The organism is Gemmatimonadaceae bacterium, assembly GCA_020851035.1.
In the GTDB taxonomy this organism is placed as follows: domain Bacteria; phylum Gemmatimonadota; class Gemmatimonadetes; order Gemmatimonadales; family Gemmatimonadaceae; genus JACMLX01.
Window position 1 is genome coordinate 228,252 of sequence record JADZDM010000005.1, and the last position, 230,686, is coordinate 458,937.

The 230,686-nt window shown below is 70.5% G+C and carries 208 protein-coding genes and 1 tRNA gene (2 of these 209 only partly in view); 99 read left to right on the forward strand and 110 right to left on the reverse strand.

The features are described 5' to 3' along the window. From IT355_04765 to IT355_04815, 11 genes are all read right to left on the reverse strand, one after another. Nucleotides 1-1,183, reverse strand: partial view of an ATP-binding protein gene (locus tag IT355_04765; protein MCC7052555.1) — the 5' portion only. It extends 89 nt beyond the left edge of the window; only the first 1,183 of its 1,272 coding nucleotides appear in the window; it begins with the start codon at nt 1,181-1,183; the stop codon falls past the left edge of the window. A 154-nt stretch (nt 1,184-1,337) separates the two neighbouring features. Continuing rightward, the gene (locus tag IT355_04770; protein ID MCC7052556.1) at nt 1,338-4,145 is read right to left on the reverse strand and encodes a DEAD/DEAH box helicase family protein; all 2,808 of its coding nucleotides are present in this window, start codon (nt 4,143-4,145) and stop codon (nt 1,338-1,340) included. Between the two features lie 81 nt (nt 4,146-4,226). Next, entirely contained in the window at nt 4,227-4,844 is a 618-nt protein-coding gene (locus tag IT355_04775; protein MCC7052557.1) for a bifunctional phosphoribosyl-AMP cyclohydrolase/phosphoribosyl-ATP diphosphatase HisIE, read from the reverse strand. Then, nucleotides 4,837-5,622 carry a histidinol-phosphatase gene (hisN, locus tag IT355_04780; protein MCC7052558.1) on the reverse strand — a complete coding sequence of 262 codons (786 nt, stop codon included), beginning with the start codon at nt 5,620-5,622 and terminating at the stop codon, nt 4,837-4,839. The genes IT355_04775 and hisN overlap by 8 nt, the downstream gene beginning before the upstream one ends. After that, on the reverse strand, nt 5,619-6,374 hold the full coding sequence (hisF, locus tag IT355_04785) for an imidazole glycerol phosphate synthase subunit HisF (protein MCC7052559.1): 756 nt from the start codon (nt 6,372-6,374) through the stop codon (nt 5,619-5,621). The genes hisN and hisF overlap by 4 nt, the downstream gene beginning before the upstream one ends. Nucleotides 6,375-6,381: 7 nt before the next feature. Continuing rightward, nucleotides 6,382-6,924, reverse strand: a complete 543-nt coding sequence (locus IT355_04790; protein MCC7052560.1) for an imidazoleglycerol-phosphate dehydratase — start codon at nt 6,922-6,924, stop codon at nt 6,382-6,384. Beyond that, entirely contained in the window at nt 6,921-7,634 is a 714-nt protein-coding gene (locus IT355_04795) for a 1-(5-phosphoribosyl)-5-[(5-phosphoribosylamino)methylideneamino] imidazole-4-carboxamide isomerase (GenBank protein ID MCC7052561.1), read from the reverse strand. The genes IT355_04790 and IT355_04795 overlap by 4 nt, the downstream gene beginning before the upstream one ends. Beyond that, nucleotides 7,631-8,236: an imidazole glycerol phosphate synthase subunit HisH gene (hisH, locus tag IT355_04800; GenBank protein ID MCC7052562.1), complete on the reverse strand. Its 606-nt coding sequence runs from the start codon at nt 8,234-8,236 to the stop codon at nt 7,631-7,633. The genes IT355_04795 and hisH overlap by 4 nt, the downstream gene beginning before the upstream one ends. After that, the gene (locus IT355_04805; protein ID MCC7052563.1) at nt 8,233-9,318 is read right to left on the reverse strand and encodes a histidinol-phosphate aminotransferase family protein; all 1,086 of its coding nucleotides are present in this window, start codon (nt 9,316-9,318) and stop codon (nt 8,233-8,235) included. Before IT355_04805 ends, hisH begins: the two co-directional genes overlap by 4 nt. Beyond that, nucleotides 9,315-10,625 carry a histidinol dehydrogenase gene (gene hisD, locus IT355_04810; GenBank protein MCC7052564.1) on the reverse strand — a complete coding sequence of 437 codons (1,311 nt, stop codon included), beginning with the start codon at nt 10,623-10,625 and terminating at the stop codon, nt 9,315-9,317. Before hisD ends, IT355_04805 begins: the two co-directional genes overlap by 4 nt. Next, nucleotides 10,622-11,479, reverse strand: coding sequence for an ATP phosphoribosyltransferase (locus IT355_04815; protein MCC7052565.1), 858 nt, complete (start codon nt 11,477-11,479; stop codon nt 10,622-10,624). The genes hisD and IT355_04815 overlap by 4 nt, the downstream gene beginning before the upstream one ends. 432 nt (nt 11,480-11,911) lie before the next feature. Between IT355_04815 and IT355_04820 the strand changes: the two genes are divergently transcribed. The 4 genes from IT355_04820 (at nt 11,912) to IT355_04835 (ending at nt 15,614) form a co-directional block, all read left to right on the forward strand. Further along, complete coding sequence (locus IT355_04820; GenBank protein ID MCC7052566.1) at nt 11,912-12,421, forward strand: hypothetical protein; 510 nt, start codon at nt 11,912-11,914, stop codon at nt 12,419-12,421. A 158-nt stretch (nt 12,422-12,579) separates the two neighbouring features. Next, complete coding sequence (locus IT355_04825) at nt 12,580-14,292, forward strand: hypothetical protein (protein ID MCC7052567.1); 1,713 nt, start codon at nt 12,580-12,582, stop codon at nt 14,290-14,292. A 14-nt stretch (nt 14,293-14,306) separates the two neighbouring features. Further along, nucleotides 14,307-14,741 carry a hypothetical protein gene (locus IT355_04830; protein MCC7052568.1) on the forward strand — a complete coding sequence of 145 codons (435 nt, stop codon included), beginning with the start codon at nt 14,307-14,309 and terminating at the stop codon, nt 14,739-14,741. A 255-nt stretch (nt 14,742-14,996) separates the two neighbouring features. Further along, nucleotides 14,997-15,614: a bifunctional (p)ppGpp synthetase/guanosine-3',5'-bis(diphosphate) 3'-pyrophosphohydrolase gene (locus IT355_04835; GenBank protein ID MCC7052569.1), complete on the forward strand. Its 618-nt coding sequence runs from the start codon at nt 14,997-14,999 to the stop codon at nt 15,612-15,614. Nucleotide 15,615: 1 nt separating this feature from the next. On the opposite strand, the gene ispG is transcribed toward IT355_04835, so the two are convergent. Continuing rightward, the gene (gene ispG, locus IT355_04840; protein MCC7052570.1) at nt 15,616-16,863 is read right to left on the reverse strand and encodes a flavodoxin-dependent (E)-4-hydroxy-3-methylbut-2-enyl-diphosphate synthase; all 1,248 of its coding nucleotides are present in this window, start codon (nt 16,861-16,863) and stop codon (nt 15,616-15,618) included. A 177-nt stretch (nt 16,864-17,040) separates the two neighbouring features. Here ispG and IT355_04845 point away from each other — a divergent pair, with 177 nt between their 5' ends. The 4 genes from IT355_04845 to IT355_04860 all read left to right on the forward strand — a co-directional run bounded on the left by IT355_04845 (nt 17,041) and on the right by IT355_04860 (nt 20,293). Next, a complete protein-coding gene (locus tag IT355_04845) occupies nt 17,041-17,607 on the forward strand; it encodes a hypothetical protein (protein ID MCC7052571.1) in 567 nt (188 codons plus the stop codon). Continuing rightward, a complete protein-coding gene (locus IT355_04850; protein MCC7052572.1) occupies nt 17,607-18,908 on the forward strand; it encodes an FAD-dependent oxidoreductase in 1,302 nt (433 codons plus the stop codon). Before IT355_04845 ends, IT355_04850 begins: the two co-directional genes overlap by 1 nt. A 160-nt stretch (nt 18,909-19,068) precedes the next feature. After that, a complete protein-coding gene (locus IT355_04855; GenBank protein MCC7052573.1) occupies nt 19,069-19,629 on the forward strand; it encodes an outer membrane beta-barrel protein in 561 nt (186 codons plus the stop codon). A gap of 109 nt (nt 19,630-19,738) precedes the next feature. Next, a complete protein-coding gene (locus IT355_04860) occupies nt 19,739-20,293 on the forward strand; it encodes an outer membrane beta-barrel protein (protein MCC7052574.1) in 555 nt (184 codons plus the stop codon). A 174-nt stretch (nt 20,294-20,467) separates the two neighbouring features. Here IT355_04860 and argH read toward each other — a convergent pair whose 3' ends face one another. From argH to argR, 3 genes are all read right to left on the reverse strand, one after another. Beyond that, nucleotides 20,468-21,868, reverse strand: coding sequence for an argininosuccinate lyase (gene argH, locus IT355_04865; protein ID MCC7052575.1), 1,401 nt, complete (start codon nt 21,866-21,868; stop codon nt 20,468-20,470). Next, a complete protein-coding gene (locus tag IT355_04870; GenBank protein ID MCC7052576.1) occupies nt 21,869-23,143 on the reverse strand; it encodes an argininosuccinate synthase in 1,275 nt (424 codons plus the stop codon). Between the two features lie 87 nt (nt 23,144-23,230). After that, nucleotides 23,231-23,701 carry an arginine repressor gene (argR, locus tag IT355_04875; protein ID MCC7052577.1) on the reverse strand — a complete coding sequence of 157 codons (471 nt, stop codon included), beginning with the start codon at nt 23,699-23,701 and terminating at the stop codon, nt 23,231-23,233. 90 nt (nt 23,702-23,791) lie between these two features. On the opposite strand from argR, the gene IT355_04880 reads away from it, so the two are divergent. The 6 genes from IT355_04880 to IT355_04905 all read left to right on the forward strand — a co-directional run bounded on the left by IT355_04880 (nt 23,792) and on the right by IT355_04905 (nt 31,251). After that, a complete protein-coding gene (locus tag IT355_04880) occupies nt 23,792-24,766 on the forward strand; it encodes an N-acetyl-gamma-glutamyl-phosphate reductase (GenBank protein ID MCC7052578.1) in 975 nt (324 codons plus the stop codon). Beyond that, nucleotides 24,763-25,524, forward strand: coding sequence for an acetylglutamate kinase (argB, locus tag IT355_04885; protein ID MCC7052579.1), 762 nt, complete (start codon nt 24,763-24,765; stop codon nt 25,522-25,524). Before IT355_04880 ends, argB begins: the two co-directional genes overlap by 4 nt. After that, nucleotides 25,521-26,783 (forward strand): acetylornithine transaminase, encoded by a 1,263-nt coding sequence (locus tag IT355_04890; protein MCC7052580.1) that lies wholly within the window; start codon nt 25,521-25,523, stop codon nt 26,781-26,783. The genes argB and IT355_04890 overlap by 4 nt, the downstream gene beginning before the upstream one ends. A gap of 47 nt (nt 26,784-26,830) precedes the next feature. Then, nucleotides 26,831-28,441, forward strand: a complete 1,611-nt coding sequence (locus IT355_04895) for an alkaline phosphatase family protein (GenBank protein MCC7052581.1) — start codon at nt 26,831-26,833, stop codon at nt 28,439-28,441. A 25-nt stretch (nt 28,442-28,466) separates the two neighbouring features. Continuing rightward, a complete protein-coding gene (locus IT355_04900) occupies nt 28,467-29,063 on the forward strand; it encodes a Smr/MutS family protein (GenBank protein MCC7052582.1) in 597 nt (198 codons plus the stop codon). A gap of 79 nt (nt 29,064-29,142) precedes the next feature. Continuing rightward, a complete protein-coding gene (locus IT355_04905) occupies nt 29,143-31,251 on the forward strand; it encodes a M20/M25/M40 family metallo-hydrolase (GenBank protein ID MCC7052583.1) in 2,109 nt (702 codons plus the stop codon). Between the two features lie 36 nt (nt 31,252-31,287). Here the strand turns inward: IT355_04905 and IT355_04910 are convergent, their stop codons facing one another. Further along, nucleotides 31,288-32,385, reverse strand: a complete 1,098-nt coding sequence (locus tag IT355_04910; protein MCC7052584.1) for a hypothetical protein — start codon at nt 32,383-32,385, stop codon at nt 31,288-31,290. A gap of 463 nt (nt 32,386-32,848) precedes the next feature. On the opposite strand from IT355_04910, the gene IT355_04915 reads away from it, so the two are divergent. From IT355_04915 to IT355_04965, 11 genes are all read left to right on the forward strand, one after another. Next, nucleotides 32,849-33,181, forward strand: a complete 333-nt coding sequence (locus tag IT355_04915) for a sulfurtransferase (protein ID MCC7052585.1) — start codon at nt 32,849-32,851, stop codon at nt 33,179-33,181. Between the two features lie 3 nt (nt 33,182-33,184). Further along, the gene (locus IT355_04920; GenBank protein MCC7052586.1) at nt 33,185-34,096 is read left to right on the forward strand and encodes an alpha/beta fold hydrolase; all 912 of its coding nucleotides are present in this window, start codon (nt 33,185-33,187) and stop codon (nt 34,094-34,096) included. A gap of 413 nt (nt 34,097-34,509) precedes the next feature. Further along, the gene (locus IT355_04925) at nt 34,510-35,001 is read left to right on the forward strand and encodes a hypothetical protein (protein ID MCC7052587.1); all 492 of its coding nucleotides are present in this window, start codon (nt 34,510-34,512) and stop codon (nt 34,999-35,001) included. A gap of 11 nt (nt 35,002-35,012) precedes the next feature. After that, entirely contained in the window at nt 35,013-35,507 is a 495-nt protein-coding gene (locus IT355_04930; protein ID MCC7052588.1) for a hypothetical protein, read from the forward strand. Beyond that, nucleotides 35,507-36,013, forward strand: coding sequence for a hypothetical protein (locus IT355_04935; protein ID MCC7052589.1), 507 nt, complete (start codon nt 35,507-35,509; stop codon nt 36,011-36,013). Before IT355_04930 ends, IT355_04935 begins: the two co-directional genes overlap by 1 nt. Before the next feature lie 81 nt (nt 36,014-36,094). Further along, nucleotides 36,095-36,565, forward strand: a complete 471-nt coding sequence (locus IT355_04940) for a hypothetical protein (protein MCC7052590.1) — start codon at nt 36,095-36,097, stop codon at nt 36,563-36,565. After that, the gene (locus tag IT355_04945) at nt 36,565-37,458 is read left to right on the forward strand and encodes a hypothetical protein (GenBank protein MCC7052591.1); all 894 of its coding nucleotides are present in this window, start codon (nt 36,565-36,567) and stop codon (nt 37,456-37,458) included. The genes IT355_04940 and IT355_04945 overlap by 1 nt, the downstream gene beginning before the upstream one ends. Beyond that, nucleotides 37,458-40,745, forward strand: coding sequence for a hypothetical protein (locus IT355_04950; protein ID MCC7052592.1), 3,288 nt, complete (start codon nt 37,458-37,460; stop codon nt 40,743-40,745). The genes IT355_04945 and IT355_04950 overlap by 1 nt, the downstream gene beginning before the upstream one ends. 211 nt (nt 40,746-40,956) lie before the next feature. After that, nucleotides 40,957-41,235: an oxidative damage protection protein gene (locus tag IT355_04955; protein MCC7052593.1), complete on the forward strand. Its 279-nt coding sequence runs from the start codon at nt 40,957-40,959 to the stop codon at nt 41,233-41,235. Then, nucleotides 41,235-43,004, forward strand: a complete 1,770-nt coding sequence (locus tag IT355_04960; GenBank protein ID MCC7052594.1) for a hypothetical protein — start codon at nt 41,235-41,237, stop codon at nt 43,002-43,004. Before IT355_04955 ends, IT355_04960 begins: the two co-directional genes overlap by 1 nt. Before the next feature lie 84 nt (nt 43,005-43,088). Continuing rightward, on the forward strand, nt 43,089-43,739 hold the full coding sequence (locus tag IT355_04965) for a hypothetical protein (GenBank protein ID MCC7052595.1): 651 nt from the start codon (nt 43,089-43,091) through the stop codon (nt 43,737-43,739). 121 nt (nt 43,740-43,860) lie between these two features. Here IT355_04965 and IT355_04970 read toward each other — a convergent pair whose 3' ends face one another. Both IT355_04970 and IT355_04975 read right to left on the reverse strand, forming a co-directional pair. Continuing rightward, entirely contained in the window at nt 43,861-44,067 is a 207-nt protein-coding gene (locus IT355_04970; GenBank protein MCC7052596.1) for a cold-shock protein, read from the reverse strand. A gap of 879 nt (nt 44,068-44,946) precedes the next feature. Then, nucleotides 44,947-45,951, reverse strand: coding sequence for an HD domain-containing protein (locus IT355_04975; protein MCC7052597.1), 1,005 nt, complete (start codon nt 45,949-45,951; stop codon nt 44,947-44,949). 159 nt (nt 45,952-46,110) lie between these two features. Between IT355_04975 and IT355_04980 the strand changes: the two genes are divergently transcribed. After that, nucleotides 46,111-46,392 carry a hypothetical protein gene (locus tag IT355_04980; protein MCC7052598.1) on the forward strand — a complete coding sequence of 94 codons (282 nt, stop codon included), beginning with the start codon at nt 46,111-46,113 and terminating at the stop codon, nt 46,390-46,392. 55 nt (nt 46,393-46,447) lie between these two features. Here IT355_04980 and IT355_04985 read toward each other — a convergent pair whose 3' ends face one another. The 17 genes from IT355_04985 to IT355_05065 form a co-directional block, all read right to left on the reverse strand. After that, a complete protein-coding gene (locus IT355_04985; protein MCC7052599.1) occupies nt 46,448-46,666 on the reverse strand; it encodes a hypothetical protein in 219 nt (72 codons plus the stop codon). A gap of 1 nt (nt 46,667) precedes the next feature. Beyond that, complete coding sequence (locus IT355_04990; protein ID MCC7052600.1) at nt 46,668-47,720, reverse strand: SPFH/Band 7/PHB domain protein; 1,053 nt, start codon at nt 47,718-47,720, stop codon at nt 46,668-46,670. 170 nt (nt 47,721-47,890) lie between these two features. Further along, nucleotides 47,891-48,985: a PD40 domain-containing protein gene (locus IT355_04995; protein ID MCC7052601.1), complete on the reverse strand. Its 1,095-nt coding sequence runs from the start codon at nt 48,983-48,985 to the stop codon at nt 47,891-47,893. A 93-nt stretch (nt 48,986-49,078) separates the two neighbouring features. Then, a complete protein-coding gene (locus IT355_05000; GenBank protein MCC7052602.1) occupies nt 49,079-50,683 on the reverse strand; it encodes a S41 family peptidase in 1,605 nt (534 codons plus the stop codon). Nucleotides 50,684-50,808: 125 nt separating this feature from the next. Continuing rightward, a complete protein-coding gene (locus tag IT355_05005) occupies nt 50,809-51,732 on the reverse strand; it encodes a replication initiator protein A (protein MCC7052603.1) in 924 nt (307 codons plus the stop codon). Nucleotides 51,733-51,763: 31 nt separating this feature from the next. Next, nucleotides 51,764-52,315 carry a MerR family transcriptional regulator gene (locus tag IT355_05010; GenBank protein MCC7052604.1) on the reverse strand — a complete coding sequence of 184 codons (552 nt, stop codon included), beginning with the start codon at nt 52,313-52,315 and terminating at the stop codon, nt 51,764-51,766. Nucleotides 52,316-52,535: 220 nt separating this feature from the next. Then, nucleotides 52,536-52,928 (reverse strand): response regulator, encoded by a 393-nt coding sequence (locus tag IT355_05015; protein MCC7052605.1) that lies wholly within the window; start codon nt 52,926-52,928, stop codon nt 52,536-52,538. Between the two features lie 147 nt (nt 52,929-53,075). Continuing rightward, nucleotides 53,076-54,398 (reverse strand): sigma-54-dependent Fis family transcriptional regulator, encoded by a 1,323-nt coding sequence (locus IT355_05020; protein MCC7052606.1) that lies wholly within the window; start codon nt 54,396-54,398, stop codon nt 53,076-53,078. Continuing rightward, a complete protein-coding gene (locus IT355_05025; protein ID MCC7052607.1) occupies nt 54,395-55,864 on the reverse strand; it encodes a hypothetical protein in 1,470 nt (489 codons plus the stop codon). Before IT355_05025 ends, IT355_05020 begins: the two co-directional genes overlap by 4 nt. Before the next feature lie 106 nt (nt 55,865-55,970). Continuing rightward, the gene (locus IT355_05030) at nt 55,971-56,951 is read right to left on the reverse strand and encodes a hypothetical protein (GenBank protein MCC7052608.1); all 981 of its coding nucleotides are present in this window, start codon (nt 56,949-56,951) and stop codon (nt 55,971-55,973) included. Nucleotides 56,952-57,099: 148 nt separating this feature from the next. Further along, the gene (locus IT355_05035) at nt 57,100-60,270 is read right to left on the reverse strand and encodes an efflux RND transporter permease subunit (protein MCC7052609.1); all 3,171 of its coding nucleotides are present in this window, start codon (nt 60,268-60,270) and stop codon (nt 57,100-57,102) included. Further along, nucleotides 60,267-61,475, reverse strand: a complete 1,209-nt coding sequence (locus IT355_05040) for an efflux RND transporter periplasmic adaptor subunit (protein MCC7052610.1) — start codon at nt 61,473-61,475, stop codon at nt 60,267-60,269. The genes IT355_05035 and IT355_05040 overlap by 4 nt, the downstream gene beginning before the upstream one ends. Next, a complete protein-coding gene (locus IT355_05045) occupies nt 61,456-62,961 on the reverse strand; it encodes a TolC family protein (GenBank protein ID MCC7052611.1) in 1,506 nt (501 codons plus the stop codon). The genes IT355_05040 and IT355_05045 overlap by 20 nt, the downstream gene beginning before the upstream one ends. 72 nt (nt 62,962-63,033) lie before the next feature. Beyond that, a complete protein-coding gene (locus IT355_05050) occupies nt 63,034-64,107 on the reverse strand; it encodes a response regulator (GenBank protein ID MCC7052612.1) in 1,074 nt (357 codons plus the stop codon). Next, entirely contained in the window at nt 64,104-65,849 is a 1,746-nt protein-coding gene (locus tag IT355_05055) for a HAMP domain-containing histidine kinase (GenBank protein MCC7052613.1), read from the reverse strand. The genes IT355_05050 and IT355_05055 overlap by 4 nt, the downstream gene beginning before the upstream one ends. Nucleotides 65,850-65,864: 15 nt before the next feature. After that, entirely contained in the window at nt 65,865-66,704 is an 840-nt protein-coding gene (locus tag IT355_05060; protein MCC7052614.1) for a hypothetical protein, read from the reverse strand. Nucleotides 66,705-66,715: 11 nt separating this feature from the next. Beyond that, nucleotides 66,716-67,489 (reverse strand): zinc ribbon domain-containing protein, encoded by a 774-nt coding sequence (locus IT355_05065; protein ID MCC7052615.1) that lies wholly within the window; start codon nt 67,487-67,489, stop codon nt 66,716-66,718. A 142-nt stretch (nt 67,490-67,631) separates the two neighbouring features. On the opposite strand from IT355_05065, the gene glnA reads away from it, so the two are divergent. Then, nucleotides 67,632-68,966, forward strand: a complete 1,335-nt coding sequence (gene glnA / locus IT355_05070; protein MCC7052616.1) for a type I glutamate--ammonia ligase — start codon at nt 67,632-67,634, stop codon at nt 68,964-68,966. 247 nt (nt 68,967-69,213) lie between these two features. On the opposite strand, the gene IT355_05075 is transcribed toward glnA, so the two are convergent. Together IT355_05075 and IT355_05080 are read right to left on the reverse strand one after the other, a co-directional pair. Continuing rightward, complete coding sequence (locus IT355_05075; protein ID MCC7052617.1) at nt 69,214-70,158, reverse strand: IS5 family transposase; 945 nt, start codon at nt 70,156-70,158, stop codon at nt 69,214-69,216. 1,339 nt (nt 70,159-71,497) lie between these two features. Then, the gene (locus IT355_05080) at nt 71,498-71,968 is read right to left on the reverse strand and encodes a hypothetical protein (GenBank protein MCC7052618.1); all 471 of its coding nucleotides are present in this window, start codon (nt 71,966-71,968) and stop codon (nt 71,498-71,500) included. Between the two features lie 324 nt (nt 71,969-72,292). Between IT355_05080 and IT355_05085 the strand changes: the two genes are divergently transcribed. Further along, nucleotides 72,293-73,195 (forward strand): AraC family transcriptional regulator, encoded by a 903-nt coding sequence (locus tag IT355_05085; GenBank protein ID MCC7052619.1) that lies wholly within the window; start codon nt 72,293-72,295, stop codon nt 73,193-73,195. On the opposite strand, the gene IT355_05090 is transcribed toward IT355_05085, so the two are convergent. Then, entirely contained in the window at nt 73,196-74,677 is a 1,482-nt protein-coding gene (locus tag IT355_05090; GenBank protein MCC7052620.1) for a hypothetical protein, read from the reverse strand. Between the two features lie 196 nt (nt 74,678-74,873). Here IT355_05090 and IT355_05095 point away from each other — a divergent pair, with 196 nt between their 5' ends. Both IT355_05095 and IT355_05100 read left to right on the forward strand, forming a co-directional pair. Beyond that, entirely contained in the window at nt 74,874-75,566 is a 693-nt protein-coding gene (locus tag IT355_05095) for a TonB family protein (protein ID MCC7052621.1), read from the forward strand. A gap of 65 nt (nt 75,567-75,631) precedes the next feature. Beyond that, a complete protein-coding gene (locus IT355_05100; GenBank protein ID MCC7052622.1) occupies nt 75,632-76,519 on the forward strand; it encodes a hypothetical protein in 888 nt (295 codons plus the stop codon). Between the two features lie 260 nt (nt 76,520-76,779). On the opposite strand, the gene IT355_05105 is transcribed toward IT355_05100, so the two are convergent. From IT355_05105 to IT355_05115, 3 genes are all read right to left on the reverse strand, one after another. Next, a complete protein-coding gene (locus IT355_05105) occupies nt 76,780-78,468 on the reverse strand; it encodes a L,D-transpeptidase family protein (protein MCC7052623.1) in 1,689 nt (562 codons plus the stop codon). 92 nt (nt 78,469-78,560) lie between these two features. Continuing rightward, the gene (locus tag IT355_05110; protein MCC7052624.1) at nt 78,561-80,774 is read right to left on the reverse strand and encodes a glutamine synthetase III; all 2,214 of its coding nucleotides are present in this window, start codon (nt 80,772-80,774) and stop codon (nt 78,561-78,563) included. Between the two features lie 298 nt (nt 80,775-81,072). After that, complete coding sequence (locus IT355_05115; protein MCC7052625.1) at nt 81,073-81,747, reverse strand: deoxynucleoside kinase; 675 nt, start codon at nt 81,745-81,747, stop codon at nt 81,073-81,075. Nucleotides 81,748-81,903: 156 nt separating this feature from the next. Between IT355_05115 and IT355_05120 the strand changes: the two genes are divergently transcribed. The 5 genes from IT355_05120 to IT355_05140 all read left to right on the forward strand — a co-directional run bounded on the left by IT355_05120 (nt 81,904) and on the right by IT355_05140 (nt 88,766). Then, nucleotides 81,904-81,975, forward strand: a tRNA-Cys gene (locus IT355_05120). Between the two features lie 159 nt (nt 81,976-82,134). Next, entirely contained in the window at nt 82,135-85,536 is a 3,402-nt protein-coding gene (locus tag IT355_05125; GenBank protein ID MCC7052626.1) for a hypothetical protein, read from the forward strand. A gap of 196 nt (nt 85,537-85,732) precedes the next feature. Next, nucleotides 85,733-86,506: an SDR family oxidoreductase gene (locus tag IT355_05130; protein ID MCC7052627.1), complete on the forward strand. Its 774-nt coding sequence runs from the start codon at nt 85,733-85,735 to the stop codon at nt 86,504-86,506. Then, a complete protein-coding gene (locus tag IT355_05135; GenBank protein ID MCC7052628.1) occupies nt 86,503-87,690 on the forward strand; it encodes an acyl-CoA dehydrogenase family protein in 1,188 nt (395 codons plus the stop codon). Before IT355_05130 ends, IT355_05135 begins: the two co-directional genes overlap by 4 nt. Next, on the forward strand, nt 87,687-88,766 hold the full coding sequence (locus IT355_05140) for a phosphotransferase family protein (GenBank protein ID MCC7052629.1): 1,080 nt from the start codon (nt 87,687-87,689) through the stop codon (nt 88,764-88,766). Before IT355_05135 ends, IT355_05140 begins: the two co-directional genes overlap by 4 nt. A gap of 89 nt (nt 88,767-88,855) precedes the next feature. On the opposite strand, the gene IT355_05145 is transcribed toward IT355_05140, so the two are convergent. Continuing rightward, nucleotides 88,856-89,500 carry a YceI family protein gene (locus IT355_05145; protein ID MCC7052630.1) on the reverse strand — a complete coding sequence of 215 codons (645 nt, stop codon included), beginning with the start codon at nt 89,498-89,500 and terminating at the stop codon, nt 88,856-88,858. 69 nt (nt 89,501-89,569) lie between these two features. Then, nucleotides 89,570-91,228, reverse strand: a complete 1,659-nt coding sequence (locus IT355_05150; protein ID MCC7052631.1) for a PAS domain S-box protein — start codon at nt 91,226-91,228, stop codon at nt 89,570-89,572. 171 nt (nt 91,229-91,399) lie between these two features. Between IT355_05150 and IT355_05155 the strand changes: the two genes are divergently transcribed. Further along, nucleotides 91,400-91,747: a YbjQ family protein gene (locus IT355_05155; protein ID MCC7052632.1), complete on the forward strand. Its 348-nt coding sequence runs from the start codon at nt 91,400-91,402 to the stop codon at nt 91,745-91,747. Nucleotides 91,748-91,754: 7 nt separating this feature from the next. Here IT355_05155 and IT355_05160 read toward each other — a convergent pair whose 3' ends face one another. Then, nucleotides 91,755-92,879 carry an alanine racemase gene (locus tag IT355_05160; protein ID MCC7052633.1) on the reverse strand — a complete coding sequence of 375 codons (1,125 nt, stop codon included), beginning with the start codon at nt 92,877-92,879 and terminating at the stop codon, nt 91,755-91,757. 307 nt (nt 92,880-93,186) lie between these two features. Here IT355_05160 and IT355_05165 point away from each other — a divergent pair, with 307 nt between their 5' ends. After that, entirely contained in the window at nt 93,187-93,480 is a 294-nt protein-coding gene (locus IT355_05165) for an FKBP-type peptidyl-prolyl cis-trans isomerase (protein ID MCC7052634.1), read from the forward strand. Further along, nucleotides 93,477-94,025, forward strand: coding sequence for a DinB family protein (locus IT355_05170; GenBank protein ID MCC7052635.1), 549 nt, complete (start codon nt 93,477-93,479; stop codon nt 94,023-94,025). The genes IT355_05165 and IT355_05170 overlap by 4 nt, the downstream gene beginning before the upstream one ends. Before the next feature lie 9 nt (nt 94,026-94,034). On the opposite strand, the gene IT355_05175 is transcribed toward IT355_05170, so the two are convergent. Genes IT355_05175 through IT355_05185 form a run of 3 tightly spaced genes read right to left on the reverse strand, consistent with a single transcriptional unit; the run spans nt 94,035 to nt 97,286 of the window. Further along, complete coding sequence (locus IT355_05175) at nt 94,035-94,667, reverse strand: hypothetical protein (protein ID MCC7052636.1); 633 nt, start codon at nt 94,665-94,667, stop codon at nt 94,035-94,037. A 31-nt stretch (nt 94,668-94,698) separates the two neighbouring features. Beyond that, nucleotides 94,699-96,504: a hypothetical protein gene (locus IT355_05180; GenBank protein ID MCC7052637.1), complete on the reverse strand. Its 1,806-nt coding sequence runs from the start codon at nt 96,502-96,504 to the stop codon at nt 94,699-94,701. Continuing rightward, nucleotides 96,501-97,286 (reverse strand): ABC transporter ATP-binding protein, encoded by a 786-nt coding sequence (locus IT355_05185; protein ID MCC7052638.1) that lies wholly within the window; start codon nt 97,284-97,286, stop codon nt 96,501-96,503. The genes IT355_05180 and IT355_05185 overlap by 4 nt, the downstream gene beginning before the upstream one ends. A 132-nt stretch (nt 97,287-97,418) precedes the next feature. Between IT355_05185 and IT355_05190 the strand changes: the two genes are divergently transcribed. Then, the gene (locus IT355_05190) at nt 97,419-98,633 is read left to right on the forward strand and encodes an HDOD domain-containing protein (GenBank protein ID MCC7052639.1); all 1,215 of its coding nucleotides are present in this window, start codon (nt 97,419-97,421) and stop codon (nt 98,631-98,633) included. A gap of 241 nt (nt 98,634-98,874) precedes the next feature. Here the strand turns inward: IT355_05190 and IT355_05195 are convergent, their stop codons facing one another. Both IT355_05195 and motA read right to left on the reverse strand, forming a co-directional pair. Further along, on the reverse strand, nt 98,875-99,708 hold the full coding sequence (locus tag IT355_05195) for an OmpA family protein (protein ID MCC7052640.1): 834 nt from the start codon (nt 99,706-99,708) through the stop codon (nt 98,875-98,877). After that, nucleotides 99,708-100,568 carry a flagellar motor stator protein MotA gene (gene motA, locus IT355_05200; GenBank protein MCC7052641.1) on the reverse strand — a complete coding sequence of 287 codons (861 nt, stop codon included), beginning with the start codon at nt 100,566-100,568 and terminating at the stop codon, nt 99,708-99,710. Before motA ends, IT355_05195 begins: the two co-directional genes overlap by 1 nt. 111 nt (nt 100,569-100,679) lie before the next feature. On the opposite strand from motA, the gene IT355_05205 reads away from it, so the two are divergent. The 12 genes from IT355_05205 (at nt 100,680) to IT355_05260 (ending at nt 116,872) form a co-directional block, all read left to right on the forward strand. Then, complete coding sequence (locus IT355_05205; protein ID MCC7052642.1) at nt 100,680-101,384, forward strand: hypothetical protein; 705 nt, start codon at nt 100,680-100,682, stop codon at nt 101,382-101,384. A gap of 180 nt (nt 101,385-101,564) precedes the next feature. Next, the gene (locus tag IT355_05210; protein MCC7052643.1) at nt 101,565-102,482 is read left to right on the forward strand and encodes a hypothetical protein; all 918 of its coding nucleotides are present in this window, start codon (nt 101,565-101,567) and stop codon (nt 102,480-102,482) included. Beyond that, the gene (locus tag IT355_05215) at nt 102,479-104,569 is read left to right on the forward strand and encodes a hypothetical protein (GenBank protein MCC7052644.1); all 2,091 of its coding nucleotides are present in this window, start codon (nt 102,479-102,481) and stop codon (nt 104,567-104,569) included. Before IT355_05210 ends, IT355_05215 begins: the two co-directional genes overlap by 4 nt. Before the next feature lies 1 nt (nt 104,570). Next, a complete protein-coding gene (locus IT355_05220) occupies nt 104,571-106,430 on the forward strand; it encodes a glycosyltransferase family 4 protein (protein MCC7052645.1) in 1,860 nt (619 codons plus the stop codon). A gap of 177 nt (nt 106,431-106,607) precedes the next feature. Beyond that, complete coding sequence (locus IT355_05225) at nt 106,608-107,621, forward strand: NAD-dependent epimerase/dehydratase family protein (protein MCC7052646.1); 1,014 nt, start codon at nt 106,608-106,610, stop codon at nt 107,619-107,621. A gap of 10 nt (nt 107,622-107,631) precedes the next feature. Beyond that, nucleotides 107,632-109,563, forward strand: a complete 1,932-nt coding sequence (gene asnB / locus IT355_05230) for an asparagine synthase (glutamine-hydrolyzing) (GenBank protein MCC7052647.1) — start codon at nt 107,632-107,634, stop codon at nt 109,561-109,563. After that, the gene (locus IT355_05235) at nt 109,560-110,741 is read left to right on the forward strand and encodes a DegT/DnrJ/EryC1/StrS family aminotransferase (protein MCC7052648.1); all 1,182 of its coding nucleotides are present in this window, start codon (nt 109,560-109,562) and stop codon (nt 110,739-110,741) included. The genes asnB and IT355_05235 overlap by 4 nt, the downstream gene beginning before the upstream one ends. After that, on the forward strand, nt 110,738-111,328 hold the full coding sequence (locus tag IT355_05240) for an acyltransferase (protein MCC7052649.1): 591 nt from the start codon (nt 110,738-110,740) through the stop codon (nt 111,326-111,328). The genes IT355_05235 and IT355_05240 overlap by 4 nt, the downstream gene beginning before the upstream one ends. Continuing rightward, nucleotides 111,328-112,104 carry a hypothetical protein gene (locus IT355_05245; GenBank protein MCC7052650.1) on the forward strand — a complete coding sequence of 259 codons (777 nt, stop codon included), beginning with the start codon at nt 111,328-111,330 and terminating at the stop codon, nt 112,102-112,104. Before IT355_05240 ends, IT355_05245 begins: the two co-directional genes overlap by 1 nt. Nucleotides 112,105-112,134: 30 nt before the next feature. Next, a complete protein-coding gene (locus IT355_05250; protein ID MCC7052651.1) occupies nt 112,135-113,115 on the forward strand; it encodes a class I SAM-dependent methyltransferase in 981 nt (326 codons plus the stop codon). Then, nucleotides 113,115-114,008, forward strand: a complete 894-nt coding sequence (locus IT355_05255) for a UDP-3-O-(3-hydroxymyristoyl)glucosamine N-acyltransferase (GenBank protein MCC7052652.1) — start codon at nt 113,115-113,117, stop codon at nt 114,006-114,008. Before IT355_05250 ends, IT355_05255 begins: the two co-directional genes overlap by 1 nt. Beyond that, nucleotides 114,005-116,872: a glycosyltransferase family 4 protein gene (locus IT355_05260; GenBank protein ID MCC7052653.1), complete on the forward strand. Its 2,868-nt coding sequence runs from the start codon at nt 114,005-114,007 to the stop codon at nt 116,870-116,872. The genes IT355_05255 and IT355_05260 overlap by 4 nt, the downstream gene beginning before the upstream one ends. 31 nt (nt 116,873-116,903) lie before the next feature. Here the strand turns inward: IT355_05260 and IT355_05265 are convergent, their stop codons facing one another. The 16 genes from IT355_05265 to fliQ all read right to left on the reverse strand — a co-directional run bounded on the left by IT355_05265 (nt 116,904) and on the right by fliQ (nt 130,072). Next, complete coding sequence (locus IT355_05265) at nt 116,904-118,025, reverse strand: NAD(P)/FAD-dependent oxidoreductase (protein MCC7052654.1); 1,122 nt, start codon at nt 118,023-118,025, stop codon at nt 116,904-116,906. Nucleotides 118,026-118,067: 42 nt separating this feature from the next. Then, complete coding sequence (locus IT355_05270) at nt 118,068-118,322, reverse strand: carbon storage regulator (protein ID MCC7052655.1); 255 nt, start codon at nt 118,320-118,322, stop codon at nt 118,068-118,070. A 64-nt stretch (nt 118,323-118,386) separates the two neighbouring features. Continuing rightward, a complete protein-coding gene (gene flgK / locus IT355_05275; protein ID MCC7052656.1) occupies nt 118,387-119,784 on the reverse strand; it encodes a flagellar hook-associated protein FlgK in 1,398 nt (465 codons plus the stop codon). Between the two features lie 10 nt (nt 119,785-119,794). Beyond that, a complete protein-coding gene (flgN, locus tag IT355_05280; GenBank protein MCC7052657.1) occupies nt 119,795-120,394 on the reverse strand; it encodes a flagellar export chaperone FlgN in 600 nt (199 codons plus the stop codon). Between the two features lie 8 nt (nt 120,395-120,402). Beyond that, nucleotides 120,403-120,750, reverse strand: a complete 348-nt coding sequence (locus IT355_05285; protein MCC7052658.1) for a rod-binding protein — start codon at nt 120,748-120,750, stop codon at nt 120,403-120,405. Next, entirely contained in the window at nt 120,750-121,847 is a 1,098-nt protein-coding gene (locus IT355_05290) for a flagellar basal body P-ring protein FlgI (GenBank protein ID MCC7052659.1), read from the reverse strand. Before IT355_05290 ends, IT355_05285 begins: the two co-directional genes overlap by 1 nt. Beyond that, a complete protein-coding gene (locus IT355_05295; GenBank protein MCC7052660.1) occupies nt 121,844-122,503 on the reverse strand; it encodes a flagellar basal body L-ring protein FlgH in 660 nt (219 codons plus the stop codon). Before IT355_05295 ends, IT355_05290 begins: the two co-directional genes overlap by 4 nt. After that, nucleotides 122,503-123,171 carry a flagellar basal body P-ring formation protein FlgA gene (gene flgA / locus IT355_05300; protein MCC7052661.1) on the reverse strand — a complete coding sequence of 223 codons (669 nt, stop codon included), beginning with the start codon at nt 123,169-123,171 and terminating at the stop codon, nt 122,503-122,505. The genes IT355_05295 and flgA overlap by 1 nt, the downstream gene beginning before the upstream one ends. Continuing rightward, complete coding sequence (flgG, locus tag IT355_05305) at nt 123,171-123,959, reverse strand: flagellar basal-body rod protein FlgG (protein ID MCC7052662.1); 789 nt, start codon at nt 123,957-123,959, stop codon at nt 123,171-123,173. Before flgG ends, flgA begins: the two co-directional genes overlap by 1 nt. A 19-nt stretch (nt 123,960-123,978) precedes the next feature. Next, nucleotides 123,979-124,719: a flagellar hook basal-body protein gene (locus IT355_05310; GenBank protein MCC7052663.1), complete on the reverse strand. Its 741-nt coding sequence runs from the start codon at nt 124,717-124,719 to the stop codon at nt 123,979-123,981. Between the two features lie 389 nt (nt 124,720-125,108). Next, nucleotides 125,109-125,717, reverse strand: a complete 609-nt coding sequence (locus tag IT355_05315; GenBank protein ID MCC7052664.1) for a hypothetical protein — start codon at nt 125,715-125,717, stop codon at nt 125,109-125,111. Further along, the gene (locus IT355_05320) at nt 125,717-126,667 is read right to left on the reverse strand and encodes a FliA/WhiG family RNA polymerase sigma factor (GenBank protein ID MCC7052665.1); all 951 of its coding nucleotides are present in this window, start codon (nt 126,665-126,667) and stop codon (nt 125,717-125,719) included. The genes IT355_05315 and IT355_05320 overlap by 1 nt, the downstream gene beginning before the upstream one ends. Next, complete coding sequence (locus IT355_05325; GenBank protein ID MCC7052666.1) at nt 126,664-127,482, reverse strand: hypothetical protein; 819 nt, start codon at nt 127,480-127,482, stop codon at nt 126,664-126,666. The genes IT355_05320 and IT355_05325 overlap by 4 nt, the downstream gene beginning before the upstream one ends. Next, nucleotides 127,472-129,562 carry a flagellar biosynthesis protein FlhA gene (gene flhA, locus IT355_05330; protein MCC7052667.1) on the reverse strand — a complete coding sequence of 697 codons (2,091 nt, stop codon included), beginning with the start codon at nt 129,560-129,562 and terminating at the stop codon, nt 127,472-127,474. The genes IT355_05325 and flhA overlap by 11 nt, the downstream gene beginning before the upstream one ends. After that, entirely contained in the window at nt 129,559-129,792 is a 234-nt protein-coding gene (locus IT355_05335) for a hypothetical protein (GenBank protein ID MCC7052668.1), read from the reverse strand. The genes flhA and IT355_05335 overlap by 4 nt, the downstream gene beginning before the upstream one ends. A 10-nt stretch (nt 129,793-129,802) precedes the next feature. After that, nucleotides 129,803-130,072 carry a flagellar biosynthesis protein FliQ gene (fliQ, locus tag IT355_05340; protein ID MCC7052669.1) on the reverse strand — a complete coding sequence of 90 codons (270 nt, stop codon included), beginning with the start codon at nt 130,070-130,072 and terminating at the stop codon, nt 129,803-129,805. Nucleotides 130,073-130,397: 325 nt separating this feature from the next. Between fliQ and IT355_05345 the strand changes: the two genes are divergently transcribed. The 3 genes from IT355_05345 to IT355_05355 all read left to right on the forward strand — a co-directional run bounded on the left by IT355_05345 (nt 130,398) and on the right by IT355_05355 (nt 133,933). Beyond that, entirely contained in the window at nt 130,398-131,474 is a 1,077-nt protein-coding gene (locus IT355_05345; protein ID MCC7052670.1) for a helix-turn-helix transcriptional regulator, read from the forward strand. A 117-nt stretch (nt 131,475-131,591) separates the two neighbouring features. Beyond that, on the forward strand, nt 131,592-132,839 hold the full coding sequence (locus IT355_05350) for a hypothetical protein (protein ID MCC7052671.1): 1,248 nt from the start codon (nt 131,592-131,594) through the stop codon (nt 132,837-132,839). Nucleotides 132,840-133,075: 236 nt separating this feature from the next. Beyond that, nucleotides 133,076-133,933 carry a DUF1698 domain-containing protein gene (locus IT355_05355; GenBank protein MCC7052672.1) on the forward strand — a complete coding sequence of 286 codons (858 nt, stop codon included), beginning with the start codon at nt 133,076-133,078 and terminating at the stop codon, nt 133,931-133,933. Between the two features lie 30 nt (nt 133,934-133,963). On the opposite strand, the gene IT355_05360 is transcribed toward IT355_05355, so the two are convergent. The 19 genes from IT355_05360 to IT355_05450 form a co-directional block, all read right to left on the reverse strand. Continuing rightward, nucleotides 133,964-135,061, reverse strand: a complete 1,098-nt coding sequence (locus tag IT355_05360; protein MCC7052673.1) for an EscU/YscU/HrcU family type III secretion system export apparatus switch protein — start codon at nt 135,059-135,061, stop codon at nt 133,964-133,966. A 1-nt stretch (nt 135,062) separates the two neighbouring features. After that, a complete protein-coding gene (locus tag IT355_05365) occupies nt 135,063-135,863 on the reverse strand; it encodes a flagellar biosynthetic protein FliR (GenBank protein ID MCC7052674.1) in 801 nt (266 codons plus the stop codon). Further along, a complete protein-coding gene (gene fliP / locus IT355_05370) occupies nt 135,863-137,335 on the reverse strand; it encodes a flagellar type III secretion system pore protein FliP (protein ID MCC7052675.1) in 1,473 nt (490 codons plus the stop codon). Before fliP ends, IT355_05365 begins: the two co-directional genes overlap by 1 nt. Next, nucleotides 137,332-137,733, reverse strand: coding sequence for a flagellar motor switch protein FliN (gene fliN / locus IT355_05375; GenBank protein ID MCC7052676.1), 402 nt, complete (start codon nt 137,731-137,733; stop codon nt 137,332-137,334). Before fliN ends, fliP begins: the two co-directional genes overlap by 4 nt. Continuing rightward, nucleotides 137,730-138,770, reverse strand: a complete 1,041-nt coding sequence (locus tag IT355_05380; protein ID MCC7052677.1) for a FliM/FliN family flagellar motor switch protein — start codon at nt 138,768-138,770, stop codon at nt 137,730-137,732. Before IT355_05380 ends, fliN begins: the two co-directional genes overlap by 4 nt. Before the next feature lie 10 nt (nt 138,771-138,780). Then, the gene (locus tag IT355_05385) at nt 138,781-139,425 is read right to left on the reverse strand and encodes a flagellar basal body-associated FliL family protein (GenBank protein ID MCC7052678.1); all 645 of its coding nucleotides are present in this window, start codon (nt 139,423-139,425) and stop codon (nt 138,781-138,783) included. A gap of 360 nt (nt 139,426-139,785) precedes the next feature. Next, on the reverse strand, nt 139,786-141,201 hold the full coding sequence (locus IT355_05390; protein ID MCC7052679.1) for a flagellar hook protein FlgE: 1,416 nt from the start codon (nt 141,199-141,201) through the stop codon (nt 139,786-139,788). A 102-nt stretch (nt 141,202-141,303) separates the two neighbouring features. Beyond that, complete coding sequence (locus tag IT355_05395; GenBank protein ID MCC7052680.1) at nt 141,304-141,975, reverse strand: hypothetical protein; 672 nt, start codon at nt 141,973-141,975, stop codon at nt 141,304-141,306. Then, nucleotides 141,972-144,080 carry a M15 family metallopeptidase gene (locus IT355_05400; protein ID MCC7052681.1) on the reverse strand — a complete coding sequence of 703 codons (2,109 nt, stop codon included), beginning with the start codon at nt 144,078-144,080 and terminating at the stop codon, nt 141,972-141,974. The genes IT355_05395 and IT355_05400 overlap by 4 nt, the downstream gene beginning before the upstream one ends. After that, nucleotides 144,077-144,652, reverse strand: a complete 576-nt coding sequence (locus tag IT355_05405) for a hypothetical protein (GenBank protein MCC7052682.1) — start codon at nt 144,650-144,652, stop codon at nt 144,077-144,079. The genes IT355_05400 and IT355_05405 overlap by 4 nt, the downstream gene beginning before the upstream one ends. Beyond that, a complete protein-coding gene (gene fliJ / locus IT355_05410) occupies nt 144,645-145,130 on the reverse strand; it encodes a flagellar export protein FliJ (protein MCC7052683.1) in 486 nt (161 codons plus the stop codon). The genes IT355_05405 and fliJ overlap by 8 nt, the downstream gene beginning before the upstream one ends. Further along, nucleotides 145,127-146,479 (reverse strand): FliI/YscN family ATPase, encoded by a 1,353-nt coding sequence (locus IT355_05415; GenBank protein MCC7052684.1) that lies wholly within the window; start codon nt 146,477-146,479, stop codon nt 145,127-145,129. Before IT355_05415 ends, fliJ begins: the two co-directional genes overlap by 4 nt. Then, on the reverse strand, nt 146,472-147,203 hold the full coding sequence (locus IT355_05420; GenBank protein MCC7052685.1) for a hypothetical protein: 732 nt from the start codon (nt 147,201-147,203) through the stop codon (nt 146,472-146,474). The genes IT355_05415 and IT355_05420 overlap by 8 nt, the downstream gene beginning before the upstream one ends. Beyond that, complete coding sequence (fliG, locus tag IT355_05425) at nt 147,190-148,224, reverse strand: flagellar motor switch protein FliG (GenBank protein MCC7052686.1); 1,035 nt, start codon at nt 148,222-148,224, stop codon at nt 147,190-147,192. The genes IT355_05420 and fliG overlap by 14 nt, the downstream gene beginning before the upstream one ends. After that, nucleotides 148,217-149,734 (reverse strand): flagellar M-ring protein FliF, encoded by a 1,518-nt coding sequence (fliF, locus tag IT355_05430; GenBank protein MCC7052687.1) that lies wholly within the window; start codon nt 149,732-149,734, stop codon nt 148,217-148,219. Before fliF ends, fliG begins: the two co-directional genes overlap by 8 nt. Nucleotides 149,735-149,738: 4 nt before the next feature. Next, nucleotides 149,739-150,062 (reverse strand): flagellar hook-basal body complex protein FliE, encoded by a 324-nt coding sequence (fliE, locus tag IT355_05435; protein MCC7052688.1) that lies wholly within the window; start codon nt 150,060-150,062, stop codon nt 149,739-149,741. 3 nt (nt 150,063-150,065) lie between these two features. Then, nucleotides 150,066-150,371: a hypothetical protein gene (locus tag IT355_05440; protein MCC7052689.1), complete on the reverse strand. Its 306-nt coding sequence runs from the start codon at nt 150,369-150,371 to the stop codon at nt 150,066-150,068. 2 nt (nt 150,372-150,373) lie between these two features. After that, entirely contained in the window at nt 150,374-150,937 is a 564-nt protein-coding gene (flgC, locus tag IT355_05445; GenBank protein MCC7052690.1) for a flagellar basal body rod protein FlgC, read from the reverse strand. A 2-nt stretch (nt 150,938-150,939) separates the two neighbouring features. Continuing rightward, a complete protein-coding gene (locus IT355_05450) occupies nt 150,940-151,245 on the reverse strand; it encodes a hypothetical protein (protein MCC7052691.1) in 306 nt (101 codons plus the stop codon). Between the two features lie 428 nt (nt 151,246-151,673). Here IT355_05450 and IT355_05455 point away from each other — a divergent pair, with 428 nt between their 5' ends. The 3 genes from IT355_05455 (at nt 151,674) to IT355_05465 (ending at nt 156,875) form a co-directional block, all read left to right on the forward strand. Beyond that, nucleotides 151,674-153,047: an acyl-CoA dehydrogenase family protein gene (locus IT355_05455; protein ID MCC7052692.1), complete on the forward strand. Its 1,374-nt coding sequence runs from the start codon at nt 151,674-151,676 to the stop codon at nt 153,045-153,047. 120 nt (nt 153,048-153,167) lie between these two features. Continuing rightward, nucleotides 153,168-155,498: an amidohydrolase family protein gene (locus IT355_05460; protein ID MCC7052693.1), complete on the forward strand. Its 2,331-nt coding sequence runs from the start codon at nt 153,168-153,170 to the stop codon at nt 155,496-155,498. Between the two features lie 153 nt (nt 155,499-155,651). Continuing rightward, nucleotides 155,652-156,875, forward strand: coding sequence for a beta-lactamase family protein (locus IT355_05465; protein ID MCC7052694.1), 1,224 nt, complete (start codon nt 155,652-155,654; stop codon nt 156,873-156,875). Between the two features lie 5 nt (nt 156,876-156,880). On the opposite strand, the gene IT355_05470 is transcribed toward IT355_05465, so the two are convergent. Then, complete coding sequence (locus IT355_05470) at nt 156,881-158,347, reverse strand: sigma-54-dependent Fis family transcriptional regulator (GenBank protein ID MCC7052695.1); 1,467 nt, start codon at nt 158,345-158,347, stop codon at nt 156,881-156,883. A 214-nt stretch (nt 158,348-158,561) separates the two neighbouring features. On the opposite strand from IT355_05470, the gene IT355_05475 reads away from it, so the two are divergent. Both IT355_05475 and IT355_05480 read left to right on the forward strand, forming a co-directional pair. Beyond that, the gene (locus tag IT355_05475; GenBank protein ID MCC7052696.1) at nt 158,562-159,455 is read left to right on the forward strand and encodes a hypothetical protein; all 894 of its coding nucleotides are present in this window, start codon (nt 158,562-158,564) and stop codon (nt 159,453-159,455) included. Next, nucleotides 159,452-159,904, forward strand: coding sequence for a flagellar assembly protein FliW (locus IT355_05480; protein MCC7052697.1), 453 nt, complete (start codon nt 159,452-159,454; stop codon nt 159,902-159,904). The genes IT355_05475 and IT355_05480 overlap by 4 nt, the downstream gene beginning before the upstream one ends. Nucleotides 159,905-159,914: 10 nt before the next feature. On the opposite strand, the gene IT355_05485 is transcribed toward IT355_05480, so the two are convergent. Genes IT355_05485 through IT355_05495 form a run of 3 tightly spaced genes read right to left on the reverse strand, consistent with a single transcriptional unit; the run spans nt 159,915 to nt 164,178 of the window. Then, complete coding sequence (locus tag IT355_05485) at nt 159,915-161,345, reverse strand: hypothetical protein (protein ID MCC7052698.1); 1,431 nt, start codon at nt 161,343-161,345, stop codon at nt 159,915-159,917. Then, nucleotides 161,342-162,649 (reverse strand): glycosyltransferase family protein, encoded by a 1,308-nt coding sequence (locus IT355_05490; protein ID MCC7052699.1) that lies wholly within the window; start codon nt 162,647-162,649, stop codon nt 161,342-161,344. The genes IT355_05485 and IT355_05490 overlap by 4 nt, the downstream gene beginning before the upstream one ends. Continuing rightward, nucleotides 162,646-164,178 (reverse strand): hypothetical protein, encoded by a 1,533-nt coding sequence (locus IT355_05495; protein MCC7052700.1) that lies wholly within the window; start codon nt 164,176-164,178, stop codon nt 162,646-162,648. The genes IT355_05490 and IT355_05495 overlap by 4 nt, the downstream gene beginning before the upstream one ends. 164 nt (nt 164,179-164,342) lie before the next feature. Here IT355_05495 and IT355_05500 point away from each other — a divergent pair, with 164 nt between their 5' ends. From IT355_05500 to IT355_05625, 26 genes are all read left to right on the forward strand, one after another. Further along, nucleotides 164,343-165,116: a flagellin gene (locus IT355_05500; GenBank protein MCC7052701.1), complete on the forward strand. Its 774-nt coding sequence runs from the start codon at nt 164,343-164,345 to the stop codon at nt 165,114-165,116. Nucleotides 165,117-165,196: 80 nt separating this feature from the next. Next, complete coding sequence (gene fliD, locus IT355_05505; GenBank protein ID MCC7052702.1) at nt 165,197-167,266, forward strand: flagellar filament capping protein FliD; 2,070 nt, start codon at nt 165,197-165,199, stop codon at nt 167,264-167,266. A gap of 43 nt (nt 167,267-167,309) precedes the next feature. Next, the gene (gene fliS / locus IT355_05510; GenBank protein MCC7052703.1) at nt 167,310-167,723 is read left to right on the forward strand and encodes a flagellar export chaperone FliS; all 414 of its coding nucleotides are present in this window, start codon (nt 167,310-167,312) and stop codon (nt 167,721-167,723) included. A gap of 6 nt (nt 167,724-167,729) precedes the next feature. Beyond that, nucleotides 167,730-168,104 carry a hypothetical protein gene (locus IT355_05515; GenBank protein MCC7052704.1) on the forward strand — a complete coding sequence of 125 codons (375 nt, stop codon included), beginning with the start codon at nt 167,730-167,732 and terminating at the stop codon, nt 168,102-168,104. 115 nt (nt 168,105-168,219) lie between these two features. Next, nucleotides 168,220-168,501, forward strand: coding sequence for a hypothetical protein (locus tag IT355_05520; protein ID MCC7052705.1), 282 nt, complete (start codon nt 168,220-168,222; stop codon nt 168,499-168,501). 92 nt (nt 168,502-168,593) lie between these two features. Continuing rightward, nucleotides 168,594-168,899, forward strand: a complete 306-nt coding sequence (locus tag IT355_05525) for a flagellar biosynthesis anti-sigma factor FlgM (protein ID MCC7052706.1) — start codon at nt 168,594-168,596, stop codon at nt 168,897-168,899. Nucleotides 168,900-169,297: 398 nt separating this feature from the next. Further along, a complete protein-coding gene (locus IT355_05530) occupies nt 169,298-169,669 on the forward strand; it encodes a response regulator (protein ID MCC7052707.1) in 372 nt (123 codons plus the stop codon). Next, nucleotides 169,666-170,388: a hypothetical protein gene (locus IT355_05535; protein ID MCC7052708.1), complete on the forward strand. Its 723-nt coding sequence runs from the start codon at nt 169,666-169,668 to the stop codon at nt 170,386-170,388. Before IT355_05530 ends, IT355_05535 begins: the two co-directional genes overlap by 4 nt. A gap of 36 nt (nt 170,389-170,424) precedes the next feature. After that, entirely contained in the window at nt 170,425-172,641 is a 2,217-nt protein-coding gene (locus IT355_05540; protein ID MCC7052709.1) for a chemotaxis protein CheA, read from the forward strand. A gap of 93 nt (nt 172,642-172,734) precedes the next feature. Then, a complete protein-coding gene (locus IT355_05545; GenBank protein MCC7052710.1) occupies nt 172,735-173,232 on the forward strand; it encodes a chemotaxis protein CheW in 498 nt (165 codons plus the stop codon). Nucleotides 173,233-173,289: 57 nt separating this feature from the next. Then, nucleotides 173,290-174,135, forward strand: a complete 846-nt coding sequence (locus IT355_05550; protein MCC7052711.1) for a protein-glutamate O-methyltransferase — start codon at nt 173,290-173,292, stop codon at nt 174,133-174,135. Nucleotides 174,136-174,185: 50 nt separating this feature from the next. Continuing rightward, complete coding sequence (locus IT355_05555; GenBank protein ID MCC7052712.1) at nt 174,186-174,722, forward strand: chemotaxis protein CheD; 537 nt, start codon at nt 174,186-174,188, stop codon at nt 174,720-174,722. Nucleotides 174,723-174,728: 6 nt separating this feature from the next. Continuing rightward, nucleotides 174,729-175,157 (forward strand): response regulator, encoded by a 429-nt coding sequence (locus tag IT355_05560; GenBank protein MCC7052713.1) that lies wholly within the window; start codon nt 174,729-174,731, stop codon nt 175,155-175,157. Further along, a complete protein-coding gene (locus IT355_05565) occupies nt 175,105-175,617 on the forward strand; it encodes a hypothetical protein (GenBank protein ID MCC7052714.1) in 513 nt (170 codons plus the stop codon). Before IT355_05560 ends, IT355_05565 begins: the two co-directional genes overlap by 53 nt. Next, nucleotides 175,614-176,672: a chemotaxis response regulator protein-glutamate methylesterase gene (locus IT355_05570; GenBank protein ID MCC7052715.1), complete on the forward strand. Its 1,059-nt coding sequence runs from the start codon at nt 175,614-175,616 to the stop codon at nt 176,670-176,672. Before IT355_05565 ends, IT355_05570 begins: the two co-directional genes overlap by 4 nt. Before the next feature lie 120 nt (nt 176,673-176,792). Beyond that, nucleotides 176,793-177,398, forward strand: a complete 606-nt coding sequence (locus IT355_05575; GenBank protein MCC7052716.1) for a hypothetical protein — start codon at nt 176,793-176,795, stop codon at nt 177,396-177,398. A gap of 98 nt (nt 177,399-177,496) precedes the next feature. Then, entirely contained in the window at nt 177,497-178,843 is a 1,347-nt protein-coding gene (locus tag IT355_05580) for a TIGR01777 family oxidoreductase (protein ID MCC7052717.1), read from the forward strand. 110 nt (nt 178,844-178,953) lie between these two features. Continuing rightward, a complete protein-coding gene (locus tag IT355_05585) occupies nt 178,954-179,220 on the forward strand; it encodes a hypothetical protein (GenBank protein MCC7052718.1) in 267 nt (88 codons plus the stop codon). Further along, nucleotides 179,201-180,133 (forward strand): prohibitin family protein, encoded by a 933-nt coding sequence (locus IT355_05590; GenBank protein ID MCC7052719.1) that lies wholly within the window; start codon nt 179,201-179,203, stop codon nt 180,131-180,133. The genes IT355_05585 and IT355_05590 overlap by 20 nt, the downstream gene beginning before the upstream one ends. 189 nt (nt 180,134-180,322) lie before the next feature. Continuing rightward, on the forward strand, nt 180,323-180,712 hold the full coding sequence (locus IT355_05595; protein MCC7052720.1) for a DUF3597 domain-containing protein: 390 nt from the start codon (nt 180,323-180,325) through the stop codon (nt 180,710-180,712). A 100-nt stretch (nt 180,713-180,812) separates the two neighbouring features. Beyond that, complete coding sequence (locus IT355_05600) at nt 180,813-182,714, forward strand: cation:proton antiporter (GenBank protein MCC7052721.1); 1,902 nt, start codon at nt 180,813-180,815, stop codon at nt 182,712-182,714. A gap of 80 nt (nt 182,715-182,794) precedes the next feature. Beyond that, nucleotides 182,795-183,490 (forward strand): response regulator transcription factor, encoded by a 696-nt coding sequence (locus tag IT355_05605; protein MCC7052722.1) that lies wholly within the window; start codon nt 182,795-182,797, stop codon nt 183,488-183,490. Further along, nucleotides 183,487-184,935, forward strand: coding sequence for a HAMP domain-containing histidine kinase (locus tag IT355_05610; GenBank protein ID MCC7052723.1), 1,449 nt, complete (start codon nt 183,487-183,489; stop codon nt 184,933-184,935). Before IT355_05605 ends, IT355_05610 begins: the two co-directional genes overlap by 4 nt. Before the next feature lie 173 nt (nt 184,936-185,108). Then, nucleotides 185,109-186,443 (forward strand): TolC family protein, encoded by a 1,335-nt coding sequence (locus IT355_05615; GenBank protein ID MCC7052724.1) that lies wholly within the window; start codon nt 185,109-185,111, stop codon nt 186,441-186,443. After that, on the forward strand, nt 186,440-187,702 hold the full coding sequence (locus IT355_05620) for an efflux RND transporter periplasmic adaptor subunit (protein MCC7052725.1): 1,263 nt from the start codon (nt 186,440-186,442) through the stop codon (nt 187,700-187,702). Before IT355_05615 ends, IT355_05620 begins: the two co-directional genes overlap by 4 nt. After that, nucleotides 187,699-190,833, forward strand: coding sequence for an efflux RND transporter permease subunit (locus IT355_05625; protein MCC7052726.1), 3,135 nt, complete (start codon nt 187,699-187,701; stop codon nt 190,831-190,833). The genes IT355_05620 and IT355_05625 overlap by 4 nt, the downstream gene beginning before the upstream one ends. 180 nt (nt 190,834-191,013) lie before the next feature. Here the strand turns inward: IT355_05625 and IT355_05630 are convergent, their stop codons facing one another. Further along, nucleotides 191,014-191,496, reverse strand: coding sequence for an FKBP-type peptidyl-prolyl cis-trans isomerase (locus IT355_05630; protein MCC7052727.1), 483 nt, complete (start codon nt 191,494-191,496; stop codon nt 191,014-191,016). 229 nt (nt 191,497-191,725) lie between these two features. On the opposite strand from IT355_05630, the gene IT355_05635 reads away from it, so the two are divergent. From IT355_05635 to IT355_05655, 5 genes are all read left to right on the forward strand, one after another. Further along, a complete protein-coding gene (locus IT355_05635) occupies nt 191,726-192,496 on the forward strand; it encodes a thioesterase (GenBank protein ID MCC7052728.1) in 771 nt (256 codons plus the stop codon). A gap of 118 nt (nt 192,497-192,614) precedes the next feature. Further along, the gene (locus IT355_05640) at nt 192,615-193,154 is read left to right on the forward strand and encodes a hypothetical protein (GenBank protein ID MCC7052729.1); all 540 of its coding nucleotides are present in this window, start codon (nt 192,615-192,617) and stop codon (nt 193,152-193,154) included. Between the two features lie 48 nt (nt 193,155-193,202). Further along, on the forward strand, nt 193,203-193,769 hold the full coding sequence (locus tag IT355_05645) for an RNA polymerase sigma factor (protein ID MCC7052730.1): 567 nt from the start codon (nt 193,203-193,205) through the stop codon (nt 193,767-193,769). Then, nucleotides 193,766-194,158, forward strand: coding sequence for a hypothetical protein (locus IT355_05650; GenBank protein ID MCC7052731.1), 393 nt, complete (start codon nt 193,766-193,768; stop codon nt 194,156-194,158). The genes IT355_05645 and IT355_05650 overlap by 4 nt, the downstream gene beginning before the upstream one ends. Before the next feature lie 10 nt (nt 194,159-194,168). After that, nucleotides 194,169-194,618 (forward strand): hypothetical protein, encoded by a 450-nt coding sequence (locus IT355_05655; GenBank protein ID MCC7052732.1) that lies wholly within the window; start codon nt 194,169-194,171, stop codon nt 194,616-194,618. A gap of 36 nt (nt 194,619-194,654) precedes the next feature. On the opposite strand, the gene IT355_05660 is transcribed toward IT355_05655, so the two are convergent. Beyond that, nucleotides 194,655-195,644 (reverse strand): tetratricopeptide repeat protein, encoded by a 990-nt coding sequence (locus IT355_05660; GenBank protein ID MCC7052733.1) that lies wholly within the window; start codon nt 195,642-195,644, stop codon nt 194,655-194,657. Nucleotides 195,645-195,865: 221 nt separating this feature from the next. Between IT355_05660 and lspA the strand changes: the two genes are divergently transcribed. Then, nucleotides 195,866-196,390 (forward strand): signal peptidase II, encoded by a 525-nt coding sequence (lspA, locus tag IT355_05665; GenBank protein ID MCC7052734.1) that lies wholly within the window; start codon nt 195,866-195,868, stop codon nt 196,388-196,390. Continuing rightward, nucleotides 196,387-197,256 carry an alpha/beta fold hydrolase gene (locus tag IT355_05670; GenBank protein MCC7052735.1) on the forward strand — a complete coding sequence of 290 codons (870 nt, stop codon included), beginning with the start codon at nt 196,387-196,389 and terminating at the stop codon, nt 197,254-197,256. Before lspA ends, IT355_05670 begins: the two co-directional genes overlap by 4 nt. Before the next feature lie 18 nt (nt 197,257-197,274). Here the strand turns inward: IT355_05670 and IT355_05675 are convergent, their stop codons facing one another. Both IT355_05675 and IT355_05680 read right to left on the reverse strand, forming a co-directional pair. Next, on the reverse strand, nt 197,275-198,570 hold the full coding sequence (locus IT355_05675; GenBank protein MCC7052736.1) for a PepSY domain-containing protein: 1,296 nt from the start codon (nt 198,568-198,570) through the stop codon (nt 197,275-197,277). A gap of 315 nt (nt 198,571-198,885) precedes the next feature. Continuing rightward, nucleotides 198,886-202,089, reverse strand: coding sequence for a glycosyl hydrolase (locus IT355_05680; GenBank protein ID MCC7052737.1), 3,204 nt, complete (start codon nt 202,087-202,089; stop codon nt 198,886-198,888). A gap of 190 nt (nt 202,090-202,279) precedes the next feature. Between IT355_05680 and IT355_05685 the strand changes: the two genes are divergently transcribed. Then, a complete protein-coding gene (locus IT355_05685; GenBank protein MCC7052738.1) occupies nt 202,280-202,732 on the forward strand; it encodes a hypothetical protein in 453 nt (150 codons plus the stop codon). A 66-nt stretch (nt 202,733-202,798) separates the two neighbouring features. Here IT355_05685 and IT355_05690 read toward each other — a convergent pair whose 3' ends face one another. From IT355_05690 to IT355_05705, 4 genes are read right to left on the reverse strand one after another with little or no spacing between them, the layout of a single operon-like run. Next, complete coding sequence (locus IT355_05690; protein MCC7052739.1) at nt 202,799-203,263, reverse strand: hypothetical protein; 465 nt, start codon at nt 203,261-203,263, stop codon at nt 202,799-202,801. Between the two features lie 44 nt (nt 203,264-203,307). Next, a complete protein-coding gene (locus IT355_05695; protein ID MCC7052740.1) occupies nt 203,308-206,238 on the reverse strand; it encodes a serine/threonine protein kinase in 2,931 nt (976 codons plus the stop codon). Continuing rightward, nucleotides 206,229-206,738 (reverse strand): hypothetical protein, encoded by a 510-nt coding sequence (locus tag IT355_05700; protein MCC7052741.1) that lies wholly within the window; start codon nt 206,736-206,738, stop codon nt 206,229-206,231. Before IT355_05700 ends, IT355_05695 begins: the two co-directional genes overlap by 10 nt. Beyond that, nucleotides 206,732-208,249 (reverse strand): hypothetical protein, encoded by a 1,518-nt coding sequence (locus IT355_05705; GenBank protein MCC7052742.1) that lies wholly within the window; start codon nt 208,247-208,249, stop codon nt 206,732-206,734. The genes IT355_05700 and IT355_05705 overlap by 7 nt, the downstream gene beginning before the upstream one ends. Before the next feature lie 305 nt (nt 208,250-208,554). Here IT355_05705 and IT355_05710 point away from each other — a divergent pair, with 305 nt between their 5' ends. Continuing rightward, nucleotides 208,555-208,704 carry a hypothetical protein gene (locus IT355_05710; GenBank protein MCC7052743.1) on the forward strand — a complete coding sequence of 50 codons (150 nt, stop codon included), beginning with the start codon at nt 208,555-208,557 and terminating at the stop codon, nt 208,702-208,704. A gap of 15 nt (nt 208,705-208,719) precedes the next feature. Here the strand turns inward: IT355_05710 and IT355_05715 are convergent, their stop codons facing one another. The 6 genes from IT355_05715 to IT355_05740 all read right to left on the reverse strand — a co-directional run bounded on the left by IT355_05715 (nt 208,720) and on the right by IT355_05740 (nt 215,683). Next, nucleotides 208,720-210,516, reverse strand: a complete 1,797-nt coding sequence (locus IT355_05715; protein MCC7052744.1) for an ABC transporter permease — start codon at nt 210,514-210,516, stop codon at nt 208,720-208,722. Nucleotides 210,517-210,616: 100 nt separating this feature from the next. After that, nucleotides 210,617-211,039, reverse strand: a complete 423-nt coding sequence (locus tag IT355_05720; GenBank protein ID MCC7052745.1) for a PaaI family thioesterase — start codon at nt 211,037-211,039, stop codon at nt 210,617-210,619. Nucleotides 211,040-211,113: 74 nt separating this feature from the next. Continuing rightward, nucleotides 211,114-213,075, reverse strand: coding sequence for a glycoside hydrolase family 3 C-terminal domain-containing protein (locus tag IT355_05725; GenBank protein MCC7052746.1), 1,962 nt, complete (start codon nt 213,073-213,075; stop codon nt 211,114-211,116). A 104-nt stretch (nt 213,076-213,179) separates the two neighbouring features. Beyond that, the gene (locus tag IT355_05730) at nt 213,180-214,439 is read right to left on the reverse strand and encodes an RNA polymerase sigma factor (protein MCC7052747.1); all 1,260 of its coding nucleotides are present in this window, start codon (nt 214,437-214,439) and stop codon (nt 213,180-213,182) included. Between the two features lie 4 nt (nt 214,440-214,443). After that, on the reverse strand, nt 214,444-214,800 hold the full coding sequence (locus tag IT355_05735) for a YciI family protein (protein MCC7052748.1): 357 nt from the start codon (nt 214,798-214,800) through the stop codon (nt 214,444-214,446). 112 nt (nt 214,801-214,912) lie between these two features. Then, nucleotides 214,913-215,683: a hypothetical protein gene (locus IT355_05740; GenBank protein MCC7052749.1), complete on the reverse strand. Its 771-nt coding sequence runs from the start codon at nt 215,681-215,683 to the stop codon at nt 214,913-214,915. Nucleotides 215,684-215,866: 183 nt separating this feature from the next. Between IT355_05740 and IT355_05745 the strand changes: the two genes are divergently transcribed. Beyond that, complete coding sequence (locus tag IT355_05745; GenBank protein MCC7052750.1) at nt 215,867-217,177, forward strand: amidohydrolase family protein; 1,311 nt, start codon at nt 215,867-215,869, stop codon at nt 217,175-217,177. Here the strand turns inward: IT355_05745 and IT355_05750 are convergent. From IT355_05750 to IT355_05780, 7 genes are read right to left on the reverse strand one after another with little or no spacing between them, the layout of a single operon-like run. Beyond that, entirely contained in the window at nt 217,152-217,559 is a 408-nt protein-coding gene (locus IT355_05750) for a RidA family protein (protein MCC7052751.1), read from the reverse strand. The two genes, IT355_05745 and IT355_05750, sit on opposite strands and share 26 nt — an antisense overlap. A gap of 34 nt (nt 217,560-217,593) precedes the next feature. After that, the gene (locus tag IT355_05755; GenBank protein MCC7052752.1) at nt 217,594-219,201 is read right to left on the reverse strand and encodes a benzoate-CoA ligase family protein; all 1,608 of its coding nucleotides are present in this window, start codon (nt 219,199-219,201) and stop codon (nt 217,594-217,596) included. Between the two features lie 3 nt (nt 219,202-219,204). Further along, nucleotides 219,205-220,386 (reverse strand): acyl-CoA dehydrogenase family protein, encoded by a 1,182-nt coding sequence (locus IT355_05760; GenBank protein ID MCC7052753.1) that lies wholly within the window; start codon nt 220,384-220,386, stop codon nt 219,205-219,207. Between the two features lie 25 nt (nt 220,387-220,411). Further along, on the reverse strand, nt 220,412-221,275 hold the full coding sequence (locus IT355_05765) for an enoyl-CoA hydratase family protein (protein ID MCC7052754.1): 864 nt from the start codon (nt 221,273-221,275) through the stop codon (nt 220,412-220,414). After that, nucleotides 221,272-221,850, reverse strand: coding sequence for a MarR family transcriptional regulator (locus IT355_05770; GenBank protein MCC7052755.1), 579 nt, complete (start codon nt 221,848-221,850; stop codon nt 221,272-221,274). Before IT355_05770 ends, IT355_05765 begins: the two co-directional genes overlap by 4 nt. Further along, entirely contained in the window at nt 221,847-222,635 is a 789-nt protein-coding gene (locus IT355_05775; protein MCC7052756.1) for an SDR family oxidoreductase, read from the reverse strand. Before IT355_05775 ends, IT355_05770 begins: the two co-directional genes overlap by 4 nt. Beyond that, nucleotides 222,632-224,986 carry a bifunctional salicylyl-CoA 5-hydroxylase/oxidoreductase gene (locus tag IT355_05780; GenBank protein ID MCC7052757.1) on the reverse strand — a complete coding sequence of 785 codons (2,355 nt, stop codon included), beginning with the start codon at nt 224,984-224,986 and terminating at the stop codon, nt 222,632-222,634. Before IT355_05780 ends, IT355_05775 begins: the two co-directional genes overlap by 4 nt. Nucleotides 224,987-225,383: 397 nt before the next feature. Between IT355_05780 and IT355_05785 the strand changes: the two genes are divergently transcribed. The 3 genes from IT355_05785 to IT355_05795 all read left to right on the forward strand — a co-directional run bounded on the left by IT355_05785 (nt 225,384) and on the right by IT355_05795 (nt 228,057). Next, entirely contained in the window at nt 225,384-226,688 is a 1,305-nt protein-coding gene (locus IT355_05785) for an alpha-hydroxy-acid oxidizing protein (protein ID MCC7052758.1), read from the forward strand. A gap of 48 nt (nt 226,689-226,736) precedes the next feature. Beyond that, nucleotides 226,737-227,573 carry an AraC family transcriptional regulator gene (locus IT355_05790; protein ID MCC7052759.1) on the forward strand — a complete coding sequence of 279 codons (837 nt, stop codon included), beginning with the start codon at nt 226,737-226,739 and terminating at the stop codon, nt 227,571-227,573. Nucleotides 227,574-227,649: 76 nt separating this feature from the next. Beyond that, nucleotides 227,650-228,057, forward strand: coding sequence for a hypothetical protein (locus tag IT355_05795; GenBank protein ID MCC7052760.1), 408 nt, complete (start codon nt 227,650-227,652; stop codon nt 228,055-228,057). Between the two features lie 30 nt (nt 228,058-228,087). Here the strand turns inward: IT355_05795 and IT355_05800 are convergent, their stop codons facing one another. Next, nucleotides 228,088-229,443, reverse strand: a complete 1,356-nt coding sequence (locus tag IT355_05800) for an acetamidase/formamidase family protein (protein ID MCC7052761.1) — start codon at nt 229,441-229,443, stop codon at nt 228,088-228,090. Nucleotides 229,444-229,643: 200 nt separating this feature from the next. On the opposite strand from IT355_05800, the gene IT355_05805 reads away from it, so the two are divergent. After that, nucleotides 229,644-230,686, forward strand: the 5' portion of a protein-coding gene (locus IT355_05805) for a hypothetical protein (protein MCC7052762.1). It continues 121 nt past the right edge of the window; the window shows 1,043 of its 1,164 coding nt (coding positions 1-1,043); the start codon lies at nt 229,644-229,646; its stop codon lies off the right edge, out of view.

The window sequence follows — 230,686 nt, forward strand, 5'->3', positions numbered from 1 at the left end:
GGCGCATCAGCCAGGCCAGCGCCTGGGACACCGCCGGCTGGCTGAGCGACCAGAGATCGACCAGCGTCTTCTGCGTCTGCTCCGCCTCCGGGTCGGTATTCCCCCACGCCGTGAGCTGCTCGGCGCGAACATCCTCGCCGAGGGAGTCCAGCTCGTCGCGGTAGCGCTGCTGCAGCGCGTGGCGCAGCTCGTCGAAGGTGAGCGGGCGCCGAGACCCGGCCAGACCAATGTTCGGCGCCACGCCATCCTCCAGCGCCTTGAGCAGGCCGCGCAGGTCGCCCCGGTACAGCGTATAGATCGTCGTCACGGCGTCGTCGCCTACCGGCGGGATCAGTGGCTCGCCGCCCCGATGCAGGTGGTCGTACCGCGCGTGCAGCATGGCGCGCAGTTCGTCCAGCGACATTGGGGGCAGGGGGATCACGCTGAAGGTGGTGCGCACCTGGGTCTCGCTCAGCGCCGCCTGCACCGCGTCGGCCGTCCCGGCGATGATCACGTGCAACCCGTTGTGCATCAGCATCGGGTCGCGCAGGTCGCGGAGCACCTGGCCTGCCCGCGTCGCATCGGCCTCGGAGAGGTTCTCGAGGTTATTGATGTGCAGCACCAGCCCGTGGGCATCGCTGGTGGCCACCAGCCGCATCAGGTCGCGGAGCACCCGCGGGCCATCGATCAGCATCTCGCGCGGGCCGGTGGTGCTGATGCTCTGGCTGGCCGAGGCGCCAAAGCCTGCCGCCGAGAACCCGCCGCCGCGCAGTCGTTCCCGGGACGCGCGCACCAGCACCTGGGCATCCTGCATGGCCTGGTTGTCCACGGTGGCGGGCCGGTTGGCGAGGATGATGTCGTAGACCGCGCTCAGCACCCGCCCGAAGAGCCCTTCGGCCGTTTCGTCGGCCATGATCGCCACGAAGCCGTCGGCGGTGAGGTAGCGCAGCTCGAGTGCGCGGGCCTTGAACTGCTTGACGAGGGTGGTCTTTCCGATGCCCGGTGGGCCGGCGATTGCCCGGCGCGAGGAGCTCTGGCCGGCGCCTTTGAGTCCGTTGAGCAGGACCTCCAGCTGATAGTCCCGTCCCCGGAACAGGGTGAGCGGATGAGCCGAATCGCCGTCCCCGAGTGGGTCCTGCCAGTAGGGGGAGGACTGTAAGTTGAAGAAATTCCAGAGGTTAGGGAGATTTTGGAGTTGCTGCATGCCGTCCCTCGGTAGTATTTGCGTGTCGTTTAAAGTCGCAAATGCACCACGCTTATTTGCTGTTTGTCGAATAGAAAGGAAAGGCGATCCCGTCCATTCGTCAATACGCAAATACATCCGACATATCCGTCATTCCGTGAGGCGGACAAATAGATCAGGAGAGAGCCCACGAGAGTACGAACCGCTCGTCCCAAACCGACGACATCGCCAACTGGCGCTCCACCGCCTCGATCAGCTCGTCGCGCCGAGCGATGATCCGATCCTGCGCCTCGAACAGCTCGCGACGGGAGGCGTTCCGGCGCTGTTCCAGCGCCTTGAGGCTTCGCTGCAGCTCCAGCTTCTCCGCCAGCGTTTCGGCCAAGCGGGCTAGGCGGCGCACTTCGGCAATCTGCTGATCGAGCTGCTTCAGCTGCTGCTCCAGCGACAACCGCAGGTCGTCCGCCCACCGGTCGAGCTTGCAGACTTCCTCGTCGTACCAGGCGCCGTTCCGGCGCTCCACCGCGTGGAGCACATCCCGCGTCATTGCCCCACGCGCTTCGGCCAGCGCGTCGGGCACCGGCCGCAACTCCACGTGCTCCGCCAGCGCCGGGACTGCCAGCAGACGGCGCGCCTGTTCCACATCCAGCACCTCGCCGGTGGAGGTGATCGCAGCGACCACCACGTGCGCCTCGGACTGGAGCGAGTCCACTTGCAGCGCGCCACAGACGAGCCAGCCGGTGGTCCCCTTCAAGGGCGCCAGCGATGCCGCCGCCGCCGAATCGGTGCCGAGCGACAGAGACACGGCACCGACCGGGAGCGCGCGGGTCGCCGCCGCCTCGATGCATGCCACCGCCAGCGGATGATCGGAGCGAAAGAAGTGATCCCCCCGCGCCTCGGCCGACGGCCAGAGCAGGTGGTACCACCCCGGCTCCGCATGGCCGCCCCGATACTCGAATCGCGGTTCCGCGTCGCTGAACGTCGCGTCACCGCGCAGTTCATGACGGGCCAGATCCCAAAGCAGCCGCTGGTGGATGGCCAAGGCAGACTGGGCCTTGTCACGGTGCACCTGCAGGCGGGTGCGCACATCATCGTCGAAGTGTTCGAGCACGGCGCGACGCGTTGCCTCCATGCGGTCGGCGATCTCGGCTTCGAGTTCCGCCTGCAGGGCATCGAACGCCGCCTCGATCTCGTCGGAAGTGCGGCAGCTCTGGTACACGCTGGCGATGCGGCGCTCCACATCAACGCCGCTTTCCAGCGCACCCAGCACGCCGTCCGACGCCCCGAACACGCCTTCGAAGAGCCTGAACTTCGTCGACAACAGTTCGAACACCCGACGGTCCGCGGCGTTGGCCACGTTCACCAGGTTCAGCACCACCACGTCGTGCTGCTGTCCGTAGCGGTGGCAGCGCCCGATGCGCTGTTCGATGCGCTGCGGATTCCAAGGCAGATCGTAGTTCACCACCAGGGAGCAGAACTGCAGGTTCACCCCTTCCGCCGCCGCCTCGGTGGCCACCAGAATCGTCGCATCGTCGCGGAACGCATCCACGATGGCGGTACGCGTGTCGGCGGCCCGTGAGCCGGTGATGCGCGTGGAGCCGGCGTTCCGCACCTTCCAGGCGTCAACAAGTGCCCGCGATTCTGGATCCGTGTTCTGGCCGTTGAGCGTGACCACCTTGCCGTTGAACCCGTGCCGGTTGAGCAGCCGCACCAAGTACTCCTGCGTGCGGCGCGACTCGGTGAAGATCACGGCCTTGCGCTGCGCACCGAGTCGCTCGGCCTGCGCGAACGCCACCGCAAGCGCCGCCAGCAGGGCATCGCCCTTGGCGTTGGTGGTGATCCCTTCGGCCAGTTCAGTGAAACGCCGCAACTCATCGATCTCCGCCGCGAGGCGCTCGGCGGGATCCGACACGTGATTCTCGACGCCCGGCTCCCACTCCTCACTGATCTCCTCGAACGCGTCGAAGTCGTCGGTCAGGCCGAGCGCGGGCTCCGGCAACTCGAAGTCACCCCGTTCCAGCCGATCGAGCAACGATCGCAGGGTGGCGGCGATGGCGAACGACGACGATGCCAGCAGTCGCCGCAGCATGAGCGTGAGCAGTGCCCTCTGACCACGGGGAATTGCGACGATGTCAGCACGCTGGAGGTACTCCGAGACCAGCTCGTACAGCCGTTGCTCATCAGCCGACGGTTCGAAATCGTAGGTGATCGGGATGCGGGTAGTGAATCGCACGTATTCCCGTACTTGTGAGCGCAGCGTGCGCGTCACCACATGGTTCAGGCGCTGTCGCAGCTCGGCCGCATTGGCGGCGTTCAGTGCGGTGCCGTTGCCGAACCGGGCACGAAACGATGCCTCGTCGCCGAACAGGTGCGGATCGACGAAGCTGGCCAGTCCGAACAGCTCGATCAGCGAGTTCTGGAGCGGTGTTGCCGTGAGCAGCAGCTTGGGTGCATGGGCGGTTGCGTCACGCAGCGCGCCGGCAATCCGGCTCGACGAGCGATACACGTTGCGCAGCCGGTGTGCTTCATCGAAAACGACGAGATCCCACAGCACATCTGCCACCGCCGCAGCGCGCTCGGCAGCGTACTGGTACGAGGCGACCAGCACGGCGTCGCCTCCGTCCATTGGTTGTGCCTTGCGGTCCAGCAGGCGCACGGGGAGGCCGAACTTGCTTTCGAGTTCGCCGATCCACTGGGTGCGCAGCGATGCGGGTACGACGAGCAGGATACGACGCCTGCGCTCGGCCCACTTCTGCGCAATGACCAGCCCTGCCTCGATCGTCTTGCCGAGTCCCACTTCGTCGGCCAGGATCACGCCGCGCGTGAGCGGTGAACGGATCGCAAAAAGCGCCGCGTCCACCTGATGCGGGTTCAGGTCAACGCGGGCATTCGCGATGGAGCGGGTCAGGTCAGTGGCGGAGCCACTGAAATCGGATGCCGTAAGCCGGGCGGCCCACCAGGCAGCGTGATAGTTGGTCCAGGTCACAACATGAGTTTAGTGATTCGATGCTGTCCTGACGCCGCCAGCTTGACGCCCCGGAGCCAGGTATCGTCAGCGAGACCGCCGTCAGCCCTCCGCCGACCGTCGGGCCAGCTCCTCGCGCACGTCGTCGAGCCTGATGCCGAGTGCCCGGAGCGCCACGAGGGTGTGATAGATCAGGTCCGCCGCCTCACCGGTGGCGCGTTCGGCATCCCCATCGGCGCAGGCGAGGACGAGTTCGGCCGCCTCCTCGCCCAGCTTCTTCATGCGCAGGTTGCGATCATCGAGCAGCCGTCGCGTGTAGCTGAGACGCGGTGACGTATCCACGCCGGCGCGCGCGTCGATGATCTCGTCGAGCGCCGCGATGGCATCGGGCGGCGGCGGCGATGCGCCTTCACGCGTGAAGCAGGTTGCCGCCCCCGTGTGGCAGGCAGGCCCTTCAGGAATCACCAGTGCCAGCACGGCGTCCGTGTCACAGTCTGCAGTGAGCGACACCAGGCGCTGCGTGTTGCCGCTGGTCGCCCCCTTGTGCCAGAGCCCGCGCGTCCGCGAACGGTAGTGCATCTCGCCGGTTCGTACCGTGGCGTCCATCGCCTCGCGATCAGCGAACGCGATCATCAGCACGTCGCCGGTGATCGCGTCCTGCGTGACGACCGTCACCAGGCCGTTGCCCTTCTCGAAGTCCAGCGTGTCCAGATCAATCATCGAGGCCGGGATCTCCACCCGGGCAGAGGATGTCGCGCACGGCGGTGTCCAGTGCGGCGTTGGTCGCGATGCTGTCGCCGCCGAAGGCGGTCGGGCGCCCGCGGAAGTCGGTGAACACGCCACCGGCCTCCTCGACCACCACCTGCACCGCGGCGGCGTCCCACGGGTTCATCAGGTCGTCCACCATCACGTCGGCGCGGCCTGTTGCCAGCAGCAGGTAGCCGTAGCAGTCGCCCCACGTGCGCACGACGCGTGCGCGGCTGGCGAGGTCGTTCCAGCGCGCCTTGCGGCGGGGACGATCCCGGTACCGCTCGTCGGTGGTGAGCAGCACGGCCGACGACAGGTCCGCGGTGGTGGACACCTGCGTGCGTGCGCCGTTGAACCACGCCCCCTCGCTGGTCGCGGCGACGACGATCTCCCGGGTTGGCGGGGCGTACACGGCACCGGCGAGCACGGTCTCCCCCTCCACCACCGCCACCAGGGTGCCCCATAGCGGCACGCCGGCGATGAAGCTCTTGGTGCCATCGATCGGGTCGAGCACCCAGCGTCGCGGCGCGTCGGCGCCCTCGAGGCCGAACTCCTCGCCGAGGATCCCGTCACCGGGAAAGTGCGCGCGGATCCACTCGCGCGCGGCGGTCTCGGCGGCGCGATCGGCGTTCGTCACGGGCGAGCCGTCGCCCTTCACCTCGATCTCGATCCGCTGGCGGAAGAAGGCATTGGCGGTGTCGCCCGCGAGCGTGGCGAGTGTGTGAACAGCCTGCAGCAGTGGACTGGTCATCGGACCACCAGCCCCGTGGCGCGCATCGCGTCCTTCAGCGCGCCCACCGTCGTCACGCCGTCGTGCAGGATGCCTGCCACAAGCGCGGCATCGGCATGCCCCTCGGCCAGCACATCCACCACGTGTGACGCGGTGCCGGCACCGCCGCTGGCGATCACCGGCGCCGCCACACGCGACGACACCGCGCGCATCAGCGGCAGGTCGTAGCCCGTGCGAGCACCATCGCGATCGATGCTGGTCAGCAGCACCTCACCAGCGCCGCGCGAGACGCACTCCTCGGCCCACTCCACGGCGTCCAGGTCGGTGGCGGTACGACCACCGTGGGTCCAGACCCGCCACGCGCCGCCGTCATCCAGCTTCGCGTCGATGCTGGCCACGACGCACTGCGCGCCGAACCGCTCGGCGCAGGCCGTCAGCACGCCGGGATCGGCGACCATCGCCGAGTTCAGCGAGACCTTGTCGGCGCCGGCGCGCAGGACGCGCCCCACGTCATCCGCCGTCCGCACGCCGCCTCCGATGGTCAGGGGAATGAAGAGCCGCTCCGCGGTGCGGCGCGCCACGTCGAGGAGCGTGGCGCGGTCCTCGGCACTGGCCGAAATATCGAGGAACGTGATCTCGTCGGCACCCTCGGCCTCGTAGCGGGTCGCCAGTGCCACTGGGTCGCCCACGTCGCGCAGGCCGGTGAAGTTGACGCCCTTCACCACCCGTCCGCCCTGCACGTCCAGACACACGATCAGCCGGCGGGTCAGCATGCGGACGTCACTCGGACACCTGCAGCGCCACGCTCCCCTTGGTGCTGAACACCGCCCCCGATTCCACGAACGCGTCGCGCACCGCCAGTCCCAGCGCCTTGAACGCCGCCTCGACGATGTGGTGTGTGTCGGTGCCCCGCAGGACGCGCAGATGCAGCGTGGCCTTCGCGTTGTCGGCAAAGGAGCGCATCCAGTGCTCCCAGATGCCGACCGGCAGCCGGCCGCGATAATACGGCCGTCCGCCGAGGTCCAGCGCGCACTGCACCAGCGCATCGTCCATCGGGATCGTGCGATCCGCGTACCGCGCCGCCGTCGGCGGCAGCTCGGCCGCGACCGCGGCGCCGATGCAGATGGCGACGTCCTCGATGAGGTGGTGGGGTAGGTCGCCGCGCGCATGCACCTCGACATCGAGGCCGCTGTACCGCGCGAAGGTGACCAGCATGTGGTCGAGGAACGGGCGCGTCGTGTCCACCGTGGCCAGCCCCGTGCCGCCGCGCGTGACCACGGCGCGGACCTGGGTTTCCCTCGTCTCGCGGACCACGGTGCTCATGCGCAGAACTCCCCGGCAATGGCGCGTGCGTCGAGTGCGCCGGTGTAGAGCGCCATGCCCAGCACGGCCGCGGCCACGCCGCAGTCGTCGAGGAGGCGCAGGTCGGTGTCGGTGGTGATGCCGCCGCTGGCGATCACGGGCAGCGCCGTGGACTCGGTGACCGATTCCATCAGCGCCAGGTCGGCGCCCTGCAGCAGCCCTTCCTTGTGGACCGCGGTCACCAGCACCCCCGCCAGGGGCAGCGACGACAGGCGTTCCATCGCCTCCGCGATGTCGACGTGGAGCGTCTTCGCCCAGCCGCGGGTCACGATCGTCCGGTCGCGCACGTCGGCGGCGACGATCAGCTGGTCCGGAAAGTCGTCGGCCATCTCCGCCAGCCACGCCTCGTCCTCGAGGGCGCGCGTGCCGACCACGACGTAGGTGGCACCGGCGTCGATGAGCCAGGTGATGTCGTCACGATCCCGCACGCCGCCGCCCACCTGCACCGTGAGGTCGGTGCGGTCGAGCAGGCGCTCGATGAGCCGCCGGTTGCTGCCACGGCCGGTGGCGGCATCGAGGTCGACCACGTGCAGGGCCTGGAAGCCCTTCGCCTCCCAGTCGAGTGCCACCGCGAGCGGGTCGGGCAGCCGGATGCGTTCGGCCGTGTACTCACCGCCCACCAGCTGCACGCAGGCGCCGTCGCGGAGGTCGATGGCGGGAATGGCGATCATGACAGCACCTCGCGCAGCCACGCGTGCACGAAGCTGACGCCCGCGCTGCTGCTCTTTTCGGGATGGAACTGCACGCCAGTGCATCGGCCGACGCGGATCATGGCGGGAAAGCGGTCATCTTCGTGCGTGCTCCACGCCACGACCGTCGTGTCGTCGAGCGGCCGGCAGGCATAGCTGTTCGCGAAGTATGCGGTGCGCAGCTCGGAGGCGTCGAGCAGCGGGTCGCGGGCGGGGCCGAGCTCGAGCTGGTTCCACCCGATCTGCGGCACCCGACGGGCGGCCAGCCGCGTGACCCGCCCGGCCACCACGCCGAGTCCCGCCCCGCCCCCTTCCTCGCTGGCGTCGAGGAGCACCTGCATCCCCAGGCAGATCCCGAGCGTCGGGAGGCCGCCGAGGATCGCATCGCGCAGGCACTCGCGCCCGGTCGTGCCCAGCGCGCCGGTGGCCGCCGGAAAGGCGCCCACCCCGGGCAGCACCATCGCGTCCGCCTGCACCGCCCGGGACGGATCCGTCTCCACGTGAACCTCGACACCGGGGCGCTCGACCGCCTTGAGCAGCGAGTGCAGGTTGCCGGCGCCGTAGTCGAAGACGCTGAGCCTCACGCCGTCCTGCCGGGCTTCCGCCTGCGCAGCACCGTGCCGAGCACCTTCACCGCCTGTGCCACCAGCGGCCACGGCCCGACGGAGATGCGCAGGCAGTCGCCCACGCGAGGCAGGTACGGGAACGGCCGGACTCCCACGCCGCGCTCGCGCATCGCAACGCTGGTGGCGACCGCGTCCGGCACCGGCACGCACACGAAGTTCGCGCTGGAGGGGATCGGGTCGAGGCCGAGCTTGAGCAACTCGATCGTCAGGCGATCGCGGTTCTCGACGGCGAGCTGGATGTGCTCCAGCACCCACTGCACGTCATCGCGCAGCGCGGTGGCCGCGACCCGCTCGGCGAGCGCGCTCACCTTGTACGGCCCCCGTGCCTTCTCCACCTCGCGCACGAGCGACGGGTGCCCGAGTGCGTAGCCCACGCGCAACCCCGCCAGCCCGAAGGCCTTCGACATCGTGCGCACGAGCAGCACGCGTGGGGACCGCTGCAGCAGGTCCACGTTCGAGACACCCGCGAACTCCACGTAGGCCTCATCGATGACCAGCAGGCCCGGCGCGTTGTCGACCAGCGTCTCGAGGGTGCGCCGCGCGACCAGTGCCCCCGTCGGGTTGTTCGGTGAGCAGAGGTAGATGATCTTCGCGCCGGTGGCCAGCAGCGCGTCGGCGTCCGCCTCATGATCCGGCAGCTCGGTGAGGAGCACGGAGCGCAGCGCATTCATCCGCGCGAGGATCGGCACCATCGCGAATGTCGGGTCGGGCGCGGCGACCAGGTCGCCGGCATCGCCGAACGCCCGCAGCGACGCGTCGAGGATGTCGTCCGAGCCGCAACCGGTGACGACCATGTCCGCGGTGACGCCGGCGTGTGCCGCGATCGCCGCCTTCAGGTCCGCGCAGTAGAGCGACGGGTACCGGGTGATCGTCGCGGCACTGCAGTCGCGGATCGCGCGGGCCGCCGCCGGCGGCACGCCCCAGAGGTTCGTGTTGTCCGTCAGGTCGAGGTCGACGGGCGCGCGTCGGGGGTCGTAGAGCGTGAGGTCGTCGTAGCAGGCCCGCGCGATGGAGAGGCGGTCCGCGGTCGGCACGGTCATGGGGTCGGGCTCCACTGCCGCGCGGCGGCGGCGTGATTCGGCAGGCCTTCGCTGTCGGCGAAACGTGCGACATCGTCGGCAAGGGCGGCGGCGGCGTCGGGGGTGACGCGCTGCCAGGAAGTCCAGCGGATGAAGTCCAGGGTCGAGAGGCCGGAATAACACCGCGACAGGCCACCGGTGGGAAGCACGTGGTTCGCCCCCGTCATGTAGTCGCCGAACGCCACGCTGGCGCTCTCGCCGATGAACACGGCGCCGGCGCCGCGGAGGGCGGCGAAGGCGGCGTCTCGAGACGCGGCGTGCACCGCGAGCAGCAGGTGTTCCGCTGCCCACTCGTTCGCGAAGGTGATCGCGTCCTCGAGCGTCCCGGCCTGCAGCACGCCGCCAGCCTGCGCGAAGGCCTCCTGCACGATGCCGTCGCGGCCGGCCACCGGGCAGCGGGCGTCGAGGGCTGCCAGCAGGGCCGCGGTGGCGCCCTCGCCGATGGTGACGCAGACCACCGCGGCGCGCGGGTCGTGTTCCGCCTGCGCGAGCATCTCGAGCGCGACCGCGTCCATGTCGCTCGACTCGTCGGCGATGACCAGCAGCTCACTTGGCCCGGCCGGTGAATCGATCGCCACGGCACCGGCGCACTGCAGCTTCGCCTCGGCCACCCATGCGTTGCCCGGACCGACGATGCGGTCGACGCGTGGCACGGTGGCGGTGCCATAGGCCATGGCCGCGACGGCACCGGCACCGCCGACGGCGAAGAGACGGTCGGCACCGGCGATGGCAGCCGCGGCCAGCACCACGTCGGTCGGGAGCCCGGTGGCCGACGGGGGCGAGCAGACGATGACGTCGCGCACACCGGCGACCTTGGCTGGCACGACGCCCATGACCAGCGAACTGGGATAGGCGGCCCGTCCGCCCGGCGCGTACACGCCCACACGGCGCAAGGGATCGGGACGGCGGCCGATCACGACACCGGGCTCCGTCTCGACCTCGACGGCGGTGGGAAGAAACGCGCGGTGCGCCGCGCGGACATTGCGCACCGTGCGCTCGATGGCGGCGCGGAGCGCCGGCTGCATGGCATCGCGCGCCCGGTCCCACTCGGCGCGGGGCACCTCGAGCGCCGACAGCGTGGCGCCGTCGAATCGGGCCGCCAGTGCCCGCAGGGCATCGTCTCCCTCCCGCTGCACCTGGGCGATGATGGTGGCCGTGCCGGTCCGGATGCCCTGGTCGGCGGAGGTCGAGCGATCGAACAGCGCGCGCCGGTCAGCGGAGCTCAGGGCGGACACCGGGCCGGAGAAGCGGAATCGCGGTGGGGTCATGGCATCAGGCGCTCGATGCGCGTCACGAGGATCCCGGTGCACCCCAGTTGCTTGAGCTGGCCGATGGTGCGGTAGATGGTGGCGGCGGGGACGACCGCGTGGACGGCGACCATCTCGCCATGGTCCATGATGTCGATGACCGTCGGTCCGTTGATGCCGGGGAGGATCGTCCGGACCTCGTCGAGCCGCACGCGCGGCACGTTCGCCATCAGGTAGCGGCGGCTGCGGGCCCGCAGGACCGAGGCCAGCGCGTCCACCAGCTCGTCGAGCACGACGCGGGCGGGGTCGCCCGGCGGGACGATGGTGATCAGCCGCGCCGACGACTCCAGGACGGTCGCGATCTCCGTGAGGCCGTTGACCTTGAGCGTCGAGCCGGTGGAGGTCAGGTCGACGACGATGTCGGCGATGCCGAGGTGCGGCGCGATCTCGGCCGCGCCGGAGACCGGGACGATGTCGACCGGGATGCCGCGCGCGGCGAAGTAGTCCGCCGTGATGCGCGGGAAGACCGTGGCGACGCGGGGCCGGTCGTGGAGGTCGTCGATGGACCGGAGCCGGCTGTCCTCGCGGACTGCGACCACGAGGCGGCAGCGTCCGAATTCGAGGTCGAGGAGCTGCTCGACCTGCCGTCCCGACTCCCGCACGAGGTCGATGCCGGTGATGCCGGCCTGCGCGGCGCCGTCGGCGACGAATTCTGGTATGTCAGCGGCTCGCACGAAGATGGCCTCGAACTCACCACCGAGGGACGCGGTGAGCGCGCGCTCCCCCTTGCCTCGAACCTCGAGTCCGGCGTCGGTGAAGAGCTCTCTGGCGTCCTCGGAGAGGCGGCCTTTGTTCGGCAGGGCGATGCGCAGCATGCGGTGTTGCGGTGGGTGGGGACAAAAACAGCGGCGGCCCGTCCAGACTCCGGACGGGCCGCCGCGATGTACGTGCCAGCGCGTGAGACCTACGCGAAGCACCACACCCGGACGACGCCCGTCGGGCGGCGACCATGATGGTGGTGGTGGTGCAGGCTGGCGGATCGGGACATGGCGCGAAGAGTAGCGGCGCCCGGGAGCGGGGTCAATCACGGCAGCCAGGGAACGTCCGGGAAGCGGCCGTGTGTTCAGTCAGCGCGATGGTGCATCTCCTGACCGCCCACCCGCGGGTCACGGGGCTTGCCCCCGGCGCAGTGTGGTCTATGCTTCCCGCAGTTTCGAGGCGGCGTCTCGTTTGCGAAACTGCGGAGGGCGGCTCTGGAAATCGCGTTCGCCGTCCCAGAAATTCACCGGTTTCGAGGAGTCATTCCAATGCAGTTCAAGGTTCTGGCTGTTGCAACGAGTGCCTTTGCACTTGCCGCATGTGGTGGTGGTGAGAAGAAGGCGGCCGACACCGCTGCTGCGGCGGCGCCGGCTCCGGAAGCCGCGGCCGCCCCGGCCGCGGCGGCACCTGCCGCCGCCGGTGCAGTCGCTGCGAGCCCGATCACGGGCACGACGCACACGGTCAACATGATCGGCGACGAGAAGGGCTATCGCTTCGAGCCCGCCGAGATCACGGTCAAGGCTGGCGACGGCATCAAGTTCGTGGACGTGAAGGGTGGGCCCCACAACGTGGCGATCGACCCGGCCACCGCCGGCGCCTCGGCGGCGCAGCTGACGGCCAACATGCCGGAGAGCACGGGCGAACTCACCGGAAAGATGCTGGTGACCGATGGTGAGACGTGGACGATGTCGTTCGGCGGCGTTGCGCCGGGCACGTACACGGCCATCTGCACGCCGCATCAGGCGATGAACATGATCATGAAGATCACGGTCCAGTAAGTCCGGACCGTCCCGCAGGATCCAGCGCGGCGCCCGGTGTCACCGGGCGCCGCGCTGTCGTTCACGACCCGGGACGCCGCCTCCGGGGGCGTCCGACACCACCGGCGCCGCATTGCGCGCCCTGTCCCACTCGTCCGGTACGTCCCTAGACTTCAGTCGTGATCCACCACTCCACCGATGCCTCGCCGCGCACGTCACGCGGCCGCTGGATGGCCGCGCGCGCGCGCAACCTGGTGCACCGCAGCGGTGTGCTGGTCGGCGTCGGTGGCGTGACCTTCACGCTCGCATTCGGGCTGCTGCTCTGGTTCACGCGCGCCGAGCGTGATGCGCTCCAGCGGGTGCCGGCGCCGGTCGACACACTCGACCTCGCGCGGCAGGCCACGAGCATGCGACGGCTGCAGTTCCGCGCCGACAGTATCCTCGCCGAGGCGGCACCGGCGCGCCGGATCGTGGTGCCATCCGCGCCGGCCACCGGCAGCACGGCACCGGTCGACAGCGCCGCCGCCGACCGTGGCCGGGCCGACACCGCGGGCGGACTGGCGGGCACGTCACCGCAGCGGGACTCGGCGGCCGCGGGAGTGCGCGTGGTGCCGGATTCCATCCGCCTTGCCGTTGCCGCACTCACGGCGCGCCTCGAGCGTGCGCAGAACGCCCCGCTGGCGGCATCCTGGCGCGCCCTCGCGGCGGATCCGATGCTGCAGGAGGACCCGCAGGTGCGCGCACTCGCCGATTCCCTCGCCGACGCCGAGCGCTCCCGCAACGACTACGACGCGATCGGCGGTGTCGACCCGATCTACCTCGAGCTGTCGAGTCGCGTGACGGCCCACGGCCGCGCGATCGAGCGCATCGCCAGCACGCGCATCGCGGCGCTGATGCGCGGGGCGGTCGCGGTTTCGGTGGCCCGCACCGGACCGAGCGCCGTGGAACTGGCGCGACGCTTCTCAGGCGATTCCGCGCGCCACGCCACCGCCGTCGCGCGGCGCAACGAGGCGGCCCGCGTGGCGGACTCGATCGAGTCGCTGCTTTCGGCGCGCCGGGCGGAGGTGCTCCAGCGCACGGCCGCGCGGGTGCGGGCACAGCGCCGCGTGGATGCACTCGCGCCTCCGCTCGCGATGCTCGCGGCCAGCGCAGCGGCTGCGATCGGCCTGGCCCTGCTCGTGACGCTGCTGCTCGAGTTGCGCGCGCCGCGGCTGTCGGACGACCTCGAGATCACGACGCAGGCCCGGGTGCCGGTGCTGCTCAGCATCCGCGCCACCGATGCGGTCACCCCCGATGCCCTCACCAGCGCCTTCAGCCAGCTCGCCTTCGACCTCCAGGATGCGTTGCTCCGTACGCGCACCCTGATCATCGCCGGCGACGACGCGATGCTGGCCACGCGAACGGCGGCGCGGGTGGCCGAGCGGCTGGTGTACGAGGGTCGCAGTGTCCGCGTGGTCTCGGCGCCGCTGGTCGATGACCGGGCGCTCCAGCGTGTGACCCCGCGCGCGCGCGCCGGTCGGCCCACGCCGATCAATGCGCAGTCGGTGCTCGTCTATCCGCAGCGCGACGAAGGCATGGCGTGGACGGGTGAGTTCGTGCGCGACGCGCTCCCCGACGATGCCATCACGATCCGCTCCGGGTCGCTCGACGACGTGCGGCCGGCGCTCGTGTCCGGCGAGGGCGATGCCCAGGTCATCCTGGTGGTGCGGACGGGGAGCACGCCGACCGCCTGGCTCGAGCGGGCGCGCGCCGAGATTCACCGCACCCGCGGCACGCAGGCGCTGGGGGTGGTGAGCTGGGCCCCCGAGATCGAGGACACCGATCCCGTCACCTTCGCGCTCGACAAGGCCCGGCAGCACACCCGGCCCCCCGTCATTGCCGCCGCCCGGTGAGGCACGAGTGACCGATGTGGGCTGACCAGGTGCTCGCCTTCGAGCGCGCACACCTCGCTCGGCTGCTGCTGTGGGGAGGTGCCAGCCTCCTGACCGGCATCGGCTGCTGGCTCTTCCTGCGCGCCCGCCGCATCGACACGCCGCTGCTGCGCCACTTCGCGATCCAGACCGCAGCGTGGGGTGCGATCGACTGCGTGCTCGCGCTCGCTGCGCGGCCGCGGCTCGCACTGCGCGACTACGACGGCGTCACCGGGCTCGATCGGTTCGTCTGGCTGAACTGTGGCCTGGATGTCGGGTACGTCGCGGTCGGCATCACGCTCGGCTGGTGCGGCTGGCGCCTCGCGAAATCGCGCGGCCTGGTCGGCGCGGGACTCGGTGTGGCCATCCAGGGGGCAGCGCTGCTGCTGCTCGACATGCGGCTCGCCGCGCTCCTGTCGCAGGCCCGCTGAGCGGCGTGCGCGCACCGGCATGTGCCGGTCGGGACGCGGCGCTCGTGGACCGGAAACGAAGTTCGGGATGCAGTCGGCCGCCGTGACATCCCACCCGCCGACGTTGGAAATCCTCGCAACACCGCTGGTATTGCTGCGGTTTCCGCCTTGGCGGCTGGGCGCCACGACGCCCGTCATGCTATCCCAACTTCATTTCCAATCCACTACCTTCCGGGATCGCGTCGCTCGATCCCTGATCCAGGTCACCGGCCCTTCATGCGCGGATACTCCGACCGCATCAACCACGCGCTCGCGTTCGCGGCGAAGCATCATGACACGCAGGTGCGAAAGGGGCTGCGCATGCCGTACGTCACGCATGCCGCGAACGTGGCCGTGATCCTGACGCACTACCGGTGCGACGAGAGCGTCGTGGTGGCCGGGGTGCTGCATGACGCCATCGAGGACAGCGTGCGCGACGGGCTCACGCGCACCGACCTCTCCGACCGGATCGGGAGCAAGTTCGGCGAGGACGTGCTGACGGTGGTGCTCTCCGTCACGCGGCGCCGCGTGGACGATGACGGCATCGAGATGAGCAAGGATGACGTGCGCGACGACTACCTGCTGCGCCTCGCGTCCGCATCCGAGCCCGCCCGCGTGGTCTGCGCGGCACACACGCTGCACAACGCCGGCACGATCCTCGCCGACCTGCGGCGCACGATCGAGCCGGCGACGGTGTGGGGTCGCGGCGGCTCGGGGCGCGAGGGCACGCTGCAGTGGTACCGCGCCGTGGCCGACCGGCTGCGTGCGGTCGGCTTCTCCGCACCGATCATGGACGAGCTCTCGACGATGGTCGCGGCGCTCGAGGTGGCACCGGCCGGCGACGCCCCCGCCTAGCTCAGGTGCCCGCGCCGGCGGTGGCTGCCGGGTAGGTGCGCGCCACGTAGTCCTCGAGGATGGCGAGGAACTCCGGCACGATCCGGTCGCCCTTCAGGGTGATGCGCAGCGCGCCGTCGACGTACACCGGCGCCTTCGGCTCCTCGAACGTGCCCGGGAGCGAGATGCCGATGTTGGCGTGCTTCGACTCACCCGGCCCGTTCACCACGCATCCCATCACCGCCACGCGCATCTCCTCCACGCCGGGATGCCGGTCACGCCACACCGGCATCTGCTCGCGCAGGTAGTGCTGGATGTCCTCGGCCATGCTCTGGAAGAACGTGGACGTGGTGCGGCCGCAGCCGGGACAGGCGGTGACCTGCGGCGCAAAACTGCGCAGCCCGAGCGACTGGAGGATCTGCTGCGCCACATGCACCTCCTCGGCGCGATCCCCGCCCGGCTTCGGCGTGAGCGACACGCGGATCGTGTCGCCGATGCCGTCGGCCAGCAGCAGCGACAGGCCGGCGGCGCTGGCCACCATGCCCTTCATGCCGAGTCCGGCCTCCGTCAGCCCGAGATGCAGCGGGTAGTCGCAGCGTGCGGCCAGCTTGCGGTACACATCCACCAGGTCGGGGACCAGCGAGACCTTGGCCGAGATCAGGATGTGGTCGTGCGGCAGCCCCACCTCCTCCGCCATCTCGGCGGAGCGGAGGGCGCTGGCCAGCATGGCCTCGACGTAGACGTCGTGCGCCGTGCACGGATAGCCTGACGCGGCGTTCTCGTCCATCATCGTCGTGAGCAGGTCCTGGTCGAGCGAGCCCCAGTTCACGCCGATGCGAACCGGCTTGCCGTTGTCGACGGCGATCTGGACGATCGAGCGGAAGTTCTCGTCCCGCCGCTTGCCGCCCACGTTCCCGGGGTTGATCCGGTACTTGGCCAGCGCCCGCGCGCAGCCCGGGTACTTCGCGAGCAGTTGGTGCCCGTTGTAGTGGAAGTCCCCCACGATCGGCACCGTGACGCCCTGATCGGCGAGGCGATCGACGATCGCCGGGAGCGCCGCCGCGGCCTCCTCGTTGTTCACGGTCACCCGGACGATCTGCGAACCGGCGCGTGCCAGAGACGCCACCTGCGCCACCGTGCCGGCCACGTCGGCGGTGTCGGTGTTCGTCATCGACTGCACCACCACCGGATGGCTGCTGCCGACGGGGACGGCGCCGACGAGCGCCGTCACGGTCTGGCGGCGGGGACGGAACACGGAGGGAATGCTCACGGAACGGTGATTCGGGGATTCGACGGGGGGCGGCCTCCCGGAATCTATCGTCCCCCCGGGTCCGTATCAGGTCAGGCGGGATCGAGGTCGACTCGCCCGGCGGGGTTGTGGCGGCGGTGCGAATTCGCCGACATTGCCTCTGCCAGCGTCCTACCCACTGCGACCAAGAGACGACCCATGGCCGACGCGCCAGACCGCACCCATACAAGCCCTTCCATCGACACCGGCGGCCCGCTCGCCCAGGCACCCAGGCCCAAGGGCAAGGGACGCTGGAAGATCACGGCCGTGCTCTTCCTCGTCGTGCTGCCACTCGCGGCCTTCGCGCTGTGGGTGACGATCGCGCTCAACTTCTCGTACGCCAGCGGCGAACGCGCGGGCTTCGTGCAGAAGCTTTCCAACAAGGGCTGGGTCTGCAAGACCTGGGAGGGCGAGCTCGCCCTCGCCAACGGCCCGAACGTGATGCCGGAGATCTTCCGCTTCACCGTGCGTGACGACAAGGTCGCCGAGACGATCAACAGCTCGCTCGGCAAGCAGGTGAAGCTCACCTACGAGCAGCACAAGGGTGTGCCGACGCAGTGCTTCGGCGAGACCGAGTACTTCGTGACCGACGTCTCGGTGATCGGGGCGCCGCCGCCGGCGTCCGGTGGTGTCGTGGCGCCGCAGTCGGCGCCGGCTGTGGCGCCGACTGCGGCGCCGGTCGCAACGCCCCCGACCGTGCCCGTGCCGTCCGGCGCCCCGCGCTGATGGCGTCAGCCGGCCCGACCCTCGTGATCGGGGGTGGGATCGCGGGGCTGATGTGCGCCCGCACCCTTGCCCGGGCCGGCCAGCCGGTGTTGATCGTCGAGCGTGAGCCGGAGGTGGGGGGGCGTGTGCGGACCACCCTGCGCGACGGCTTCCGGCTCGACCACGGATTCCAGGTGTTGTTCACCGCGTATCCGGTGCTCACGTCGGCGCTCGACCTTCCGGCGCTGTCGCTGCGTGAGTTCCGGCCGGCGGCGCAGATCGCCGACGGCGCAGGCGGTGTCGCCCTCGTCGGCGACGCGCTCGCGGACCTTTCGCTGCTGCTGCCGACGCTCGCGGCGGCGACGCTCCCCCTGGGTGACAAGCTGCGGCTGCTGCGGCTGCGCTATTTCGCGACGTCGATGTCGTTCGAGGAGTGCTTCGCGCCACGGTTCGACCGGGTGAGCACGCGGGCGTTCCTGCGCACGCGGGGATTCAGCCGGGCGGCGATCGACGCGTTCTTCGCGCCATTCTACGGCGGCATCCTGCTGGATCGTTCGCTCGCCACCTCGGCCTCGGTGCTGCTGTACACGTTCAAGATGCTGGCCGAGGGACGCACGGCGGTGCCCGCGGCCGGCATGGGAGCGATCGCAAGCCAGCTCGCGGCGGGGTTGCCGGCGGGCAGCGTGCGACTGAACGCCCCCGTCGTGCGGCTGGTGCGCGACGGGAGTGCGGTACGCGGGGTGGCGCTCGCGGACGGCGAGCTCGTGTCGGCCGCGCGGGTGGTGCTCGCGTGCGAGGCACCGTCGATCGCGACGATCGCGGCCACCGCACAGGTGCATGTGCCGGTGCCCGATGCAGGACTCGGGTGTGCGACGGTGTACCTCGGATCACGGCGCCCGCTGCTCGACGGGACGGCGCTCTGGCTGAATGCGTCGCCGGACGCGACGGTCAGCCATGCCGTGACGATCAGCAATGTCGCGCCCACGTATGCGCCCTCGGGGTCGTCGCTGACGGCGGCGACCGTGCTCGGTGCGGCGGCGACACTCGATGACGAGACACTGGTGTCCCGTGTCCGGGCTGATCTCAGCCGCATGAGCGGAACAGCCGAGCCTGCACTGGCGGAACTTCTCGCGGTATGGCGTGTCCCGTTCTCGCAGTATGCGCAGCCGCCGGGGAGCGTCGCTCGCCGGGTTGCCGCCGCGACGAGCCTGCCAGGGCTGTTCGTGGCGTCCGAGGTGTCGCATACCAGCTCGCTCGAGGGTGCCGCGCGTGGCGGAGTGGCTGCCGCTGATGCCGTGCTGGGGAGCATCAGGCACGGGTAGTGCACCGCTGGGGGGCCAGCCGGCACGCGTGTGGTCCTTCACGCTGCCGGTGAGTGAGCTGACGAACAGGTCCATGGCCGTCGCCGGGTGCGCCCGCGAGGCGGCCGGTCGTCGATCACCGCACGGTCGCGCGTGCGTTCACCCCAATACACCAGAACCCATGTCCACACTTCGCGGATTTGCTGCTGCTGCCGGCGCTGCGTTCGTCCTCGCGGCGTCACCGGCCCAGGGCCAGGTCGCCTTCGGGATCGCCGCCGGAGCCACCGTGCCATCCGGCTCCCTGAACGATCGCCAGAACCTCGGCTACAACGGTCTCGCCACCGTGCAGCTCGGCGTGCCGACCTTCCCGCTCCAGCTCCGGGCGGACCTGCAGTACAACGGCTTTGGCGGCAAGAACTTCACCAATGCGCTGAACCAGGCCGTCGATGGCGCCGACACGCGGATCATCAGCGGGACCGTGAACGGGGTCTTCACGCTCCTCCAGGGTCCGGTCAAGCCGTACCTGATCGGCGGCGTCGGCTACTACGACACCCAGCTCAAGGGCACGGATGCCACGCGCAAGTTCGGCTACAACTATGGGGCGGGCGTGAAGTTCGGGATGACGGGTGCCAGCCTGTTCATCGAGGCGCGCCTGCACGAGATCAAGGACGCGACGTTCGACGTCGGCGGGAGCCGGAGCACGGCGAAGTTCATCCCGATCTCCGCCGGGATCATGTTCTAGGTCCGTGGACAAGTGGGGGAGTCCGGGGGGTCGACGTGTCATGTATCGCCTGCCGCAGCCAGTCGTCTTCCAGCGGTTCTGCTCGCTTCACCCCCATTCCCCCCTTGCCATGACCTCGTTGCGAAAGACTCTCGCCGCTGCTGGCCTTGGTCTCGCCGTCGCCGTGCTGGCCACGCCTGCCCAGGCGCAGTTCTCGATCGGGCTCGCCGGCGGCGGTACGACGGCTTCCGGCTCGATCAACAACCGGCAGGACATGGGCTACAACGGCCTGATCGCCCTGCAGGCCGGCCTGCCGCTGATCCCGTTCAGGATCCGGGCGGACCTGCAGTACAACAGCTTCGGCGGCAGCAGCTTCTCGAATGCCTTCTCGCAGGCCACCGCCGGCACCGATGCGCGCGTGATCAGCGGCTCCATCAACGCCGTCATCGGCCTGCTGCCCGGCCCCGTCAAGCCGTACCTGATCGGCGGCGTCGGCTACTACGACACGAAGTTCGACGGCACGTCGAGCAGCCGGAAATTCGGCTACAACTACGGCGCCGGCGTGAGGGTGACGAAGCTCTTCATCGAGGCCCGCATGCACACGGTGCAGAACACCTCGTTCGACGTGGCCAACGGCCGGAGCACGGCGAAGTTCATCCCGGTCAGCGTCGGGTTCATGTTCTGATCCTCTGCGTTTCTCGAGCATCGTCAACTGCGTGAACGCAAAGACGCAAAGGGAACGCAAAGGACGCAAAGAACAGCAAGCATTCTGGGGGTGTGGCGCGAGATTCCGCGCTACACCCCCAAAATGCTTGCTGTTCAGCTCTTCATTCCAGCAGCTTCTTTGCGTCACAGCAGTTCAAGAGGCCGACGAAGCACCTGACAGAGCAGCGTGCGCCGACGCGATCTGGTCGCGGACCGCACTGACGGCGGTGCCACCGGGTACTGATCGCCGATCGACGCTGGCTTGCGCCGACAGCGCGTCGAGCGTGTCGTCACCGAACGTCGCGTGCGCCGCCTTGAACGCGGACAACGGCAGTTCGTGCAGCTCGAGCTTCCGTTCTTCTGCCTGTCGCACGAGCGAGCCGACGGCGCCGTGCGATTCGCGGAAGGTGACACCGCGCAGCACGAGATAGTCGGCCAGGTCGGTGGCCATCATCACCGAGGTCACGGCAGCGTTCATGCGATCCGTGCGGAACGTCAGCTCGTCCACCGCACCGGCAACGGCTGGCAGCACCAGCGACATCACGTCCACCGCATCGAACAGCGACCGCTTGTCGTCCTGCAGGTCCTTGTTGTAGCCGCCCGGCAGCCCCTTGAGCGCCATCACCATGCTGGTGAGGTCGGAGAACACGCGGGCCGCGCTGCCACGCGTGAGCTCGAGCGCGTCGGGGTTCCGCTTCTGCGGCATCATGCTCGATCCGGTCGAGAAGGCATCGCCGAACTGCACGAAGCCGAACTCGCTGGTGCCGAACAGGATCAGGTCCTCGGCGAGGCGCGAGAGGTGCGTGGCCGTCATCGTCAGCGCATAGAGCGTGTCGGCGACGAAGTCGCGATCGCCGACGGCATCGATGCTGTTCGGCGACAGCGAGGCGAAGCCCAGCTCGTCGCGCAGCAGCTCGCGCGAGACCGGGAATGCCGTGCCCGCAATGGCGCCCGAGCCCAGCGGCAGCACGTTTGCCGTGGCGGCCGCGTGGGCGAGGCGCGTGCGGTCGCGCGCGAGGGGCCAGAAGTGCGACAGCAGCCAGTGCGCCAGCGTGACGGGCTGTGCGCGCTGCAGGTGCGTGTAGGCGGGCAACAGGTCCGCCTGGTGCTTCTCGGCGTGTGCCAGCAGCACCTTCTGCACCTCGGCGATGCCGAGGTCGAGCTGCGAGATCGCGTCCAGTGTCCAGAGGCGCGTGCCGGTGGCCACCTGATCGTTGCGGCTGCGGCCCGTGTGCAGCTTGCTGGCAAGGTCACCGACGTGTGTGTGCAGCAGCCGGTCGACCATGGTGTGCACATCCTCGTCGCTCGGCAGCGGCTGCGCGCCGGCCACGAAGTCGTCGGCCACCGCGGCCAGGCCCGCGTCCATGCGCGCACCCTCGTCCTCGGTCAGGATGTCGCCGCGCACCAGCCCCTTGGCCCACGCACGCGAGAGCTGGATGTCGAACGGCCAGAGGCGGAAGTCGACCGTGATCGACCGGTTCACCGCGTCCAGAATGGCGGAGGGGCCGCCGGCGAAGCGACCCCCCCACAGCTTGTGTGTCGGTCCGCCGGCCACTTATGCGCCTGCGGACGTCGGCGTGTTGGTCGGCGATGCTTCCTTCGCATCGGCCGTGCCCCACGACGGCACGTACCCCATCTCGGCGTCCTTGAGTGCGCGCACACGGTACGGCAGGCCGTAGAGGCGGATGAAGCCGCCCGCATCGGCCTGCTGGTACACGTTGTCCTCGCCGAACGTGACGAACCGCTCGTCGTAGATCGCGTGGGCGCTCTGGCGGCCGGCGACGATCACGTTGCCCTTGTACAGCTTGAGCGTGACGGTGCCGGTGATGCGCTCCTGCGTGACGTTCACGAAGGCGTCGTAGGCATCGCGCTCGGTGGTCCACCAGCGGCCTTCGTACACCAGGTCGGCGTAGCGCGGCGCGATCAGGTCCTTGGCGGCCAGCGTGCGTCGGTCGAGCACCAGCTGCTCGAGCTCAGAGTGTGCGGCGTAGAGCAGCGTGCCGCCCGGTGTCTCGTAGACGCCACGGCTCTTCATGCCGACGAGGCGATCCTCGACCAGGTCGATGCGGCCAACGCCGTTGCGGGCGCCGATCCTGTTGCAGGCCGAAAGCAGGTCGAAGGCGCCAAGCTTCTCGCCGTTGATGCTGATGGGCGTGCCCGCCTCGAAGCCGATGGTGACGTACTCCGGCGTGTCGGGCGCCGCTTCCGGCGACACGGTGAGCTGGAACATGTCCTCGACCGGCTCCCAGTTCGGGTCCTCGAGTCCACCGCCCTCGTGGCTGAGGTGGAAGAGGTTGGCGTCGCGGGAGTAGATCTTCTCGACCGTCGCGACGATCGGCACGTTCTTCGCCTTGGCGTAGGCGATGGCGTCCTCGCGGCTCCGGATGTCCCAGATGCGCCACGGGGCGATCACCTCGAGGTCCGGGGCGAAGGTCATGTAGCTCAACTCGAAGCGCACCTGGTCATTGCCCTTGCCGGTGCAGCCATGGGCGAGGGCATCGGCGCCGAACTGGCGCGCCACCTCGACCTGCGACCGCGCGATGAGGGGGCGGGCGATGGAGGTGCCGAGGAGATACTTGCGGTTGTAGATGGCGCCGGCGCGGAGCATCGGGAAGATGAACTCGCGGACGAAGCGCTCCTTGAGGTCCACCACCACGCACTCCTCGGCGCCGGAGGCGATCGCCTTCTCGCGCACGCCGCCGAGGTCGTCCTGGCCGATGTCGGCCGCGACGCAGATGACACGCGATCCCGGGTAATGCTCCTTGAGCCACGGGACGATGATCGAGGTATCGAGACCGCCCGAGTAGGCGAGTGCAATCGTGTGGGCCATGTGGAACTCCAAAGTGAAATTTTATGCAGCTTCACTGCATAAGTTCGCAAAAACGGACCCCCGCCACAAGGGCGAGTTCGTCCCCGGTCAGCCGCGCTCGCCGGCGATGGTGCTGAGGCGTCGCATGACGCGCAGGCGGGCATCGCCGGAGCGGCAGACGAGCAGGATCGTGTCGTCGCCGGCGATGGTGCCGAGCACGTCCGGCCAGGCCTCGCTGTCGATGGCGGCGGCCACCGGCTGGGCGCCGCCGGCCATGGTATGCAGCACCACCAGCTCGCCGGTGCCGTCCACCTTGTCGAAGAACTGCGGCAGCAGGTGGTCGAGGGCGCCGCGGTCGTCCTCCTCGGTGGCCACCCCGCCGTCGGTGAAGGCGTAGCGCACGCCGTCATCGGTCGGGATGCGTGCCAGCCGCAGCTCGTGCAGGTCGCGCGAGAGGGTGGACTGCGTCACCTCCCACCCCCGCTCCCGGAGCAGCCGGCGCAGCTCGTCCTGGCTCTGCACCGCCCGCGACTCGACGATCGCCCCGATCGCCTGGTGTCGCTCGCGCTTGTTGGCCATCGCCGCACCACCCGCGTTCCGAGGGAGCCGCACCCGCCCGGCGCGATCTTCGCCATTGACGGGGGGGCAGTGAAAGAATATGCATTCAATATGCATAAACTCCCTGTCGCCGTGCTAGGGGCCAGCGGGTATGCCGGTCAGGAACTCTGCCGGCTGCTCGAGCGGCATCCGGACTTCGCACTCAGCCACGCCGCCGCACATTCGCGGGCCGGGGAAACGCTGCAGCTGCCCGGACGCGCTCTGACGATGGTCGGCGTCGAGACCGTCCCGCTCGCCGAGATGGCGGTCGTGTTCTCCGCCCTGCCGCATGGTGCATCCGCCACCTGGGTCGAAGCCGCGCAACAGGCGGGCGCCAGGGTCATCGACCTCTCCAGCGACCTCCGCCCGGGGCAGGGTGCATTCGCCCTTGGCGATGTCGACGCACCGTACGGCCTGCCCGAGCTGAACCGCGACGCGATCCGGACGGCGCAGGTCGTGGCGAACCCGGGGTGCTACCCGACGGCCACGCTCCTCGGCCTGCTCCCGCTCGTCGCGCGCGACCTGCTGGTGCCCGGTGCACCCATCGTCGTCGATGCGGCGAGCGGCGTGTCCGGCGCCGGCAACGCCCCGAAGCTGGACCTCCTCTATGGCGAAGTGGCCGAGGACTTCCGCGCCTATGGCGTCGGCAACACGCACCGCCACCTGGGCGAGATGCGCGCCACGCTCGATGCCCTCGGCGCCGACGCCGACCTGCTCTTCACGCCGCACCTGCTCCCCGTGATGCGCGGCATCCTCGCGACGATCACCGTCACGCTGCGCGAGCCGCTGGTGGATCCGGGCGCGCTGTATCGCACGCACTACGCCGTCGAGCCCTTCGTCGAGGTGGCCGGCGCACCGCCGCGGCTCCGGGAGGTGGCGCACCGCAACGTCGCGCGCATCCACGCCACCCCGCTCGCACACACCCGCCAGCCGATGCTGCAGGTCTTCGTCGCGATCGACAACCTCGTCAAGGGCGCCGCCGGCCAGGCCATCCAGAACGCGAACCTGCTCTGCGGCCTCGACGAAGTGGCGGGGCTGCCGTCGTGACGCGCGTGTTCAAGCTCGGCGGGAGAGTGCAGTCGGATCCGGCGCTGCCGGCGCTGCTGGCCGCCGCGTGGCGTGCCGCACCCTCGATGGTGGTGGTGCATGGAGGCGGGGACGAGGTCTCGGCGCTGCAGATGGCGTTCGGCCGCGAGTCGACCTTCGTCGACGGCCGACGCGTCACGGCAGTGGCCGACCTGGACCTGCTGCGGATGGCGCTCTCAGGCAGCGCGAACAAGCGGCTCGTGGCGGCGATGGTGGGTGCCGGCGTGCCGGCGGTCGGCATCTCCGGCGAGGATGCGGGGATGGTGCGCGCCACCGCGACGGCCCGTGCGACGATGGGCGAGGTCGGAACCCCCGACGTGGTGGACGATGCCCTGCTGCGACACCTGCTGGCGGGCGGCTTCTGTCCCGTGGTCTCCCCGCTCGCGCGCGACGCCGGGTCACCGGCTGGCGGGGTGCTCAACGTGAATGGCGATGACGCGGCCGCGGCGATCGCCGTCGCGCTGCACGCCGCCGAGCTCGTGCTGGTGAGTGACGTGCCCGGCGTGCTGGTGGACGGCGTGCCGCAGTCGCACCTCGACGCCGAGGCCGCGCGGGCACTGATCGCGCGCGGCGTGGCGCGTGGCGGGATGGCGGCCAAGCTCGATGCCGCACTCGGCGCGCTGGCGCGTGGCGTGCGGCAGGTCCGGGTCGGCGCGGTGCTGGCGCTGACCGACGCCACGCATGGAACGGTGATCACCCTTGCCGGAGTACCCGCATGACTGCCGCACTTGCGACACCTGTCGCCCCGTCCGCCATCCCGTCATCCGTGCCGTCCGAGGGCAGTGGCGCCGACCCCGTGACGAGCAGCATTGCGTACACCTACAAGCGATTCCCCGTCACCATCGTGCGGGGCGAGGGTGTCACGCTCTATGACGATGCCGGCACGGCCTATCTCGACTGCATGTCCGGGATCGCCACCAACGCGCTCGGCTACAACGATGCCGGCGTGAATGCCGCGATCACCGAGGCGCTGCAGACGGGGCTGATCCACCTGTCGAACCTCGTGACGAACGAGCCGGCCGAGCGGCTCGCGCACTTCCTCACCGCGCGCACCTTCGCGGACAAGGTGTTCTTCTGCAACTCCGGCGTGGAGGCGGTCGAGGGGGCGATCAAGTTCGCGCGGCGGTGGGGGCGCAGCATCGATGCCGAGGGGGGCAAGCACGGCATCGTGTCGGTGCGCGGCAGCTTTCATGGCCGGCTCGGTGCCGCGCTGGCCGCCACCGACCGTGCGGCGTACCGCATGCCCTTCCGCCCGCTCACGCCGGGCGTGACGATCGTCGAGCGGGACCTCGACACCCTCCGGGCCGTGCTGTCCGCGGAGTCGACCGCGGCGGTGATCATCGAGCCGGTGCAGGGCGAGGGTGGCCTGCGCCCCGTGGACCACGACTTCCTGCGCGCGGTGCGTGCGCTCACGCGCGAGCGCAACATCCTGCTCATCCTGGACGAGATCCAGTGTGGCCTGGGCCGCACCGGCTGCTTCCTCGCGCACGAGCCGATCGGCATCAAGCCGGACATCGTCACGCTGGCGAAGCCGCTGGCCGGCGGGCTGCCGATGGGCGCCATCCTGCTGACGGCGGACGTTGCGGATGCACTGAAGCCGGGAGAGCATGGCACCACCTTCGGTGGCGGCCCGCTGGTCACGCATGTGGCGCTGCACGTCTGCCAGCGGCTGGCCGACCCGGCGTTGCTGCTCCGCGTGCGTGAGGACGGCGCGTGGTTCGGTGCCAGGCTGGCCGCGCTCAAGAGTGCACACTCGAGCGTGCGGGCCGTGCGCGGCGTGGGATTCATGTGGGGCGTGGACGTGACCGAGCCCGCCAGCGCGGTGATCGAACGGGCGCGCGCGAAGGGCCTGCTGATCATCTCGGCTGGCGACCACACGCTGCGCATCCTGCCGCCGCTGGTGGCGACGCGCGATGACCTGGATCGCGCGGTGACGCTGCTGGAGCTCGCGCTCCGGGACGTGGCACCGACCTTCTGACGACAGACCGCGCCATCGGGACCCGGCGGCCCGTGTAGCTTTCCGGCATGTCACCTGCCGTCACGCGTCTCTGTCACCGCGTCGCTGCCCCGGGCGTCGCCATCCTGCTCACTGCCTTCGGGGCGGCCCGCGAGGTCGTCGCGCAGCGGCCTGCGGCGAAGCCCGCGTTGATCGTGTTCCTGACGGTCGACCAGATGACGCCGGACTACTTCGCGCGATTCGGGCGCGAGCTCACCGGCGGGCTCGGGCGGCTCCAGCGTGGTGGCGTGCTGTACACGAACGGGTACCAGGATCACGCGACCACCGAGACGGCGCCGGGGCACGCGAGCACGATGTCGGGGCGCTTTCCGTCACACACCGGCATCGTGCGCAACAACGCCGGCGTGAACGATGCCACGCATCCCGTGATCGGCGGCGGGGCGCCGGGCGCGTCGCCGTTCCGGTTCCAGGGCACGACGGTCACCGACTGGCTGGTGGCGGCGGACCCGCGGACCCGGGTGCTGTCCGTGAGCCGGAAGGACCGTGGCGCGATCCTTCCCATCGGGCGCTCGAAGCAGCCCGTGTTCTGGTACGCCAGCGACGGGCGGTTCACCACCAGCCGCTGGTATGGGGACACGCTGCCGACATGGCTGGTGCGCTTCAACGAGCGCCGGCTGCCGCATCGCATGGCCGGCACTGCCTGGACCCTGCTCCGTCCCGCGGCGACGTATCCCGAGCCGGACAGCGTGGGCGTCGAGAGCGGTGGCCGCGACGTCACCTTCCCGCACCGGCTGCCGTCCGACACCGTCCAGGCGCTGCGCGCGCTTCCCGATGATCCCCGGATGGACTGGCTCACGCTGCAGGCGGCGCTGGCCGGCGTGCATGCGATGGGGCTGGGACGCGGGCCATCCACGGACCTGCTTGCCGTCTCCCTGTCCACGACCGACGCCGTCGGGCACCGGTACGGTCCCGACTCGCGCGAGATCCATGACCAGGTGCTGCGCCTGGACCGGTCGCTGGGCGAGTTCATCGACTCGCTCTACACGCTGCGTGACTCGTCGCGCATCGTGTTCGCCCTGACGGCAGACCACGGTGTGCAGCCGTATCCCGAGCTGCATTTCGCCGGCCAGCCCGGTGCCACGCTGCGCGTCGACCCGGCGCCCGTGATGAACGCTGCGCTGGCGGCGTTGCGCGCGCGCGGACTCGACTCCACCGCACTGGACTTCGAGTACGGCATGGTCTTCGCGGATTCCGCTGCCTTCCGGCGCGGCGGCGTGCCCCTCGATTCCGTGCTGACCGCCATGGCCGCTGCCTTCCGCCTGGTGCCCGGTGTGGCGCGCGTGGACCGCGTGCGCGACCTCGCGCGCGCAGACACCGTGCGCGACGCGATCGCACGGCGATGGATCCACGCCATTCCGCCGGCGCTGCCGGTGGTGCTGGTCGTGTCACCGAAGCCGTACGTGTACTGGGCCGGCGTGACGTACGCCACGCACGGCACGCCGAACGACCGCGATGCACGGGTGCCGATCCTGTTCCAGGGCCCCGGGTTCGCGCGCGGGCGGCGCATCACGCGCGCCGTGCGGGTGGTGGACATGGCACCGACGCTCGCGCGGCGCGCCGGCGTGACCCCCACCGAGCGCCTCGACGGCGTCGTCCTGCGGGATGCCTTCCGGCGGTAGGCCCCCGCGGACGCCGGGGACGCCGGTGATCCCGATCGAGCGGGCCTTCGATGCGCTCCGCTTCGGCGCGGCGCGCACGCTGAACCTCCGCGACGGGCTGCCGACGGTGGCGCAGGCGGAGAGCCGGGTGGAGGCCTGGCTTCGGCAGTGCCAGGCCGATGGTGGCGGCGATGCGCTGGTCATCACGGGGCGTGGCCTGGGCAGCCTGGATGGCGTGGGACGCGTGCGCGAGGCCGTGCTGCGGCGCTGCACGCATCTCAAGCGGCTGAACGTCGTGACGGCGGTGCGCGAACATGGACCCGGCGCGCTGGTGGTGACGGTGGCCTCGCTGCGCGCGCTCGTCGACGCACCACGCCTCCGCACCGGGCGCAAGACGCCGGTGCAGCCGGCCGGGCCGGGCGAGCTGGCTGCGCTCCCCGACGACGTCCAGGCGCTGCTGCGCGCGGTCGCCATCCTCAGCATCGAGCGGCTCGGTGTGCGTGCGCCGGCCGCGGGGATGATCGCCGACGAGATGCGCGCACAGTTCGGTGCGATCGCCCCCGGCATCGTCGGCGCCGCCGATCCCACCGCCGCGCTGCGCGACACGGTGACGCGACTGCTGCAGGACCTGCGCGAGGAATGACCCCGGTGGCGGTCGCGCGACCGTCGCCTCGACACCAGTGACACCTGTCCACCGCATCCCCTTCCCCAACCCCGCCGCCATGTCACGACCATCCCGCCTCCTGCTGCTGGCCGCCGCATTGCCCGCCGCACTCGGCGCGCAGGCGCCGCTCACCGGCTACCAGGGCACCGCCGCCAGTGCCGTGCAACGCGACCTCGAACGACGCGCCATCGCGGTGCCGTCGGCGGATTCGTCGCGCCGCATCGCGCGCGTGCTGTCGCGCGAACCGCACGTCGCCGGCACACCGGCGCAGGAGCGCACCCGCGACTACGTCAACGGTGAACTGCGCCGGCTCGGGCTGCGTGTCGAGACCCGCAGCTACCGCGTGTACCTGCCGCACGCCACCGGCGTGCAGGTGTGGCGGGTGGCGCCCGCGCCGATGGAACTGCCGGTGGACGAGCCGGCGATCGGCAGCGATCCCGTCTCGGCGCTTCCGCAGTATCCCACCGTCAACGGCTACAGCGCGGCAGGGGACGTGACCGGTGAGGTGGTGTACGTGAACTACGGCCTGGTGGAGGACTACGCGCGGCTGGACGCGATGGGCGTGTCGGTGCGCGGGAAGGTCGTGATCGCGCGCTACGGCCGGAGCTTCCGCGGGATCAAGGCGCGCGAGGCGGAGCAGCACGGTGCGACCGCGATCCTGATCTACAGCGATCCCGGCGACGACGGCTACGCGGCCGGGGATGTGTACCCCGAGGGCCCGATGCGCAACGCCCGCGGCGTGCAGCGCGGCAGCGTGTACAACGGCTACGGCGATCCGTCCACGCCCGGCTACGGCGCCACGGTGAACGCGCCGCGGGTGCCGGCGAGCGAGATGGCGATTCCGCACATCCCGGTGGTGCCGGTGTCGTACGGCACCGCGGCGGCGCTGCTGGAGGGGATCCGCGGCACCGGCATCCAGCAGGGCTCGGGATGGCAGGGTGGCCTGCCGTTCCGCTATCACGTCGGTCCCGGCCCCGTGCAGGCACGCGTGCGTGTCACGCTCGACGACGCGCCGTTCAAGATGATCCACAACACCATCGCGACGCTGCCCGGGCGCGCGAGCGCCGACGAGGTGATCGTGATCGGTGGGCATCGCGACGCGTGGGGGGCGGGAGCCGGCGACAACGTGAGCGGCATCACCAGCATCCTGGAGTCCGCACGCGCGGTGGTGCGCGCACTCGACGGCCGGTCGCCGGCGCGCACGCTGGTCTTCGCCACCTGGGATGCCGAGGAGTGGGGCATGCTCGGCTCGACCGAGTTCGTGGAGGACGATTCACTGCGCCTGCAGCGCGGCGGCGTGGCGTACCTGAACCTGGACGTGAGCGCGACCGGCCTCGATTTCGGCGCCGGCGGCTCGCCGTCGCTGCGGGCACTCACGCGCGAGCTGGCGCGGGAGGTGCCGGATCCGCGCGGTGCCGGCTCGATCTACGCTGCCTGGCGCGCGCGGGCGGGCGTGTCCGACTCGACCGAGCCGGCGATGGGTGACCCCGGCGGTGGCTCCGATTTCGCGGGCTTCTACAACCACTTCGGCATTCCGCACGCCGACTGGGGCTTCGGCGGCCCGGGTGGCGTCTACCACTCGGCGTACGACTCGAACCGCTGGATGGAGCAGTTCGGCGACACCGGCTACGTGGCGCATGCCGCGGCCGCGCGGCTGGCGGCGGCGATGCTGCTCCGCCTGGCCAACGCCGACATCGTCCCATACGACTACGCGGAGTTCGGCCGCACCATGCGGCGGTACACGGACCGGACCAGCCGGCTGCTGGCGTCGATCGGGGCCGGTGACGCGGCGCCACTGGACGCGGCCTGGGTGCGGTTCACCGACCGCGCGGTGGCGTTCAACCGCACGCGTGACAGCGTGCTCGCGCGTGGCGGCGTGGCGCCGGCAGCGTTGCGCACGGCGAACGCTGCGCTGCGCCAGGTGGAACGGCGGCTGTCGCGGCCAGAGGGATTGCGGTCGCGAAAGTGGGTGCGCGGCGTGATCTACGCGGCCGACGTGGACAACGGCTACTCGACGATGATCTTCCCGACGATCGGGGAGGCGGTGCGCGCAGGGGACGCGGCGCTGGCCCGCTCGGAACTGGCCGACCTGGTGTCGCGCATCGGCACGGCGGGGGCTGCGCTGGACGAGGCGCGCAGCGCACTGGCCCCGACCGGCGGGCGGTGAGTCCGGGACTGTCGGTGCCGGTGCGGCACCGCCGGTTCAGTCGCGGCGCCGCAGGTCGTCGAGGGTGACGGGGCGTGGCGCCGGCAGGGGCGATTCCGGCGCCACGACACGATCCGCGACGGGATCGCGTCGATCACCGATGGAGACCACGCGCTCGATCGGACGCGCATGCAGGGAGGGCGACGTGGGCGGCACATGCCCTTCCATCACGGTGCGCGGGTGAGCCGCGGCCGGTCGTCCGGCAGCGCTGCCCGGTGCGACAGCGGGTGCCGCCTCGATCCGAGCCGCCTCGTGAAACGCCACTGGTGCCGGCGCCTGGTCCCCACCTGGCGTGTCCGCACTGTGGCTGTCCTCGGTGGGACGCAGGTCAAGCCAGGCCGGCGCCTCGAAGATCGGGGAGAGCGCGCGCAGCGGTTCGATGGCGGCGATGGCAGCGCGCCCCTCCTCCGTGCCATGGGTGCCATCTGCGCCCGTGCAGACGCAGCGATACGCGCCGGCGGGATCGATCAGTGTCGGTCCACCATCGAAGAGTGCGTCTGCCACGGCCAGCAGCGGATTCTGTCTTCCGCCCAGCGTGACGACCTGCCGTCGCAGCAGGGCATCGACGAGGTCGGGGCGTGGTGCCCCGCCCGGCAGCGACAGAAAGCGACGGCGATCCGGCGGGAGGCGATCGTCGAAAACCGTGGGCTGTGACATGAGGACGATCCCACGCATCGGCAACCCGCGCAGGAACGCCTCGGGCAGCACCTGGAGGTCGATGGCGGGGTCCTGTCCCGAGGGGCAGGCACCGACGTAGGTGAGGTGCGTCACATCGGTGCGCTGCAGGCGGAGTGCGCGCGCGAGTGCCACGGGTGCCGGCGCGACGGCAACGGTGACGTCGTCGAGGTTGGCCTCTCGCTTGCAGAGTTGCGAGAGCGCGAACGGGCATGAACACTGCACGACCGGACGGCGGCCGCGAAGCTGCGCGAGTCGCAGTGTCTCGCCGGCGACGAGTTCGTCACCGAGGCTCGCCGGCACGACCGCATCGAACCCTGCTGCCAGCGCTGCGTGCAGCAGCTGGACCGGGTGCGCAGGCGCCGCCGCGAGGAACGCGTCGTTGCCGAGGATTGCGATCGAGTATGGCGGAGCGCTCACGCGAGGCGTGCCGTGGGAGGGGATTGCAGCTGGCTTACGGCTCAGATCGGTGGCAACATGCTTGCCAACCAACCTCTACCGCAAAACTGCACCACGTGCCTCGAGGCAAATGCTGTCTAACAGCATGCCCTGATTGAACTTGCATGTGTGGAGCGTCCTCGCACGCATCGTCGCGTGGCAATGGGATACCGCGTCCGTCAGAACGGGCTGTTGCGTCGGAACCTCAAGTTTGGCACAGCCCGTCTCAGAATCTTAAAACGTCACGGGCTGCTTTGCATTGTTAGAGACGCCTGAATATCGCGAATTGCCTCGCCAGGTGTTTTCTCGTCGTGGGGCGATGGTTTCGCAGCGCGACCGGCTAGCGTTGGGCTGGCTCCGCGACGGCACCGCGGATCCGGGTGTACCTGGCGCGCGACCGGTCAGCGCCCGCACTTCCCTTCCGGCTCAGCCCTCGATCCGCCCCATGCCCGCTCCTGCGCTCGTCGAACTGACCCCGGCCGAAGTCCGTGAGGCCATGCGCTCCCGCCCAGACGTCACGCTGGTGGACGTCCGGGAGCCCGCCGAACATGCGATCGCGCGCATCGAAGGTGCCGTGCTGATCCCGCTTCGCACGATTCCGCAGCAGCTCGAGGCGCTGCCGCGCGACCATGAGATCATCCTCTTCTGCCACCACGGGATGCGGAGCGAGATGGCCGGACGTTTCCTGCTGGCGCAAGGCTATGCCCGGGTGGCGCACCTTCCGGGCGGGATCGATCGCTGGAGTGACGAGGTGGACCAGGCCGTCCCGAAGTACTGAGGCATGCTGCGGGCCATCGCCGCTGGTTCCGGGACGGCCGTGATGCTGCACGCGATGCGGTATCGCTGGCTGCTGGCACGCACCCGCGCGGCGGAGTCGGCCCGCCTGCCGGTCGGATCCGATGGCATCGTGCCCGGCGCGGAACCCTTCACGCTCCCGGGCAGCGACAGTCATGCCGCGCTGCTCGTCCACGGGTTCGGTGACACGCCTCAGACGGTGCGGCAGCTCGGTGACTACCTCAATCGCACACACGGCTGGACGGTGCGCGGCACATTGCTGCCGGGCCATGGCCGCGACCTGCGGGCGTTCGATCGGTGCGACGCGACGGCGTGGCGGACGCATGTCCATGCCGAGTACCGGCAGCTCCGTCAGCGCTACGACACCGTGGTGCTGGTCGGGTTGTCGATGGGAGGTGCCCTGACGACGATCGAGGCGGCCGCGGATCCGTCGCTGCCGGCGCTGGTGCTGCTGGTGCCGTACCTCACGCCGCCGGCCCGTGCCGAGCGACTGGCGCCGATCGCGCCGCTCATCAACCTGATGGTGCCGTACCTCAGGGGGGGCGACCGCAACGCCTCGATCTTCGATCCTGACGCCCGGGAGCGCTCGCTGGGCGCGGGGGCATCACCTCCCCGGCGGATTGCCGATCTCGTGGCGGTGGCGCACGACGCGCGCTTTGCCGCCGCCGACGTGCAGGCACCGACGCTCCTGATCCATTCGCGCAGCGACTACCGCATCCCGGTACCGCTGGCGGAGCGGCACCCTGGCTTCTTCACGGCGGCGCGGGTCTGCGAGCAGCGCTGGATGGAGGGGAGCGGGCACGTCATCACGGTGGATTTCTGCCGCGAGACGGTGTGGGCCGAGACCGCGGCGTGGCTTGCGCGCCACGCGGGCGCGCCGCGCCATCGCACGTCCTGACGGGTCACCGGATCAGCCATCTGTTGCACCGCGGCGGCCAATCGCTTGACTGATCGGCTGTGGCACCGCGCAAGCAAGGTTGCACAACGCCATTTCAATGCTTCAGTTCGACAAACGAGCCGAGCTCTGCCACACATGAAAGCCAGAGCCCGCTGCTCTCGCGTAAACACTTGTACACAAGGCGTTTAGGCGGCAAATCGTCCGTCGGATGCGCAGGCGCAGTATGTGGCTCCGGGCAAAAACAGTACAGGTGCCGTCAAGAAATTTGGCGGACCCTGCTGCAATTGCCCATGGCATGATCCGCGATATGGAAGGGAACGCTGAGATCCGGTCGAAGTTGCCGGGTCGCCGTGGCTGGGGGCACCGGGCGGTGTCCAGCCGCGCATCCCCTTCCCGCCCGCTCTCGGACCACTATGCGCACCGTACGATTTGCGGCCCTTGCCGCGCTCCTCGTCCCTGCCCTTGCCCAGGCCCAGTCGGCCAACGTGGCGGCAACGGCGACTGTTGTCACGCCGCTGGTGGTGACCGGCGCCGCGCCGCTCGCCTTCGGCAATGTCTTCCAGGGCGTGAACAAGACCGTGCTGCACAGCGATGCAGCGAGCGGCCGGTTCAGCATCGCCGGCTTCGGCACCTCGCAGGTGGCGATGACCTTCACGCTGCCGGCCTCGCTGGCCAGCGGCGCGAACACGCTGCCGATCGACAACTGGGACATCCGCAGCAATGGCACGAACGTCACCGCCGGCGCGACGGCCCTCACGGTCGTCAGCGGCACCCCGGTGAACGCCAACCTCGTGGCGAGCAACCTGTACCTGTTCGTCGGTGGCCGCGTCGTGCCGGCCGTGGCGCAGGCCGCCGGGGCATACACCGGCTCCATCGTCCTCGCAGCCGCCTACACGGGCCTCTGAGGAGCTGAGACATGAACGCCTCGCGATTCCTCGCCACGGCGGCGGCACTCTGTGTCGCCGGCGCCGTGCAGGCGCAGAGCGCGTCGATCCAGGCGACGGCGACGGTGGTCACACCGCTCGTCGTCACCGGAACGGCGCCGCTGGCCTTCGGGAACGTGTTCCAGGGGGTGAACAAGACCGTGCTCCACGGCGACGCGACCAGCGGCCGCCTGAGTGTCACGGGCTTCGGGACCTCGCAGGTGGCACTCACCTTCACGCTGCCGGCGACCCTCGCCAGCGGTGCGAACACGATGCCGATCAACAACTATGACATCCGCATCAACGGCACCAACACGCCCACCGGTGCCACGGCGCTGGCGGTCGTGAGCGGGACGCCGGTGAACGCCAACCTCGTCGCGAGCAACCTGTTCGTGTTCGTGGGCGGGCGGGTGCAGCCGACCGCCGCGCAGGCGGCCGGTGCCTACACGGGATCGATCGTCCTCGCGGCCGCCTACACGGGGCTGTGATGCGGCGCCCCTGGACCACCATCCGCATGGCCGCGCTGGCGGCGGCACTGCTGGTGGCAGGGACGATGCGCGCGCAGTCCGCGACGACGCAGGCGACGGCGACGGTGGTCACACCGCTCGTCGTCACCGGCATCGCACCACTCGCGTTTGGCGTCGTGTACCAGGGGGTCAGCAAGACCATCGCGAACAACGCGGCCAGCAGTGGCCGGTTGCGCGTGACGGGGTTCGGCACGTCGCAGATCCGGCTGACGGTGACGCTGCCGGCCGTGCTCACCAATGGCGCCAGCACCATGCCGATCAACCAGTACAGCGTGCGCATCAACGGGGTGAACAACATCGCCGGTGGCCAGGTCTTCTCGCTCGTGAGCGGCAACTCGCTCGTCGGGCCGCTGACGGCCGGCAATGTCTATCTCTGGGTGGGCGCACGTGTGCAGCCGTCGGCCAGCCAGGCCTTCGGTTCGTACGCCGGCTCGCTCGTCCTCACAGCTGTCTACACGGGGTTGTGAATCCACGCCCTGCCGCGCGCCGACGGGCGCGCGGCAGGGCTCGCCGTCCCACATCGCTGACTACCCGCAACGATGTCCAGCATGACCGCAACACTCCGCACGCTCGTCGTGGCCGGTGTCCTGTCCCTCGCGTCTCCCGCGATGGGGCAGGCACCGCTCGTCGTGACCCCGATCCAGAACCTGTCGTTCGGCGCGTTGCTGCCGAACGTCCGCACGGTGGTGGATGCACTCCAGCTCACGCGCAGCGGGCAGATCCGCGTGCAGGCCTCCATCGGCGCCGTGTTCGAGGTGCGCTACACCCTGCCGGCCGCCATGACCAGCGGCACCTCCAGCGTGCCACTCGTCTTCGGGACCAGTGCGGCCGGCGCGGCCGCATCCGGCACGCCGGCGTCGCTGCAACGTTTCAACCCGAACGTCGCCGCCCGCTTCCGGTTCGTCACCACCGACCGCGCCACGTTGTTCCTCGGCGGCGAAGCCCGCCCGCGGCTCGGCCAGGCCACCGGGACGTATTCCGCCCCGATCATCGTCACCATCACCAACCTCGGAATCTGATGCTCCGCGCCCCGTCCACCACCGAGGCCCGTGCCCGGCGCCTGCTGCGGCACCTCGCCATCGCGTGTGTCATCGCACTGCCGGTGCAGGCCCACGCCCAGGCGATCCTCGTCGCGCCGCAGGGCGTCGTCCTCAGCAACCGCGAACGCACCGGCACCGTGGAGCTGTACAACCCGTCGTCGCGCAGCGTGGAGGTGAGCCTCCGCCCGGTCTACGGACATCCCACCACCACCCCGGACGGCGACCTCACGCTGGCGATCGTCGAGCAGCCCGACAGCACCCAGCCGTCGGCCGCCGGCTTCGTGGATGCCTTCCCGCGCCGGCTCATCCTGCAACCGAACCAGCGGCAGACGGTCCGCCTGCTCGCGCGCCCGCCGCAGGGCCTGCCCGACGGCGAGTACTGGGCGCGCCTGGTCATCGCCGCGCGTGATGCCGAGGCACCGGCCACTGCCGCCAGCGACAGCAGCAGCGTCTCGGTGGGCCTGACGCTCGAGGTCCGCACCATCATCGCGGTCAACTACCGCAACGGTGCACAGCGCACGGGTGTGCAGATCGGCACCCTGTCCGCCGCCGCGACCGACGACTCGCTGATCGTCCGCGCCCCGATGCAGCGCACCGGCACGGCCGCCTGGATCGGCACCACGACCGTCAGCCTGCGGAGTGCCAGTGGCGCCGTGGTGGCGTCGCAGGTGATGCAGACGGCGGTGTACCAGGCCATCTCGCCGCGCTTCGCCTTCGACCGTCGCGCGCTCGCGCCTGGCGCGTACCGCGTCACGATCGACATGAACAACGACCGGCCGGATGTCACGCAGACCACGCTGCTGCGCGCGCCGGCGCAGCATGCCGAGGTGGCCGTCACGATTCCCGCGCCGGGCAGCAACGGCGGCGGGTGATGCGGCCGCCCCGCCGCCCCCTCGTGACACTGGCCGCTGCACTCGTCCTCTGGGCGGGTGCAGCGGTTCCGGCGTGTGCGCAGGGCGCGGTGGAGCCGACGCTGGTGGATGTGCGGCTGGGCCAGGTGGCGTCGCTCGCGCTGCGCGCGGAGCGTGCCGGTGACCGGCTCTGGCTGCCGGTGGCCGAACTGGCGGCCGGGCTCGAACTCGAGGTGGTGTCGCGCTCGGCGTCGCGCGTCGAGTTGCGTCGCTGGCCGTCGCGTGCCCTGATCGTCCTCGACCGCGACTCGGCGCTGGTGCGACTGGGGACGCGCGTGATCACGCCGCGGATCGGTGCGCTGCGGGTGCTCGATGGTGAGCTGGGCGTCGATGCCGGCACGCTGCAGGAGGTGCTGCAGGTGTCGTTCGAGGTGAGCTGGGCGGACCTGATGGTGTCGCTGCCGCAGGTCGACTCGCTGCCGATCGGTCGTCGCGTGGCGCGCGAGAAGGCGCGCGCGCAACTGAGTGCGCGTGGCGCGCAGCAGGGGGCGACCCAGTCGGTGGCCCCCCTCGCCCGCCCGCTCGCGGCCGGTGCCGTGCTCGACTACTCGCTGTCCATGCCGCTGCTGGGTGAGCGGCGCGAGCTCGGGTGGACCGCTGCGGGTGGCGTGGACGTGCTGGGCGGCTCGCTCGAGGTGAGCACCGGCGCCGTCACGGGTGGCACACGCCTGCCGACGCTCGCCTCGTGGACCGGTGTCTGGCGGGACGGCCGGAAGCTCACGCAACTGCGCCTCGGTGATGGCCTCGGTGGCGGCCCGCAGCCGCGCCTCGGCCGCGGACTGATGCTCACGAACGCCCCGTATGCGCGACCGGCGCTGTTCGGCCTGCAGACGCTGCGTGGCGACCTCCCTCCAGGCTGGACGATCGAGGCCTACCGCAACGGTGAGCTGGTGGCCGTGGACACCGTGGGACGTGGTGCGGGATACCAGCTGCAGCTGCCGGTGCTCTACGGCGAGAACCCCGTGGACCTGCTGGCGGTCGGGCCGTTCGGGCAGACGCGCGCGCTGTCGCAGAACCTGCGCATCATGTCCGACCTGCTCCCGCGGGACCGTGCGGAGTATGCGGGGAGCCTGGCCCAGTGTCGCCTGCGACAGCAGTGCCTCGCCGCCGGCACGCTCGACATGCGCGTGGGGCTCACCGAGCGATGGACGATGCGCGTCGGCGCCGATGCACTGGCGCGTGACACCGTCGGCTGGCGGGTGGCGCCGTACCTCTCGTTCGTGGGAGCGCCGCGCCAGTCGGTGGCGGTCCAGCTGGATGCCGCGGCGCAGTCACGCACGCGCCTGGCGCTGAACATCGAGCCGTCGCAGAAGCTGCGCCTGTCGATGGAGCGGCAGTGGTTCGGCGAGGATCCGATCGATCCGCTGCTGGCGGCGCGGCGTCTGGCGCAGACGAGCCTGTACGCGTTCTGGCGCCGGCTCGACCGCCGCCAGACGTCGGTGGAGGCGAGCCTCGACCAGACGCGCTTCATCGTCGGTGGTGCGCTGCTGCGCGCACGCATCGGGGTGGGCACGCAGAACAGCACCTGGCGCCTGCAACCGTACGTGCGGCACGACCAGTCGTCGCGGGCCGGATTCCGCCAGACCGCGCTCGGCCTCGAGGCGACGCTGCTGCCGGACGGCAGTCGCGGCCCGTACCTCGGCGCATCACTCCTGCGACTGCTCGGTGAAGTCGATGCGCGGGGGCGTGCGATCCGCGAGGCGGTGACGCTGGCGATGCCGCTGCCCGGCGCGTTCCGCGTGGATGGTGGCGTGGCCCTGCAGCGCGGGATCCGGGGACCGATCGCAACCCTGTCGTTCTCGCGGGACCTGAACTCGCTGCGCAGCTACACCAACGCGACCATCTCGAACGGTGCGTCGTCGGTGTTGCAGAGCGTGCAGGGATCGGCGCTGGCGGCCCCGGGGTCGCGGCGTCCGCAGTTCGTGACGGGTCCATCGCTGCAGCGCACCGGCGTGACGGGGATCGTCTACCTCGATCGCAATGCGAACGGCCTGCGCGACGCCGGGGAACCGGTCGTCCCGGACGTGATGGTGCAGGTCGGCACCGGCTTCGCGCGCAGTGACGCGGATGGCCGGTACCGCGTGTGGGACCTCGTGCCGTTCGTGCCACTGCCGGTGCAGGTCGATTCGAGCTCGCTGCCCTCCCCGCTCTGGATTCCATCCGTGGCGCACGCGAGCCTCGAGGCGGGCCCGAACCGTTTCGAGCCGCTCGACATACCGCTGGTGGCGGGTGGCGTGCTCGAGGGGCGGGTCGTGTGGCGCCGCCAGGGTGGCGTATCGCTGCCACCGGTGCCGCTGCTCGTGACGAATGCGAAAGGGGCGGTGGTGGCGCGCACGGAGTCGTTCAGCGACGGGGAGTTCGTGCTCTTCGGAGTGCGTCCCGGGGTGCTGACGGTGCGTGTGGATCCGGCGTGGCTGGTGGCACAGCGCGCCGTGGCCGACTCCCAGTCGATCACGCTCGCCGCGCAGGACGACGGAGCGATGGCCCGGCTGGCGCCGCTGACCATCGTGCAGCCGGGGCTAGAGCACGAGTGTGCCGCCGGCAGCGGCGCGGAGTGTGGCGCCCGGGATGCTGACCTGCGCGAAAGCCGGGGAGCCGAGGGCGTCGGCCTGCTCGAGGTGCACGAGCAACTCGTCCAGCGCGGAGTCACCGGCACCAAGGGGGAACGTGAGCTCGCGGTCCCGGCAGTCGTGGGCGTTCCCGAGCGTCTGTCGGCCGCGGCGTGCCGGCGCCTCACGCGCGCGCCTGGCGAGCACCGAGACTGTGCCCTGCCCGCACCCCTGCACACGGACCCGGAGCACCGGGTGTCCCGGACCGGCGAGCACGCTGACCGACTGAAGAGTGAGCGGGCGTCCCTGAACCGTGGCGGTGGCCGCGACCGAGCCCTGCTGGGCGCCGGCGGTGCCGGGCGTTCCCGCGAACAGCAGGAGCGCAAGGCACGCAGACGCGCCGTGACGGCACAGGGGGAGCGGCATGTGCGGAAGTCTCGACAGCGGGACGGCTGTGCACGAGGCTCGCTGCGTCGCGGCGCTTCCGATGCCGGGCCGGGAGCCCGTGAGGGGAACTGTACTGTCCGGTCCGCTACACCGGCAAGACCCGGCCGAGTTCGACTGCCTGCACCGGCCCGCGCCGCGCCCCGGCGTGGCGTGCCCAGCCCGCAGTCCGTCGCCGGGGGGCGTCGCCCCTCCATGGCCGAGCGCAAGATCCAGCGCCGTCGCCTCCGCGTCGCCGCCGTCAAGTCGCGCTGAGACCCGGATCACCGCCGGTCGCGGATTGCCCGGGGCGCGCTGGCGTTTTCACGAACGTGTGCGCCACGGTCACGACGACCCGCGGCGGCGATATATCGTGACGAAGGTGCACGGAACCGCGCGGTGTGCGTGTGCCATTCGGCGTGCAGGCCAGCCATCTTTCGGCATTGGCGGCGAACGGATCGCGGCCTCCCTACTTCCGAGTGTGTCCGTGCCCGACATTTCCTGCAGCCGGTGCAGCACCACGCGCGCCGGCTTCGAGCGTCCTCCGTTTCCCGGTGCCATCGGCCAGCGCGTCCTGGGCGAGATCTGCCAGGCCTGCTGGGCCGACTGGCTGAAGCAGCAGACGATGCTGATCAACCACTACGGCCTGAACGTGATGGATCCGCAGGCGCGACAGTTCCTGGTGAAGAACATGGGATCGTTCCTGTTCCGCACCGGTGACGCCGCCGAGATCGACACGAGCAAGCAAGGGACGATCTCACACTGATGCGCCGCGACCTCCGGATCCTCGCGGCGCTGGCGCTCCTGGCCGCGCCCGGCCTGCTCGGGGCGCAGTTGCGCACCGGGGGACGGGACAGCGCCTGGGTGCAGCGCACGCTGGCGTCACTGACGCTGCGGCAGAAGGTGGGGCAGATGGTGTGGCCGAGCGTGTTCGCGGACTACGTGGCGACCACCGACACGGCGTGGGCGCGGATCGAGTCGTGGATCACGCGCGACCAGGTGGGCGGCTTCACGATGTCGATCGGCAGCCCGGTGGAGATGGCCGCGAAGCTGAATGCGATGCAGCGCCTGTCTCGCGTGCCGATGCTCGTGGGTGCCGACCTGGAGGCTGGCGCGGGCTTCCGGGCGAGTGGCGGATTCTTCCTGCCGAACGCGATCGACCTCGGCGGTGCGACGGTGCTGCCGCCGCAGATGGCGCTGGGCGCGACGCGCGACACGATGCTGGCGTACGAGTACGGCCGGGTGACGGCGGTCGAGGGCCGTGCGCTCGGGATCCACATCGTGTACGGGCCGGTGCTGGACGTGAACAACAACCCTGGCAATCCCGTGATCAACGTGCGCAGCTTCGGCGAGGACCCGGCCTGGGTCGGCCGGCTGGGGGCCGCCTACGTGCGCGGTGTCCAGGCGCACGGGATGCTCGCGACGGGCAAGCACTTCCCGGGCCATGGGGACACCGACGTGAACTCGCACCTCGCACTGCCGGTCGTGACGGCCTCGCGGGCGCGGCTGGACTCGGTGGAACTGCCGCCGTTCCGCGCGAGCATCGCTGCCGGCGTTGCCGCGATCATGACGTTCCATGGCAGCATGCCGGCGCTCGACTCGAGCGGCATGCCGGGCACGCTGTCGCCGCGCGTGCTGACCGGGCTGCTGCGCGAGGAGATGCGTTTCCAGGGGCTGATCATCTCGGATGCGATGGACATGCGCGGAGTGCTCGACCGCTACGGTGCGGCCGAGGCAGCCCGGCTGGCGGTGCTGGCGGGGGCTGACGTGCTGATCCAGCCTGAGAACGTGACGGCGACGATCGATGCAGTGGTGGCGGGGGTGACGTCGGGGCGGATCGCGGCGTGGCGCATCGATGCGGCGGTGCGGCGCATCCTGCAGGCGAAGGCACGGCTCGGGCTGCAGCGCGGTGTGCAGGTGGACCTTGCCGCCGTCCGACGCGTGGTCGGTGACAGCGCAAACCGACGTTTGTCGGAGCGGATCGCGGCCCGGTCGGTGACGCTGGTGCGTGACACGGGGCGCCTGCTGCCGTTGGTGTCCAACGCGGACAGTGGGTCACGTCGTATCCTGCATGTGGTGGTTGCGCGCAGCACCAACCTCGGCGCGGGACAGGCGTTTGCGGCGGCGCTCGGCCGGCGGGCGGGGCGGGTGCGGACGGTGGTGCTGCATCCGGATGATCCGTTTGTTGATCCGGCGCGTGTCTTGACGCAAGTTGACTCTGTTGACGTGGTCCTGATGGCGTCGTACATGGCGCAGCAATGGGACCAGGCATCCGCCGGGGTGCCCGATGGGCTTGGTGCCCTAGTGCATGCAATTCAGCGGCGTGGGAAGCCGCTGGTTATGATTGGGTTCGGCAATCCGTACCTCGGGGCCCAGTTGCCCGACGTCGGATCGTACGTCATTGCGTGGAATGGCAGCCGGGCATCCCAGCTGGCTGCGGCGAGGGCGGTGTTGGGCCTCCAGCCGTTCAACCGCTATATTCCGATCTCGATGTCGATTTCTGGCCCCGTGCCGGGAAGCGGCACCCCTCACTAGAACACGGCAGCCATACCGCGCTGACTGCCACTCGGCCGCTCAATCGGAGCGTGCACGAATCCGGGCGCGAAGGACCACGTGGGAATGCGCAATCTCTTCTCTCTGGATCTGGTGCTCCTCTCGCCGCGGGACGGCGAGTGGTACGTCTGCACCTCGGCAGGCGCGGCCCGTGCGCGCGCGGCGGTCCGGACACTCCCGTTCCTTGGGGTGACCAAGGCGCCGAGCGAGGCGCTGCCGGCACTGGCGAAGTCCCTGGCGACGAAGACGGTCGGGGCCGCTCCGCGGTGGATGACGCAGGTCGGGGCGTTCTCGGAGGGGACCCATCCCGCCGACACCGCCATCTCGATCGCCTTCGTGGCCGTCTATCCCGACGGCACGGTGCACGACGACGAAGGGTGGGTGCGGGCGGAGTCGGCGGTGCTGCCGCCGCGCCAGAAGGCGCTGCTGAAGGCGACGCTCGGCATGCTGCGGCACGCGGTGGAGCACGAGCCGATCGCGTTCCACGCCCTGCCGACCACGTTCACGCTGCGGGAACTGCAGCAGGTCTACGAGCTGCTGCTGGAGCGGCCGCTGCACAAGGCGAGCTTCCGGCGGTCGCTGCACGCGGCGCACCTGGTGGAGCCGACGAAGGCCTGGCGGGCAGAGGGGCGCGGCCGGCCGGCCCAGCTCTACAAGTTCGCGCCCCGGCGGCGGCGTGGTGCCGTGCGCGGCGTGCGTTTCGAGCTGGCGCGCTGAGCGGCTGGCCGGGCGTCGCCGAGCGGCGGCCCGGAATGCAGCGGGGGCCGGTGATCATCCGACCACCGGCCCCCGCTGCATTCCGGGCCTGCCGTGCGGTGGCGGAGGGGAGAACCCCCGCTCAGACCTTCGTCACGGCGTCGGCCTGCGGCCCCTTCTGGCCCTGCACGATCTCGAACTCGACCTTGTCACCTTCAGCCAGGGACTTGAAGCCCTGGGACTGGATGGCACTGAAATGCACGAAGACGTCGGGACCACCGTCATGGGCGATGAAACCGAACCCCTTTGCATCGTTGAACCACTTAACCGTTCCCTGAATCCGTGCCATGATGTGGCTCCTCGCGTCCCGCCGGTCTTGCATGAAGCGCGAGCGACGAACCGTCCCTCGAGCAGCGCCCCGACACACCAGCGGTGAAGTGTCAGGACGCGTGTGGCGCAGAGCATCGTGATGCATGAAACAGACCGCGGCGCCTCGGTGAAACCCGGGCGCCGCGATCATCACAACTCGATTCGTTGGTGTTCGCCCGTGTGCGCCGCGGCGTCAGGCGGCACCAGCGATATACCGCGCCACCCGTCCACATGTTTCACATCGCAGCGTCACATGACTGCGAGGCGGCGGAGGCATTAGGGCAGGTTCACGCTCGAACTGCGCGGAAGCGCACGACGGGCAGACCAGGGGAATTCCTGTACGGTCGCTGGCAATCAGGTTCAGCGCCTGCGCAGGGTTGTACGACGCGGGCCGAGGCTTACGCATGTACCCTCCGAATTGTGGTCCCTTTGGCAGATCCAGCGCCTTGTGCCAATGGGCAATGGCAGAACAGTAACCACCTAAGGAAGGGGCGCAAAAGGGGGGCTCCAGTGACCTGGACCTCTCTTGATCGCTCATCTGGTGAGACGGTGGAAAACACGAACAGGTCCTGTCCGGATTGGCCCCGATTCACGAACGTTCGCAGCATGCAGGCAACTGAAGGGATACTGGCGCATTACTGACGTTTTAGGTCGACTGAGCGCAGCAAACGAGTCCGACTTGGTCCGAGACGCGCCGACCTGGCGGCGATTCGTGCAGCATCGGGCGAGTGTCGGTAGAAGGCACGCGACGTTCCGGAGGAATTCGGCGTAGCTCGCCCGCCATTCCCCGTTGTCCACACCCCTCTCCTGCCAAACTGGCGGATGTACGCGGGCGCCCGGACAAGTATCTCGGCCGCGCTCACACCTCGTCCCAGCGGAACGGGCGTCGCCACAGGCGGCGGTCCAGCTGCCACGACTTCCGCGCCGATACCTCCTCGCCGGGCGCGAACAGCTCCACGTCCTGCACCGCCTCCGCGAACGAATCGGCCTTCGCGCTCGACTCGTCGGCCCAGTGCAGCAACTCCGCCTCGATCGTCATCGGCTGCACGGGGCTGCCGAACTCCAGCGAGCCGTGGTGCGAGAGGATCATGTGCTGCAGCTCCGTCACCTGAGCGTCGGTGAGCGTGCCGGTGCCCGCGTTCCGCGCGGCCGTCGCGCGCTCGGTGAACATCAGGCACCCGAGCACGATGTGGCCGATGAGGTGGTTCCGCGGATCGTAGCCAAGTCCCTTCGCATCGACCGTGTACGCCTCGACCTTCCCGATGTCGTGGAGCAGCGCGCCGGCCACCACGAGGTCCACGTTCGCCTTGCGCATCGTCTTCGCCATCTGCTGGCCGATCGACGCGACTTCGCAGACGTGCAGCAGCAACCCCCCCAGCTTCGCATGGTGCCCGCGCACGGCGCCGGGCGTGCGCTCGAAACGCGCCCGGAACGCATCGTCGCCGAAGAAGAGATTCACTGCTTCCGCGAGCCGCGGCGTGGTGATGCTGCCCCGCAGCTTGTCGAGGGCGTCCCAGAGGCGCTCGGTCGCATACTCCACGCGCGGCAGGAACTCGTCGATCCGCTCGGTCCCTGCCGGCAGCACGCGCACCGGTCCGGTGATCTTGAGCTGTCGCGCCCCGGTCTTCGCGTACACCTCGACCTGGCCGATGACCTGCACCACACGCCCCTTCTCCACACCGTCGAGCCAGGCGGCGTTGTCCTTCCACACCGGTGCCGATTGCATCGCGCCGCTCGAGTTGCCGACGGACAGCACCCAGAACGGATCTCCGCCGCCCGTCGTGCGCTCGATGCGGTCGAGCACCAGCAACTCGGCGGAGACGGACGAACCGGTGGTCAGCGACGGGATGTTGAGGGGCGCCATGGTGACACGGAGGGTGGGAGGGCAGGGAGAGTGGGCCGGCTCCAAGATGCCGCCGGACTGACGGGTGTGTCGAGGCGCTGGCAATCGCGTATCATCGTCCTGCTGCACGCCAGCCGCAGCACGCCGCCGCGACCCCCGCCTGCCTCCGCCCTTTGACGCATGAAGCGATACCGCACCACGCTCCTCACGATCCTGTTCGTTGCCGCGATGGGGGTCCTCTTCTGGAAGAAGACCATGGGAGCGCAACTGGCCACCTGCGAGGTGTGCGTGGTGTTCAACGGGCAGCGGCAGTGTTCGCGCGCGAGTGGTGCAACGTCGGTCGAGGCGGCCCGGACGGCGCAGTCGACCGCATGCGGCCCGGTCGCCACGGGCATGAACGAGAAGATCGCGTGTGACCGGCGACCGGCCGAACTGAGGCGGTGCGACCCGCCGTTGCCGTAGCCAGCCACCGTCCCTCCCCCGTCACCTCCCGGCGCGGCCTGGGGCGGGCGCGGGATCAGCTGAAGAACAGCACGTCGCCGTCGCCCTCGAGGGCGAGCTGGAGATGCGCGGCACACACGCCGCAGACGAGGTCCGCCAGCCACGCGGCGCCGGCGACATGGTCGGCTGGCTCGGCGGCGCGGAGCTTGAGCTTCTTGTAGGTGTATTCGCCGCACCGCGGGCAGGGCTGCGCGCGCGCGATGCGCTCGGCGCGCTCCTTCGTCACGAGCGTCATCTCAGCTGCCGAGTCCCGGCGGGAGGTCGCCGGGAATGCGCGGCAGTGCCACCGGCGGGCGCGTGGGTTCCGCATTGGTGCCGCCGCTGGTCCGCGAGAGCATCTCACGCAGTCCACCGAGCGCACCCATCATGCCGGCCGCCTCGGCGGGCAGGAAGACCGTGCTGCCCTTGCCGGCGGCCAGGGCGGGGAGCATCTCGAGGTACTTCTGGCCCAGCAGGTACATCGCCACCTGGCCATCAGGCAGCGAGTCGGCGATGCGGCGGATGGCCTCGGCCTCGGCGGTGGCCATGGCGAGCCGGGCCTCGGCAAGTCCGTTGGCGCGCAGGATGGACGCCTCCTTCTCGCCCTGGGCCTTCTGGATCTGCGACTCGCGCGACCCTTCCGCCTCGAGGATCTGGGCGCGCTTGGTGGCCTCGGCGTTGGTGACCGCGGCGCGGCGCTCGCGTTCGGCGCGCATCTGCAGCTCCATGGACTGCTGGATGTCCCGCGGGGGCTCGATGCTCTGGAGCTCGACACGGGTCACGTCCACGCCCCAGCCGATCGACGCCTCCTCGATGGTCTCGCGCATCCGCGTGTTGATCCCGTCGCGGCTGGTGAGGGTGGTGTCCAGCTCCATCTCGCCGACGATGTTGCGCAGGGCGGTGCGCGTCAGCGTCTCGAGGGCGAATGGCAGGTTCTGGACCGAGTAGGTGGCCTTCTGCGGGTCGGCGACGCGGTAGTACATGACCGCGTCGATGTCGATCGTGACGTTGTCCTTCGTGATCACCGGCTGGCTGGGGAAGTTCAGCACCTGCTCGCGCAGGTCGATGCGCGAGGTGGAGCCGCTGGTGACCTTCTTCACGCCGGAGACATCCTGGCCGAAGTAGCGGACATCGATGGTGCGGGGACGCTCGATGAACGGGATGAGCACGTTGAACCCCGACCGGGCGATCCGGTTGAACCGCCCGAGCCGCTCGATGACCATCACCTCCGCCTGCCCGATGATCTTGAATGAGCTGGTGCCGATGAAGAGCACGACGAGCACGATGATCAGCGGAATCAACCACTCCATTGCAGCACCCCTTCGGTGAGGACGTGTTCTGACAGGAGGGATTTTAGCGGGTGCGGGTGTGCGGTGGACGAGGCGCGGTGCGCGTGCGGCACCCGAGCCTGACCCGGATGCGCCGCGGGCACCGGAGCTGCCCCGGTGCCCGCGCAATACAGCAAGCTCTGCCGCAAAGTTCAGGGGATCCAGTCGGCGATGAACAGGTTGGTTTCCGTCTGCTTCTGGTCGAAGCGATTGGAGGCCCAGATCAGCTGCTTTCCATCGGGGCTGAACATCGGAAACCCATCGAACACCGGACTGGCGGTGACCTGTTCGAGGTTCTTCCCGTCCAGGTCCACGAGGAACAGGTCGAAGTTGCCGCTGCGTGGATTCCGGTGGTTCGACGAGAAGATGATCCGCCGGCCATCGGGGGTCCACGACGGGCCGAAGTTGGCGCCGCCGAGCGCCGTGATCTGCCGGTTGTCGCTGCCGTCGGCGTTCATCACGAAGAGCTCGACCTTGCTGGGGCGGATGAAGCCCTGCGCGAGGAGCTCGCGGTACTGGCGCAACTCGGTCGTGTCGCGGGGATGATGGGCGCGATAGACGATCTTCGTGCCGTCCGGCGACCACCAGGGGCCGCCGTCATAGCCGGCCGCGGTGGTGAGGCGCTTCACGTTCGATCCGTCCACGTTCATCGTGTAGATCTCGAGATCGCCATCCTTGAGCGACGTGAACACGATGGTCCGTCCATCGGGCGAGAGCACGGCCTCGGCGGTGTAGGCGTCGTAGTGCGTGAGCCGGCGCAGGTCGGTGCCGTCACGGTTGACGGTGAAGATGTCGAACTTGTCGAGCGGCCAGACGTAGCCCTTGGACGGATCGGGCTTCGGCGGGCAGGTGCTGTCGTGCATGTGGCTGGAGCCGAAGAACAGCCGGTCGCTGCCGGGCAGGAACCAGCCACAGGTGGTCTTGCCGCGACCGTTCGACACGCGCTGCAGCGCCGAGCCGTCGGTGCGCATGACGTACTGCTGGTCGCAGGTCCGCCCGTCGCGGGAGGACTGGAACGTGATCCACCGCCCGTCGCGGCTGAAGTAGGCCTCGGCGTTCTCGCCGCCGTCGGTGATCTGCCGGAGGTTCCGGAGATGCGGTTCGGCGGGATCGGCCGGCCGGGCGATGTTGACACCGGGGGCCGGTGCGGGCCTGGCGGCAGTGGAGGCCTGCCGGCGGCACGCCGTGGCAGTGAGGCACGCCGTCGCGAGCAGTGCGACGGGCAGCAGGGATCGGACGGTCGTCATGGAACGTGGCGGGAAAAAGCAGCGCGGGGCCGGGCGATCTGCCCGGCCCCGCGCAAACTTACCTGATGCCAGCGACCCGCAGCGTCCGTGGAACTACGGACGCCGTGCCGCTGCCGGCGGTGCGGCGGGTGCCGCCATCGTGAACAGGTCGCGCTGGCTGCCGCCCCGCTTCAGCAACTCGATCGCCTTCTGGATCTGGGGGTCCTCGACGAATCCGCGCTTGGCGACGGTGGAATCGCCGAAGAAGACACGCGCGGCGCGGTTCGCGATCAGCCGGTCGGCGTAGCCGGCGCCGGCGAAGAAGGTCGCGGAATCGACCGGCACCTTGGCGGCCACGATGCGGCGGAAGTACTCCTGGCGCCACTCCGGGCGGACCACGAAGTCCGGCGACTTCACCTGCGGGCGCAGCTCCTCGACGTACTGCGCGAGGGTGATGAAGGCTTCCTGGAGCTTGGCGGCGATCTGCCGCGCCGCCTTCTGCTCGGCGGTGGTGAGGGTGTCCGGGCGGACGCTGATGTCCGGCGTGATGCCGCCACCGCCGTAGATCACGCGGCCGGCATCACTGCGGAACGCCGGCCGGGCGCGACGCGCGCTGTCGGTCTCCATCGAGTCCGGTGCCTCCTCCTCGACGAACCGGCCGTTCACGAACTTGCGCGGGCGCTGGATCGAGCGGCCACTCGGCGTGAACCACTTGGCCGTGGTCATCTTGAGGGCGTAGCCGCCATCGAGGCGGTAGAGCGACTGCACCAGACCCTTGCCGAAGCTGGTGGTGCCGACGATCAGCGCGCGATCGTGGTCCTGCAGCGCGCCGGCGACGATCTCCGACGCCGAGGCCGAGCCGTCGTCCACGAGCACCACCAGCGGCATGTTCGGCAGCATCGGGTCTTCCTGCGCGATGAACTGCTGGTTCATCTCGGCGCGACCGCGATAGCTGAGGATCTCCTTGCCCCGGGGCAGGAAGAGGTTGCTCATCACGAACGCCTCGTCGAGGATGCCGCCCGGGTTGCCGCGCAGGTCGAGGATCAGCGACTTCATGCCCTGGCGCTGCAGCTGCTGGATGCCGCGGATGGTCTCGGCGGACGACGTCTCGTTGAAGCCCTGCACCGGGATGTAGCCGATGCCGGCATCGAGCATCGTCACGAACGGCACGGCGGGAATGTGGATCGTGGCGCGCGTGAAGGTGACGTTGATGGGCTCCGTGACGCCGGGGCGGTTGAAGCGCACACGGACCCGCGTACCCGGCTCACCCTTGAGCTTCGACGAGACCGAGTCGACGATCCAGCCGCGGGTGGCGGCCGAGTCGATCATGACGATCCGGTCGCCCTCGGCGATGCCCGCGCCCGCGGCCGGCGTGTTCGGGAAGACCTTCACGACACTGATCGTGCCCTTGATCTCCTCGATCTGCATGCCGACGCCCGCGTAGCGGCCATTGGTGCCCTGCGTGAAGGCAGCGAACTCCTTCGGGGTGTAGAGCGTGGTGTAGGGATCGTTGAGCTGGGCGACGAGTCCGCGCGCGGCCTTCTCGTAGAGCGCCGTGGCATCGACGGTGTCGACGAAACTGTCGGAGACCTTCCGCAGCACCTGGTCGAACAGCAGGGCACCGTTGCGCGCCTCCCGGTTCTGCCAGGCGAAGCCGCCGGCAGCGAGGGGGACGGCGACGAGGATGGCGCCCACTACGGCGCGACGCATACGCGGCATGAAAACCTTCCAGCAGGAAAGGGACGGACGTCGGAGTCTTCCGAACGGCTACTGTACCGGGGGGCCGATGGCAAGTTCCGGCGGCCTTCAGGGTGTCACCGTCTACGCGTCGACATCCCGTTTCGTCACGTCCAGCGGTACTCCATGTACCACGAGCGACCGTCCTGCGATTCCTCGGCTGCCTGCACGATGCCCGCGGCGACGAGCATCTCGCTAGCCGGCTTGACCACCCGCAGGATGTGGCTCGGATAGCGCTGCGTGAGAGGAAGCAACTCGGCGAGCGCGTCGAGCGACACGCGCCAGCGCCCATCGGCGCCGGCGGCGAGCTGGACGGCGATGAGCCGGTAGATGCGGCGGGCGACCGGTGAGAGCAGCGCGGAGTAGCCGCCGAGTCGCAGCGACGTGACGTGGCCGGCCTCGAGGTTGCTTCGCACCTGCGGCGCCAGCGAGACGCGGGCGACACCCGGTTCGGCGGCCGTCACGCTCGGGAAGAGCGAGAGCTGGTCCCGGTCGGCTGCACGGCGTCGATCGACGGTGGCGGCGCTGAGCAGGGTGAAGGAGCCGTCCAGCGGCCGGGCATTGGCCGCGTCCCAGTATGCACCGGCGCTTTCCAGGCTGGTGCGCTCCAGCCGGGCGAGGGCTCCGCGCAGCTGCTCGTAGGTGCGGCCGTCCACGCGCCGTCCCATCGCACGCAGGAACGCGTGGAGCGTGAAGGTCAGGACGCCGTCGGCGGGACGGCCCGATTCCTGGTAGCGGTAGAGCAGCTCGATGTAGACGTCCTGGTCGAACGTGCCGGGGAGGCGGTCGCCCGGTGCCGGGAGCACGCGCCAGCGACCCCCCGACGGCGTCGTGAAGGCGATCGCACCTTCCTCGTTCGAGTCGCTGAGCCGGAAGAGCGGAAGGGCCTCGAGAGCACGATCGAGGTACACCAGCCGGCTGGCCGCCCGCCTCCGCGCGGCGGCCCCGCCGCTGCCGGCAACATCGCCACCCCCACCGGCACCGCCAGTGCCACGCGCCGCGCCCGCCGCGGCGCTGACGGGCGCCGGCATGGACGGGAACTGTTCGCCGGGCGGGAACACGTCAGGTACGCGGATCGGAACGTCCCAGCGCAGCACGGATGGCTTCACGCATCGCGACCAGCGCATCGTCGCGGGCGCCCAGCGCGTCGGTGCGCACGTGCAGCTCGATGCCGTCTGCGACCTGCACACGCCGCCACTCGGCGATCGGCTGGGTGTCGTCCTGCCGGACCGTGAGGTCGGCGCCATGCGAGAGCGCCGGTGCGAGGGCGGTGGCAACGCGCCGCTCGAGCTGCTCGCCGCTGACGCCAGCCAACTCCTTCTTGATCACCTCGAGGGTCTGGCCCTCCCGCTGCCGGATCTTGATCGCCAGCAACTGCAGCAGGTGCCGGTAGCCGTAGGTGGCGGTGGTGCCGGCCCCTTCCGGGCGATCGAGCAGGCGCTGCGCGACGTAGAACCGGATCGCGCGCGCGCTCGGCGCTGCGCGCGCCGAGGTGTTCGTCGGCCGGAAACCGGCGGCATCGACGAGAGCCGTGGCATGCGCGGCAAGGCCACGCGCATTCCAGGGGGCGTGCCGACTGTGGGCACGAAGCAGTGCGACCGGGGAATCGGTCATGCGTGGGGAGACGGGCGAGGTGCGCGCACGGGACGCCAGACGAATGCGGCGCGCGCCGTAAGAACATCCGGACGCGCCGTCACTGTCAAGCCTGTGCCGTGATGCTGGCGTCTGTGGTGCAGGGCACGGCGGCAGTGGAGGGAGTCACGAGCCATCGACGCACGCACCGATTGTCGAGGTGCATCGACGCCCGCATCATGCGCGCAGGTTCCGAACGGGATCAGTCGGCGGAGGTGAGCGCGGTGGAGACGCCGTGATCGTTCGCGAGCCTGGCGATGATCGCGAGATCGACCGGCTTCTCGAGGAAGTACGTCGCATTGAGGCGGTCGGCGGCGTGCCGGTTATCGTCGTCCGGGTATGCGGTGAGGACGATGGCGGGGGTGAGCTGGTGCACGAGCCCCGCGGCAGCGAGCACCTGCAGGCCGCCGTCCCGATGTCCGCCGAGGCGCAGGTCGGTGACGATGAGGTCGAGGGCGTGTTCAGCGAAGAGGGCGGTTTTCGCCTCCCCGAGGGTCGCCGCGGCAACGACCACGACCTCGTCGCTGGCGAACAGGTCCACGAGCGACTCGCGGATGGAGATCTCGTCTTCGACGATCAGGACGCGTTTGGGCATGGTTTCCTGCATGGCGAGATGCGTGCCAGTCACGTCACGTATCGTAAACACAAGACAGCCAATGTGTTACCGACTAAATTGCCTGTTCGCCGTACAGGAAGTAAGACCGAAAATCGATCATAATTCGAGAAGTGTCCGAAATTCGGACTATATCAAGCGGCGGTCGTCGGAGCGGGCGCGATGACGCAGCTTCTCATGCAGGGTCGAGCGGGCGATGCCGAGCAGTGCCGCGGCGCGCAGCCGGTTGCCCCCGGTCGCGGCGAGCGCCGCATCGATGGCGCGCTGTTCGGCGGCGGCCAGCGAGAGGATCTCATGCGGCGAGGCTGTCGCCGTCGGGAGCGGCAGGTTGAGGGCGGTGGCTGAGATCGGCCTGCCCTCGGCGAGGATCGCGGCGCGCCAGAGCGTGTTCTTCAGCTCGCGGATGTTGCCGGGCCAGGCGTAGCGCGCGAGCGCCTGACGCGCATCGCGCGTGAGGCTCGCCCCGCGGGGAAGGAAATGGGCCACGAGCGACGGCAGCTCGTCGGGACGCTCGCGCAGCGGCGGAATCGTGATCGTGAGCACCTGCAGGCGATAGAACAGGTCGGCGCGGAATCGCCGCTCCGACACCAGCCCCTGCATCGGCTGGTTGGTGGCGCAGATGACGCGTGCCGAACTGCGGAGCTCCGCCGTGCCGCCGAGGCGGCGGAAGCGCTGTTCCTCGATCACCTTGAGCAGCTTGGGCTGCACCTCGAGCCCGAGCTCGGCGATCTCGTCGAGGAAGAGGCTGCCGTTGGCGGCGACTTCCACCAAACCGCGCTTGGACTGCCGGGCGTCGGTGAAGGCACCGCGCTCGTGGCCGAAGACCTCGCTCTCGAAGAAGGTGGCGGAGAGCGAGGCGCAGTTGATCTCCACGAAGGGCCGGTCGGCGCGTGGCGACCGGTCGTGGATGCGGCGTGCGATGTAGCCCTTGCCGGTGCCCGTCTCACCGAGGATGAGCACCGGCGCGTCGTCATTCCGGGCGGCCAGCTCGATCAGCGTGTCGAATGACGGGCGCAGCGTGGCGGATTCCGAGCGCGCCTCGTTGGCGCCGTGGGCGCGCAGCACGGCGACCTCGCGCTGCAGGCGCAGGGTCTCGAGTGCACGCTGCACGGCATCCCTGAGCATGGCCAGGTCGACCGGCTTCTCGAGGACATCGCGTGCCCCGCGGTGCATCGCGCCGACGGCGATGCGCACGTCCGCATGGCCGGTGAGCATGATGACGGCGGCATCGGGATCCGAGTCCTGGAGCTCGGTGAGGAGCTGGAGCCCGTCGCTGTCGGGGAGGCGCAGGTCCATCACGACGATGTCGGGCAGGAGCTGCGAGACGGCGGTCCGGGCCTCGGCTGCGGTTCCGGCGGCGGCAACCGTCGCCCCTTCGCCGGCGAAGAACTCCACCAGCGTCTCACGCACCGTACGATCGTCATCGATCACCAGGACCGAGGCGTGGATCATTGGTCGGCGCTGGCGGGCAGCATGATGGTCACGGCGGTGCCGGTCTCCGGCTGGCTCTCGATGGTGATCGAGCCGCCGTGCTCCTCGACGATGCGCTGGCAGAGGGCGAGCCCGATGCCGGTGCCGCCGCTCTTGAGCGAGAAGAAGATCTCGAAGACGCGCGGGAGCGCCTCGGGCGGGATGGCCGGCCCGGTGTTGTGGAGGCGACAGCGCCAGGCGCCGCTGCCAACGCCGCCACTGACGAGCGTGATGGTGGTGTCGGGGGTGGCGGCGTCGATCGCGTTCCCGAGGATGTTGAGGCAGACCTGGCCGAACTGCGCGGGATCGAAATGCAGCGCCACCGGTGGGTCGCTGCGGACACGCCGGAAGCGGAGGTCCTTCTCCGACATGCGTGCGCGGTTCGCCTCGATGACGTCGTCCCAGATGGCGTCAGGGTCGCCGGCCACCGGCCGCAGGGGGAGCGGCCGGCCGTAGACGAGCAGCGAGGAGAGCATGCCGTTCAGGCGATCCACCTCGCGCAGCACGCGCCCCACGTTGCGCTCGACGGCAGCGTCGTCGCGGCTGCGCAGTCGGAGCAGCTGGGCGGCGGAGCTGATGCCGAAGAGCGGGTTGCGCAGTTCGTGTGCGACGCCGGCGGCCACCTCACCGATCGCCTCGAGGCGGCGCTTCTGCTCCACGCGGCGCACGAGGTAGGCGCGGTCGATGGCGGCGGCGGTCTGTGCGGCGATGGTCCGCAGCACGCGCTGCGTCTCGGCCAGTTCGTACGGTGCCTCGATGGCACCCAGGCGCACCGTGATGGCGCCCAGCACCCCTTCCTCGCTGATGATCGGGGTGGTGAGCTCCCGACCGGCGGCGGTGACGCGGCTGGTGACGGTCTCACCCGAGGCGAGGGCCTCGAGCCACTCGGGACGGAGGCGTGCGGCGACGGCGTCGTCGGGCTCCGTGAATCCGGCGGCCTGCACGCCGGAGAGCTGCAGTGTCTCGTCGTCGGCCACGGCGATCATGTAGGCATCGCAGCGGACCGCACGCTGGAGTTGCTGGCCCACCTCACGGTAGACGCGGGCGAGGTCGATGGAGCTGGCGAGAGCGAGGCCGGTGGAGATCAGCGCCTCACGGGCCCGGTGCGACTCGGTGACGTCCGAGATGGTGGCGACGAAGCCGACATGCGCCGTGCCCTCCACGCACCGGGTGACCTGCACCAGCATGACCCGCTCGCCGTCGCCGGCGGAGGAGGCGAACTCCCAGCGGACGAGGGGAACGGAGGGGTCGCGGAGCGCGGCGAAGGCGCGGGCACACTGCGAGGCTCCGTCAGGGCCGCCGAGGATGCCGGCGAATGGACGGCCGACGCCGGATCCGGGCCCGAGGCTGCCCGCCAGCGCGTTTTCCCGCTCGACCACGCCGTCGAGGTCCGTGGCGAAGATCATCATCGGTACGGCATCGAGGATCTGCTGCTCGCGGACGGACATGGACGAAAGATAGGCCGGCGGATGGAGCGTGTGCCCCAATCCGCCGGCCCATGGGTATTTCCGCCCGCATCGGGTGCGACCCGGAGGTCGCATCCCGATGCCGGTGTCAGCGACCTTTCTTCTTCGCCGGCTTGCCCTTCTTTGTCGCCGCCTTCGCCGGCGCTGCCTTCCTGGCGGGAGCCGCCGCCTTCTTCGGCGGGGTCTTCTTCGCCGGTGCCGCGGCCTTCTTCACCGGCGCCGACTTCTTCGCCGGTGCCGGGGCTTTCTTCGCTGCCGCCTTCTTCGCCGGCGTCGGCTTGCCAGCCGGCGCCTTCGACTTCGGGGCGACCTTCGCAGCCGGCGCGGACTTCCTTGCCGGCGGTGCGGTCTTCTTTGCAGCGGGCTTCACCGGAGCCTTTGCCGCTGCCTTGGCGGGAGCTTTCGCTGCCGGCGCCTTGGGCGCCGGTGCCTTGGCCGCCGGAGCCTTTGCAGCCGGAGTCTTGGCTGCTGGGGCCTTCGCAGCCGGTGCCTTGGCTGCGGGCGACTTGGCCGCCGGCTTCGTGACGGGGGCCTTGGCGGCGACGGCCGGCTTGGGCGCCGGAGTCTTCGCCGCCTTCGGTGCCGGGGCAGGTGCCACGGGTGCGGGTGGTGCCTTGGGCGCCGGCGCCGGCTTCGGTGCCTTGGGTGGCTTCACCGCCTTCACGGCGGCGGAGCCACGCACGGTCGCGATCGGCTCGACGGCGGGCAGCGTCTTCCGGCCCGCGGGCGGCTCGTCGCCAAGGTCGTCGTCGAGGCCGACTTCGTCATCCAGTCCGAGATCGTCCTCCTCGGGCGTCTCGAGGTCTTCCGTGCCGAGCTCCGCATCGACTTCCTCCTCGATCACCTCACCCGTGTCCTCCTCCTCCTCCTCGTCCTTGGCGGCATCATCGGGGTCGTCGAACAGCGACTCCCGCTTGCGCTTCAGGGTCGGGGTGAAGCCTTCCTCGTCCTCGTCCTCCTCTTCCTCCTCCTCCTCGTACATCGGATCGGAGTCGTAGTAATCGTCCTCGTCGTCGTCACGGCCGCGGAGCCGGAACTCAACGTCATCATATTTGCCGAAGCTTGGCATGGCTGCCTCCAGCGCAGTCAGGAACCAGCGGGATGAGGGACCGACACACAATTGCGCACATCGGTGACGTAGCCGGAATAACAGCGCCGCCGCTGCACGTCAAGCAGCGGCGGCGCGGAGTGGTGCACGGTGTGGCGATCCGGTGCCGTCAGTCGCCTGCGACGGGGGTCGGTGCGAGGCCTGGCGCGTGCCGCACGGGGCTCGAGCTGAAGCGGCTGCGCACGCGGCGGACGGCGTCGTCCAGGAGCGAATACACCACCGGGACCACGAAGAGCGTGAGCAGGGTGCTGGTGACCAGGCCACCGATCACGGCGCGGCCCATCGGGGCGCGCTGCTCGGCACCGGCACCGAGCGCGAAGGCCAGCGGCAGCATGCCGGCGATCATCGCGACGGTGGTCATGATGATGGGGCGGAGGCGGATCCGGGCCGAGGCGAGCAGCGCGGTGCGCATGTCGTCGCCCTGCTCGCGGCGGTGGTTCGCGAAGTCGACCAGCAGGATGCCGTTCTTCGTCACGAGGCCGAGGAGCATGATGATGCCGATCATCGTCATGACGTTCAGGCTCCCCTTGGTGACGAGCAGGGCCACCGCGACGCCGATGAAGCTGAGCGGCAGGGAGAGCATGATGGCAAGCGGCTGGAAGAACGAGCCGAAGAGCGAGGCCAGGATCAGGTAGATGAAGACGACGGCCAGGATCAGCGCCTCGGCCACGTAGCCCTTGGTCTCGGTGAGGTTCTGGACGTCGCCGCCGAAGACGGTGCGGTAGCCTGCCGGGAGGCCCATGGAGTCGATGGCCACCTGCACCTTGGCCGCGACATCGCCGACGTTGTAGCCGGGGAGCACGCCGGCGCTGATCGAGACCTGGCGCTCGAGCGCCGAGCGTTCGATGGCCTGCGGCCCGATGCCGGCGCGGATGGTGGCGACCTGGCCGAGCGGGATGGTGGTGGCCAGGCCAGTCCGGCCGTCCACCCCCGACCCCGGCACCGGGAGCTCGGCGACGTCGTCGGAGGAGCGGCGGAGGGAGTCGGGGTAGATCACGACCACGTCGTGCGAGTAGCCCTGCGGATCCTCCCAGCGGGTGGCGCGCTGCCCGGTGAAGAGCGGCTGGAGGGTGGTGGCGATGGTGCCGATGCCGAGGCCGGCGGCCCAGGCCTGCTCGCGGTCCACCTGGACGTCGAGCTGCGGAATCTCACCATCGTCGCTCGAGTTCGGCTCGGCGATGCCGGTGACGTCGCGCATGGTCCGGAGGACCTCGGCGGCGGCGAGCTTGAGGCGGGTGGGTTCGGGTCCCTGGACCTTCACGTCGATCGGCTGGCGATAGCCGCCGAAGATGGTGGGGGTGCCGGTGATGTTCGGCCGGACGCCGGGAATGCGCATCAGCTGCGGCCGGAGCTGGTTCTGGATCTCGGCCTGCGACAAGGCGCGCTGGTCCTTCGGCTTGAGCTTCACCGAGACCGACCCGCCGCTCGGGCTGCCGCGGAAGCCGCCGCCGATGTTCAGGTAGGTGGAGGCCACCTCGGGTCGCTTCTCGAGCATCTGGGCGATCTCCTGCCCCTTGCCGATGGTGTAGTCGATGGCCGAGCCGGGGGCGACGCGGTAGTTGACGTTGAACTCGCTGCCATCGACGTCGGGCATCCAGGTGAAGCCGAGCTTCGGCACCAGCAGCACCGAGCCGACGACGGTGGTGAGCGCCACGCCGAGGACGGCGAGGCGGTGGTTCAGCGCCCAGGCCAGTCCCTTCGGGTACCGGTCGGCGACGCGCTCGAACCAGTCGTTGAAGGCGAAGGCGACGCGGCGGATCGGGTTCCTCGAGGCGCGGAGCGCGGCCTGGTTGTGCTTGTCCACCTCGGGGTCGGGCCAGATGCTGGAGAGCATCGGGTCGAGCGTGAAGCTGACGAGCAGCGAGACGAGCACCGCGAACGCGACGGTGACGCCGAACTGGAAGAAGATCTTGCCGATCATGCCGCCCATGAAGGCGACGGGGAAGAACACGGCGACCACTGCCATGGTGGTGGCGAAGACGGCGAGGCCGATCTCGCTGGTGCCCTCCGACGCGGCGTGTTCGTGGTCCTTCCCCATCTCCAGGTGGCGCACGATGTTCTCGCGCACCACGATGGCGTCGTCGATCAGCAGGCCGATGGCGAGCGAGAGTGCCAGCAGCGTCATGGTGTTGAGCGTGAAGTTGAACGCCCACATGACGAAGAACGACGAGATCAGCGAGATCGGCAGCGCGAGGCCGGTGATGATGGTCGAGCGCCAGGAGTTGAGGAAGAAGTAGATGATGATGATGCAGAGCACGGCGCCGAGGATCAGCTCGTGCTGCACGCTGTCGAGCGAGTCGCGGATGCGCTGCGAGTCGTCGCGGATGACCTGGAGCTGCACGTCGGCCGGCAGCGTCTTGAGCAGCTCGGCGACCTGCGCGCGCACCTTGTCGGCGACTTCCACCGTGTTGGTGCCGGCGATCTTCTGGACCTCGATCGAGACGGCCGGCGTGCGGCCGAGGAAGGCGGCGCTGCGCTGCTCGGCGCTGCCGTCGACGACCGTGGCCACGTCGCTGATGCGGACCGGGGCGCCGTTGCGGACGGCGAGGGTGATGTCGGCGAAGCGGGCGGGGTCGATCACGCGGCCAGTGACGCGGATGAGCTGCTCGCGTCCGTTGCGGCGCACGCGGCCGGCGGGCACCTCGCGGTTCTCGCGCTCGAGGGCGGCGATGACGACCGGCGGGGCGATGTTGTACGCCCGCATCGCGTTCTGGTCGAGCTGGATCTGGATCTGCCGGGTGGCGGCGCCGGTGATGTTGGCGCCGCCCACGCCCGGGATCGACTCGAAGCGGGTCTTGATGACTTCCGTGGCGATGTCACTGAGCTCGCGCAGCGGCCGTTCGGCGCTGGTCATCGCGACGGTGATGATCGGCCGGTCGTTGGGGTCGAAGCGGAGGACGATCGGGTCCTCGATGGTGGGCGGGAGCTGGCGGCGGATGCGCGCGACCTTGGCGCTGACCTCCTGCTGCGCGGCGATCACGTCCACGTCGAGGTTGAACTGCAGGCGCACCAGCGAGCTGCCCTCGAGTGACGTCGAGGTGACCTCCTTGATGCCCTGCACGGTGTTGAGCGCCTCCTCGATCGGCTTCGACACCTCGCGCATCACCACTTCCGGCGAGGCGCCGGGATACGCCGTCTGCGCGACGACAGTGGGGTAGGTGATGTCGGGGTACTCGTCGATGGCGAGGCGCGAGTAGCCGACGAAGCCGAGCACGACCAGCGCCACCATGATCATGGTGGCGAAGACCGGGCGCTTGATCGAGACATCGGAGATGATCATGACTTCCCGCCTGCGATGGTGACCTTGGCGCCGTTGCCGAGCGCACCGACGTTGCCGACGATGACACGGTCGCCGGCGGCGAGTCCCTCCTTCACTTCCGCCACGCCGGCGCCGTCATCCACGACGCCGAGCGTCACGTTGCGCTTCTCGAGCGCCCCGCCGGCGATGCGCCACACGAACGGCGGGGCGTCGGTGCCCTGGGCCTGCCGGATGGCGCCGGTGGGGAGCAGCAGCGCATTGCCGAGCCGCTCACCGATCACGCGCCCGCTCACGAAGGTGTTGCCCTTGATCAGCCCCGAGGCGTTCGGCACGCGCACGTAGACCGTGACGCTGCGCGAGACCGGGTCGACGGTGGGGCTGACGCGCGCCACGCGCGACTCGATGGTGCGGTTGTCGAGGGTGAGCCGCACGGCCTGACCCGGCCGCACGAGGTTCGCCTGGCGGGCGGGCACGTTGGCGGCCAGCTCGAGGGTCTCGTTCTTGACCAGCGTGAAAAGCGGGGTGCTGATCGAGACGCGTTCGCCCGGCTGCACCTGCCGCAGGTCGATCACGCCGGAGGCAGGGGACAACACACGCGTGTCACCGGCGACGGCGCTGGCGGTGCGGAGCCGGGCCTCGGAGGCCGCCACTGCGGCCTGGGCTGCGACCACCGCCTGCTGCGCAGCGCGGTGCTCCTGCTCGGCGATGGCGCCAGCCTTGAAGAGCGCGGCGGACTGCTCGGCGGCCCAGGTCGCCGTCTGGAGCTGCGAGCGCGCCGACTCGCGGTCGGCCTCGGCCCCGCGCCGTCCCGCTTCCTGCTGGCTGGACTCGAAGCGGGCCAGCACCTGGCCGGCGCGGACCCGCTCTCCTTCCTGCACCAGGACCGCGTTGATGTCGCCGTTGAGCCGGCTCCGGATCTCGATGGTCTCGATCGGGCGGAGGTTGCCCGAGACCGAGACCGCGTTCTCGATCACCCCGGACTTGAGGGTGGCGACGTCGGTGGCGGCCAGGACGACGCCGCCACGACCGCCGCCGGCGCCCGGTGCGCCGGGCCCGCCACCACCGCGTGCCGCACCGGGTGCGCCGCCTTTCGCCGCCGCCTCACCGCCAGCCGCGGGCCGGGCTTCTGCGGTGTCACCGGACTTCGAGCAGGCGGTCGCGAGCAGCAGCGCGGCGCAGGTGAGGGTGCGGGCTGCGGGGAGGACTTCAGCGATCCGTCGTGACACGATCTGCTCCACGGTCAGTGATGCGCATCGCGCCGCCATCAGGCAGCGGGATCGGGCGACCTGTCGCCCGCGCCAGGTCGGCGGCGGCGAGGAAAACGTCATAGATCGCGCGTGCGGCGTTCACTTCCGCGCGAACGAGGTTGAGCTGGGCATCGGAGACGTCGAGCGTGGTGCCGACGCCCCGGGTGTTGCGCAGCACGGCGAGCTGGTATGCCTCGGAGGCCTCGGCCACCGTCTCGCGGCGTGCGTCGAACAGCGTGCGGGCGCGCGCGAACTCGGCCCGGGCGGCCGCCGCCTCGGTGGCCACGGCCTCGCGCACGAGCGCGAGCTGCACGTTCGACTGGTCCACCAGCGCGCGCGCGTTGTCGATGTTGGACTTCGTGCGGAGCCCGTCGAAGATCGGCCAGGAGACCTGGAAGCCGAAGTTGCGATCGGTGAACCAGCCGTTGTTCTGGCAGATGCGGGTGGCGGCCGACCCCGCCGGACAGTTGGCGTTGTTGGCGGTGCCGAGGCGCGTCGGGAATCCGTTGCTGGCCGGCAGCGCGAGGAATCCGGAGGTGAGCGTCGCCGTCACCGAGGGGAAGAGGTCGGCGCGGGCCACGCGCACGCCGGCTTCACGGGCGGTGAGGGTCAGTTCGGCGGCGCGGACCGCAGCGCGCACGGTGCCGGTGTTCGGCGTGGTGTCGACGGTGGCCAGCAGCTGCTGGAGCGCCAGCGTGTCCAGTTCCGAGGTGAGCACCAGCGGCTGGACGGCCGGCACGTTCACGAGGCGGCGCAGGTTGAGCACGGCCAGGGCCGAGTCGTTCTGGGCCTGCACGAGCGCCGGCTCGAGGTTCGCGCGCTCCACCTTGAGGCGCAGCACGTCGTATCGCGAGGCGCGGCCGGCGGTCTCGAGCTGCTGCGCCTGCGCGACGCGCTCGGCGGCGAGCTGGAGGTTGCGGCGCTGGATCTCGACCAGCTGACGCGTGAAGAGGGCATCGAGATAGGCCTGCTCCACGTCCACCACGACCTGGCCGCGGACTTCGGCGGTGCTGGCGCGCGCGGAGCCGCGCACGGCATTGGCGGCCTTCGCGCCGGCCACCACGCGTCCGCCGAGGAAGAGCGGCTGCGAGAGCTGGGCGTTGGCGGAATAGTTGTACGCCTGGCCGAAGACGGAGCCGACGATGGTGGCGCGGGCGTTCTCGACGACCTGCGAGTAGGTGCTGTTCAGTCGGAGCTGCGGAAGCCCCGTGGACCGTGCGACGCCGATCTGCGCGTCGGCCACGTCCACCGCGGCGGTGGCGGAGCGGACCTCCTCACCCTGGGCGAGGGCCCGGGCGATGGCGGCGTCGAAGGAGAGTGGAAGGGTATCGGTGGCGAGCCGCTCGGCGCGCGAGACTGCGGGGCGCGACTGTGCCCCCAGGGCCGCTGCGGCGGAGAGGCAGGTGATGGCGACGACAAAGCGCCCGCGGCGGTGCGCAGGGCGGATCCGGTAGGTGACAGACATGGTCAGTGGTGTACGCCGAAAGGGGCCAAAACGTTTGCCCGCAAACGGATGGACGCCCTCGGCGGACCCCGGTCAGGCGGTGGCGAGCCGGCGCTTCATGACGACCTGGAGAGCCTGGACCACCTGTGGGTCGAGGAGGGCACCGGCCACCGTGCCCAGGTAGGCCAGGGAGTCGTCGGCCCGCATCGGGTCCCGGTAGGCCCGCTGGGAGGTCAGGGCATCGAAGGCGTCGGCGCCGGCCAGGATGCGGCCGCCGAGGGTGATGTGATCCCCCTTGATGCCCTGCGGGTACCCGCTGCCGTCCCAGTGCTCGTGGTGGTGGTGGATGAAGTCCAGGACATGCTCCAGATGCTGGAGCGGCTTGAGGATCTCGATCCCGATCCGGACGTGCTGCTTGACGTGCTCGAACTCCGGGACCGTGAGCGAGGCGGGCTTGTTCAGGATTTCCTCGCGGATCCCGATCTTGCCCACGTCGTGGAGGCGGCCGGCGAGCCGGATGCGCTCCACGGTGGAGTGGTCCTGCCCCATCTCGATCGCGATCTCGCCGGCGAGGTCGGCCACACGCAGGGAGTGGCCGCGCAGGTAGACGTCCTTGGCCTCCATCGCGATGATCAGCGTCTCGACGACGCTCACCGAGAGGCGCCGGAGCGATTCCTTCTCCTGCTCCAGTTCGGCGGTGCGGAGCTGCACCTCCTCCTGGATCCGGGCGTCGAAGCGCTCCTTCTCCATCCGCGACTGCCGTCGGGCGAGGGCGCGGATCACCGCGTCCTGCAGCGCACGGAGCTCGATCGGCTTGACGAGGTAGTCGATGGCGCCGCCGGCCAGGACATGCGCCGCGGTGGGCGCGTCGTTCACGGCGCTGAGCATCAGCACGGCGAGGTTCGGGTCGCGCGCGAGCACCCGCGGCAGCAGCTCGGGGCCGGAGAGCCCGGGCATGCGCACGTCGCAGATCATCGCGTCGAAGTCTTCCGACTCGAACTTGTGCAGCGCATCGGTCCCATTGCCGGCGGATTCCACGCCGTAGCCGCAGCGCTGGAGGAAGCGCACCATGGCCACGCGGATCGACTCGTCATCGTCGACGACGAGGATGCGGGCGAGCGGCGGCGGCGCCGGCTTCGGCGCGAGCGCCTGGAAAGCGGTGGTCACTGGAGGTGCAGCGAGGAACCGATCCGGAGGGGAATGGCCAGCCGACGGATGGTGCGCCCGTCGTCGGTGCGAATGACTGATACACTAGCACCGTGGAGCTCGGCCTCCGAGGGGACGATGCCGACCGGAACGCCGTCGTCGGCGACGGTGAGGACGGCGAGCGCCCCGTCGAGCGCGGCGCGAACGTCGATCCGGCGGCGGGCGGAGGCGAGCAGGGCCGTCTCGGACGCGACGATGGCGGTGGCGAACCAGTCGCGGAGCGCGGTGGCGGTCCAGGGCACCGGCGGGAGCGCCGGGTCGATGGTGACGTTGACCGTGATCGACAGCGCCCGCTGCGACTCGGCCCGCTCACGCAGGAGCTCGGTGATGATCGGCTCGATGACCACCGGCTCGGGCGACTCGTCGGCATCGTCGGCGAGGCCGCGGAGGGTGCGGGCGACATCGGCGGCCCGGCGGGCGCTTCGCTGGATCAGGGTGACCAGTTCCAGCACCTCGGGGGTCAGAGGCTCCTCGGCCAGGAGCTCGGCGAGCGCGCTGATGCCGGCGATGGGAGAGGTGAGGTCGTGGAGCCGGCTGGCGAGCGTCACGCGCATGGCGTGCAGCGTCTCGAGCCCCGGGTCGGTGGGGGTGCGGGCCACGCGCGTCATGAGGAGCGAGAACGCCTTGGCCAGGGCACCCGCCTGCTGCTCGATGCGTCGCATCGCGTCGGGAGGCACGGCGCGTTCCGGATCGAAGACCAGGTCCACGCGGCCGATGGCGATGTCGCCATCGACGAGGGCGATGGAGGCGCCGGGGAGGGCGGGCACCAGCGATCGCCACCCTTCCGGCACGAGCTGGCGGGCGTCGGGGAGATGCACGGCGCGACGCTGGCGGCCGAGCTGCTCGGCACGGGCGCTGTCGAGGGGGGTGCGCACGCCGCGCAGGGTGGCGAGTGCGCCGAGGGCGGCGGGGAAGCGCAGGGTGCCGTTGCTGCGGTCGCGGATGGCGATGCTGACGCCGAGGAAGGCCGCATCCTCGAGGCGCTGGATGGTGGCGAGGGCGAAGTCGTCCACCGTCACGGCCGCCGCGGCGTCGAACAGCATCGGCGTGGTGACGCTGACTTCCGGCGCAGCGGCGGGCGGTTCCGCGACCACGCGGGTTGCCGTGTCGCGGCGTCGGAGGACGAGCGTGGCGAGTGCGCCGAGTTCGTGGACGAAGGTGCCGTCGGCGACGGTGAAGAGCCGTCCGGGTCCGCCGATGATCGAGATCACGCCGACGGCGTGCTCCCCATCGACGAGGAGCGGTGCCGCGACGGCGCGGACGGGGGTGCGCGCGATGACGGTGTCGCTCCAGCGCACGCCGGTGCTGGGGTCGGCGAAGACGGCGGAGTGTCCGGAGAGGGCGCGGGCGGCGAAGGCGCGCTCGCGCGGCACGCGCGCGCCTGACTCGACGGGGATCTCACCGGCGGTGGCGACGGCGACGAGGGAGTCGGAGTCCTCCATGGTGAGTCCGACCCAGGCGCCGGCACCGTGGAGCGTCTCGACCGCCACGGTGAGGAGCCGCGCGAAGGCGGCGTGCGTGGTGGGGAGGGACTCGATCTCGGTGGCGAGCGCGCGAAGCCGGCGCGCGCGTGCGCCGTCGTCGGGCAGTCCGCCGCCGCGGGACGCTCCGCCCGCCGGCGCATCGGCGATCGGGGCCTGCGGACTCGACAGTGGAAAGGACGAAGGGGGTACGTCGACGCCGCGGATCGGTGTGTCAGGCATCGACGCCCCCCTGCATCACTCGGCGAACTCGACGTTGACGGTGTGCGGAATGATGCCCGCCTCTGTCCCGCGCTGCAGGAAGAGCTGGACGGCGGCGCGACCGGCGTCGCCGTAATCGAGCGTCCATTCGTTCACATACATGCCCACGAATGTATCCGCCTGTCCTCGATCAAGTCCACGCGCGTACTTCATCGCGTGGTCGAGAGCGGCACGACGATGCGTGAGGCCGAAGGCGATGCTGTCGCGCAGGTGCCGGCTGATCATGCCGATGAGGTCGGGGCCGAGGTCCTTGCGGATGACGTTGCCTCCGAGCGGGAGCGGCAGCTTGGTCTCCTCATGCCACCATACGCCGAGGTCGAGCAGCATGTGCAGTCCGCGCTCGCCGTAGGTGAGCTGACCCTCGTGGATGAGCAGGCCGAGGTCGACGTGTCCATCGAGGACGGCATCCTCGATCTTGTCGAACGGCACGAAGACCGCCTCGAAGTCCGGCTCGAAGAGGCGCAGCGCGAGGTACGCGCTGGTGAGGGGACCGGGGACGGCAATGCGTGCCCCCTTGATGGCACCGGGACCGCGCTTCATGCGACCGACGACACGCGGACCGTACTTGTCCCCCATCGATGCGCCGTGCGGCAGCAGGGCGTAGTGCTCGGAGATGTAGGCGAAGGCGTGGATGGAGACGGCGGTGACCTCGAGTTCCTGGCGCCGGGCGCGCTGGTTGAGCGTCTCGATGTCCTGCAGCTCGTGGCGGTAGGCGAGCCCTTCGGTGTCGACCTTGTGCTCGGCGAGCGCGTAGAACATGAACGCGTCGTCGGAATCCGGGCTGTGCGCGACGGTGATGGTGCGGGTGGGTTCCATGGCTTGGTTGGTCACTTGACGTTCCGCCGCGCGCGCGCGAGTGCGCTGTCCAGGTCGACCTGGGTCACGGTGTACTCCTGCAGGTTCTTTGCCCGTTCGGCGGCGGCGGCGTCGAGGAGACGTCGGTCGAAGTCGGCCTGCGCCTTCGCGTCGCCGCGCATGCGGGCCGCGGTGCTGGCAAGGGTGAGGCCGAGGAGGTGCGTGGGCGAGGCCTCGAGGATGGTGTCGGCCTGTGCTGTGGCGATCTCCTTCACCTCGGCGAGTTCGGCGATGCGCCCGAGCTCGAAGCGCTGGAGGACTGTGGGTGTGGGCAGGCTCTGGAACGACATGAGCGCCATCGGGGCGAAGAACTGCACCGAGTCGCGCTTGCCCTGTTCGGCGAGGGAGACGACGCGGTTGAAGAGGCGGAGGGCGCGCTCGTCGGGGGACATGGACGAGATGTCCGGTGCGCGCACCGGGCGTTCACCACCGGCGGCGGGGTCGCCGGCGAGTGGGCCGGCGGCGCCATCGGGCTGTGCGGCGGCGATGGCGTCGGGGGCAGGCGTGCGGTTGCCGCCGAAGCGCTGTCCGGCGACGAGGGCGATCAGCGCGAGGAGTGCGATCGCGGCCACGGCCCAGGGCAGGGTCTGGTTCGGGGCGGCGTGGGCGGCTGCCGGACCGGTGCGGGCGCCGGCGCCCGCGCCGGGGGAGAAGACTGCATCACCGACCGCCTGGCCGCAGCGATGACAGAAGCGCGCGCCGGAGGAAAGCTGTGCGCCGCAGGCTGCACAGAAGGCTGACGACATGGAGGAATCGGGGGAGGACGAGCGCGGCGCCGACCGGCGTCGCAGGAAGGCGAGCAATCTAGTGACCTCCCCGGTTCCCTCGCTGCCGCCCGGCAGCCGGGCATAGCTTTCCCGCATGACACCAGACTCTCCCGCACCGAGCATGCTGCGGACGGCCCGGCCCGACGACATCCAGGCGCTCCTCCGGGAGGAGGACATCCGTTTCCTGCGGCTGCAGTTCACGGACATCCTCGGGGTGATCAAGAACGTGGAGATCCCCAGATCCCAGTTCGCGAAGGCGCTGGCGGGGGACATCCTGTTCGACGGGAGCAGCATCGAGGGGTTCGTGCGGGTGGAGGAGAGCGACATGCTGCTCAAGCCCGACCTCTCGACCTACCGTGCGCTGCCGTTCGGGGCGGCGGGGGCGCGGGTGGCGCGGCTGATCTGCGACATTTCGATGCCGGACGGGACACCGTTCGTGGGCGATCCCCGGGGCCGGCTGCAGGCGGCGCTGGCGCGGGCCTCGGCGATGGGATTCACGATGAATGCCGGGATGGAGGCGGAGTTCTTCCTGTTCAAGCAGGATGCCACGGGCAAGGCGACGACCGACACGCACGACGTGGGCGGGTACTTCGACCTGGCGCCGGTGGACCTGGGGGAGGAGGCGCGGCGGGCGATCGTGGACACGCTGGAGCAGATGGGCTTCGAGGTGGAGGCCAGCCACCACGAGGTGGCGCACGGGCAGCACGAGATCGACTTCCGCTACGCCGATGCGCTGACGACGGCAGACAACCTGACGACGTTCCGCTTCGTCGTGAAGCAGGTGGCACAGCGGTTCGGGCTGAGTGCGAGCTTCATGCCCAAGCCCATCTTCGGTCAGAACGGCAGCGGGATGCACACGCACCAGTCGCTCTTCCGCGGCAGTGAGAACGCGTTCTGGGATGCGTCGGCGCCGTTCGAGCTGAGCCAGGTGGCGCTGCACTACATCGGCGGGCTGCTGCGGCATGCGCGTGGGTACTGCGCGGTGACGAACCCGCTGGTGAACAGCTACAAGCGGCTGGTGCCCGGGTTCGAGGCGCCGATCAACGTGGCGTGGAGCATGCGGAACCGGTCACCGATGCTGCGGATCCCGGCGCGGCGTGGCACCGGCACGCGGGTGGAGCACCGGCTGCCGGATCCGAGCGCGAACCCGTACCTGGCGCTGGCGGTGATGCTGGCGGCGGGGCTGGATGGCATTGCCACGCAGGCCGATTCCCGCGAGCCGGTGGACACGAACATCTTCGAGATGAGCCATCGCGAGAAGCGGCGGCTGCGGATCGACGACCTTCCGCGTGACCTGAACGAGGCGTGTGAGGAGCTGGAGAAGGACGACGTGATCCGGGAGGCGCTGGGGGAGCACATCTTCCAGCATTTCCTGGCGGCGAAGCGGGCGGAGTGGGGGGAGCACTCGAGCGCGATCCATCCGTGGGAGGTGGAGCGGTACTTGATGAAGTACTGAGGGGGCCGTGGGTTATCAGATCAAGTGACGTGCGATTGACAGGCAAAATGACGCATGTGATCAACCTATTTGACGCGGCTATCAAGTTAGGGAAGCTCTGAATAGGTGATCGCTGGACGAGCGATGTCGTACGGATCGGCGGGTTAGGACGGTTCGGTGTGGTAGTCGGGCGGTGATGGCGCGCATTTCGCACCGTCGGCGCGCCGCAGGGCGGTGTTTCGCCCCGCCGCCGCCCCGCGCGACGACACTACGTGCCCTGAGGCGACAGTTTATGGCGCACCAGATTCACGTTCGCGAGCGCGAACGTCGTGAACACGCGCGCGGTGTTCTTCTCCAAGCCGCGATAGCGCACCTTCCCGAAGCCCCACAACCGCTTGACCACGTGGAAGACATGTTCGCAGCGCGAGCGGACCCGCGACCGCGCGCGGTTGATCGCATCCCAACGGGCCGTGCGTGGGCCTCGACGGTTGATGCGATAGCGGCCGCCGTCACGCTCCCACTGCTGCCGATCTGATTCCTTCCAGTACGCCTTGTCGCCGAAGAGGGTCGTCTCCTGGCCGTGCAACAAGTCATCCAACTGCGTGATGTCCGCCGTCGCGGCATCGGTCGTCGTCAGCGAGTGCACCAGGCCCCGCGTGTCCGTGCCGATGTGGACCTTCATCCCGAAGTACCACTGGTTCCCTTTCCGCGTCTGCTTCATCGCCGGATCGCGCGTCTGTGTCGCATTCTTCGTCGTACTGGGCGCCGCAATGATCGTCGCATCCACAATCGTGCCGGCCTTCAACAACAACTTGTGGGCCTCGAGCAACGCACGCACGGTGTCGAAGATCTGGGCCGTCAACGCGTGCTGCTCCAGCAGATGACGGAAGCGGAGGATCGTCGACTCATCGGGCACCGCATCCTCGCCGAGATCGACCTTGGCGAAGCGGCGCATCGACTCGCTGTCGTACAGCATGTCTTCCGCCTTCGGATCCGACAGGTCGAACCATTGCTGGAGGAAATACACCCGCAGCATCGTCTCCAACGGCAGGGGACGGCGGCCGCGACCGGCCTTCGGATAGTGCGGGGCGATCAGCGCCAGCAACGGCGTCCACGGGATCACCCGGTCCATCTCGGTCAGGAAGCGCTCGCGGCTCGTCACCTTCCGCTTGCCGTCGTAGACCACGCTCGCCAACGTCCGCCGCTCGCTCATCTCGCGCTCCGAATCGACACGGTCAGACCCGCCGGGCTCCCGAATGCGCCATCATACTGCAAGACTTGTGCAGAGCTTCCCTAGCGCCGTTTCCACGTCATGGTCGACACCGCAAAGCGAATCCATGGGTCATCGTCAGCTGAATATGCGATGAACAAGAGTGAGGCAACCGAACCCCACTCGGTGCCGTGAGCGAAGTTTATCCAGTGGAGCGCTGGGTAGCTGGTGCCCGGCGATGGGTTACACACGCGCGCGGCTGTTCGACCGAAGATCGTATCGGTTACGACACCGCTGCACCGCTCAATCGGCCAATTGCTGAAAGTGAAGCTGACGAATTCCTTCGTGGTATCCCGCTCGCTCACGAACGACACTTCTGAAAAGTCTGGCCCAATTGTCGTTTTCTTCAAAAGTCTGGTCGGAATCTGCAAACGCAACGGTCCGAGGTTCACGTGCTGCGTTGGCATGACTTGGGAGACACGCGCGTTGTGGGCGCAACCTCCGGCCAGAAAGCTCAGTGCAACCACCCGAAGAAGACTAGTGTGCGCCATTGGTATCCGATTGAAATAGCTAGTGTGCGAGCCGTGGACGCCAACACTTTGCAAAAGTATACGCGAAAGGACGCTTCGCTTCGGGGTCACGCGACTGGTGCGTCTGTACGTCGAGGCCACCCGGACCGCCTCAATCGCGTCCTCTAACGGCTTCGCGAGCTCGAGGTTCAATCGCGCCGTCCCGTTCAGCTACCGACCAACGTCGTCGGCGCAAAAGACGCCCGCTCGCGCAAAGAAGAGATCGCGCACGCCGTCCAGTTGGGTGCTCGAGGCCGGGCGACGCGATTGCGCGTCGCGGAGCACCTGCCTGAGCGCTTGCAATTGCGCTGTGCGCAGGGCGCGCGCCAGATCATGATTTTCGGGGATATTGCCTAGCCCGCCACGCGTGCCTTGCGACCGCGGAGCAGACTGACACACCCGGCATGCGCGAAGTTTCCGCCGACTCCACTTCAGACGGCCTCGAAGATCCTTGGAAGCGCCCACCAAGCCAGGGCGTCAAGGCAGCACTCGTCACCGGCTCAGGCATGGGAGCTCCGCAAAGATCGTCGAGACAGCTGGACCAAATTGACTTTCGCCGCACGACAATGCCGACGCAAGCGCAGGAGTTCGGATGGGCAACCGCACTTCCGGTCGGTCCCCGATACACGATCTCGCTCGACGTGAATCCGCCGTCTCGGTGGCCAGCCAGCCCGGCACTGGCGAGTTTGCCGTACCCGACATGCGCGATCGCCGGTGAGCGCGGAGGCAAGCGCGGAGCAAACGGGAACCTGGCACGCCGGTCACGGACAGGCTCAGCGACCCGGCACCCGACGATTCCGCGTCCGTCGCGACGCCGTGGCCGGTTCGCGCGTGGGCGCGGGCACACGCGCCGCGACCAGGGCGGCCAGCGTGGCGTAGCGCGCCCGGGTGCGTTCCGGCTCGTCCTCATTGAAGATCACCAGCCCTCCCGCAGTGCGAACCGCCGCAAAGGGGGGCCGTGCGGCGTCGAGGAAGAGCTCGGCCGTGTCCGGCCGTGTGCCCGTCTCGAAGCGGCCGTGGAAGACCGTGCCGAGATGGATCGCCCGCAGCGCGCGGACGGGACCGGGCAGCGTGTCGAGGAGGACGACCTCGCGGATCGTCAGCACGGGAACCTCCGCGCGGAAGACCCGGCTCCGCACCACCAGCGCATCGCGACGGAACTCGACCTCGGCCGCCTGCAGTTCCCAGATGGTCGCCGCGCCGGCGGCGGCGGCGACCAGCACGAGCAGTGCCGCGACCAGCATGCCCGTGCGGGTCCGGCGCCGCCTCCCCGCGGACGCACCGACATGCTGCGCACTGCGCACGCTCGACGGCGGGACGGGTTTCATCGTGGCGACGTTACTCCTTGGCGGCACCGGCCGTGGTTTGGCCCGCCCGCGCCACGGCAGGCGGGAGCGGCTGCGTGCTGATGGTGCAAAGGTGCACCTATTCCCGGCGCCACGCGACACCGCCACCTCGTCGGCGTGCGCAGCGGCGCGGTGTGCGCCCGGCTGTCGCTGCCTGGCGCCGCTCGAAAAGTCCGCAACGGCGATCAAGCACACGACCCCGGCGCCACACAGATTCGTGGCATGAAGCCCGACACGCGATCGTTCTACATCGAGGCGGTGCAGCGGGTGGTGTCACACCTGGTGGCACGGCTGGACGAGTCGGCCGACCTCCACGCCCTCGCCCGACTGGCCGGCCTCTCGCCCTTCCACTTTCACCGCGTCTTCCGCGGCATGGTGGGCGAGACGCCGCTGGAACTGCTGCGCCGGCTGCGCCTGGAACGGGCTGCCTGCGCCCTGCGCGACACGTCGCTGCCCGTCACCAGCGTGGCGTTCGGCGCCGGTTACGAGACGCACGAGGCGTTCACACGCGCCTTCCGGTCCGCCTTCGGCACCTCGCCCACGGACTTCCGCCGGCAGCGCGCCCTGCGCGCCGTGCTCAGTGCACCCAGCGGCCTGCACTTCCGTGTCGGACAGGTGCAGCCGCAATTCACGCCATCCGACACCGGAGGACACACCATGCAGGTGGACATCGAGCAACTCCCCGACCTGCGGCTGGCCGCAGTCACGCATGTCGGGCCGTATTCCACGATCGGCAAGGCGTTCGAGCGACTGGGCCGGCTGGCCGGCCCTGCCGGCCTGTTCAACGACCCATCGGCCCTGATGATCGCGCTGTACCACGACGACCCCGACGCGACACCACCGGAGGAACTGCGTTCCTGCGCGGCGGTCAGCGTGGCGGAGAGCGCCGTATTGCCGACGGGCGTCGAGGAGCTGCGGCTGCAGGGCGGGTCGTACGCGCGTCACACGCACGTCGGGGCATTCGACGCACTGAACGTGGTGTGGCCGCGGTTCCTCGGGGAGGCGCTGCCGGCCAGCGGGTACGCGCTGCTGGACGGGCCGGCCCTCGAGATCTACCGGAGCGACTTGCGTACCACGCCACGTGACGAGGTGCGCACCGACCTGCTGGTGCCGGTGCGCGTGTAATCAGCGTGGCGTGGTGTCGCCGCCGGCGAGGCGCACGAGCGTCCAGTAGGTGGGCGGGTGGCCGTGCTCGATGCCCTGGCGCCAGCTGGTGACCGCGGCGTGCAGCGCATCGGCACGGGCACGGTGCGCCGCCCCGTATGCCCGATTGCGGAGCGCCGCGGTCGCCGACATCCCCTCGGGGACGGGGCCGTGGCCGCCCAGCATCACGCGCATGGCGCTGTACGCCTTCATCACCCGCGCCAGCGGCAGCATGTACCACGCATAGGTGAGCGACTGGCCGCGATCGGCCTCGTCGAGCATCGCGTCGGTCACGGCGTTGTCCACGTGATCCTTGAAGAGCGTCGCCGCATCGTGCCACTCGGCCACCACGTGGAGCTGCGGGTCGTACTCCAGGTCCGACGGCTCCTGGGTGGCGAAGTGCTGCACGCCGAACGCCGAGAGCCAGTGGCGGAGGCCCGGGCGTGAGATGGTGGAGATGCCGCTCCAGAGCGTGACCCCCTGCGTGCGGTAGGCCGACGAGGCGACCTCCGAGCAGAAGAGTCGCGAGGGATCGGTGTAGTCCATCGCGAAGTCGTACGGAATGTGCTCGCGCCGGGCGCGTGCGAGCGCGGCGCTGGCAGCGCGGTGCGGCAGCATCGGGTCGCGGCGGAGCGCTTGCAGGTCGGTGCGCGGGCGCAGCACGAGCACGCGCAGTTTCTTGTCGGCGAGATACTTGTCGGCTGACGCCACGGCGACGCCCGCCTCGATGTGTGCCTCGATCACCGAGACGGCGTGCGTGGCCGAGTCCACGTGCACGAGCGCCACGTGCGAGACGTTGCCGGGGTAGTCGTTGCCGCGGGCGATGAGCGCCGATGTCGGCGCGCCGCCGCGTGAGACGAGCATGTCGCCGGAGTGCAGCGTGACACCGTTGGAGACCGCCGATGGCGTGGCCGATGCCGCGATGCGGTCCGTGATGCCGCTGGTGACCAGCGGGGTGACGGCGCCGGGCTGTTGAAGCATCACCTCCTCCACGGCGGCACGGCCCCCGTAGAGCGCGCGATAGAGCCGGTCGCGGGCGGGAGTGCCGTTCACGTCCCACGTGATCGACTGTGCCTTCACCGCCTCGCGCAGGTGCAGGTGGAGCTGCACGTAGCGCGGCACCAGTGCGGCGCAGGCGGCGACCTGTGGCGCCACCGCGAAGTACGAGGCCTCGAGGGTGTCGAGGACGCCCGCGTCGGGTGCGAGCCGGGTGTCACCGAGCTGCGCGACGACACCATCGAGCCGGGAGAGCTCGGCCGCGGTGGCGAGGGTGTCGGCACACCCACGCGCGCGCACGGCGTCGAAGCGCTGCTCGAGCGCCTGCCACAGCGAGTCGCGGTTCCAGGCGAAGCTGCGGGCCCGCGGCGGCGCCTGTGGCACCTGCTCTTCCGGCGACGGGATGGCGAGGACGCCGAAGGCGACCGGCAGCAGCGCGAGTGCGCGGAGGATTCGGGAGCGGGGCATGTGCCACGAAATAAAACCCACCACGCGGCGATCATGATGGTCTCATGACGTGCTCATGATCCGGCGGATCATGTCGCGTGCGTCATCCAGGCTTAAGGGCGCGGCAATGCGGGCGCACATCGGCGCGCAATGCACGGCGCCGATGATGGAGGGGCAGGCGGGCAGGACCTTCATCCGACGCTCAGGAGGCCGGGCAATGCTGAACCAACTGCTGGAGACGAAGCGGGTCGCGCAGCGGAAGACGGCGGGAACGGTGGTCTCGGTGGTGCTGCATGTGGTGGTGATCGGTGCAGCGGTGCAACTGTCGCACGCGGCGGCCGTGGCGCTCGAGGCGCCGACGGTGGTGCCGGTGCACTTCCAGCCGGTGGCGCCGCCGGCGGCACCGCCCCCGCTGTACACGGCACGTGGCAGCAGGTCCGGCGCGGCCGGACCGGTGACCGTGGTCTTCACGGCGCCGACCACTGTGAGTGTGGAGATCCCGCCGGTGGACCTTGACGCGGCGCCTTCCGACACGGCGGCATTCGACTCCTCGCGGCCGGTGGGGACAGGTGGTGACGGCACCGACCCGGCGACCTCGGCATCGAGCGGGCCGATGACCCTGCGGGAAGTGGACAAGGCGGCCGCCGCCGTGCCCGGCACGGCCACACCGGCCTACCCGGAGATACTCAAGGCCTCGGGGGTGGAGGGCGAGGCGCTGGTGCGTTTCGTGGTGGACACGGTCGGTCGGGCCGAGGCGGGGAGCTTCGTGGTGCTGGAGGCGTCGCATGAGGCGTTCGGGGCGGCGGTGCGGGCGGCGCTGCCGCGGATGCGCTTCCTGCCGGCCGAGTCAGGCGGGCGGAAGGTGCGCATGCTGGTGCAGCAGCGGTTCGCGTTCGCGCTGGAGCGCTGAGTCCGAAACCGGCGGGGAGCGGCGATCGTACCACCAGCGTCGCTCCCTGCCTGTGGAGGCACCCCATGCGTCGTACTGCCCCGCTCGTCCTCTCGACCGTCGCCTTCCTGGCGTCGGCACCCTCCGTTGCCGCACAGGTCCGGGCGGCGGCTGCCGCGCCCGCTGCGACGACAGCGCTCGCGCCGCGCGCGATGCCCACCGGCCGCTACGAGTTCACGCGCACCGACGACGACGGCGACGTCACCACGGGCGCGGTGGTGTGGAGTGGCCAGCAGCTGCGCATCGACCTCGATCGCAATCGCAACCGGAGCCGTCGCGGCAATGCGAATGCGGCCGTGTCGAACCGCCGCGGCGAGTACACGCTGGTGGACTTCGCGACCAGCACGGTGCGCACGGTGAAGCCGGAGGAGCGGGAGATCAGCGAGATGCCGCTGGCGACCTTCGAGCAGATCATCGGCAAGGCGCTGGGCATGGTGGGCAGCGTGGTGCAGATGCAGGTGCGTGACGCCGGGATCCTGGCGAAGGAGGTGGGGCCGGGCGGCCAGGTGGCAGGTGTGGCGACGGAGCAGTTCCGCGTGATCGAGGAGTACAACGTGCGCATCGGCGTGTTCGGGATGAACGCCGAGGAGAAGCACCATCGCGTGGTGACCGACTACTGGGTACCCACCGAGGCGTCGCTGCCGCGCAACCCGTTGTTCGAGCTGCTGATGCGGAGCGCGAGCGCGGTGGCGCAACAGGATGCGGTGCACCAGGTGAACGTGAGCCGTGCGCGCAGTGCGCTCTTCCGCGGGGCGCCGGTGAAGGTGGTCGTGACCGTGCACGAGTCGGGTGAGGCCCAGAAGCGCTCGGCGATCGAGATCACCTCACTCACGCCGCAGGTGCCGGATGCGGCGCTGTTCGCGGTGCCGGCTGGCTATCGCGTCAAGAAGAACGACCTCTCGTTCTCGCTCTGAGTGCCGTGTTGCTCGAAGCGCAACGGCGGTGACGCAAGGGCGCAAAGGGCACACAGCGGTCGGTGCGGAACGGCGATGGCCGCTTCGCGCGATGAGCCACGGAATCGTAGGGAACCGCGGTGGTTGCTGCAGTTCCCAGGGCAATCCGATGCCCCGCGCTGCGCCGACGCCGGAGACGCGTCAGAACCCAGTGCGTCCTTCGCGTTCGTCGCGTCCCTTGCGCCGTTGCGTCACGGCAGTTGCCCTTCGCCGGGAGCGCCTCAGCGCGCGCGGTCGAGGGCGTCGGCGAGGACGGCGTCGTGGCCGTAGACGTCGTTGAAGTAGCGCAGGGAGCCGTCCGGCTCGGCGACGGCGGTCTGGTAGACGATGAGGACCGGGATCGGCCGCTGGACGCGGACGTAGCGCTCGATGCCGGCGTTCATGGCCTCGGTGATCTTCGACTCCGTCCAGGCGGGCTGGTTGGCGAGGACGTACTTCGCCATGGCCATGGGGTTGCCGAGTCGCACGCAGCCGTGGCTGAAGTCGCGGCGGTTGCGGGCGAAGAGGCTGCGCGAGGGGGTGTCGTGCAGGTAGATGTCGTACGGGTTGGGCAGCAGGAACTTGACGCGGCCAAGGGAGTTCGCGTCGCCGGAGCGCTGGCGCACGAAGATGCCGGTGCCGATGCGGGCGATGTTGCGGGCAGAGGCCTCGACCACGCGCCCGCCCGGGGTGGTGAGCTCGTAGTTGTTGCGCGCGATGTAGCCGGCGTTGGCGGTGGCGGCGGGGAGGATCTCCTTGAGCATGATCGACTTCGGCACATGCCACTGCGGGCTGAACACCACCTGCGTCATGTTGGCGGCGAAGACCGGGGTGGCGTTGGAGTCGGCGCGGCCGATCACGACGTTCATGCTGAGCGCGTCGGCGCTGTCACCCTGGAAGCGTCCGTAGGTGTGCAGCCGGAACTCGGGCAGGTTCACCACCAGCGGATCGTTCGAGAAGGTGCGTGGCAGCCACCGCCACCGCTCGATGGCCATGGCGATCCGGCTGGCGCGCTCGTCGTAGGCGTCCATGAGGGCATCGAACACGGGCGCCGTGAGGGTGCCGGTGACGCGGCCCTTCTTCAGCTTGCGGTTCTGGAAGCGTGAGACGGCGTCGGCCATCGGGCGCGTGTACACGCCGTGGACGGATGCGGCGTCGAAGCTGGCGGGCAGTTCGCCAAGCCGCACGAGCACGCGGGCGAGGGGCTGCGCATCGGCGTATCGGCCGCCGGCACTGATCGGGCGGGCGGGGGCCATGGGGCGCTGTTCCGCGGTGTCGGCATCCTGCCGGCGTGCGTCGGCCAGAGCGCTGACCAGCATGCCATAGGAGCGGGTCTGTGGCTCCAGCGCGCGGAAGGTGTCTCCGGCGGCAGCGCCGCTGGCGAGGGCGGTGCGCAGGGCGGCCAGGTCCAGCTCCGCCGGCGCGAGCGACCACTCGGCGTGGATGCGAGTGGGGTCGATGCGGCCCTGGCGGTGCAGGTAGGCGTGGCGGGCCACGGCGATGTCCATCGCCAGGTCGAAGAGGCCGAGCGTGGCGGCGTCGGTGGTGCCGGAGAGCCTGCGCGCCTCCGCCTCGAGGCGGTCGGCGTCGGCGCGTTCGCCCCGGGTGGACTCCACGTCGTCGCGGATATGCGCGAGCACCGGCTGGATCGCGGCACTGGCGGTGCCGGCGGTCGACCAGCGAAGCGCGGGGGCGCCGGCGCGGGCGTCACTGACGGCACGCTGGACATCCGCGAAGCGCCCGCCGTCGCCCAGCCACGGATGGCTGGCGAGCAGCAGGGAGACCTGGACCGTGTCGGGCCTGGCCTGGGCGCCGAGGACCTGCGGGGCGTGCAGGGCGAGCGCGGCACACGCCAGCAGGCGAAGCCGGGGGGCGAATCGGGCGGGGGCGTGGGCGGGCGACACCGGGGAGGGCTTGGAGGGTTGGAACACCTTCACATGAAAGATACGGGCGGAGCGCCACGTCAGTAGCACCCCGCCCGCAAACTGCCCGCATCAGGTCACGCCGGTCCCGGCGCGTGGGCTCACACGGGGAAGAGGATCTCCCGGTACTTCGGCAGCGGCCAGGCGCTGTCGTCGACGATCACCTCGAGGGCGTCACAGATCTCGCGGACCGACTCGGCGGCGCCGGTGCCCTTGCTGGTGAGCAGCTTGGCCTGGGCCGTGAGCTCGTCGTGCATGCCGTCGGCCTTGGTGATCACGGTCCCCAGGACATCGCGGCGTGACTGGAGGGTGGCGATCATGTCACCGATCCGGTTCGCCTCGACCACCTGCGGGATGCTCTTGATGCCGGCCGCCTTGGCCGCCGCGGCGGCCTGCGACAGCTCGCCGTGGTACTTGAGCGTCGCCGGCAGGATGAGCGTGTCGACCATCTCCTTCATGGTGTGGAGCTCGATCATCACGTCCTTCACGTAGCGCTCCATGCGCACGTGGAAGCGGCTCTCGAGCTCGGCCTCGGAGAGGATGCCGAGCGACGTGAGCGTCTTGCGCGACTGCGCGGTGACGAGCTGCTCGAGCGCCTCCGGCGTCTTGCGGAAGTTCGGCAGGCCACGCTTCGCGGCCTCCTTCACCCATGCCTCGGAGTAGCCGTTGCCCTCGAAGCGCACCGCCCTGGTCTCACGGAACGCCTCGCTGACGACGGCGAGCACGGCATCGTCGACGCTGGTGGACTTCTTGATCAACTTCTTCAGCTTGGCGGTGAGGTCGGCGATGGCCTCGGCGGCGGCGGCGTTGAGCAGCATCACGGGGAAGGCGATGGACTGCGACGAGCCGACGGCGCGGAACTCGAACTTCATGCCGGTGAAGGCGAAGGGCGAGGTGCGGTTGCGATCGGTGTTGTCCTGCGCGATCTCGGGGAGCTTGTTGACGCCGAGGTCGAGCATGCGCTGCGCGGCGGTCTTGCCACCGGTCTTCCCGTCGGCGATCTCGTTGATGACCTTCGTGAGCATCTCGCCCATGAAGATGGAGATGATGGCCGGCGGGGCCTCGTTGGCGCCGAGGCGGTGTTCGTTGCCGCTGGTGGCGATGCCGGCGCGGAGCAGGCCGGCATGCTTGTGCACGGCCTTCTGCACGGCGGCAAGGAAGAGCAGGAAGCGCACGTTCTGGTGCGGCGTCTTGCCCGGCTTGAGCAGGTTGAAGCCGTTGAGTTCCGGGTTGCTGGCGGCGATGGCGAGCGACCAGTTGCAGTGCTTGCCCGAGCCGTTGATGCCGGCGAACGGCTTCTCGTGCAGCAGCGCCTGCAGGCCGTGGCGGAGCGCGACCTTCCGCAGCACCGACATGACCATCTGGTTGTGGTCGACGGCGACGTCAGTCTCTTCGTAGTGCGGCGCCATCTCGAACTGGCATGGCGCGACCTCGTTGTGCCGCGTGGTGATCGGCACGCCGAGCTTGTAGAGCTCGTGCTCGACCTCGGCGATGCAGGCCTGGACGCGCTCGGGGATGCCACCGAAGTAGTGGTCCTCGAGCTGCTGGCCGCGCGGCGGCGGGGCGCCGACGAGCGAGCGTCCGCCCATGACGAGGTCGGGGCGCATGGCGAAGAAGGCGCGGTCGATCAGGAAATACTCCTGCTCGGTGCCCATGGTGGTGTAGACGCGCTGCACGCCGGTGTCGCCGAGGACCTCGAGGAGCTCGATGGCCTTCTGCGAGAGGATGTCGGTGCTGCGGAGCAGCGGCGTCATCTCGTCGAGCGCCTCCCCGTTGTAGCCGATGAAGACGGAGGGCACGCAGAGCGTCTTGACGCCGGCGGTCTCGATGATGAAGACGGGGCTGGCGGGGTTCCAGGCGGTGTAACCGCGGGCTTCCCAGGTGGCGCGGAGGCCGCCGGACGGGAAGCTCGAGGCGTCGGGCTCGGACTGGATGAGCTGCGCCGCGCTGAACGTCTCCAGCGGCGTCATGGCGTCATCGAAGCTGAGGAAGGCGTCGTGCTTTTCGGCGGTGGAGCCGGTCTGCGGCTGGAACCAGTGGGTGAAGTGGGTGACGCCGAGGGCCATCGCCCATTCCTTGATCGTCTGGGCGACGACGGGAGCGATGTCGGTGTCGAGCTTCTTGCCGAGGCGGATGGACGCGGAAAGCTTGGCGTACACGTCGGGCGGGAGCTTGGCGCGCATCTGCCGGGCGCCGAAGGTCAGGCTGCCGAAGTACTCCGAGGTGCGCGGCGGCAGGCCGGCATTCTCGGTCTGGGTGGGGCGGGTGGCGATGGCCCGGAGGGCGGAGGTGCGCGGGGAGTTGGACGATGACATGTGCGAGCGGGTGATGAGGACGAAACGCTCTCGAGGCGGACGTTCTGGTGTACCTGATTTCCTGTCAGAACTGCAAATCTAAGTGGAGATGGCGCCGATTTCCTGTGCCGGAACGCCCGACTGTGCATCTGAGGCTGCAGAATCTGCTGGAAATGTCGTACAGTAGAGTTCGTCAGACAAGGGCAGAACGGGTCTGAGTCAGATCGGGTGGGCCGACTCAGAGTCGTGGTTGGGTGGTCGACTCCGAGTGGGGCTGGGAGCGGGGGTGGCTCCGCGGGCGCGCTGGGTGCGCCGCCGGTCAACCGGGCCAGAGCTCGGTCTGCGGGAGCTCGGGTTCGAGGCGACGCCGGATCGCCGCGGCGATGGAGTCGACGGCCTCGGGGTCGGTGACGAGGTCGTAGTCGCGGATGTCGAGCCGGAGGACGGGGCAGCGCCCAAAGGCGGCGATCCAGCGCTCATAGCGGGCGTGCAGCGCCCCCCAGTAGGCCGGCGGCATGTCGCGCTCCGCCTCGCGCCCGCGCTGGGTGATGCGGGCGGTGATGTGGTCCAGTGCGCCGTGCAGGTAGATCAGGAGGCGGGGTGGCCGCGCTGCCGGGCCGGTGAGCAGCTCGGCATACAACCGGTCGTACAGCTCGAACTCGTCGCGGGTCATCACGCCCGATTCGAACAGGCCGTGGGCGAAGATCTCGGCGTCCTCGTACCAGGTCCGGTCCAGGATCCAGCCGCCGCCGCGCTTGCGCATCATGCGCATGGCGTGGAAGCGGGTAGCGAGAAAATGCAGCTGCAGCCGCAGGGCGTAGCGTTGCTGCGCCCCGGGCTCGGGTCCGTAGTACGGGGTCAGCCAGGGATTGTCGTCGTCCACCGATTCGAGTGCCATCTGCAGGCCGAACCGGGCGGCCAGCGCGCGCGTGAGCGTGGTTTTGCCGGTGCCGACCATGCCGGCAACGGCGAGGAGCATGCTCTTCGGCGGCATCGAACGCGGGGGGCCGGGGTGCAGGAGGGGCAGCGTGCGCACGAGGGGGTGTTTCGCGCACGCGAAGGATATCGTCACATGGCTGCCGGCGTGCCCTTGTCGCACGGAGGGAGCGGAACGACCTTTCCTGTCCGCCGGTCAGCCGGTGGCAGCGCCGGCGCGATAGCCAAGTGGTAAGGCAGCGGTCTGCAAAACCGCTAATCGCGGGTTCGATTCCCGCTCGCGCCTCTGTGTCGTCATGGAAGCACCCGGCAGCCTGGCTGCCGGGTGCTTCGTGCCTTGTCGGGCCGGCGACATGATCGCGGTCACCGGCAGGGTAGCCGAGTGGTGGGAACGGGCGTAGCGTCGTCGCGTCGCCCGCACGATCGACACCCTGCCCACCCGACCATGTCCATCACCGCCGCACGCCACTCCGCCGGTGCCGCCCTCGCGCTGGCCGTCCTGACCACACCGCTGGCCGCACTGCCGTTCCAGGTGCCGACCGCGCCGCCGCGTGCCACCATCGCGTCCGACAGCCTGCCGCAGACGCGCCGCCAGTCGGGAGGCCGGCCGGCGACCGCTGCGGCGCTCCGACCGGTGGTGGACACGGGCGCGGCGGCGGGACCGTCGCTGGCCGGCCTCACCTGGCGGAGCATCGGGCCGGCGACGATGTCCGGGCGCATCGCCGACGTGGCGATCCATCCGAAGACGCCGCGCACCTGGTTCGTGGCGGCGGCCAGCGGCGGCGTGTGGAAGACGACCAACGCCGGCACCACGTTCACGCCGGTGTTCGATGCCCAGTCCACCTACTCGATCGGTGCGATCACGATCGATCCGGTGAACCCGAACGTGCTCTGGGTGGGCACCGGCGAGAACAACTACCAGCGGGCGGTGGGCTACGGCGACGGCGTGTTCAAGTCGGTGGATGGTGGCACGACGTGGAGCAACGTGGGGCTGAAGGCCTCGGAGCACATCGGCCGCATCGTGATCGACCCGACGGATCCCGACGTGGTGTACGTGGCGGCACAGGGGCCGGCGTGGCGCGGCGGCGGCGAGCGTGGCCTGTACCGGACCGGCGACGGCGGCCGCACCTGGACACGCATCCTCGGCGGCGGCGAATGGGTGGGCGTGAACGACGCGCAACTGGATCCGCGCAACCCGAAGATCCTGCTCGCCACCACGCAGGTGCGACAGCGCCGGGTGTGGGGCCAGGTGAGCGGAGGGCCCGAAAGTGCGATCCATCGCTCCACGGACGGTGGTACGACCTGGACGAAGGTGACGGGGGGGCTGCCGACGGAGGAGATGGGGCGCATCGGGCTGGCGATCAGCCCGAAGGATCCCGACGTGGTGTACGCCGTGATCGAGGGGGGCGGCGAGCGAGGTGGGGTGTACCGCTCCACCGACATCGGTGCGAGCTGGAGCCGCATGGGCGGCGCCAGCACGAGTGGCCTGTACTACGGCGAGATCACGGCCGACCCGCACACGGTGGACCGCGTCTACCTCGTGGACACCTACAATCTGGTGAGCGACGACGCGGGGCGGACGTTCCGGCGCCTGGGCGAGCAGTACAAGCACGTGGACAACCACGTGATCTGGGTGGATCCCGCCGATGCGAACCACTACCTGGTCGGCAGCGACGGGGGACTCTACGAGTCGTTCGACCGGGCGGCCACGTGGAAGTTCTTCCCGAACCTGCCGCTGGCGCAGTTCTACAAGGTGGCGGTGGACAACAGCGAGCCGTTCTACCGCGTGTACGGAGGCACGCAGGACAACGCCACCTTCGGCGGGCCGTCGCGCAACAACACGCTGCATGGCGTGGCCAACAGCGAGTGGCAGATGGTGGTGTTCGGTGACGGGTTCTCGGTGCAGGTGGACCCGACGGACCCGAACACGGTGTACGGCGAGTGGCAGAACGGCGGGCTGGTGCGGCACGACCGGCGCACGGGGGAGAACACCGGCATCCAGCCACAGGTGAGCCCGGGTGAGGCACCGAACCGATGGTACTGGGATTCGCCGCTGCTGCTTTCGCCGCACAACCCGAAGCGGATCTACTACGGCTCGCAGCGGTTGTGGCGATCGGACGACCGGGGGGAGTCGTGGGTGATGAAGTCGGGCGACCTCACGCGGAACATCGACCGCTCGCAGCTCCGGCTGCTGGGGCGCCAGCAGAGCGTGGACGCGGTGGCCCGGAACAGCTCCACCAGCTTCTTCGGCTCGATCATCACCATCAGCGAGTCACCGGTGATGGAGGGGCTGCTCTACGTGGGCACCGACGACGGCGTGGTGCAGGTGAGCGAGGATGGCGGTGCGAACTGGCGTCGCGTGACGTCGTTCCCCGGCGTGCCCGACACGACGTACGTGATCCAGGTGGTGGCCAGCCGGCACGATGCGAACCTGGTGTACGCGGTGTTCAACAACCACCGCTCCGGCGACTTCACGCCGTACCTGCTGGCATCGCCGGACCGCGGGCGGACATGGCGGAGCATCGCCGCGACCCTGCCGGCGCGCGGCGCGGTGTACACGGTGGCCGAGGACCCGGTGGTGCAGGGGCTGCTGTATGCGGGCACCGAGACGGGGGCACACGTCTCGCTGGACGGTGGTGCGCGCTGGCGGGTGCTGAAGGGTGGGCTGCCGACGATCCAGGTGCGGCACCTCGTGGTGCAGGAACGCGAGGGCGACCTGGTGGCGGCCACGTTCGGGCGCGGGTTCTACGTGCTGGACGACCTGACGCCGTTGCGCGTGGCGGCGCGTGAGACGGCCGCGCTGTCGGCGATGGCGGAGGGTGGCGCGCGGCTGCTGCCGGTGCGGAAGACACCGATGTTCCTGCCCGCGGAACCGTACATGGGTGGCAAGGGACCGGGCTTCTTCGGGGCGCAGCACTACGTGGCGGCCAATCCGCCGCACGGCGCGGTGTTCACCTACTGGCTGCCGAAGGAGCTGCGGAGCCGGCGTGCGGTGCGCCAGGAACGGGAGAAGGCGCTGGTGAAGGCGGGGAAGGACGTGCCGTTCCCCGGCTTCGACGTGCTGCGAACGGAGGATCGCGAGGAGGCGCCGGCGGCGCTGCTCACGGTGCGCGATGCGTCGGGCGCGGTGGTGCGTCGCCTGACCGGGCCGGTGAAGGCCGGCTTCGCGCGGGTGGCCTGGGACCTGCGCCACGCCGCGCCGCAGCTGGCACCGCCCCGTGCGCCGGACAGTGATGCCGAGGATCCCGAGGGGCCGGTGGCGGCACCGGGCACGTACACGGTGAGCCTGGCGCTGCGCCAGGATGGCGTGCTGCGCGAGATCGGCAGCGAGACGTTCGAGGCGGAGCCGCCGGCGGCGCTGGCGGGCACCACGTCGCGCGATGCGGCGACGCGGGAGTTCCGGCAGGAGACGGCCCGGCTGCAGCGGGCGGTGCTGGGGGCGGTGGCGCTGGTGGCGGAGACGCAGCAGCGCCTGCAGCAGTTGCGTCGCGCGATCGATGCGGCGCCGTCGGACACGCGCGCGCTGGCGACGACGGTGCGCACGCTGGAGCAGCGCCTGGCGGAGCTCCGGATCCCGCTGAGCGGTGACCAGGCGATCTCGCGCCGGAACGAACCGGTGCCGGCGAGCATCGCGGCGCGGGTGGGCCAGGTGATCCAGTACCACTGGAGCGGCAGTGGCGCGCCGACGGCAACGCAGCGGCAGAACCTGCGATGGGCGGGCGAGGCGTTCGCGCCGGTGCGCGCGGCGCTGGAGCAGCTGGTGGAGCGCGACCTGCGCGCGCTGGAGACGTCCGCCGAGGCGGCGGGCGCGCCGTGGACGCCGGGTCGCGTGCCACGGTGGCCGTGACAGACACCGGCGGCTGACCGGCCGCTGGCGATGCGGGGCTGGTGATCGCTGGCGGTCTGGACTGCATACATTGTGCGAGCCTCATCTGGTGTGGTGTCGCAGAACCGGGCGTCAGCAGTCGCCGGCCTCCTGCGGCTTTCCCATGTCACGCACGGTGGGACACCACGCTCGCCTCATCACCAGCCGGGATTCCCGCATGGCATCGCCGTCCGCATCGCCCTTCTCGCTCGCCGGCAAGACTGCGCTGGTCACGGGCGCGTCGCGGGGCATCGGGCTGGCGATCGCGCAGGCGTTCGCCCGTGCCGGCGCGAACGTGATCCTGAATGCGCGGACGCCGGAGGTGCTGGCGGCGGCCGTGGCGTCGATCACGGCCGAGGGGCACGCAGCGGTTGGGCTCCCGATGAATGCGGGGTGGCCGGAACAGGCACCGGCACTCATCGAGGCGGCCGTGGCGCAGTTCGGCGCGCTGGACATCCTGGTGAACAACGCGGCGGCGAACCCGGTGTACGGCCCGGTGGAGCTGGCGACGCCGGCGGTGTTCACGAAGATCATGAACGTGAACGTGCACGCACCTTTCGAGCTGGCGAAGGCGGCGCGCGCGCACCTGCCGGCGCGCGGGGGGGGCTCGATCATCAACATGTCGAGCATCGGGGGACGGTCACCGGAGCCTGGCCTGGGGATCTACAGCGTGAGCAAGGCTGCGCTGCTGAGCCTCACGCAGGTGCTGGCGATGGAGTGGGGTGCCGACCACATCACGGTCAACGCGATCTGCCCGGGCCTGATCCGCACCGACTTCAGCTCGGCGCTGTGGAAGGACGCGTCGGTGCTGGAGCACATGCTGCGCTCGCAGCCGATCAAGCGGATCGGCGAGGGCGCCGACATTGCCGCGATGGCGCTGTACCTGGCCAGTGATGCGGCGCGGTTCACGACCGGGGCGACGTTCACCGTGGACGGGGGCTACCTGGCATGAGCGGCGCGGCCGTGACGGCGGTGGTGTCAGGGTTGCGCGCGCTGCTGGACGGGCCGGCGCTGGCAGTGGAGGCGCTGGTGCTGCGCGACGGTTGGGTGGCGGCGCTGCCCGCGCTGCGTGAGCTGCGGCGCGAGGTGCAGCGGATGGGCGCGTGGGCGCCGCACCTGCCGGTGGCGGATGGCGGGCTGGGGCTGTCGCTGGTCGAGTTCGCGCGGGTGAGCGAGGTGCTGGGCCGGTCGCCGATCGGGCACTGGCTGTGCAACTGCCAGGCGCCGGACATCGGCAACATGGAGCTGCTGCACGGCCACGCCGATGCCGCGCTGCGGGCGCGCTGGCTGGTGCCGCTGCTGCGCGGTGAGATCCGGAGCTGCTTCTCGATGACGGAGCCGGAGCACGCGGGATCGAACCCGGTGTGGATGTCCACGCGCGCGGTGCGGGATGGCGACGAGTACGTGATCGACGGCCACAAGTGGTTCAGCACCGGTGCCGACGGTGCGGCGTTCACGGTGGTGATGGCGGTGACCGACGCCGACGGCCCGCCGCGCGCGCGCGCGTCGATGATCCTGGTGCCGTGCGAGACGCCGGGCTTCCGCCTCGTCGAGAACACGATGGTGATGGGTGAGCGCGGCGGTGACCACATGTCACACGCGGAGGTGCGCTTCGACGGGGTGCGGGTGCCGGTGTCGAACCGCATCGGGCGCGAGGGGCAGGGCTTCGAGCTGGCGCAGGCGCGGCTGGGGCCGGGCCGGGTGCACCACTGCATGCGGTGGATCGGGATCTGCGAGCGCGCGTTCGACCTGATGTGCACGCAGGCGGTGTGTCGCGAGCTGTCACCCGGCGAGTCACTGGCGCGGAAGGACACGGTGCAGCACTGGGTGGCCGAGTCGCGTGCCGAGATCGATGCCGCGCGGCTGCTGGTGCTGGAGGCTGCGCAGGCGCTCGAGACGCGCGGCCCCGCGGGGGCGAGGGAGCAGATCGCGGCGATCAAGTTCTTCACGGCCGGCGTGCTGCAGCGGGTGCTGGACCGCGCGATCCAGGTGCATGGCGCGAAGGGGCTCACGAATGCCACGCCGCTCGCCTTCTGGTGGGCACACGAGCGGGGCGCCCGCATCTACGACGGCCCGGACGAGGTGCACAAGCAGTCCCTGGGCCGTGCCATCCTGAAACGGTACGTGCCAACGTGATCGTCCCGAACGAAGAAGTCGACACCGACAAGTTGCGCGAGTGGCTGCGTGGAAGCGGGTTCGCCGACGTGCACGAGCGGACGGTGGTGATGGCGCAGCGGCTGCCCGGGGGGTACTCGAACCTCACGTACGACCTGAAGGTCGGCAGTGGTGCGGCGGCGCGGCACGTGGTGCTGCGGCGTCCACCGGTGGGCGTGACGGCGGATCGTGGTGCACACGACATGTGCCGCGAGTTCCGGGTGCTGCGCACGGTGCATGGCACGGGCGTGCCGGTGCCGGAGCCGATCGCGCTGTGCGAGGACGAATCGGTGCTGGGCGCGAAGTTCTTCCTGATGTCGAAGGTGGAGGGGGTGGCGGTGCGCCGCCTGTCGGATGCGCCGGCGCTGCGGGACGAGGCGGAGATGCGCCGGATGAGCGAGGCGTGCGTGGACGCGATGGCGGCCCTGCACGAGCTGCCAGTGACGGAGACGCCGCTGTACGACGCCGAGCGCGCGGCCACGTACGGTGCACGCCAGGTGGCGAACTGGCATGCGCGCTGGAGCGCGGCGTGCCCGCCGGACCTCCGCGCCGACGATGCAGAGTTCGTGTTCGAGTGGCTGCGCGCCTACCTGCCGGAGCCGATCGCGCCGGCGCTGCTGCACAACGACTGGAAGTTCGACAACCTGCTGGTGGATCCGGTGCAGCCGTCGCGCATCACCGGCGTGCTGGACTGGGAGATGGCGACGGTGGGCGACCCGCGCTTCGACCTCGCGACGTCACTGGGGTACTGGGTGCAGCCCGACGACCCGGCGATGCTGCAGGCGCTGGCGCTCGGCGTGACGAATGCGCCGGGGTGCCTGACGCGCGCCGAGGTGGTGGCACGGTACGCGGTGGCGCGCGGCGTGCCGATCGAGGACCCGGTGTACTGGTGGGCCTTCGGGCTGGCGAAGGTCGGCGTGATTGTCGTGCAGCTCTACGCGCGGTACGTGGCGGGGACGACGCGTGATCCGCGGTATGCGCTGCTGGGTGGGATGGCGACGCTGCTGATGTCCACGGCGCGGTCAGCAATCGAGCGGCAGTCGCTGTCGACGAGCTGAGTGCGGGTGCCGGCGCGGCTGGCCGGAACGGCAGCGGGGCGGCATCACGTGCTGTGATGCCGCCCCGCTGGTCCATCACTGCGTGGTGATCAGCGTGCCGGCGCCGGGGCGGCCGACTTGGCCTCGACGTCGATCGCGATCTGCACGTCGTCGCTCACGACCGCGACGCCCTCGGTGACACGATCCCACATCAAGCCGAAATCCTTGCGCTTGACGGTGCCGGTCATGCTCACGCCGGCGAGCCAGCCCTGCGGCGTGCTGCGGGTGCCCGCGACCTCGGCATCGAGGGTGACCGGCCGGGTCACGCCACGCATCGTGAGGTTGCCGTTCACCTTGTACTTCGCACCCACCTTCTGGATGCTGGTGGAGGTGAAGGTGATCTTCGGGAAGCTGTCGGCGGCAAAGAAGTCGGGGGACTTCAGGTGGCCGTCGCGACGCTCGTTGTCGGTGCTGACGCTGGCGACGTTGATCGAGAGCGAGGCCGAGCTGGCGGCGCCGGTGGCCGGATCGAGCTGGAACGAGCCCTCGAAGGAACCGAAGCGGCCGGTGACGGTGCTGAGGCCGAGGTGGCGGACCTTGAAGACGACGTTGCTGTGCGCGGCGTCGATGGTGAAGGTCACCGGGGCGAACGCGGTGGTGCCGGCGGCACTCACCGGCGTGGCCGTGCGGACGGCGAACGGCGACGCGACGAGCGCGGCGGCGGCGGCCGCCGTTGCGATGGTACGGAGCTGCATTGTCCTGGGGCTGATGTAGGAATCTCGGCAACTGCCCACGCTGGCGGGCGCTGCCTACGGCTACACCAACTATAAGACGGAGTTCTCCCGTCCGGCATTCCCGGACACGTTCAGACCGGGCTGAGCCGGAAACTCGGCCGCGAGGCGGGCTGCCTTGGATGGCGCCGGAAGCACGATGCGGAACGCGCATCCGCCACCCGCTGTCGGCACCGCTGCCTGCAGGTGACACCCAAGCGTTTCACAGAGCACGTGCGTCAGCGCGAGGCCGAGGCCATCGCCGCCTCGCGCGCGCGCCTGCTCGGCGCAGGACCCCTGCGCCGGGAACGGGGCTGGCGCGTCGGCGAGGAATTCGACGGGGCCGTCCACATCCGCGAGGATCTCGATGGCCGCAGGCAGCGCGCCATCGTCGGCCGTGACGAGAGCGACGGTCAGTCGGCGTCGCGTGGTGAGGAGCACCTCGCCCAGCAGCTGGCTGAGTGCCTGGCGCAGGCGTGACGGGTCGGTGAGCAGCCGCGCCGTTCCCGCGGGCAGGACGGTCGTGATGGTGGCCCACGATGCGGCCGGGTGATCGGCAAAGGCGGCGACCGCGGTGCGGAGGAGCTGCGCGAGGTCGGTTGGTTCGTGCACGAGGACCAGGCCACCGGCTTCGATGGCGGCGTAGTCACCCACGTCGGACGCGACGCCGAGCAGCCGCGCGCTGTCGTCCATCACCTGCGACAGCAGCGAGAGCTCGCGTGTCGTGAGCCGTCGGTCGCGATCGGCGAGGACCTCGGCGGTGTTGCCCGCGACCGCGTGGAGGACAGCGCGCACTTCGCTGCCGAGTCGCGCGACGAAGTCGTGCGCGAGCTGCGCCGACGCGCTCGCCGCATCGCGGGCCGCCTCGAGACGCTCCTCGGCCCGCTTCTGCGCCGTGATGTCGGTGGTGACACCGACCATCAGCAGGGGCTCGCCCGATTCGCGCCGGCTGAAGACGCTCAGGCGCGTGTGCATCCAGCGCCAGATGCCGCCGGGGGTTCGCGCGCGGAAGGCGGTGCCGACCACATCGCCCTCGCCGTAGGCACCGGTCATGCGGGCACCGCTCTCGCGGAGCGTGCGGCGATCGGCGGGGTGCACGAGTCGCAGCAGCTCGCGGCGGCTGAGGGTGCGGGCGTCGCGCTCGACGCCGCCGAGGAAGGCGTGGACGCAGCGATTCACCCAGACCAGGCGCTCGTCTGCGGGATCGTACAGGTACATGAGATCCGGCGTGCGACGTGCGATCAGCTCGAAGAGCCGCTGGCTCTCGGCCACCTGCGGCGTAACGTGGCGCTCGATGCCGACGTTACGAATGATGATGGTGAGGACGGGATCGCCGCCGAGTTCGGTGTCGCGCGGGGCGAGCACGGTCTGCGTGGCCGGGAACTGGCGTCCGTCTGCCGCCTGGAGGGCGGTGTCCACGGTGACCTCGCCGGTGGCGATCGCGGCCCCGATCACCTCGTCCAGCAGCAGCGCGCGTGCGGCCGGCGTGTGCACCGGGAAGATCGTGCCGGCCAGCGCCACGTCATCGATGGCGAAGCCGAGCAGGTCACGGCCGGCGCGATTGAGGAAGCGAAGCGTTCCATCCAGCCCGGTGATGCAGACGATGTCGGCAATCGCGTCGAAGATCGCGTATGCGTCGAGACCGCCGCCGGCCTGCGTCGGTCTGGTGGCGGGTGCTGGCGCCGCCGCGAGGGGAAGGATCAGGTCGCTCACGGCTCCGAAGTGTCGGCCTGGTGCGGAGCGTGCTTGATCGCGGCCACGCCAGCCCGGCGCACGACGGCGGACATCGGGGCATCTTGGACCGGTGCCGCAGCGGCACCGGGCTGCGCCGCAGGTGCGGCGCCCACACACTCCAGCGGGGGCGGGACACGCATGGTGCACGAGATGACGACGACGGCCTTCACGATCGAGGGCTACCGGGTCACGAAGACAATGGGAATCGTGCGGGGGATCGTGGTCCGGTCGCGCTCGGTGTTCGGCACCGGGCTCGGCAAGCTGCAGAGCCTGGTTGGTGGCAACGTGGGCGCCTTCACCAAGCTCTGCGAGGAGACACGTGGCGCGGCGTTCGACATGATGGTGAGCCATGCCGGCCACCTTGGCGCCAACGCCGTGATCGGCGTGCGCTACGACGCCACCGAGATCATGCCCGGGGTGACGGAGGTGCTGTGCTACGGAACGGCGGTGTTCGTGGATCCGGACGGGAGCGCGGCGCGCTGGCAGTCGGCCGGCTGAGCGATCGTCAGATCGAGAGCGGCGCGGGGGCGAGCTCCGGACTGTGCCGGCCCCGCGCGCCGACGTGCCACCAGGTCTCGACGATGTCGCCGCGGACCCCAAGCATGGCGTCGAACTGCTGGGTGACGATGCAGGCGTGATTGGGGACGATGCGCACCTGCTCGCCGACCTGCGGGCGCCAGTGCGAGTCGCTGAGGTCGAGGATGCCGTGTTCCTCACTGAGGCGGGCGACGCTGACCTCGGGATGGTCCAGCACCGCACCGTAGCCGCCGCCATCCTTGGCACGGATCGGTTCGCGGCCGAGGGCCTTCACGCCCGCATCGATGACCACCTGGCCGGGAACGGCATCGCTGATGACGGTGGCGAGGACGGTGAGTGCGCAGTCGTCCCAGGCGCAGGCACCCATGGTGAAGGTGTCGCGGTCGTTGAAGACGTAGGTGCCGGGGCGGATCTCGGTGAGGCCGGGGATGAGATGCATGCGGAACGCGGCCGGCGTGGAGCCGCCGCTCACGACCTCGGCCGCGAGGCCGGCATGGTCGAGCGATTCGAGCACGCCACGGAGGTCGCCGCAGAGGATCTCGATCAGGCCGTCCTGCTGGTTGACGGGCTGCCGGATGTGGCCGGGATAGAAGCAGACGCCACGATAGCGGAGGCCGGGCTGGCGGCGGACGGCCCCGGCCAGCCGGACGACGTCGCTGGGATCGGCCACACCCATGCGCTTCATGCCGAAGTCCACCTCGACGAGCACGTCGATGGTGCGATCGGAGTGCCGGCAGGCGGCGCCGAGGGCCTCGATCGCGAAGTGCGAGTCGAGCGAGACGCGGAGTTGGACGTCGTCCGAAAAGGTCAGGACGCGACGAATCTTGGCGCCGAGCGGCGGGTGCGCGAGGAAGACGTCGTCGGTGACCTCGCTCATGACCTGGAGCTCGCGCGGCGTGGCGACGGTGAGGCCGACCGCCCCGAGCCGCATCTGCTCGGCGGCGATGCGCGCCGACTTGTGCGTCTTGACGTGTGGACGGAGCGCGAGCTGGTGCATGGCAGCATAGGCGGCCATGCGATCCAGGTTCACCGCCAGGCGATCGAGATCGACCAGCGGGACGGGCGTCTCGATATCGGTGAATCCGTAGGGCATTCTGCTAACGTGGTCCCTGATACAGCAGCCGGCAAGGCGCAGTGGTGCGGTGTTTCGCGGCGCGGGTGTGTTCGCTAGCGTTGACGGCATGATGAAACCCTTCCGTCACCGCGGCCGGCTGGCCGCCGCCGCCCTGCTGCTCGTTGCGTGCGCCGAAGCGCCGCCAGCCACTCCTGCCGTCTCCGGCCAGCCGCAGGAGCTCACGTATGCCCCGGAGCTGCGCGTGAAGCTCGACTCCACCGAACTGCGGCCGAGCGGGCTGTACGTGCACGACATCGTGGTCGGCACGGGCCCGGTGGCCGATTCCATGTCCACCGCCGAGGTGCACTACACCGGCTGGCTTGCGGACGGCACCAAGTTCGACAGCAGCCGGGATCGGAGCGAGACAATCCGGTTCACGGTGGGCATCGGCCAGGTCATCTCGGGCTGGGACGAGGGGGTGAAGGGGATGCGGGTGGGCGGGAAGCGGCAGCTGGTGATCCCGCCGAAGCTCGGGTACGGCGACATCGGCAGCGCGCCGGCGATTCCGCGGATGGCCACGCTGGTGTTCGAGATCGAGCTGATCGGGCTGCCGCCGGCGTCGCCGGCGGGTGTGCGGTGACGCTGCCGGCTGACGAGCACACGTTCGCACGTCCGGCGGCGGGCACCTACGGCGAGTTCTATCACAAGTACGTGACGCTGGTGCCGGACGGTGACCTGCGGCGGTTGCTGCCGGTGATCTTCGACGCGAACTACCGGGTGCTGCGCGAGGTGCCGGCGGCGCTGGAACGGCATCGCTATGCGCCGGGCAAGTGGTCGGTGCGGGAGGCGGTGGGCCACATGGTGGATACCGAACGGGTGTTCGCCTACCGCGCGCTGCGCATCGCGCGTGGAGACACGACGCCGCTGCCGGGGTTCGACGAGAACCAGTTCGTGGCCCATGCGCGCTACGACGACCTGCCGCTGGAGCAGACGCTGGGCGAGCTGATGGCGGTGCACGCGGCGACGATCCTGCTCTTCGAGAACATGGCCGACGAGGCGTGGGACCGGATCGGCACGGCGTCGAACCACCCGATCGGCGTGCGGGCGCTGGCCTACATCATCGCGGGGCACGAGTTGCACCACATGAACATCTTCCGCGAGCGGTACGGCATCCCTGCGGAGTGACGCTCGCCGCTAGAGCGAATCGAGGAGGTCGTCGATGGCCTTCGTGTCGGCTTCGTCGAGTGGGCCACCGACGATGATCTTCTGCAGGATGTCGACGGCTTCGGCCGCGAGGTCGTCGGTGAACTTCCGGTCGCTCTCGAAGCGGACGATATGGCCGAGGAGGACCGTCTCGAGGCGGCTGGCCTCGCTGCCGTCGTCATCGCCGAAGAAGTCGGGGTCGTGGTCCGTGTCGTCGCTTGCCCAGGACTGCTCGTAGCTCGGGACGCTGGCCTTCCAGGGCTCGTCGGCGGAGTCGGAATCCTTCAGCTTGTCAGGCGGGACGAGGGCGAAGAGGCGGCACTGGAGGCCGGGCTCCTCCTCGTAGGCGAAGAGGCCGAGGCGGACCGGGTCGGCGAAGAGGTCGAGGCGGAGCAGGTGCTCGATGGCCTCGTCCGGCATGGCACATCGTGCGACGAGGCGCGCGCCGATGAACGCGCCGAGGCAGACGCCCTCGGGGGCGCGCTCGTCCTCCATCCGCTGCACGGACAGGGGAATTGGTGTGTTGGTGCGCACGAAGACGGCCGGGCGCTCATCGTCGCCCGAATCGTCACCGCCGAACCCACCGGCCCCGTCCGGGCCCTCGTCTCCGTGGTCGTCGAACATCTTGGAAGATAACCGCCCTGGTGAGTGCGTCTCAGGTCTGGGTGGAAGGAAGGTCGGATGGTTCGAGCCGGTCGAGCGCCACGCCGAGGAGCCGAGCCAAGCCGAGCCATTCCGCGATCACGACGGCCAGCCAGCCGGCGAGCATCGCCGCGGCGACGGCAGGGAGCGGCAGGTTCGTGACGGCCGACGCGCGCCAGATGCCCCACGCCGCCGTCACCGGCAGGGCGAGCAGGATGCCGAGCGAGGCGAGGATGGCGATGAGGGTGATGTAGACCTGCCCGACGACCGCCGCGCCGCCATGGGCCGCGCCGCCCTGGTTGAGCGGCACCCAGGCCGGCAGCCAGAGGGCCACGGCGTTGTACAGCGTGACGTGGAGCAGGTTCACGCCGCCGAGAACCACGCTGCCGGCGGCCATGGCGGCGACGATGCCCAGCGGGCCGAGCGGACCACCAATGACGCGGAGCACGAAGAAGATCGGCACGCCGAACAGCGCGACCATCGCGAGCGTGGTGAGGAGGGCAGCCGTGAGGATCTCGGCCGCGATGATGCGGTGTGTGGCGAGTGGCGCGGTCTTGAGGAACGGCAGGTGCGCGAGGTCGTGGCGCAGGTCCAGGCGGAACCAGGCCGGCGCGGTGAGGAGCGCCGCGCAGAAGATGCCGAGGATGAGCGTGGAGGCGGTGGAGATGGTGCGACCGTCACCGAGCTGCATGGCGCCCTCGCCGCCGAGGATCACGCTGGCGATGACGATGACGAGGGTGAGGCCGAGGAGGAACGACTGCGGCCGGAAGGTGCGGAGGGCGGCGGTGACGTTCTTCCACACGAGTGCGGTGGCTGGCGCTCCGGTGAGTGCGAGCCGCCACCCCCAGGCCGCGTGGTTCACCTTGGTGAGCGTGCTGCCGCGACGAGCGCGGGCCACGCGATCGGCGAATCGTGCGCTCGACCCCACGGCGAGCTCCTCGAACGGCCCCGGGTCGCGCAGGATCCAGGCGAAGTGGAGCGCGAGGAGCCCGAGTGCCGCCGGCATGGCGAGGAGCCAGCCGGTGGCCGTGTGTGCGAATGCGGGTGCGGTGGCGGCGCGCACCGGCCAGACGATCACGCGGAGGACCGGGTCGTCGAGGAGGGCCTGGATGGCGAGCCGGGCGCCCCAGAGCCGTTGCGACAGGGCCGGGGCATCGAAGGTGTCCCCGACCGCGCTGCCGAGTTTCCAGGCTTCGAGGGCCCGTGGCGCAGCCAAGGCCAGGGCGATGGCGAAGGCGACGATGCAGACCAGTGCGATGGCGTGCGCGACAGGTCGCCGGCGCGGTACGTCCGGCGGGTGCGTCCGGGCGAGGGTGGCCCCCAGCCGGTGCAGCGAGATGGTGGTGAAGAGCACCCAGAGTCCGATGGCGCGCAAGACGCCGGGGAGGTCACCGCTGCTGCGGCGCAGGAGCAGGGTCCAGAGGAGCACCTGCAGGAGCAGGACGGCCTGGATGCTGAAGAGGCGCGCCTGCACCAGCGTGCGGCGCGCCACCGGCGCCGGAAAGAGGAAGTAGACCTCGGCGGTGCTGAAGGCGAGGGCGCTGTCGCTCGGTGCGGCGATCCACCAGGCAGCGACGGCGAATGCGAGGCCGCAGATGGAGATCAGGTGCCGGAAGTCGATGAGGTTCGGCTCGTCGACCACGGCCTGCGAGGCGGACGGCGAGAAGAAGAGCGACGCGAGGTAGGCGGCCATCGCGAGCGCGCCGATGACGTAGCGGGGCTGCTTCAGGCGGCGAAGCTGCTGCCGGATGCGGTTGCGCCAGCTCCGCGAGTAGAGGTACCAGAGCGCATTCCAGGGCGTGCCCGACGCACCAGTCACGCCGCGTGCCCGGCGGGGGGCTGGTCGTCGGTGAGTGCGATGAAGAGGTCCTCGAGGGAGCCGTTTGTGAGCTCGGGGCGGAGCGCGCGGAGTTCCTGGATCGTGCCGAGCGCGGCGACCTCTCCCTTCCGGAGCAGGAGCACGCGGGTGCACAGCTCCTCGACCAGGTTGAGCAGGTGGGAGCTGAGGATCACGGCGGTGCCGCGTTCGGCACGGCGCCGGATGGTGTCCTTCATCCGGCGGATGCCGGCGGGATCGAGTCCGGTGAGTGGCTCGTCGAGGATCAGGACGGCAGGGTCGTGGAGGAGGGCGATGGCGACGGAGAGCTTCTGCTTCATGCCGCGCGAGAGCTCGCTGGGCAGGACGTCGCGCTTCTCGGTGAGCTCCATCTCGGTGAGGAGCTGCGGGATGCGCGGCTCGGCGTCGGCCACGCCGTAGAGGCGGGCGATGAAACGGAGGTGTTCCTCGACGGTCAGGTAGTCGAAGAGGTGGGGCTCGTCGGGGATGAAGGCCAGCCGGCGCTTGGCCTCGACCGGCTCGATGGCGAGGTCGTGGCCGGCGATGCTGAGGGTGCCCTCGGTGGGGCGGAGGATGCCGGCGAGGGCCCGGAGGGTGGTGGTCTTCCCGGCGCCGTTGGGCCCCACGAGGCCGAGAATCTCCCCGGGGGGGACGTCGAGGTCGAGGCCCCGGACGGCGGAGAGCTTGCCGTAGCGCTTGCTGAAGTTCCGGACCAGGATGGCGGAGGGCAGCGGAGGGGCGCCGGAGGCGTCGGGAGGGAGCATCCGGCGAACGGTCACCCGGCCGGCGGGCACAGGCAAGCCCGGGGCAGGTGCGTCCGATACTCGAAAACACCCGTATCCACCGGCCCGCCCACCTGCGGCGCCGGTCCCGTCGTCCCGCCTGCCGATTCCGCCATGTCTGACGCCATTGTTGCCCGCCAGCCGATCTTCGACGACCGACAGAAGCTGGTCGGCTTCGAGTTGCTGTATCGCCACGCCGAGGACGCGACATCGGCGCGCGGCACGACGCCGACGATCATGGCGTCGACCACGGTGGTCCAGGCGGTGCTCGGCATCGGCCTGGAGCGGCTGACGGAGGGGGAGCGGGTGTGGATCAACCTCTCGCGCGACCTGATCGTCGAGCGCGCGTGGGAGCTGCTGGACCCGAAGGCCGTGGTGCTCGAGATCCTCGAGAGCGTGGTGCCGGATGCCGACGTGATCGAGGCGTGCGCGGACGCACGGAAGCGCGGGTACCGGATTGCGCTGGACGACTTCGAGTGGGACGAGAAGTGGGTGCCGCTGCTCGAGCTGGCGACGACCGTGAAGGTGGACGTGCACGGGAAGAGCGTGGACGAGCTGAAGGTCGTGGTGGCGAAGCTGAGGACGTTCGGGGTGACGCTGCTGGCCGAGCGGGTGGAGACGGATGCCGTGCGGGCGGCGTGCGCGCAGATCGGGTTCACGCTGTTCCAGGGGTACTTCTACTGCCAGCCGGAGACGGTGGTGCGGCGGGACCTGTCGGCAGCGGAATCGAGCGCGCTGCAGCTCCTGAACCTGGTGCGCAACGAGCGGACGCCGACCAACCAGGTGGAGCAGGCGATCAAGCGGGATCCGGCGCTGACGTTCAAGCTGCTCCGGATCGTGAACAGTGCGGCGATGGGCTTCACCGGCATCGAGTCGATCCCGCACGCGCTGCGGCTGCTCGGTCGCACGCAGCTGGAGCGCTGGCTGACGCTGCTGGTGATGGCGAGCTTCTCCTCGGGTGGCGCGCGCCAGCGGGAGCTGTTCAAGCTGAGCCTCACGCGGGCGCGGCTGCTGGAGCTGATGAGTGATTCCTCGGACCGTGACCAGCGGTTCCTGGTGGGGATGTTCTCGATGCTGCACGTGCTGCTGCAGGCACCGATGCGCGACGTGATCGCGACGCTGCAGCTCTCGGAGTCGGTGTCGCAGGCGCTGCTGGAGCGCACGGGCCCGCACGGTGCGCTGCTGGCGGGGCTGGAGGCGTACGAGGTGGGTGACTGGGACCGTGTGGAGCAGGTGACCGGAAACGACGATCGTGCGCTGGTGCAGATCGCAGCGCACTACCCGGCGGCGCTGGGGTGGGCGATCGAGCAGGTGAAGACGACGGGGTGAGGCGTCACGCGGTGCCCGCAGGACCGGTGCGCGCCATGTGATGGGATCACATGGCGCGCATTCTCGTGGTGCCCGGGGTGCGTTCGTGGCGGGGGATTCGGCGTACCGCCTGCGTCGCCCCGCTGCGTGCGTCACGACGAGGTCTGCGTCGTCCCGCTGCGCGCGTGGTGGTGCGGCCCGTCCGCGGTCCTGCCCCGCGTGGTCGGGCGAGCCGCGCGTCGTCGTCCCGCCCGGCCTCCCGTCAGGCCTTCGGTGGTGCCGGCGGGACGCTGCTGGTGGAGTCGGGGGCGTGCTCGTCGTCGAGGGCGCGGAACGGCAGGAAGATCGAGATGCGACGGTTGGTCGCGTCGTAGGGATCGTTCGGGTTGCGGAGGTCGCGATCGGCGAGGCCGCGCACCTGGACGAGGCGGTCGTTGGTGACGCCGTTGCGGCCCACGACGCGCCGCGCGGCGTTGGCCCGGTCAGCGCTGAGCTCCCAGTTGGTGTAGGTGCCACCGGCCCCGAACGGCGCCCCGTCGGTGTGGCCCTCGAGGATGATCGGGTTGGACAGCAGCGCGAGCTCCTCGGAGATGAGCGTGATCGCCTCGACGGCCCTCGGGCGCAGCTCGGCGGACCCGGGGGGGAAGAAGTCGTCGCCGCTGCCTTTCTCCACCAGCTCGATGCGCAGGCCGTCCTTGGTGATGATGATCTCGATCGAGTTCTTGAGGCTGCGCAGGGCGGGGTTGCTGTCGATGCGTGCGGCGATGCGCGACTTGAAGTCGCGGAACTGCTCTTCCTCCACCTTCCGCACGATGATCTTGAGCGAGTTCTTGGACACCTGTGCCGGCGACGCGCCGGAGGCGACCGGGGAGGCGCCGCCGTTGTACGCGTTCTTGTTGCCGATGGGGCTCTGGAAGTAGCCCTCGACGGCCTTCTTGGTCTCGGAGTCGAGGCCCACCAGCCAGAGCACCATGAAGAACGCCATCATCGCCGTGACGAAGTCGGCGTAGGCCAGCTTCCAGGCGCCGCCGTGGTGGCCGCCGTGACCGTTTCCCTTCTTCTTGACGATGACGATCTTCTTGCCTTCCTTGGACATCAGGCCGCCTTGGCCGCCTTCGCGAGCTCCTCGAGCTCTGCGAAGGTGGGACGGTCACCGGGCTCGATGTTGCGGCGCGCGAACTCGACGGCGGTCATCGGCGCGTCGCCGCGCGCGAAGCTGAGGAGCGCGGTCTTGATGCACATCAGGTAGGCGTGCTCGCTGGCGTTGCGCATCTCGATGGACTTGGCGACGGGGCCGAAGAGGCCGTAGCAGAGCAGGATGCCGACGAAGGTGCCGACGAGTGCGGCGGCGACCTTGGCGCCGATCTCGGCGGGGGGACCGCCGATGGCGCCCATGGTGATGATGACGCCGAGCACGGCGGCCACGATGCCGAAGGCCGGCATGGCGTCACCGACACCGGCAATGGCGCCCGGGACGAGGCTCGCCTCGTGATGGTGCTGGTCGAGGTCCATGTCGAGGATCTCGGCCAGGTTGTGGTCCTCGATGGTGCCGGTGAGCAGCACCTTCAGTGTGTCGGCGAGCAGCGACACCGCATGATGGTGGTGCATGAAGCCGGGGTACTTGCTGAAGATGTCACTCTTCGACGGATCCTCGATGTGCGACTCGAGGCCGACGAGGCCATCCTTGCGGGCCTTGTTGAAGATCTGGAAGAGCACCTGGAGCAGCTCGCCGTACGCCTTCTTGTTGAACGGGTTCGGCTTGAGGAGCCCGATCACGCCGGAGGCGATATGCTTCAGGACCGCGGGCGGATTCGCCATGATCATGGAGCCGATACCGGCACCAAGGATGATGATGAACTCGGTAGGTTGCCACAGGACGCCAACCTTACCATGGTGCATCACGTAGCCGCCGATGACGGATCCGATGACGACCACGAGACCGATGATCAGGAACACGGCAGATAAGTCCGGGCAAAGGGTCAGCGGACGACCATCGTGGGTCGCCATCCGGGTTGGAGTATCGGCCGGATGGGCCGGCTGCTGGACTGCGCCGGTGCGCCGGTTCCCGTGAGCATCGTGGCCCCGCGTGAGCCGGCCTGGCGTGATGTCGTGCTCTGGTTCGAGACGATCGACGCGATCGTGCGCGGCCTCGGTCACGCGCTGAACAACCGGGCCCTCGCCCTGAGCGCGACGATCGAGGCGCTGGATGCGCGGCGGCCGGTGGGGGAGCAGGTGGCGGGGGGGCTGACACGCGAGGCAGAGCGGCTCACGGAGCAGCTCCGGCAGCTCCGGTCGCTGCCGTTCGCGCTGGAGCGCGAGGCGATGCCGCTGCTCCTGCGCGACGTGATCGCGAGCGCGGTGCAGCTCCATCGGTCACATGCCACGCTGGGCGAGGTGCCGGTCTATCTCGAGGGGTCGGCCGATGCGCCGCCGGTGCTGGTGCCGGAATCGGCGATGCTGCACGCCATCCTCGTGACGCTCACGGCGCTGAAGGGCTACGCGGCTCCGGACGGCCTGGTGCGGATCAGTTATGCCGGCACGGCAGAGGTGGCCGAGGTGACGTTCCTGGCCCAGCGGGATCCGGCGGACGAGGGCTCGGGGCGGCCTGCGACGGAGCTGGTGCGACCGACGGCGCTGGCGGCGGCGCTCCTGTCAGGCGCACACCTGCAGATCGACCAGCGGATCGGGGTGCTGGCCAGCGCGGTGACCTGGTCGCTGCCGAGCCTGCGCGCGATGCGGCGGCTGGCGAAGGCCGCCGCAGCCACGGGCTGACGGCGGCCGGGTACGGTCGGCGGGGACACTTCTGCCGGACGGCCCGGCAGGAGTGTCCGGTCTGGGGGCGGACCGGGCTCCGGCCTGGAAGGGCCAAGTCATTGACACACAAGTGTTTACGCTTCGGCACGGCACGTGCTTTGGGACTCGGAGACCACTTCCATCTCCCCGAGGACATGCATGTCGCTGCCGCAGCTGGTGTATCCGTGGACGCAGGAGCCCTCAGCTCCCGTAGCTGTGCCGGCCGGTGCCGGCCTGGCGGTCGCCGCCGCCTCCGCGCTCCACGACCGAGGGTATGTGGGGACGGCGATCGCGATCGCCGCTGCGATGGGCGACGTGACCCGTGCGGAGGGGTGGCGTGCGACGCAGGCTGCCGATGCCGCACTGGCCGTGGCGCTGGCCGCACGAGCGGTGCGCGACACGTCGGTGCCCTCGGTGACGGTGGACGAGAGCGGGGTGCCGCGATTCACCGTGCGCGCGCCCGACATCGACACGGCACTGGCGGCGCTGGCCGAGGAACATGCCGGTGACGGCGTGGATGCCGAGCTGCGGCTGTTCCTGGATGAAGCGCTGCAGAGTGGCGACCGCTTCGTGGATGCGGCGCCTGGCCTGGGGTTCGCGGCGCTGAGTGCCGCCAGCTCGCGGGCGGCGGCCTCGGTGCTGGTGCTGAGCGAGCACGAGGACGAGCGGCACGCGATCGAGCTCGGCGCCCGGGAGAGTGACCTGGGCAGCCTGGTGACGGTGCGCCCGCCGACCGTGCTGGACGCGGTGCCGACGTCGGCGCTGGTGAGCGGGGGCACGACGATCCTGCACGCCGGCGGCGCAGGGGACGTGGCGCCGCTGCTGCGTGGTGCGCGTCGCGCGCTGGAGCGGGGTGAGATCGGGGCGGTGGCCTGGCGCTGCGGTGCATCCGGCGATGCCGGGCGGGATGCCGAGCACCTGCAGGTGGCAGCGGCGGTGCTCGGCGTGTTCGGCTTCCAGCACTTTGCCTTGGCGGAGGGCGCTGGTGGGGTGGAGCTGGTGCCGGCCGAGGCGATGGCGAGCAACGCGATGGTCTTCTCCCTGAGCCCGGCGCTGCTGGAGCGTTTCGGCGGATGATCGCATCCGCGGTGCGGCCGGTGCCGGTGACCCCCGCCACGTCCGTGCAGGCGGCGGCCGCGGACCTGTTCGACTGCCTCGCGAGCTCGGAGAGCGACGAGTACGATCGCACCGGCCGGCTGCCAACGGCAGGTGCGGTCGCGCTCTCCGAGATCGCGGCGCTCTCGACCATCACGACGGTCACGAGCTTCGACATCTTCGACACGCTGGTGGTGCGCAAGGCGGCGTCGCCGCGGGACGTGTTCCTGCACCTGGCGACCCCGGAGCCGTTCGCGTCGTGGGGCCTGGACGCGGTCCGGCTGCAGCAGCAGCGCATCGAGGCGGAGATGGTGGCGCGGCAGAAAGGGCTGGTGGCGCGCCGCTCGGCCGAGGTGACGCTGACGGAGATCCACGCCGAGCTGGCGGTGCTCCTGCAGCGGAACGCGTCGGAGGTGCCGGCGATGGTGCGCGCGGAGCGACTGATCGAGCGGGCGCTGTGCGTGGCGCACCCGCAGCTGAAGCGCACCTTCGACGCCGCCCGAGAAGCCGGCCGCGCGGTGTGGTGCGTGAGTGACACGTACCACGAGGCGGAGTTCCTGCGGGAGCTGCTGGTGTCGTGCGGCTACACGCTGGATGGCGTGCAGGTGGTGAGCTCGGCGGACCGGCGGATGAGCAAGGGCGACGGCCGCCTGCTGCCGGCCGTCGCAGCAGACGCGGGTGTCGCGCCGTCGGATGTGCTGCACATCGGCGACCACCCGGATGCCGACGGGAGCACGCCGTTCCGGCTCGGCTTCCGCGTGGTGGTGCATCCGTGGGCGGCCAGTCGCCACTCCGACGCGCCGGCGTCGTCTGCCGGCGACTCCGTGGCACTCGGCCTGTCGCAGGTCTGTGCGCGGTCGATCGAGCCGCCGTTCCCGTTCTGGTGGCGCTTCGGGTACTCGGTGGCCGGTCCGATGCTGAGCGCGTTCGCCCTCTGGCTGCGCGACCGGTTCGCGGCCGACGGCATCGATCGCGCGTACTTCCTGCTGCGCGACGGCGAGATTATCGAGGCGGTGTACCGGATCCTGGCCGGAGACGGTGCGGGTCCGTCCACGGCGCTGCTGGAATCGTCGCGCCGGGCCTTCGTGCTGCCGGCGGTGGAGACCGGGCGCAGCACGATCACGAGCCAGCTGCTGGCATACGAGAACCCGCGGCCGGCCGGCGACTTCCTGGCACGGATCGGACTGCGAGCGCAGGACTTCGCGGCCGCGTTCCGTGCGGTGGGGCTCTCGCCGGACACGGTGATCGACCGCTCCGACCATTCGGGCTTCACGCGCGTGATGGCGCTGTTCTCGCGGACGGAGGTGGCGACGGCGCTGGTGAAGCGCGCGCAGGCCGAGCGGGCACTGCTCTGGAAGTACCTGCGGCAGGAGGGGGTGCTGGCGCCGGGGCGCATCGCGCTGGTGGACATCGGATGGAGCGGCACGATCCAGAAGGCGCTGGTGGGCGCGGCCTCACTCCAGCATCATCCCCTCGACGTGCATGGCTACTACCTCGGGACCCTGCGTGCGATCGAGGCTGACCTGGGTGGGAGCCGCGCGACCGGGTTCCTGTTCGACGCCGGCGCACCGGAGCGGCAGGCGCGCGCGATCCTGCACCTGCGGCAGCTGGTGGAGTTCATCTGTACGACGGAGAGCGGCAGCCTGCGCGGGTTCGCGGCAGACGGCGCGCGCGTGGTGCCGGTGCACGGCGCCGTGGACCATCCCGAGGGCCAGCGCGCGCACATCGCGCAGGTGCGGGAGGGGGTGCTGACGTTCGCGCGCGGGCTGGTGCAGGAGCGCCGCATGTTCGGTGCCCTGCCGATGACGGCCGACGCTGCGCTGCGCCACCTCGACCGCACGATCCTGCAGCCCACGGCCGAGGAGGCGCAGCAGATCGGCGACCTGCGTCATGGGGAAGGGTTGGGGACCGACGGGTTGCGCGCGTTCGCGCGGTTCCGCGACGGGCCGTTCTCGCCGTCGTCGCTGATGCGTGACCACGCGGACGCCTACTGGCCCACGGGGCTGCTCGCGCGCCGCGAGCCGGCGGCGCTGGCACTGCGCTCGCTTCTCTGGCTGCGTGGTGCGTGACGTGGCGCTGCCGGTCTTGCTGTTGTCCGCCGGTGCGGCGCCTGAGGCCGTGGCGCGCACGCTCGCCTCGCTCGGATCGCAGACCGTGCGGGTGTCGGTGCACACGGACCAGCGTGCCCTGGCCGGGCTGACGTCGGAGCATGTCGGGCTGGTGGTGGCGGGGGCGACGCTCGATGCCACGGCCTGCGAACGCGCGGCGTGGTTCCTGTCGACGCATCCGGGTGTGCCGTGCGTGACGGGGGCAGCGGCGGGGACGCCGGCGGGAGCGCCAGCGCCCGACCTGCTGTCGGCCGCGCTGCAGTTCGTGGTGGGGCGGCGCGAGCTCGTGCAGCAGCTGCTGGCGACGCTGCCGGCGCTGCATCCGTCGACGGCGCTGGCGTTCCTGATCGGTGCGCGGGGCACATGCGGCCGTGGTGCCGGCTGGCTCACCGAGCCCGTCCTGCGCGGTGCGGTGGATGCTGCGGTGTGCGCGACGCTGGTGTCGCAGGCGCGCGAGGCACTGCCGCAGCTGGGCCTGACCGAGGCAGCGCTGTTCGACCACGCGGCCGGCGGGTTGCCGGCGCATCCCCTGCAGCGGCTGATGCGCACCGAGGCGCCGGCGGTGACGGTGGTGCGTGCGCCATCGCGCGGCGGTGGGGTGCGCCTGCTGGCCCTGCTCCAGGGCTTCCCGATGGGCGGCTACACGGTGTTCAACACCGAGCTGCTGCCGCGCCTGGCCGAAGCTGGCCACGTGGTGACGACCTGCACCACCGAGTGGTGGCGCAGCGACTGGCGCCTGGAGCAGGTGCGGGCGGTGGCGCCGGACATCCACCATCCACACGCCGCAGTGCCGGCAGCCGCGGTCCCCGCATACATCGACTGGCTGATCACGACGCGCGGCATCGAGGTGGTGCTGCTGAGCCACAGCCTGCTGGGCTTCCATGCGCTGCCGTGGCTGCGGGCGCGCCATCCCGAGGTGGCGTTCGTGGACTTCGTGCACACCGACTGGTTCGAGCAGGCCATGTACGGCAGCTACGCGACGCTCGCGACGCTGTTCGAGGGCCAGCTGGATGCGCAACTCGCGACGAGCGACACGCTGGCGTCGCAGCTGGTGGCGGGAGGGTGCCCGCGCGACGGCGTGCGCACGGCGCACATCGGCATCGACACCGCGCTCTGGCGGCATGACGGGGACCGGCTGGCGGTGGTGCGGGAGTCGTTCGGGGCGGGGCCGGAGACGCTGGTGCTGCTGTTCGCGGGACGGATCGCGCCGGAGAAGCGCCCGCACCTGGCGGTTGAGGTGGCGGCGGCGCTGCGCGACGACGGGCGCGACGTGGTGCTGGTGTTCGCCGGTGAAGGTCCGGAGCTGCGCCGTGTGCACGAGCGGGCTGCGGCGCTGGGCCTCCTGCCGCGCTGTCACTTCCTGGGTGAGCTGGACGAGCACACGCTGCGCCACGTGTACGCTGCCGCCGACGTGTTCCTCGCGCCCTCGGAGATCGAGGGGATCTCGCGCAGCCTGTACGAGGCGATGGCGATGGGCTGCGTGCCGGTGGTGTCGGATGTGGGCGGACAGCGCGAGCTGGTGGTGCCCGGGACGGGCAGCCTGGTGGATGCCGGCGGCAGCGGCGCGGCGCCGTACGTCGAGGGGGTGCGGCCGTGGCTCGACCGGACGGCGCGGGGGGCGGCGCGGGTGGCGGCTCGGGCCCACGTCGTGAATCGCTTCGACATCACGCGGACGGTGTCGGTGGTGACCGAGGCGCTGGCACTGGCCCGCCGCCGGCGCGCGGAGCGGCAGGCCGTGCTGCCGGTGGCGATGGGCGAGGCGCTCGCGGTGCAGGCGCTGGAGACGATCCGGCGCCACGTGCTGCGGTCGATGGGCCGCTAGGCACCGTCTGCCGGACCGCAGGCCCGTCCCGGCAGGCCCTGCCGATCGACGCGGCGGCCCTGAATCGTAAACGCTTGTATGGCAAGGACTTGTGTTTCGGCATGGGGTGTGCTTTCCGGGGGGGCTGGGGCCGTGTGCCCTGCACCTGACACTTCCCGACCACGCGCTGGACACCCAATGGCCGACATTCGCGGCAAGACGATCTGTGTCATCGGAGGCGCCGGCTTCATCGGCTCCCACGTGGTGGATGAACTGCTCACGCGCGACGTGAAGCAGGTGATCATCTACGACAACTTCTGCCGTGGCACGGTGGACAACCTGACCGACGCGCTGCGGGACCCGCGGGTCAGGATCTTCGAGGCGGGGGGCGACGTGCTGCACTCCGACGTGCTGGGTGCGGCGGTGCGCGAGAGCCAGTGCGTGGTGCACCTCGCCGCACTCTGGCTGCTGCAGTGCCACGAGTACCCGCGGGTGGCGTTCGACGTGAACGTCCGCGGCACGTTCAACGTGCTGGAGGCGTGCCAGCAGCATGGCATCGAGCGGCTGGTGTACTCGTCGTCGGCGTCGGTGTACGGCGATGCGGTGGAGCTGCCGATGACGGAGTCGCACCCGTTCAACAACCGCACGTTCTACGGCGCGACGAAGATCGCGGGCGAGGCGATGGCGCGTGCCTATGCCGACCGCTACGGGCTCTCGTACGCCGGCCTGCGCTACATGAACGTCTACGGGGCCCGGCAGGACTACAAGGGCACGTACATCGCGGTGATCATGAAGATCCTCGACCGGCTGGACCAGGGGCTCTCGCCGGTGCTGATGGGCGACGGCTCGGCGGCCTACGACTTCATCTACGTGAGCGACTGCGGCCGCGCGAACGTGCTGGCGCTGGAGAGCGACGCGCGCGACGAGTGCTACAACGTGGGCAGTGGCGTGCAGACGTCGCTGCGCGAGCTGACGGAGCTGATCCTCGAGCTCCGCGGGTCGGACCTGCCGATCGAGTACCGGCCGGCGGACCGGGTGTTCGTGACCAACCGCGTGGGGTGCCCCGAGAAGGCGGCGCGCGACCTGGGCTTCCGCACGACGGTGCCGCTGCGCGCGGGGCTGGCGCGGCTGATCGCGTGGCGTGACACGCACATCGGGCGGGTGAACGCGCAGGCCGCGGGCCGCCCGCTGCAGCTGCTCACGACCGCCTGACGCGCGCGCCATGTGCGGCATCGCCGGCATCGTGAACGTGCAGGGCACCCCCGTCTCGCCGGGGGTGCTGCGTGCGATGACCGACATCGTGCGCCACCGCGGGCCGGACGGCGAGGGACAGTGGATCGGCGCCGGCGTGGGGTTCGGGCACCGCCGGCTGGCGATCGTGGACCTGTCACCCACGGGGGCGCAGCCGATGCACAGCGACGACGGGTCGCTGGTGGTCACGTTCAACGGCGAGATCTACAACTGGCGCGAGCTGCGCACGGAGCTGGGCCGGCGCGGTGCGGTGTTCCGCACGCAGAGTGACACCGAGGTGCTGCTGGCGGCGTACCGGGCCTGGGGAGCGAAGTGCCTCGAGAAGCTCAACGGCATGTTCGCCTTCGCCATCTTCGACGCGCGCGAGCAGCGGCTGTTCCTGGCGCGCGACCGGTTCGGCATCAAGCCGCTGTACTACCGCTGGGACGGGAGCACGCTGCTGTTCGGGTCGGAGATCAAGTCGATCCTGCAGCACCCGGCAACGACCGTGCGCGTGGACCATGCCGCGCTGGGCGAGTACTTCTCGTTCCAGAACGTGTTCAGTGACGGCACGCTGTTCCGTGACATCAAGCTGCTGCCGCGCGCGCACTCGATCACGCTCGACATGGGGCGCCCCCAGTCGTTCGCGGTGGCCCGCTGGTGGGACTACCAGTTCGTGGAGGAGAAGGGTGTCAGCGAGGGGGAATACCTCGAGGAGCTGGATCGCCTCTTCCGCCAGGCGGTGGACCGGCAGGTGCAGGCCGACGTGGAGGTGGGCACGTACCTCAGCGGCGGCATCGACTCCGGTGCGGTGACCTGCCTCACGGCGGGGCGCCACCCGAACGTGAAGAGCTTCACGGCGGGCTTCGACGTGTCGTCGGCGTCGGGGCTGGAGCTGGCGTTCGACGAGCGGGCCAAGGCCGAGGTGCTGAGCGCGGCGTACCGCACGGAGCACTACCAGGTGGTGCTGAAGGCGGGCGACATGGAGCGGGTGCTGCCGGACCTGGTGTGGCACCTCGAGGACCTGCGCGTGGGGCAGAGCTACCCGAACTACTACATCTCGCGCCTGGCATCGCGGTTCGTGAAGGTGGTGCTGGCGGGGACCGGTGGTGACGAGATCTTTGCCGGCTATCCGTGGCGCTATTACCGCGCGGTGAAGAACGACGATGCCGCGCAGTACCTCGACAAGTACTACGCGTACTGGCAGCGCCTGGTGCCGGACCAGCACCGCGCGACGTTCTTCCAGCCGGCGGTGGCGCAGGCGCTGGTGACGCACCCGCCCGAGGCGGCGTTCCGCAACGTGCTGCGCCGGCGCTCGTTCCTGGCGATGACGCCGGACGACTACGTGAACCACTCGCTCTACTTCGAGCTCTCCACCTTCCTCAGCGGGCTGCTGGTGGTGGAGGACAAGCTGTCGATGGCGCACGGCCTGGAGACGCGGGTGCCGTTCCTGGACAACGACCTGGTGGACTTCGCGCTGCGGGTGCCGGTCAAGTACAAGCTGAAGAACGTGGACCGCATCGTGCGGATGGACGAGAACACGCCGGGCCGGAAGGGACAGCAGTACTTCGACGAGACCGGTGACGGCAAGCTGCTGTTGCGCAAGGCGCTCTCGCGCTACGTGCCGGCCGGCTACGCGAACGGGCGCAAGCAGGGCTTCTCGGCGCCGGATGCGGGGTGGTTCCGCGGGCAGAGCATCGAGTACATCCGGCGCCTGCTCCACACGCGTGATGCGCGGATCTACGAGTTCCTCGACCCCGTCACGGTCGGCGTGCTGCTCGACGAGCACATGGCCGGCCGCGTGAACCACCGCCTGGTGATCTGGTCGCTGCTCTGCTTCGAGTGGTGGCTGCGCCGCTTCCGCGACGGCGAGTCCACCGTCACCGCCACCGTTCCACCACTCCCCCGGGAGCATGCCGCATGAGCCAGGTTCCGATCACCAAGGCGATCTTCGACGCCGACGACCTCGCGACGATCCTCGAGCCGCTGAAGAGCGGCTGGGTGGTGCAGGGGCCGTACGTGGCGGCGTTCGAGCGCGACTTCTCCGGGTGGACGCAGGCCGGCCACGCGATGGCGACCACGTCGTGCACGACCGCGTTGCAGCTGGCGATGGCTGCGCTGCGGCTCGGACCGGGCGACGAGGTGCTGGTGCCGGCCTTCACCTGGATCGCCACCGCCAACGTGGTGGAGCACTGCGGTGCGAAGGCGGTGTTCGTGGACGTGGACCTGCACACGTTCAACATCGACCCGGACCTGCTCGAGGCGGCGATCACGCCGCGCACGGTCGGGATCATCCCGGTGCACCTGTTCGGGCAGCCGGCGCCGATGGGCCGGATCATGGCGATCGCGCGCGCGCACGGGCTGTGGGTGGTGGAGGATGCCGCCTGCGGCTTCGACACCTGGCTGGACGGGCGCCACGTGGGGACGTTCGGTGACTTCGGCTGCTTCTCGTTCCACCCGCGGAAGTCGATCACGACCGGCGAGGGGGGGATGGTCACCACTGACCGCGCCGACCACGCCGCGCTGATCCGCACGCTCCGCGACCATGGCGCGAGTCGCTCCGACCTGGAACGGCACGAGCAGCGCCACGCCTTCCTGCTGGCCGAGTACCGGCACCTGGGCTTCAACTACCGCATGACCGACCTGCAGGGCGCGCTGGGCACGAGCCAGCTGCGCAAGGCGGCGTGGATCATGGCCGGTCGCCGGCAGGCCGCGGCATGGTACGACGCGATGCTCGCGGGTGTCGAGTGGCTGCGCACGCCGCGGCGCGATCCCCGGGTGCGCCACGGCGAGCAGTCGTACGTCTGCCTCTTCCAGCCGGAGGCGCCGACCCTGGGGAACGTGGACCGGCTCTTCGCCCGGCGGAACGACGGCATGTCGGCGCTCGAGTCGCAGGGCATCGTGACGCGGCAGGGGACGCACGCCCCGCCGCACCTGCACTACTACGCCGCGGCGTACGGCTACCAGCCGGCGGACTTTCCCGCCGCCTACCTGGCCGAGCGCTGCAGCATCACGCTGCCGATGTATGCCGGGATGACGGAAGGGGACTGCGCACGGGTGGTGGAGGCCTTGCATGCCGTGTTCGCAGGCGTGCCGGCATGAGCACCGAGACGCAGGACGGCATGGCGGTGCTCGAAGCCGGACTGCGCGCGCTGCATGCGACGCGCTCGGTGGAACTGCGCCAGCGCTTCGATCGCAGCCTCCCGTTCGGCGAGATGGTGGTGGACCGCTGGGCGCGCGCGCGCGCACTCGGCTTCGGTGACGGCGCCTCGATCTACGACAGTGCGGTGGTGATCGGCACCGTGCAGGTGGGCGAGCTCACCTGGATCGGGCCGCAGGTGCTGCTGGACGGCTCCGGCGGGCTGGCGATCGGTGCCACCTGCTCGATCTCGGCCGGCGTGCAGGTCTACACGCACGACTCGGTGGCCTGGGCACTGTCCGGCGGCAATGCCGCCTACGAACGCGCGCCGGTCTCGATCGGGGACCACTGCTACATCGGCCCGATGAGCGTGATCACGAAGGGCGTGACGATCGGGCGGCACTGCCTGGTGGGCGCCAACAGCGTGGTGAAGCAGTCGCTCCCGGACCACAGCATCGCGGTGGGGAGCCCCGCCCGCATCGTGGGGCGTGTGGTGCTGGACGCGGCCAGCGGTGTGACGCTGCAGTACGACCGCGACGGGACCCGGTGATGACCGGGACACGCGCCAGCCGCGCACCGGCGGAACTGCTCATCACGCTCGACGTGGACTGGGCGCCGGACCACGTGATCGATGCCGTCGCGGGGCAGCTGGCCGCTGCCGGCGTGCGCGCGACATGGTTCATCACACATGCGAGTCCCGCTGTCGAGCGGCTGCGGGAGCGTGGCGACCTGTTCGAACTGGGAATCCACCCGAACTTCATGCCGGGATCGACGCATGGCGCGACGGTGGACGCCGTGCTGGCGCACTGCCTGGCGCTGGTGCCGGAGGCGCGGGTGATGCGCACGCACGGACTGGTGAGCTCCTCGCGGCTGCTGGACGAGGTGCTGGCACGCTCGGAGATCCGCATCGACTCGAGCCTGCTGCTGCGCCGGCACCCGAACCTGGGTGTCGTGGAGCAGCCTTTCCCGCACGGCGTGCTCGCGCGCGTGCCGATCTGGTGGGAGGATGACGTGGAGCAGCTCGCCGTCGATCCGCTCTGGGATGTGTCGGCGCCGGGTGGCGGCGGACTGCGGGTGCTGAACTTCCATCCCGTGCACGTGGCGCTGAACGGCGCCACGGCAGCGCCGTATGCGGCACTGAAGGCCGCGTGGCCGGTGCTTGCCGATGCACCGGCGGAGGCCTTCACACGGCACCGCGCGACCGGCGACGGGCCGGCGACGGCCTTCACGCGCGCACTGGCCACGCTGCAGGCCGCCGCCGGCGGCCGCACGCTGGGCATGCTCGTGCCAGACACAGCGCCCGCACCACACCCGGCCTGTGCCTGAGCACTCCACACCCCTGCACCCCCACGTTCCATGACCCTCGCCACCGTTCCCACTCCAAAGTCACCCACGCTGCCACGTGCGATCGAGCGCCTTGGCCTGGCCGGACTCGTGGCACCGGAGGCGATGGCCTCGGCGGCGCAGGACCAGACCGCGGATACCTTCGGCTACAAGTGGCACCGGACCGAGACGTTCACCTCGCAGCCGGTGCAGGCGATGTCACGCACGTGGATGCTCGATCGCTACTGCGGTGGTGACGAGGCGCGGCTGGACGAGTGGCTGGCGGAGCCGGGGCGCCTGATCGTGGACGCCGGCTGCGGCGCGGGACACTCGGCGCTGGCCCTGTTCGGCGATCGCCTGCGTGCGCACGACTACCTCGGCATCGACATCTCGACCGCGGTGCGGGTGGCAGCGGCGCAGTTCGCGGCGCGCGGCATTCCCGCCGGCTTCCTGCAGCATGACCTGACCACGGTTCCGCTGCCGGCAGGGTCAGTGGACCTGCTCTTCAGCGAGGGGGTGCTGCACCACACCGACGACACGCGGGCGGCCTTCCTGCACCTGGCGCGCGCGCTGGCGCCGGGCGGGCGGTTCCTGGCCTACGTGTATGCGAAGAAGGGACCGGTTCGCGAGTTCACGGACGATCACATCCGCGCGCAGCTTGCCGCGCTGGACAACGACGCGGCCTGGCGCGCGCTGGAACCGCTGACGCGGCTCGGCATCGCCCTCGGCGAGCTGGGTGCCACCGTGCACGTGCCCGAGGCCGTGCCGCTGCTGGGCATTCCCGCCGGCCCGATCGACGTGCAGCGGCTGTTCTACTGGCATGTCTGCAAGCTGTTCCATCGCCCCGAGCTGACGCTCGACGAGATGAACCACATCAACTTCGACTGGTTCCGGCCGGCCAACTGCCACCGCCACACCCCCGGCGAGGTGGAGGCGTGGTGCGCCGAGGCCGGGCTGTCCGTGGAGCGGCTGCACGTGGAAGAGGCGGGGATCACCGTGGTGGCCCGCCGCTGATGCGGATCCGGCTGTCCGACCTCGCGTCGCTGGTGACGATCGACATCGTCCGGGACGGCGCGTTCAGCACGCTCGGCGCGGCCACGTCGGGCACGGCGGACACGCTGGTGTTCGTGGAGGAGCCGAGGTGGCTCCGTGGCCTGCAGGGCAACCCGCACGTGTCGTCGGTGCTCACGACGCCGGCGCTGGCCAGCCAGGTGCCCGACGGGGTGGCGGTGGCGGTGTGTGCATCGCCGCGGCGCGCGTTCTTCGAGCTGCACAACCTGCTGGCCCGGACCGACGGGTTCTACTGGACCGACTTCGCCACCGAGGTCGACCCCACGGCGCGCATCCATCCGCGCGCGTACGTGGCCGAGCGCAACGTGCGCATCGGGGCCGGCTGCGTGGTGGAGCCGAACGCCACGGTGCTCGAGCGCTCCGTGCTGGGTGCGGGTGTGGTGCTGCGCAGCGGGTGCACGATCGGCTCGCAGGGCTTCGAGTTCAAGCGCGTCGACGGGCGGATCCTGGCCGTGACCCATGCCGGCGGCGTGCGGCTGGGGGATGCGGTGGAAGTGCAGGCCAACAGCGCCATCTCCCGCGCCGTCTTCGGCGGCTTCACGGAGCTCGGCAGCGAGACCAAGCTCGACAACCTCGTACACGTCGCGCACAACGTCCGCATCGGCCGCCGCTGCCTGCTGGCGGCCAGCGCGATGATCGCCGGCAGCGCCACCCTCGGCGATGACGTGTGGGTGGGGCCAGGGGTCTCGGTGTCCAGCGGCGTCACCGTCGGCGACGGCGCGACCCTCACGATCGGCGCCGTGGTGACGCGCGACGTCGACCCGGGCCAGCGCGTGACCGGGAACTTCGCCGTGGACCATGCACGGTTCCTGTCACACCTCCGGACGCTGCGGTGACGATGACGATCCTCCTGCTGCACGGGGCGGTGCTGGTGCTGGCCACGACACTGGCACGGTTCGCCTTCCTGACGGCCGCCACCACGGCCTCGAGCGACAACGTCGGCTCGGTGCGCGTGACCGAGGCCCAGCGCCGGAGCCGCTGGCTCAGCTTCGACGTGTCGAACTCCGTCTTTCCGGGCACGTATGGCTATCCACCGCTGGTGTTCTGGCTGGTGAGCCGGTTGCCGCGGCGTCTCTGGACGCGCGGGCGCTACTGGGCGAACTACCTCGCCGACACGGCGTCGGCGCTGCTGGTGTGGGCCGCGATCCGGGTGCTGGCGCCGGCGCTTCCGGGCGAGGTGGCGCTGCTGGCGGCACTGGGATTCGGACTCAACCCGCTGCTGCTCCCGACGGTGGACCATGCGCGCATCACGGCCCCGAACGCGCGATCGTTCGGGTTGCTGCTGAACACGCTCTGGATCCTGCTGCTGGTGGCCTGCGTGGCGCGCGGTGATGCGTGGCTGGCGGCCGTCCTCGTGCCGCTGACGTGGCTGATCATCCTCACCTCGCAGTTCGGGATGCAGACGATGTTCGGCGTGACGACACTCGTGTCGCTGCTCAGCGGCAACTGGTGGCCCACCGCCGCGATGTTCGTCGCGACCCTGGTGGGTTGCGCGATTCCCGGTCTTGGCGTGTGGGCCGTGCTGCACCACAAGTTCGCGCACTGGCGATGGTACCGTCGCGTGCAGCGCACGATCGTGAACGTGGTGAGCCTGCGGGCGATGCCGGTGCGCACGCGCGTGGCCGCCTTCCTGCGACTGCTGGCGCACCCCGTGCGTGACGGGCACGCGCTCGGCCACGCGTTCCAGACCTCGCCGTGGTGGAAGATGCTGGCGGGTGTGCTGCCGCTGGTGGTGGCACTCGCGCTGGCGCTGTCGAACCGGACGGTCGATGCCGCGCTCGCGGATCCGGTGGCTCGCGCCCTCGCGCAGGTGTCGCTGGCCGCTGGCATACTGTTCGTGCTGACGCTGCTGCCGCCACTCCTGTTCCTGGGTGAGGCGGAACGGTACGTGGAGCACTGCCTCGCGGCGATCGTCGTGCTGGCGGTGCTGCTGGTGGCTGCCGTGCCATCGCTGGCGCTGACGGCCACGGTGCTCGGCTTCTCGCTGGTGCTCGCGGTGACGGTCGCACAGCTCGCGCACCGGCAGTGGCCCGCGGCGCAGGCGGCGCTGCACTATCCGCAGGTGGGGTTCGGCGAGGAGCGCGCGCTGCTGTCGGCGCTCGTGCGTCGCGGTTCCCCCGTGCGCATCGCAACGGTGCCGGTGAAGGCCGCCTTCCTGCTGCACGACCTGCTCATCGACAGTGCCGAGCCCGGGTCGGAGCGCGTGGAGTTCCTCTTCCAGCACACGCTGCAGCAGGGGGACGACCACTTTGCCTACCTGCTCGAGGACACCACCGATGGGTACACGTACCTGCGCGGAGAACTGGACCGCCTGGTCAGCCGGTACGGCATCAACTTCATGCTGGTGGAGACGGCGCTGCTGCGGGACGCCGGCAACCGCGAGCCGATCCTGGAAGCGCTGCGGCTGCGCACGCCGGTGCACAGTGGCCGGTTCACCCTCTATTCGCTGCACGACGTGGCAGCGGCTCCGGCACCCGCGGTGCCAGTCGCCGCGCCGGTGCCGCTGCCGGCGGAGCACAGCATGACACCTCCCGGGACGGTTCCCGCCCATGCCGGCGTGCCGGTGCCGGCGCCACGGCCCGCGCCGCGCCCGCGGATCCTCGCGATCGCGGACGTGCCCGACTGGATCTTCGAGCGGCACGTCCGGACGCTGCAGGTGGCGTTGCAGGACGAGTTCGAGATCGTGCTGCACTACCACACCATGCCGTTCGACGAGGATGCGTTCGACCTGGTCTACGCGATGGAGTTCGGCCTCGTGCCCACGGCACAGATCCGGTCGCCGTGGAAGTACGTCACGGCGGTGCGGTCACACGTGAGCTGGGAGAACGTGCCGGCGGAGCAGCTCGCGCACTACCTGCGGGCCCACTTCCAGCGCACGCACGTGGTGTCGCGGCGGCTGCAGCGGGCGCTGTCGCCGTGGCTGCCTGACGTGGCGTATGTCACGCACGGCATCGACGGCGAGCGATTCCGGCCGGTGGTGCGCGAGGGGCGTACCGGCACGATCCGCGTGGGGTGGGCCGGCAACCGGAACACTGCCACCAAGGGGTTCGCCGACTTCATCGCGCCGCTGGCCGCACTGCCAGGCGTGGAGCTCGTGTTCTGCGGGTATGCCGACCGGAACCTGACGCTGGACGAGATGCCGGCGTTCTATTCATCGATCGACGCCTACGTGTGCACCTCGCAGACCGAGGGCAACAACAACTCGCTGCTCGAGGCGGCCGCCACCGGCGCGGCGATCGTCACCACCGAGGCCGGCACGGTGCCGGAGTACCTCGTGGACGGCGAGTCGGCGCTGGTCGTGCGACGCGAACCGGTGGCGTTCGCCGATGCGGTCCTGCGCCTGCGCGACGACCCCGCGTTGCGCGCCCGACTCGGCCGTGCCGCGTCGGCGGCAGTGATCCCGGCGTGGACCTGGGCCTGTCGCGCCGAGGACTACCGCCTGTTCCTCCGCGCTGCGGTGGACGGGCGGGAGGCGGCCCGGCTGCGGATGCGCGAGGTGCCGCCGCTGACCACGCTGTCGGTGGGTGGTGCGCCGCCGTTCGACCTCGCGGCGGCGGTGGATGCCGTGCAGCTCGCGGTGGGCGAGGGGCGGGTGGAGGATGCGCTGTCGTGGCTGGCGCAGCTGGCCGTGCATGATGCCTCGAACCCCGTCTGGCCGTCGCTGATCGAGGAGCTCGGCGGCGCATCACGCGCAGCGTGACTGCAGTGGTGTGCGGAGGACTGCCCGCGGGTCAGTGACCGGCGGACTGCACCAGGGCCGTCACGTGCGCGCCAATGGCGAGTGACGCGGTGAGGCCGGGGGACTCGATGCCGAAGCAGTGCACCACGCCGCGCACGCCATGGGACCGCGGCCCGTCGATGCGGAAGTCGGCGGCCGGTGCACCGCGGGCGCTGAGCTTGGCGCGGAAACCGGCGTAGGCGGGCCGCAGTGCGTCGTCCGGGAGCCCGGGCCAGTAGCGCTGCACCTCGCGCGTGAAGGCGGTGGCGCGGGCGGGATCGACCGTCAGCGTGCGCGGTGCGCCATCCGGGAGCCACTCGACGTCGGGGCCGAAGCGTGCCTGGCCGGCCATGTCCAGGGTGAGGTGAATGCCAAGCCCGCCATCGAACGGCACCGGGTACACCAGGTGTGCGAACGGGACGGCACCATCGAGCGCAAAGTAGTTGCCCTTGGCGACGTGCAGCGGTGGAATGTGCGTGCCGGGGAACCCGTCGAGCCGTCGTGCCACCGCCTGTGCATCCAGGCCGGCGCAGTTGATGATCCAGCGGGCGTCGATGCGGAATCCGTCGGCCTCCGTCGTCGTCACGCGCCAGGCATCGCCGATGCGCTGCGCACTGCTGAGTGCGGTGCGCAGCACGATGGCCGCACCGCCCAGCTCAGCGTCGCGGCGCAGTGCGGCCATGAGGGCGTGTGTGTCCACGATCGCGGTCTCCGGCGACCAGAGGGCGGCGTGGCAGGTGAGGGCCGGCTCCAGGGCACGGGCCTCGCTGCCGGTGAGCCGTTGCAGCGAGGTGACGCCGCAGGCGAGTGCCCGCGCCTCGATCGCCTCGAGCGCAGGGCGGTCGGCCTCACCGGCGGCCACCACCAGCTTGCCGATCCGGCGCCACGGAATGCCGTGCGCAGCGCAGTACCCCAGCAGCAGTTCGCGCCCGCCGGTGCAGAGCGACGCCTTGAGCGAGCCGGGGGTGTAGTACAGGCCGGCATGCACGACCTCGCTGTTGCGCGAGCTGGCGCCGGAGCCGATCACGTCGGCGGGGTCGAGCACGACGACGCTGTGGCCTGCCATCGCGAGTGCACGGGCGACGGCCAGGCCCACCACGCCGGCCCCGCTCACGAGGCAGTCGATGCGGTCCATGCGGGGAATGCCGTGCAATGCGGATGCCGTGACGCGGGCGCGTCAGGGCTGTGGGGCGGGCTGCCGTGGGGCGAGCGCGCTGCCGGTGGCCACCAGCGCCGTGGCGGCGGCGCCATCGACGCTGGCGCGCCGGTTCTGCGCCGCCACCTGCTCGAGGAGCTCGGCGCGCAGGATGGTCGTCTCGGGTGGCGCCTCGATGCCGATGCGCACCCCACCGCGGTCGCACTGCACGACCACGATCCGGATTCCCCCATCGATGACGATCGCGTCACCGGCCTTCCTGCTCAGGATCAGCATCCTTGCGTCCCCAGTGCGAATTGTGGTCCTGCCGGGTGACGACTCCGCGTCACCCGCTGCGAGATCAGCGTCCGAGGTTGATGAGCGTCTGCGAGAGCTCGTCGACGACGGAGATGAGGCGTGCGGCGGCGGCGTACGACTGCTGGTACTTCATGAGGTTCACCATCTCCTCGTCGATCGAGACGCCCTTGATGCTCTCGCGGCGGCCGTCGGACTGCGTAGCGAGGGTGCGGGCCGAGGTGGCCACGCCGTTGGCCGCGCTGACGCCAGTGGCGATGGTGGAGATGACGGTGCGGTACCCCTCGCCGATCGACGCCACCTGGCCGTTGATCGGCACGCGGGTGGTGCGGAGCTGCGAGAGGGCGATGGCGACGCCGTTGTCACCGGGTTCGCCGCTGATGCCCGACGCGGCGATCTTCGTGACGTCGGCGCTGATCGCGGAGTCGAGGCGGATGGTGCGTGCGGTGGTGCGGGTGGCGTCGTAGAAGTCGCCGGCGGCCGTGGTGCCCACGAAGCCGGTGCGATGGATCGTGTTCACCGACGACACCAGCGCGGCGGCCACGCCATCGAGGTCGGCGAGCGAGTCGGGGTAGATGTTGTTGTACGCGTCGAGCGTGCCGGCCATCTGTCCGCCGACCTGGTACATGGTCTCGGAGTTGCCGCCACCCGACGGGGCCTCGCCGAGGGCGACGCCGAGGCGGGTGGGATCGCTGAGCAGCGCCTGGATGCGGACCGGCTTCCAGTTGGCGCCGTCGACGAGCGAGTCGCCGCCGATGTTCACGTTCACCGACCCGTCGGCCTGCGGATACGCGGTGGCACCGATGAGCGACGCGAGCTCGTCGATCTTCATGTCGCGCTGGTCGCGCATGTCCGGCGACTGGTTGCCGGCCGATTCGGCCGCCACGATGCGCCTGTTGATGTCCGCCACCTGCTCAGCGAGGGCGTTGACCCGTGCCGACTGCTCCAGGAGGCGGGTGCGCGCCACCGTCTGTGCATCCACGACCTGGTTGCCGTAGGTGTTGAGCTGCGTGGCCACCTGCGCGGCGCGCTGCCGGACCACGCCGCGGGCGGCGTCGGAGTCGGGATTGGTGGAGAGGTCGCTCCAGGCCGACCAGAGCTGCTCGATGCTGCTGGCCAGGCCGGTCTCGGACGGCTCGCCGAGGATGTTCTCCACCGCCTGCAGCGCGTCGCGACGCTCCTCGCTGTAGGCCGCCCCCTGCGAGTCGCGGCGGTAGGCCGAGTCGATCAGCTCGTCGCGCATGCGCTCGACGCCATCCACCAGCACGCCGGTGCCGAAGGTGCCGAACGGCAGCTGCTCGGGATAGTTCGCCTTGAGCGAGACACGCTGGCGCGAGTAGCCGGGCGTCTGCGCGTTGGTGACGTTCTGCGAGGTCGTGCTGATCTGTGCCTGCGCGGCGGTGAGGCCGGTCCGGGCGATGCTCAGCAGTCCGCCGAAGTTCATGGAATGCCCCTCAGACCGATCGATCGAGGAAGCGCGCCTGCGTCGGCACCATCGCCGGCGTGAGGCGTGCGATGGGCGCCCGCATCACCGGCACGCCGGCGGGAATCACCGGGGCGGCCGCAGCCGCCACCGGTGCGGCGTAGGTGGCGGTGGGCTGCGGTGCGCCGAAGAGCTTCTGCACGTAGTCGTTGCCGTTGTCCATCGCGGCCCGGAGGACCTGCTTGTTCATGTCCACCTCGCGGCTGAGGGTGACGGCGGCGTCCTGCAGGGCGTTGCGGGCGTCGATGACGGCGGTGGTGGCGCGATCGCCGAGGATCTCCTCGAGGTCGTTCACGTTCATGTCCTCGGCGCCGCCGAGCAGGCGGTTCACGCTCTTGCGGCGGCGGCGGGCCTCGCCGAGGGTGGCGAGCACGCGGTAGGTGGCGAAGACGCTGTCGTCGAGGGCCTGCAGGTCGTCGTCGGCGACGGCGCTGCGCTGCTTGCGCATCACCAGCATGAGCTCCTCGAGCAGCTTCCGTTCGGTGCCCAGCACGTCCGAGAGCACCTCGACGGCCGTCTCGCGGCGCGGGGTGGCAGTGGGGGCGTAGTTCTGTGCGTAGGTCGGCAGCATGACGAGGCTCAGGGGATCCGGACGGGTGATGCAACGGACGGGGTGACGGGTGCCGCATGCGGGGCCGGTGCGGCGCCCAGCCCAGCCTTTTCGCGGAGTGCGCGGTAGATCGCGTCGCCCAGTCCGCGATGCCACCGCGTACCAGTATCGGCGGCGAGCCGCTCATCCATGAGCCCGGCGAACATCGCTTCGCCCTGGCCCTGCTCCACCAGGCCGCCGCTGCTGTCGACGCTCGCGCGCATGGTCTTGTAGAGCTCCTGCACGAACACGCCCTGCAGGTCGGTGGCGGCCTTCCGCATCGCCGCATCGCGCGGATCGACGGGGGCCGGCGTGATGCCGGAAACGGATGTCGTCATCAGCGGATCACGATCTCGGCGGCCAGCGCCCCGACTTCACGGAGGGCGCTGAAGATCGCGGCGATCTCCTGCGGCGACGAGCGCACGCCATGCAGCGCGCTGGCGATGCGCTGCACCGACGTGCCCGGTTGCAGGCGCACCTCGCCGGCTTCGACCTTGGTGCTGTCGCTGCCGCCGCCGATGGTGAGCGTGAGCTGGCCGTGTGTCACGACGGCCTCGCCGACGGACACGTCGCCTCCCGCGACGACGGTGCCATCGCGCCCGTCGATCACGACCCTGGCGCCGCGGGTCACGCGCACCGGCAGTTCGCGCAGCTTGCTGAGGGCCGCACTGCGGGCGGAGCCGGCGGTGTCCTTGAGCGTGAGGGTCACGGAGCCCGGGTCGTCCACCCGCGCGGTGCCCGCCCCGAGCGCACTGTCGATCACGGCGGCGATGCGGCTGGCGACGGCGATGTCCGGTTCGCGGAGGGCGAGCGCGGTGGTGCCGGTGCCGTAGGCGGCGCGCGGCAGTTCGGCCTCGATGATGCCACCGCCCGGCACGCGCGCGCTCGTCTCGACCCGCATGCCGTACGACCGGCTGCCACCGCTGCTGCCCTCGCTGAGCACCACGCCGCCCTGTGCGGTGGCCATCGGCGTGCCCCCGACCTCGCTGATGAGGGGTGTCATGTAGAGCACCCCTCCGCGCAGCGACGGTGCATCACCGATGCTGGAGACCTGCACGTCGAAGTGCCCGCCCGGGCGGAGGTAGGCCGACACCTCGGCGGTCACGAGCACGGCCGCGACGTTGCGCGTGCGGAGCACGTTGGCCGGCACCGTGATGTCGAAGCGGCGGAGGAGGTTCACGATGCTCTGCACCGTCTGGCCACCCTGCGAGCCACCGGCGCCACGATCGCCCGTGCCGTCGAGGCCGGCCACCAGGCCGTAGCCGACCATGCGCACCGGTGCTGCACCGTCGGCCAGCACGAGGTCGCGGATGCGCGACTGGCCGTGCATCACCGAGGCGGTGGTGAGGAGGGCGAGCGAGAGCAGCGCGCAGGCGGCGACCACGCGCAGGGCGCTGCGGTCGGTGCGGCGCCGGGTCCTGCGGCGGACGGTCATGGCCAGAAGGCGCTGAGGATCTTGCTGAGCAGGCCCTGCTTCGCCTTGCCCAGGCTGCCCTTGTTCGTGATGTCGAGCTTCGCATCGGCCACGCGTGACGAGGCGATGGTGTTGGTGCCGCCCAGGTCCTGCGGGCGGATGGCGCCGGTGAAGCTGATGAGCTGCTGTTCCTTGTCGACGCCGATGGTCTTGGTGCCCTTGATCGTGAGCACGCCGGTGACCGGGTCGATGCTCATGACTCGGGCGGTGATCTCGCCGTCGAGCCGGAGCTGGCGGGTGCGATCGCCGCGTTGCGTGCTCTCACCGTTGTTGCTGGTGTTGAACGCCGCGCCGGGGGCCGTGGCGGCGGTGGCGCCGGGAGTGATGAGCTGGAAGTCGGTGTCCTTCTTGCGCCGCTGGGTGGCGTTGTCGGTCATGTTGGCCGACGCCAGCGTGTACTCGTCGATGTGCACGATGACCAGGTCGCCGACGGCGAAGGCGCGGCGGTCGGAGGTCCAGTTCAGGCGACCGGGACGCGCGTTGAGTGCGGTGGCGGGTGCTGCCGGTGACACCACCACGCTGTCGCGCCGTGGCTGGGCGTGCAGGTGCTGCGTGAGGAACATGGTCAGCCCGATCAGCGCCGTGGCGCGCATCATGTCCCGTTGCGAGATCTTCATCAGTCCAGCCTCACGGTGTTGCGTCCGGTCGCGACACCGGCAAGGCGCCGGCCGCGATCGAGACGAATGGCGACGCGCCCGCCGAGCGACGCGTTCTGGAGCGCGGTGCCGGCAAGCGCCAGGCGCACGCCGGCGCGCACGACTTCCGCCGTCACGACGTCACCCGCGCGGACCACTGGCGGGGCGATCACGTCGCCTGGCCGGATGGGTTCCCCCTCACGCAGCATGCGACGCGCCTCGGTGCCGAGCACCGCCGCCAGGCTGGCCTGGGAGGGCCGGTCCGGCGCCCCCCATTCGAGGGTGCTGCGCAGCTCGACATCGCCGCGGTCGAGTGCCTGGCCGCGGATGATCGTGTGCGAGGCCACCACGCCGGGCTGCTCGTGCCCGATGTGCAGGCGTGCGACGAGCGCCGGCGCGGCAAAGCGCGAGGGGCGCATGGTGACGGTGTAGGTGCCGGTACGGTCGCTGCCGCTGACCTCGGCGGTGGCGGCGCGCAGGGCGGTGCTGTCGCCGCGCACGAGGGTCCACTCCACGCAGCGGGTGGCACAGGGCGCGATGGCCCAGCCGGCCGTGATGCGCAGCACCAGCGAGTCGATCGTGGCGCGCGGTTGTGCGCCGGCCGTCGATGCCGCGCCGGCTGCGATGAGGAAGGCCACCGCGAGACGCATCAGCGCACCAGGCCGTTCGCGATCTGCAGCATGTCGTCGCTGGTCTTGATGGCCTTCGACGTGAGCTCGTACGCGCGCATGGTGGTGATCATGTCCACCATCTCGGTGACCACCTCGACGTTCGACATCTCGAGGGCGCCCTGCATGAGCCGGCCGGTGCCCTCGTCCTGCGGGAAGCTGGTGGTGGGCTCGCCGCTGGCGGGCGTGGCGGTGTACATGTTCTGGCCCATGGAGAGCAGGCCGGACGGATTGGTGAAGCGGGCCAGCTCGATGCGGCCGAGTTCCTCGGGGACGGAGCTGCCGGGGCGCATGGCGCTGACGATGCCGCTGGGGCCGATGCTGAGTGCCGACGACTGCGCAGGCACGCGGATGTTCGGCAACACCGGGTTGCCCTCGGCGGTGACGAGTGCACCCTGGTCGGAGAGCTGGAGCTTGCCGTCGCGCGTGTAGGCGAGCTGGCCGCCGGGCAGCTGCACCTGGAAGAAGCCATCACCCTCGATGGCGATGTCGAGCGGGTTCTGGGTGGTCTCGAGCGAACCCTGGGCGTGGTCCTTCTGCACGCTGGCGAGGCGCACGCCGCGACCGATCTGCACCGCCGGCAGCGTGTTGGCGGCGGGTCCGCCGATCACCTGCGGGCCGCTGACGGTCTGGTAGAGCAGGTCCTCGAAGTTGGCGCGGCTGCGCTTGTAGCCGGTGGTGTTCACGTTCGCGAGGTTGTTCGCGATCACTTCCTGGCGGGTCTGCTGGGCGCGCATGCCACTGGCGGCGGCGCGGAGTGCGGGATCCATGCGTGGGCTCCGGTGCGGGTCAGGCCGACTTGCCGACCTGGTTGGCGGCGATGCCGCGGATGTCGTCCATCACGGAGATGGACTTCTGGATGTCGGCGTAGGCGCGCACGGTGTCGATCATCTCGGTGAGCGACTCGATGGCGTTGACGTTGCTGGCCTCGACGGCGCCCTGCACCACCTGGCGCTCGGCTGCGGTCGCGGGGGTGCGGGTGGCACCGGGGAGGAACATCCCGGCACCGGCGTGCTGGAGGGCCTGGTTCGGCGGCACACTCTCGATGCGCAGCGCCACGGACGGGGCCCGTGACACCGGGCCTGCGGTGCGCTCGCCGGCGGGAGGCTGCACGGTGATCACACCGTCGCGGCTGAAGCCGACATCGCCCTGCGGCAGCGTGATGGGCCCGCGCTCGCCGAGCACGAGGTGGCCCTGCTGCGTGACGAGGCGACGCTGGTCGTCGAGCCGGAGCGCGCCGCCGCGGGAGAGGCGCTCGCCGTCTGGCGTCTGGACCACGAGGAAGGCGCTGCCCTCCATCGCGAGGTCGAGGGCGTTGCCGGTGGGGGTGATGTCGCCCTGCGAGCGGTCGGTGACGGCGTCCGCGGCGGCGACGGCGTCGTCCACGATGCGGCCGAAGACCCGTTCCTTCTTGAAGCCGGTGGTGTCGACGTTGGCCAGGTTGTTGGCGATGGCCTGCTGGCGCCGCTCGTAGAAGTGCAGGGCGGCGGCGGCGGAGGTCAGGCCGGTGTTCTTGAGGATGGGAGGCATGGCGGTTGGGCAAGTGTCCGGTGCCGATCATGCGCAAGCGCAGGGCCAGCCGGTCGAAAGGTTCAAGTCGTTGCTGTGTAATGACTTGTGAGGCTCGTGCCACACCCGCCCTGCCCTGGCTCCCGGCAGTCCGTGCCGCGCTCGGCAGGCACTGCCGGGGTGCTCGCACGATTTCGATGACAAGGAGTCAGAGTCATCGTCATCAAAGTCATCGTCATCCGCACGATTTCGGTGGCAGAGTCATCGTCATCAAAGTCATCGTCATCCGCACGATTTCGGTGGCAAGGAGTCAGAGTCATTGTCATCGAAACACTGCGGTTCTTTCGCGCGATTTCGAGGTCAAGATCCCCGTCTCCTTGAACGGTGCGCGTGAACGCGACCCGACTACCTCACCCCAACCGCGCGGTGAACCGGGTGCCGAGCGCTCGTGACTTCGGCGCCGTGCGGGCGGCTTCCGCGTGACCATAGGTCGACGGCTCCACCATGCTGCGCGATTCGGTGTAGACGGTGCGCGTCACATCGCGCTTCGGGACGACCGCCTTCGACGCGGCTGTGCGCGCGGCGGCAGCCCTGGGATCCGCCTTCGCCATCATCATCACCACCGCATCGCGCGACAGCCCCGTGCGACGTGCAATCTCGAGCGCATCGGCACCTGCGTTCTTCAACGCACGTGCCGAGACCTTCGACACCGGCGTGTGCACCTTCACGGTCTTCACCGAGCCTGACCTGCGACGCGGACGGTTCACGACCGCCTGCTCGGCGGGGATGGACATCATCCCCATCGGCGTCAGCCAGCGCGTGAAGCCACTGGCTTCCGGCGACATGGCCGGCTGGCGCGCCTCACGGCGGCGACCGCGCCAGATCGCGATGATCGCGAGCACGAACGCCAGCAGCAGCAGCGCCCCGGTGATGGAGATCATGAGCTGGTCCCCCGAGACGAGGAACCGGCCGATCGCGGTGGCGCGGGCGAGGGCGGCGTCGAGGTCGAGTCGTGACATCACGCCACCTCCTCACGCAGCGGCCGGAGTTCGGTGCGCAGCTTCTGCAGCGCCTTGCTGCGGATCTGCGACACGCGGCTCTCGGTGAGCTCGAGGATGTCGGCGATCTCGTGCAGCTTCAGCTCCTCGAAGTAGTAGAGGCTGAGCACCGTGCGCTCCTGCTCCTTGAGGCGCAGGATCGCGTCGCGCAGGTGATGCACTTCCTGCTCGCGGGTGATCATGTCGTCCACCGAGTCGTTGGCCTCGTCGGCCAGCACCTCGATCGGCGTGGGCGCGAGCGTCTCGGTCTCGCTGGGGCTGCGGTCGAGCGGCACGTGGTGGGCCCCCTCGATGTCGGAGCGCCACTTCCAGAGCGTCGGCAGGTCCACGCCGAGGTGGTCGGCGACCTCGCGGTCGCTGGGGGTGCGCCCGAGCACGCGGCCGAGGGTCTCGCGGGCCTGGCTGATCTCGCGCGTCTTGCGGCGGATGGAGCGGGGCACGTGGTCCTGGCGCCGCAGCTCGTCGAGGATCGCGCCGCGGATGCGCGGCGCCGCGAAGGTGCTGAAGGCGAGGCCACGCTCCACGTCGAACGCCTCGAGCGCGGACATCAACCCGATCGAGCCCGAGCTCACCAGCTCGTCGAAGTCGGCCTTCACGGCCAGCGTCTTCGACATCTGGCGGGCGACGTGATGCACGAGTCCGAGGTGTTCCTTCAGGAGCTGCTCGCGGGCGCCGGCATCACCTTCGGACATCAACCGCCAGAGGGACACCTGCGGATCCATCGTGGGCTCCTTGCGCTTGGTGGTGGCCGCAGCGCCGCTGCGCGTGGTGGTGGTGAGGGTGGCGCGCGGGGAGCGCACGACCGGCGTGTCGGCCGGCGGGACCAGCGGCATGACGGTGTTGGCGGCGGCCGCCACGCCGGGGCGTGCGGCGGAGATGACTGGCCGGCGGGTACGTGCGGAGTTCGTCATGCGGCCACCTGTCCGGCCACGAGGCCGAGGGATGCGAGGATGCGCTGGGGAGCGGGCTTCAGGTCGGCCGGGACATCCAGGCCATCGGTGAGCCAGCGGGTGGGAAGGGCCAGCAGTGCGGCGAGATCAGCGATGCCGGCGTCACCCGGAACGTCGTCGAGCTTCGAGAGGAGCAGGTGCGTGGGTCGCAGCGCCGCGTGCGACGCCATGGTGGCCGCGGCGACATCGGCGCGGATGCCGGCGGGAAGCACGAGGTGGATCTCGTCGGGACGCAGCGCGCGCAGGATCGGCCACCAGGCCTCGTCGCGTGCGCCGGCCTTGGGGCTGCGCCCGGGCGTGTCCACGATCACCACGTCGAGCGAGCCGAGGGTCGCGAGTGCCGTCGCGGCGTCGGTGGTGTCGTACGCCACCTCCAGCGCACAGCCGGTGATCTCGGCGTAGGTGGCGATCTGCTCGAGCCCTGCCACACGGAAGGTGTCGAGCGTGAGCAGTCCCACGTTCCAGGTGCCGAAGCCGTGCACGTTGGCCGCCAGCTTGGCGACGGTGGTGGTCTTGCCGGCGCCGGTGGGACCGACGAGGGCGATCAGGTACGGGCGACCGGTGCGCCGCTCCGACGGCAGTGGCAGGTGCGTTGGCGTGAGCTGCCGCCGGAAGGCCTCGACATCCGCTGCGGAAGCGGCGACGACCTCCACCGACTGCTCGTTTCCATCGCGCACGGTGCGCGTCTGCAGCACCACGGCGTCGTCGCCGAAGAGGGCCTCGGCGCTGCGCGCGACGGCGCTGAGGTCGCGGGCACGAAATGTCTCAAGCCGCATAAGGCAATTCCCAGGTGGCAACCGAGGTGAGGTTCACCGACGCCGGCAGTTCGGCGAGGCTGACGACCGGCACGTTCGGGAGCACCGGTTCGATGAGGCGCCGCACGCCGACGCGCAGCGTGGGCGGGGTGATGAGCGGCAGCGGCCGGCCTTCGACCGCGTGCATGGTCGCGATGTGGTTCAGGTCTCGCAGCAGCGTGGCGAGCGTGTCGGGGTTGAGCAGCGACATCCCCTGCTGCGTGCTGCGCGGGCTGAACAGGCCGCTCAGTGCGGCCTCGAGGCGCGGGCCGATGGTGACACCGCGCACGCTGCCCGTCATGTCGAGGAAGAGGCGGCTGATCGGGTTCGACAGCGAGCGCCGGACGACTTCCGTGAGCTGCTCGGGATCCTTCGTCTGCTCGGCAGCGTCACCGAGTGCCTCGAGGATCGAGACGAGATCGCGGATCGGCACCCGCTCGCGCAGCAGGCGCTGGAGCACACGGTGCAGCGTGCCGAGCGTGATGCGTCCGGGGATGATCTCCTCGACGAGCGCGGGATGGCTCTTCTTCAGCGCATCGACCATCTCCTGCACGTCCTGGCGGCCGAGCAGGTCGGCGGCGTGGGACTTCAGCGTCTCCATCAGGTGGGTGGCGATCACGGTGCTCGGCTCGACCACCACCCAGCCGGCGGCCTCCGCCTCGATGCGCGCGGCGGTGGTGATCCACTTCGCGGGCATGGCGAAGCTCGGGTCGACGGTGTCCATCCCGTCGATCTCCTGCATCACGCCACCGGTGTTGAGGGCCAGCAGGAAGCGCGGCATCACCTCGGCGCGGGCCACCTCGGCGCCGCGGATCTTCACCACGTACTCGTTGGCTGGCAGGCGGATGTCGTCGCGGATGCGGATCGCCGGCACCAGGATGCCGAGTTCCTGCGCACCTTGCTTGCGGAGCAGGGCGATGCGCTCGAGCAGGTCGCCGCCCTGCTTCTCGTCGATGAGCGGGATGACGGCGTAGCCCACCTCCAGCTCGATCGGGTCGATCTGGAGCAGGTCCTGCATCGGGTCAGTGGTGGCGGGCAGCGCAGGCTTCGGCGCATCGGCGATGGCCTGCGCCTCGGTGGCGCGGTCCTCGATGGCGGTGGCGCTCCGGGCCACGAACGCCATGGTGCCGGCGAGCGCGAGGAAGGGGAACGCGGGCAGCCCCGGCATCAGCGCGAAGCTGCCCAAGACGCCGGCGGCGATCCACATCGCGCGTGGCTGCCGTGCGAGCTGGCCGGAGATCACGTCACCCATGCCGCGTCCGTTGGCGGAGTTGGTGACCATCAGGCCGGCGGCGACGGAGATGATCAGCGCCGGCACCTGGCTCACCAGGCCCTCACCGACGGTGAGCATCACGTACTTGCTGGCGGCGGCACCGATCGGCAGGTTCTTCTGCACGACGCCGATGATGATGCCGCCGATGATGTTGATGCCGGTGATGAGCAGTGCCGCGACCGCGTCACCCTTCACGAACTTCGAGGCGCCATCCATCGAGCCGAAGAAGTCGGCCTGCTGCGAGACGCGCTCACGGCGCTCCCGGGCGGCGGCCTCGTCGATCAGGCCGGCGGCGAGGTCGGCGTCGATCGCCATCTGCTTGCCGGGCATGGCGTCGAGGGTGAACCGGGCGGCCACCTCGGCCACGCGCCCGGCGCCCTTCGTGATCACCACGAAGTTGATCGCGAGCAGGATCAGGAAGACGACGATGCCGACGACGTAGTTGCCGCGCAGGATGAAGGTGCCGAACGCCTGGATGATGCTGCCGGCGTGACCTTCCCCGAGGATGAGCCGCGTGGAGCTGACGTTCAGCCCGAGGCGGAAGAGCGTGAGGATGAAGAGGACGGCGGGAAACGACGAGAACTCGAGCGGGTCCTTGGTGCTCAGCGCGACCAGCAGCACCACCAGGGCGCTGGCGATGCTGGCGGCGAGCAGCAGGTCGAGGATGACGGCGGGGAGGGGAACGATCAGCAGCGAGACGATCGCGACCACGCCGATGGCGAGGGCGACTTCCGCGGTGCGCGCCGGACGGCTGTTTGCGCCCGGGAGTGCGGCCGCCGCAGCGCTCACGCGCCGGTCTCCGTGCGACGGCGGACCGTCGGGGCGGTGTAGGTGAGGGCCGACGCAGCCGCGGGCGCGCGATAGACGGTGCGGCGCGCCGCAGGTGTCTCGATGCGTGACGCGGCGCCGGTGCCGGGCGCGTCGTAGCGCGTGGTGCGGTGCGGCGCGGGGTCGTCGTAGCGGTGTGCGCGCCTGTCAGCCGGCTGGCGCACGGGGGGGCGGATGGTGGTGGCGGCCATGGATGGTGCCTCAGGCCGCGAACTGCGGAAGACTGCGAAACAGCTCGGTGGTGAACTTCACCAGCAGCTGGATCATCCACGGCAGCGCGACGAGGAAGATCGCCGAGACGCCGACGAGCTTCGGCAGGAAGACGAGGGTCTGTTCCTGGATCTGCGTGACGCTCTGGAAGATCGAGACGACCAGCCCGATGCCGAGCGAGACGGCGAGCATGGGGGCCGACACCAGCAGCGACAGCAGGATGGCGTTGCGGGCGAGATCGACGATCTGGGTGTGCGACATGAGCCGTGGGGTCGGAGTACGGTCTCATGTAGAAGCAGGTGGGGTGCCAACCTGTGGATGGGTTGTCGAAGTCTCCTAAGGCATTCTCCGATAACACGTTACGGCTTCAATGGCCGCGACTGCTTCAGGCGGCTCGCGCGGCCATGCGGCAGCCTTTGCCGAGGGGGTGGTCGGCGCGGATTGCCGCTGAGGAGCGGCGGCGGGCGTCAGGTGTTTGTGCAGGCCCGGCGCCGGTCTGCTTGTCGTTCGACGTACGGTGGGCGATCCGTTCAGCCGGCGATCACGATGGGGCCGCCGAATCGCAAACACCCCAATCCGACACGTCATGCCCGGTCTCGATGCACTCCTTGGCGGCAGTGGTCTGGCGTGCTGCCTGCTCCTGGCGGTGCTGGCGTGGCGTGATGCCGGCGAGTTCTCGCAGGGACGGGTGCTGGGTGCGCTGGCCGTGAGCGTCAGCGCACAGCTGCTGGCACTCTCGCCGGCAGCACTGCTGCTGCCCGACGGCGCGAGCCTGCTGCTCCGATTGCTCGGCGCGCCGAACGTGGGGCTGCTCTGGTGGTTCTGCCTGGGCCTGCTGCGCGACGGGTTCCGTCCGGGCCGCGTCGAGTGGGCGGGAGGAATGGCGCTCGCGCTGGTGCCGCTGGTGTACCTGCTGGTGGATGCTGGCGTGCCGGTGCCGCAGGTGGACGCGATCGCCGCGGCTGGGTCGCTGCCGCCACTGATGATGGTGGGACATGTGGTCACCGTGGCGTTGCGCGGGCGGGCGTCGGACCTGCTCGAGCCGCGGCGGCGCGCCAGGAGCTGGCTGGCGTTCGCGCTGGTGTTCGCGCTGGTCGTGTCGCTGGCGACGGAGGAGCTTTCCGATGCGCAGCTTGCCTCGGTCCTCCGCAACGCCCTGGTCGTGGTGCCGATGAGCGTGCTGTTGCTGCTCTGGCTGACCCGGTTGCAGGTGGAGCGGCTGCAGTTCCTGCCGGTGGTCGTCGGCGCGCCGGTGGCCCGTCCGGCGATGGACCCGCGCGACATCGCCCTGCACCGACGGCTGACGCACGCCCTGGATGCCGACGCATGCTACCTGGATGCCGGCCTGACGATCGATGGCCTGGCCGACCGGCTGCGTGCGCCGGTGCAGCAGGTGCGGGCGCTGATCAACACCGGACTGGGGCACCGCAACTTCCCGGCGTTCCTGAACGAGTACCGGGTGGCACACGCGAAGCGGTTGCTGGCCGATCCCGAGCGGGGGCGCGACACGGTGCTGGCGGTGGCGATGCACTCGGGGTTCGCGTCCTTGGCGACGTTCAACCGGGTGTTCCGCGAGGTGGAGGGGAGCACGCCGACGGCGTTTCGTGCGGCGGCATTGGCGCGGCAGCTCCCCGAAAACGCGGACATGCCCCGCGAATCATGAATCGGGGAGTGTCGGCCACGAACTGAGGAGACGCCGAGGGCGGCGGAACGCAGGATGGGGGGCGCGCGCGGTCAACTGGGACCGTGGTGCGCGTCACCCTCTGCGGAGTGAATCGACATGTCGCACCGGTCAGTGATCGTGATGGCGTTCCTGTGCATCACCAGCGCCGCTGCGGCCCAGCCGTCGGTGGGGCGCGCCGATCGCGGGTCGGTGCTCCGGGTGGACTCACTGGGGGAGGTGGACCGCGGGGCGCTGGCGGCGTTCGCGGCGCCGCTGGACGGATCGATCCGGGTGCACGGTGCGGTGCGGATGTATCGGCTGGTGTACCGCACGGTGCTGCATGGGCGGGCGGTGGATGCGTCGGGGCTGCTGGTGGTACCCGCTGACCGGGTGCGACCCCGTGGGGTGGTGCTGTTCCTGCACGGCACCAACGTCACGCGGGCGCTGGCGCCGTCGCAGCCCGACCGCGTTGACGGCAACGAGGAAGCGGCGGTGTTCGGTGGGAACGGGTACCTGGTGGTGCTGCCGGACTACCTGGGGCTGGGTGAATCCACGGTGCCGCAGCCGTACATGATCGCGGCGGCGCAGCGGGATGTGTCGATCGACATGCTGCGGGCGGTCCGTACCGTGGCGGGAGCGATGCACACCGGGTGGGATCCGTCGCTGCTGCTGCTGGGGTTCTCGCAGGGCGGGCACAGCGTGGCCGCGGTGCAGCGCGAGCTGGAGCGGCGGCCGCTGGCGGGGTACCGGCTGCGCGGCGCGGTGGCGGTGGCCGGGGCGTTCGCGTTGCGGCGGGTGTCGCTGCCGTATACGCTCGACAACAACGGTGTCGGCTACCTGGCAATCTCGGTGATGGCGTACTGCCGGTACTACGGGCGTCCGGTGTCGGACGCGTTCGCACCGGCGCTGGCGCAGGCACTGCCGACGCTGCTGGACGGGAACCACGGGATGGACGAGATCGCACCGGTGCTGCCGGAGGACGTGCGTGCGCTGTTCACGCCGGCGTTCCTCCGGCAGGTGGACGGGCGCGAGGCGGGCTGGTTCACGCGGGCGTTGGACGAGAACTCGCTGGACGCGTGGGTGCCGCGGGCGCCGTTGCGGTTCTACAACGGTGAGGCGGACACGGACGTGTCGCGGGCGGATGCGAAGCGGCTGCACGACTTCGCGAAGCCGCGAGGTGGGGCGGTGTCACTGCACTCGCTGGGGCGCGTGGCGCACCAGGAGAGTTCGGGGCGGATGTATGCGCCGGTGCTGGCGTGGTTCGATTCGCTCAGCGCGGCGCGGCGCGCAGGCGGTCCTCGACGAGCCGCGGGAAGTGCTGGATCCCGTCCCCCGGCACATCACCTGCGGCGGCGCCATGGATGACGCAGTGGCACGACGACAGCCGTCGTCATCAGCGGTGTTTCGCGACATTCGTCCCGCGGAACTTCCGCGCGATGCACGGCGGGATACCATTCGGCACCATGCGGCGATGTGAATTGCTGCCTCGTGCGGCCGCGCCCGGCGGCGAGCTCTGGTGACGCCGCGGCCCGGACGGGCCACGGAACCCGCCGGTGGGTCACGCGTACGCCATTCGATGCTCCCCGACCTTCGAGCCTGACATGCCCGGCGCCGCCGACGTCCTTCGCCTGCATCCTGAGTGGTATCACTCCATCGAGCTGGCGCCCGGTGTCGTCACGCCCGGGCGTGCGCCACTGGCGTTCTGGGAGGAGGAACTGCGCGCCATCGCCCTGCCGGACCTTTCGGGGCGGTCGGTGCTCGACATCGGCGCCTACGACGGCTTCTTCTCGTTCGCAGCCGAGCGCCGGGGTGCCGCGCGCGTGGTGGCGCTGGATCACTACGCCTGGTTCACGGACATGCCGGCGTACATGCAGGAGTGGCGCGAGGCGCAGCAGGCCGGCCGGTTCCTGCCCCCGCCGCACCTGACCGGGCACTGGCGTCCGGACGAGCTGCCCGGCCGGCGGCCGTTCGAGGCGGCGCGTGCCGCGCTCGGGAGCACGGTCGAGGCGGTGGCCCGCGACTTCATGACGACAGGACCTGCGGACATCGGCACCTTCGACGTCGTGCTCTTTCTCGGTGTGCTCTATCACCTGGAGGAGCCGCTGACGGCGCTGCGTCGTGTGTTCGCGCTCACGGCCCCGGGTGGACGCTGCGTGATCGAGACGGAGGCGATGGAGATCCCGGGGTCGGGTCGCCGGGCGCTCTGCGAGTTCTTCCCGGGCGATGAGCTGAACGGGGACGCCTCGAACTGGTGGGCGCCGAACCGTGCCGCCCTCGTCGGCCTGTGCCAGGCGGCGGGGTTCGCGTCGGTGGAGGTGCTGCCGGAGCGGCAGCCCCTGAGCCTGGCGCGGCGCGCCGGCAAGCTGGCGAAGAACCGCGTCGCCCGCGTGCCGTTCAGCGGCGTGGCGCGACGCTACCGGCTGGTGGTGCACGCCATGCGGGCCGCGCAGCCGGGGTGACCCGACGGCGCGCGACGCAGCGGCGCGCCGTCAGTCGTCGATGGTGTGCGTGCCCATCCACGCCGCGCCGAACTTCGCCTTCTGCCGCATCACGAACGCCAGCACCTCGGCCACGGCCACATAGAGCTCGATGGGGATCTGCGTGCCCGGGCCCGCCTTGCTGGCCAGCAGCGCCCGCGCCACCGGGATGTTCTCCACCACCGGCACCCCCGCCTCGAACGCGAGCTGCTTGATCCGCTCGGCGATCATGCGCTGGCCGATGGCCACGATGACCGGCGCCGGGGCGACGAACGGGTCGTACTTGATCGCCACCGCGATGTGCACCGGGTTCACGATCACCACGTCGGCGGTCCTGACGTCGGCCATCATGCGCTTCCGCACCAGGGCGCGCTGCGCGCTGCGGATGCGCTGCTTGATCATCGGGTCGCCGTCGGCGCTGCGTGCCTCCTCCTTCAGCTCCTGCTTGCTCATCATCAGTCCCTTGTGCCAGCGCCACCACTGGAATCCGTAGTCGGCGGCGCCAAGCGCCACGAACGCGATGCCCGCGTGCCGGAGCAGGCCGATCGCGTGCTGCTGGAAGAGCTGGGCCACCCCCATCGGCCCACGCTGCGCGAGGGCGAGCACGTCGCGCCACATGTCGTCCACGGCGCTGTAGACCACACTGCCGATGATCACCAGCTTGACGAAGCTCTTGAGCAGGTCGGCCAGCCCCTGGGTGCCCAGCAGCCGCTTCGCGTTGCTGAGCGGGTTGAGCTTCTGCCACGAGGGCTCGAGTGCCTTCGGCGCGAGGGTGCCGCGCGCCTGCAGGGCGCTGGCCATGATGGCGACCAGCGCGAAGGCACCCAGCAGCAGCGCGAGCTGCGCCAGCGTGCGCCAGCCGAGGGCGATGGTGCCATACAGCAGGTCACGCGGCTCATGGTGTTCGGCGGCAGCGTTGTAGAGTCCCGTCGTCATGACCTCCACCAGGTAGCGCCCCATCGCGGGGGCCACGTTGGTGAAGATCACGGCCGACCCGAACAGCATCGCGGCCGTCGTCAGTTCGGTGCTGCGCGGGATGTTGCCCTTGGCGCGCTCGTCCTCGAGGCGTTTGCCACTGGGCTCCTCGGTCTTCTCGCCGTCGTCGGCCACGCTACCGCACCGCGCCGAGCATCGGCCCGAGCATGCGCTGCAGCAGGCCGTCGTGGATGGTAGGCCAGCCGCCGAACCAGACGGCGGTGAGGCTCAGCGCCGCGCCGAGGGTGAACAGGCCGGCGGCGATCTGGAGCGGGAACGCCACGGTGATGATGTGCAGTTGCGGCGCGGCGCGGGTGAGGATCGCGAGTGCCACGTTGGTGAGCATCGTCGCCGCCATCACCGGCGCCGCGAACATGACGCCGAGCGACACGAGCTGGCCTCCCATCTTCGCGAGCGCCAGCATGCCGGCGGACAGGTCGGGCACCGTGCCCAGCGGCAGCGCCTCGAGCGACCCGCCGAGGCCCTGCATCATCACGAGGTGCCCGCCGCTGGAGAGCAGCAGGAGGGTCACGAACGCCGTCATGAACTGGCCGAGCACCGGCACCTGGATGTTGGTCATCGGGTCCATCACGGCGGCGCCGGCAAGTCCCATCTGGATCGCCATCACGTCACCGGCGGCCGAGGCGGCGGCGATCACGATCGCACTGCCGAACCCGAGTGCGAAGCCGATGATCGTCTCGCTGGCGAAGGAGAGCGGGGTGATGGCCGGTGCGCCGTGGATGTGGGCCCGGGCCACCGGCACCAGGACCACCGCCAACACCACCATGATCGCGGTGCGCAGCCGCATCGGCACCTGCTTGCCGGCGAAGAGCGGCGCCACGAGCAGCAACCCGCCCACGCGACAGGCCAGCAGGATGAAGGTCGAGGCTCCCGCGGTGGTGAGGAGGTCGGGGAGCGCCGCCGGTGCGGCGGACATCAGCGGAAGCTCTGGACGAGCCCCGTGACCACCAGGCCCCAGCCGTCCACCAGCACGAACAGCAGCAGCTTGAACGGCATCGAGATCATCGCGGGCGGCAGCATCACCATGCCCATGCTCATCAGCACCGAGCCCACCACGACGTCGATCACGATGAACGGCAGGAAGAGTGCGAAGCCGATCTGGAATGCGGTGCGGAGCTCACTGGTGACGAAGGCGCTCATCAGCACGGTCAGCGGCACGGCCTCGCGCGAATCGGGCTGCGGGATGTCGGCCAGGTCCACGAAGGTCTGCAGGTCCTGGTCGCGCACCTGGCGCACCATGAACGCCTTGAAGGGCACCATCGCGCGCGACATCATCTCGACCTGCTCGATCTTGCCGTCCATCCAGGGCTCGAGGGCGGTGCTGTTCACGTCCTTGAGCGTCGGCGCCATGACGAAGCCGCTCAGGAGCAGCGCCATCGCCGCCAGCAGCTGCCCCGGCGGCGCCGACTGCGTGCCGAGCGCCTGCTTCAGGAAGTGCAGCACGACGAGGATGCGGGTGAAGCCGGTCATCATCAGCAGCAGCATGGGCAGCAGCGAGAGCAGCCCCATCATGACGACGACACCCACGGTGCCGCTCATGCGGAGACCCTCGCCCTGTGCGGTGCCGCCGATCTTCAGGTCCATCTGCGGCGCGAGCTTCGCGATCATGCTGTCGGCGCGGCCGGCCATCCGCTGCGACTCGGCGGTGCCGAGCGGTGCGGTGCCGTTCGCGCGCTGCTGGAGGGCCGCGATGTCGCGGGCCTGCGCGGCGGGGAGCAGGGGTGCGATGGAGGCTTCTCCGCCGGTGCGCGACGCGGTCTGCGCCGGTTCGGAGGGCCGTGGCACCTGGACCTGCGGCTCGCTGCGGCGCGGCAGGTCGCGCGGGCCGGGTTGTGCGGGGCCGGCGGGCAGGGTGCGGAGCGCGGGCTGCGCGCCGGGCCGTGCGGCGCCCTGCGCGGTGGCAGGGGTGGCTGGCGCGGCGGTGGCTGGCGCCGGACGCACCGGGACCGCCTGCTGGGCCGTGAGTGCGTGGGCCGTGACGCCGAGGGCGCCGACGAGGAGCAGCAGGCCGCGGGCCACGCGACCGCGCAGCGCATCGCCGAGCACCCTGGTGAAGCTGCTGGCCGGCCCGATGTCCGGCGTGTCGTGTTCGTGCGCGTCGGGCGTGATGTCGGGCAGGGTCGCGCCTGCGCCGTTGGCAGGCATCGTGAAGAGGGTGCGCACACCGCCCTCTCCCACGCTCACGCCGATGAGGAGGTCGCCGCGCTGCACCACCGCGATGCCCTGGCGCTGGCCGAGGGGAATGCGCTGGATCACGGCGAAGGCGTCGCTGCCGGCGGCCGTGACGGTGCCGGGGAGGAACCGCTTTGCCAGCCTCGCCACCAGCACCACCAGTCCGAGCACGAAGGCGAGCGTTCCCAGCATGCCGGCGTAGCCAGCAGCGTTCATCCGAGCAGCTCCGTGCCACCCGACCGGTTGATGATGCGCGTCACGCGCACCCCGAAGTTCTCGCCGAGCACCACCACCTCACCCTCGGCGAAGCGACGGTCCCCGACGTAGATGTCGATCGGCTCACCGGCCAGCCGCTCGAGCTGCACGACCGATCCGCGCCCGAGCTGCAGGATCTCCTGCACCGACATCGTGGTGCGTCCCAGCTCGATCGAGACCGGCAGGGTGAGGTCCATGAGCATGTGCATCGGCACTTCCGCGCTGGAGCCGATGGTGGAGTCGAGTTCGGAGTAGTCGGCCGGGAAGTCCTCGCTGGTGGCGGTGTCACCACCGGCGTCGTCCAGCGGCAGGCCGGCGTTCTTTGCCGCGATGAGGGCGGCGATCTCGTCCTGGTTCATGGCGTGTCGGGGGCGGCGGGGGTGATGGAGCCGATGATGCGGTTTTCGGGGATGCGCCCATCGGTGATGCGCGCGGCGAGCTTGCCGCCGGTGCGGCCGGCAGTGGCCACCCGCCGCGGCTGTCCCTCGACGGTGATGGTCAGCAGCGAGTTGGCACTCAGCCCCGTGTTGATCACGGTGCCGACGGCGACTTGCGACAGGTCCTTCATGGTGAGGCGGAAGTCGGGCAGGCGGGCCGCGACCTGCACGTTGGTGTTGCGCAGCGAGGCCTCGGTGAAGCGGCGTTGCGTCTTGAGCTCCTCCTTGCTGCGGGCGGTGCTCGAGACGCGGCGCGTGTCGGCCGTCGTGAAGTACTCCTCGAGCGACGCGAACGGCAGGCAGACCATGATCAGCGACGAGATGTTGGTGGCCGACACCTCGATGTTCGCCACCAGCACCGGGTCCTCGCGGGCGCAGACCTGCAGGATCTCGGGCGAGGCCTCGAACCCGCTGACGTGCAGCTCGATCGGCATCACCTCGGCCCAGACGTCGCGCACGATGGAGGCGGTGCGGTCGGCGACGAGGCGGACGGCGTCCTGCTCGAGCGCGGTGAGCGGGCGGTTCATCACCGTCGGCGCACTGCCGCCACCGAAGAGGCGGTCGACGAGGAAGAAGGCGAAGTCGGTGCCGTAGTCGATCACGCCCTGCAGGCCGTTCCTGCCGTTGATGTCGGTGATGTAGCTGCAGCAGGGTGTCGGCAGCGAGAGCGTGAACTCGCCGAAGCTGAACTGCTCCACGCTCTGCAGGCGCACCTCCACCTGGCCGCGCACGCGCGACATCAGGTAGCTCTCGAGGTTCTTCACCATGCGCTCGTACATCGCCTCGATGGTGCGCAGGCGCTCCTTCGAGATGCGGTGCGGGCGGCGGAAGTCGTAGCGCTGCACCTCGGGCTGGCTGGCAACCTGCTTGCGCCCGCTCGACGCGAGGTCGAGCGCGCTGCCGGCACCGCCACCGAGGAGGCGGTCGATCTCGCTCTGGTTCAGCGTGTCGTTCGACATCGTCAGTGCATCACTGGATGACGAACTGCGGGAAGCTGACGCGCTTGATGGCCTTGGGCTTCTTCGTGATCTTGCCGACGAGCGCCTTGATCTCGACCTTGAGCGGCTCACGGGACGCCACCTCGGCGAGCTCCTCGACGGTCTTGGCGCCGACCAGCGCGAGGACGGCGTCCTTGATCTCGGCGTCGCGCTGCTTCAGCACCTCCACGGCGGCGGAGTCCTTCATGTCGAAGGCCACCGAGAGCATGAGGAACCGCGTGCCGCCCGAACCGGCGGGATTGAGCACCAGGTCGCTGAGCGTGTAGAGCGGTGGTGGTGCAGCGGGACCGTGCTCGCCGCCGCCCTTGGCCTCGGCGTGGTCTCCCGATTCCTCGTCGCCCTCGTCGCCTGCCTCCTCGTCGTGCGCGCCGTCCCCGGCGTCGGCGTCCTCGTCGGCGTGGGCGCCCTTCTTTTTCGAGGCGTGTGCGATGAGTTCCGCCGGGGTCAGGGTGCCGTCGATGCCGGCGGTGAGCTTCGGGCCCACGACCTTGGCGCCCACGAATCCACCGCCGCCCAGGCCGGCAAGGACGAGGACCAGCGGCATGACGAAGGGCGGGAGCCCCTTCTTTTTCTTCTCGGTGCCTTCGGCGGCAGCTTCTTCTTCGTGGTCAGCCATGATGGGTGCCAGGGGAGCGGAAAGACGGGAGGCGTCCGGTCTCCATCAAAGCAGCCGTCATGCCAGACGCCCGCAGGCTGGCAGGGTTCGGCTAAGTGCTTGTAATTCAATTGTTTATATGGATCCGACGCCGGTGGCTCCGGGGCGTCGATCTGGCCGGGCGGCAAAGCGTGCCGGGCGGCGGGTGCCTGTCTTGCCGGGGCGCGTGTTCACGATCTCCGTCCCCTTGAACTCGAGATCTCCGTCCCCTTGAACCTGGCGCGCGTTCAAGATCTCCGTCCCCTTGAACTCCTGCGCACGGCGACCGCGCGAGCGCGGTGGACAGCACGTGGCTGCCCACCGCCTCACCCGGTCACCCACTCACCGCTTCAGGTTCACCAGCTCCTCGAGCATCGAGTCGCTCGTGGTGATGACCCGGCTGTTGGCCTGGAAGCCACGCTGGGCCACGATCAGGTTCGTGAACTCCTGCGCCAGGTCCACGTTCGACATCTCGAGCGCGCCGCTGGTGACGAAGCTCTGGCTGCCCTCGAGTGCGTAGCCGAGCACCGCGCCGCCGGAGTTGCCGCTCACGGCGTACATGTTGTCACCGGTGCGGAGCAGGCCGGCCGGGTTGTTGAAGTCGGCGAGCACGATCTGGCCCAGCGTCTGGTTCACGCCGTTGGTGAAGGCGCCGCTGATGATGCCGATGCGGTCGATGCTGAAGTTCTGGAGCTGGCCGCTGGTGTAGCCGTCCTGGTCGCGGAGCACGGCGGTGCCGTTGCCGGCGAACTGCGTCAGGCCGCCGAGCGTGCCGATGACGCCGGTGCCACTGACTGCCGCGCCAAGGTTCATCGTGACCGACATGGTGGCGCCACCGGGGCCGATGATGCCGAGCGTGGGGCTCGAGACACCGGTGCCGGCACTCGCGCCGCCGATGATCTCCGACTGCGTCAGCAGCGCGGTGGACGGGTCGAAGGTGAAGCGGCCGGTGACGGTGCCGCCGCCGCCGATCGCCGCGCCGGGTGTGGTCGGATCGAGCGTGTAGCCGGCAGGCAGCGTGGACTCGTCGATCTGCCAGTCCCACTGGTTGCTGGCGGTCTTCCACATCCACATCTTGACGTCGACCTTGTTGCCGAGCGCGTCGAACATGCCGATGGTGCCGTTGGTGAACGTGCCCGAGTTGGCGGTGACGGCGCGTGTGTCGGGGCCGAAGCCACCCACCAGCGGGCCCGTGCCATCGGGGTCGGCGGCGTTGAAGGTACCGGCCGACGAGTTGAGGTTGCCGGCCACCGTGACCTTGGTCGTGGCACGCGCCGCGACCTTCTGGCCGAACGGCAGGATGATGTCCGTGATGGTGTCGTTCAGGATCCCGTCCTCGGCCATGCGCCCCTGCACGATGAAGCCGTTCGTCGGCGACACCATGCGCCCCTCGGCGTCGAGCTGGAAGTTGCCCGAGCGCGTGTAGTACGTCTCGGTGCCCTTGCGCACGACGAAGAACGCGTCACCCTGCATCGCGAGGTCGGTGTTCACACCCGTGGTCTCGACGTTGCCCTGCGTGAACATCTGGTCCACCGAGCCGATCAGCGACCCGAGCCCGATCTGCACCGGGTTCACGCCGCCCTGGTCACCGGGGGGACGGCTGGCGCCCTGCAGGAGCTGCGCGAAGCCCTCCTTGAAGGCAACGCGGCCGCTCTTGAAGCCCACGGTGTTGACGTTCGCGATGTTGTTGCCGATGACGTCCATGCGGAACTGGTGGTTCCGCAGACCCGAGACGCCGGCAAAGAGGGAACGAAGCATGGCTGGTATTGGGAGAGAGAGGTGAACTGCGCCCTGCGATGAAGCCTGCGCGTGGCCGGCACCGGCCGGACCGTGGTGATTCCGACGTGATGGAGCGGCGTGTTACCTGGTGGTGACGGCCGTGACCGACGTGACCGGGATGAGCAGCGCGCCGACGTTGTACTGCAGGCCGTCGGTGGTGGTCTCGATGCCGGTCACGAGGCCGCGCACCGCCGTGGTGTAGTTCATGGGCCGGGAGGTGTCGGACGAGGTCACGGTCACGCGGTACACCCCGGGCGTGAGGTCCTTCAGCGCGGTGCCGACGACGAACTCGTTGGTGCCGCTGGTGAGCGACCCCATCGAGCGCGTGGTGACCGGCAGGCCGGTGCGCGCATCGAAGACGTTGAGCTGCGCGGGGCCGCCGGTGCCGGTGATGAGCAGCGTCTCGTTGCCACTGCCGTCGAGCTGCAGCAGGTCGCTCCCGGCGGTGACGATCCGCCCGATGTTGCCGCTGGCGGTGCCGGCCGCCACCGAGTCGAGCAGCGTGGCCTGGCTGGTGGACTGCGCCGCCAGCGCGTCGTTGATGTTCGTGAGCTGCTCGACGCTCGAGAACTGGGCGAGCTGCGCGGCCATCTGCGTGCCGTCGGCCGGGTTCTGCGGATCCTGGTGCTTGAGCTGCGCCACCAGGAGCTTGAGGAAGTCGTCCTTGCCAAGGGCGTTCCGCCTGGTGGCCACGCCGGCGATGCCGGTGGTCGCAGCGGTCGAGGTGGTGGTGGTGGCGGTGACGGTGCTCATCGACGTTCCTCCGGCTGCTCGCGACGCGAGCGGTTGCGCGGGTCGTCGGACGACGGCCGCGGACTGGGACGGGACTGCTCGCGCGCGAGGGATTCGCGCTGGTGCTGGTCGGTGCCGGACTGGTCGCGCGTGCCGGCGTGGGCCTGGCTGTCGGCGGCAGCGCGCATCGCGGCCAGCTCGAGCGCCGGCGCGGCCGGCCGCGAGAAGTTCACGCTGTCGGTCGCACGGGCGGCGGTGGTCGCCTGCACGCGCACGCCGTCGGCGACCAGGCCGCGTCGCTCGAGTGCGTCACGCAGCTCGCCGATGCGATCGGTGAGCGCTGCGGCCTGCTGGGCACTGGCGAGCCCCAGCCGCGCATCCACCGACGTGCCGCGGGTGTCGATGCGGATCTGGTCCTCGATGCCGTTGGCGTTGTCCATGCGCAGCAACACGCTGCTCAGCGGGCGTGCCGCCTGTGACGCCTGCAGGTCCAGCAGGTGCGTGATGCGCTCGGACATGTGGACGGGCGTGGCGGGAGCGATGACGCGGGCGGCGGCCGAGGCATCGTTGCCGGTGATGGCGCTGACCGGGGCGCTCACGGCCGGCACCTGCGCCGGGCCGTCGGACTGCGCCGCGGACTTCGCGGCACCGGGTCGCGCCACCGACGCGACGCGGGCCACCTGCGCGACCGTCGCGACGCGTGCGACCTGAGCCACGTTCGACACCTGGGCCAGCCCGCCGCTGCGGGCCGTGTCGTCACCGGCGAGCCGCGACTGCCGGAGTGTGGCACGGGCCTGGCGCGCGCCATCCCCCGCCTCACCCTGCAGGTCACCCAGCAGCGTGCCGAGCGTCTCGGCCGAGACGGTGCGTTCCCCGGGCAGCTCGACATGGCCGGCGTCGCGTGCGCCGAGCGTGCGCAGCCCTTCCTGCACGGCCACGGTGGCCAGGTCGGCGTATCCCTCCGGATTCTCCCACTTGCCATCCACCATCAGGTCGGCGGCGAGGCCGGAGAGATGCCGGGAGTTCTTCGTCCAGGTCACCACTGGTCCCGGCGCGGTGCGCCCCTGCGCGAAGAGGGCCTCCTGGCGCTCCGGCGACCGCGTGGTCTCGACCACGGTGACGGTGCGGCCGAACTCCTCGCGCATGCGATCGATCACGCGCTCGAGCCGCTCGCGGAATGCCGGGCTCAGCGTGGACAGGTCGCGCACGATCGCAGTCGCGCCCTTCGGCGCGCGCGACACCGGCGCCGCGGCAACGCTCACGGTCGGCTCCGGACGGACCACGTCCGCCGGCAGCGTCGTCATCCCGCCCAGCGCTGCCGGAACGGCCGCGGCGCCGGCGGCAGCGCCGTGCGCGAGCGCGCAGCCGATGGCCGCCGCCGGCGCATCGAAGTGATCCTCGAGCAGCGGTGTCGGCTCCGTGAAGCCCCCGCCGGCGGTTCCCGACTTCACGAGACCGGCCAGGCGCTGCTGCAACGCCGCGATGCGCGATGCCATCGGCTGCCCGTCACGCGCGCCGTGCGTGAGCGCGGCGGCGTCATCGTCACCCGACGGTGTGATGCCAGGATCCAGCGTCTGCTCCGCGACGGGCAGCAGCGGCAGCGGGATCGCACCCACCAGCGCCAGTGCCGCCGCCGTGGCGGAGTCGGCCTGCACCAGCGACACGGGATCGAGGGCACCATCGACAGCCGAACGCGTGTGTGGTGCGGCCACGGGATCACCCGCTGCACCGGTCGCCGCATCGGCGGCCACGGTGCCGGAGGCCGGTGTCACGTCCGGAGCCTGCGCATCGTTCGGCGTGCCCGGCAGCGCGACGGGTGCGTCGATGACCTGGGGATCGGGTTCGGCGACCGGCGCGGTGACCTCGGCCCGCGCGCCAGCACGACGCATCGCGCCGTAGATCATCGCGGCCTGCAGCTGCGCACGCAGTGCCCGCTGTCCGTCGGCGGTCCGCTCGCGCGCCGCGACCGAACCCCGCCGCGACGTGGTGGCCGCAGCGCTGTCCTCGGCGCGCGCGGTGGCGAGCGAGTCGGCGAAATGATCGCGCGTGCCATCGGCCATGCGCCGGTCGGGCTCGCGCGCGGGCTGGCGCGCTGGCGCCGGCGCCACGGGGAGCAGCGCGCTCATTCCGTGCCCCCGCGCCGGGGCGGCTGTTGTTGCGTGAGTGCGGCCGCGCGCTGCGCCGGCATGCTGGTGAGGATGGCGGCGGCCTGCCGGTCACTGAGGTGACTGAGGATCACGCTCACGTCGGCATCGGACATTTGACCAAGGACGCGGGCCGCGTCCTTCGGGCTCATCGTGGAGAAGATCTTGGTCAGTCGCGCCTGGTGTGCGACGGTGGCGGGATCGATCGGGGCCACTGCGGCGGGTGGCGTCACGCCTGCCGCCGCCGTCGCAGCGACCGGCTTCACCGCCGGTGTCGAGTCGTGCGTGGCGGCCGGCGCATGGGCATCGCCGGCGGGTGCATCGGGACTGTCATGCGGCGCAGCGTCGTGCGCGGGCGCGGCCGCGCTGTCTCCTTCGGCGGCGGTGCTGTCGCCGGCGGCATGCGCGGAATCGGCCACGGGCTTGATGCCGCTCTTCTTCGCCTCGGTGACGGCCGCCGCATGGGTGCGCGCGGACATGAACACGGTGAAGAACCCGCCTCCGCTCAGCCCCATCAGGAAGCCGATGACGAGTGGCACGATGAGCTTACCCATTGGTCGAGCGCTCCGGATCGGTGGGAGTGGTGCTGCTGTTGTGGAATCGCGTGAGTGCGATCTCGTCCATCAGTGCGCGGTCGGCGCCCTGCTCCGCGGCGCGGTGCGCCTCGGACTGCTTCTCGCGCAGCGTGTGCAATGCGTGGCGGGCCTGGAATGCCGCGCGGAGTTCGTCCTGCGCGTGCCGGACGAGGCTGTCGGCCGTCACGATGCCGCTGTCGGCCGCCTCCAGCCGCTCGTCGAGTGCGCCGAGCACGTACTGCATCTGCCGGAGCGTGCCGACGCTGGTGCCGGCGGTGGCGGCGGCGGCGAGCGAGGCGGTGCCTGCCGTGCGCGCCTCGGCCATCGCGGTGCGCGCGTCGCGGGCGGCCAGCGCGTGCCTGTGCGCCGAGGTGAGGGCCAGCGCGCGGGCGCGCTCCGCCTCCTCGCGCAGCTCCAGCAGCTTCTGCAGCCGGAACCGGAAGTTGCGGGCGTTCATGCGGCCACCCGCTGCGCAACGAGGTGGTCGTAGCGCTGCTGCAGCTGGCGCAGCAGGGCCACCGAGTTCGCGATCGCGGTGCTCTCGGTCGGCGGCTGGCGCAGGAACGCCAGCAGCGAGTCACGCAGGGCGATCGCGGCATCCACCAGCGGGTCACTTCCCTTCTGGTAGGCGCCCACGAGGATGAGATCCTCCTTCTCGCGCCACGCCGCCTCCAGCTGCAGCAGCAGGTTCGCGGCCTGCTTGTGTGCATCGGTGATCAGCAGGTCGCGCACGCGGCTCTTCGACTCCAGCACGTCGATGGCCGGGAAGTGGCCGGCGCTGGCCAGGCGGCGCGTGAGCACGATGTGGCCGTCGAGGATCGAGCGTGCGGCGTCGGCGATCGGCTCGTTGAAGTCGTCGCCGTCCACCAGCACCGTGTACACGCCGGTGATGCCGCCCACGCGTGCGTTGCCGGCGCGCTCGAGCAGCCGCGGGAGCGCCGCGAACACCGACGGTGGATAGCCCTTGGTGGTGGGCGGCTCGCCGACGGCGAGGCCGATCTCGCGCCATGCCATCGCCACGCGGGTGATCGAGTCCACCATCAGCAGCACCTGCTTGCCCTGGTCGCGGAAGTACTCGGCGATCGCGGTGGCGACCAGCGCCCCGCGTGCACGCACCAGCGCGGCCTGGTCGCCGGTGGCGACGATGATCACGCTGCGCTTGAGCCCCTCCTCGCCGAGCGAGTGCTCGATGAACTCGCGCACCTCGCGCCCGCGCTCGCCGAGCAGTGCGATCACGTTCACGTCCGCCTGCGCCTGGCGTGCGACCATGCCGAGCAGCGTGCTCTTGCCGACGCCGCTGCCCGAGAAGATGCCGATGCGCTGGCCCTGGCCGATGGTCAGCAGCCCGTCGATGGCGCGCACGCCGGTGGCCATGGTGCTGCCGATCACCTCGCGATGGAGGGGGTTCGGTGGCTCGGCCTGCAGCGGCGCCCGCTCCTCGACGTCCAGCTTGCCCTTGTCGTCGATCGGGTGGCCCAGCCCGTTGAGGATGCGACCGAGCAGCCCCGGGCCGACGTCCACGCCGAACGACCGGCCGAGTGCGACGACGCTCGCGCCCGGCGCGATGCCGTCCATCTCGCCGAGCGGCATCAGCAGGCACCCCGTGTGGTGGAAGCCCACCACCTCGGCCAGCACCGAGCGGGCATCGTTGGTGTTGGTGATGCGCGCCAGCTCGCCGAGGCCCATCTCGAGGCCGCTGACCTCGATGGCCAGGCCGACGATCCGCGCGACGCGCCCGAAGGCCTGCAGCCGCGGCATCTCGGCGATCCGGCGCGTCATCTCGCGCGCGACGAGGGTCTCAGGCATTGGTGTACGTCAGCCGGCGGTAGAGCCGCTCCAGGCTCGTGTCCACGCGTCCATCCACGATCCGCTCGCGCCCCTCGACGACGCAGCCGCCCGGCTCGATGCGGGCGTCGGGCACCCAGCGCAGCTCGCGCGGGGCCGTGGTGCGCGCCAGCTCGGTGTCGTCGCTGCGGTCGGCGGCGTTCAGCGACTCGTGGTCGCCGGGATTGACGCGGATCGTCAGCGGCTGGTCCAGCCCGAACTCCTGCACGGCGCGCGTCACCATGCCGAACACGATGTCGTTCGACAGCGAGACCTCGCGCACGATCACCTGCTGGGCCACCGCCACCGCGATCGCGGCGATGTTCTCCTCGATGTGCGCCAGCCAGCGGGCCTCGCCGGCGCGCACGTCGTCCAGCGCGCTCTCGGCGGCCAGCATCGCGCCGCGCAGCCGTGCGCGCTCGGCCATCTCGCCCTGCTCGCGGCCGTCGGTCACCCCGCGCAGGTAGGCCTCGTCCAGCTCCGCCTGGCGCGCGGCGGCGAGCGTGGCGGCCGCGGCGGCTTCCTGCGCCGCCACCGCCGAGTCGCGCACGTCGTCCAGCTCCTCGTCGAACCACGACGGGCGGGAGTCGGCGGGTGACGCCATCGGCCGCGGCATCCACGTGTCCACCGCCGCGAGCGTCGGCACGATGCGCGGCGTGATGCGCTGCCTGCCCGGGGCCGCGAACAGCGGCTCAAACGAGGACATCGTCGCCCCCCTTTCCGCCGATCACGATCTCGCCCATCTCCTCCAGGCGGCGCACCTGCGACACGAAGGCCGTCTGTGCCGCCTCCACGTCCTTCATGCGCGCCGGTCCCATCATCTCCATCTCTTCCTGCAGCGCCGCCACCGCGCGCTGGGACATGCAGCCGAGGATCTTCCCCTTGAGCTCCGGGCTGGCCGCCTTGAGCGCCAGCGCCAGGCTCTTCGCCTCCACCTCGCGCAGCACGCGCTGGATGGCCTTGTCGTCCAGCGAGATCAGGTCCTCGAAGACGAACATCAGGTTCTTGATCACCTCGCAGAGCTCCGGGTCGCGCTCCTCCACACCCTCCAGCAGCTCCTTCTCCAGTGCCCCGGAGATGAAGTTCATGACCTCGGCCACCGCCTTCGGCCCGCCCGACGCGGTGCCCTCGGCCATCATCGACGAGGTCTCGGAACCGATGTGCTTCTCGATCAGCATCAGCATCTCGGGCTGCACCTTCTCCATGCCCGCCATGCGGTAGACCACCTCGCCGCCCTTGGACGACGGGATCTCCTTCAGGATGTTCGCGGTCTGCTGCGGGTCGAGGTGCGCGAGCACCAGCGCGATGGTCTGCGGGTGCTCGTTGCGCAGCGTGTTGCCGAGCTGCTGCGGGTCGGCGCGGCGCAGGCGCGTGAGGCCGGCGGTGTCGGCGAGCTGCCCCTGCACGCGGCGCAGGATGCCGGCCGCCTTGCCCGGGCCGAACGCCTTCTCCAGCACCTCGCGCGCGTACTCGACGCCGCCGTTGGAGAGCGAGCCGATGCCGATCGCCGACTCGATCCACTCCTCGAGCACCTTGTCGATCACCTCGGTCGGCACCTCGTCCATGCGCGCGATCTCGAACGAGAGCGTGTCCACCTCGTCGGTGGAGAGCTTCTGCGTGACCTTCGCCGCCGCATCGGTGCCGAGGGCGAGGCAGAGGAGCGCCGCCTTCTGCCGCCCGTTCAGCGACTCGAACGTGACTTCGCGCATCCGCGCCATCTTAGACACTTCGCATCCAGTTCCGGAGGATCTTGGCTGAGACGTCGGGATAGGCCTCGGCCGTCGCGACGACACGTTCCTTGAGCGGGTTCACCGGCATGCTCAGCGCCGTGTAGGTCACCGGCGCGCCGTCACCCGCCTGCTCCGGGAGCTGGCCCATGGCCTGGCCGCCCGCCTCGAGCTGCTGCTGCTGCCGCGCCGCGGCGAGCGCCATCGCCCGCGCATCCGCCGACTGCGCCTTCAGCGTCTTCATCATCATCATCGCGATCACCAGGGCGAGGACCAGCCCGAGCACGCCGAGCGCCGGCCGCTGCACCTGCTGCAGCGTGCGCATCGCCTTCTCGCCGGTCGTCTCCGCCGGGATGGCGGTGATGCCCTCGAAGGCCGTGCTCACCACCTTCACCATGTCGCCGCGCGTGGAGTCGAAGCCGACCGCGTTGCGCACCAGCGCCTCGATCTGGTCCAGCTCCGCCTGCGGCCGCGTGGTGCTCTTCCCCTTCGCATCCACGCGATCCTTCACCAGCACCGACACCGTGAGGCGCTTCACCACGCCGGTGGCGGACTTGACGGTCTCCACGGTGCGTGAGTTGTCGTAGCTGCTGGCCACGTTCGTGGAGCCGGCGCCGCCATCGGTGCCGGGCACGATCTCCGCCTTCTGCTCGGTGCTGAGCGCCTGCTTCTCCGGGTCCACCTGCTGCGACATGCGCTCGACCTGGTCGAAGCTCAGGTCGGCCGCCACGCTCACGGTGGCGTTGCCGTTACCCACGATCTGGTTGACCATCGCGCTGGCCTTGCCGGCGAGGTGGTCCTCCACGGCGCGCTGCTGCTCGAGCTGCGCGCTGCTGAGCGACGCCGGGTCGCTGGCGTCGAGCATGCGCGAGAGCAGGCGGCCGCCGTCGTCCAGCACCGCCACCCGCTGCGCCTCGAGGTTGTCGATGCTGCTCGCCACGAGCTGCGAGATGCCGCGCACGACGTCGGCCTCGGGACGCTGTCCGTTGCGGAGCTTCACCACCACGCTCGCCTCGGCCGGCGCGTCGCCAGCGCGGCGGAACGCCTGCGTCTCCTTGATCGCCAGGTGCACCTGCGCCCGCTCGATGCCCTTCATCGTGCTGATCGTGCGCTCGAGCTCTCCCTCGAGGGCGCGACGGTAGTTGATCTTCTGGGCGAAGTCGGTCATGCCCCAGCTGGGCTGGTCGAAGAGCTCCATGCCGGGACGGCCCTGCGCCGGCAATCCGGCAGACGCCAGGACCACGCGGGCACGCGCGAGGTCGGTGGCGGCCACCATGACGTCGGTGCCGCCACGGTCCAGCTGGAACGCGACGCCGGCCGCCTCGAGCGCATCGGTCATCTTGCCGACGTGCTCGAGCGGCACGCCGCTGAAGGCCGGCACCAGCTCGGGTTTCGTGGCCCAGCGTGACACGCCGAGGATGGCCACCAGCGCCACCACGCCGACCCCGAGGATGCCGACGCGTCGCGCGCCGCCGAGTCGCTCGAACAACTGCTCGATCGCAGGGGGCATCGGGTCAGCTCTGCATGGACATCACGGTCCGGTAGGCGTCAACGACCTTGTTGCGGACCTCGATCATCAGGTCCATCGCGATGCCGGCCTCACTCGCCGCCGCCATCAGCTGGTGCGTCTCGACGTGCTCGCCGCGGGCCGCACGCAGCGTCAGCTCGCCGCTGATCTCCTGCGCGGCGCTGACTTCGTTCACGGCGCGCGTCAGGACGTCGCCGAAGCCGCCACCGGGGCCAGGCTCCGGCAGCACCGGCACGGTGCGTCCGCCCTCGCCCGGCAGGCCGAACTCCGCCACGCGCTGCGCAAAGGCCCCGAACTTGTCGATCGTCATGAGTCAGCCCCGGACATCGAGATGGACCCCGCGCAGCCCGGCAGGTGCGGCGGCGGGGGCGTCGGCCGGCGCCATCCGCCGGCCATAGGTGAGCGGACCGAGTGCCGCGCGGCGCGCGAGCATCCGGCTGATGTCGTCGTCGGTGCCGGCCGTGCGCGCGGGCGTCCCGTCGGCACTGTCGGTGGCGCCACCGTCGGGGCGCGCGGTGGTGCCATCCACGCCGCGCGGGCCGGCGTCCGGCCGGCGGAAGAGATCGGGGAGCGCGCCCGCGAGGGTCGGCAGCTGCGTGGTCAGCGCGGAGATGGCCATCGTCAGAGCTCCAGCGACTTGCGCAGGATCTGCTTCGCCGACTGGAACACGGTGGCGTTGGCCTCGAACACACGACGCGCGTCGAGCAGGTCCACCAGCTCGCTGGTGCGGTTCACGTTCGAGAGGGTCACGTAGCCCTCGGCATCGGCGTCGGGGTGGCCGGGCATGTGCACCCGGGCGCCGGCGGTGGTGTCCTCCTGGATGCCCTGCACCACCACGCCGAACGTCTGCTCGGTGTCGGTGGCCGCCGGCGCTGACGATGCCGCACCGGCGGGCACGTCGAACTGCGCGGTGCCGAACGGCGGCGCAGCGAACGGGAGCTGGTTCGGGAATCGGAAGCTGGCCTCGCGGTCGTCACGCTGCGCGGTGCTGAGCTGGACGATGCGGCGATTGTACGCCTTGCCGTTCTCGCCGCGCGTGACGTCGGCGTTGGCGAGGTTGCTGGCGGCCACCTCGATGCGCGTGCGCTGCGCCGACATGCCGCTGGCGGCGATGCCGAGGGCGCGGAACATCGGGCGGATGGCAGGCCCGCCGACGAACGGCAGGAGTCCGGGGAGCTTCGGCATGGTCAGCGATCCTGGAGCGCGCGGCGGATGCCGTCGTAGGTGCCCTTGAGGCGCGTGGCCATCTCCTCGAAGTAGAGCTGCTCGTTGGCGAGGGCGGCCATCTCCTGCTCGACGTCCACCGGGCCGCGCTCGCCGGTGACCGCCGATGCGGCGGTGCTGCCAGCGGGCAGGGCGAATCCGTCCTTGTTCACGAGCGTGGCGTTGGCCACGCGATCGGCGATCAGCCGGTGCCGCACGACGCTCTGGTCGAGCGCCTCGCGGAGCGAGCCGGCAGAGGAGATCCGATTGACGAAGTTGAAGAGCGCCATGGTCCGGACGTGGAGGGAGGGGACACGTGTCGGATCCATGGAAAAGCACGGCAGGTGCCAGCTCGGCGGGGGCAGCGCCTCTTGTCAGACTCAGCAGTGCAACCCGTTGTCATGCAGAGGATTAGGCGCACGGTTTTGCGATCAGGCCGGCCACGAGAGCGGGTCGCGCCGGGCGGAAGGGAGCGCGCAGACGGCAGCTTCTGCCGGGCAGGTCATGGCGACTTCTGCCGCACGGGGGCGCCAGCGGGAATTGGAACGCATCCGTGGCGTCGTGGTTGTACGGGAGCGTTGCGCGCGGGGTAGTTTCGCCCCAGCGTGACGGTGCGCGCCGGCGGACGTCCTTCGCGGTGCAGCGCACCCGAACGGCGCGACGTCCTGCGGTTTCCATTCACACGTGAGATCCCGGCGCCTGGCGCCAGGATGCAGCCATGGCCACTGAAATCCTGTCACCAACCGAGACCGACCTCCTGCCGCAGCTGGACCCGCGGGTGGCGGCGCTCGCGGCGCGATTGCACGAGCGTCCGGAACTCGCGGGGGCCATCGAACAGCTCCTGAACATGGACGGGCCGGCGCTGGCCCGGGCCCGGCGCTCTATCGCCAAGGCCAAGGTGGCGCCGCCGGCCGCGCCGGAGATCGAGGTGGATTTCCTCCACCTGCTGCGAGACCTGCCGGCGGAGACCGAGTCGGCCCGGCTGCGCGCGCGGGAGTTCATGGACCGCGAGGTGAACCCGATCGCGAACGAGTACTGGGAACGGGCGGAGTTTCCGTACCACCTCATCCCGCAGTTCGCGTCACTGGACCTGCTCGCCTCGATCTTCCCGACCGGCCCCGACGGCGCGGTTCGGCACGATTCGGTCGCCGAAGGGGTCCTGACGATGGAGCTGGCCCGCGTCGATTGTTCCTTCGCCACCTTCCTTGGTGTGCACGGCGGACTGGCCTTCGGGTCAATCCTGCTCTGCGGATCGAAGGAGCAGCAGGAGGATTGGCTGCCGCGGATGCGGAAGTGGGAGGTGCTTGGCGCCTTCGGTTTGACCGAGCCGGATGTCGGATCCGGCGTTGCTGGCGGTATAACGACAACATGCCGGCGCGATGGTGACACATGGATCATCAACGGCGAGAAGCGCTGGATCGGCAACTCCACCTTCGGCGACTTCGTGGTGGTGTGGGCCCGTGACCTCGCTGACCAGCAGGTCAAGGGCTTCATCGTCGAGACGACACTTCCTGGTTATTCGGTCAGGAAGATGGAAGGAAAGATCGCCCAGCGAACCCTGCAGAACGGACACGTCACGCTCGACCACGTCCGCGTCCAGGAGAAGAACCGGCTCCAGCGCGCGAACGGCTTCAAGGACGTGGCGCGGGTCCTGGGCATGACGCGCGTTGGTGTGGCCTGGATCGCCGTCGGGTGCGCCGCCGGCGCATACGAGCGCGCGCTGGCCTACACGCAGCGCCGCACCCAGTTCGGGCGGCCGCTCGGCAGCTTCCAGCTCATCCAGTCCATGCTCGCGAAGATGGTCGGCAAGCTGGCCTCGATGCAGGCGCTGGCCCTCCAGGTCAGCCGGCTCCAGAATGCCGGGCTCTGCGAGGAGCACCATTCCGCCCTCGCCAAGCAGTACTGCGCGGCGCAGTGCCGGGAGGTCGTGGCGCTGGCCCGGGAGTCGATGGGCGGCAACGGCATCCTGCTCGACCATTCCGTCGCCCGGTTCTTCGCGGATGCCGAGGCGATCTACTCGTACGAAGGGTCGAACGAGATCAACACGCTGATCGTCGGGCGGGCGCTCACCGGGCACGGCGCGTTCGTGTGATGGCTGCCGGCCCGACCTGAGGTCGAGCCCGGTAGTCCCGTCGGCCCGGAAGGTGCGACAGATTAGTGGCATCGCATGCACTCCCCCGGAGTGCGCGCGGTGCCATTCCCGCATCCCGCCATGACGCAGCCGCGCCCACGTTCCCTCACGCCACCCATGCAGCTCGTCGCCATCGGCGGCATGCTGCTGGCCGGCTGCCGCTCCGCGCCACAGCCGGCGCCGGTCGCGGTGACGGAGTCCGGGCGGAACCGCACGCCGGCGGCTCTGCCCGCGACCGCCGCGCCGCCCGCGGCCGTCCCGTCGCGCGGCGACACGGCGGAATACACCGTGCTGATGGGCGGACGCGCCGCCGGACGACTGCGGCAGTGGCCCGACAGCGGTGGCACCGTCACCACCAGCTACGCCTACAGCGATCGTGGGCGAGGCCCCTCGCTCACGCAGACGCTGCGCACCGACAAGGCGGGCCTGCCGGTCGGCATGCTGCTGAGCGGCACCAACTATCTCGCCCAGCCCGTGCGCGAGATGGTGCAGGTGGCCGGTCCGCTGCTCACCTGGCGCAACGAGAACGCCGCCGGTCGCACCGCACCCGGCACCGCGTATTACCTCCCGCTCGAACAGCTCCCCAGTGACGTCGCGGCGCTCGCCCGCGCGCTGCAGCTCTCGAAGTCCCGGAGCCTGCCACTGCTGCCGGAGGGACAGGTCACGGCGACCATCGGCGCCGCCCGCGTGTTCTCGGCCGCCGCGCGGAGCATGCGGGTCACGCCGGTCGTGATCGCCGGGCTCGGCCTCACGCCGGAAACCGTCTGGCTCGACGGCGAGGGGCGCCTCTTCGCCAGCGGCGGCCCCGGGTTCCTCGTGATCCGCAGTGGCTACGAGGGCACGGCCGACGAGATCGTGGCCGCGCAGCTCGCGTCGTCGCGCGTGCGGGACTCGCTGACTGCCATCCGCCTGGCGCGCACGCCGCGCCGCGGGATCGCCATCATCCACGCCAACCTGTTCGATGCCGCCGCACGCCGGATGAAGCCGGCGCAGACCGTGATCGTGCGCGGCGAGACCATCGAGGCCGTGGGCGACGATGGCACCGTGCCGCTGCCGGCGAACGTGGAGATCGTGGACGCCCGCGGCCGCGCGCTGCTGCCGGGCCTCTGGGACATGCATGTGCATGTGCAGGACGACGACGGACTGCTGCACCTCGCCGCCGGCGTGACGACGGTGCGCGACCTCGCCAGCGACACCGGTGCACTGGCGGCCCGTGTTGCGCGCTTCAGCGCGGGGTCGCTGCTCGGCCCGCGCGTGCTGCGGGCCGGCATCATCGATGGCCCGGGGCCGTACGCCGGCCCGACGCCGGTGCTGGTGGCGAACCGTGATGCCGCCCGGGTGGCGGTCGAGAGCTACGCCAACGCCGGCTACGAGCAGGTGAAGGTGTACTCGTCGCTCGACCCGTCGCTGTTCCAGACCATCGTGCGGACGGCACACCAGCGCGGGTTGCGCGTGAGCGGCCACGCGCCGAACGGCATGACGGCCGAGCAGATGGTGCGCGCCGGTGCCGACGAGCTGCAGCACGCCAACTTCCTCTTCCTGAACTTCCTCACCGACTCGGTGGTGGACACGCGCACGCCGGCGCGCTTCACGGCGGTGGGTCGCCGGGCCGCGTCGGTGGACCTGCGCAGCGAGGCGGTGCAGCGCTTCATCGCGCTGCTGAAGGAGAAGGACGTGGTGGTGGATCCCACGCTGAACGTGTTCGAGCGGCTCTACACGGCGCGCGTGGGCACACTGGACCAGGCCTCGTTGCCGGTGGCCACGCGGATGCCGGCGGTGGCGCGGCGCGCGCTGCTGGCCGGTGGCCTGCCGGCGGGCGCCGCGCTGGAGCAGCAGTACCGGGCGAGCTTCATCGCGATGGAGCGGATGGTGAAGCGGCTGCACGATGCCGGCGTGCGCCTGGTGGCGGGCACCGACGGCCAGGCTGGGTTCGCGCTGCACCGCGAGCTGGAGCTGTTCGCCGAGGCGGGCATCCCGAACGTGGACATTCTCTACCTCGCCACGCTGGGGGCTTCGCGCGTGATGAAGCACGAGGCGCGGTGGGGCAGCATCGAGCCCGGCAAGCTGGCTGACCTGGTGCTGGTGGATGGTGATCCGTCGCAACGCATGCGCGACCTGCGCCGCATGGAGCTGGTGATGAAGGGCGGGGTGCTCTACGTGCCTGACTCGCTGTACGCGTCGATCGGCGTGAAGCCGGCGCCGCGGAAGGGGGCGATCCCGACGCGTGAGGTGCGGGCGGAGGACGTGGTGTGCCGCGGTCCCGCCGCGGTGGTGCGCCGCGGGACGACGGGACCGGTGCCGCTCAACTGCTCGGTGGTGGACAGCACCAGCGCGGCGGGGCGGTCGCGCGCGCGACCGGCGCCGCGACCGGCACCGCGGCGGACGCCACCGAAGCGGACGGTCAGGCCGTAGGCGGTCGACGCGTGCGCGCCTGAATTGCGCGGCATGAAACTGCGTCATGGCTCGCACGTACGCGCGACTGAGGCCGCACGTCATCCCGCACGCGCTCGCTCCGGAGCCCCCATGCACCACGCGACAGTCCGGCTCGCATGCCAGCTTGCATGCATGCTGGCAGCCGTTGCCGCCTGCGCACCATCACTGCACACACCGCGCCTGGCGGCGGCCGGCATCGCCGTGGACGACACGCCTGCTTCAATTCGTCGGCTCGACGGCGCGCGGATCTCCACCGCCACGGCCGACTCGATCGCGCGGACACTCGTGGAGCGCCACCACATCACGGGCATGCAGGTCGCCGTCGTCAACGACGGGCGGCTCGCCTGGAGCGCCGCGTACGGATTCCTCATCCGCGCCCCGGACAGCGCCATGACAACGCGCTCCGTGCTGTGGGCGGCGTCCATCACCAAGGCGGTCTTCGCCACCCACGTCATGCAGCGCGTCGCCGCCGGCACGCTCGACCTCGACCAGCCGATCGCCACCCTGCTGCCACAGCCGCTCGACCGCTACGAGCCCTATGCCGGCAAGGCCGCCCTGATCGTGCACGACAGCGCCTGGGGACGCGTCACCCCGCGTATGCTCCTCTCCCACACCAGCGGCCTGCTCAACTTCGCGAACCTGGAGCCGGACGGGAAGATGCGCCTCCACGACACGCCTGGTCGCGCCTACCGCTACTCGGGTGAGGGCTTCAACCTGCTGCAGTTCGTGCTGGAGCAGCGCGACGGGGCGCCCATGGAACGCACCCTCGATTCCGCGCTGCTGAAGCCACTGGGACTGGCCCGCACCGCACTGGCGTACCGCGCCGAGTTCGGGCCCGACATGGCCGACCGGTACGGACGCGACGGGCAGTTCATCGCCAAGACCCGTCGCAACGCGCGCGCCGCCGGCAGCCTCACCACCTCCGCCGAGGACCTCGCCGCATTCCTCATCGCGCTCATGGACGACCGCGCCATCCCGCGACGTGCGCGTGACGCGATGCACCGCCCGCAGGTGCACATCCGCACGCTGCACCAGTTCGACCCGCCGCACTCCGCCGACTCGATCCCGCTCGGCAGCACCGAGGCCGAGCAGGCCGGGCTGGCCTACGGCATCGGCTGGGGACTGCTCACGCGCACGAAGTACGGACCGGCCTTCTTCAAGGAAGGCCATGGCGACGGCGCGAACACCTTCGCGATCTGCTTCCCCAGGCGACGCGACTGCATGATCATCCTCGCCAACAGCGACAACGGCGAGTTCGCCTTCCGCCCGCTGCTCGAGTCGGTGCTCGGCAACGACGTCACGCCATGGACGTGGGAGGGGTACACCGAGCTGCTCCTCCGTGCCCCCACCGACTGACGCGCCTACGCCTCGACCTCGTCCTCCACTGCGTCGTGGTCACCGGTGCGCCCCGGCCCGTTCAGCTTGTTGCGCAGCGTGCGCACGCTGATGCCGAGCAGCTCAGCGGCCCGGGTGCGGTTGTTGCCCGAGGCCTCGAGCGCGCGCTGGATCAGCGCCGTCTCCGCCTCGTTCACGTTCAGGGTGCCGAGCCAGACGCCGTCACCGCCGTTGGCGCCGGCGGCCGGGACCGACCCAGGCGTGGGACTCCGGACCGCCGCACCCGCCCGCGGCGTGGGGGACATCACGCTGCTGGCCACGTCCAGGCCGTAGCGCACCGCATCGAAGGCCGCCGGTGAGAGCATCGACTCGTTCGAGAGGATCACCGCCCGCTCCACTGCGTGCTGCAGCTCGCGGACGTTGCCCGGCCACGGGTACCGCTGCAGCATCTCGATGGCCTCGGGGGTGATGCCCTTGACGTCCTTCTTGATGTCGGCGGCGGTGCGCATCACGAAGCGGTACGCCAGCAGCGGGATGTCCTCGGGCCGCTCGCGCAGCGGCGCGATCATGATCGGGATCGTGCTCAGGCGGTAGTACAGGTCCTGGCGGAACGTGCCGTTGGCGGCGTCCGCCTGCAGCTTGCGGTTGGTGGTGGCGATGATCCTCACGTCCACTCGTATCGGGCTCGTGCCGCCGACCCGCTCGAACTCCTGCTCCTGCAGCACGCGCAGCAGCTTCGCCTGCAGGTCGAGGCGCATCTCGCTCACCTCATCCAGCAGCAGCGTGCCGCGGTGCGCCCGCTCGAATGCGCCCTCCACCCGCTTGAGCGCCCCCGTGAACGCCCCCTTCTCGTGGCCGAACAGTGCGCTCTCGATCAGCCCCTCCGGCAGCGCGGCGCAGTTGAGCTGGATGAAGGGCTTGTCGCGGCGGTCACTCTGGTCGTGCAGCGCACGTGCGAGCAGCTCCTTGCCGGTGCCCGACTCCCCCTGCAGCAGCACGGTGGCGCGGGTCGGCGCCGCCATCGCCACGGTCTGCATCAGCCGGCGCATCACCTGGCTGTCACCGATGATCTGGCGCTCGTTGCGAAACTCCATCACCTCGCGGCGCAGGGCATCGTTTTCCCGGCGCAGCCGGACGAGCTCGAGCGCCTGCTCCACCGCCAGCTCGAGCTGCTGCGGCCGGACGGGCTTGGTGATGTAGTCCACCGCGCCGGCCTTGATGCTCGCCACCGCATGCTCGATCGAGGCGTAGCCGGTGAGCATGATCAGCGGCACGTCGTACCCCTCCCGCCGCAGCAGGGAGAGGAACTCCAGCCCCGACAGCCCCGGCATCCGGTAGTCGGAGATGACCAGGTCCACGTCCCCCCGGGCCAGCACCTGCAGGGCCTCGGGCACGTTCCGGGCGCCGACCGGGGTGTGGCCCGCCTGCTCGAGGGTGTCCTCGAGGATCAGGCCGACACTCGGTTCATCGTCGACGTACAGGATCGTGGCCATGCCGGGGAGCTGCGAGGGGAGAAACCAGCGAGCCCTGGCCGGCCACGACAGGGCTCGGAGCCGGCTCAGACACGCACCGGAAGGGTCAAGCGGCAAAACGTTCCGTCCGATACCTCACAAGAGTAGAACCGCGTCCCGCACGTGCAAGGCGCAGTACCGCCCGGCGTGTCGGCGACCGGATTAGGACGTTCTCATCCTCACGGAGCTCCGTTTCATGCGGGTCACGACGGCGCAGGCGCAGCGGTCACAGCTGGACTACATCCAGGGCAACCTGCAGCGCCTGGTGAAGGCGCAGGACCAGGCGGCCACGGGGAAGCGCTTCAAGCGCGGCTCCGAGGATCCCGCGGCCACCGCCGACGTCATGCGCGCCGACAGCACCATTGCCAGCAACACGCAGCTCGGCCGCAACGGCGACCTCGCCATCGCCCGCGCCAGCGAGGAGGACCGCGTCCTCAGCAACCTGCTGCTCGTCACCGAGCGGGCCCGCGAGATCGCCTCGCAGCAGTCCGGCTCCACCGCCGACGCCAAGACGCGCATCATCGCCAAGGCCGAGATCGACCAGCTGATCGAGTCGAGCATCGCGCTCGGCAACACCCGATTCAACAATGGCTTCCTGTTCGGCGCCTCGCGCAGCACCGAGGAACCGCTGGCCAACACGCCCACCTCCGCGACCCCGTACGCCACCAACCCCGCCACGCTCACGAACCCGCAGTTCGAGGTGATGCCCGGCGTGGTGTCGGCGCCCAACCACAACGCCCACGAGATTTTCGTCGACACCAACACGCTGGTGGCGCTGCGCGACCTGTCCACCGCCCTCGCCAGCAACGACGTGCCGAACATCACCGCAGCGCTCACCACGCTCAGCACCGCCAGTGACGGCGTCTCGCGCCTGCTCGGCGAGACCGGCGCGAAGGTGAACCAGTACGAGACCATCAAGGTGCAGATGGCCGACGCGATGCTCGACACGAAGACGCGCCGCTCGCTGCTGCACGACATCGACCTCACCGATGCCGCGGCGAACTTCGCCCAGGCGCAGTCGGCCTACCAGGCGGCGCTGAGCGCGGCCAGCAAGGTGCTCAACCTCAACGTCCTGGACTACCTGCGATGAGCGCCGTGCTGACGGGTGAGGCCTCCGTGCTGGTGGAGTCGGTGCTGCTGGGCCCCCTCGCGCTGCGGCGCGACACGGTGATCACGTTCGCCACCGGCCTGCCGGGCTTCGCGTCCCTCACGCGCTTTGCGCTGGTCGAGACGCAGCGCGACGACCTCGTGTGGCTGCAGAGCCTGGACGACACCGGCATCACCTTCCTGCTCGCGGACCCGTTCGCGCTCGTGCCCGGCTTCGAGATGGAACTGCCGGCAGCTGACCTGGCGGCGTTCGGCGGTGATGCGTCCGCGTCGCACCTGCTGGTGCTGGCCGTTGCACAGCTCGAGGGTGGAGCGCCGGTGTCGGCCAACCTCCAGAGCCCGGTCGTCATCGACCGGGACCGGCGGATCGGGCGCCAGGTGGTGCTGCCCGACTCGCGCTACGGCATGCAGCACCCGATCTCGCTGGCCTGACCACGCGCGCTCAGTCTCTGAGCGCGGCGACGCCGAGTGCGGCGCTCACGCGCGTGAGCACCGACGCCCAGTCGCCACGCGCCGGCTGGCGGAAGAGCCGCGCCGAGGAGTACCAGGGCGTCTGGATGCCGTCCATGCCCCAGCGCCAGTCAGGCACCTGCGGCAGCAGGATCCACACTGGTACGCCGAGCGCGCCGGCGAGGTGGGCGATGCCGGTGTCCACGGTGATGAGGAGGTCGAGGGTGCAGAGCAGGCGGGCGGTGTGGAGCCAGTCACCGGGCGCCGGCACCTCGCACCGTCCCGATGGCAGCGCATCGGCCGTCACGCCATGCTGCAGGCAGACGAAGGTGATCGACGGGTGCGTGCGCATCAGGCCGTGCAGCATCGGCGCCGGGATGGAGCGGACGGCGTCGTTGCGGTGCGCGGGATTGCCGGCCCAGACCACGCCGACGCGCTGCGCGCCGCGGCCGGCCAGGCGGCGCCGCACGCCGGGCAGGGTGAGGTACGCGGCGTCACCAGGCGTCCAGTCGGTGTCGGTGCCGAGTCGCTCGGGGAGCGAGAGCAGCGGGACGAAGTAGTCGGCGTTGACACGCGCGCCCCGGGCGACGGCGTCGTACCCCGCCGCCGTGAGCAGTGCCACGGCGTCTGGCTGGCAGCCGATCACCACCCGCGCCGCCGCGGCGAACGCCGGGTGGTGGGCAAACCGCAGGAACTGGAACTGGTCGCCCACGCCCTGCTCGCCGAGCAGGAGGATGGTCTTCCCGTCCAGCGGTTCGCCGCGCCACGACAGCGCATCGGTGTCGGGGTGTGGCAGCGCGCGGGCCTCGAAGTCGCGCCAGCCGGCGGCGGCTTCACCACGCAGGTGGTGCAGCGACCCGCGCGTCATGAGCGCCCCGGCGGAGTGCGGACGTGCCCGCAGGCTCGCCTCGCAGAGTTCCATCGCCCCGTCGAGATCCGCCAGGTCGTGCCGGATCAGTGCCGCGGTGAGCAGTGCCACGGGGTCGTGCGGGGCCTGTGCCAGTGCGTGTTGCACCTCCGTCCACGCCTCGTCGGGGAGCAGCGCCTCGCGGAGTGCGGCGGCGAGGGCGGAGGCTGCCGCCGCGTCGCCCGGTCGCTCGGCGCGCACGCGGCGGAACGAGTGCACGGCATCGGCACCCGCGCCGGCGTCCACCAGTGCGCGGCCGAGGGCGAACTCGGATTCGATGTCGGGGCGCGCCGCCACCCGGATGGCCCGGCGCAGCGTCTCGCGGGCGTCCAGCACCTGCCCCGCGAGCTGCTGGGCGTTGGCGAGGATCAGGTGCAGGGAGAGCACGGCCGGTGCCAGCACCACCGCCTCGCGATAGCGCGCCACGGCGCCCTCGTGGTCGCCGCGATCGCTGCGCACCGCCCCCTCGGCGCAGAGTGTGATGGCCGTCACCTCGGCAGAGAGGCGTGTGCTCATGCCGATGTCCCACGCAGCATGGTGACCTGCTGGCGCACGGCATCGAGTGGTGCGCTCCACTCGAACAGCGCCGCCTGCCGCACCAGCGTCACCGAGTCGTACCACGGCGTGTCGGGGCGATCGACCATCCAGCGCCAGTCGGGCACGAACGGCACCAGCAGCAGCGTGCGCACGCCGAGCGCACCGGCCAGGTGGGCGACCGCGGTGTCCACCGTCACCAGCAGGTCGAGCCGGGTGAGCGCATGCGCGGTGTCGTTCATCGTGTGCAGCATCCCGCCGAGGTCCGTGAGCCGCCCCTGCAGTGGCTCCGGGAGCGGAGTGTGTGCGTCGTGCCGCTGCAGCGCGATCCAGTGCACACCGGCGACGGCCGTGAGCGGGGCGAGCAGCTCGCTGCGGATCGAGCGTCGGGCGTCGTTGCGGTGCTGCGGATTGCCGCTCCACACCAGTCCCACGCGCGGCGCGGCCACGGGCAGCGCCTGCGCGATGGGCTCCGGGCAGGCACCCACGGGCGTGAGCCACGGGGTGCCGCTCACGTCGGCTGGCGACCGCACCCCGAGAAGGCATGGCAGCGACATGAGGCTGGCGTGGACGTCGTGCGCGGGCACGGGAGCGTCGGTGGCAATCACGGCGCTCACCCCCGGCACCGCGGACAGCAGGGTGGTGAGCGGTGCCGCGCAACGCAGTGTCACGCGGCCGCCGCGCGCCGCGACCTGTGTGGCGAAACGCGCGAACATGACCTGGTCACCCAGCCCCTGTTCGCCATCGAGCAGGATGTGGCGTCCGTCCAGCGGTGCCCCATCCCAGCGCGGCGAGGCGAAGCGGCGCAGGCCGAGGTTGAGCTCCGGCACGGCGAGGCGCGCCTCGTGCGCCGCCCAGCCCTCCTGCCAGCGTCCGAGCATGAGCAGGTGCAGCCCGCGTGCGAACTGCAGCTCGGCCGATGCGGGATCGATGGCGAGTGCGGCATCGTAGGTGTCGAGCACCACGTCCCACTCGCCGAAGTCCTTGAGGATCTCGGCCGAGTTGCGGAGCGCCGGCACGCTGTGCGGGGCCAGCTCGAGCGCGCGGGTGGCGGCCTGCAGCGCGAGTGTCGGGTGCCCGCTGGCCTGGAGGATGCCGGCGAGGTTGCTGAACGTCTCGCTGCGATCGGGATACTGCAGGGTGAGCGCGTGGAAGGCGCGCACGGCCTCGTCGTAGGCACCGCGGCGGCGCAGTGCGTCGGCCTCGGCCACCAGGCGGCCGTACTGCGAGGAGGCGAGCACGCTGCGATGCGGCGGCCGCATCGGGAGCCGGCGGGTCCGGGTCATCCGTCCTTCCGGTCGAGCCACTCGGTGATGCACTGGCGCACCGTGCACACCACGTCGCTCCAGTCGCCGGAGCGCTGCTGGCGGATGATGCGCATGGACGGGTAGTAGTCGGAGGCGGTGCGATCACGCCCCCAGCGCCATTCGGCCGGGTGCGCGACCATGAGCCAGGTGGAGAGGCCCATCGCGCCGGCCACGTGTGCGACAGCGGTGTCCACCGTCAGGATCACGTCGCATTCCGCCATGACGTGCGCGGTCTCGCCCATGTCCACGCACTCCGGCACGACATCGGTGACGGTGCGTTTCAGGGCGGGGGGCACGAGTTCGAGTTCGGCACGCGGTGGTCCCTGCTGCAGCACGATCACCTTCACCGACGGCTGGTCCAGCGCGGGCAGGAGGGCGGTGAGGGGCATGGAGCGGGTGCGGTCATCGGCGTGGAGCGGCGTGCCGGCCCACACCAGCCCGATGCGGATGGTGCCGCGTGCGGGTGCCGGGAGGCGGCGTGCGCAGGCCGGTGGTGCGCCTGGTGCCGACAGGTAGGGCACGAGGTGCGACTGCATGTGGCCACCCGTGCGCATGAGGTGCGGCAGCGAGAGCAGGTCCACGTGCAACTGGTGTGGCGGCGGTGGCCGGTCGGCCGCCACCACGGCGTCGATCCCGGGCGCGGTCTTCAGCAGCCGGATGAGCGGCTGCGCCACCTGCACGGTGACCGTGCCGGCGCCGACGGCGCGGAGGAAGCAGGCCCATCGCACGAACTGCACCTGGTCGCCCAGCCCCTGCTCGGCGCGCACGAGGATGTGGCGTCCGGTGAGGTCGCCGCCGGTCCAGCGCGGCGAGTTCGGTGTGTGCGGCCGCTGCCGGAAGGTGGGCAGCTCGAGGCGGCGTTCGTACAGCGTCCACCCTTCGTCGTGGCGCCCGACGGTGCGCAGCAGCATCGCGTGCGTGAGCGCGAGGTTGAGGTCCTCCGGTGCACTCGCGCGCACGCGGTCGCAGAGTGCGAGTGCGGCGTCGATGTGCCCGTCGCGGTGCAGCAGCAGCGCGGTGGTGTTGGCGATCGACGGGTCACCGGGGGCGAGGGTGGCGGCATGGCGCGCGGCCGCGAGGCCGTCACCGATGCGTCCCGCGAGGCGCAGTGATTCCGCGGCATCGCGCCAGGCGGTGGCGTCGGTGGTTTGCAGCATCGCGGCGGCGAGGAAGGCCTGCGCCGCCTGGTCGGTGTCGCCCGTCATGCGGTACGCCTGCGCGAGCTGCGTGAAGCTGTCGGCGCGCTGGCCGTCGAGGGCGATGGCGCGGATCAGTTCACGTTGCGCATCGGCAAGGCGCGCGGCGCTGCGCAGCGCGACGCCGTGCAGTGCGGCGACTTCGGCGTCGTTCGGCGTGAGTGCGACGGCGGCGCGGTAGCGCGCGAGTCCGGCGTCGGTGAGGCCGGCCTGGAGGGCGCGGGCGCCGGCGAGGCACTCCTGCAGCGCACGGTCGCGCCGGGACGGTGCACTCGGCCTGAGCGCGACGTGAAAGGGGGGGCGGGTGGACATGTCCGATCGAGGATCGGCACGGAAACAGATGCCGCTGAAGCAAGCGCGACCATTTCCTCAAGTCCCGGTCGGGGCTGCCGAGACTGAGGGGGGAACCGGAGGCCGATTCGCGGTGCCGGGGGGAGCATGGATGCTCCACAGCCAATCATGGAGGATTTGTCCCAATGCGTATCAACACGAACGTCGGTGCCCTGAACTCGTCCAAGAACGCGTTCATCAACACCATGTCGACGGAAAGCTCGATGCGGAAGCTGTCGTCGGGCCTGCGGATCAGCCGCGCCGCCGATGATGCCGCCGGTCTCTCCATCGCCAACAAGCTCCGGGCCCAGAGCCGCTCGCTGACGGTGGCGGCTGCGAACTCCGAGCAGGGCAACGCGATGCTCCAGATCGCGGAAGGTTCGGCCTCGACGATCCAGAAGATCCTCGAGCGCCAGAAGGAACTGATCATCCAGCGCGAGTCGACGGGCAACAACAACTCCGTCACCACCACGCTGAACACCGAGATCAGCACGTTGAGCTCGGAGGTGGACCGCATCATCTCGTCCACCAACTTCCAGGGTTCGAGCGTCTTCACGAACCTGTCGTTCCAGGTGTCCGACGGCACGGCCGGCGGGCAGGTGTCGGTGAACGCCGCGCTGACCTCCTCCACGGTGTCGCTGGCCGGCACGGCCTCGATCTCCACGGTGGACACGGCACTCACCGCGATCAACTCGGTGCTGGCGAACATCGGTGCCGGCCAGAACCGCCTCGACTACACGGTGCAGAACCTGAAGTCGGCGGTGGTGAACGTGAAGGCAGCGGAATCGACCATCCGCGACGTGGACATGGCCGAGGAAATGGCCAACTACACGAAGAACAACATCCTGACCCAGGCGGCACAGGCCATGCTCGCCCAGGCGAACCAGAGCTCGCAGAGCGTGCTGAGTCTCCTGCGCTGATCCTGACCTGATGTGAATGACACCGTCCGGCCGTGACGTATCGCACGTGACGGCCGGCGGTGCACTGGGAGGAGTGACCCATGGGAACGAGCATCAACATCGGCGGGCTGGTGTCCGGCGTGCAGTGGCAGGACCTGGTGGACCAGATGGCGGCCGCCGACAAGGCGCGCACCGTCACGCCGCTGCAGACCCGCATCACCGACGCCGACAAGCGCAAGGCGGCGTGGACGGAGCTGAACGGGCTGGTGAAGAAGCTGCAGGACGCCGGCACGGCGCTGAAGCTCGGCACCGCGTTCACCGACTACGCCGCGACCGTCTCGCCGAGTACGCAGACGAACCGCACGCTGCTGAGCACCTCCGCCACGTCGGCTGCCCGTCCCGGGTCGTACCGCGTGGAGGTGGTGGACCTCGCGCGCGCCGAGAAGCTGAGTGGCGCGGTCGTGAGCGATGCGACGGCGGCGCTGGGCATCGCCGGCTCGTTCTCCGTCGCCGGCCAGGGGGTGACCATCGCGGCCACCGACTCGCTCGAGGGAGTGCGCGACAAGATCAATGCCCTGAACAGCGGCGCCACGGCCACCAAGGTCTCGGCGTCGGTGCTGACCAGCGCCGCCGGCCAGAAGCGGCTGGTGCTCTCAGCCGACACCGTCGGCAGCGCCGGCACGGGGCTGGTGGATGGCAGCGAGGGGGTGCTGCGCGACCTCGGCTTCGTGGACTCGCGCTCGCGCGCCGTGCCGTCGTCGGGGCTGGCGATTGCCGCCGCCCTCGGGGTCACGACGCCGCCGCCGAGCAGCATCCGCGTGGGCACGCGCACGATCAGTGTCGACCTGTCGGTGGACTCGATCGCCTCGATCGTGGCCAAGATCCGCGCTGCGGGTGGCCAGGCCGAGGTGCAGTCCGAGACCGTCGGCGGGGTGCCGTCGTACCGCATGAGCGTCGGAGCCAACGTGACGGCGACCGCCGACGCGAACAGCGCCGACACGCTGGCCGCGCTCGGCTTCGCCGCCGGTGCACAGGGGAGCGTGCAGCAGGTGGTGGCCTCGGGGCTCGCGTTCCAGGGGGCCGACGACTCGCCGGCCTCGGACACGACGCGGCTCATCGACCTCAAGTCGGGTGGCGTGTCGCTCGGCGTGAGCGTGGGTGACACGCTGACGTTCAGCGGCCAGCGCGGCGACGGCTCCACCGTGACCACGTCCTTCGTGGTGGGCGGCGCCGACACGCTCGCGACGCTGCTGGCGAAGATGAACGATGCCACCACCGGCTTCGGTGCCGGCAGCCGGCCGGCGCGGGCGTCGATCGACGCGGACGGCAAGCTGCGCCTCAACGATGGCACCGGCGGCGACTCGCGGCTGCGCCTGGCGATGAGCGTGGCGCCCGCGGCCGGCGGCGCGCCGGCCGCGCTGCTCGGCACCTTCGGCACCGAGACCGTGGGCCGCTCGCGGGCGATGGTGGCCGGCAGCGACGCGCAGGTGCGCGTGGATGGCGTGCTGCTCACGCGCGCGACCAACACCATCGGCGATGCGCTGGATGGCGTGACGCTCAACCTCCTGCAGGCGGAAGTCGGCACCGAGGTGGACCTCACCGTCACCCGCAACCTGGAGACGTCCGTCACGGCGGTGAAGGACTTCGCCAAGGCGTACAACGACATCGTCACGTTCGAGGCCGGCCAGCAGCTCTCGGGCCAGCCGCTGCAGTACGACAGCACGCTGCGGCGGATGCTGTCGTCGTTCACGGCGGCGCTGCGCACGCAGGTGCCGGCGGGCGGTGCGTACGATCGCGGCGCCCGTGCCGGCTTCACCCTCACCCGCTCGGGGGCGATCGAGGTGGACGAGACCGTGCTGCGCGGGGCGATGGGTGCGAACCTGGGCGGCGTGCAGGCCCTGTTCGGCACCGCCGGCATCGGCAACGCGATGGTGAGCGCGACGGCGTTCGCCTCGCGCGTCGGCGACGGCACGATCACGACCGAGATCAGCAACATCACCAACTCGAACTCGCGGCTCACCAAGCGCATGAACGAGTTGCAGGACCGGGTGGACGCACGCCGTGCCGCCCTGATCCAGCGGTTCACCTCGATGGAGCTGGCGATGAACCGGCTGCAGCAGCAGGGCACGGCACTGACCCAGTCGGTCTCCGCGCTCAGCGCCACCGCCTGACCATGCGCCCCGTCACCCCCTTCCTCCTCGCCCCGCATTCATCGTGACCTACCCATCACGTGCCACGCAGTACCGGGAGCTGCAGGTCATGTCGGCCTCGCCGGCCCGCCTCACCGTCCTCCTGTTCGAGCACCTCGAGGTCGTGCTGCGACGCGCGCAGACGGCCATGCGCAACAACCAGGTGGAACAGCGCGTCACGAACCTCGGGCGCGCCCGCGAGATCGTGAGCGAGCTGCTCGGCACGCTCGACATCGACCGCGGTGGCGACATCGCCCTCGAGCTCTCGATGCTTTACGCCTTCCTGCTCGGCGAGCTGGTGGACGTGGGGATCCGGCGGGATGCGGCGCACCTGGGGCGGCTGATCGGGATCGTGAACACGCTCAGCACCGCCTTCTCCGCCGCCGCCGCGCAGCTCGACGAGCAGCGCCTGGCCGCCCCGCTGGCCGCCTCGGCCTGACCGCTGGTGCGCCCGGAGTTCTCCCCCGCCGCCGCCGTGCTGCAGCTCCTCGCCCGCGCCGACGCGCTGGCGTCGACCGCCACGGCGGCCATCGCGTCGGGGGATGAGGCCCAGCTGGCGGCGACGCTGGACGAGCGCCAGGCGGTGATCGAGGCGGTGGAGACCGCCAGCCGGGCCGTCACGGCCCCCCCGGCGGACCTCCGGGCGACCCTTCTCGCCGCCGCACGGCAGAGCCTGACACTCGGGCTGGCGGCACGGAATTCCGCCGCTCTCGCCCGTGAGCAAGTCGTGGCCGAGCTCGCCACCCTCGACGCCCGCCAGCACGCCTCGCACGAATACCAGTCGGGCTCGGCGCAGGCCACCATCGACGTCGTGCTCTGACCGCGTCCGGCCCCCTCCCGACGCCGGGACATTCCGACCCGCGCGTCCCATGTTGCTCCACGCGCCGTCATGCGTCGAAAGGGCGATGTCACAGACCTCCCAGATCTCCAGCCATATGCTGACGCCGCGATGGACTCACGCGATCGACGTGCGCGCCGAGTCCCGCCGCGAGGACTCGATCACGCTCATGGCCATGGGGCTCTCCCTGCTCGCTGTCCTGCGCGACCAGCCAGTGCCGTTGTCGCCCGTGCCGCGGGCCGACCTGCCGCGCCGCGCGCCACAGCGCCCGCCGGCCGGCCTCCCCGTCCGCAAGCCGACCCCCATCAGCGTGCCGCAGGAAATCGAGGAACTCCCCGACCTCTCCGCCGCACCAGGGGCCGCGCCCGCAGGACGCTGAGCACCCGGAACGCCGCCGCCGGAAATCCCGTCGGTAGATTACTAAAGGTTCATACGTTTCCGCCGATACCCTCCCTACGGAGGTAGACAACCATGCAGATCAACGGGAAGGGCAGGATCGACCCCAACGCGCTTGGCAGCATCAAGCCGGGGGCAGCGGATCGCGGAACGTCTCCACGACGCACCGAGACCGCGGCAGCGACGCCGGAGCGTCCGAAACAGGACACCGTGTCGTTCAGCGATGAGGCGCGGGCCCTGGCGAGCGGGACGTCGACGCGCGCTGCGGCCAGCACCGAGCGGGTCGAGGACGTGAAGCAGCGCGTGCTGATGGGCGCGTACAACACGGCCGAGATGGCCGGCGAAGTGGCGAAGCGCATCCTCCAGCGCGGCGATCTCTGAGATCGCCCGGGCCCCCGGGCCCGGACGCCTGCAGTTCAAGGACGGCCGTGCAGCGCATGCTGTGCGGCCGTCCGTGCGTCTGCCGCATGCCGGCCGGCTGCACGGCCTGATGGCCTGACGGCGCGCCGCGCGCGCGGCACCCGTCCTGGGCACGCCACCGCCGTGCCCCCTGCCCGCGCAGGCCCGCGCAGACTGGTGCCCGCACGCGCGCCAGGCCGCAGCGCACGCGCACCGCGACACGCGCCGGCACGCACTCAAGACGCGACGAGACCGGACGACACTCCCCTGCGGGGCCGATGGCCCGCCACGCATGCGGAACGGCACCCTCGCCGTTCACACCGACCGGCACGTGCACGCCCGGTGCACGTCTTCCCCTCGTCAACGGCAGAGACGCGAACATGAAGTTCCTGGTTGTGGATGATTCAGCAACGATGCGCCGGATCGTGGTGAACTCGCTCCAGCGCATCGGCTTCACCAGCTGCGTCGAGGCGGGTGACGGCATCGAGGCGCTGGCCAAGTTCGACAGCTCGATCGCCTTCGTGATCACCGACTGGAACATGCCGAACATGTCCGGCACGGAGCTGGTCCAGGCGCTGCGGCAGCGCGAGGACGGCCGCACGGTGCCGGTGCTGATGGTGACCGCGCGCAGCGTGCGCGAGGACATCATCACCGCGCTCGAGGCGGGGGTGAACAACTACATCGTCAAGCCCTTCACGCCCCAGGTGCTGAAGGAGAAGATCGAGAGCCTCATCGTCACGCCGGCGGCATGACCATGTCCAACGAACGCGCCTCGGACCTGATGTACGACACCGCCTCGACGCTCCGCCTGCTGGATGCCGAGCTGGGTGAGCTGGCGCCGCGCAAGCCGGCCGAGGTGCAGCCGGCCACCGCCGCCGCCGTCGCCGCCATCGGTGCCACCGACCGCGTGCTCCCGCTCCTGCCCGCGCTGTTCGTGCGCGCGATGGGCGAGGTGCACGCCATGCTCGACTCGATCCGCACCGGCCGCGAGCACATCCGCGCCGCCGCCACCGAGCGCCTCGCGCACACCAACGAGAAGCTCGACGAGGTCTCGTCGGCCACCGCCAACGCCGCCCTCGACATCATGGACGCCCTCGACCGCGCGATCCTGAAGGTGGACGAGCTCGAGGCCGATGAGGTGGCGTCGGATGCCACCCGTGGCGCCGCCGTCCGCGGTGAGCTGCGCGACGAGCTGTTCGCCGTCATGGGCCACATGCAGTTCCAGGACATCACCTCGCAGCAGATCATGCACGTGCAGTCGCTGCTGGCCGAGATGGAGGGGCGCCTGACCGAGATCGCCAACCTCTTCGACCACCAGGCCGGCGACGGCGCGCACGACCTGGCCCCGGTGCTCGCCCCGCGGACGCAGAAGGACGCCCACTCGTTCGACCCGAATGCGACGCTGAAGGAGGCGGAGACCCGCCAGGCGCTGGCCGACTCGCTCGTGGAGCGTGGCACGAATGCCGGCTGACGCAGGGGCCGGCGCGCGCCGGCCGGTGGCGGTGCGATGATCCCCGCGGCACTCAACGACGCGGCGTTCATCATCATGCAGCTGGAGCCGTCGGAGCTGGAGGACATCAAGGCGCTGCGCGACACGCTGCGGCACTTCGCGGTCTTCGATGCGGAGGCCTCACCGCAGGTGCGGGCCCACGCGCAGCAGGCGGCCACGCAGCTCAACCTGATCCTGCTCGGCGCCGGCGACGAGCCGGCGGCGCTGCTGGCGTCGGCGAGCCAGGCCATCGCGGCGGCCGTCAAGGCGGCCGAGGAGGCAGGGCGCGGTGCCGTCCGCGCGACGCTCACCGACCTGGTGGCCATCGTGCGGGACGAGTCCGACGTGGAGGCGCTGGCCGAGGCGATGGACGCCGGCGTGCCGCCGGCACCGACGCCCGTTCCTGCCCGGCCCACAGACCGCGCGGCGGTCGCGGTCGCCCCAGCGCCCGCGCCGGTGACGCCTGTGCCGCACGTGCCCGCGGCGCGGGACGGCGGCACGATCCCCGATGACGCCGATCTCTCGCTCCTGGCCGACTTCATCGCGGAGAGCCGCGAGTCGATGACCGGCGCCGAGGCGGCGCTGCTCGCGCTCGAGGCGAATCCCGCTGACAGCGAGGCCGTCAACACCGTCTTCCGTGCCTTCCACACGGTGAAGGGCACGGCGGCGTTCATGGGACTCGACCGTCTCGCCGAGTTCGCGCACCACGCGGAGTCGCTGCTGAGCCGCGTGCGGGACCGTGAGCTGGACTACACGCAGCCGGTGGCCGACCTGTCGCTGCGCTCGAACGACGTGCTCGGCGAGTTCCTGGACGCGGTGGAGAAGTCGGTGCAGACGCACGAGGTGATCACGCTGCCCTCGGACTACGCCGCGCTGATGCACGACCTGCTGCATGTCGACGCAATGCTCGCCGGGGTGGCGCCGGCCGCGCCGGCCCCCGCGTCACCCGCCGCGGCGGTGACGCGGGCCGCGGTCACCACGGCCCCGGTGGGGCGCGTGGTGGAGCCCTCCGCCCGCACCGTGGCGCGCGCCGACAGCGACCTCAGCGTGCGCGTGCGCACCGACCGGCTGGACCGGCTGATCGACATGGTCGGCGAGCTCGTGATCGCCCAGTCGATGATCGCCGCCGATCCCGCCGTGACGGCCGTCGGCCAGCACGACCTGGTGAAGAAGGTCTCGCACGCCGGCAAGATCATGCGCGAGCTGCAGGACCTGAGCATGTCGATGCGGATGGTGCCGCTGAAGCCCACCTTCCAGAAGCTCACGCGCCTGGTGCGCGACGTGGCGCTGAAGGCCGGCAAGGTGGTGGAGTTCATCACCGACGGCGAGGAGACGGAGCTCGATCGCAACATGGTGGACGCGATCGCCGATCCGCTGGTGCACATGGTGCGCAATGCCGTCGACCACGGGGTCGAGGGGCCGGCTGACCGCGAGCGGTCGGGCAAGCCCCGCGCCGGCCGCGTGACGCTCTCCGCCTTCCAGCAGGGCGGCAGCGTGATCGTGGAGCTGCGCGACGACGGGCGGGGGCTGAACCGCGACCGCATCCTCGCCAAGGCGATCGAGAAGGGGCTGGTGTCGCCCTCGCAGTCGCTCACCGACTCCGAGATCAACGCCCTGATCTTCGCGGCCGGCTTCAGCACCGCCGAGCAGCTCACCGACATCTCCGGGCGCGGGGTCGGGATGGACGTGGTGCGCCGCAACATCGAGTCGATCCGCGGCCGCATCGACATCCAGTCGGTGCTCGGCCGGGGCACCACCTTCCAGATCCGGCTGCCGCTGACGCTCGCCGTCACCGACGGCATGCTGGTGCGGGTGGGCGACGAGCGCTACATCGTGCCGCTGACGAGCATTGCGCTGAGCTTCCGCCCCGAGCGCGAGATGATGTCCACCATCCCGCCCCATGGCGAGGTGGTGATGCTCCGCGGCGAAGTGATGCCGGTGGTGCGCCTGCACCAGCTCTTCGGCATCCCCGGCGCGGTGCGGGACCCGAGCGCGGCGATCCTGATGATCGTGGGCGAGGGGGAGCACCGCGTGGCGCTGCTCGTGGACCAGCTCCTGGGCCAGCAGCAGGTGGTGGCCAAGGCACTCGGTGATGGCGTGGGCGAGATCCCCGGCATCTCCGGCGGCGCGATCCTGAGCGATGGCCGCGTGGGCCTGATCATCGACGTCGCGCGCATGTCCGCCCTGGTGCGCAGCGGCGACCCGCGCCCGCGTGGCGTGCCGGTGGCCGCCTGAGCACCACCTCAAGCCGCGCCCGTCGCAGGACGACACTCACCCGGGACCTGCGTCCTCGCTTTGCCGTTGCACATCCGAATCCCTGGAGAAGGTATGACCAGCACCGTTGACCGCGCCCCCGCCTCGCTTGGCGGCAAGTACCTGACGTTCTTCCTTGCCGGCGAGGAGTACGGCGTGGAGATCCTCCGCGTGCAGGAGATCATCAGCATGATGCCGGTGACGCGCGTCCCGCGCACGCCGCCGTACATCCGCGGGGTGATCAACCTGCGCGGCAAGGTGATCCCGATCATGGATCTGCGCGAGAAGTTCGGGATGCCGGCCAGCACCGAGCCGGAGCAGGTGATGATCGTGGTGCAGGTGGCCGGCGTGCAGATCGGCGTGGTGGCCGACAAGGTCTCGGAAGTCGCGAGCATCGCCAGCGAGGACATCGACCCCACGCCCGACTTCGGGGCCGAGATCCACACCGAGTTCCTGCTCGGCCTCGGCAAGTCGAACGGGCGCCTGCGGCTGCTGCTCGACATCGAGCGTGTGCTGTCCACCGACGAGGTGTCCGCGATCGCGTCGCTGCCGGGCCTCGCGCAGGGTGCGTGATCGCGACGTCCGCGAACCCCCGCCGCCGAGTCGGACCTCCCCCGCCACCCCGCCCGCATGTCGACCATCGGCACCCCTGACACGCTGCCCAGCGAACCGCTGCTGACGGCGCCCGACCTGACGCCCGACGACTTCCGCCGCGTGCGCCAGATCGCCTACGAACGTGCCGGGCTGGCCATCCCTGCCGGGAAGGAGGGGCTGGTGCGCTCGCGCGTTTCGAAGCGCCTGCGCGACGGCCAGGTCGCCACGTTCCGGGCGTATCTCGACGGCGTCGAGGCGAACCCGAACGGCGAGGAGATGGTCCGCCTCATCGACCTGCTCACGACCAACAAGACCGACTTCTTCCGCGAACCGGCACACTTCGACTTCCTGCGGAACCAGGTGCTGCCGGGGGTGGTGGCGTCGGGCCGTCCGCTGCGCATCTGGAGCGCCGGCTGCTCCACGGGCGAGGAGCCGTACACGCTCGCCATGGTGCTGCGCGAGTCACTGCCGGCGCGCCACGACTTCCGGATTCTCGCCACCGACATCTGCACCCGGGTGGTGGCGGCGGCGCGCGCGGGCACGTTCTCGGCGCAGCAGCTGTCGGACGTGTCGCGCGAGCGGCGTGCCCGCTGGTTCACGGCCACGCCCGATGGCGGCGGCACGGTCGGGCCCGAGCTGCGCACCCCGATCAGCTTCGCGCACCTGAACCTGATGGCGCCCTGGCCGATGAGCGGCCCGTTCGACGCGATCTTCTGTCGCAACGTCATGATCTACTTCGACAAGCCCACGGTGACGCGCCTGGTGGGCCGGTTCCACGAGCTCCTCGCGCCGGGCGGCCACCTGTTCATCGGGCACTCGGAGAGCCTCACCGCGGTCGAGCATCGCTACCGCTACGTGCAGCCTGCGGTGTACGCGAAGTGAGGAGCGCGGCCGACCCCCGCGTGCTGCCGGCGCGCAACGTGATCGTCGGGATGGCCGACATGAAGGTCTCGGCGAACCCCGACGAGACGCTCATCACCTATGCCCTCGGCAGCTGCCTCGGCATCGTCGTGCACGATCCCGTGGCCCGCGTGGCCGGCATGCTGCACGTCATGCTCCCCAGCTCGTCCATCGACGAGGTGAAGGCGAAGTCGCAGCCGGCGATGTTCGTGGACACCGGCGTCCCGATGCTGTTCAGGGAGGCCTATCGCCTCGGGGCCCGCAAGGAACGGATGTCGGTGATCGTCGCCGGCGGCTCGTTCGCGGGCCGCATCGATGCCGAGGACAGCTTCCAGATCGGCAAGCGCAACATGCTCACGCTGCGCAAGCTGCTGTGGAAGAATGGTGTGCTCATCCACGCCGACGACACCGGCGGCGTGCAGCAGTCGCGCACGATGTCCGTGCTGGTCTCCACCGGCCTCGTGCAGCTCCGGACCAACGGGGCGCTCACGGTGCTGTCGCCCGACTCCGGCGCGTTCCAGCCGGCCCCCGCGTTCGCGCCGGCCGCCGCCGCCGTTTCCCAGAGGTAGAGGACCATGACCCTGAACGTGCTCGTGGTGGACGACAGCGCGGTGATGCGCGCGATGATCCGCCGGACCCTGTCACTCAGCGGCATCGCGCTCGGCGAGGTGTTCGAGGCCGCCAACGGTGTCGAGGCGCTGCAGCGCCTGGGCGACCACTGGGTGGACCTCGCCCTGCTGGACGTGAACATGCCGGTCATGGACGGCGAGGAGCTCCTCAGCCGCATCCGGGCCAGCGAGGAATGGCGCGCCCTGGCCGTGATCATCGTCAGCACCGAGAGCAGTGACACACGGCTCGCCCGCCTGCGCGCACACGGCGTCGAGATCGTGCACAAGCCGTTCACCCCGGAACAGCTCCGGAACACCATCCTCCAGGTCACCGGACTCACGCATGCAGCAGCCAGCAACGACAGCGCTTCTTCGAGCGGCGACTTCGACTTTTGAGTCGCTGGTCCTGCTCTTTCCCGAGCCGCTTGCCATCGAGGGCGCGGAGTTCCTGCCGATCGCGGCCGCGGTGGACGTGGCGTACGGTGGCGCCCAGACCGGACGCGTGGCCGTCGCCGTGACCGCCGGCGTGCTGCCGGCGCTGGCCGAGAACATGCTCGGTGCCGCCGCCGCCCCCGATGGCCAGCTCCAGCGCGACGCGCTGGGCGAGCTGGCGAACGTGGTGACGGGCAACGTGCTGCCGCTGGTGCATGGCGCCGCGGCAGTCTTCCGGCTCGCGGCGCCGGTGGCGGCCATTCCCGGGCCATTCCACCCGCGCGCCGGTGAAAGACAGGTGGCGATGGTCCGGCTGCAGATGGACGAGGGCGAGGCCCTGCTGGCGCTCTTCGAGCAGGACGGGGGAGCGGCCCCGGATGACAGCGGCGCCGGTGCGGCGCGCGTCGCGGCGGCGGCGGCGTGATCCGCGTCCTCATCGTCGACGATTCCGCGCTGGTGCGGAAGCTGCTCACCGAGGAGCTGTCGCGCTACGAGGACATCACCGTCGTGGGCACGGCCGTCGACCCGTACGCCGCACGCGAGAAGATCATCGCCCTCAAGCCGGACGTGATCACGCTCGACGTCGAGATGCCCCGCATGGACGGGCTCTCGTTCCTCGTCAAGCTGATGAAGCACTACCCGGTGCCGGTGATCATCGTCAGCTCGCTGACGCCGACGAACAGCGATGCGGCGATTCGCGCGCTCTCGCTCGGCGCCGTGGACGTGATCGGCAAGCCCGGCTCGGCGATGTCGGTGCCGGACATCTCGCGCCAGCTGGTGCAGTCCATCCGGGCGGCGTCGCGGGCGAAGGTGGTGAAGCGCAGCGAGCCGGCGCCCGCCGCGGCCGGCGTGCCGCGCGGCGCGGTGTCGGCCCTGGCGGGACTCGCCATGACACACAAGATCGTGGCGCTCGGCGCCTCCACCGGCGGCACCCAGGCGCTGGAGGCGGTGCTCACGAAGCTGCCCGCCGCGATGCCCGGCATCCTGATCTGCCAGCACATGCCGGAGAAGTTCACCGCCTCCTTCGCGCAGCGCCTGAACAGCACCTGCGCCATGGAAGTGCGGGAGGCGAAGGATGGCGACCTGGTGAAGCCGGGCCTGGCGCTGGTGGCGCCCGGCAACTTCCACATGATGCTGACGATGTCCGGCGCGCAGTACCAGGTGCGGGTGAAGGATGGCCCGCGCGTGCACCACCAGCGGCCGGCCGTGGACGTGCTGTTCGCGAGCGTGGCGAAGCACGCCGGACGCAATGCGGTGGGCGCGATCTTCACCGGCATGGGTGCCGACGGAGCGAAGGGCCTGCTGCAGATGCGCGAGGCCGGTGCACACACGATGGCGCAGGACGAGCAGTCGTGCGTGGTGTTCGGGATGCCGAAGGAGGCGATCAGGATGGGTGCGGCCATCGAGGTGCTGCCACTGAACCAGATCGCGGACGCGCTGCAGGCGTCGGTGGCGCGCGAGCGGATGGCGATGGCGTGACCTGCGGCGTCGGGGCTCCGTGACGCCCTGGGCACGTCGCCGCGTGAACCGGGGCTGATGCACGCGGAGGACGCCCGGGTGCCGCTGTGACCGCGCCCCGGCCGTCCGTAGATTGCGGTCATGTCTGAACTCTCCCTCGAAGGCCACCTCCATCGCCGGTGCGGCGGGCACTACGCGCACGCCGTCGAGGAAGTCACGATCAAGCTCAGCGGCATGACCGCGCGGGTGGACCGCGGCATGTACCGCTGTGACAAGTGCGGCGACAAGCAGCACACCGTGGAGCAGCGCGAGGAAGCGGAAAAGGAGGCCATCCTGACGATGCGGTCCGAGCATCGGCTGCTGACGGGGAAGGAGATCAAGCACTTCCGCGAGTCGATCGGGCTGACACCGGCGCAGCTCGGGGAGCTGCTGCACGGGCTGCCGAAGGGGATCATCGAGGGGTGGGAGAAGGGTCGATACCTGCAGAGCCCGGCCGTCGATGCCATGCTGCGGTCGCTGGCAGACCGCGAGGAGCGGGAGCGGCTGGCGGCGAAGTCGGGGATGACGCTGCCGCCGATGCCGGGCGAGGTGGTGCCGACGCCGGAGGCAGGTGCGGCGGCGGCGGAGTGTGTGGCGGAGGGTGTGCCGGAGGCCGTCGAGGTGACTGCTGCCGAGGTGGGGGACGAGACGGCCCCGGCGTCCGAGCCGGAACCCGATCGCGTGGCGGGCGGCGTTCAGGCAGGGTGAGGCGCGCGGCGTGGCCGCGTGCTCACGGCGCCCTTGCGCCACCGTCCGCCCCCTCCAGCCGCCCATCCGCCGTGCCGCAGTTCATCCGTCGCAGTCCGATGCCCGTGCCGCCCCGTGCCCTGTTCGACTGGCATGCGCGGCCGGGTGCCTTCGAGCGGCTGTCACCAGCGTGGCAGGGGGCGCGGGTGGTCTCTCGCACCGGCGGCATCACCAACGGCAGCCGGGTCGAGGTGGAGGTGCCGCAGCTGGGCGGGCTGGTGCACCAGCGGCTGCTGGTGGAGCACCGCGACTACGTCGAGGGGGAGCGGTTCACCGACGTGCAGCTCTCGGGCCCGTTCGCGCGGTGGGCGCACACGCACAGCATGCTCCCCGGCCCGGACGGGACGAGCATCCTCGAGGACCGCATCGACTACGCGCTGCCGCTGCACCCGCTGGGTGAGCTGGTGGCGGGGTGGTTCGTGACGGGGGAGCTGGAGCGGCTGTTCGACTTCCGGCACGCGCGCACCCGTGACGATCTGCTTCGGCATGCGCAGTACGCCGACCAGCCGCGGCGGACGGTGGCGATCACCGGCGGGACGGGGATGATCGGGCGGGCGCTGACGGCGCTGCTGACCACCGGCGGGCACACCGTGAAATGGATCACGCGCCGGCCCGACGCGGCGCGCGGCGACATCGGCTGGGACCCCGACGCCGGCCGGCTGGACCCGGCGGCACTGGCCGGGGTGGACGCGGTGGTGCACCTGGCCGGCGCGAACGTGGGCGAGCGGTGGACCGACGCGCACAAGCGCGAGATCCGGCAGAGCCGCGAGGCGGGGACGCGGACGCTGGTGCAGGCCATGCTGATGGCATCGGTGGCGCCGGAGTGCCTGATTTCCGGTTCAGCGGTGGGATACTACGGCGATGGTGGCGCGAAGGTGATTGATGAAGAGGCGTCGAAGGGTGCCGGGTTTCTTGCCGACGTGTGCGAGGTCTGGGAGGACGAGGCCCGCAAGGCGGAGGCGGCGGGTGTGCGGGTCGTGATCGCCCGGACCGGGGTCGTGCTGTCGCCGGCCGGTGGCGCGCTGGCCAAGATGCTCCCGGCGTTCCGGCTCGGTGCCGGTGGGCCGATGGGTTCGGGGCAGCAGTGGATGAGCTGGATCTCGCTGGACGACGAGGTGGGCGCATTGCACGCCCTGCTCATGGACCGGAGCTGCCGTGGCACCTTCAACCTGACTGGACCAACGCCGGTCACCAACGCCGAGTTCGGCAGCACGCTGGGGCGGGTGTTGCACCGGCCGGCGTTCGTGCCGGTGCCGGCGTTTGCGCTGACGGCATTGTTCGGCGAGATGGCGCAGTCCACGGTGCTGGACGGGCAACGGGTGGTGCCGGCGCGGCTGCAGGCAACCGGTTATCAGTTCCGGCACGCCACGCTGGAAGCGGCGCTCCGCTTCGAACTTGGCGGGTAGTCCATCCCCGGCCGTCAGGTGAAACTTTCTGACACATCCCCTCGTCTGTCTGGCATGATCGGACCAGCCACGCCGTCGCGTGTCCCTGAGCCCGGACGGAGCCAGAACCAGTGGGCGTAATCATCCTCGAAGGCGTGCTGTTCGTCGCGGCAATCGTGGCGTTCGCCGCCTTTTTGCTGTGGGGCATCAAGGCGTTCACCCCGCTCGGCACCCGGTTGAGGCAGGCGGACAACCGCCGGCTGATCGACCAGCATGCCGCTCTCACCTGTCCCATCCACGGATGGCAGGCGCCGGATTCCCTCGTGCGGCTCCCCAGCGGAGAGCCGCTCTGTTCAAAGTGCTATCAGGAGACTCTTTATGGGCAGCTCGATCGGTGAACGCCTCTCGCAGATGGGGGCCAACCTGCCCTCCAGCGGCGGCGGCGGCGCCAGGAAGGCGGTCCTTGCAGTCGCGATCGTCGGCGCGCTCATCTTCCTCGCCAGCAGCAGCACGTCGTACATCTCCCCGGGCCACGTCGGCATCGTGATCCACCGCGCCGGCGGCGGCGTGGATCGCACGCCCCTCGGCCCCGGCATCCACCTCCGCAACCCGCTCCTCACGTCCATCGAGGAGTACCCGACGTTCATGCAGACGCTGGTCCTGACGCGCGGGAACGCGGAGGGCTCGCCCAACAACGACGAGATCAACGTCAACTCGAAGGAAGGCCAGCCGCTGTCGGTGGACGTATCCATGTCGTTCGAGCTCGACCCGGCGCGCGTGCCGCAGCTTTACCAGACGTTCCGCACCGACATCGCGACGATCCAGCACGGCTACGTGAAGCAGACCATCCGCCAGGCGTTGCAGGAGGTGATCGGCAGTGAGCAGATCGCCGACATCATCGGCCCCAAGAAGGCCGAGGCGGTGGGCCGTGCGCAGACGCTGATCGCACAGCGGCTGCAGCCCTACGGCATCGAGGTGAAGCAGTTCACGCTCAACGAACTGCGCGCCCCGGAGACGGTCATGTCGGCCATCAACACCAAGAACGTGATGCAGCAGCAGGCACTCACGGCACAGAACGAGCTCCAGAAGAACACCTTCCAGGCACAGGGTGACAGCATCAAGGCGGTGGGCCGCGCCAAGGCGATCCTGGCCGAGGCCCAGGCGCAGGCGCAGGCCAACGAGCTGCTCGCCAAGAGCATCTCCGGCAGCCTGGTGCAGTATGAGATGGCGAAGAAGTGGAACGGCGTGATGCCGCAGGTGAGCAGCTCGGCGATCCCGATGATCCAGATGCCGGGGCAGGCCAAGCCGTAGCGCGTGCCGTGGCTCGTCCCGCCGGCGCCCGGCATCGGCTGCGTGATCGGTCAGCAGGGGTCGTCACGGTGAGACAAAGTCCGTGGCGACCCCTGTGCGCGTCCCGGCGCCACTGCCTAAGCTTCACCACGGCGACGCCCTGCAGGCCGCAGGGCTCGATCCCATTCACGACCCACACGAGACCGCACCATGAGCATCTTCAGCCGTCTGAAGGACAAGCTGTTCGGCGCCAAGCCCGCCGAGGCAGCGCCCGCCCCGGCCCCTGCCGCCGCGCCGGCCGCCGCCGCACCCGCACCGGATGCGCCGGCGCCGGTGATCCCGCTCCTCGACGTGGAGGCGGTGCTGACCTTCATGGCCTCGCAGGACTCGCGCAAGCTCAACTGGCAGACGTCCATCGTCGACCTCATGAAGCTCCTCGGCATGGACAGCAGCCTGTCGGAGCGCAAGGAGCTGGCGACGGAGCTGGGCTACACCGGTGACATGCACGACTCCGCGTCGATGAACATCTGGCTGCACAAGGAAGTGATGCGCCAGTTCGCCGCGAATGGCGGCAAGGTTCCCGCCTCGATGACCGACTGACCCACCGCCGACGTCCCTTGCGGAGCACAGTCATCCGCTCGAGGCAGAAGATCGCTTCGAGCGGATTCTCGTCTCCCCCTTCGCCCTTCCGCCTGTCACGATGCCTGCACATCCCGCCCTGATCATCACGGTCGCGGCCAGTCTCGGCATCGCCTTCGTCTTCGGACTGGTCGCGGCGCGCCTGCGGCTGCCGCCGATCGTCGGCTACCTGCTGGCGGGCATCGCGGTCGGGCCGTTCACGCCGGGCTACGTGGTCAACAGCGGCATGATCTCGCAGGCCGCCGAGCTGGGCGTGATCCTGCTGATGTTCGGCGTGGGGCTGCACTTCTCGTTCCGCGACCTGATGGCGGTGCGGCGGGTGGTGGTGCCCGGCGCCCTGCTCCAGATCCTCGTCACCGGCAGCATCGGCACCGCGATCGGCAAGGGCTGGGGGCTGAGCTGGGGCGGCGCACTGGCGCTCGGCATCTCGCTCGCCGTCGCGAGCACGGTGGTGCTGCTGAAGGGCCTCGAGGCGCAGGACCGGCTCGACTCGCCTGACGGTCGCATCGCGGTGGGCTGGCTGGTGGTGGAAGACCTGGCGATGGTGCTGGTGCTGGTGCTGCTGCCGGCGGTGGCCCCGATGCTGGGCGGGCATGCGGCCAGCGCGGGAACGGCGTCGCTGGGCATGGCGCTCGGCATGGCGGTGCTGAAGGTCGGCGCGTTCGCCGCGTTGATGGCGGTGGTGGGACGACGCGCCGTGCCATGGCTGCTGGAGCACGTCGCTCGCCTGGGCTCACGCGAGCTGTTCACGCTGGCGGTGCTCGCGACCGCACTCGGCATCGCGTCGCTGGCCGCCGAGGTGTTCGGCGTGTCGCTGGCACTCGGGGCGTTCTTCGCCGGCGCCGTGGTGAGCGAGTCGGAGCTCAGCCATCGCGCGGCGACCGACGCGTTGCCGCTGCAGGACGCGTTCGCGGTGCTGTTCTTCCTCTCGGTGGGGATCCTGTTCGACCCCTCGGTGGTGCGGGATTCGCCGCTCGCGGTGCTGGCGCTGGTGGCGGTGATCGTCTGCGGCAAGTCGGTGACGTCGTACCTGCTGATGCGCGCGCTGGGCCAGTCCAGTCGCTCGGCGCTGATCATCGGCGGTGGGCTGGCGCAGATCGGCGAGTTCTCGTTCATCGTGGCGGGGCTCGGTGTGTCGCTCGGCCTGTTCGGCCGCGACATGCAGGCGCTGATCATCGTCGCCGCGATGATCGCGATCACGGTGAACCAGCCGTTGCTCTCGGCGGTGCGGCGGCTGCAGGAATGGCTGGACGACCGGACGGCGCGCGCCGCGATGCCGCATGCCGCGGAGGTGCACGTGGGCGGTACCGCCACGCTCAAGGTCCCGCAGACGGCGCGGGCGACCAGGGCGCCGATGGCCGAGGTGGAGGATCCGTTCGATTTCTCGAAGTTCCATGACCACGTGGTGGTGGTGGGGCACGGACGCGTCGGCGCCACGATCACCGAGGCGCTGCAGCGCGATGCGGCGCGGTACGTGATCGTGGAGGCGCAGGAGCGGGTGGTGGCGGGATTGCGGGCGCGGGGGGAGCGGGCCGTGTACGGTGATGCGACCCGCCCCGACGTGCTGCTGCGCGCCGGCATCGAGCACGCGAAGCTGGTGGTGGTGACGGCGCCGGAACCGATCCGCGCCCGCCGCGCGGTGGAGGTGGCCCGCGAGCTGAACCCGAAGATCACCGTCGGCGTCCGCACGCACAGCGCGGTGGAGCAGGCCTTCTTCGAGGACCTGCTGCAGGCGCCCGGTGCGACCGGCCGGGCCGTGTACGCCGAGCGGGAGGCCGCGCTGAGCCTGGCACATTTCACGCTGCAGGCGCTGGGCCGGAGCGATGACGAGGCGGACGTCGTGGTCGAGTCGATGCGCAACCATGCCACGCGGCCCACCGAGACGTTCGCGGCGCTGGCCACGCGGGAGTTCCGGGCGATGATGGCACCAGACCCGAATCACCCGGAGCAGAAGGCGCCCTGAGCCGGGGCCGGGCGGGGCGGTGCCGGCTCGGGTGACCCCGCTTCATCGTGGGTTCACACCCCGGCGCTTATCCTGCGGTCATGCGCCTCCTGCTCGTCGAGGATGATCCCGAACTCTCCCGGACCGCCGCCGAGTACCTGCGGCGGACGGGGTTCTCCGTGGATGCCGTGCTCGACGGGGCTGGAGCGATGCGGATGCTGCGGATGAACGCGTACGACGCGGTGGTGCTGGACATCCGCCTGCCCGATGCTGACGGGTTCGACATCTGCCGGCAACTCCGGAGCATGGGCTCCGAGGCGCGCGTGCTGATGGCCACGGCGCGCGACGCGGTGGAGGACCGGGTGCTCGGGCTGGACATCGGCGCCGACGACTACCTCGTGAAGCCGTATGCGATGGCCGAGCTCGCGGCACGCATCCGCGCCCTGCTGCGGCGACCGGCACAAGCGATGGGCACCGTGCTCACCGTTGCCGACCTGGAGCTCGACGTCGCCACCCGCACCGCGCGCCGCGGCGACCGCGTGATCGCGCTCACCACCAAGGAGTTCGGGGTGCTGGAGGTGCTGATGCGGAACGCCGGCGCCGTGCTGACCCGCGAAGCCATCAGCGCCAGCGCCTGGGACGACAACTACGACCCGTTCAGCAACGTGATCGACGTGTACATCGGCCGGCTGCGACGGAAGATCGACGGGGTCGACGAGGAGCCGCTGGTGGTGACGGTGCGGGGCGCGGGCTACCGCATCGGCAGCGCGGCCCCCGACGCGCGGCCTCGCGCATGACGCCGGCCGCGCAGAGCACGCTGTCGATCCGCGCGCGGCTGGCCCTCTGGTACGCCGGCTCGGCGCTGGTGCTGTTCCTGGTCTTCGCCATCACGCTGCGCGGCACCGTCCGCGCCACGCTGCGGCGCGAGTTCACGTCGGGGATCACCAGCTCCGCGAGTGCCATCCAGTCGTTCTACCGCATCGAGCAGATCGAGTATGGCGACGTGCCCGCGACCATCACGCACATCGCGAACGAGGTGGTGTTTCCCGATCGCATCGTGGAGTTCCTGAAGCCGGACGGCACGCTCGCGTTCCGCGTGGGACGCGACCCGGCGCTGCCGCCTGCGGCCGGCGACTCCTCACGTACGTTGGTCGCCCCGCTGCGGCGCGTGGAGCTGCCACTCGACCCGGCCTCGGCGCCGGGCTGGAGACTGCGCGTCTTCGCCAGCGCCGCGCCGCTCGAGCGCTCGCTGGGCCGAATCGATTCCTGGATGCTGTTCGGGATTCCGCTCGGCGTGCTGCTGGCCGGGGCGACCGGCTGGTGGCTGGCGGGCCGCACCCTGCGACCGGTCGGGGCCATGGCCGAGGCGGCGACACGGATGGCCTCTGATCGCCGCGACCGCCTGGACCGTGCGCCGCAGCGCCTGCCCATCGACAACCCGTCGGACGAACTGGGCCGGCTGGGACTGCGCTTCAACGCCCTGCTCGACGAGGTGGACGGCCTGCTCTCGCAGCAGCGCCGCTTCCTGGCCGATGCCGCGCACGAGTTGCGCACCCCCGTGGCGCGCATGCTCGGCACGGTGGACCTCTCGCTCCTCGACTCCACCGACGCCCCCACGCAGCACGAGGCGCTGGTGCGGGTGCGCCGCGACCTCGATCGCACGGCGCGCCTCGTCGACGAGCTGCTGCAGCTGGCCCGCGCCGATGCCGCGGGCATCGTGCACCCGGAGCCGGCGTACCTCGACGACATCGTGATGGACGCCGTGCACGTCTTCCAGCCGCTGGCAGAGACGCTTGGGGTGCGACTCCTGTTCTCCACCCTCGAGGAGGCGCCGGTGCGGATCGACCGTGTGCAGGTGGACCGGCTGGTCGGCATCCTGCTGGACAACGCGATCCGCTACACGAAGGCGCCGGGCGACGTGACGGTGAGCGTGAGCCGGACGCCGGGCGCGGTGGAGCTGGCGGTGTCCGATACCGGCATCGGCATCCCGCCGGCGGAGCGCGCGCGGATCTTCGAGCGCTTCTATCGCGGGGCCGGCGCGCGCGCGATGTCGCCGGAAGGCAGCGGGCTCGGCCTCGCAATCGCGGACTGGATCGCACGTGCACATGGCGCGGTGCTCGAACTCCAGTCGGTCGAGTCGGGGGGGACCAAGGCGGTGGTGACGTTCCGGACGGCGGAACCGGCGGCGGCACGGGTCGCCAGCGCTGGTCACGCGCCAACGGTATCAGCAGTGAGGCCCTAGTAGTGGACCGGAAACGACGTTCGGTGTGCCGTCGGCCGCCGTGACATCCTGCCGCCTGTGTGGGACATCCTCGCCCCGACGGAGAGGCGCCACGACACCCGGCATGCTATCCCAGCTGCATTTCCAGTCCACCAGTTCATCGCAGGTTCACGACCCCCCCGTACACTGCACGCATGCGCTCCCCGCTCCCCCATGTCCGGACACGCGCCGGCCATGTCGCAACCTCGCTCCTCCTCCTCGGCCTCACGCTCGCGCCGGCGGCGCGCGCGCAGTCGGTGGCGTCGACGGCACCACGCGCCTTTTCGCTCGACGACGCGGCCTCGCTGGCACGGCGCAACCATCCGCTGCTGAGTGCGGCGGGTGGGCGGCGTCGCGCGGTGACGGGTGCAGCCCGGCAGGAAGCGGCGCTGCCGAATCCCACGCTCGAGTGGCGCAAGGAGAACCTGAACAGTCCGCTGCAGCGTGACGAGTTCGTCACGGCGGCGCTGCCGGTGGACCTGTACGGGCGGCGCCTCGCGCTCCGCTCGGCGAGCTCGGCGGCAGCACAGCGTGCCACCTCCGATTCCTCCGGGACGGCGCGGCAGGTGGAGTTCGATGTGGCTCGCGCCTACTGGCGCGCCGCGCTGGCGGTCGCGCTCCACGGCGCGGCCGTCTCGCAGCGTCAGGCGGTGGACACGATCGCCCGGATCGAGGGTGATCGTGCGCGGCAGGGTGCGGTGCCGGAAGGCGCGGCACTGCGTGCGCGGCTGGAGGCGGACCGTGCGCGCCTCGCGGAGGCGTCGGCCCGTGCCGAGATGACGCGGGCGCACGGTGACCTGGCGCGCGCCCTGGCCATGCCGACCGACAGCGTGCCGCTGCCCACCGATCCCGTGGCACCGGGCACCGCGATTCCGGTCGGCGCCCGGTCGGTCGCAGATCCACACGCGCTGATCACCTTCGCGAAGTCGCACCGTCCCGAGCTGCAGTCGGCGCGGTCGCGGCTCGAGGAGGTGAACCGTCGCCAGCTCGCCGAGCGTCTTGGCACCTTCCCCGCACTGGGCGTGCAGGTGGGCACGAAGCGCACCTCCGGATACCAGACGGGCACGGTGGCCGTGGGCATCGCGGTGCCGTTGTTCGACCGCAACGGTGGCAGCCGGCAGCGTGCGCGCGGCGACGTGCTGGTGGCGGAAGGGGAGCTGCGTTCGATCGAGATGGCCATCGAGGCCGACGTGACGAGTGCGTTGCGCGCGTACGAACTCCTGGCGCGCGAGTATGCCGCGACGGCGGCGGCCACGACGGCCGGCGGCGACTTCGATGCCCGCGGTCGCACGGTGGCCGACATCGCCGTGGCCGCGTGGCGTGAGGGCGCGATCGCCCTGTTCGAGCTGCTGGACGCCGAGCGGTTGCACGGCGACGTGCGCAGTGCCGCGCTGCGGGCTGCGGCGGATGTGCGCCTGGCGCGCCTGGACCTGGCGCGCGCGCTGGGCATTGCCGCCACCGATCCTCTTCCCACCGAGACGGCACGATGACGACGAACATGATGCGGCACCCGGGCGGGATGGCGCGGATGGCGCTGCACACGACGCTGCTGCTGCTGCCGGTGGTGACGGCGGCGTGTGGCGGTGATGCGGCGAAGGCGCCGGCGGCCGCTGCGGCGGCGCCGGCCCCGGTGGCTCCGCGCGACACGGCCTGGCTCGATGCGGCGTCGCTCGGGGTCGGCGGGTTCACCACCACGGCCGTGGAGCGCGTGGCCTGGCGCGATGCCTGGCAGCTGCCGGGGCGCCTGGTGCTCGACCCAACGCAGACGCAGCCGCTCGGCTCGATCGTGGAGGGGCGGGTGACGGCGGTGTTCGTGCAGGCGGGTGACCGGGTGCGCCGCGGCCAGATCCTGGTGACGATCCACAGCCACGAGCTGACCGACGCGCGGAATGCGCTGGCGCAGGCCCGTGCCGGGCGTGCCGAGGCGGACAATGCGTCGCAACTGGCGGCCACGGCCGCCGCGCGCAGCGAGCGCCTGTTCGCGGCGCGGGCTGGATCGCAGGCGGACCTGGAGCGCGCGCGCGCCGCACTGGCGGCCGCGCAGGAAGGCCAGCGGCGCGCGGCATCGGAGTACAGCCGCGCCAGCGAGATGGTGGACCACCTGCACCCGGCCGGACCGTCGCGCAGCGGCGTGGATCCGGAGGACGTGATCGTGCGTGCCCCGTTCGACGGTGTGGTGATGGATCGTCATGCGGAGCCTGGGAGCGTGGTGCTGCCGGGGGCGCCGCTGGTGACGGTGAGCAAGGCGGCCGCGCTGCTGCTGGAGCTGCGCGTCCCGGAGGCGGCGCTGAGTGCGGCGAAGGTGGGCTCGGCGGTGCAGTTCGGGGTGCCGGCGTTCCCCGGTCGTGCGTTCACGGCGCGGATCACGCGCGTGTCGCCGGTGCTCGACTCGCTGACGCGCACGGCCGAGGTGTTCGCGGCGGTGGACAGCCGCAGTGGTGAGCTGCGGGCGGCGATGTCGGCGGCGGCGGAGTTGTTCGGGCTGGCGCGGGACAGCGTGCTGGCGGTGCCGGCGGCCGCCGTGCAGGACTTCGAGGGTGACACGGTGGTCGTGACCGGCGTGAAGCGCAGCGGCGGCATGCTGCTGGAGGCGATGCGCGTGCGGGTCGGGCGGCGCGCGGGCGGCATGGCCGAGGTGCGCAGCGGGATCGCGGCGGGTGCGCTGGTGATCGGTGAGGGTGCGTCGATCGCGCGCGCCGAGATCCTCCGGCAGCGTGATGCGCGTGCGGCCGAGGGCGCGCCGGAGTGAAGGGGCTCGTCAACTATGCGCTGACCCGCCCGCTGGCGATCGGCATCTTCCTCGTGATGCTGGTGGCGGCCGGGGTCTACTCGCTGCTGCGCGTGCCGTTCGATGCGTTCCCCGACCTGACCGGGACGCGCGTGGACGTGGTGACGGTGGCGCCCGGCCTGGCGCCCGAGGAAGTCGAGCAGCTCGTGACGTACCAGCTCGAGTCGTCGCTGATGGGCCTTCCCGGCGTGACCGGGGTGCGCTCGGTGTCGAAGTCCGGGCTGTCGATGATCACGGTGCCGTTCCCGGATGGCACCGATGTGTACTTCGCGCGCACGCTGGTGCAGCAGCGGCTGGCCGAGGCGAAGGGTGGGTTGCCGGCCGGGCTGGAGCCGCAGATGGGTCCCGTCTCGACGCCGATGGGTGAGCTGTACCAGTACACCGTCACCAGCGACTCGATGTCGCTGACCGAGTTGAAGGCGCTGCACGACTACACGATCCGTCCGCGCCTGCGCACGGTGCCGGGCGTGAGCGACGTGAACTCGTGGGGTGGCACCATCGAGCAGGTGCAGGTGGAGGTGGATCCGGCGCGGCTCGCCGCGCGGGGGCTGGTGCTGGCCGACGTGCATCGGGCGCTGGCCGCCAACAACCTGTCGTTCGGCGGCGCCTACGTGGAGCAGTCGGGCACGCGCTACTCGGTGCGCGGCGTGGGGCGCATCACGGACACCAGCCAGATCGAGCACGTCGCGATCGCGGCACCGGGCGGCGTGCCGGTGCGCATCGGTGACGTGGCCGTCGTGAAGCAGGGCGCCATGCCGCGCTTCGGGGCGGTGACGCAGGACGGGAAGGGCGAGGTCGTGACGGGCATGGTGCTGAAGCTGCAGGGCACCGACTCGCGGATGGTGATCGACGGCGTGACGAAGCGCCTGGACGAGGTGCGGGCGGCGCTGCCGAAGCACGTGAAGATCACGCCGTTCTACGACCAGACCGAGCTGGTGAACCGCACGCGCAACACGATCATCAAGAACCTGATCGAGGGTGGCCTGCTGGTCAGCCTGGTGCTGTTCGTGTTCCTCCGCAACATCCGCGCGTCGCTGATCGTGGCGTCGGTGATCCCGCTGTCGATGCTGGTCGCGTTCAGCGGGATGTTCCTGTTCGGCTACTCGGCGAACCTGATGTCGCTGGGGGCGCTGGACTTCGGGCTGATCGTGGACGGCGCGATCGTGATGGTGGAGAACTTCGTGCACCGGCTGGAGAAGCCGCGCCGCGAGGGCAGTGGCCCGGTGGCGCAGCAACGGCTGGCGCTGTTCCGCGACGCGGCGGTGGAGGTGGGCCGCCCTGTGCTCTTCGGCATCGGCATCATCGTGGCGGTCTACATCCCGATCTTCACGCTGGAAGGGATGGAAGGCCGGATGTTCAAGCCGATGGCGTTCACGGTGGTCTGCGCCGTGCTCGGCTCGCTGCTGCTGGCGCTCACGTACGTGCCGGCGGCGTCGCTGGCGCTGCTGCAGCACTCGCATGCCGCGCCGAGCAAGGTGGAGGAGCGGCTGCGCGACCGGTATCGCCGGCTGCTGGAGTGGACGCTGCGCCATGGCACGCCGATTGTGCTCGGCGCCGTGGTGCTGGTGGTGATCTCGACGTGGTCGCTGACGCGCATCGGCAGCGAGTTCATGCCGAAGCTGGACGAGGGGTCGATCCTGATCAACACGCGGCGCACGCCGAGCGTGTCGCTGGCCGACGCGACGAAGCTGTCCACGCAGGCCGAGCGGATCGTGCGGCGCTTTCCCGAGGTGCTGACGGTGGTGACGAAGGAAGGCCGCCCGGACCTCGCCACGGAGGCGATGGGGCTGTACGAGGGCGACCTCTACGTGATCCTCAAGCCGCACGAGGAGTGGGTGAGTGCGGAGAGCCCCGAGGAGCTGGTGGCGAAGTTCGACTCGGCGCTGCGGGTGGTGCCCGGGCTGTGGGTGTCGTTCACGCAGCCGCTGGCGATGCGACTGGATGAGGCGGAGAGTGGCATCCGAACGGACCTTGGCATCAAGGTGGTGGGGCCGGACCTGGCGAAGAACCAGCAGCTCGCCTCGCGCATCCGTGGCGTGGTGGCGTCGGTGCAGGGCAGCGCCGACGTGGCGGTGGAGGTGAGCGAGGGCACCGGGCAGGTGCGGGTGACGGTGCGTCGCGAGGCGCTGGCGCAGTACGGGCTGTCGGTGGAGGACGTGCGGGACGCGGTGAACCTGGCGCTGGGCTCCGAGGTGGCGACCGAGATCGTGAAGGGGCCGCGACGGATCAGTGTCGCGGTGCGGTTCCCCGATGCGCAGCGCAACGACCTGACGGAACTGTCGCGCCTGACGGTGCGGGCGCCGGGCGGGGCACTGGTGCCGTTGTCGTCGGTGGCCGACGTGGAGCCGGGCACGGGCCCGGAACTGATCGGGCACGAGGATGCGCAGCGGCGCACGCTGGTGCTGTCGAACGTGCGCGGGCGTGACCTGGGCGGCTTCGTGGAGGAGGTGCGGCGGCGCGTGGCGAGCGAGGTGGTGATGCCGGCCGGGACGTTCCTGGAGTGGGGCGGCCAGTACGAGAACCAGCAGCGCGCGATGTCGCGCCTGACGCTGGTGGTGCCGGTGGCGCTGGCGCTGATCGTGGCGCTGCTCTACGCCTCGTTCCGGTCCACCTGGCAGACGGCGCTGGTGCTGACGAACGTGCCGTTCGCGCTGGTGGGCGGTGTGGCGATGCTCTGGATGCGCGGGCTGAACCTGAGCCTGTCGGCGAGCGTCGGCTTCATCGCGCTCTTTGGCATCGCAGTGCTGAACGGCGTGGTGCTGATCAGCCACATCAACGCGCTGCGCGCCGAGGGGATGAAGGTTGACGAGGCGGTGCGGCAGGGGGCGGCGGACCGGTTGCGGCCGGTGATCATGACCGCGCTGGTGGCGAGCCTGGGCTTCGTGCCGATGGCCCTGAGCACGTCGCCGGGCAGCGAGGTGCAGCGTCCGCTGGCGTCCGTGGTGATCGGCGGGCTGGTGACGAGCACGGCGCTGACGCTGTTCGTGCTGCCGCTGCTCTATCGCGCGCTGGCGACGTGGCGGGATCGTGGGCGGGCGATGAATGGCCGCGCCGCGCCACCGGTGGTGCCGGACCTGCAGGCGGCGGGGTGAGGGGTCGTGCGACGGGTGCGTTCACGCTCCGTGTCCCGTTGAACCGGGCGCTCGGAAGACAATGACTCGATGACAATGACTCAGAGTCGTTTGCGTCGGAATGATGAGAATGACTCAGAGTCGTTTGCATCGGAATCATGAGAATGACTCAGAGTCGTTTGCATCATTTCCACGCACCACTCACGGCGTCGACACCACCCGCGCCTTCACCACGGCCCAGGTCGGACACTGCGGCGACGGACCACGCTGCGGCGCCGTCTCCGCGCTCGGCAGCGTGTCGGACACCGCGACGACCTCCAGGTCGAAGATCAGCTCCGACTTCGGTGGGATCACCGGTGGACGGCCCGATTCGCCGTACGCGAGCGGATACGGAATGAACAACCGCCGCTGCCCGCCCACCTTCATCCCGTCGAAACCCAGGTCCCAGCCGGCGATCACGCGGCGGAACCCGAGCGGGAAGCCGATGGGGGTGCGCGGCTGGCCGTTGGGCATGGTGTCGCGGGACGAATCGAACTTCGTGCCGTTGGTCAGCCACCCGGTGTAGTGCACGTACACACACTGCTTCGGCAGGACCGGGGCACCGGTGCCGGGCTGCGCCTCGATGTACTTCAGGGCGAGCACGACCTGCTCCGGCCCCGAGAGCGGCGGAATGGGCGAGGCCATCGGCGCGACGGCCGGCGCCGGCGACGGAACGCGACAGGCGGCCAGCGCCACGCCGGCGACGAACAGGAGGGGAACACGCATGCGGCCAACGTAGGGACGCGCGGCAGGGGCGTCCATCCCGCGGGCCGCTTCCCGATCACTCCCGCGCCCGCCACGTTGCGGACATCGGCGCGCCAGCCGCGGCGACGCACCCAGACACCGCGGCCGCACCCGCCACATCACGCCACCGATGCCCGCTGCCCCCGTCGCCACGCTCGCCAGGCTTGGCCCCCGCCCCGCCCCAGCACGCCGCCTCGTCTGCTTCCCGTACGCCGGCGGCGGCGTGGCCGTCTACGGCCAGTGGTGGCGTGCGTTGCCGGACGACGTGGAGGTGATCGGCGTCCAGCTCCCGGGGCGAGAGGCGCGATTGAGTGAGGCACCGCTGGATTCGATCGACGGGATGGCCGGCGCGGCACTGCCGGCCGTTGCCGCGCTGGGCGACCTGCCCTTCGCCTTCTTCGGTCACAGCATGGGTGCCCTGATCGCGTTCGAACTCACGCTGGCCCTCGAGGCGGCGGGCGGTGCCGCGCCGGAGCGGCTCTTCGTGTCGTCGCGGCGCGCGCCGGACGAACGCGACACGCACCTGCCGGTCCACACGCTCCCCGACGCCGCGTTCCTCGATGCCATCCAGGCGCGCTTCGCGGCCATCCCCGACGCCGTGCGCAACGAGCCGGAACTGCTCGAGCTGGTGCTGCCCACGCTGCGTGCCGACATCCGCGCCGTCGAGACGTACGCACCGGAGCGCGGGCGCCGTGTGTACTGCCCGGTGCGCGCCTACGGCGGGGCATCGGACACGCACCCGCGGCCGTCGCAGCTGGCTGGGTGGCAGCGCGCCGCACTGCAGCCGCTGAGCGTGCGCACCTTCGACGGCGACCACTTCTACCTGACCCCGCAGCGCACGCCACTGCTGGCCGACCTGGTCGCCCACTGGCCCCGCACCACCGGTGCAGGCTGCCGCTGACTCCACCCTCCGTGCCCGGGCCACCCGGAATGGAATGAGCCGGCACCGGCCGGTGTCGAATGTGCGGACCGACCGGTCCCACTCCCACACCGCTCACTTCCTTGTCACGGGGCCCGATATGTCGAACGTTCGCCTGCTCGCCACTGCCGGTGTGGTGCTCGCCGCCACGCTGGTGCACGCTGCACCGTCGCACGCCCAGCAGGGGCCACCGCCCGCTGCCTCCGCCCGTCGCGCTGCGCCGCCGGCCGACCGCCGCGGTCCGCCCACCATCGACGAGCGCGTGCAGCGCATGACGACCGATCTCGGCCTGACGCCGGACCAGGCCACGCGCGTCCGCGGGGTGCTCACCGCCCAGCAGCGCACCATGGATTCCATCCTCGCACGCCGCACCGCCGAGCGCGACGCTGAACGGGCGGCGATGGAGGCGATGCGCACGAGCACGCAGAAGTCGGTGTCGGCCATCCTGACGCCCGAGCAGCGCACGAAGCACGACGCGATGCGGGCGCGCATGGAGGGTGGCGGGCCCCGGATGCGTGGCGCGCGTGGGATGCGCGATGGTCGCGGGATGCGCGGGGGCGACGCCCGTGGCCCGCGCCCGGACGGTGACGTTCGCCGTGGCCCGCCCGACGACGAGCGCGGCACCAACCGCAACCGCTGACCCATGGTGCGGCAGCCCGGCGCAGTGGGCCGGGCTGCTACACTCCCCGTGATCGATACCGACAATGATGCCGACCTGGTCGCGCGCGCCCGGCGGGGTGACGACGACGCCTTCCGGCGCCTGGTGGAACGGCACCAGGCCGCGGTCGCGCGCACGGTCTTCGGGATGCTCGGCGCCGGCGACGATGCCGATGACGCGGGCCAGGAGACCTTCGTGCGCTTTCACCAGGCGCTCGACAGCTTCCGCGGCGACAGCTCGGTGCGCACCTACCTGGTGCGGATCGCGATGAGCGTGTCGCTGAACGCGCTGCGCAGCCGCACGCGCCGCGAGACCCGCTTCGTCAGCGACGACACGGCGATCGAGCACGCCGTCGACGAAACCACCGGCGCGGCGATGCCCGACGGCGACACGGCGGAGCGCATCCGGTTGGCACTCGATGCCCTCAGCGAGGAACATCGTGCGGTGGTGGTGCTCCGCCTGCTCGAGGAACGCAGCACCCGCGAGACGGCGGAGATCCTCGAGGTGCCGGAAGGCACCGTGCTCTCCAGGTTGTCGCGTGCAGTCCGGCAGTTGCGGGTGACGCTGGGTCCCGTGTGGGAGGAGTTCACCGAATGACGACAGACGAGATGAACGGACTGCCCCCCGACCATGCCGGGGAGGCCGGGCGCGAGGTGGAGCGCACCGGTCGCCTCCTGCGCAGCGCCACGCCGGAGCCGGCCTTCCGTGACGGGTTTGCCGACCGCACCATGGCACGCCTCGCCGCATCGCGTGCCGCGGCCTCGGTCACGGTCGCCCCGACCCCCCCGTCGCTGCTGCGCGCGTACGCCATCCAGCGGAACTTCCGCCTGCTCGCGGCCGCCGCGACGCTCGCGATCGTGGCCCTCGGCGTGCACAACACCGTCGTTGCCCGCTCCGACGATGCGAGCGTGCTCGACGCGGCAATCGGCCTGGAGCCCGTCTCCGCGGTCTCGGTGCTCACCTACCCTTCGGACCTCCTGCCATGACGAGCCGCACATGAGCCAATCCGTTCGCGCCTGGCTGCTGCTGGGCGTCACGCTCTGCCTCGGCATCGCCCTCGGGCTGCTGGGTGGCGGTGCACTGCAGGAGCGGCGCCTGGCGCGTGTGAACGACCTGCGCCGTCCCGGTGGCTTCATCGAGCACGCGCGCTCGGTGATCCGTCCCACCAGCGACTCGCAATGGACGGCGATCCGACCGCACATCGAGGAGACGGCGCGCCGGAACGCCGACATGCGCCGTGCCCACGACAGCGCGATGCGGGTGGCGCTGGACACGCTCCGGGCACGCCTCGCCCCGATGCTGGACGCGGCACAGCGTGAACGCTTCGCGCGATTCGTACCCGGCCCGCGCGGTGGCCCGTTCGCACGCCCCGGGGGCCGGGGGCCGCGCCGCGCGCCACAGGACGACGCCCCGCCGCCACCCGACGGACCGCCCTTGCCGCGCTGACGCCGCCACGATCGGGTGCCGGCGTCAGCGCAGTGCCTACTGCCGCACCATCCGCGCCAGTTCGGACTCCGCCGTCAGGTAGCCGAAGCTGGGCCACTGCGAGCGCACGGCCGTGATCCGCGACAACAGCGCCTCCGCCTGCGGGCGCCGGCCGTTGTAGAGGTGCCAGTTCGCCACGCCATACGCGGTGGTCACGTCCTCGAGGTTGCCCTCGGGGCCGAAGTTCTTCAGCAGGTCGGCCTCGGTCAGCTCGCCCTTGTAGAGCAGCAGCAGGCGGTGGTACGCCCCGTTCTCGATCACGTCCATCGACGCCGTGATCGGCTGCAGCACCGCCGCCGCCTCGTCGTCTCGATGCAGGCGGCGCAGCGCCATGTACAGCCAGTGGCTGGTGGCCACCAGCATGTCGTTGTTGCCGCGTGACGCGGCGACATCCTCGCGATACAGCGGCAGCGCCTTGTCGAACTGCCCGCTGAGGTAGTACGCGAGGCCGAGGTGATAGCGGATGTTTCCCTGCAGCGTGCTGGTGGGGATGTTGCGCGCATTGGGCTGGCCATCGGGCTCCACCTCGTCGGGCCTGCCTTTCGTGAGTGCATACGCGCGCTCGAAATCGGCGATGGCCCTCGGGAGCTGGCGGGTGGTGAGGTAGCGATGGCCGCGATGCCGGTAGAGGCGCGCGTCGGCGGGGTGCGACGTGAGGCCGCGGGTGTAGATGTCGATGGCCTCGTTGAAGCGGCCGAGGTACGCCGTGCGGCGGCCGAGCCAGATGATGGAGTCGGCGTCGGCCGGCGTGTGGTCGTACGCGCGGCGCGCGACAGCGAGCTGGGCCTCCATCCGCTCACGGGTCGCTCCCTGCGGTTCGGGCCTGAGGAGAGGCTGGCCGGTGAGCGAGGTGGCCTCGACGACGCCTGGCGTCGTGACGGGACTGCGCCCCGGGACCTGCGCTCCGGCGGTCGCCGGCCCGAGGGTCACGAGGGCGGTGCAGGCTGATGCGCACGCGGCTGAGAGGAGGGAGCGCGGGAGAGGCATGGCTGAACCCGGTGGCCGGAGGGTGATGAAGGTGCCGGGTGCGTGGTTTGGCCCGAGACCGGCGCGCGTGAATCGAAGCCCGGTGCACACCGGCGGTCAACGCCAGCCCCCCACGGGAAACCAGCGGTCCGCGTTAGTGTACTGATGTCACGACGCAGGCAGGCCCCGCCGTGCCGGCTGGCGGCCTCTGCGCCATTCCACCCGCGCAACGCCCTCCCGTCATGCGAGTCACCGCCCCGAAGGTCCGCGTCTTCCTGCCGGTCTTCGCGGCCGTCTTCCTCACCGACTGCGCCAGCAAGCGGGTGGCGGTGGAACAGCTCGCGCCGGCGTACGTGCCGCACGAGGTGCTGGGCGACTTCCTGCGCTTCACGCTCGCCTTCAACGTGCGCGCTGCGATGGGACTGTCGGCGGGTGCCGCGTCGCGGTGGATCCTCGCCCTCATCGCCACGGCGATGGTCGTGTCGGTACTGGTCTGGCTGGTGCGCACCCGCACCGATGACCGGATGCTGCTCAGTGGCCTGGCACTGGTGGCGGGTGGCGCGCTCGGCAACCTGGTGGACCGGCTGCGGTGGGACCGCGGCGTGGTGGATTTCATCGACGTCGGCCTGGGCGACCTGCGGTTCTACATCTTCAACGTCGCCGACATGGCGATCACCATCGGTGCCGTGCTGCTCTGGTTCGCGATGAAGCACGCCGAGCAGTCACCCGATGGCGCGGCAGGCGCCGGCACGCCGGCGGGGACGTGACTCGCGGCGCGGTGCGCCGTGCGGTGGTGCTCTCGCTTGGCGCGCTGTCACTGTCGGCCTGTGTGCTGCGCCCGACGCTGACCGACACATTCGGCTTCAAGCCGAAGCAGATGAAGCGCGGACGCGCCGCACCCAGCGAGTGGGGCTGGGACGCCGCCAGCCTCGACACGATCGCGCGACTGGATTCGGCCGGCGGCCTGCTGGCGTGGTGGGGCGCCGCGCCGACTGATTCCGCGCCATGCGGCGGTGCGCTGCTGCTGCACGGCAAGGGCCGCAACCGTGCGGAGATGATGCCGCTGGGGAAGGCGCTGCAGGCGAAGGGGTTCTCGGTGCTGATCCCCGACTATCGCGGGTACGGCGGCACGGAGGGCACACCGACGACGGTGGGGCTGTACGACGATGCCGGCCTGGCGTACCGCAGCCTGCGCACGCGCCTCTCCGACAGCACGCTGCCGATCGTGGTGGTGGGTCACTCACTCGGCACGGCGCTCGCTGCGCGGGTGTCGCGCGACTACCGGCCGGCGGCCACGGTGTACATGTCACCGTTCGCGCGCATCTCGTCCGCGGTGCGGTCGCGATTCGGTGCGATCGGTCCGCGCCTGTTCGACACCACGGCGTTCGCCTTCAATCCGCTGGATGACGCCGCGCAGGCCGGCGGACGGACGATGGTGGTGGTGGCGGGACGCGACCTGCTGATCCCGCGCTCCGAGAGCGATGCCTTCATCGCCGGGCTTGGGCTCACGGCCGTGGTGCGCGACCCGAAGGCCACGCACAACGGGCTGCTGGACTCGGAGCTGGCCATCGCCGTCGTGGCCGACTCGATGGAGCGATGGTCGGGGTGTGCAGCGCGGCGTTCCGGCATGTGAGCCGCCGCACTCGCGGCGTCAGTTCGTCGCGCCGGCCACCGACGGTTCGCGCTCCGAGCCGCGTCGCGCGAGCGCCCGTGCCGCGCGACGGATGGCGAGCATCATGCCGGTGACCACCAGCACCACCGAGGCCAGCGTGACGAGGCCGGCGATGGTCTGGCCGAACACCCCGAGCACCTCACCGGTGTGGGTGAAGCGCAGGATGCCACGGGCCTGGCGTCCGGCGGTGAGGCTGTCGAATGGCTCGAACCTGGCGACGGCGCCGGTCGCCGATGCCACCTGCACGGTGGCCCGGTGCTGGGGCTGTCCACCAGTGCCACGGTCGAGGGTCACGCCGATGGTCTTCGCCCCCGGCTTGGGCACCTGCACGGTGATGGAGAGGTAGTCTGCCATCAGTGGCTGCGCCGTGGCGATGGCCGCGTCGAGCGAGGTGTGCCGCGTCGCGCTGTCGCCACCGCTGACTGTGGCGGCTGCGCCGGCGGCACCGGCCATCCGGCCCCCCGCCACCCTGCCTTCGCCCTGACCAGCGCCCTGCGCGGCACCACCTGCGCCCTGCCCTGCCTGGCCACCGCCGGCACCGGCTTGCGCTCCTGCTCCCGGCGGCCCTCCCGGCCCGCCGCGCGGCGGCGGGGTCTCGCCTACGGCCTTGTAGACGAGGTCACTCGCCCAGGGATAGCTGATCACGGCGCCCGAGGCGACGATCGCGATCAGCGGCAGGGCGCTCCAGATGCCGAGCACGTTGTGCCAGTTGAAGTCGCGCGCCTTGCCGCGCAGTCCGGAACGGAACCAGAGCACGGCGCGCACACGAACCCAGGTGATGGTCTTCGGTAGCCAGAGCACCATGCCGGTGAGCACGATCAGGAGGAAGAGCAGGTTGGCGGCGTCATTGGCCGACTTGAAGAGGGTGCGGTTCTCGCCCTTGCCGGCGAGCCAGCGGTGCCACTCCTCCATGGCGCCGAAGAAGTCGCGGGCGGCGGTGCTTCCGGCGCCGAGTACCCGGCCGGAGGCGGGATCCAGATAGAGGACGCCGTCGCGACCGAAGGCCGCCAGGACCGGCGCGGTGGGGTCCGCGGTGCGGGTGATGCTCCCCGGTGCGGTGCCGCCGTGGGCCGTCGTCGCGAGCACGACGAGCGAGTCGGTGCCGAGGAAGGTCGTGGCGCCGGCATCGACCGGATCCAGCGAGCGCATGTCTGCCCAGTGCGTCATCTGGCGCTCGTAGGTGAGCGCCACGCCGGTGACCGACATCACCACGATCAGGATGCCGGCCAGGACGCCGGCGACGAGGTGGGTCCAGAAGAGGATCGTGCGGAGCATGTGGTCGTGGAAGAGTGAGGTGCCGGGGCGGGTCGTGGTGCCCCCCTGCCCGAGCTACACGCCCGGGGCGGACGCCGTTGGCGCCGCGCGTGCACGCTCGGCGGGCTCTGCCGCGGACGTCGGGGCGGAGTCAGGCGCGACGGTAGATGATAACGGCTATCAACTAGCGCATGCAAAGATCGTCGGTCAATTACGATAAAGTCAATCGGCATTCACGGTGGGGGCGGAACGCACGCAGGCCCCGGCGGTCTGCCGAGGCCTGCGTGAGGAGATGTCGTGGTGCCGCGGGACGGCGTCGGATCGTGGCGGGTACCGCTAGGCGATCGGCTTCTTCCGCGGCAGGACGATCGGGGCGAGGCCGAGTGCCGACACCTTGGCGTTGAAGGCGGCGACGTCCCGGGCGAGGATTTCGTCGAGGCGTTTCGCGATGGGCGCCCACTGTGTGACCAGCTCCCCAGTGCGCAGTATCGCGCCAGTGGTCGGGCGCCCTTCCGGGCCGCCGTGGATGTAGCCGTTGGTGCCGGTGACGTTGGCGTAGGTCTCCGCGAGCTGGTTGTCGAGGCGTCCACCGAAGCGGAGCACGTCGTAGGCGACCTTGATGCGCGGCTCGGTCATCAGGCGTTCGAGGGAGTCGAGTCGCGTGTCGAGTGCGGTGGCGAGCGGAGCCAGTTCTGCCTGGAGCCCGGCGCGCGTCGCCTGTTCGAGGCTGGCGTGTGCCTGCGCCTTCACGGCCCTCATGGTCTCGAGGGATCTGTTCAGCGACTCGAGAGTGTCGCGTAGCTGTCGCGCCACCTGGAACTGTGATGCGTAGTCCGCGGCGGAAACATCCGTCAGCCGCGGATCCGCCAGCACACGGAACCGGTGCGCTTGGGTCGTGGTGCCACTGAGCCGGACCTCGTAGTCGCCCGGGACGGCGCGGATGCCGCCAGTGTAGCCCCAGAGCACCTGGTCAGGTGCCATCAGCGGGCCTGGCCACGTCAGGTCCCAGGTGACCGCGTGGGTGCCTGACTTCACAGGGAGCACCGGCTGCTGCCGACGGCGGCTTTCGGTGGTGTCAGTGGTGAGCGTCCGCACCACTTCTCCGGCTGCCGTTCGCACCTCGAGCGTGTAGGGAACGGTCACACTGTCGCGAAGGTGCAGGTGGAACACGGCCCCGCCCGGTGGTGCGTCCAGCGGCGTTTCGCGGCCCCCGGCCCCGCCGCCCTGGCCCTTGTCGGCTCGTACCACGTCGCGCGGACGGAAGAGGTGCATCGCCCCGGTGGGCCGCGTTTCGGCCAGCTGCTGCAGCGGCGTCAGGTCGTCCAGGATCCAGAGCGACCGCCCCTGCGTCCCGACCACGAGGTCGTTCTCGTGCCACTGCAGGTCGCTGATCGGGACCTGCGGGAGGTTCCGCTGGAGCGACTGCCAGCGACCACCGTTGTCGGTGGAGAACCAGATCCCGAACTCGGTGCCGGCGAAGAGCAGGCCTGGCCGGACGTGATCCTCGCGCACCACGCGCACGGGATGGTCGGCGGGGATGCCGTTCGTGCCGTCGGCGATCCGCGTCCAGGTGCGCCCGTAGTCGTCGGTGCGCCAGGCGTACGGCGCGAAGTCGTCCAGGCGGAACCGGTGTGCCGCGACGTACGCCCGGCCGGCCTGGTGCCGCGACACGTCGATCCGGTTCACGGTCGTGTACTTCGGCATCCCGGGCGGCGTGACGTCAGTCCAGGTGGTGCCGCCGTCGCGGGTGAGGTGCACCCGGCCGTCGTCGCTGCCGGTCCAGAGCACCTTGCCGTCCTTCGGGTCCTCGCCGAGGGCGAAGATGGTGTTGAACATCTCCACGCCGGTCTGGTCGCCGTTGATCGGGCCGCCGGCCATGCCCTGCGTGGCCTTGTCGTTGGTGGTGAGGTCGGGGCTGATGACGGTCCAGGACATGCCGCCGTCGCGCGAGCGGTGCACCACCTGCGAGGCGTGGTAGACGGTGTTCGGGTCGTGCCGCGACACCAGGATCGGCGCCACCCACTGGAAGCGGTACTTCATGTCCGACGCCTTCTGCCCCACCTGCTGCTGGGGGTAGGCGATCACGTCGCGGCGCAGGTCGCGCTTCGGCTCGTAGCGGTTGATCGCACCGCCGTAACACCCGCCGTAGATCACCTCGGGGTGGTCGGGGTGCAGCGCCACCGGACCGGTCTCGCAGCCGCCGGCGTTCATCCACGCGTTCATCGGGTGCAGCGTGTTCGCATCCAGCCACGCCGGCACGGAGATCGACGTGTTGTCCTGCTGCGCCGTGTACACGCGATACGGGAAGGCGTTGTCCACCACCACATCGTACAGCTCGGCCGTGGGCATGAGGTTCATGCTGCTCCACGACTTCGCACCGTTGAGCGAGACCACCGACCCGCCGTCGTCGCCGAGCACCATCAGGCGCGGGTTGGCCGGGTTGATCCAGAGGTCGTGCGTGTCACCGTGCGGGACGGCCACGCCTTCGAACGTCTTTCCGCCGTCCACGCTGCGGTGCATCTGCACGCTCATCACGTACATCAGGTTCTCGTTCACGGGATCGGCGACGAGCCGGTAGAAGTACCACGCCCGCTGCCGGATCTTGTTCTCCGCGTTCACGCGGGTCCACGAGGTGCCGCCATCGTCGCTGCGGAAGAGGCCCCCCGCCGGTTCTGCCTCGACCAGCGCCCAGATGCGATCGGGATTGGCGGGGGAGATGGCGAGACCGACCTTGCCGACGATGCCGGTGGGCAGGCCGCCGGCGAGCTTCGTCCAGGTGTCGCCGCCATCGGTGCTGCGGTACACGCCACCCTCCGGCCCACCCGAGATCATCGTCCACGGCTTGCGCTCGGCGCGCCACATGCCCGCGTACAGGATGCGCGGGTTGCGCGGGTGCATGACCAGGTCGCTGGCACCGGTGGAGTCGTTCAGGAAGAGCACCTGCTGCCAGGTGGTGCCGCCATCCTTGCTGCGGTAGATGCCGCGCTCGCGGTTCTTTCCGAACGGGTGTCCGAGTGCGGAGGCGTAAACCAGGTCCGGGTTGGTGGGGTGGACCACCGTGCGGCCGATGGCACCCGTCTCACGCAGGCCGGTGAAGCTCCACGTCTTTCCCGCGTCGGTGGACTTCCACATGCCGCGGCCGGTGGAGGTGTTGCCGCGGATGTCCTGCGATCCCGTGCCGACGTAGATCACGTTCGGGTCGGAGTCAGCGACGTCGATGGAGCCGATGGCGCCGCCGAAGTAGCGGTCGGCGATGGGCTGCCAGCTCTGGCCGGCGTCCTCGGTGCGCCAGACGCCGCCGCCGGTGCTGCCGGAGTAGAAGAGGAATGGCTGTGCCGCCACGCCGGCCACGGCGGTGGAGCGGCCACCGCGGAAGGGTCCGATCGAGCGGTACCGCATCGACGCGAGGAGGGTGGTGTCGATGGTGGCGGCGGCAGCGGGCGCGGCGCTGGTCCGCGGGCGCTGGGCGACGGCGGGGGCGGCTGCCACGAGGGCGAGCGCGAGGGCGTGCAGGACGCGCGGGCGACGGAATGCGTGCATGAGCCGGACCGGTGGGGAGTGGCGCTGTCGTGCCGGGGGGTGAGACCCGAACCCTGAGCATACGCGGGCGCGGCGCGGTCTGCTGCCCCGTGTGGCGGCGTGGCTCGGCGTGGCAGCTTGCGGCGCCGCGGTGCGCACGAGATGCTGCACGGGTACCGTTCCGTCGCCGCCACCGATCCGGGAGCCCCAGATGCGCCGCCTTCGCCTGCTTGCCGTGACCTGCGCCGTCGTTCCGCTGCTTGCCATCGCCCCGACCGACCTTCGTGCACAGGACACGGCTGCCGCTGCGGCGCCGGCTGCGAAGAAGCCGCCGAAGGGGCGTGCGAACCTCATCACCGAGGAGGAGATCGCGGCGGGGGGCACGTTCCAGAACGCGATGGAGGTCGTGCAGCGGCTGCGGCCGGCGATGCTGCGGGTGCGCTCCGGTTCGATGAGCAGCGGGTCGGGGATGAGCAGCATGGACGTGGGGTCCAACGAGCTCTCGGTCTACCTCGACAACCAGCGGCTGGGCGGCGCGGATGCACTGAAGGAGATCATGCTGTCGCAGTTCCGCGAGATCCGGTACCTGAGTGCGAACGATGCGACGACGTTGTTCGGCACAGGGCACCAGGCGGGGGCGATCCAGGTGGTGGGGCGGCGCTGAGGTGGGTGCCGCTGCGTGTCGGCGCTCCCTCGCGCGACACGCAGCCCACCGCCGACTCCCGTTCCGTCACGTCCACACGGGTGGCTTCTTGGGTTTCTGCGGTTCCGTGCCCGGCCCGCCCTTCCTGCAGAAGCGGGAGTCGAGGTCGTCGCCGCCGGTGTTCCAGGCCTTTCGCTCCACGTTGCAGACGGCTTCCCGCAGGCGCGTGTAGTCCTCGTCGAACCACAGGAACCACTCGTTGAGATCCTTCAGGTGGCGGCAGACCCGCGGCAGCGTGCAGGTGCTGTCGGGGTAGCCCACTCCGAGGACCTCGATAATGCCCTCGGCGAGCCGCTTCTTGCTCCAGCCGCTGCCGTTCCCGCCACCCTTGCCACCACCCTTGCCGCCACCCTTGCCGCCACCCTTGCCGCCACCCTTGCCACCACCCTTGCCCTTCTTCTCGCGCTGTGCCGCCTTCCTGGCGGATTTCTTCGCTGCCTTCCTGACGGACTTCTTCGCCGCCTTTCCGGCGGACTTCTTCTTTGCAGCCACGGGTTCTCCTGGCGTGGAATGAATGAGGCGTCTGGCCGCGCGACCTATGGCGCGGCGATCCTGCGCAACGCGTCGAGCCGATCCTGTGCCTGTGTGATGAGCCGGGGATCGGCGAGGGCGGTGGCCGCGGCGAGGCGGAGCTCGAGGCTGGGGCGCAGGAAGAGCAGGTGGACATAGATGTTCGGATGGTCGAAGGTGGAGGCGACGCGATGGGCGTCGGCGTAGCGGCCTCGCCGCAGGAGCAGGCGGGCGTGCAGCAGGCGCTCGGGTGCGAGGGGTTCCCACAGCGATTGTTCCAGCTCGTCCGGGGCGGCCGTCGGCGTGAGCGCGTCGAGCATGTCGATCGCGCGTGTGGTGTCGTGCACGGCGACGGCGAGGTAGGCGGCGGCGATGCGGGTGACGAGTGAGTCGAGCCGACCTGCGGTGGCGGCGCGGCTCCTGGCCTGTACCCGCGCGTGAATGCGCGCGAGCTGTGCGGTGTCGGCGCGCCGTGCCGCGTCGAGCGTGAGGAGCCAGAGGGATGCGGGGCCGCGGGTCTCGATCGCGGCGCTGAGCTGGCGGAGGAACGGCGTGGCGCGCTCCCCGACCGGCAATCCCGCCGCGGCATCGAGCACGAACAGGCCGAGCGCACTGCCCAGCCCCGCCGCGACGGCCGTATCGACGACGCGCAGCGCGCGCTCGGTGTTGCCGTGCGCGGCATGGATGCCGTGGAGCGCGACGAGGGAACCCCAGTATTCGTCGTCCTTCGGCGACTGTGACGCCAGGAGCGCCGAGTAGGCAGCGATGGCGCAGCGGTGCGCGGCGGGGGCGGTGCCGGCCCGGAGCGCCGAACCCACATCGAAGACCAGTCTCGCATTCCCGGCCACGTCGGCGCGCCAGCCGCTGGCGCCGGTTCCCTGGCGCAGGCACAGGTCGACGGCGCGCATGCGCACCACGAGGCCGGAGTCCGCGCTCTCGAGACGGAGCCTGGTGGCATGCCGCGCGAAGGCTGCGGTGTCGCCGCGGCGTGCGGCGAATTCAGCGAGGTGTGCGACGGGAGGCAGGAATCCCGGGTCGAGGCGGACGGCAGTGGTGAAGGCCGCCTCGGCGAGCGCTTCGTGCGGCCACTCGGTCGGTGCCGGGATCGCGCGCCGTGCGAGGGAGTCGACACCGACGGTCGGCAACAGGTGCAGCTGGATCTCTCCGGCCAGCATCCATTCGTCGGCGGTGGCCCCCTCGCCGCCGAGGAGTGGTCGCAGGCTGGTCATCGCCTCGTCGGCGCGACCGGCGAAGTACCGCTCGAGCGCCGTGGCAAACTGGCGCTGCCGTGGCGCGAGCGTGGCGGATTGCCGCAGGGCGAGGCGTATCAGCGCGCGAGCGGTGTCGCCGCGCTCCGTCCAGTTGGCGGCGATCGCCGCACGAAACGCGGCGGGGGCGAGCGTGGAATCGGCCGCCACGGCCTGCTGCAGGAGCCGCAGTGCGGGCTCCATGCGCCGCCGCCGGAACTCACGTTCACCGCGGAGCCAGCTGTCGATGGCGACGGGGTCATGCCCCGACAGGTCGGCCATGTTCACGACGCGGCTGAGGCCGACGAGTGCCGGCATCACGCGAACCAGCGCCCGGATCGCCAGTCCGTTGCTCGCGGTCTTGCCCGCCGGTGCCGATTCGGTGGCGCGCTCGACGACCGAGCCATCGGTGGCGTCCGAGAGGCGCACCTGGACCGTGACAGAGTCGTTCCGGTGCACCACCGTGCCATCGATGTAGTACCTGGCGCGCGCGTGCGCCGCCACGGCCCGCAGCCGTCCGACAGGCGTGGCCTGCGGCTCGGCACGTTCCCGCGCCGTGAGGAGTGGTGCACCGTCGAGCCAGGTGGTAGCCTCCGTGCGTTCGAGCGCCGTCCCGAGCAGCATCGCGAGCTGTTCCCCTTCGGCGCCGTGCCCGGAATCGGAGTCGACGAACGGGAAGACCATCACACGATCGTCGGCGAGTGCTGGCGGGCGCTGCGTGAACCACGTCGCGCCGAGTGCCACGGCACCCGCCGTCGCGACACCCATCGCCGCGCGAACCGGGACGCTGCGCCGGCGTCGCATCGGTGTGCGTCCGGTGGGATCGCCGCGCGCGACGGCATCGAGGGCCGCGATGAAGGCCGTCGCATGGGCGTGGCGGTCGGCCGCGGTCTTGGCCAGCGCCTTGAGCACGACGGCATTGAGCGCGTCACCAACGGCCGGACGCACGACCTGCAACGCCGGCGGTGGTTCGCTCATGTGGCGCGCGATGACCGCCATGGTCGACGCACCCTGGAACGGTGGCGTGCCGGCGAGCATCTCGTACAGCACACACCCGATGGCATAGAGGTCGCTCCGTCCGTCCACCTCCTCGCCACCGGCCTGCTCGGGGCTCATGTACGACGGCGTGCCGAGCACGATGCCGGTGCTGGTGCGCAGGTCGGTCGCGGCGGAATGCAATGCGCGTGCAATGCCGAAGTCCGCCAGCCAGGCCTCGCCGTGCTCACCGAGCAGGATGTTCTCCGGCTTGATGTCGCGGTGGATGTAGCCCTGCTGATGGAGGGCGCCGGCGCCGGCCGCGATGGCGCGCGCAATGCGGATGGCTTCGTCGATGGGGAGTTGCCGCTCGGTCTCGATGCGCTGTCGCAGCGACCCGCCGCCGGCGAACGGCATCACGTAGTACAGCGAGCCGTCGACCTCGCCCGACGCGACGAGCGGCATCAGGGTCGCGGCATGGATGTCGCTGGCAATCCTGATCTCGCGCAGGAAGCGATGGGCGCCCAGCGCCTGCGCCACGCCACGTCGCAGGATCTTGAGCGCCACACGCTGCCCATCACTGCGCCGCCGTGCGAGGAGCACGGTGGCCATGCCGCCGCGACCGGCCTCACCCTCGAAGCTGTATTCACCCTGCAGGCGTTCGGTGACGGCTGCGACGATTGCGTCGTCGTCGTACGCCTCGGGTGCCGCGTCGTGGGTGTCGGCTACGGACACGACGCGCCCATGCGGGCAAGCGTCGAATCGGCGAACCGCCGTTGCCGGGCTGGCACGTCGTCCACCTGCCGTGCCAGGCACAGCGCGGCAATCGCGGAGTCACTGCCGATGGCCCCGAGGGCATCACTGCCGCGGCGGAAGTACAGGGTCCGGAAGCTCACCTTCTGCTGGGTGATGGCCGGTTCCAGCAGTCTCGAACGGCCAATGCGCTTGCGCAGGGTGCGCAGCGTGCTGTCGAGCAACGCCATCCGTGCCGGTGCCGGACCCTGGAGCACGGCCCGGCGCAGCCCCGGGACGGCCACGCTTCCCATCCCGACCACGGTTGCCCGCTCACCATCGATGCACTCGATGCACTCGAGGTACGCGAGCACGCGCGGGTCGAAGTCAGCCTGGGCGGCACCTGCGGTGACGCCGAACCTGTCCGAGCAGCCGATCGGGGCCAGGGCCAGCAGCGTGAGTGCCGCCCAGCGCTGCACGCGGCGTCGGCGAGGGTTCAGCATCCGCTGATGAGCAGGGGGAAGGTCGCTGCCGATCCGCTGCCGCTGACGTGCACGCGTGCCGGCCCGTTCAGGTGTCCGGTGAGGACCGCGCCGCGGAGGTCCGAGTTCGAGCGAACCACGGTCAGCCTGGACGGATCGTCGCTGTACCACTTCGCTTCCCCCGCGGCGTCAATCGGACTCAGCGTCGCCGTTGCCTCGGTCGCCTCATTGCACGTGAGGGTCGTCACCGAGATCGAGGCGACACCGCAGGCCCTCTGCGCCCCGTTGCCGGTGCCCACCGGCGCCCATCGAGCAATGTCCTTGTTCAGTGCGGGACAGGTGGCGGTGGCCGCCGTCTCGGGACAGCCACAGGCGGTGGTGAACGGCGACTCTCCCGTCGGCGCGAGCCGCTTCCGCAGGCTCGATCCGTCGGCGGCAGAGGGTCGGTTCACCCACGAGATGCCGTCGAAGGTCATCCGGGTGACCTGTCCGATCGAGAAGTACGCGTTGGGCTCGAGTGTCCCCGCGAATCGCATGATGTTCGACTTCGTGAAGCCCGCCAGGGGATTGGTATGGCCGAACACTGGGCGGAGCAGACCCAGTGCATGTCCGATCTCGTGCGCCAGCGTGTTGTGGGCCGAGGCGTCCGGTTTCATCAGGATGATTTCCGGAGCCAGCTCGACGGCGCAGGTCACGCCCTGTTCCTGGGAATCGTCACCCAACACCGCGTAGACGTTCAGTCGCCCCGGGGCGTAGAGCGTGGGCGAACGTCGGATCTCCGCCACCGACGAACAATCACCCCCGATGACCGCGAGCTGCTCGGCGGTGGCCACCTCCATCTGCACCTCGCCGCCGGATTCACTGTCCACGAACTCGATACCGGCGTGACTATGGTCGTAGGCCTGTTGTGCGGCCGTGAGCTGGGTCTCCATGGCGGTCACTTCCTCCGTCGATGCAACGAAGACCCGGACCGGAACACGCAGTGGCAGCGGCGGCAGCGTCACGTGGTGGACGTCGCCAAACGACGCGGTCCAGGGAAGCGTCGACGCGTCCAGCGAGTAGGCGATCGCATGCCTGGCCGTGAAGACTGCCACGCCTGAAGTGCAGTGGCCGGTCGGGAGCGCATTCTGGGCGAGTTCGGCGATGCCGATGCCTTGCGCGAGTACATCACCCGAACAGGCCGCGCTGCCCGCCGCGTCCTGCGTGGTGATGTCCAGCATGGCGATCACGTGCTCATCGGCGGCGTTGCTCGCCGCGACGGCGTCGGCGCAGAGACGCAGCTCGAATCGATTGGCACGGTTCGGGGCGACATCGACAGTCCAGGACGTTCGACATCCCGGCCACCCCGCGATGGTGAGGAGGGTGCGCCCCGCCAGGATACGCTCGAAATGCACCTTGCCGACCGCGTCGGTCGTACCGTGCAGCGCGCCCCCCGCTGAGCCGAGCTGGACCGCGACACCGGCCGCGGGCCCGCCCGTTCGCTGGTCGATGAGGGTGACCAGCACGTCTCCCGTTGGGGCTGTGCCGGACATGGGCGTGCACGCGGAGAGCATCGCGGCGAGACACGCTCGCGACATGGCGCGCCAGGTGTTGACGGTCAACCTGCACTCCTCCGACGCGACGACTGAACCCGCCCCTTGGAGCCTTGGCCAGAGCTCATGCAGCCGCTCCAGTATGGGAGTTGCGCCGCTCGTGCGCCAGCACGCGTCCCCCGGGACGATACCCGACGCACGAATGCTCGAGTCTCAGCCAGTGACACGCTCTTCCTGCTCGATCACTGCCGTCGTGCGGTCAGCAGCTCGGATACCATGCTCGAGATCGTCTGGCCTACGCGCTGGTGCTCGCTGGGACCGGCGTGGCGGTGTGGGGCGCCGGCGCATGGCTGCAGCCGCTGGCGGCGCTGCAGGTGAGTGGTGCCGCCGTCGCTCTGGTGTTCGCGTGGGAGGTGGCGGGAGTGCTGGAAACGCTGGTGCAGCAGCGGCGCTGAGCGAGCGCCGTGGCGCTAGCCGACGTCGATGAGCAGGGTGCCGACGGGCGTGCGCGTGAAGCGATGTGACAGCAGGAACGCCACGCACATCGTGAGTGCCGAGAGTGCGACCGCGCTCATCATCACCGCCGGTGTGTCGAAGGTGGGTGCGCCGGGCACCACGCGCGGCAGCACATCCCACGCGACCTGGCCCATCCACGCGCCGAACAGCGAGCCACCCAGTGCCACGAGCGCGGCGCGCGAGAGGACCAGGGCGTGGATGTCGCGGCGCCGCGCACCGACGGCACGCCGCACGCCGAGTTCGCGCTGTTGGGAGTCGAGCCAGAGCCGCAGCATTGCCACCAGCCCGCCGATGGCGATGAGTGCCGTGAGTGCGCCCGCGCCGAGCAGCACGACGGTGAACCAGCGGATGGCGCGGGACTCGGGGGCGAGCCGTTCCGCGATCGTGCTGGCGGTGGCCAGTGGTGTGCCGAGTGCACGCAGCGCGTCAGGTGACACTGGCGCGGTGCCGGTCGCGACCTCGACCTGCTGCACGGGATGCTGCAGGATGCTGACGTAGACCGCGGCCCTGGGAGCCAGCTCGCTGCCGAGCCCCTGTGCGTCGGCGTCGCTGACGACGCCGACGACGGTGAACCAGGTGTCGCCGAGCCGCCTGAGCTGGATGCGGCGCCCGACAGCGCGTCCGTCCTGGAACATGTCGCGTGCGAGGGTCGCGCTCACGACGGCCACCAGCGGCGCGTCCCAGCGATCACCATCGTTCAGGGCACGGCCGGCCAGCACCTGCAGCCCGCTGATGGCGAACGAATCGCCGCTGACTGCGTGGTGCGACGCGGGATCGGTGCGGTAGCGCGCCGGCATGCCGCCCAACGCACACTCGCCGCAGTCGGTCATCACCAGCGCGGTGGTGCCGAACCCGCGGTGCGTGCCACTGGAGCCGAGGCCCACGCGCAGGCCGGGCGCGGCGGCGTGCTGCGCGTCGAGGAAGGTCGCGAACCGCATCGCGCGTGACAGTGCATCGCCGTCCGCAGCGCGCACGTCCTGCAGCACCGTGGCGGGATCCGCTGCGGCCTGCGTGGTGGTGGCGAGACCGCGCTGCGCATCGAGCCGGTGCAGCGTCACGCCGCCGGCCACCACCACCAGTGCCGCGCCGAGCTGGATGGCGGGGATGATGAGGGTGAGCGGCCGGCGATCGTCGTCCACGAGGCGGGTGGTGGCGAGGGCGCGGATCATCAGCAGCGGTGACACCAGCACCAGTGCGGCGACGCCGAGCGTGGTGGCGATGGCCTGCGCGGAACCGGCGGCGGCGATGCTTCCGGGCCAGGTGGCGCGCAGTGCGGCCGTGGCCAGCAGCGCGAGCATCATCCCGGCGAAGAGTGCGATTCCCGCCAGTGCGCCGGCCTCGAGGAACAGGGCACCGAGCACCAGGCGTCGCGACGCGCCGACCGAGCGCGCGACGATCACCTCGCCGCTGCGCGCGGCGGTGCGCGCGAGATGGAGGGCGACCAGCGTGGCCGCGCCGACCATCAACGTGAGGAGGACAGCGCCGCGCACGATGCCGACGAGCTGCGCGAGCGCGAGCTGCTGCAGCTGCGGCCAGACGACGGCGCTGCCGCCCCAATCGGCGAGGAGGGTGCGCGTGCTGCCGAGGGCGAGCGTGAGGGAGGGCGCGGCGGCGGTGCCGCCCAGCAGCAGCAGCGCGGGCACCGAGCCCGCGAGGGTCAGCGCTGCCGTGAGTACCACCAGCGTGCCGGTGCCGGCGTGCCAGCGGAGGGCGAGGAGGGCGGCGCTGCGGCGGGCGACGGAGGCGCTCATGAATCGGGGGCCGGGGCGGAGGCGGGTGGGGATCGTGATGGACATTACTGTCCCTGCCCACGGTTTGCTTCAAGGGGCCGGTGCAACCATCGCCCGGTGGTCAGACCGCCGGGTCACCGCGGTCGGTGACGTTCTGGAGCCGCACCCGCCCCTGCGCCACGATGCGGCCCTTGTCGTCGCGGATCCAGGCTTCCCACAACTGGTTCGTGCGCCCGCGCGAGATGGGGCGCGCTTCGGCGAACAGCTTGCCGGCCTTCGTCGCGCGCACGAAGCTGGTGTGATTCTCGAGTCCCACCGCCAGCATCCCCATGGGGTGCGCGTACATCAGCGCCCCCACCGACGTGAGTGTCTCGATCACCCCGCAGTGCACCCCGCCGTGCACCAGGCCGAATGGCTGCAGGTGCTGGTCCGCGATCTCGAACTCACATTTCACCTCGTCCTCGCTGACGGCGGTGTAGACGAGGTGCATCGCACGGCTCCAGCCCTGCAGCGCGTTCAGTTGTTCGAGGGTCAGCAGGGCCATCGGGAGCGGTGGGGTGAGGGAACGAAAGGCACCGGCGGTGAGCGGACCACCGGCGCCGTGGACAGCGGATGCCGTCAGCGGTTCGCGCGGTAGCCGAACGGGTACAGCGGCGACGGGCTGTCGTACGGCACGTCCCCCTTCTGGGCCTGCACCGCCTCCATCGACCGTGGCAGCTCGAACGGCAGGCGCCCCACGGGACGCACCCGGCCGGTGAGTGCCTCGAACAGCGCCACGTCGCTCACGCCGAACTCGCCGATGAGGACCTTCGCCAGCGGCTGCAGGTTGGTGAGGATCGCAGGCCGGTCGAGGTACACGACCACGATCACCGGCACCTTCGCCGCGGTGGCCTTGATCATCATGAAGGTGGAGTCGGACTCCTTGAAGTCCAGGTCACCCTCGTGCTGGAAGCTGCCGAAGAAGAAGGTGGGATGCAGCCGCTGGAACGGGGCCGCCACGCGGATCACGGCCACGTCGGCGTCCTCGGCACGACCCACCACCGTGTAGCCGCGCCCGCGGGCCACGGCCGTGTCCACGCCATGCAGGAAGAGCTTCGCGCCCGAGCGCGGGAGCATCTGCGCGCCGCGCGCGTTCTGCAGCACCACCAGTGCGCGCGACTGCGCCGCCATCGCCTCGCGGATCTTCTCCGGCGAGCCGACGATGGTGGCGGCCTTTGCCGCGTCCACGTACGGGTTCTCGAACAGCCCCTGGTCGAACTTGACGACCATCACGCGGCGCGCCGCCTCGGCGAGGCGTTCCTCGGTGAGCAGGCCGGCCTTCACGGCATCGAGGAACGGCTGTGGATCGTCCACGCCGCCGAACTGGTCGATGCCGGCGTTCATGCCCTTCGCGAACCGCTGGCCCTTGGTCAGCGACTCGACGCCCCACGGCATCGCGATCTGCTGCGGCGCCTGGCGCGGCTGGCCGGTGATGCAGGCGTCGATGCAGTCCTGCGTGATGGCCCAGTCGGAGAGCACCATGCCGCGGAACCGGTGCGTGCCGCGCAACAGGCCGGCGAGGAGCTGGGTGTTGAAGCCGGCGCCGACGGCCTCCACCGGCGTGCCGTCGATCTTCAGCCCGTCGAGGATGTTGTACGTCGGCATCACGCCCACCACGCCCGACGCGATCGCGCCGAGGAACGGCGTGACGTGATCCTGGAATCGGTCGCCGGGGAAGCGGGAATAGCGGCCGTAGTAGTTGTGGCCGTCGAAGCCGTCCACGGCGGCACCGTATCCCACCCAGTGCTTCACGATGGTGGCGACACCGTTGCGGGCGAGGCCGGTGGTGCTGCCTTGCATGCCCTGGGTGTACGCCGTCACCATGGCGCCGACGCGCGCGGGCGACTCGCCGAAGGTGCCGGTGATGCGTGACCAGCGCGGCTCGGTGCCGAGGTCGGCCTGCGGCGAGAGTGCCATGTGGATGCCGACCGCGCGGTATTCGTCGCGCACGATGCTCGCGAAACGCTTCACGAGCATCGGATCATCCAGCGCGCCGAGGCCGAGGGTCTCCGGCCACTGGGAGAAGCCGGCAGTGCTGCCGGTGGCACCGACCACGACCTGGAAATGGCTGCGCGGGTCGGTGCTGATCGTCAGTGGAATGCCGAGCCGGTCGCGCTCGGCGATGGCCTGCAGCGCGTTGTTCTGCGCCGCGAAGTCCGACGGTGGCAGCGACAGGCGCGTGATCATGCTGTTGACGTGCCGGCCGAGGATCGCGGCGGCGACGGCGGTGGTGTCGTACTCGCGCCCCATGCCCATCGGGTTGCCGGCGGCGGCGGCCGAGCCGTGGAGCGCGGCGCCGGCCTTCTCCTCGAGCGTCATGCGCCCGACGAGGTCCGCGGCGCGGGCGGCCGAGGGCAGGCGCCAGTCTTCGTACGGCTCGAGGGTGCCGTTGCGATTGAGGTCGCGGAAGCGGCGGCCGTCGATGGTGAGGATCGGTCCGGCGGCGGAGCGCACCTCGGGCTGGGCACCGCGCTGGGCGGCCAGCGGCAGCGCGGCGAGCAGCAGCGGCAGGGTGCTGAGGAATGAACGCGACAGGGTCATGAGCGGGGGGTGGTGGCGGCACGAACCGGCGGGTCCCGGCGACCGGGACGGCCACAGCGCTGCCGAATACTATGTGTCCCGTGCCGTGCGCGAGCCCGCGGGCCTCAGGAGAGCTCGTCGATGCGGCGCTGGAGGAAGCGGCGCTCGGGGTCCTGGCGCGCCAGGCCCAGCGCGATCCGGTACGACGCGAGCGCGTCGTCCGTCCGGCCGCAGCGGCGACAGAGGTCCGCGCGGGCGGCGTGAGCGAGGTGATAGCCGGCGAGGGTGGTGCCGGCCAGCAGCGCGTCGATCGCCGCCAGCCCGGCCTGGACGTCGCCGCACATCGCGATGGCCACGGCTCGGTTGAGGGCGACCACCGGCGTGTGTTCCACGCGCAGGAGCACGTCGTACAACCCCACCACCTGCCGCCAGTCGGTGGCCGCGGCGGTGGGCGCCTCGGCGTGCACGGCCGCGATCGCGGCCTGCAGCGTGTACGGCCCGAACCGGCGCGAACGGAGGGCGCCCTGCACGAGGGTCGATCCCTCGATGATCATCGCGCGGTCCCAGCGCGTGCGGTCCTGTGCCTCGAGGAGCACCAGCTCGCCATCGGCGCCGGTGCGTGAGACGCGCCGCGAACTGTGCAGGAGCATCAGCGCCAGCAGCCCCTCCACCTCGGGCTCGGGGAGCAGCCCGCGCAGCAGGCGCGCGAGGCGGATGGCCTCGGCGGAGAGGTCATGGCGGGTGACGGCGGCGCCGGCGCTGGCGGAATACCCTTCGTTGAAGACCAGGTAGATCACCTGCAGCACCGTGTGCAGCCGTTCCGGCAGCGTGGGCAGGTCCGGAACCTGGTACGGGATGCGTGCCACGCGGATCTTCTGCTTCGCGCGCACGATGCGCTGGGCGATGGTGGATGGCGCGGTGAGGTATGCGCGAGCGATCTCCTCGGTGGTGAGGCCGCAGACCTCGCGCAGGGTGAGCGCGACCTGTGCATCGGCGGCGAGCGCCGGATGGCAGCAGGTGAAGACCAGGCGGAGCTGGTCGTCGCGGACGTCGGGGTCGTCGTCCCCCGCGTCGCTGGGGCCGGGGTGCAGCGACGCGGCCACGTCGTGCGCCGCGTGCTCGAGCCGCGCGTGTCGGCGGCCGGCGTCGATGGCGCGGAAGCGGGCGGTGGAGATGAGCCATGACCGCGGGTTGGCTGGCACGCCGTCGCGATGCCACCGCTCGAGTGCCACCGTGAATGCGTCGTGCATCGCCTCCTCGGCGCGGTCGAAGTCACCGAGGAGGCGGATGAGCGTGGCGAGCACGCGACGTGACTCGGTGCGGTAGACCGCATCCACGCGGGTGCGGAGCGTGACCTCACCGTCCGTGTGGCCACGTTCCGTCATCACCTCACATGCCGTCGAAGACGGTGACCGGGCGCACCTCGATGCTGCCCGTGCGCACCGACGGGATCTTCGCGGCGATCTGCAGCGCCTCGTTCAGGTCCGCGGCCTCGACCAGGTAGAAGCCACCGAGCTGCTCCTTCGTCTCAGCGAAGGGCCCATCGGTGGTGGTGAGGGTGCCGTTGCGGTGGCGCAGGGTGGTGGCGGTGTGTGCCGGCTCCAGTGCCTCGCCGGCGAGCATCCTTCCGCTCTTCGCCAGGTCGGTGGTGAAGGCGAAGTACTCACCCATGAACGCGTCGCTCTCGCCCTTCGACATCGCGGCCATGTCGCTGTCGGCATCGTAGATCAGGCAGAGGTACTTCATCGGGAACCTCCTGTGCGGTTGGTGGATCGACCTGCGGGATACCCATGGTCGATTGGCCGGTCCCCGGATCGACATGGGCGGCGGGGTGGCCTGCCGGGGGATGGTGGGACCCTCATCCCTGCCGCTTGTAGTCGGTGTAGGTCCGGCGGTCGGCGTCGAAGCAGGTGACGGGGCGCCGGGATGGGACCGCGACGGCGTGCGGCGGGCAGCGCGGGTCCTGGGCGGCGTCGCCGCGCAGGGCACCCCGGTAGGTGGAGATCGCCGCCTCGACCTGGCCGATGGTGGTGGGTGGGTCGAAGAGCGTGTGGGGGTAGAGTCGTGCGCCGGTGAGGGCATCGAGGTAGACGCCGCGCTCACGGATGTCGGCCATCTGCCCGGTGAAGCTCCAGGCGACGATCGGCATGGCGTTGCGCTGGTTGACCTCCAGCACGGCGCTGGTGACGCGGGTGATGCCGGCGGCGCGTGCGAGTCGCCAGGCCTCACGGAAGTCGATCTTCACGGGCGGGAGCGGCATTGGCACCGGCCGGCCGTCGGGGAGCTCGAGCGGCTCCGCGCCTGCCCACGGCACCTCGGGATCGCTGGTGGCGGTCAGGACGGCGATGCGGCGCGGGGCATAGAAGCTGTAGAGAACGTCGGTGGGCGGGCGCTCGCCGGCCGCATCGGTGCGGAGCTCGATGCGATAGAGCACCGCGTCGCGGATGCGCCCCTGTGCCCACTTCGTGTTGAACGGGATGAGCGCGAGCACGTCGTGTGCGACCCCGTCGTCGTCGTAGCTCAGGTGCTCGGGTGCGGCGCGGCAGCCGGCGATGGCCTGCACGACCATCAGCAGCGCTGCCAGGGGCAGGTGGTGATGGTGGGGTGAGCGCGGCGCGCGTCGAGACACAGGGGTCCGAGTGGGTGGGGCTGGTGCAACGCTGCCGGTGACGGCCGCCTGGGGGTGTCGGCGCAATTTTCCGGATCGCGCGGCATGGCGCAAGCGAAACCGGCCTGCGTCATCGCCACCAACGGGCGGCGGTTCACGTTACAGTTGAGGTGCTGGCTCCCCCCATCCATCGGAGTGTCGTGCATGCGTGTCACGCAGCTGTTCCTGGCCGTCCTGGCCACCACCCAGACGCTGGCGGCGCAGGCGCCGGTCGTGACCGCGATCCGTGCCGCGCGCCTGATCGTCGGTGACGGCACGCAGGTGGAGCAGCCGGTGGTGGTGATCACCGGTGAGCGGATCACCGCGGTGGGGCCGGTGGCCACGGTGCGGGTGCCGGCGGGCGCGCGCGTGCTGGACATGCCGGGCGCGACGCTGATGCCCGGCTTCTTCGACATGCACACGCACCTCACGTCGATCGACAACGACGGCGGTGACCTCTCGGTGCTGAAGGAGACGGCGGCCCATGGCGCCATCTATGCCGTGATCAACGCACGCAAGACCCTCGAGGCCGGGTTCACCACCGTGCGGGAGGCCGGCAGCACGGACTACGTGGACATCGCGGTGCGTGATGCGATCACCCGCGGGCTGATTCCCGGTCCGCGCATCCACGCCTCGGGGCCGTCGCTGGGCAGCACCGGCGGGCACGCCGACGTGAATGGCTGGAGCCCGAACATCGCGATCCCCGGCACGGGGGCGATCGTGGACGGCCCGGATGCCATCCGTCGGCAGGTGCGGCTGAACGTCAAGTACGGTGCCGATCAGATCAAGTTCGTGGCCACCGGCGGCATCCTGTCAGTGGGTGATGCGGTGAACGCCCCGCAGTTCGGTGACGACGAGATGGCGGCGCTGGTGGCGGAAGCGACGCGACTGGGCCGCCGCGTGATGGCGCATGCGCATGGCGGGGCCGGCCTGCTGGCGGCGGTGAACGCGGGGGCCGCGAGCATCGAGCACGGCAGCCTGGTGGACGATGCCGCGATCGCGGCGATGAAGGCGCGCGGCACGTACCTCGTGCCCACACTCATCATCCTCGAGGAGATCGTGCGGGATGGCGAGACGAAAGGGGTGCCGGCGAACTCGATCGCGAAGGCGCGGGCGATCGCCGTCGAGCGGCGCACGCGCCTGCGCCGCGCCTACCAGTCGGGGGTGAAGTTCGCGCTGGGCACCGACGCCACGAGCGACATCCACGGCCGCAACGGCGAGGAGTTCAAGTACATGGTGGACATCCTCGGCGCCACGCCGATGGATGCCATCACCATCGGCACGATGAACGCGGCGACGCTGCTGGGGGTGGAGCAGGACTACGGGAGCGTGGCCGCCGGCAAGGTGGCGGACCTGGTGGCGGTGCAGGGCAACCCGCTCACCGACGTGTCATTGCTGGCACGCGTGTCCTTCGTGATGAAAGGTGGGGTGGTGGTGAAGTCGGCGCCCGTCACGGCACGACGTGGTCAGGAATGACCGCCGTCACCTCGATCTCCACCAGCGCGCGATCCTCCATCAGTGCGCACACCTGCACCGCCGACATGGCCAAGTTGTAGCTGCCGATGACCTCGCGGAACACCGCGCCGAGTTCCGCGCCAGCGGCGAGATAGGCCTGCTTGTCCAGCACATACCACGTCATCCGCACGATGTGCTCCGGCTTGGCGCCCGCCTCGGCCAGCACCGCCACCACGTTCTGCAGGGCGAGGCGCGCCTGGCCGACGAGCGTGTCACTGGGAAATGTGCCGTCGGGGTTCCAGCCGACCATGCCGGCCACGAACACCAGGTGTCCGCGTGCGACCACGCCGTTGGCATAGCCGCGCGGGCGTGGCCATCCGGCCGGGAGCAGGACGCGCATCAGGAGTCTCCGTGCAAGGTGTGAGTGCGGGTCACGGTCACGGTTCGCGCAGGCGGAACCGCTGCAGCTTGCCGGTCTCGGTGCGGGGCAGCGTCTCGCGGAACTCGATGGCCCGCGGGTACTTGTACGGCGCGATGGACTGCTTCACGTGCTCCTGCAGCTCACGCACCAGCGCCGGCGTGGCGTCATGGCCGGCCTTCGGCACCACGAACGCCTTCACGATCTGGCCGCGCTCATCGTCGGGCACGCCGATCACGGCGCACTCGGCGACGGCGGCGTGGTGCAGCAGGGCCTCCTCCACCTCCGGTGCGGCAATGTTGTAGCCCGACGAGATGATCATGTCGTCGGTGCGCGACTGGTAGTGGAAGTAGCCGTCGGCATCCATCACGTAGGCGTCGCCGGTGACGTTCCAGCCGTTCACCACGTAGGCGCGCTGGCGCTCGTCGGCCAGGTAGCGGCAGCCGGTGGGGCCCTTCACCGCCAGCCGGCCCACCGTGCCCTGCGGCACCTCGTTCCCCACGTCGTCGAGCAGCGTCGCGACGTAGCCGGGCACGGGACGCCCGGTGGCACCGGGACGCGCGCTGGCCTCGTCGGCCGAGATGAAGATGTGCAGCATCTCGGTGGCACCGATGCCGTCGATCAGCTCGATGCCGGTGGCCTCGCGCCAGAGCGTGCGGGTGGAGGCCGGCAGCACCTCTCCAGCCGACACGCACTGGCGGAGCGCGGAGGTGCGCAGCATGGCACCGTGTGCCGCCAGACCGCGATAGGTGGTGGGGGCGGTGAAGAGCGTGGTGGCGCCGTGTGTGGTGATCCCGTCCAGCAGCGCCTGCGGCGACGGGCGTTCCACCAGCACGGCGGAGGCACCCACCATCATCGGGAAGAGCACCAGCCCGCCCAGCCCGAAGGTGAAGGCGAGCGGCGGGCTGCCGATGAAGACGTCGTCCGCTCGCGGGCGCAGCACGTGTGGCGGCCAGCAGGCGCAGATCGCCATCACGTCACGGTGGAAGTGCATCGTGCCCTTCGGCTGCCCGGTGGTGCCGGAGGTGAAGGCGATGATGCAGGTCTCGTCGCTGGCAGTGTCGACGTTCGTGAAGGTCGGGTGCGCCGACTCCATCGCCACGTCCAGCGATCCTTCCGACCGGGTGTTGAAGTGCTTCACGGCCACGCGCTGCGGCGACTGCAGCAGCGCCAGGTCCAGCTCGCCGGCCAGCGCCACGTCGCAGAGGGCGTGCGAGACCTGAGCCTTGTCGATGACCTTCTGCAGCTCCACCGCACGCAGGAGCGGCATGGTCGCGACGGCGATGCCGCCGGCCTTCATGACGGCGAACCAGCTCGCCACCATCATCAGGTTGTTCGGTGCCCGCAGCAGCACGCGGTTGCCGGGCACCAGCCCCATGTCGTGCACCAGCACGTTCGCGATGCGGTTCGCCTGGTGCTGCAGGTCGGCGTAGGTCCAGGTGATGCCGTTGCAGTGCAGGCACGGGCGATGCCCGCGGCCCTCGACGAGGTGGCGGTCGAGGATCTCGGTCGCGCAGTTGAGCTGGGCCGGGAACTGCAGCGACGGCAGCGGGAACAGGAACTCCGGTTGCTGCGCCACGGGCGGCAGGTTGTCGCGGGCGAAGGTGTCGATGTGTGCGCCGGGCATGGCTCAGCGGCCCTCCGCTGCCGCGCGCAGCAGGTCACGGGCGATGATGAGCTGCTGCACTTCGGTGGCCCCCTCGTAGATGCGCAGCGAGCGGATCTCGCGGTAGAGCTGCTCCACCGGGTTGCCGGTGGTCACGCCCAGCCCGCCGAGGAGCTGCACGGCGTCGTCGATCACGTGCTGTGCGCCCTCGGTGGCGACCATCTTCGCCATCGCGGCTTCGCGGGTGACGGTCTCGCCGCGGTCACGCAGCCAGGCGGCGCGATAGGTGAGGAGGGCGGCGCTGTCGATGGTGGTGGCCATCTGGGCCAGCTTCGCCTGGGTGAGCTGCAGGTCGGCCAGCACGCCGCCGAACATCCTGCGCTGCCGGCTGTGCGCCAGCGCCACGTCCAGCGCGCGGCGCGCGAAGCCGAGCGCGGCCGCGGCCACCGAGGTGCGGAAGATGTCCAGCGTGCGCATCGCCACCTTGAATCCCTCACCCGTCGCGCCCAGTCGCGCGCTGAGCGGGATGCGGCAGCCAGTGAACTGCAGCGTGGCCAGCGGGTGCGGTGCGATCACGTCGATGCGCCCGGCGATGGTGAGGCCGGGCGTGCCCGCATCGACGATGAACGCCGAGATGCCGCGCGAGCCCGCCGCCTCGCCGGTGCGTGCGAAGACCACGTAGAAGTCGGCGATGCCGCCGTTGCTGATCCAGGTCTTGGTGCCGTCGAGGACCACGGTGTCGCCCTCGACCTGCGCGGCGCAGGCCATGGCAGCCACGTCGCTGCCGGCATCGGGCTCGGAGAGCGCGAAGGCGGCAATCAGCTCACCGCTGGCCACCCGCGGCAGGTAGTGTGCGCGCTGCGCCGGCGTGCCGTGCACGCTGATCGCGCCGCTGCCCAGTCCCTGCATGGCGAAGGCGAAGTCGGCCAGGCCGTCGTGGCGCGCGAGGGTCTCGCGGATCAGGCAGATGGCGCGGGTGTCGATGTGGTCGGCGGCGCCGCCGTGCGACGTGCCGGCGACGGCGTGCGCCAGCCAGCCGCCGAAGCCCAGGTTGCGCACGTGGGTGCGGCAGGCGGCATCCACGTCAGCGTGTGACGCGTGTGACGCGTGTGCGAGGTGCGCAGTGCACCACGCCTCGAGCCCGGCGGCCAGCGTCCGGTGGTGTGGCTCGAGGAATGGCCAGTCCAGGTGGCGCGTGTCACTCATGGGCGGGGCTCCGGCGTGCACATCGTCAGTTGCCCTCGAACACGGGGCGCTGCTTCGCCACGAACGCGGTGTACGCCCGCCCGAAGTCGGCCGTCGTCATGCACAGCGCCTGCGCCTGCGCCTCGGCCTCGATGGCATCGTCCAGCCCCATCGACCACTCCTGGTGGAGCATCGCCTTGGTGACGCCGTTGGCGAAGGTCGGGCCATGCGCGATGTCGCGTGCGAGCTGCATGGCGGTGTCGTGCAGCGCGTCAGGCTCGGCGAGGCGGTTGAAGAAGCCCCACTGCAGCGCCTCGTCGCCGGGCATCGATCGGCCGGTGAACAGGAGCTCGCTGGCGCGGCCCTGCCCGATGATGCGCGGCAGCATCGCACATGCGCCCATGTCACAGCCGGCCAGGCCGACGCGGTTGAACAGGAAGGCCGTCCTGCTGCGCGACGTGCCGATGCGCAGGTCCGACGCCATGGCGAGGATCGCGCCCGCGCCAGCGCAGGTGCCATCCACTGCGGCCACGATCGGTTGCGGGCAGGCCCGCATCGCCTTCACCAGCGCGCCGGTCATGCGCGTGAACCGCAGCAGCTCCGGCGCTGTGCGTCCGATGAGCGGGCCGATGATCTCGTGCACGTCGCCGCCCGAGCAGAAATGGCCGCCGGCGCCCTGCAGCAGCACCGCCGTCACGTCGGGCGCGTGCCGCAGGGCCTCGAACAGGTCGCGCAGCTCGGCGTACGACTCGAAGGTGAGCGGGTTCCGGCGTTCGGGGCGATTGAGCGTGATCACGCCGACGCGGTCGCGCACCTCCCACAGGACGTGCGTGGCCTGGTAGCGGGCCAGCGGGCGTGACGTGCCGGCGGCGAGGCCGGCGTCGAGCGGGGGCAGCTTCGGCGTGCTCATGTCGTGGCTCCGGTGCGTCGCGGGCGGCGCGGCCTGGCGGCGGGACGGGAAACGGCGGGGGTGGTGGCGGTGGCGAGCTGCAGGCGCAGCCGGCCGAGCAGGTCGTACAGGTCGCGCATGTCGGAGGCACCCATGCCGGCGAACAGCGTGACGATCCAGGCCTCGTGGGTGGCGGCGAGCTTCTCGAACAGGCGTCGCCCCTTGCGGGTGAGGGTGACGCGCAGCGAGCGACGGTCATCCGGCTCGGTGGTGCGCTCGACGAGCCCTTCCTTCTCCAGCTGATCGGCGAGGCCCGTGACGTTGCCGCCGGTGACCATCAGGTAGCGCGACAGGACGCTCATGCGCAGGCCCTCCGGGTGGCGATGCAGTTGCGCCATGAGGTCGAAGCGGGCGAGCGTGATGCCGGCCTCCTGGCGCAGGCGACGCGCGACGAGCGTCTCGACCTGCGTGCTGCACGCGAGCAGGCGCAGCCAGACCTTCAGCGACTGGTGGTCATCCGGGACCACGCGCCCCTCCAGGCCGATCGACTCGTGGCCGAGGCTCGGTGCGTGCGTGACGCGGCGGGAGGTGGTCACATGACCTCCCCGCCGGCGATGGAGATGCACTGGCCCGTGACCGAGCGCGCTGCCGCGGAGCAGAGCCACTGCACCGCCGCGGCCACCTCCGCCGGCTGCACGAGGCGACCCTGCGGATTCGTCTTCGTGAGCTCGGCACGCGCCGACTCCACGCTGCGGCCGGTCTGCGCCACGATGGTCGCCAGGCTGGCGTGCAGCATCTCGGTCTCGGTGAAGCCGGGGCAGACGGCGTTCACCGTCACGCCGGTATTCGCCAGTTCGAGCGCCAGTGAGCGCGTGAGGCCAACCACGCCATGCTTGGCCGCGCTGTAGGCACTCACGTACGCGTAGCCGCGCTGGCCGGCGGTGCTGGCGATGTTCACGATCCGTCCGTCGGGTGATCGGACCAGGTCGGGCAGCGCTGTTTGCGTGCAGTGAAAGGTGCCCGTGAGGTTCACGGCCAGCATCCGGTCCCACAACTCCTGGGTGGTGCGCCTGAACGGTGCGCTTTCGGCCTGGCCGGCGTTGTTCACGAGGATCGTCACCGGCCCGCGCTCGGCCCGCGCAGCATCGAACGCGCGGCGCACGGCCTCGGCGTCGCTCACGTCGGCGGTGACGATGGTGGTGCGGGCGTCGAGCGAGTCGGCCAGCGCCATCAACGGCTCCCGGCGCCGGCCCAGCAGTGTGAGCGAGGCGCCGTCGGCGGCGAGCACGCGTGCGATGGCGGCACCGATGCCGTGGCCGGCACCCGTGATCACGGCATGCCGGCCGGCCAGCGGCAAGGTGCCGCGTGCGGCGTCGGTCATGCGGGCTCCCGGGTCACTGCGGGTGCGGTGAGTGCCGCCAGTGCGGCCTTCTCCCGCGCGAAGAGTGACTCCATCTGTGGCTTGCCACTGCGGTACTGCTTCGGCCACGCGATGGGTGTGTAGCCGATCTTCGCCGCCTCGGTGAGCGTCCACGCCGGGTTGGCGAGGTGCGGACGTGCCACGGCGCACAGGTCAGCGCGGCCGGCGGCGATGATGCTGTTCACGTGATCGGCCTCGCTGATCGCACCGACGGCGATGGTGGCGATGCCACCCTCGTTGCGGATGCGGTCGCTGAACGGCGTCTGGAACATGCGGCCGTACACCGGGCGCTCGCGCTTGCTGACCTGTCCTGACGAGCAGTCGATCATGTCGGCGCCGGCGGCCCTGAAGGCCCGTGCGATCGCGATCGCATCATCGGGCGTGATGCCACCCGGCACCCAGTCGTGGGCCGAGATGCGCACCGACATCGGGAGCTCGGCCGGCCACGCGGCGCGCACGGCGGCGAAGACCTCGAGCGGGAAGCGCAGCCGGTTCTCCAGCGCCCCGCCGTACTCGTCGGAGCGGGAGTTGGTGAGCGGCGAGATGAACGACGAGAGCAGGTATCCGTGCGCGCAGTGCAGCTCCAGCCAGTCCACCCCCGCCTCGGCCGCCCACTGCGCGGCCCGTGCGAACTGCGCGGTCACGGCGTCCATGTCGGCGCGCGTCATCGCGCGCGACACCTGGCTGATGCCCTCGAGGTACTGCTGCGGCGATGCCGAGATGAGCGGCCAGTTGCCGTCGGCCAGTGGCTGGTCGATGCCGTCCCACATCACGCGGGTGGATCCCTTGGCGCCCGCGTGGCCGAGCTGGATGCCGAACTTCGCGTCGGTGCTGGTGTGGATCCAGTTCGCGATGCGCGCCCATGCGTCGCGCTGGCCCGTGTTCCAGAGCCCGGGGCAGCCCGGCGTGATGCGTGCATCGGGGCTGACGCAGGTCATCTCCGCCATCACCAGTGCGGCGCCGCCCATGGCGCGTGCGCCGAGGTGCACCAGGTGGTAGTCACCGGGCACGCCGTCCGTGGCTGAGTACTGCGCCATCGGCGAGACGACCACGCGGTTCTTCAGTGTGACGCTGCGGACCGTGTACGGCGTGAACATCGGCGGCGGCGGCGTGGCGCCCTCGGCGATGTGGAGGCCGGCGCGGGTGGCGAACCAGCGCTCGAACCCTTCGAGCCAGGCCGTGTCGCGAAGGCGCAGGTTCTCGTGCGAGATGCGCTGCGAGCGGGTGAGCAGCGAGTACATGAACTGCTCGGGTGGCAGCGTGTCGGCGTAGCGTTCGCCGACGAACTCGAACCACTCCATTGCGTTCCAGGCGGCGTTCTGCAGGCGCAGCACGTCCACGGCTCGCATGCGCTGGTACTCCGCGAGCACGGCGGGGATGTGCGCACGGGTGGCGCCGATGCGCGTGAACTGGCGTGCCAGCTCGATGGCATCCTCGATGGCGAGCTTGGTGCCCGAGCCGATGGCGAAGTGCGCCGTATGCACCGCGTCGCCCATCAGCACCACGTGGCTGCGCCCGTTGAAGTGGTGCCAGTGTTCGCACGTCACGCGCTGGAAGTTGAGCCATGCCGACCCGCGCAGGTGGCGGGCGTTGGTCATCAGGCGATGGCCGTCCAGGGTGCGGGCGAAGAGCTGTTCGCAGAAGGCGACGGAGGCGTCGCTGTCGGCGGTGTCGAGGCCGTGGGCCTTCCACACGTGCTCGGGCGTCTCGACGATGAAGGTGCTGGTCTGGTCGTCGAACTTGTAGATGTGGGCCTGGAACCAGCCGTGTTCGGTCTTCTCGAAGGTGAAGTTGAAGGCGTCCCAGCGTTTCGTGGTGCCGAGCCAGATGTAGCGGTTGGGGCGGGTGACGATGTCGGGGCGGAAGATGTCCGCGTACTTCGTGCGGATCTTCGAGTTGATGCCATCGGCGGCGACGACCAGGTCGGCGTCCGGGAAGTCGGTGTCGGAGTCGACTTCGGCCTCGAACTGCAGGGTGACACCCAGTTCCTGGCAGCGGTCCTGGAGGATGTTGAGGAGCTTGCGGCGCCCGATGCCGACGAAGCCGTGGCCGCCGGAGCGGATGGTGCGGCCCTTGAAGTCGAGCTCGATGTCGTCCCAGTGGGTGAACGCGGACTCGATGGTGGCGGCGGTCTGCGGGTCGCAGCGGCGCATGTTCTCGAGGGTGGCGTCGGAGAACACGACGCCCCAGCCGAAGGTGTCGTACGGCTTGTTGCGTTCGACGACGGTGATGTCGTGGGTGGGGTCGGCCTGCTTCATGAGCAGGGCGAAGTAGAGTCCGGCGGGACCGCCGCCCACGCACACGATCTTCATTCAGGCTCCGGGGGGAGTGGCGAGGGGAGAGTGGGGGGAGATGCTTTAGATGTCAAGGGAATTGAGCGGATATCGAGGGATCCCGAAGGGGTCTGAGTCAGGTTCCCCGATCCCGAAGGGGTCTGAGTCAAGTTCCCCAAAGGGGTCTGAGTCAGTGGGGGACGGCGGACTCAGAGTCACCGCGCCTGCAGGGGGCGGAGAACACGAACCGCGAGCGACTTTGCCCCATCGTGCACGGTTTCCATCACGCGGGCGCACGGTGCCGTTCAAGCGGACGGTGACCTCGACGAGCGGCGGCCAGGACGCAAGCCGTGGCGCAGTCCCCTCTCGACCTCCGCCGCCCCGGACGTACGATAGGAGCGTCGAGCTCCCTCTCCCCACCCCGGCGAGCGCCACCATGCCCCCCACCGACCCCATCGCCCGCCGCCGCTTCCTGGCCTTCCTCGCCGCGAGCCCGCTCTTCGTCGCCGACGCCCGGGACCGGCTCGCCCGCGCCGCCGGCGGCGCGGCACCCGGCAGCAACGCCATGGGCTTCGCGACCCGCCTGCTCGACGAGACGGCGGTGGCCGACGTGGTGCCCCTCATCCGCTCCGCCGCCGAGGCCCTCGACGTCTTCGACTTCGAGCCGGTCGCGAAATCGCGCATCCCCATCGCGCATTGGGGCTACATGGCCGGCGGCGTGGACGACGACGCCACCATCCAGGCCAACCGCGACGGTTTCGCGAAGTGGGCGCTGCGCCCGAGGCGCCTGGTGGATTCCAGCCACGTGGACGCATCGGTCTCGCTCCTCGGTGCCGCCTTCCCCTCGCCCATCGTCATCAACCCGGTGGGCTACCAGCGCGGCTTCCACCCCGAGGGCGAGCTGGCCGTGGCGCGCGCGGCGAAGGCGACGAACCACCTGCAGGTGCTTTCCACCGTCAGTACCACCTCCATCGCCGACGTGGTCGCCGCCCGCGGCGCGCCAGTCTGGTACCAGCTCTACAACAACTTCGGCGACTGGGCCCGCACGAAGCAGATGCTGCAGCGCGCCGAGCGGGAGGGCGCGTCGGCGGTGGTGTTCACGGTGGACCTGCTCGCCGGCAGCAATCGCGAAACGATGATCCGGTCCGCACGACGGGACCCGCGGAACTGCCTCACCTGCCACAAGGGCGGGCCACCGGTGCCGGGGCTCAATGGCCAGGTCGCGGCCTCCGGCCAGCCGCGCGTGCCGATGCTCAACGGTTATCCCGCAGTGCCACGCGAGCCGGAAGTCGGCACGCCGACCTGGGACTGGGTGAAGCGGCTGCAGGACACCACATCACTCCCGGTGTTGCTCAAGGGCATCGTCACGAAGGAAGACGCGGAGCTGGCGGTCGCGCAGGGCATCCGCGGCCTGTTCTGCTCCAACCATGGCGGTCGCGCGGAGAACTCGCATCGCGCCACCGTCGCCTCGCTGCCCGAGGTGCTGGAGGGCACGCAGGGGAAGATCCCGGTCATCCTCGACGGCGGCATACGCCGCGGCACCGATGCCTTCACCGCGCTCGCACTCGGTGCGACGGCGGTGGGCATCGGCCGGCCCTACATCTGGGGGCTGGGCGCGTTCGGGCAGGAAGGCGTTGAAATGGTGCTGACGCTCCTGCGCAAGGAGACGGAGCTGGTGATGGCGCAGTGCGGCGCGCCGACGATCGCGAAGATCACGCGGGCGCACGTGGTGGAGCGGTAGCATTCCTGCAGGGCACATCGCGACGCGTCCCACCGCCGACCCACGCGCATGTATCGACTCTCCCGTCCTGCCTCCGCGCTCGATCCCTTCATCGAGCACTACTGGCACGTGCACGCCACGCCGCACGAGCCGTTCACCCTGTCGGTGGACGTGTTCGTGGACCTCCGCGCGGACGTGATCTTCAACCACGGCGTGGCCTACACGCGCGCAGTCGCCGGCGCGCCGGCCCGTGCGCGCACGCGTTCCAACCTCGACGCGCAACGCCTGACCCCGATCCGCATCGTGCAGCGTGGTGCCGTGCGCGTCTGCGGCGTCCGGTTCCGCGTGGCGGGCCTGATGCCGTTCTGCAACCGGTCCGTCGACGCGTTCACCGATCGTGTCGTCGGCATCGCGGAAGCCTTCGGCGAGGATGGCGTCCGACTGGACAAGGCACTGCGTGATGCGGCCGGCGATGCGCCTGAACAGGCGGCACTGCTCGACGCGTTCCTGCTCGCGCGGATGCGGGTGCGACCCGAGCATGCCCCGATGCGACGGCTGCTCGACCTGATCGACGGCACACATGGCGGCGTCCGCATCGAGGCGCTGGGACGACGCGTCGGCATGTCACAGCGCAGCGTCGAACGGCTCTTCCGACGCTGCCTTGGCGTCGGTCCGAAGACGTACGCACAGGTGGTGCGATTCCAGCGCTGTCTCACCCGGCTCATGCACGAGCCTGCCGTGACACTGTCACAGGTCGCCACCGAGGCCGGCTATCACGACCAGTCGCACCTCGTGCGTGCCTACAAGCGCTTCGCGGGCGTTGCCCCGGTGCGGCACGCTGGATACTTCCCACCCGGGGCGCCACGGGACTTCAGTCCCAACCTTGTCGAATTTGTACAAGCCTGACCGGTGACGCGGGCGCAGCTTGGCTGCCGAGATGCCCGCCAGCACCGAACGTCACCGAGTCACAGGAGCCAGCCCGATGACACACGCCGTCGGCACGAAGGCCAAACCGCGAGTGCTCAAGACGCCGCCCGGCACCGCCGAGTACACGATGCACCTGGACACCGTCGGTGACCGTGCGCTCCTGATCTGCACCGTGGGCAAGACGGTGCTGCACTACGATCCCCGCTGCCTCGACGACCTGCACGCCATGCTGAAGGCCCACGGAGACTGGATGGAACTCGGAGCGGCCGACGAGCAGAAGCCGGCGAAGGAGGGAACCGTCGAGGCGTGGGGACGCTCGCCGGACAACCCGGTCGGCGGCTGGTACGGCCTGAAGAAGGGCCTGCGCGGGCGCTTCGGCATGTACATCCCGCCGCTGATGGAAGCGCTCGGCCTCGCCGAGCTCACGCACGAGGCCAGGGGCAACCGGATGCGGGCGCGCTGACGGGCGCGGCGCCGGTCAGCGGGGCGCGGGTCAGCGCGGCGCGACGAGCGTCGCCAGGGCGTCGCGTCGGATCGTCGCCACCACGCTGACCTGCGTCCCGACCATGTCGGCCACATCGTACCGCATCGCCGTGCCAAGCACCGACGCCACTTCGGCGGCATTCAGCCGGTAGTCGCTCATCAGCCAGCGCGTCAGGTCCGAGGTCGCCAGCTTCAGCGCCTCCTGCAGGTCACCGGCAATCCCGATCGCCATCAACTGGTCCGGCGACTCCGCGCGCGGTCCACCGATCGACGTCCCGCGCACCAGCGCCACGCTGAACGAGACGTCCATCGACGTCTCGAGCGCGTCGCCGGTGAGTTCTCCGTCACCCTGCGCCGCATGGCCGTCACCGATGAACACCAGCGCGCCCGGCACGTTGGCGGTGAGGTAGACGGTCGTGCCTTCGCGCAGCGCGTTGTAGTCCATGTTGCCGCCGAACACGCCGCTGTCCTGCGTGCGGATGGCCTGCCCACGCGCCGGCGCCACGGCGAGGCAGCCGACCTGCGGGCGGAGCGGCACCTCGTAGTTCGCGAGCGCCGGGGTGGGTGACGACAGTCGCGCCACGCCGCGCGTGCGGTCGAGGGTCCAGCGGCCGCTGAACTGCTCCACCCGCGACAGGCTGCGGGCCAGGTCGGTGGTGATCGCCGCATCCACGATGCCGGTGCCGGCGTTCGCGAAATCGCGGTTGAGCCGCACGCGGTGCAAGTGGATCGCGATCACGTCACCCGGCATCGCACCCTCGACGAAGAACGGTCCCGTCTGCGGGTTGCCACCAGCCCAGCGCTGGACGCCGTTCCAGTCCACGCCGCCGGCGTCGATCGTGCGGGTGTGCACGGTGTCACCGGGGAAGATGTGCAGCGCCGGTGCGGCTGCCGGCGAGAAGGTGCGATGGAACACGGTGGGTTCGAACGTCACGGCGCGCGGTGGGCCCGCGCGTTTCGCCTCGGGGATCGCCACCCAGCGGGCGGTGTCAGCGAAGCTGGTGCTGCCGCGTGACCGTCCGAGTGCGAGGCCGGTGAGTCGGCCGTTGCGCACCTGCGCCCGAAAACGTGCGCGGATGGTGGTGGAGTCCCAGAACTGCACCAGGTCGATCGAGTCGCGGCGCATGACGCCGCGCAGCGCGTTCGTCGCCCGCGGTCCCATGTCACCGTGCACGCTGTCGCCAGCCACCCGGAGCGTCCACGAGGTCCACATGGTGTCGCCGAGCGACACGATGCCGACGAGGTACTGGCCGCTGGCGATGGAAGCGGTGGGGCGGGGCTGGGCGCCGAGCGGCGCGGTCAGCGCCAGGCCTGCCGCGAGCAGGGTGCCTGCCGTGGCGCGGGAGTGGGTCCGCGAGTGTGGCATCGGGACGGGTTGCGTGGGGAGGCGAGAACGGGCGTGATGCCCACTACGACCCGGGCATTGCCCGGTTTCGGAGGCGGATGGACCGCCGCGCGCATTGACAGTGCCACGGCGCGACGACCACACTGCCCCGTCGCGACGCTCCTGGCCCGCCGGTGCCGTCTCGGCCCGACCCCTTCGTCCTGCCCACCCCGGAGCCGCGCGTGCCCACCTCCAACGATCGACGCACCTTCCTGAAGGCCAGCGCCGCACTCGCATCGCTGAGCCTGATCCCGGACCGCGTCGCCGATGCCGCCCGCGAGCCCGCGGCGGACCGGGCGGTCAACATGTCGCATGACGGCCTGGTGCTGCCCCCGCTCGACTATGCGGCGCTCCTCCAGCGAATCACGTCCGGCGGGACGACGACCGAGGACTACTACTCGCAGGGGGGGGTCGTCACCGAGCTGGAAACCGCATGCGCGCGGCTCCTCGGCAAGGAGGCCGCGGTGTTCATGCCGACCGGCACGCTCGCGAACCAAATCGCGATCCGCGCGCTGGCTGGAGCCGACCGGCGCGTCATCGTCCAGCACGAAAGCCACCTCTTCAACGACACCGGTGACTGTGCGCAGACGCTCAGCCAGCTCACGCTGATGCCGCTGGCGCGCGGACGTGCGACCTTCACGCGCGAGGAGGTCGAGGAGGTGATCGGCCGCACGGCCTCGGGACGCGTGGCAACCCGGGTGGGCGCGATCTCCATCGAGACCCCGGTGCGCCGCAGGGCCGGGGAGCAGTTCACCACCGCGACCCTGCGCGAGGTCACGGCGTATGCGCGGCAGGAGGGCATCCGCCTGCACCTCGATGGTGCGCGCATGCTGCTCGCCTCGGCCTACTCCGGCATCGCACCGTCCGAGTACGCGGCCATGTTCGACACCGTCTACATCTCGCTCTGGAAGGGGTTGAATGCCGCATCCGGCGCGATCCTCGCCGGCCCGAAGTCGCTGCTCGACGGCATGTTCCACGTGCGGCGCATGTTCGGTGGCGGGCTGCCGCAGGCGTGGCCGTTCGCGGCCGTCGCGCTGCACTACCTGCCCGGCTTCGTGGACCGCTTCCGGACTGCGGTGGCGGTCTCCGAGGTCTTCATCAGCGAACTGCACTCGCGGGGGGGCGTCACGGCCCAGCGCATTCCCGGCGGCACCAACATCTTCCGCATCCCGGCCGCCGGCGTCGACACCCTGCGGATGCGCGCGACGCTCGCCGCACGCGGCAT

Coding starts and splice junctions, on each gene's coding strand:
- IT355_04775 (MCC7052557.1), bottom strand. CDS start 4,844: ATGATTGATCTGGACACGCTGGACTTCGAGAAGGGCAACGGCCTGGTG.
- hisN (MCC7052558.1), bottom strand. CDS start 5,622: ATGACCAGTCCACTGCTGCAGGCTGTTCACACACTCGCCACGCTCGCG.
- hisF (MCC7052559.1), bottom strand. CDS start 6,374: ATGCTGACCCGCCGGCTGATCGTGTGTCTGGACGTGCAGGGCGGACGG.
- IT355_04790 (MCC7052560.1), bottom strand. CDS start 6,924: ATGAGCACCGTGGTCCGCGAGACGAGGGAAACCCAGGTCCGCGCCGTG.
- IT355_04795 (MCC7052561.1), bottom strand. CDS start 7,634: ATGATCGCCATTCCCGCCATCGACCTCCGCGACGGCGCCTGCGTGCAG.
- IT355_04805 (MCC7052563.1), bottom strand. CDS start 9,318: ATGACCGTGCCGACCGCGGACCGCCTCTCCATCGCGCGGGCCTGCTAC.
- hisD (MCC7052564.1), bottom strand. CDS start 10,625: ATGACCCCACCGCGATTCCGCTTCTCCGGCCCGGTGTCCGCCCTGAGC.
- IT355_04815 (MCC7052565.1), bottom strand. CDS start 11,479: ATGCTGCGCATCGCCCTGCCGAACAAAGGCCGCCTCTCCGAGGACGCC.
- IT355_04820 (MCC7052566.1), top strand. CDS start 11,912: ATGCAGTTCAAGGTTCTGGCTGTTGCAACGAGTGCCTTTGCACTTGCC.
- IT355_04830 (MCC7052568.1), top strand. CDS start 14,307: ATGTGGGCTGACCAGGTGCTCGCCTTCGAGCGCGCACACCTCGCTCGG.
- IT355_04835 (MCC7052569.1), top strand. CDS start 14,997: ATGCGCGGATACTCCGACCGCATCAACCACGCGCTCGCGTTCGCGGCG.
- IT355_04845 (MCC7052571.1), top strand. CDS start 17,041: ATGGCCGACGCGCCAGACCGCACCCATACAAGCCCTTCCATCGACACC.
- IT355_04850 (MCC7052572.1), top strand. CDS start 17,607: ATGGCGTCAGCCGGCCCGACCCTCGTGATCGGGGGTGGGATCGCGGGG.
- IT355_04855 (MCC7052573.1), top strand. CDS start 19,069: ATGTCCACACTTCGCGGATTTGCTGCTGCTGCCGGCGCTGCGTTCGTC.
- IT355_04860 (MCC7052574.1), top strand. CDS start 19,739: ATGACCTCGTTGCGAAAGACTCTCGCCGCTGCTGGCCTTGGTCTCGCC.
- IT355_04870 (MCC7052576.1), bottom strand. CDS start 23,143: ATGGCCCACACGATTGCACTCGCCTACTCGGGCGGTCTCGATACCTCG.
- argR (MCC7052577.1), bottom strand. CDS start 23,701: ATGGCCAACAAGCGCGAGCGACACCAGGCGATCGGGGCGATCGTCGAG.
- IT355_04880 (MCC7052578.1), top strand. CDS start 23,792: ATGCATAAACTCCCTGTCGCCGTGCTAGGGGCCAGCGGGTATGCCGGT.
- IT355_04890 (MCC7052580.1), top strand. CDS start 25,521: ATGACTGCCGCACTTGCGACACCTGTCGCCCCGTCCGCCATCCCGTCA.
- IT355_04895 (MCC7052581.1), top strand. CDS start 26,831: ATGTCACCTGCCGTCACGCGTCTCTGTCACCGCGTCGCTGCCCCGGGC.
- IT355_04905 (MCC7052583.1), top strand. CDS start 29,143: ATGTCACGACCATCCCGCCTCCTGCTGCTGGCCGCCGCATTGCCCGCC.
- IT355_04915 (MCC7052585.1), top strand. CDS start 32,849: ATGCCCGCTCCTGCGCTCGTCGAACTGACCCCGGCCGAAGTCCGTGAG.
- IT355_04920 (MCC7052586.1), top strand. CDS start 33,185: ATGCTGCGGGCCATCGCCGCTGGTTCCGGGACGGCCGTGATGCTGCAC.
- IT355_04925 (MCC7052587.1), top strand. CDS start 34,510: ATGCGCACCGTACGATTTGCGGCCCTTGCCGCGCTCCTCGTCCCTGCC.
- IT355_04930 (MCC7052588.1), top strand. CDS start 35,013: ATGAACGCCTCGCGATTCCTCGCCACGGCGGCGGCACTCTGTGTCGCC.
- IT355_04935 (MCC7052589.1), top strand. CDS start 35,507: ATGCGGCGCCCCTGGACCACCATCCGCATGGCCGCGCTGGCGGCGGCA.
- IT355_04940 (MCC7052590.1), top strand. CDS start 36,095: ATGACCGCAACACTCCGCACGCTCGTCGTGGCCGGTGTCCTGTCCCTC.
- IT355_04945 (MCC7052591.1), top strand. CDS start 36,565: ATGCTCCGCGCCCCGTCCACCACCGAGGCCCGTGCCCGGCGCCTGCTG.
- IT355_04950 (MCC7052592.1), top strand. CDS start 37,458: ATGCGGCCGCCCCGCCGCCCCCTCGTGACACTGGCCGCTGCACTCGTC.
- IT355_04960 (MCC7052594.1), top strand. CDS start 41,235: ATGCGCCGCGACCTCCGGATCCTCGCGGCGCTGGCGCTCCTGGCCGCG.
- IT355_04965 (MCC7052595.1), top strand. CDS start 43,089: ATGCGCAATCTCTTCTCTCTGGATCTGGTGCTCCTCTCGCCGCGGGAC.
- IT355_04970 (MCC7052596.1), bottom strand. CDS start 44,067: ATGGCACGGATTCAGGGAACGGTTAAGTGGTTCAACGATGCAAAGGGG.
- IT355_04975 (MCC7052597.1), bottom strand. CDS start 45,951: ATGGCGCCCCTCAACATCCCGTCGCTGACCACCGGTTCGTCCGTCTCC.
- IT355_04980 (MCC7052598.1), top strand. CDS start 46,111: ATGAAGCGATACCGCACCACGCTCCTCACGATCCTGTTCGTTGCCGCG.
- IT355_04985 (MCC7052599.1), bottom strand. CDS start 46,666: ATGACGCTCGTGACGAAGGAGCGCGCCGAGCGCATCGCGCGCGCGCAG.
- IT355_04990 (MCC7052600.1), bottom strand. CDS start 47,720: ATGGAGTGGTTGATTCCGCTGATCATCGTGCTCGTCGTGCTCTTCATC.
- IT355_04995 (MCC7052601.1), bottom strand. CDS start 48,985: ATGACGACCGTCCGATCCCTGCTGCCCGTCGCACTGCTCGCGACGGCG.
- IT355_05000 (MCC7052602.1), bottom strand. CDS start 50,683: ATGCCGCGTATGCGTCGCGCCGTAGTGGGCGCCATCCTCGTCGCCGTC.
- IT355_05005 (MCC7052603.1), bottom strand. CDS start 51,732: ATGCCGGCGCCCGTCAGCGCCGCGGCGGGCGCGGCGCGTGGCACTGGC.
- IT355_05010 (MCC7052604.1), bottom strand. CDS start 52,315: ATGACCGATTCCCCGGTCGCACTGCTTCGTGCCCACAGTCGGCACGCC.
- IT355_05015 (MCC7052605.1), bottom strand. CDS start 52,928: ATGCCCAAACGCGTCCTGATCGTCGAAGACGAGATCTCCATCCGCGAG.
- IT355_05020 (MCC7052606.1), bottom strand. CDS start 54,398: ATGATCCACGCCTCGGTCCTGGTGATCGATGACGATCGTACGGTGCGT.
- IT355_05025 (MCC7052607.1), bottom strand. CDS start 55,864: ATGTCCGTCCGCGAGCAGCAGATCCTCGATGCCGTACCGATGATGATC.
- IT355_05030 (MCC7052608.1), bottom strand. CDS start 56,951: ATGCCAAGCTTCGGCAAATATGATGACGTTGAGTTCCGGCTCCGCGGC.
- IT355_05035 (MCC7052609.1), bottom strand. CDS start 60,270: ATGATCATCTCCGATGTCTCGATCAAGCGCCCGGTCTTCGCCACCATG.
- IT355_05045 (MCC7052611.1), bottom strand. CDS start 62,961: ATGTCTGTCACCTACCGGATCCGCCCTGCGCACCGCCGCGGGCGCTTT.
- IT355_05055 (MCC7052613.1), bottom strand. CDS start 65,849: ATGCCTGACACACCGATCCGCGGCGTCGACGTACCCCCTTCGTCCTTT.
- IT355_05060 (MCC7052614.1), bottom strand. CDS start 66,704: ATGGAACCCACCCGCACCATCACCGTCGCGCACAGCCCGGATTCCGAC.
- IT355_05065 (MCC7052615.1), bottom strand. CDS start 67,489: ATGTCGTCAGCCTTCTGTGCAGCCTGCGGCGCACAGCTTTCCTCCGGC.
- glnA (MCC7052616.1), top strand. CDS start 67,632: ATGCTGCGGACGGCCCGGCCCGACGACATCCAGGCGCTCCTCCGGGAG.
- IT355_05075 (MCC7052617.1), bottom strand. CDS start 70,158: ATGAGCGAGCGGCGGACGTTGGCGAGCGTGGTCTACGACGGCAAGCGG.
- IT355_05080 (MCC7052618.1), bottom strand. CDS start 71,968: ATGCTGGTCGCGGCACTGCTCGTGCTGGTCGCCGCCGCCGCCGGCGCG.
- IT355_05085 (MCC7052619.1), top strand. CDS start 72,293: ATGAAGCCCGACACGCGATCGTTCTACATCGAGGCGGTGCAGCGGGTG.
- IT355_05090 (MCC7052620.1), bottom strand. CDS start 74,677: ATGCCCCGCTCCCGAATCCTCCGCGCACTCGCGCTGCTGCCGGTCGCC.
- IT355_05095 (MCC7052621.1), top strand. CDS start 74,874: ATGCTGAACCAACTGCTGGAGACGAAGCGGGTCGCGCAGCGGAAGACG.
- IT355_05100 (MCC7052622.1), top strand. CDS start 75,632: ATGCGTCGTACTGCCCCGCTCGTCCTCTCGACCGTCGCCTTCCTGGCG.
- IT355_05110 (MCC7052624.1), bottom strand. CDS start 80,774: ATGTCATCGTCCAACTCCCCGCGCACCTCCGCCCTCCGGGCCATCGCC.
- IT355_05115 (MCC7052625.1), bottom strand. CDS start 81,747: ATGCCGCCGAAGAGCATGCTCCTCGCCGTTGCCGGCATGGTCGGCACC.
- IT355_05125 (MCC7052626.1), top strand. CDS start 82,135: ATGTCCATCACCGCCGCACGCCACTCCGCCGGTGCCGCCCTCGCGCTG.
- IT355_05130 (MCC7052627.1), top strand. CDS start 85,733: ATGGCATCGCCGTCCGCATCGCCCTTCTCGCTCGCCGGCAAGACTGCG.
- IT355_05135 (MCC7052628.1), top strand. CDS start 86,503: ATGAGCGGCGCGGCCGTGACGGCGGTGGTGTCAGGGTTGCGCGCGCTG.
- IT355_05145 (MCC7052630.1), bottom strand. CDS start 89,500: ATGCAGCTCCGTACCATCGCAACGGCGGCCGCCGCCGCCGCGCTCGTC.
- IT355_05155 (MCC7052632.1), top strand. CDS start 91,400: ATGACGACGACGGCCTTCACGATCGAGGGCTACCGGGTCACGAAGACA.
- IT355_05160 (MCC7052633.1), bottom strand. CDS start 92,879: ATGCCCTACGGATTCACCGATATCGAGACGCCCGTCCCGCTGGTCGAT.
- IT355_05165 (MCC7052634.1), top strand. CDS start 93,187: ATGTCCACCGCCGAGGTGCACTACACCGGCTGGCTTGCGGACGGCACC.
- IT355_05175 (MCC7052636.1), bottom strand. CDS start 94,667: ATGTTCGACGACCACGGAGACGAGGGCCCGGACGGGGCCGGTGGGTTC.
- IT355_05185 (MCC7052638.1), bottom strand. CDS start 97,286: ATGCTCCCTCCCGACGCCTCCGGCGCCCCTCCGCTGCCCTCCGCCATC.
- IT355_05190 (MCC7052639.1), top strand. CDS start 97,419: ATGTCTGACGCCATTGTTGCCCGCCAGCCGATCTTCGACGACCGACAG.
- IT355_05195 (MCC7052640.1), bottom strand. CDS start 99,708: ATGTCCAAGGAAGGCAAGAAGATCGTCATCGTCAAGAAGAAGGGAAAC.
- IT355_05210 (MCC7052643.1), top strand. CDS start 101,565: ATGTCGCTGCCGCAGCTGGTGTATCCGTGGACGCAGGAGCCCTCAGCT.
- IT355_05215 (MCC7052644.1), top strand. CDS start 102,479: ATGATCGCATCCGCGGTGCGGCCGGTGCCGGTGACCCCCGCCACGTCC.
- IT355_05225 (MCC7052646.1), top strand. CDS start 106,608: ATGGCCGACATTCGCGGCAAGACGATCTGTGTCATCGGAGGCGCCGGC.
- asnB (MCC7052647.1), top strand. CDS start 107,632: ATGTGCGGCATCGCCGGCATCGTGAACGTGCAGGGCACCCCCGTCTCG.
- IT355_05235 (MCC7052648.1), top strand. CDS start 109,560: ATGAGCCAGGTTCCGATCACCAAGGCGATCTTCGACGCCGACGACCTC.
- IT355_05240 (MCC7052649.1), top strand. CDS start 110,738: ATGAGCACCGAGACGCAGGACGGCATGGCGGTGCTCGAAGCCGGACTG.
- IT355_05245 (MCC7052650.1), top strand. CDS start 111,328: ATGACCGGGACACGCGCCAGCCGCGCACCGGCGGAACTGCTCATCACG.
- IT355_05250 (MCC7052651.1), top strand. CDS start 112,135: ATGACCCTCGCCACCGTTCCCACTCCAAAGTCACCCACGCTGCCACGT.
- IT355_05255 (MCC7052652.1), top strand. CDS start 113,115: ATGCGGATCCGGCTGTCCGACCTCGCGTCGCTGGTGACGATCGACATC.
- IT355_05265 (MCC7052654.1), bottom strand. CDS start 118,025: ATGGACCGCATCGACTGCCTCGTGAGCGGGGCCGGCGTGGTGGGCCTG.
- IT355_05270 (MCC7052655.1), bottom strand. CDS start 118,322: ATGCTGATCCTGAGCAGGAAGGCCGGTGACGCGATCGTCATCGATGGG.
- flgK (MCC7052656.1), bottom strand. CDS start 119,784: ATGAACTTCGGCGGACTGCTGAGCATCGCCCGGACCGGCCTCACCGCC.
- flgN (MCC7052657.1), bottom strand. CDS start 120,394: ATGCTGCCGACCTACGCACAGAACTACGCCCCCACTGCCACCCCGCGC.
- IT355_05285 (MCC7052658.1), bottom strand. CDS start 120,750: ATGACGACATCCGTTTCCGGCATCACGCCGGCCCCCGTCGATCCGCGC.
- IT355_05290 (MCC7052659.1), bottom strand. CDS start 121,847: ATGACCGTCCGCCGCAGGACCCGGCGCCGCACCGACCGCAGCGCCCTG.
- IT355_05295 (MCC7052660.1), bottom strand. CDS start 122,503: ATGAAGATCTCGCAACGGGACATGATGCGCGCCACGGCGCTGATCGGG.
- flgA (MCC7052661.1), bottom strand. CDS start 123,171: ATGCGTCTCGCGGTGGCCTTCCTCATCGCAGCCGGCGCGGCATCGACG.
- flgG (MCC7052662.1), bottom strand. CDS start 123,959: ATGGATCCCGCACTCCGCGCCGCCGCCAGTGGCATGCGCGCCCAGCAG.
- IT355_05310 (MCC7052663.1), bottom strand. CDS start 124,719: ATGCCTCCCATCCTCAAGAACACCGGCCTGACCTCCGCCGCCGCCGCC.
- IT355_05315 (MCC7052664.1), bottom strand. CDS start 125,717: ATGTCACGACTCGACCTCGACGCCGCCCTCGCCCGCGCCACCGCGATC.
- IT355_05320 (MCC7052665.1), bottom strand. CDS start 126,667: ATGACGAACTCCGCACGTACCCGCCGGCCAGTCATCTCCGCCGCACGC.
- IT355_05325 (MCC7052666.1), bottom strand. CDS start 127,482: ATGCGGCTTGAGACATTTCGTGCCCGCGACCTCAGCGCCGTCGCGCGC.
- IT355_05335 (MCC7052668.1), bottom strand. CDS start 129,792: ATGGCCGCCACCACCATCCGCCCCCCCGTGCGCCAGCCGGCTGACAGG.
- fliQ (MCC7052669.1), bottom strand. CDS start 130,072: ATGTCGCACACCCAGATCGTCGATCTCGCCCGCAACGCCATCCTGCTG.
- IT355_05345 (MCC7052670.1), top strand. CDS start 130,398: ATGCCCGGTCTCGATGCACTCCTTGGCGGCAGTGGTCTGGCGTGCTGC.
- IT355_05350 (MCC7052671.1), top strand. CDS start 131,592: ATGTCGCACCGGTCAGTGATCGTGATGGCGTTCCTGTGCATCACCAGC.
- IT355_05355 (MCC7052672.1), top strand. CDS start 133,076: ATGCCCGGCGCCGCCGACGTCCTTCGCCTGCATCCTGAGTGGTATCAC.
- IT355_05365 (MCC7052674.1), bottom strand. CDS start 135,863: ATGTCCGCCGCACCGGCGGCGCTCCCCGACCTCCTCACCACCGCGGGA.
- fliP (MCC7052675.1), bottom strand. CDS start 137,335: ATGAACGCTGCTGGCTACGCCGGCATGCTGGGAACGCTCGCCTTCGTG.
- fliN (MCC7052676.1), bottom strand. CDS start 137,733: ATGAACCAGGACGAGATCGCCGCCCTCATCGCGGCAAAGAACGCCGGC.
- IT355_05380 (MCC7052677.1), bottom strand. CDS start 138,770: ATGTCGAACGACACGCTGAACCAGAGCGAGATCGACCGCCTCCTCGGT.
- IT355_05385 (MCC7052678.1), bottom strand. CDS start 139,425: ATGGCTGACCACGAAGAAGAAGCTGCCGCCGAAGGCACCGAGAAGAAA.
- IT355_05390 (MCC7052679.1), bottom strand. CDS start 141,201: ATGCTTCGTTCCCTCTTTGCCGGCGTCTCGGGTCTGCGGAACCACCAG.
- IT355_05395 (MCC7052680.1), bottom strand. CDS start 141,975: ATGAGCACCGTCACCGCCACCACCACCACCTCGACCGCTGCGACCACC.
- IT355_05400 (MCC7052681.1), bottom strand. CDS start 144,080: ATGAGCGCGCTGCTCCCCGTGGCGCCGGCGCCAGCGCGCCAGCCCGCG.
- IT355_05405 (MCC7052682.1), bottom strand. CDS start 144,652: ATGGGTAAGCTCATCGTGCCACTCGTCATCGGCTTCCTGATGGGGCTG.
- fliJ (MCC7052683.1), bottom strand. CDS start 145,130: ATGAACGCCCGCAACTTCCGGTTCCGGCTGCAGAAGCTGCTGGAGCTG.
- IT355_05415 (MCC7052684.1), bottom strand. CDS start 146,479: ATGCCTGAGACCCTCGTCGCGCGCGAGATGACGCGCCGGATCGCCGAG.
- IT355_05420 (MCC7052685.1), bottom strand. CDS start 147,203: ATGTCCTCGTTTGAGCCGCTGTTCGCGGCCCCGGGCAGGCAGCGCATC.
- fliF (MCC7052687.1), bottom strand. CDS start 149,734: ATGCCCCCTGCGATCGAGCAGTTGTTCGAGCGACTCGGCGGCGCGCGA.
- fliE (MCC7052688.1), bottom strand. CDS start 150,062: ATGACGATCGACAAGTTCGGGGCCTTTGCGCAGCGCGTGGCGGAGTTC.
- IT355_05440 (MCC7052689.1), bottom strand. CDS start 150,371: ATGGCCATCTCCGCGCTGACCACGCAGCTGCCGACCCTCGCGGGCGCG.
- flgC (MCC7052690.1), bottom strand. CDS start 150,937: ATGCCGAAGCTCCCCGGACTCCTGCCGTTCGTCGGCGGGCCTGCCATC.
- IT355_05450 (MCC7052691.1), bottom strand. CDS start 151,245: ATGGCGCTCTTCAACTTCGTCAATCGGATCTCCTCTGCCGGCTCGCTC.
- IT355_05455 (MCC7052692.1), top strand. CDS start 151,674: ATGGCCACTGAAATCCTGTCACCAACCGAGACCGACCTCCTGCCGCAG.
- IT355_05460 (MCC7052693.1), top strand. CDS start 153,168: ATGACGCAGCCGCGCCCACGTTCCCTCACGCCACCCATGCAGCTCGTC.
- IT355_05465 (MCC7052694.1), top strand. CDS start 155,652: ATGCTGGCAGCCGTTGCCGCCTGCGCACCATCACTGCACACACCGCGC.
- IT355_05470 (MCC7052695.1), bottom strand. CDS start 158,347: ATGGCCACGATCCTGTACGTCGACGATGAACCGAGTGTCGGCCTGATC.
- IT355_05475 (MCC7052696.1), top strand. CDS start 158,562: ATGCGGGTCACGACGGCGCAGGCGCAGCGGTCACAGCTGGACTACATC.
- IT355_05480 (MCC7052697.1), top strand. CDS start 159,452: ATGAGCGCCGTGCTGACGGGTGAGGCCTCCGTGCTGGTGGAGTCGGTG.
- IT355_05485 (MCC7052698.1), bottom strand. CDS start 161,345: ATGAGCACACGCCTCTCTGCCGAGGTGACGGCCATCACACTCTGCGCC.
- IT355_05490 (MCC7052699.1), bottom strand. CDS start 162,649: ATGACCCGGACCCGCCGGCTCCCGATGCGGCCGCCGCATCGCAGCGTG.
- IT355_05495 (MCC7052700.1), bottom strand. CDS start 164,178: ATGTCCACCCGCCCCCCCTTTCACGTCGCGCTCAGGCCGAGTGCACCG.
- IT355_05500 (MCC7052701.1), top strand. CDS start 164,343: ATGCGTATCAACACGAACGTCGGTGCCCTGAACTCGTCCAAGAACGCG.
- fliD (MCC7052702.1), top strand. CDS start 165,197: ATGGGAACGAGCATCAACATCGGCGGGCTGGTGTCCGGCGTGCAGTGG.
- IT355_05520 (MCC7052705.1), top strand. CDS start 168,220: ATGCTGACGCCGCGATGGACTCACGCGATCGACGTGCGCGCCGAGTCC.
- IT355_05525 (MCC7052706.1), top strand. CDS start 168,594: ATGCAGATCAACGGGAAGGGCAGGATCGACCCCAACGCGCTTGGCAGC.
- IT355_05530 (MCC7052707.1), top strand. CDS start 169,298: ATGAAGTTCCTGGTTGTGGATGATTCAGCAACGATGCGCCGGATCGTG.
- IT355_05535 (MCC7052708.1), top strand. CDS start 169,666: ATGACCATGTCCAACGAACGCGCCTCGGACCTGATGTACGACACCGCC.
- IT355_05540 (MCC7052709.1), top strand. CDS start 170,425: ATGATCCCCGCGGCACTCAACGACGCGGCGTTCATCATCATGCAGCTG.
- IT355_05545 (MCC7052710.1), top strand. CDS start 172,735: ATGACCAGCACCGTTGACCGCGCCCCCGCCTCGCTTGGCGGCAAGTAC.
- IT355_05550 (MCC7052711.1), top strand. CDS start 173,290: ATGTCGACCATCGGCACCCCTGACACGCTGCCCAGCGAACCGCTGCTG.
- IT355_05555 (MCC7052712.1), top strand. CDS start 174,186: ATGGCCGACATGAAGGTCTCGGCGAACCCCGACGAGACGCTCATCACC.
- IT355_05560 (MCC7052713.1), top strand. CDS start 174,729: ATGACCCTGAACGTGCTCGTGGTGGACGACAGCGCGGTGATGCGCGCG.
- IT355_05565 (MCC7052714.1), top strand. CDS start 175,105: ATGCAGCAGCCAGCAACGACAGCGCTTCTTCGAGCGGCGACTTCGACT.
- IT355_05575 (MCC7052716.1), top strand. CDS start 176,793: ATGTCTGAACTCTCCCTCGAAGGCCACCTCCATCGCCGGTGCGGCGGG.
- IT355_05580 (MCC7052717.1), top strand. CDS start 177,497: ATGCCCGTGCCGCCCCGTGCCCTGTTCGACTGGCATGCGCGGCCGGGT.
- IT355_05590 (MCC7052719.1), top strand. CDS start 179,201: ATGGGCAGCTCGATCGGTGAACGCCTCTCGCAGATGGGGGCCAACCTG.
- IT355_05595 (MCC7052720.1), top strand. CDS start 180,323: ATGAGCATCTTCAGCCGTCTGAAGGACAAGCTGTTCGGCGCCAAGCCC.
- IT355_05600 (MCC7052721.1), top strand. CDS start 180,813: ATGCCTGCACATCCCGCCCTGATCATCACGGTCGCGGCCAGTCTCGGC.
- IT355_05605 (MCC7052722.1), top strand. CDS start 182,795: ATGCGCCTCCTGCTCGTCGAGGATGATCCCGAACTCTCCCGGACCGCC.
- IT355_05610 (MCC7052723.1), top strand. CDS start 183,487: ATGACGCCGGCCGCGCAGAGCACGCTGTCGATCCGCGCGCGGCTGGCC.
- IT355_05615 (MCC7052724.1), top strand. CDS start 185,109: ATGCGCTCCCCGCTCCCCCATGTCCGGACACGCGCCGGCCATGTCGCA.
- IT355_05620 (MCC7052725.1), top strand. CDS start 186,440: ATGACGACGAACATGATGCGGCACCCGGGCGGGATGGCGCGGATGGCG.
- IT355_05630 (MCC7052727.1), bottom strand. CDS start 191,496: ATGGCCTCGCCCATTCCGCCGCTCTCGGGGCCGGAGCAGGTCGTGCTC.
- IT355_05635 (MCC7052728.1), top strand. CDS start 191,726: ATGCCCGCTGCCCCCGTCGCCACGCTCGCCAGGCTTGGCCCCCGCCCC.
- IT355_05640 (MCC7052729.1), top strand. CDS start 192,615: ATGTCGAACGTTCGCCTGCTCGCCACTGCCGGTGTGGTGCTCGCCGCC.
- IT355_05650 (MCC7052731.1), top strand. CDS start 193,766: ATGACGACAGACGAGATGAACGGACTGCCCCCCGACCATGCCGGGGAG.
- IT355_05655 (MCC7052732.1), top strand. CDS start 194,169: ATGAGCCAATCCGTTCGCGCCTGGCTGCTGCTGGGCGTCACGCTCTGC.
- IT355_05660 (MCC7052733.1), bottom strand. CDS start 195,644: ATGCCTCTCCCGCGCTCCCTCCTCTCAGCCGCGTGCGCATCAGCCTGC.
- lspA (MCC7052734.1), top strand. CDS start 195,866: ATGCGAGTCACCGCCCCGAAGGTCCGCGTCTTCCTGCCGGTCTTCGCG.
- IT355_05675 (MCC7052736.1), bottom strand. CDS start 198,570: ATGCTCCGCACGATCCTCTTCTGGACCCACCTCGTCGCCGGCGTCCTG.
- IT355_05680 (MCC7052737.1), bottom strand. CDS start 202,089: ATGCACGCATTCCGTCGCCCGCGCGTCCTGCACGCCCTCGCGCTCGCC.
- IT355_05685 (MCC7052738.1), top strand. CDS start 202,280: ATGCGCCGCCTTCGCCTGCTTGCCGTGACCTGCGCCGTCGTTCCGCTG.
- IT355_05700 (MCC7052741.1), bottom strand. CDS start 206,738: ATGCTGAACCCTCGCCGACGCCGCGTGCAGCGCTGGGCGGCACTCACG.
- IT355_05705 (MCC7052742.1), bottom strand. CDS start 208,249: ATGTCCGGCACAGCCCCAACGGGAGACGTGCTGGTCACCCTCATCGAC.
- IT355_05715 (MCC7052744.1), bottom strand. CDS start 210,516: ATGAGCGCCTCCGTCGCCCGCCGCAGCGCCGCCCTCCTCGCCCTCCGC.
- IT355_05720 (MCC7052745.1), bottom strand. CDS start 211,039: ATGGCCCTGCTGACCCTCGAACAACTGAACGCGCTGCAGGGCTGGAGC.
- IT355_05725 (MCC7052746.1), bottom strand. CDS start 213,075: ATGACCCTGTCGCGTTCATTCCTCAGCACCCTGCCGCTGCTGCTCGCC.
- IT355_05730 (MCC7052747.1), bottom strand. CDS start 214,439: ATGACGGAACGTGGCCACACGGACGGTGAGGTCACGCTCCGCACCCGC.
- IT355_05735 (MCC7052748.1), bottom strand. CDS start 214,800: ATGAAGTACCTCTGCCTGATCTACGATGCCGACAGCGACATGGCCGCG.
- IT355_05745 (MCC7052750.1), top strand. CDS start 215,867: ATGCGTGTCACGCAGCTGTTCCTGGCCGTCCTGGCCACCACCCAGACG.
- IT355_05755 (MCC7052752.1), bottom strand. CDS start 219,201: ATGCCCGGCGCACACATCGACACCTTCGCCCGCGACAACCTGCCGCCC.
- IT355_05760 (MCC7052753.1), bottom strand. CDS start 220,386: ATGAGTGACACGCGCCACCTGGACTGGCCATTCCTCGAGCCACACCAC.
- IT355_05765 (MCC7052754.1), bottom strand. CDS start 221,275: ATGAGCACGCCGAAGCTGCCCCCGCTCGACGCCGGCCTCGCCGCCGGC.
- IT355_05775 (MCC7052756.1), bottom strand. CDS start 222,635: ATGACCGACGCCGCACGCGGCACCTTGCCGCTGGCCGGCCGGCATGCC.
- IT355_05780 (MCC7052757.1), bottom strand. CDS start 224,986: ATGAAGATCGTGTGCGTGGGCGGCGGTCCCGCCGGACTCTACTTCGCC.
- IT355_05785 (MCC7052758.1), top strand. CDS start 225,384: ATGCCCCCCACCGACCCCATCGCCCGCCGCCGCTTCCTGGCCTTCCTC.
- IT355_05790 (MCC7052759.1), top strand. CDS start 226,737: ATGTATCGACTCTCCCGTCCTGCCTCCGCGCTCGATCCCTTCATCGAG.
- IT355_05795 (MCC7052760.1), top strand. CDS start 227,650: ATGACACACGCCGTCGGCACGAAGGCCAAACCGCGAGTGCTCAAGACG.
- IT355_05800 (MCC7052761.1), bottom strand. CDS start 229,443: ATGCCACACTCGCGGACCCACTCCCGCGCCACGGCAGGCACCCTGCTC.